Below are 230,686 nucleotides of genomic sequence, written 5' to 3' on the forward strand. Positions count from 1 at the left end.
GGGGGTCGTCGGTTCGATCCCGTCATCCTCCACCAATCGGAATAAAATCAACATCAAAGCGGCTTCGCAAGAGGTCTCTTTGCTGTTGAGGCGAGATAACTCGCAAACAACACGGCTGTTCTTTAAAAATTCATAGAGTCGAATCAGCGTTGCTAGCGGAAAGCAGGAAACTGCACCGTGCCGCTAGCAACCTAAATTTGATTGCGTCAAAACGAACGAAACTTTGTTTTGTTCAAGTAATGACGAATAGTTCTCAAGAGATCGTAGAGATACGAGATCGAAGAAAAATTCACATTACGGCATAACGCGTGAGGTGCAAGACCTCACAAGTCCTTGAAGGAAAATGGAGACATCTCGCGAGAGAAGTCAAAGTTATAGGGTCAAGTGACTAAGAGCATGTGGTGGATGCCTTGGCGATGATAGGCGACGAAAGACGTGATAGCCTGCGAAAAGCTTCGGGGAGCTGGCAAATAAGCTTTGATCCGGAGATATCTGAATGGGGAAACCCACCCGCAAGGGTATCGCTGACTGAATACATAGGTCAGCGAGGCGAACCGAGTGAACTGAAACATCTAAGTAGCTCGAGGAAAAGACATCAACCGAGATTCCGAAAGTAGTGGCGAGCGAAATCGGAAGAGCCTTCTAGTGATAGTCGATCAGTTAGCAAAGCGGCATGGAAAGGCCGACCATAGTGGGTGATAGTCCCGTATGCGAAAACTGATCGGTGGTACTAGGCTAGAGACAAGTAGGGCGGGGCACGAGAAACCCTGTCTGAACATGGGGGGACCATCCTCCAAGGCTAAATACTCATCATCGACCGATAGTGAACCAGTACCGTGAGGGAAAGGCGAAAAGAACCCCGGGAGGGGAGTGAAATAGATCCTGAAACCGCATGCTTACAAAAAGTAGGAGCCCGCAAGGGTGACTGCGTACCTTTTGTATAATGGGTCAGCGACTTACATTCAGTGGCAAGGTTAACCGAATAGGGAAGCCGTAGAGAAATCGAGTCCGAATAGGGCGAAGAGTCGCTGGGTGTAGACCCGAAACCAGGTGATCTATCCATGGCCAGGATGAAGGTGCCGTAACAGGTACTGGAGGTCCGAACCGACTGGTGTTGCAAAACCAGCGGATGAGCTGTGGATAGGGGTGAAAGGCTAAACAAACCTGGAAATAGCTGGTTCTCTCCGAAAACTATTTAGGTAGTGCCTCAAGTATTACCTTCGGGGGTAGAGCACTGTTTAGGCTAGGGGGTCATGGCGACTTACCAAACCTATGCAAACTCCGAATACCGAAGAGTACAGCTTGGGAGACAGAGCACCGGGTGCTAACGTCCGGACTCAAGAGGGAAACAACCCAGACCGCCAGCTAAGGTCCCTAAAATTGGCTAAGTGGGAAACGAAGTGGGAAGGCTAAAACAGTCAGGATGTTGGCTTAGAAGCAGCCATCATTTAAAGAAAGCGTAATAGCTCACTGATCGAGTCGTCCTGCGCGGAAGATGTAACGGGGCTAAGCCAGTTACCGAAGCTGCGGATGTGCAATTTATTGCACGTGGTAGGAGAGCGTTCTGTAGGCCTGTGAAGGTGGCTTGTAAAGGCTGCTGGAGGTATCAGAAGTGCGAATGCTGACATGAGTAGCGTTAAAGGGGGTGAAAAGCCCCCTCGCCGTAAGCGCAAGGTTTTCTACGCAACGTTCATCGGCGTAGAGTGAGTCGGCCCCTAAGGCGAGGCAGAGATGCGTAGCTGATGGGAAACAGGTCAATATTCCTGTACCGATCAATAGTGCGATGTGGGGACGGAGAAGGTTAGCTCAGCCAACTGTTGGAATAGTTGGTTCAAGCCTGTAGTCGTGCCTGGTAGGCAAATCCGCCGGGCTTAGATGAGGGGTGATAACGAGTCTGCTTGCAGACGAAGTGAGTGATACCCTGCTTCCAGGAAAAGCCACTAAGCTTCAGCTATTGACGACCGTACCGCAAACCGACACTGGTGCGCGAGATGAGTATTCTAAGGCGCTTGAGAGAACTGCGGAGAAGGAACTCGGCAAATTGATACCGTAACTTCGGGAGAAGGTATGCCCTAAGTAAGTGAAGTTGAACAAACGGAGCTGAACAGGGTTGCAAAAAATCGGTGGCTGCGACTGTTTAATAAAAACACAGCACTCTGCAAACACGAAAGTGGACGTATAGGGTGTGACGCCTGCCCGGTGCTGGAAGATTAATTGATGGGGTGCAAGCTCTTGATCGAAGTCCCAGTAAACGGCGGCCGTAACTATAACGGTCCTAAGGTAGCGAAATTCCTTGTCGGGTAAGTTCCGACCTGCACGAATGGCGTAACGATGGCCACACTGTCTCCTCCGCAGACTCAGCGAAGTTGAAATGTTTGTGATGATGCAATCTCCCCGCGGAAAGACGGAAAGACCCCATGAACCTTTACTGTAGCTTTGTATTGGACTTTGAACGGATCTGTGTAGGATAGGTGGGAGGCTTTGAAGAGTGGATGCTAGTTCACTTGGAGCCGACGTTGAAATACCACCCTGGTGCGTTTGAGGTTCTAACCCAGGTCCATTAGCTGGATCGGGGACAGTGCATGGTAGGCAGTTTGACTGGGGCGGTCTCCTCCCAAAGCGTAACGGAGGAGTTCGAAGGTACGCTAGTTACGGTCGGACATCGTGACGATAGTGCAATGGCATAAGCGTGCTTAACTGCGAGACTGACAAGTCGAGCAGATGCGAAAGCAGGACATAGTGATCCGGTGGTTCTGTATGGAAGGGCCATCGCTCAACGGATAAAAGGTACTCTGGGGATAACAGGCTGATACCGCCCAAGAGTTCATATCGACGGCGGTGTTTGGCACCTCGATGTCGGCTCATCTCATCCTGGGGCTGTAGTCGGTCCCAAGGGTATGGCTGTTCGCCATTTAAAGAGGTACGTGAGCTGGGTTTAAAACGTCGTGAGACAGTTTTGTCCCTATCTTCCGTGGGCGCTGCAGATTTGAGGAAGCCTGCTCCTAGTACGAGAGGACCGGAGTGGACACACCTCTGGTGTACCTGTTGTCACGCCAGTGGCATCGCAGGGTAGCTAAGTGTGGAAGAGATAACCGCTGAAAGCATCTAAGCGGGAAACTCGTTTCAAGATGAGATCTGCCGGGGCCCCGAGCCCCCTAAAGAGTCGTTCTAGACCAGGACGTTGATAGGCTGGGTGTGGAAGCGCAGTAATGCGTTAAGCTAACCAGTACTAATTGCTCGTGCGGCTTGACCCTATAACTTTGACGTCCATGTCAAGGTTGTTATGCCAAGTGACGCAATCAAATACCGATTCGATTCTATGAATTCGCTGTCTTGATAAACTATCAAGATGGCTCAAAGTTTAAGCCTGATGACCATAGCAAGTTGGAACCACTCCTTCCCATCCCGAACAGGACAGTGAAACGACTTCGCGCCGATGATAGTGCGGATTCCCGTGTGAAAGTAGGTCATCGTCAGGCTATTAATAGCAAACTAACCCCTTCATTCGAAAGAATGAAGGGGTTTTGTTTTTGTATTTCAAAAAATGGCGCAATATGCAGCTGCAAGAAATTCTTTATTCGCAGGGATTCGGTACACGGCGGGTGTGCGCCGGGCTGGTGCAGCAAGGCTGGGTGCAGCTTTACGGGGACGATGCAGCTGCACCGCCGGTTTTGTGCACGGATGCGGCGCATGAGGTGGTGCCAGAAGGATTGCGGCTGCGGGTGCAGGGGGTTGATTGGCCGTACCACGCCAAGGCCTATGTGATGTTGCATAAGCCGGCTGGTACGGAATGTTCGCAAAAGCCTTCCGCCTATCCCAGCATTTACACCCTGCTGCCAGCGCCTTTGCGCCAGCGTCCCTGTAAGGGTGCGTTGCAAGGCGTGCAAGCGGTGGGGCGGCTCGATCAGGATACGACCGGCTTGCTTTTGCTCAGCGACGATGGTCAGTTCATCCACCGTTTGAGCTCGCCGAAAAAACATGTGCCCAAGGTGTACCGAGTACAGCTCAAGCACGCTGTCACGGCGGCGCAGGTGCAGCAGTTGCTCGCTGGCGTGGTGCTCGATGATGATCCCCGGCCCGTTCGGGCGGCGGCATGTGAAATGCTGGGGCCCAATGCTATCGACTTGACCTTGACAGAAGGCAAATACCACCAGGTCAAACGCATGTTGGCGGCGGTGGGCAACCGCGTTGAGGGCTTGCACCGCTGGCGCATGGGAGCGTTGGGGCTCGATGCCACCCTGGCACCAGGGCAGTGGCGCTGGTTGACACCTGCTGATCTGGCGTTGCTGGGCTCGGTATAGCGCAGCCAGATCGCACGCAGGGGCTCGCTACACTGGCGCACTGCATTCAAAGGGTTTCTGTAAGGACATTGATCGTGAAATGGCGAGCTGTGGTCGCTGCCCTGTGGGTAGCGTGGGGGCAGGTGCTTGCGGCGGCCCAGGTTGAGATGCCACCGCCCGTGTTCGTGCTCAATTCGCTCGATGCCAGCATCAGCGTGGTTGATCCGCAGACCTGGCGCGAGCAGGTGCGCATTCCTACCGGAAAAGAGCCGCACCACCTGTACCTGACGCCCGATGAAAAATCCCTCATCGTGGCCAATGCCTTGGCCGATACGCTGACGTTTGTCGATCCGCGCACTGCCCAGGTGCAGCGCACGCTGCGTGGCATTGTCGATCCCTACCATTTGCGGTTTTCGCCGGATATGCGCTGGCTGGTCACCGCCGCCAACCGCCTCGATCACATTGATTTTTACCGTTGGGACGGCAGCACCCCGACCCTGGTCAAGCGGGTACCCACTGGGCGCACGCCGAGCCATTTGTGGATCGATAGCCGCAGCACCACGCTGTACTCGACCATGCAAGACAGCGACGAGCTGGTCGCCATCGACCTGGCCACCCAGACCCTGCGCTGGCGCCTGCCCACCGGGGCCATGCCGGCCGACCTCTATGGCCGCCCGGATGGCAAGCTGCTCTTCGTCGGCCTGACTGGCAGCGACAGCGTGCAGGTGTTTGATATTTCTGCCGCCCAGCCCCGCAGCATTGGCAGCATTCCCACGGGCAAAGGCGCGCACGCGTTTCGCGCGCTCGGGGATGGGCGCCACCTGCTGGTCAGCAACCGGGTGGCCAACACCATCAGCAAGATCGACATGCAAAACCTGAGCGTGGTCGAGAGCTACCCCGCGCCGGGCGGGCCTGACTGCATGGATGTCTCTGCCGATGGGCGCTTTATTTTCGTCAGCTCACGCTGGGCACGCCGGCTGACGGTGATTGACATGAAAGAAAAGAAAGTCCTGCACCAGGTGAATGTCGGCAAGTCACCCCATGGCGTTTGGACCTTGCAACATGCCCCGCGCTAGCTGGCTTTTTGCTATCATTTTAATAGCTGTTAGCGCTTATCTATCAAGCGCTAGAGCCGAAAATGACTGTAAAAAACCGCTCTATCTGACGTTCGATACCGGCCATATGGGGGTGGCCGAGCACATCGCCCGGGTGCTGCAACGCCAGCAGGTGCGGGTGACTTTTTTTGCCGCGCAGGAGGCCACGCAAGAAGGCGATGGCAGCCTTGGCGCGCACTGGGCCCCTTGGTGGCGTGCCCGTGCGCAGGAGGGGCACGCCTTTGCCTCACACACCTGGAGCCACCTGGTGTGGCAGGCCGATTTGCCCGGTGCACGTTTGCGCCTGCGGGCTACCGGCGGCGATGCGCCCGGAGTGCTGCAAGTGCTCGACGCCGCCGCCTATTGCGCCGACATTCGCCGTGCGGCCGAGCGTCTGCAGCAGCTCACGGGCGCAGAGCCCCTGCCCCTGTTTCGTGCCCCGGCGGGCAAAACCTCGCCGCAGCTGCTGCAGGCGGCACGCGCTTGTGGTTATCAGCATGTGGGCTGGAGCCCGGCCGGCTTTTTGGGCGATGAGCTGCCGAGTGCCCGCTACAGCAATGCCCGCTTGCTGCAGCAGGCGCTGCAACACATTCAAAGCGGCGATATCTTGCTGGCGCACCTGGGCATCTGGTCGCGCCAAGACCCCTGGGCGCCGGCAGTGCTCGAACCCCTCATCGTTGGCCTGAAGGCGCGCGGCTTTTGTTTTCGTACCTTGCGCGAGCACCCCGCGTACGGGCATGGTGGAAGGTGGCCATGAATTTTTTGCAGTGGCTGGACCACCTGTTCGATGACGCCCAGCAGCAATTATTTGAGCAGCTGGTGCAGCCGCTTTTGTTTGCTCTGGGCGGTGGCAATTGGCTCGAAGACGCCTACAGCGCCACGGGCTGGCTGCTGGTGGGGTTGGTGCAGCTGGCACTGATGCTGCTCGTGCTCGCGCCGCTGCAGCGCTGGCGCCCGGTAGAGCCGGTAACCGACCACCAGGCGGTGCGCACCGACATCCTCTACACCCTTATCCACCGCCTGGGGCTGTTTCGCCTGGCATTGTTTTTCACCCTCGATCCATTGACCGATGCACTGCAGGGCTGGCTGCACGTGCAGGGCCAAAGCGCCTGGCAGCTCGATGCTCTGTGGCCGGGGGTGACCGATCTACCCTGGGTCAGCCTGTTGCTGTACCTGCTGCTGCTCGACTTGCTGCAATACGGCGTGCACCGGGCGCAGCACCGCTGGGACTGGTGGTGGCAGCTGCACGCGCTGCACCACTCGCAGCGCCAGATGACGATGTGGACCGACAACCGCAACCATCTGCTCGACGATTTACTGGGCCACCTCATCATCGTCATCGTGGCGCAGTGCATTGGCGTGGCGCCGGGGCAGTTCGTTGCCATCGTCGCCATTGCGCAGCTGTCCGAGAGCTTGCAACACGCCAATCTGCGCCTGCATTTCGGCCCTTGGGGCGAGCGCCTGTGGGTCAGCCCCCGCTTTCACCGCCTGCACCATGCCATCGGCCTGGGGCACGAGAGCGGGCCGGCTGGGCAGCAGGTGCTGGGCGGGCATAACTTTGGCGTTCTGCTGCCGTGGTGGGACATGCTGTTTGGCACCGCCTGCTTTGCCCCGGGCTACGCGCCCACCGGCATCCGTGACCAGGTCGAGCCCGACGCCCAGGGGCGGCTGCGCGACTATGGCCAAGGTTTTTGGCAGCAGCAAAAACTGGGTTGGCTGCGCCTGTGGCGGCGAACCTAGGTATGCTTAGCCCCCATGGGACTGTTGTTTGACTCTTTCTGGCGCGCGGTGGCGTACTGCCTGCATCCGCGTGTGATTGCGCTCTCGCTGCTGCCGCTGGCCCTCATGGCGGCGCTGGCGCTGGGGCTGCATTATTTTTATTGGGATGCGGGCGTGCTGTGGGTGCGCACCGTGCTCGAAGGTACGAGCTGGCTCTCCAGCCTCTGGCAATGGCTGCAAAACTGGGGCTTGAAAGACCTGCCGGCGCTGGTGGCGCCGCTGCTCGTCATTCTGGCGGTGACGCCAGCCGTGGTCATCGTGGCCCTGCTGCTGGTGGGCGTTTTCATGACGCCGGCGCTCGTCAGCCTGGTGGCGCAGCGGCGCTTTCCGGCGCTCGAGCGCAAGCGCGGCGGCACGCTGCTGCTGGGCCTGGGCTGGATGCTGGGCTCCACCCTGCTGGCGCTGCTGGGGCTGGTGCTGTCGATGCCGCTGTGGCTGATACCCCCCCTGGTGCTGTTGCTGCCGCCGCTGATCTGGGGCTGGCTCACCTTTCGCGTCATGGTATTCGACGCCCTGGCCGAACACGCCGACAGCCAGGAGCGCCGCGCCATCCTCACGCGCCATCGCTGGAGCTTGCTGGTGATGGGGGTGGTCAGCGGCTACCTGGGCGCGGCGCCGGGCATCGTCTGGGCCTCGGGTGTGGTGTTTGCGGCGGCCTTCGTGGTGTTGATACCCATTGCCATTTGGATTTACACCTTGGTGCTGGCGTTTTCCTCGCTTTGGTTTGCGCATTACTGCCTGGCGGCGCTGGAGCAGCTGCGTGCCCAGGCCGTGCCAGCCCCTGTGCCATCCCCAATTCCTGAATCTGCCCCTGCGCCCACCCTGGCGTCCTCGGCAGATGCCGCCCCCGCCTTGCCGCCCCCGGGGCAGGCGCTCTAATTTGCCTTCTGTCTTCTGCGGTTTTGCACCATGCACCAGCGTTTTGGCCTGCTCATCGTCGGCGATGAAATCCTTTCGGGCAAACGGGCCGACAAGCACTTGCCCAAGGTCATTGAACTGCTCGCCGCGCGTGGTCTGGCGCTGTCCTGGGCAGAGATCGTAGGGGACGAGCCGTCGCGCATCGCTGCCGCCTTGCAGCGGGCCTTTTCTTCTGGGGATGCGGTGTTTTCTTGCGGTGGCATTGGCGCCACGCCTGACGACCATACGCGCCAATGCGCTGCAGCGGCGCTGGGCCTGCCCCTCTTGCCCCATCCTGAAGCGCAGGCGCTGATTGACGCCCGAATGCGCGAAGTGGCCGAGGCCAAGGGGCAGGCGTTTGCGCCGGAGCACCCCGACCACCACCAGCGCCTGCGCATGGGCGAATTGCCGCAGGGCGCGCTGCTCATACCCAACCCTTACAACAAAATTGCTGGCTTTTCCTGCTCCGGTGCGGGCGGTGGCATGGTGCACTTCATGCCCGGCTTCCCGGTCATGGCCTGGCCCATGATCGAATGGGTGCTGCAGCAGTACTACGCAGCGCACTTTCACCGCCAGCCCCAGCGCGAATGCTCCGTCATCGTCTATCGCGCCATGGAAGCCACCCTGACGCCGCTGATGGAGCGCATCGAAGCCACGCACACCGGCGTCAAAGTGTTCAGCCTACCCAGCGTCGATCATCCCGAACACGGGCTGCACATTGAACTCGGCGTGAAAGGGCCAGCCACCGCCGTGCCCGCTGCATGGGCGGATTTGTTGCAAGGCTTGCACCAATATGGTGCAAACACAGGCCCCACAATGGTGCGTGATTATTGATGGCGCCCAAAATCGAGCGCGCCGCGCCAGTGTGGATGCTGGCACGCTATCTGCTTATTCCTTTGTATCTCTAACAGCCGTTTATCTGGAGAACCCTGATGGCCAAGACCGTTGCAGACGTGATGAAGATGGTGGATGACTACGAAGTCAAGTTCGTTGACTTCCGCTTCACCGACACCCTGGGCAAACAGCACCACACGACGGTGCCGGTGTCGCACTTCGATGAAGAAAAATTCACCGCTGGCCACGCCTTCGATGGCTCCTCCATCGCCGGCTGGAAGGGCATCGAAGCCTCGGACATGCAGCTCATTCCTGATCCGAATACGGCCAACATCGACCCCTTCTTTGAAGAAACCACGCTGATCCTGTCGTGCGACGTGATCGAGCCCAGCGACGGCAAGGCCTACGACCGCGACCCGCGCTCCATCGCCAAGCGCGCTGAAGCCTACCTCAAAGCCTCCGGCCTGGGCGATACCGCCTTCTTCGGTCCCGAGCCCGAATTTTTCATTTTCGACGGCGTGCGCTGGAGCACCGACCCGAACAACACCTTCTACGAAATCGAAGAATACGAAGCCCCCTGGAACAGCGGTCGCCAGCTCGAAGGTGGCAACCGGGGCCACCGCCCGACCACCAAGGGCGGTTACTTCCCGGTGCCCCCGGTCGATAGCACGCAAGACATGCGCGCTGAAATGTCGCTGGTGCTCGAATCGCTGGGCATCCCGGTCGAAGTGTTCCACCACGAAGTCGCGGGCGCGGGCCAGAACGAGATCGGCACCCGTTTCAGCACCCTGGTCGAGCGCGCCGACTGGACCGTGCTGCAAAAGTACGTGATCCACAACGTTGCCAACAGCTACGGCAAGACCGCCACCTTCATGCCCAAGCCCTACCACGGCGACAACGGCTCCGGGATGCACGTGCACCAGTCCGTGTGGAAGGATGGCAAGAACCTGTTTGCTGGCGACGGCTATGCCGGCCTGTCGGACTTTGCCTTGTACTACATCGGCGGCATCATCAAGCACGCCCGCGCGCTCAACGCCATCACCAACCCGGGCACGAACAGCTACAAGCGCCTGGTGCCGCACTTCGAGGCTCCGGTCAAGCTCGCTTACTCGGCCAAGAACCGCTCGGCCTCGATCCGTATCCCCTACGTGGCCAACCCCAAGGCCCGCCGCGTCGAGGCCCGCTTCCCCGATCCGCTGATGAACCCCTACCTGGGCTTTGCCGCGCTCTTGATGGCCGGCCTCGATGGCGTCGAGAACAAAATCCACCCGGGCGAAGCCGCTACCAAGGATCTGTACCACCTGCCGCCGGAAGAAGACAAGCTGGTGCCCACCGTGTGCCACAGCCTGGACCAGGCCCTGGAAGCGCTGGACAAGGACCGTGCCTTCCTGACCAAGGGCGGCGTGTTCAGCGATGCCATGATCGACGCCTACATTGACCTGAAAATGCAGGACGTGACGCGGATGCGCATCGGCGTGCACCCGGCTGAGTACGATATGTACTTCTCGCTCTGAGTCCCAGCGCTTGGATGATCGGTAAAAGAGGCGGCGCAAGCCGCCTTTTTTGCGTGCAACCTTGTCGCTGGGGGGCGCTCCAATAAGGCTGTGGCGCCGCTGGCCGTGGTTTGCGGGATACTTCGCGCCACCGAGGGGCCCCCTTTGCAAGGAAAACGAATGAACAAGACGCACTCTCTGCTGCTCCTGGCGGCCCTGTTGCTGCCCGCAGCCGCCTGGTCGCAAGACCGTATTTACCGCTGCGGCAACGAATACACCAACAACGCCACCCAGGCCAAGGAGCGTGGCTGCAAGCTGGTAGAGGGCGGCAACGTCACGGTGCTGGCGCCAACGCCCAGCCGTGCTGCCGCACCTGCTGCCAGCAGCGGCGGTGGCAGCAGCAGTGCCACGCCGGCGCCGCGTTTTGGCGGCGATGAGCAGCGGGCCCGCGACGCCGATGCCCGCGCCATCCTCGAAGCCGAGCTGCGCAAGGCCGAGGCACGCCAGGCCAGTCTGGCCAAGGAGTACAACAATGGCGCTCCAGAAAAAACCGCCCAGGAACAAAGCAACCCGCAAAAATACGCCGAGCGCACAGCCGATCTCAAGGGTGCACTGGCCCGCGCCGATAGCGACGTTGCCGGTATCAAGCGCGAACTCAGCCGCCTGCCTGGCGCAAGCCACTAAAGCCTGCGCCTGATGCAGACAGCCACCGCGCTCACAGTTTTTGATGGCCTGTCCACCCTGGTCGCCCTGCTCGATGGCCGCAGCGGCGCCCTGCGTTTGGGCAATACGGCACTGGAGGCGGCCCTGGGGCTGTCGCGGCGCACCCTTTTAGGGGCCGACTTTGCCCCCTTCCTGGCCGACCCGGCGCCGTTGCAGGCGGTGCTGGCCCAGCGGCGCGAACATGATTTCAGCACCCTGCGTTTTGACGCCAGCTTGCTGCGCCCCGGCCAGGAACCGTTGCCGGTGCACGCACACCTGGCGCTGCACGATGCAGGCCCAGACCTGCTGCTGGAGTTGTGGCCCCTGCAGCAGCAAGCGCGCCAAGAGCGTGAAGAACGCCTGCAGGAGCAGGCCCAGGCGCACAAGGAACTGGTGCGCAACCTGGCGCACGAGATCAAAAATCCCCTGGGTGGTATCCGGGGGGCGGCGCAGCTGCTGCAGCTCGAACTCGACAGCCCGCAGCTGACCGAGTACACCCAGGTCATCGTGCACGAGGCCGACCGCCTGCAAAGCCTGGTCGATCGCCTGCTGGCGCCGCACCGCCAGCCGCACCACGTGGGCGACGTGAACATCCACGAAGTGTGCGAGCGCGTGCGTGCCCTGGTGCTGGCCGAATACCCCCAGGGCCTGACCGTGGTGCGCGACTACGACACCTCCATCCCCGAATTCCGGGGCGACCGCGCCCAGCTGATTCAGGCCCTGCTCAATATCGTGCAAAACGCTGCCCAGGCGCTGGCTGAGCGCATCGCCGCCGGTGATGCGCAAATCGTGCTGCACACCCGCATCGCCCGCCAGGTGACCCTTGGGCGCCAGCGCTATAAGCTGGCATTGGAATTGCTAGTGATTGACAACGGGCCGGGCGTGCCCGAGGCATTGGCCGATCGCATCTTCTACCCCCTGGTGTCCGGGCGGGCAGCAGGTTCGGGCCTGGGCTTGACCCTGGCGCAGACCTTTGTGCAGCAGCACCAGGGGTTGATCGAATGCCATAGCCAGCCCGGGCGCACCGCATTTCGCATCTTGATTCCGCTGCCCTGAAGCCCCTTCAGGGCCATTACCCTGAACAACCCTGAGGGAGGGCACGTAGCCATGCAGCCGATTTGGATCGTTGACGACGACCCCTCGATACGCTTTGTCCTGGAAAAAGCCCTGGCGCGCGAGAACCTGCCCACGCGCAGCTTCACGCAGGCGCGCGAGGTGCTCGACGCCCTGGGCAGTGCCAGCGCCGCCGAGCGCCCGCTGGTGCTCATCAGCGACATCCGTATGCCCGGCCCCTCGGGCCTGCAGCTGCTCGAACAGGTGCACGCGCTGCAGCCGGGGCTGCCGGTCATCATCATGACCGCGTACTCCGACCTCGACAGCGCCGTCTCGGCCTTTCAGCGCGGTGCCTTTGAATACCTGCCCAAGCCTTTTGACCTGCCGCACGCCATCGAGCTCATCCGCCGTGCCGTGCAGGAGGGCGAGCGCGAGCAGACCAGCGAGCCGGGCGAAGATAGTCCCCCCGAGATGCTGGGCCAGGCGGCGGCGATGCAGGAAGTCTTTCGCGCCATTGGCCGCCTGTCGCAAAGCCAGGTGACGGTGCTCATCACGGGCGAATCGGGCAGCGGCAAGGAGCTGGTGGCGCGCGCCCTGCACCGCCATTCCCCGGTGGCGCGCGGGCCGTTCGTCGCCATCAATACCGCTGCCATTCCTAAAGATTTGCTCGAAAGCGAGCTCTTTGGCCACGAGCGCGGCGCTTTCACCGGCGCCCAGGTGCAGCGGCGCGGGCGCTTTGAGCAGGCCGATGGCGGCACGCTGTTCCTCGATGAAATCGGCGACATGCCGCTGGAGCTGCAAACGCGCCTGCTGCGCGTGCTCAGCGACGGGCAGTTTTACCGCGTCGGCGGCCACCAGGCCGTCAAGGCCCAGGTGCGGGTGATTGCCGCCACGCACCAGAACCTGGAGCAGCGCGTGCAGGCCGGGCAGTTCCGCGAGGACTTGTTCCACCGCCTGAACGTCATCCGTCTGCGCCTGCCGCCGCTGCGCGAGCGGCGCGAAGACATCGCCATGCTGGCGCGGCATTTCCTGCAGCACAGCGCCCGCCAGCTCGGCATGGAGGCCAAGCGCCTGGCTCCGGCCGCCCTGGCGCAGCTCGAAACCTTTGCCTTCCCCGGCAACGTGCGCCAGCTGGAGAACATCTGCCACTGGCTGACCGTGATGGCCCCGGCCCAGGTGGTCGAGCCCAAAGACCTCCCGCCCGAGGTGCGCGCCAGCGGCAGTGCCGCCCTGGCCCCGCTGCTGCCCAGCACAACGCTGGCCGGGGGTGAAGCCGCTGTCCCCGTGCCCGCCAGCGTTACCCCTGGCTGGGAGCTGGGGCTGGCGCAAGAGGCTTCGGCGCTGCTTGATACGGGCGCGAGCGATATTTGGACGCAGCTCGAACGTCGCTTTGAGGCCCGCCTGATTCAGGCTGCACTGAGCAGCACCCAAGGCCGACGGGTCGAGGCAGCGCAGCGCCTGGGCATAGGCCGTAACACCTTGACGCGCAAGATGCAGGAATTGGGGCTGGAGTAAAGGCGCTGCGCTGTGCGGCACAGCACTTTTGGGCTCAATTTTTTGATAAAAACAGCCTCTAGCCCTTTATTTATAAGCGCGAGTAGCTATTAAAAAATGAGCATTTGATGTCTTGGTGCGGGAGATTTTGCTAGTGGTTTACCCCTAAATCTCTTTGCAGAACTTTACCTTTGCCCGGGTAAAGAGACAATTCGCCCCCGTCTCTCCCATAGGCATAGGAAGCGCGCTTTTGTCCACCTCTTTGGTTTCTGTACCGCCCGCCGGCGGTTGGCGTTGGGTTGCGCGGCATTGGCCGGTGCTCGATGGGGCGGGGGTGCTCGCGCTGCTGCTGCTGTACGGTCTGGTGTGGACGCTGCTCTACGCCTTCACCACCTTGTCGCCGCCGGTGGACAACGTCGAGCAGCTGGTCTGGCTGCACTCGATGGAGTGGGGCTACTACAAGCATCCACCACTGCCGACCTGGATCATCGGCGCGCTGGCGCAGGTGTTTGCGCCGGGCGCAGCCCTCACTTACACCCTGGGTGCGCTCACCACCACCGCTGCGATGGCGCTGCTGTGGCAGCTGCTGCTGCAGCTGCGCGGGCCGCGCTACGCCACCTTGGGGTTGCTCGGGGCGCTGGCCATCAGCCTGTACTGTGGCCGCATCTATTACTACAACCACAACGTCTTGTTGCTGCTGTGGGTGGCGCTGGCGGCGCACCTGAGCTGGGGCCTGGCGCAGCGCCCCCGCCTGCGCACCTGGGCGGCGCTGGGGTTGGTCACGGGCCTGGGCATGTTGACCAAGTACCAGTTCGTGCTGGCGCTGGCGGTGATCGGCCTGTGGTGGTTGCACCTGCGGGGCTGGCGCCAGTCGGTGCACCGCCGGGGCGCCTGGCTGGCCGCTGTGGTTGCACTCTTGGTGTTCGCACCGCATGGGTATTGGCTCGTCACGCACGACTGGCTGCCGCTGGCTTACGCCCGCGAGAGCGCCTTGGGCCAGGGTTTGCGCGGCAGCCAGCGCTGGCTGCACGCGCTGCAGTTTGCACTCGATTGGTTTTTCAACCGCTGCCTGCCGGCGTGGCTGCTGCTGGGCGCGGCCTGGCGGTGGGGGCGGCGTGGGGCGCAGGCCCTTGAGTGTTCGCCAGCAGACGATGCCCGCATTTTCTTGCTGCTGTGGGGCCTGGTGCCTCTGGGGCTGATGCTGGCCATGGCCCTGCTTGGGGGCTCCAAGCTGCACCTGCACTGGGCAACGGCGTTTATTTTGTGGACGGTGCCCGCCCTCATGGAATGTGCCCGCCGCGCCCCCTGGTCGCAGCTGCGCACCGTGCGCGCTGCCTGGGTGGCGTTTGTGGTGGTGCAGGCCCTGGTCATGGCCCAGGCTTGGATGGCCTCGCCCCGGGGGGCACGCGGCTACAAGGCCGACCATACGGACTTTTTCCCGTCCGAAGCGGTGGCAGCGCAAATTGCCCTGCAGGCGCCGGCGCTGCTGGGCGGGCCGGTGGAGATTGTCAGCGGCTCGCAGGAACTGGCCAGCGTGCTGGCGTTGAGGTTGCCGGCCCAACCCCGGGTGCTGGTCGATGGCCAGCTGCGCTACAGCCCCTGGATTGCGCCCGCCGAGCTGCGCCAGCGGCGCGCGATCGAGGTCTTTCATGCCCCGGCGCAGCTGCCCGCCGGTGCCCACCTGGCGGGGCACGGCATTGCCTGGCGGCCCCTGGTGTTGCCGACGCCGTAGGCGTTACAAATTGAGCTCGACCACCACCGGCGCGTGGTCGCTGGGCTGCTTGTTCTTGCGAGGCGTGCGATCCACGTAACACGCCTGGGCCTGGGGGGCCAGGGCCGGGCTCACCAGAATGTGGTCAATGCGCAGGCCCCGGTTTTTCTGAAAACCCAGCATCCGGTAGTCCCACCAGCTAAAGCTTTTGGGCGCTTGCTCGAACAGCCGAAACGCATCGACCAGCCCGAGTGCGAGCAGGGCCTGGAAATGGGCGCGCTCGGCGCTGGTGTGGTGGATGGTCTCGCGCAGGCCCTCGGGGTCGTAACTATCACGGTCTTCGGGGGCGATGTTGAAGTCGCCCAGCAGCGCCAGGCGCGGCTGTTGCGCCAGTTCGGTGCGCAGCCAGCCCGCGAGGGCATCGAGCCAGCGCATCTTGTAGGCAAATTTTTCGCTGCCGGGCTCCTGGCCGTTGACGAAGTAGCCGTTGACCAGGCGCAGCGGCCCCGCCGGGGTGTCGAGCGTGGCGGCGATGGCGCGCGCTTGCTCGTCGGCAAAACCGGGGATGTTGCGCACCACGTCGCGCAGCGGCTGGCGGCTGAGAATGGCGACGCCGTTGTAGGTTTTTTGCCCGTGCACTGCGGCCTCGTAGCCGGCAGCGCGCAGGGCGTCGAAGGGGAATTTGTCGTCACTGAGTTTGAGCTCTTGCAGGCACAGCGCATCGACCGGGTGCGCGCCCAGCCAGTCGAGCACCTGCGGCAGGCGCACGGTGAGGGAGTTGACGTTCCAGGTGGCCAGGCGCATGGTCAGAACCCCAGGGAGGCCAGCAAGTCGTCCACATCGTCTTGCTTGAGCGCCTTGTCGGGCACCTGCGGTCCGGCGAGCTCGGCCTTGGGCTGCACCACGGCGGTCAGGCGCTCGGGTGCGCTGTGCATGAGCAGCTCCAGCAGCTGCTTTTCGGTCTGGCCGATGATGTCGATCACCTTCTTGATGATCTGGCCCGACAGGTCTTGAAAGTCCTGCGTCATCATGATCTCGGTCAGCAGCAGGTTCTGGTTGTCGGCAAACTGCTGCGCCGCCTGGGAAAAGCGGTGGCACTGCGCAGCCATTTCCGCGCTGCTGCCTGGGGGCGCTTGCAGCGACTCGGTAAACGCCTGGCTGCGGGCTTTGAATTGCTGGCAGTCGGGCTGGCCCGAGTCGATCAGGTTGAGCACCTTGGTGGCGGCCGATTCTGTCATGTGGCCGACGTGGCTCAGGCGGTCGCGGGCGTCGGGAAACTCTTGGGCAATCGCGTGCAGGCTCTGGTCCAGGCCCAGCTGCGTCATGGCCTCGTGCAGGTTGCGCGTGATGCGGCCCAGGCGCTCGAAGGTTTCTTCCGGGATGTCGTGTGCAGGGGGGGTCATGCCAGGCCCTTTCGCTTGAGGATGGCTTCTATTTTTTCGCGCAACGTGGCCACCGTAAAGGGCTTGACGATGTAACCGTCGGCCCCGGCCTGGGCGGCGTCGATGATGTTTTCCTTGCGCGCCTCGGCTGTGATGAGCAGAAACGGCAGGTGCTTGAGCTGCTCGGAGGAGCGTACCGCGTGCAGCAGCTCCAGCCCCGTCATGCGCGGCATGTTCCAGTCGCTGATGACGAAATCGACGTCGTTGCTTTCGAGCTTGCGCAGCGCCTCGGCGCCATTTTCTGCTTCCAGGATGTGGGTGGCACCGGCCTCGCGCAGCAGGTTGCTGACGATACGGCGCATGGTGGCAAAGTCATCGACCACCAGAAGCGACTGACTGGATAAATCCATTGTTGTTTTTCTCGTAAGAGCAAAGTAGCACAGTTGTTCTATTTTAGTTGAACAAATTGTTTCAAGTTTGCATCAAGGGTGAGCCATTGCCCCAGCCCGCTGGCGCGCTCGGTGCTCTGGCCCACGGCCTGGGCCAGCAGCCCCGGCGCTTGCTCCACCAGCGTGAAGGCAGCGCGCGCGCGGGTGATGCCGGTATAGACCAGCTCGCGCGCCAGCAGCGCTGCGCAGCCGGTGGGCAGCACCAGCGCGGTGTGGGCAAATTCCGAGCCCTGGCTTTTGTGCACCGTCATGGCAAAGGCGGTTTCCACATGCGCCAGGCGCGTGCTGCTCACGGCGTGCAGCGCCTCGCCCTGCAAAAAGAACACGCGCAAGGCATGGCCGGCCTCGCTGGCGGGCAGGGCGATGCCGATGTCGCCGTTGAACACGCCCAGCAGCGGGTCGTTGCGCGTGACCATGACCGGGCGGCCCGCGTACCAGGCCCCCGGCTGCCTGGGCAGCACGCCCGCCTGCGCCAGCGCCGCCTGCACGCCCGCGTTGAGCCCAGCCACGCCCCAGTCGCCCGCGCGCACGGCGCACAGCAGGCGAAAGCGCTCGAACGCCTGCAGCACGGCGCGCACCCAGGCGGCGTGGGTGGCGGCAAAGTCAGGCGCGCCAGCGGCCTGGGCGATGGCCGGCCAGCGCGCAAGTTGCTCGGCATAGTCGGCATAGCTTGCGCAGCCGGGGCGGCCCGGCCAGGCCAGCTGCACGGCCTGGGCCGGGTCGCCGCTGGTGATCTGCGCCACGGCGCCGCTGGCGTCCTGCTGCAGCACGGCAGCTGCTTGGGCGGCATCGCCGGCGTTCACGGCCTGGGCCAGTTGGCCGATGGGGCCGCCAAAGCGGCGGCTGGTGCGCAGCATGGCGATGTGCTGCGCCAGCGCCGGGGCCGGATCGGGGGCGATGAAGCTGGGCGGCAGCACCTCGCCCGCCACCTGCGCCAGATAGTCGGCGCTGGCCTGGCTGTAGCGCCCGGCCTGGGCGTGCTGGCACAGGTCGCCCAGCACCGCGCCGGCCTCGACCGAGGCGAGCTGGTCCTTGTCGCCCAGCAGCACCAGGCGTGCGCTGGCGGGCAGGGCGGCAAGCAGCGCGGCCATCATCTCCAGGTGCACCATGGAGGCTTCATCGACGATGAGCACGTCCACCTCCAGCAGCCGCGCCGCATTGCGGCTGAAATGCCGCGTGTCTGGCCGCGCGCCCAAGAGCGAATGCAGGGTGCGCGCCGCACCTGCGCGCTGCACCAGCGCGGCCAGGTCCAGGTCGGCGCCCACCTGCGCCTGCAGCGCGCCCAGCGCGTCGTCGATCGACTGCTTGAGCCGCGCCGCCGCCTTGCCCGTGGGCGCGGCCAGGGCCACGCGCAGCTGCTCGGGCTGGGCAGCGGTGGCAAACAGCAGCGCCAAGAGGCGCGCGGCGGTGTAAGTCTTGCCCGTGCCGGGGCCGCCGGTGATGACGGTGAGCTGCCCGCGCAGCGCCAGCGCGCAGGCGATTTTTTGCCAGTTGGGGGCATTTTTGGGGGCGTTTGCTGCTTCTGCCGGGGGCGGGAAAAACCGGTCCAGCCAGCCGCGCGCGGTGGCCGCATCCACGGCCTTCCCGGACTCGCCCTGGGTGCGCGCCGCCACTTGCTGCGCCACGGCCTGCTCGTACTGCCAGTAGCGGCGCAGGTAGAGCAGGGGTTGCGCACTGCTGCCCGCCAGCACCAGCGGCTGGCCTTGGTCGGTCTGCGCTGGAGCCTGGCGCACCCAGGGGCAGGCGCGCAGTGCAGCCACCCAGTCGGCCAGGCGCTGGGGCAGCTGTGCCCACAACGCGATCAGGGCAGCCTGGGCTTCGTCTTGCGCCGATCCCAGCAGCGCCTGCGGCGTGGGCAGCAGCTGCGCCAGCGGCAGGCAGCTGTGGCCGCGCCCCTCCATCTGCGCCAGCAGCGCGCAGGCCACCAGAGCGCAGGGCGCGGCATCGGGCTGCTGCTGGTGCAGCTCGGCGGCCAGGGCGGTGTCGATATGGCGCAGCAGGCCCGCATCGGTGAGCGCACGCAGGGCGGCCAGGGCGGCGGTGGCAGTCAGGGGCGCAGGAGCCGCGTCGGTGGCGAACAAATCGAGCGTGGCGCTGTCGGCGTGGTGGGTGGGTGGGGACATGGCTTACCTCTTCGCGGCTGTGGCTGCTGGAGCCGTGGCACAACTGCGGATGTCTTCGTGCAGGATACGGCGCATTTCCGTGATCGCTGGTGCGGTGCCCTGGACACTGTGCGCCGAACGGACGATTTTTTCGGATGCGGCGCCGTCCAGATGGGCGCTCCAATAGGGCACCAGGCCATCGTCTGATTGGAGCAGGGGAATGGCAGGATCGGGGTGGCCGATGATCGAGTGGTAGCGTACGCACGGCGAGATGGGCAACTTGGCGGCGGCTTGGACGAACGGGTCGGAGCGGTCGAGGTTGTCGATGCTGTTGGGCAGCCTGGGCATGTCGGCGCCGGTCTGCGCCCCTTCGCCATGGGCCAGGTCGTCCAGTACGTCGGCAAAGCCTTCCAGCACGGTCAGCGGCAGGTGCACCAGGCGCGCGACGAAGCGCCCCAGGCGCCCACCGGCCACCTCGGTGCCACGGTGCGGGGCGGCGATGAAGATCGCGCGTTCCACTGGGGCCAGCGGCTCGAAGTGCATCAGCGGGCCGATTCGCGCACGCAGGCGCTGCATTCTTCGATCGTCGAACGTGCGTCCAGCCAGCAATTCGTTCCACAGCCCATCGCCCTGCGACGAGGACACCATCAAGCGCGCGATCACGCCACCCATGCTGTGGCCGATCACCACCATGTCACGCGAGGCCGCAGCGCTGCCTTGTGGATCGAAATGCCGCAGCGCCTCGTCCAGCGTCTGGCGGATGGCGTGGTGGTTGTATGCGATCGGCATGTTCGTCGGGTAGTAGAACTGCCAGATCTGGAACCGGCGGCGAAGCTCCTCGTCGCCCATCAGTTCGTTGGCCACGTTGACCCAGGCCTCCGGACTGCTGGCCAGGCCATGAATCATCAGGATGATGCGGCGCTCCGGGTCGTAGGGCTGCATCAGATACAGGTGCGGGCGCTCAAGGCCCTGCGCACTTGCGAACAGACTGCGCAGTGATTGCCGGCTGAAGCCCGAGCGCGCCAGCCACAGTCCGTAGTTGGCGGTGAAGTTCGCCGCCAGCGGCACACGCTGTCCATGCCATTCGATCTTGGCATCCCGGTAGGGGTCATGCACGGAAAGCGCGGCCTCGTGCGTGGACAGCACCTGGGCCAGGTTGGCGCCAGGAAAGTGCAGCAACGCAGTGATGGCCGTCGTCGGCATGTCGCTCCACGCTGGGCCGGGCTGCTGCGGTGCCCGTTCGGCTCGCGCACTGGATGCCCCCGTGTCGGCGTCCGCTGCCGCTGCCGGCACCGGGTCGGCCGCCATCACCGCCACCAGCTCACCACCAAAACCGTCGCGCCGAAACGTGCTGCGCAACCCGGAAAACGACAGTGAGGAGGCTGGCAGCAGTTCCTGCGGCAGGATTTTCCGTGCCTGGCTGGAGGGCACCGGAGCCGGCTTGTTCAGCACCACGACCCACGGTCCATCCCTGACGACCATGTCCGTATTCGCCATCGCCTTGCCGCGATAGCCGGCGAACACGAGCGATGCCGCCTCCTGCACGGCCAGGTTGTAGTAGTCGCGTACCTGGGTCTGGCGATCCTCAAAAGCCCGCGCATCCGGCGCGCGTTCGCTGAAGAACAGGTAGGCATAAGCGTGCCGGGCCACCTCCAGCCAGGCGTTCAGGTGCGGATCGCCGGCATCGGGTGCAGCCTGTTGCGTGGGGTCTGGCAAAACCTGCGGCAAGGTCTGCGCCTGATGCAGCCACAACTCGGATAGGGCCGACAGGCGCTGTTCGGCGGCCACCCCCTGAATATCCGACAGGGCATGGATGCAGCCGGTGGCCTCTGGCTTTGCGCAGGCACCATCGTCCAGGCCGGCGACCCGGATCGTCTCCAGGGTGGCGGCGCTGAGCTTGCCGCTGGTCAGGATGTCGCCCCGCTTGAGCGTGATGTACTCGCCCGGCGTCATGGCGGCGACGTGAACTGCGGGCTTGAATTCGCGCAGCACCGTGCAGCCGCTCAGCAGCAGCGAGGCCACCGCCAGGGCTGTCAGTGTTGCGTACCGGTTTCTCATTGCGCTACCTCGTGCGGGGCGATTGGGGCTTGCCTGGGGTTGTGGCCTGCTTCGCGTACTCCCGGGCTATCGCCTTCAGCCCACCGATGGCGTAGTGGTACAGGTGGCTTGCAATCGCCTGCGAAGGCATCTGGAAAATCTCCTGCAAGGGGCCGGGAAAGCTGCGGCCACCAACCAGCAGCATCAGGCCGGGGGCAAGCACATTGAGCAGGCAGCGGGTCAGGGCGGGGTCTTCTGCGGGGATTTGCGTGATCTCGCCGAGCAGGCGCTTGAGGAGCGCCATCTTCGGCATGGCCTCGTCCTGGAAAAGGATCTGCAGGTGCGAGGTCGGTGCCAGCACTTCCCTGGCCAGAACGCGCAATTGCCACGCCTGGGGTTCCTGCATCGCCAGCGCCACCAATTGCTCGATCAGCACGCGCAACTTCGATGCGGGGGGCATGTCGCTGTCCACCAGCTGCTGCAGGGCGCCCATGTCCAGCAAGCGGCCATGGCACTGCGTCAGCACCGTCTGGTACAGACCGCTGCGGTTGCCGAAGTGGTAGTTGATGGATGCCAGGTCCACCTGCGCCCGGGCGGCGATGGCCTTGTTGGGTGTCTCGGCGTAGCCGGTTGTGGCGAACAACTCGCCTGCGGCTTCCAGTATCCGGGTTCGTGTGGCTTCGCCATCCGAGCGAAGTCCGCGTGCAGGTTTATTCATTCCTCGATTGTCCAGGGCAGCACAGATAGCTTGCATTGTCGCCAAAATTAAAATTAAAATCAATTTAGTGTTATCGTGGTGCAGTGCATCGCTTTGCCTCTGTTTTGACTTTCCGGATCGTTTGACATGAAGAAACCTCTCATTGCCCTTGGTCTCCTCGTCGTGCTCGCGCTGGGCGCATGGGCCTGGATGCACCAGCGGGACAAAGGCCCCGACGGCGCGCTGGTGCTGTACGGCAACGTGGACATCCGGCAGGTGGCGCTGGCGTTCGACGGCAGCGGCCGCGTGGCCGATATGCAGGTCGATGAGGGCGACGCCGTGCAGGCTGGTCAGGTGCTGGCCACGCTCGATACGCAAACGCTGACCCTGCAGACCGAACAGGCGCAGGCACAGATCGGTGTGCAGCAGCAGAACCTGCTGCGCCTGAAGAACGGATCGCGCCCTGAAGAGCTCGCGCAGGCGCGCAGTGGCTATGCCGCCGCGCAGGCCGATGCCGAGCGTGCGCGCAAGGATCTGGCGCGCCTGCAGGGTATCGCGGCCCAAACGGAGCACCGTGGGGTCAGCGCGCAGGAACTCGATCGCGCCCAGGCCGCCGCGCAGGTGGCGGATGCGCAGGCCGCGCAAAAGCGCGATGCGCTGCGCCTGACTGAAATCGGCCCGCGCAAGGAAGACATTGCCGCTGCCGAAGCGCAACTGAAAGCCTCCGAGGCCCAACTGGCGCTGTTGCAGCATCAGGTTTCGCAGGGGCAACTGGTCTCGCCATCCGATGCCGTGGTGCGCTCGCGCCTGCTGGAACCCGGCGACATGGCGACGCCACAGAAGCCGGCGTACGCCCTGGCGATCACCGAGCCCAAGTGGGTGCGCGTGTATGTGGGCGAACCCGATCTGGGCAAGGTCAAACCCGGCCAGGCGGCACGCGTCACTACCGACAGCGCACCGGGCCAGTCCATCGCCGGCAAGGTCGGCTACATCTCCTCGGTGGCCGAATTCACGCCCAAGTCGGTGCAGACCGAGGAGCTGCGCACCAGCCTGGTCTATGAGGTGCGGGTGATTGTCGAAGACAAGGACAACGCGCTGCGCCTGGGCCAGCCGGCCACGGTGGTGCTGAGCAACGGCGACGCGCCATGAGCGGGGCTGGGCAAACTGGCGCCAGCATCGCCGCCGAAGGCCTGCGCAAAACCTTTGAGGCGCCAGGCGGCGGGCCGCTGCACGCGGTCGATGGCATCTCGCTGCAGGTGCGCCCAGGCGAGCTGACCGCACTGGTCGGCCCGGACGGCGCTGGCAAGACCACCTTGATGCGGATGATGGCCGGGCTGCTCAAGCCCGATGCGGGGATCTTGCGCGTGCTCGGCATCGACGTGGCGCAAGACCCGCAAACGGTGCAGGATCGCATCAGCTACATGCCGCAGCGCTTTGGCCTGTACGAAGACCTGAGCGTGCAGGAAAACCTGGATCTCTACGCCGACCTGCATGGCGTGCCGCAGGAAGTGCGCCGCGAACGTTTTGCGCGCATGTTGGAAATGACCGACATGGCCCGGTTCACGTCACGCCCGGCGGGCAAGCTCTCGGGCGGCATGAAGCAGAAGCTGGGTCTGGCTTGCACGCTGGTGCGCTCGCCGGATTTGCTGCTGCTGGACGAGCCCAGCGTGGGCGTTGATCCGCTCTCGCGCCGCGATCTGTGGAAGATCGTGCAGCAACTGGTGGATGACGAAAAACTCAGCGTGATCGTCAGCACCGCCTACATGGACGAGGCCGAGCGCTGCGCCCAGGTGTTCGTGATGCACCAGGGCCGCCTGCTCGCCGAAGGCGCTCCCGGCGCGCTGCGCGAGCGCGCACGCGGCCTGACCTATGTGGCGACGCCACCCACCGGCACGCCCGCCCGCGACCTGCAGGCGCGTTTGATCGACGCCCAGCCACTGATCATCGATGCGGTGCCCAAGGGCGGTGCGGTGTGGTTCATCCGCCAGCCCAAGGCCGATGCGCACGCACTGGATGCATTGCTCAGCGGCATCGACTGCCAAGCGCGCCCGGAAGAACTCGAAGACGCTTTCATGATGATGCTGCGCCAACAGCAGGCCCAGCAGGCCCAGCAGGCCCAGCAGGCCCAGGAGGCGGGCACGGTAGCCGAGACGCCCGCGCGCCCTTCAAATGCTTCCCCGCAATCGCCCTCGAATGGCAAAGGGGACGGGCCGGTGATCGTGGTGCGCGATCTGGTGCGCCAGTTTGGTGACTTCACCGCCGTCGCCAGCACCTCCTTCGATGTGGCGCGGGGCGAGATCTTCGGTCTGCTCGGCCCCAACGGCGCGGGCAAGACAACGACCTTTCGTATGCTCTGCGGCCTGCTGCCAGCCAGCAGCGGGCATCTGGAAGTGGCCGGCATGAACCTGCGCCACGCCCGCGCCCAGGCGCGCGCGCGCATCGGCTATGTGTCGCAAAAATTCGCGCTCTACGGCAACCTGAGCGTGCGCGAGAACCTGGAGTTCTTCGGCGGTGCCTACGGGCTGCGCGGCCAGGCGCTGCGCACGCGCGTGGCGGCCACGCTGGATCAGTTCGCCCTGGAGCCCACGGCCATCAGCGGCCTGCTGCCGGGTGGCTACAAGCAGCGCCTGGCCATGGCCACCGGTTTGCTGCACGAGCCGGATATTCTGTTTCTCGACGAGCCCACCAGCGGCATCGACCCGCTGGCGCGGCGCGCCTTCTGGCGCACCATCACCGCGCTTGCCCAGGCGGGGGTGACCGTCATCATCACCACGCACTTCATGGAAGAGGCCGAGTACTGCGACCGCATCGCCATCCAGGATGCCGGCAAGGTGCTGGCGCTGGGCACGCCGCAGGCGGTGCGCGAGCAGGCAGGCGATGCAGGCGCCGACATGAACAGCGCTTTCATCGCCATCGTCGAGCACGGCCGCGCCGCCGACCGGGCCGGAACCCCAGGAGGTCGCGCATGAGCCAACCCCCATTCATGCGGCGTTTCATCGCCCTGCTGCGCAAGGAAGTGCGCCAGATGCTGCGCGACAAGAGCAACCTGGCGGTGGGGCTGCTGCTGCCGATTGCGCTGATTCTGCTGTTCGGCTATGGCCTGTCTTTCGATGTGAAAAACGCCCCGGTCGCCGTGGTGCTGGAAGACAGCGCGCCCGCCGCGCGCGAGGCTGTCGCCGGTCTGGGCGGCTCAAGCTATTTGTCGCCAGTCTGGGGCACAAAGATGCAGGAGGCCGAGCGCCTGCTGCGCGCAGGCGAGGTGGACGCCATCGTGCGGGTACCGCTGGATTTCTCGCGCCGGCTTGCGGCGGGCGATGCCCGCATCCAGTTGATCTTGAACGGCGTCAACTCGACCACGGCGCAGACCGTGGAGGGCTACGTCAACAGCGCCATCGCCACCTGGGCACAAAAGCAGGTGGACCGTGCCGGCAACAAGCTCCCCGCGCTGGGGCGCGTGGAGGTGGTGCAGCGCATGTGGTTCAACGAAACCGGCAACAGCAGCTGGTACCTGGTGCCCGGCCTGATCGTGCTGGTGCTCACGCTGATCGGTGCCTTCCTCACCTCGCTGCTGATCGCGCGCGAATGGGAACGCGGCACGCTGGAGTCGCTGTTCGTCACGCCCGTGCGGCCGCTGGAACTGATCTTCGCCAAGCTGGCGCCGTACCTGGTGGTGGGCGCCATCGACCTGGTGCTATGCCTGCTGGCAGCGCGCTTTTTGTTCGAGGTGCCACTGCGCGGCTCCCTGCCCATCCTGTTCCTGGCCTCGATGCTGTATCTGCTGGTTTCGCTACTGCTGGGACTGTTCATTTCCGGCAAGACGCGCAACCAGTTCGAGGCCAGCCAGCTGGCCATGTTGGTCAGCTTCATGCCGGCCATGATGCTCTCGGGCTTCGTGTTCGACCTGCGCAATGTGCCGCTGGTGATCCAGGTCGTCGCGCAACTGCTGCCGGCCACGCATTTCATGGGCCTGATCAAGACGCTGTTCCTGGCCGGCGACCATGGGCCGACCATTCTGCGCAGCGTTGCCATCCTCTCCCTCTACGCCCTCGTGCTGCTTGTCGCCACGCACCGCACGCTGCGCAAGACGTTGGACTGACACCCATGGCTACCTTCCTTGCCACACTCTCCCAGATCATCGCCCTGGTGCGAAAAGAGCTCCTTGCGCTCATCAAGGAGCCTGCCAGCCGGGCACTGCTGATTGTCCCCGCCTTCCTGCAGGCGCTGCTGTACGGCTACGGTGCCACCTATGACCTCACGCACGTGCCCTATGCCGTGCTGGACCAGAGCCGCAGTGCGGTATCGACCGAGCTGCTGGCACGGCTCGATGGCACCGGCGTGTTCGTGCGCACGGCCACGCTCACCTCGCCGCAGCAGATTGCCGATGTGGTCGATGCCGAGCAGGCCTTGCTGGTGCTCAGCATCCCGCCGGACTTCGCGGCGCGGCTGAGCGCTGGCCAGGCTGCACCGCTGCAGCTCATTCTGGACGGGCGCAATTCCTCGACGGCAGGCTCTGCCGCCAGCCACGTCGCCGCCATCGTGGCCGCCTACAACGCCTCGCTGGCCACCCCGGGGGCTCCAGGGGCCGCAGGCATTCGGGTGGAGCGGCGCGCCTGGTTCAACCCCAATCTGGAATCGCGCTGGAACATGATGCCGGGGCTGATTGCCGCGCTGAGCATGTTGCAAACCCTGATGCTGGCGGCGCTGTCGGTGGCGCGCGAACGCGAACAAGGCACTTTTGATCAGTTGCTGGTGACGCCGCTCACGCCGATGCAGATCCTGATCGGCAAGGCGCTGCCCTCCATCCTGATCGGGCTGCTGCAGTCCAGCATCATCTTCCTGATCATCCGTTTCTGGTTCGAGATTCCGATGCAGGGCTCGGTGGGGCTGCTCTACTTCGGGCTGATCGTCTTCACCGTCGCCTCCGTGGGCGTGGGCCTCTCCATCTCCGCCCTGTCGCTGACCATGCAGCAGGCGATGCTCTACACCTTCCTGCTGATCATGCCGCTGATGCTGCTCTCGGGCCTGTTCACGCCCGTGCGCAACATGCCCGAGGTGCTGCAGCTCGCCACCTACGCCAATCCGCTGCGCTTCGGCATGGACATCGTGCGCCGTGTCTATCTGGAAGGCGCGGGCCTGATCGACATCTGGCGCCAATTCATCCCCCTGCTGGTGCTGGCCGCCACCACGCTGCCGCTGGCGGCCTGGCTGTTCCGCAACCGCTTGTCATGACTATCAAAAACATAGCTGCTTGCGCTTGCTGCATAAGCGCTAGAGGCCAATTCAACCCATAAAAGGAATCACCGCCATGGCCCATCGCCTTGCACCGCTGGTCATTGCCATCGCCTCGATCGTTCTGGCCGGTTGCGCCGCCGTCGGTCCGAATTTTGTTAAGCCGGTGCCCCCCGCGCCCGATGACTGGACAAGCTGGCGCAGCGGCGATGCCGCGCTGCACATCCCGCCCGAAGCCGCGCAGGCGCTGCCGAGCCCGTGGTGGCAGGCGTTCAATGACACCACCCTGAATGCGCTGCAGCAGCGCGCCTTCGACAACAGCCCCGACCTGCGCACCGCCGCGCTGCGCTTTGCCCAATCGCGCAGCCAGCGCACCACCGTCGCCGCGCAGCGCGGGCCGGAAGTGAACGCCAGCGCGGGTGCCAGCCGCCAGCGCCAGAGCGAGAGCGGTGCCAGCACGCGCACCATCGGCATCATGGGGGCCGGCCCGGGCGTGACCGAGCTGCTGGCCGAGCCCTTCACGCTGTACCAGGCGGGGTTCGACGCTTCGTGGGAGCTGGATTTGTGGGGCCGCGTAAGCCGCTCGGTGGAGGCCGCCGACGCCGATGTCGGCCAACAGGCTGCGCTGCTGGACCTGGCCCGCCTCAGCCTGGCCAGCGACGTGGCGCGCCACTACTTCGAGCTGCGCACCGCCCAGCGGCAGACTCGCTTGATGCGCGAGGACATCGCCGCGCTGGAAGACCGCGCCGCGCTGCTGCAAGCGCGGGTCGAGGGCGGTGTGCTCAACCACACCGATTTGCAACGCCAGCGCACCGAACTGGCCGCGCTCAAGGCGCAGTTGCCGCCGCTGCTGGCGCAAGAAGCCGCCAGCGTCAACCAGATCGCCCTGCTGCTGGGCGAGCGCCCCGGCGCGCTGCAGGCCGAACTGGCGCCGCGCGATACCGACGCCAGGACGGCGCTGCCCGATCTGGCCCTCGGCCTGCCCTCGGAAGTGGCGCAGCGCCGCCCCGACATCCGCGCCGCCGAAGCGCGCCTGCACAGCGCCACCGCCAACATCGGCATCGCCCAGGCCAATCTGTACCCCAGCATCCGGCTGGGCGCGAAGTTCGGCTTCGAGTCCTATCTTTCCGGCGAATTTGCCGACTGGGGCAGCCGCACCTGGTCGGTCGGCCCCAGCCTCAACCTGCCGATCTTCGACCACGGCCGGCGCACAGCCACCGTGCAATTGCGCGAACTGCAACAACAGGAAGCGGCGGTGAACTACCAGAAAACCGTGCTCAAAGCCTGGCAGGAGATCGACGATGCGCTGTCCGCCTACAGCGCTGAACAACAACAGGCGCAGGAGCTCCAAGCCCGCAGCGACGCGGCCAGCGATGCCTACCAGCTTGCCCAGGCGCGCTACGACGGCGGCGCCACCGACTACACCGCCGTGCTCGACAGCCAGCGCAGCTATCTGCAGGCCCGTCGGGATCTGGCCGCCAACCAGGGCAGGCTGGCAGCGCGCTTCATCACGGTGAACAAGGCATTGGGAAATGGATCCGGTTCAGAACAGCTGCCTTCGCCGTCCGTTCCACCCACTTCCTTCGCGCGTTGAACACCATGGCCCTCTCCCTCAAGAACAAGTTAATTCCAATCGTCGTCGTGGCCGTGCTGGCCCTGGCCGGCTGGTACGCCTGGCAGTGGTTCTCCGCTGGCAGTGAGAACCAGGCCTTCATCAGCGGCAATGGCCGCATCGAAGCCACGGAGGTGGACGTCGCCACGAAACTGGCCGGCCGGGTAGGCGACATCCTGGTCGAGGAAAGGGCCTTCGTGAAGGCTGGCCAGGTTCTCGCGACCATGCAGGTGCAGACGCTGGAGGTGCAACTGCGCGAAGCCAAAGCACAGCGGCAGCAGGCGGTCCATGGCGTGGCCAGCGCCCAGGCGCAATGGGCCATGCGCCTGAGCGACAAGACCGCCCTGATCGCACAGGTGCGCCGCGCCGAGGCGGAACGCAACGCGGCCCAGCGCCGGCTGGCACGCTCCGAGACGCTGGTCAAGGAAGGGGCTACCTCCACCCAGACCCTGGACGATGACCGTGCCCGCACGGAAAGCGCCGAGGCCTCCGTGGCCGCTGCCCAGGCGCAGGTGGCGTCGGCCGATGCGTCCATTGCCGCCGCACGCACGCAGATTGTCGGCGCGCAGTCCCAGGTCGAGGCCGTCGATGCCACGCTGGAGCGCATCCAGGCCGAGATCGACGACAGCCAGCTCAAGGCACCGCGCGATGGCCGCGTGCAGTTCCGCGTGGCGCAGCCCGGCGAGGTGCTGGGCGCGGGCGGGTGCTGAACATGATCGATCTGTCGGACGTGTACATGACCTTCTTCCTGCCCACCGAGGCGGTTGGCTGTCTCGCGCTCGGCTCGGAAGTGCGCATCGTGCTGGACGCGGTGCCGGGCTATGTGATTCCGGCCAAGGTTTCCTTCATCGCCAGCGCGGCGCAGTTCACGCCCAAGACGGTGGAGACGGCCAGCGAGCCCGAGAAGCTGATGTTTCGGGTGCGGGCGAAGATCGACCGCGAACTGCTGCGTGAGCACCCGGAGCACGTCAAGACCGGCCTGCCGGGCGAGGCCTGGGTGCGCCTCGATCCTGCGCAGGAATGGCCGGCCCGCCTGGCGTTGAAAGCGCGGCCATGATGCAGGCCTCCCCAGCGCCCGAGGTCGTGCGCCTGGAGCAGGTGCGCCTGCACTACGGCAAGGTGCAGGCCCTGGCCGGCATCACGCTGGGGGTGCCATCGGGCTGCATGGTGGGCCTGATCGGGCCGGACGGCGTGGGCAAGTCCAGCCTGCTGTCGCTGGTGGCTGGCGCGCGCGCGGTGCAAACCAGGCAAGGTGGAGGCCGCGTGCAGGTGCTGGGCGGCGACATGGCCAGCCGCCGCCACCGCGACGCCGTTTGCCCGCGCATCGCCTACATGCCGCAGGGCTTGGGCAAGAACCTGTACCCGACGCTCTCGGTAGAGGAGAACCTGCAGTTCTTCGCACGCCTGTTCGGCCACGACGCCGCCGAACGGCGCCGGCGCATCGACGACCTCACCCACGCCACGGGCCTGCACAAGTTCCTCAGTCGGCCAGCGGGAAAGCTCTCCGGCGGCATGAAGCAGAAGCTGGGCCTGTGCTGCGCGCTGATCCACGACCCGGATCTGCTGATCCTGGACGAGCCGACCACGGGCGTGGACCCGCTGGCGCGCGCGCAGTTCTGGGACCTGATCGCGCGCATCCGCCAGGATCGGCCGGGCATGAGCGTGATTGTTGCCACGGCCTACATGGACGAGGCCCAGCGCTTCGACTGGCTGGTGGCCATGGACGACGGCCAGGTGCTGGCCACCGGCACGCCTGCCGAGTTGCTGGCGCGCACCGGCAGCGCCTCGCTGGAGGCCGCCTTCATCGCGCTGCTGCCCGAGGACAAGAAGCGCGGCCATGCGGCGGTCGAGATTCCGCCGCTGCAGGCGGCAGAGGACGACATCGCCATCGAGGCGCAGGATTTGACGATGCGCTTCGGCGATTTCGTCGCGGTCGATCACGTGTCGTTCCGCATCCGTCGCGGCGAGATTTTTGGCTTCCTCGGCTCCAACGGCTGCGGCAAGAGCACGACGATGAAGATGCTCACGGGGCTGCTCGAAGCCAGCGAGGGCAGGGCCTGGCTGTTCGGCCATGAGGTGAACCCGAAGGACATCGCCACCCGCCGCCGCGTGGGCTACATGTCGCAGGCCTTCTCGCTCTATGGCGAGCTGACGGTGCGGCAGAACCTGGCGCTGCACGCGCGTTTGTTCCAGGTGCCCGAGGACGCAATTCCCGAGCGGGTGGCCGAGATGGAGCAACGCTTCGATCTTGCCGGGGTGCGGGACAGCCTGCCCGCGAGCCTGCCGCTGGGCCTGCGCCAGCGCCTGTCGCTGGCCGTGGCGATGGTGCACAAGCCCGAACTGCTGATCCTGGACGAGCCGACCTCGGGCGTGGACCCGGTCGCGCGCGACGCCTTCTGGCGGCTGCTGGTGGAACTCTCGCGCCGCGACAAGGTGACGATCTTCATCTCCACCCACTTCATGAACGAGGCCGAACGCTGCGACCGCATGTCGATGATGCACGCGGGCAAGGTGCTCGACAGCGACGTACCCGCAAAGCTGGTGGAGAAGCGCGGTGCGCAGAATTTGGAAGAGGCGTTCATCGGCTACCTGATCGAGGCCGGCGGCGGCGCGCCGAAGGCCGAGGCGCCCGCCGTTGCCGCAGCGCCAGCTCTGCAGCAGGCTGTCCCCGCGCACCGTCGGCGCAGCCGCTTCAGCCTGCAGCGCCTGGTCAGCTACCTGTGGCGCGAGTCGCTGGAGCTGCAGCGCGATCCGGTGCGTGCCACATTGGCATTCGCAGGCTCGCTGATCCTGATGCTCGTGATGGGCTACGGCATCAACATGGACGTGAACGATCTGAGCTATGCCGTGCTGGATCGGGATCAGTCCAGTTTGAGCGAGAGCTACAAGCTGAGCCTGTCCGGCTCGCGCTACTTCGTGGAGCAGCCGCCGATCACCGATTACGCGGACATGGATCGCCGCCTGGCCAGCGGCGAGCTGAGCCTGGCGCTGGAGATCCCGCCAGGCTTTGGCCGTGACGTGCTGCGCGCGCGCGAGGTGGTGATCGGCGCCTGGATCGACGGCGCCATGCCATCCAGGGCCGAGACCGTCATGGGCTACGTACAGGGCATCCACCAGCACTGGCTGACCGAGCAGGCCACCGCGCGCAGCAACGGCCCAGCGGCCGGGCTGGCCGGCATCGAAACGCGCTTTCGCTACAACCCGGACGTCAAGAGCCTGCCGGCGATGGTGCCGGCGGTCGTGCCCCTGGTGCTGCTGATGCTGCCGGCCATGCTCACGGCGCTGGCCGTGGTGCGCGAGAAGGAGACCGGCTCGATCATCAACCTGTACGTCACGCCGGTCACGCGCACAGAGTTCCTGCTGGGCAAGCAACTGCCCTATGTGGCGCTGGCCGTGCTGAACTTCCTGCTCATGGCGCTGCTGTCCGTGACCGTCTTCGGGGTTCCGGTCAAGGGCAGCTTTACCACCCTGTTGCTCGCTGCGGTGGTCTTCAGCTTCTGTTCCACCGGCTTGGGCCTGCTGGCGTCGAGCATCACCAAAAGCCAGGTCGCGGCGATGTTTTTCGCCATGATCGGCACGGTCATGCCGGCCATGCAGTTCTCCGGAATGAACGACCCGGTCTCCTCGCTGCAGGGCGGTGCGCGCGTGCTGGGCCAGATCTACCCGGCCACCCACATGATCGATGTCAGCCGGGGGGTGTTCAACAAGGCGCTGCACTTCGGCGACCTGGGCGCCTCGCTCCTTCCCATGCTGATCGCCGCGCCGCTCATCGTGGGCGCCTCGATCCTGCTGCTGCGCAAACAGGAGCGCTAGTATGAAGAAACCCCCACGTCGCTTCGCTCCTGCCCCCCGAGGGGGCGGTCAGTGCCTTCGGGCGGCCGGGCGCCACTGACATGCGCCAATTCCTCTCCAACATCTACCGCCTGGGCATCAAGGAGCTGTGGAGCCTGCGGCGCGACCCAACCATGCTGGTGCTGATCGCCTTTGTGTTCACCCTGGGCGTGTACACCGGCGCCACGGCCATGCCCGAGACGCTGAACAACGCGTCCATCGCGATCGTGGACGAGGACCAGTCGCCGCTGTCGCAGCGCATGGTCTCGGCCCTGTATCCGCCGCAATTCAGCAAGCCGCAGATGATCGCCTGGTCGCAGATGGATCGCGGCATGGACGCGGGGCTGTACACCTTCGTGATGGTGATTCCGCGCAACTTCCAGCGCGACCTGCTGGCGGGCCGCTCACCCCAGATCCAGCTCAACGTGGACGCCACGCGCATGAGCCAGGCCTTCACGGGCAGCGGCTACGTGCAGTAGATCGTCATGGGCGAGATCGGTGAATTCGCCCAGCGCTACCGGGCCAGCGCCGTCCCGCCGGTGGATCTGGCCCTGCGCGCGCGCTTCAATCCCGCGCTGCAGCCGTCCTGGTTCGGCAGCCTGGTGGAGGTCATCGACTACATCACCATGCTGTCCATCGTCCTGGCCGGCGCGGCGCTGATCCGCGAGCGCGAGCACGGCACCATCGAGCACCTGCTGGTCATGCCGGTGACGCCCGCGCAGATCATGCTGGCCAAGGTCTGGTCCATGGGGCTCGTGGTGCTGCTGGCGTGCTGGGTGTCGATCACCTTCGTCGTGCGCGGGTTGCTGCACGTGCCGGTGGCCGGCTCGCTGCCGCTGTTTTTTGCGGGCGCGGCGCTGTGCGTATTTGCCACGACCGCCATGGGCATCTTCATGGCCACGGTGGCGCGCAACATGCCGCAGTTCGGCATGTTGATGATCCTGATCATCCTGCCGCTGCAGATGCTCTCGGGCGGCAGCTCCCCGCGCGAGAGCATGCCCGAGCTGGTGCAGCACATCATGCTGCTGGCGCCGACCACGCACTTCGTCAAGCTGGGGCAGGCCATCCTGTTCCGTGGCGCCGGGCTGGACGTGGTGTGGCCGCAGTTCGTGGCGCTGGCGCTGATCGGCGGCGTGCTGTTCGCGCTGTCGCTGCAGCGCTTTCGCAAAACCATCGCGCAGATGGCCTGACCATGGAACAGCACATCTGCCTCGCTCAACCTGACCTACGGGAACAATGCCATGTACTCAAAACTTCTGGTGCCGCTCGACCACAGTGCGACCGCCCACCATGCCCTCGATCATGCGGCCGTCCTCGCGCGCATGAGCGGCGCGACCATCGTCCTGTTGCACGTGATCGAGGAGCTCAAGCACGCCAACGGCTTTGAACGACCCAAGGTCTACATCGAGGAAGTCCGGCCCGGCTTCCTGGCTGCCGGCCAGGCATTGCTGGACCAGGCTGCGCAGCGCCTGCGCCAGGATGGCATCGCGGTGGAGACCGTTTTGCTCGAGAGCAAGGGTGAGCGTGCATCAACCCTCATCGTCCAACAGGCCGACGCCGCGCGCTGCGACCTGGTCGTCCTGGGCACCCATGGCCGCCGTGGCATCGACCGCGTGATGATGGGCAGCGATGCCGAGCAGGTGGTGCGGTTGGCCACGGTGCCGGTCATGCTCGTGCGCCAGAGCCATCAGGCCATGGCGCGCCCGAGCGAGGCCGGGGCGAAGTAAGTGCGCAGTCGCTCGGCGCTGGCAGGCGCAAAGAGAACGACATGGGCCTGGTGATGGCGCCTGATGTTGCCTGTGCTGTCCAGTCTCGTATGATCATATGCCACACAGGAGTTGGGCATTCTTCCAAGCAAGAGAGGTAATGCGCAACGTGGTGGAATCCTTCAAACAGGAGCAATCGACATGAGCCAAGTGCACGCGCAAGCACGAACCACACCGCGTACGAGAGCCGAGATTAAAGCTTCGTCAGCATCGATTGCAGAGCTGGCCGATCGCTACAACATCAACCGTGCGACAGCACGCAAATGGAAGCACCGAGACAGCCCGGATGATCTCTCGCACCGTCCGCACACGCTGCATACCACGCTCTCGCCCGTGCAAGAGGCCATCGCTGTGGAGCTGCGCCGCCTGCTGTTTCTGCCCCTGGATGACCTGCTGGCGGTGGTGCGAGAGTTTGTGAACCCGCAGGTCTCCCGTGCAGGTCTGGATCGTTGCTTGCGCCGCCACGGTGTCTCCAGTTTGCGTGAACTTCAGGCCCAGGCCCAGGCCGACGCAGGCACTGCTGACAAGCCCGTCAAGACCTTCAAGGACTATGAACCAGGCTTTGTGCATGTGGACATCAAATACCTGCCGCAGATGCCCGACGAGCGCCAGCGGCGCTATCTGTTCGTGGCCATAGACCGGGCAACGCGCTGGGTGTTCATGCACATCTATGCCGACCAGAGCGAGGACTCCAGCGTGGACTTCCTGGAGCGTCTGGAGCGTGCAGCGCCCATGAAGATCGTCAAACTACTCACCGACAACGGCAGTCAGTTCACGGATCGGTTCACGAACAAAAAACGCGAACCCAGCGGGCGGCACAAGTTCGATATGCGCTGCAAGGCGTTGGGCATTGAGCACCGGCTGTGTCCGCCGCGTCACCCGCAGACCAACGGCATGGTGGAGCGTTTCAACGGGCGTATCAGCGAAATCGTCAGGCAAACGCGCTTTGCATCCGCAGCGCAGCTGGAGGCCACATTGATGAACTACGTCAAAACCTACAACCACCAGATTCCACAGCGTGCACTCAAGCACGTTTCACCCGTTCAGGCGTTGAAGGATTGGTATGCAAAAAAACCGGAATTGTTCAAGAAGCGTGTTTACAAACAGGCGGGACTTGACACATATCAAGCTCCTTGATTCAACACCGCCCCAAAGATAAACGAGGCAGCAAAGTTTCGCAACACAAAAATAGCGTCTTTCATTGAGGCTGAGCTCACCACCATCATCGTGAGTAGGCGATAAATTTACCCAGTGGCTCGGCGGTCATGCCGTAGGCCTGGCACGCTTGGTTCCACTGCTCTTGAGCGGCTTCGTCCAGCGCCCCCCATTCAATATCGTCGGGGTGCAAGCCCATCTCCCCCCATTCCTGGTCACGCAGGAGGTCAGCCAATGCCCAGGCGGGATGCAGTGATGGCAGAACCTCCTTCGCGTGGCGAACGATGCCCTGCGCAGCCTGCTTGAACCACTTGGCACCCCGAAAATCCATCTCGTAGGGGTTGACGCGATAGCGCCGCTGGCTGGCGTTCACGGCCACCTGTGGGCGTGACGGAATCTGGGTGGTCCAGCCGGCCCGGCGCAGAACCTCAATGCCCACCAGCACAGCAGAGGGCATTGCCATGAGAACAGCGCGCTCCCATTGTGGCTGCGGGTTTCGCACCAGGTTGGCATAGACATCGCTGTGCCCGCCCAGGGGCGCCACAAGCTCCCGCTCCTTCCAGAGGTAGAGGTACTGCGAAGCGGTCTTTGAATCGAACCCATGCCTTACCGTGAGGTCGCTGCCACGGAAGAGCTCGGGCAGGGAGCGCAGTCTTTCGTGCGCCGAGATGTACGGGGTCATCGGCGATACCCATCGTTTTCGTGCTGCACAGCAAGGGTGCGCATCACGTCAATGCCTTGGTCCAGTGCGAGGATTGCAGAACTGGCCATCTCTCCAGCCAGATGCGCATCCATCGGCCAGGTCGGAGGCAGCCAGCGCCGCAGATCTTTGGCGATGGCCGGGGCTGCATCCCGCAGCTCGGCCCTGCGGCCGAAGGACTTTTCAAGCCAGCCTTGAGCGGTCTCGTTCGGGTAGGTGAGCAGCCTGACGCTCAGCTTTTCCTGCGTAACGCTTTCGATCGCATGGTGTCGAATGAGCCAGTGCAGATCGAACACATCACGCGGCTTGAGGTAGCTGCGCGCTGCCAGCGCAAAGACCTTGTCGGCATAAATCTCGGACAGTTCCGCTGTCGGGACAAACGTTTGCAGACCGGCATTGGCCCCATTCAAGATGCGCACTGGCGCAACCGTCACGCCCACCTCCCCAAGGGCGTGGTCTTCAGTTTTCCACAGCTCCACCTTCACGTGGACGCCGCCGATGAGGTTTTCGCCTCCGACGACGACCATGAAAGAGTGGGGATTGCGGCCGTCTTTGGCTGGCTTGACGGACACTGACGCCCCTTCAGGGAGCGCCAAGTTGTACTGCAGCCGCTGTAGTACGGCAGACTCGATGGTGTTCAGCTTGAGCGAGGACTTGACGAGGAAATCCAGATCCTCGGAGAGCCGTGGCGAACCATGCGCCAGGTGCAAGCTGGTGCCCCCCTGGAACACCAGGTCGCCGGCAGTCCAGCGGCGGGATGACATCAGCGCCTGCAGCGTCGCTACATGCAGGGTCTGCCGTAGATCGAAGGCTTCAGAGGGGGAAAGGATGCGCCGAGCCATAAACGTAAACATTTATCTAAAATTTGTTAGATAAGTTTAGCATTTTTGATGCAGGGCACAAGCCCTGTGCTTCGGGCCGGCAGGGCCTCCCAGTCGGTCAAGCCGAGGATGTTCGGCGCCGAAGTAGTACAGCGCACCATAGGTTTCCATCAAGTAGCCGCTCTGGGACTCGTTGGCTACCGGGTTGATGGCGAAAAGCGAAACCACTCAATAGCGCGAGGGGCGGTTTGCGGGGTGAAGGGTGGAGGCGCGCCGCTGGCGGTATGGCCGTGGCGGCTCATGGCTGGGCCTCTAGTGTCCTGAATTGGAAAGTCGATGAACAAATCACCCGAATATCGGCGCCATGCAGCGTCGCCAATCCTCGCCATAGCGACGGCTATAGCTGCGGTTTGCGCCTTGCCTGGCACCGATCCCGGTCGATTTGTTTCTCAACGAACCTCCAACTCAGGACACCAGGGGTTCATTGTTTTGATAGCTGCTGGCGCTTGCTGGATAAGCGTTTGGGGCGATTTTTGGCATTAATTCCTCGAGCCCATCGAGCAGCGCCAGCGGCGCGGCCTCGGTGTGCAGGCTAGCGGCGGGGCCGTCCAGGCCGCGCACGAAGTAGTACAGCGCGCCGCCCAGCTGCGCTGCCGGGTCGTAGGCCGCGCCCAGACGCTGGCGCAGCAGGCGGTGCAGGGCCAGCAGGTACAGCAGTGCCTGCACGTCGTAGCGGTGCGCGAGCATGGCGGTTTGCAAGGCCGGGCGGTCGTAGCTGGCGGCGTTTGGCCCCAGGCGGTTGGTTTTGTAGTCCAGCACCCAGTAGCGCCCAGCGTGGGCAAAAACCAGGTCGGCAAAGCCCATCAACATGCCGTGCAGGCTGCGCTCGGGCAGCGGCGGGCGTGGCTGGCCGGGGAGGATGTGGCGGCGACACAGAGCGTCGATGGCGGCGGCGGGTAGCTCATCCACCGGCAGCCAGAATTCCATTTCGGCCAGGCGCTGGTGGCCGGGCGCCTCCTGCAGCTGCGCCAGGCTGGCGCCCAGCGGCGCCAGCGGGTGCTGCACGGCGGCGGCCAGCCAGGCGTGCAGGTCGGCGGCCTGGGCCTCGCTGTAGCCGGCGCGCTGGCAGCGGCGCTGCAGTTGCGCAGCCTGCGCGGGGCCCAGGGCAAAGCCTTCGTCGCTGAGCCATTGCAGCTGGTCGTGGATGAAGTTGCCCACCAGCGGCCCGGCGGGAAAGCGCTGCCAGGGCTGGGCGCCGGCGGTGGCGGCGGGGGCTGCCTCCGGCTCGTCGTCCGCCGGGCGCAGGGGGGCCGTGGGCAGGGGGGCGGGGAGCAGGTCGGGCGCGGCCTGCGGTGGCGCGCTGGCGTGGCCGCTGGCGATGTCGCGCACCAGGGCCGAGAAGCTGGCGATGCCCCAGCGCCGGTCGAAGTCGGCCGCGTAGGCGGGGGCGGGCTGCAGCGGCGCGGCGGCGCCCGTGGGCGGCAGGCGGGTGGTGGGCACTTCGGGCGGCACGGGCGCGCAGTGGGTGTGGGGCGCGGCGGCGCAAAAAATTTGCAGCTGCTGCAGCCAGTCCGCCTGGCTGCGCGCTGCGTCGCCCGCCAGCAGGTAGCCGCTGGCGCTGCGTTCGTTCACGCAGGCTTTGCTGGTGCCCCGGCGCAGCGGCCCCCAGCCCAGCCACAGCGCGTGGCGCGCGCGGGTGAGGGCGACGTAAAGCAGGCGCAGGTCTTCGCGCAGGCGTTCGTCGTCGGCCAGCTGCAGTTCTTCGTCGGTGTAGGTCAGGTGCAATGCGTGGCCGCCGCCGGGTTGCGGCAGGCGCAGTAGTGCGGTGTTGCGCTTTTCCTTGGGCTGGTAGCTGCTGGCAAAGGGGATGCACACCAGCGGGTATTCCAGCCCCTTGCTTTTGTGGATGGTGACGACTTTGACCAGGTCGGCGTCGCTTTCCAGGCGCAGGGTTTGTTCGTCGCCCTCGCCGCCGGGGGCGCTGATGTGCTCGGCCAGCCAGCGGATCAGCGCGTGCTCGCCTTCGAGCTCGGCGCTGGCGCTCTGCAGCAGCTCGGCCAGGTGCAGCACGTTGGTCAGGCGGCGCTCGCCGTTGCCGTCCTCGTTTTGCAGCCAGCGCGCGGGCAGGCCAAAGCGGTGCAGGATTTGGCGCACCAGGGCCAGCACGCCCTGGCGCTGCCAGACACCGTGCAGCTGGCGCAGCTGTTCGCTGGCGGCGTCGAGCAGGGCGTCGTCGTGCGCCAGGGGTTCGAGCTCTGGCAGCGTCAGGCCCATGAGGCGGGTGGCGAGTGCGGCGCGCAAGCTGCGCAGATCGAGCGGCGCGGCCACGGCGCGCAGCCACAGCAGCAGGTCTTGCGCTTCGTCGCTGGCCAGCACCGATTCGCGATCGGACAGGTACACCGAGGCCACGCCCCGGCGCTGCAGCGCGCCGCGCACGGCGTCGGCCTCTTTTTTCTTGCGCACCAGGATGGCGATGTCGCTGGCTTTGAGGCGGGTAAAGCCTTTTTCCGGGTGCGCAAAACCGGCGCTGGGCTCAGCGAGCCACTGCACGATCTGCTCGGCGCAGCATTGCGCCAGGTGTTGCTGCAGGTCGTCGTTTTTCATGGGCTCGCCATCGGCGGCCCGGTGCCAGGCCAGGTGCAGCGCGGGTTGATCTTCGCCCTGGATGACGAAGCGCTCGGCGCGGCCTTGGGCGGCGACGGCCTCAAACGGCAGGGGGTTGTCGGCCACGCCGTCCTGCCATTGCCGAAACTGAAAGGCGCCGCTGCCCGGGCGCTGCTCGGCGTGGGTGAACCAGTGGTTGACGGCAGCGACCAGCGCCTTTGTCGAGCGGTAGTTGGTGCCCAGCACGTAATGGCGCCCGGCGGTGGCCCCGCGCGCCTGCAGGTAGCTGTAGATGTCGGCGCCGCGAAAGCCGTAGATGGATTGCTTGGGGTCGCCAATCAAGAGCAGGGCGCTGGCGGCGTCGTTGCTGGCGGTGCGGTAGATGTGGTCGAACAGCTGGTACTGCACGGGCGAGGTGTCCTGGAACTCATCGACCAGCGCCACCGGGTACTGCGCCAGGATGGCCGCGCGCAGCGCTGCGCCGCGCGCTCCGGTCAGCGCCGCGTTCAGGCGCGCGAGCATGTCGGCAAAGCCAAAGGTGCCCGCCTGCTGCTTGAGCCAGAGCAGGCGCTGTTGCACGCGCACTGCTGCGTGCTGGCGCAGGGCCGGGCCGGTGGCGGGCACTTGCGCCAGGGCAGCGAGCAGGTCGGCCAGGGCTTGGGATGCCGGGTGCAGGGCGGTGGGTACGTCGCCGCTTCGGGCTTCATCGAGGCCCGAGGGGGTGAGGCGGGTGGCGCCAGTGGCCATTTTTTCGGCCAGATCAGCGTGGGGGGCGGCGGCCCAGTCGCGCAGCGCCTGAAACCAGGGCTTGTAATAGCGCGCCTGGAGTTTTTTGCCGTTCCAGGCGGATTTGTTGTGGGCCAGTTCGCCGTCAAGCCAGTCCTCGAACTGCTGCGTGCGCTGCGCCCAACCCGCCGCCAACGCGGCCAGCTGCGCGCTGCGCTCGGTTTCAATCTGGGTAATCAGCGCCCCGGCATCGCCCGTGCCCAGGGCCGATTCCAGCGGCTCTTTCACCAGCTCTTGCATGTCGGCGGCCAGGTCGTCCACCGTGGGCCATTGCGCCAGCACGGCGTCGAGCTCTGCGCCCTGCAGCGGATAGACCTGCTGGCGCCAGTAGTCCTGCGCGGCCTGGGTGCGGCGCTCGTCCTCGTCGGCCTCCAGGGTTTCGTCAAACAGGCTGCCGCTGTCAAATGCGTGCTCGCGCAACATGCGCTGGCACCAGGCGTCGATGGTGTGGATGGCCGCCTCGTCCATGCCCTCGGCGGCCAGCTGCAGGCGCCAGGCGGCGGCCTCGCGTGCGGCACTGTCGGCGTAGCCGGCCAGCAGACCTTGCAGAAAGCCGTCGCTGGCGGGCACGGCCTCCTGGCCGCGAAAGCAGGCGGCGGCCTGCACCAGCCGGGCACGGATGCGGTCAGACAGTTCGCGCGTGGCGGCGCGGGTGAAGGTCATCACCAGGATGTCGGGCGGCAGCAGCGGGCGGGCAAAGCCGCTTTCTCCGCCATGGCCGAGCACCAGGCGCAGGTAGAGCGCGGCAATGGTCCAGGTCTTGCCCGTGCCGGCGCTCGCTTCGATCAGGCGGCTGCCGTGCAGGGGGAAGGTGAGGGGGGCGAGGGGGTGGCTGGGCATGGTCAGTCCATATCAGGGGGTGTGGGCACTACTGCCCGTGCACAGCCTTCCAGGCGTTGTACTCGCTCGGGCGCAGGCCGTAGCGCGCCAGCACGCCTTCGTGCAGGCGGCGCAGTTCCTGGATCAGCAGGGCTTGCACGTCGTGCTGCTCGGCGGCGGGTACCTGGGCGGCCACGGCTTTTTCGATGTAGGCCAGCGGGGCCTGCTGCGGCGTGGTGATGAGGCCGCGCAGGGTGGTTTTGATGAAGTCGCGCCAGGCCAGGCGCAGGGGGTCGGGCTCGGCCTGGTCTTGTTTGATGGCCAGGTATTCCTGCGTGGAGCGCTCGTAGGCCCACAGGTACAGGTCGCGCAGCAGCTCCACGCGCGCCATTTCGTACACGCCCAGGGTGGCGCGGCTGTAGGCGGCGGCGGGCACGTCGAGAAAAGTGAGCGGGCACAGGTTGGCACGAAACAGCGGCAGATTGGCCGCCAGGCGGGCGGTGCGCTTGTTGCCGTCGGCAAAGGGCTGCAGATAGGGCAGGTGCACCAGCGCGAAGAACGATTGCTCGAACGGGTCGTGGATCTGGCTGGCCTTGGCGAGCAGGCGGTCGAGCGCATCGTCGATCTGCTGTGGGGTGGATAGGGGCCGGTACACGCTGTGGCTGATATCGACCGCGTGCTGGCGCGTGCGCCCTTCGTCGGCGGGGTTGGGCAGCAGGTTTTCCGTCAGAGCGCTGTGCAGGTTGAGCAGGGTGTAGCGGTTGAAGGCGGCGCTGTCGATGTTGTCCACCAGCAGCTCGATGGCTGTTTTGTGGTTCAGGATCATCTGCGTCTCCAGCGCTGCCTTGCCCTGGGCGGCGCGGCCTTGCTCAATGAGCGCGCGGGTGTCCAGGCGGGTGTAGGTGTTGCCTTCGAGGTGGCTCGACGCCCAGGACAGATCAATCAGCAGCCGCTGGAGGATGGCGCGGCTGTACGTGCCCGCCGGAGCGCTGAGCGCGGCGGTGGCGCCCATCTTGTGCAGCTGGCGGCGCAGGGGCTCGGGCAGGTAGTGCGTTTCGTTGGGGCGGTAGGCGTCGAGAAAATCACGCTGGTAGCCCACGGGCCGGCGCGCCAGGGTGGGCTGGTCAATGTAGGCCAGGATGTCCTGGCTGTCCGCCGCTACGGCAATGAAGGCGGGGAAGGCGGGGAAGCCATCGCCGCTGCCGCCCACGCCCTCGGCCACCCTGTGGATGGTGGAAACCGCGCCAAAATAGCGCCGCGCCCGGCCCTCTCCGCGTGCGTGGATGTGGCCGCTGGCAATCCACTGGGCAATGTGGCGCTGCAAACTGCGCCGCGCCAGTTGCGGGTAGCTGCGTTGCAGTTCGGCCAGGGAAACCCCCTCGGGGACGGATTCGATGCTCTGCAGGACTTGGTAGGGCGTGGACATGGGGTGTGGCGCGGTTGGAAGGCGTTTGGCGCTGTTTTGGTATTTTGGCGCAGTTTTTGGAACTGCGCCAAAATTCCCCGTGTGATGACGCACCTTTTGTCCGCAGAGGCCCTTGTAGCCGATTCGGTTTGCGGCGCTCTGGTGCTGTGATGAATGGCGGTGGAGTGTCGATGGGATCGACACATCTGGAAAATGTGTCGAAAAAATTTCTAAAAATCGACGTATTTTGGCTACTGGTCGATCTGCTGTACATGTCAGCGCACCAACTCGGCAAACAGTGCGTCGTTGATGTAATACATCTCGCGCCCTATTTTGCGGGGGCTTAGCACCCCCAGGCCGGCGAGAGCCTGCAGGTAGGCGGATGCCGTCTGGCGCTTGGCCAATCCAGCGTCTACCAAGAACTGAATCTTGGTGTACGGGTGGCGAAAGATCACCTCGATCAAATCCTTGCTATAGATGCCTGGGGCATCGCGCTGCACCCGCGCTCGCACTTCTTCCATTAGTTGCCGGATGCGCGTGACCTGTTCGAACGTCTGCTGGGCAGTACTCGTCACTCCGCGCAGCATGTACAGCAGCCAAGGCTCCCAGGCCTGCTGTTCGGTGACGGCGCGCAACCCGGCGTAGTACGCCGTCTTGTTGGCCATGATGTAGCGGGACAAGAACAGCACCGGGATGTCCAGCAACCCCGCCTGCACCAGATACAGCAGGTTCAGAATGCGCCCGGTGCGCCCGTTGCCATCATCAAACGGGTGAATGGCCTCGAATTGGTAGTGCTGCACTGCCATCTTCACCAACGGGTCGAGTCCATCATCGGCATGGATGAACTGCTCCAGGTTGGTCAGCTTGTCGCGCAGCAGCGCTTCGCCCACTGGAGGGGTGTACACCACCTCGCCTGCTGCATCCTTGAGTGCCGTTCCCACAGTGCGTCGCACACCAATGCCTTGCTGCTTGATGATGCGCACCATGTCCACAAACAGATTGGTGGTCAGCGGGCGCTCTTTCAAAGCGTCAAAACCAAATTTCAAAGCCTCCCGGTAGCGCAGCACTTCTTTGGTATGTGCGTCGGTTGTTCCGTCGGCGTGTGCGTCGGCGCGGTACAGCTCGTCGTTGGTGGTGACGATGTTTTCGATCTCGGACGACAACCGCGCTTCCTGCAGCACGATGCTGTTGATTAGCACCCCCTGGTTAGGAATTTGCGCCGCCAGCCCGCGCAGGTTGGCCAACATGCGGTTGGCTTCAATGGCTTGCTTCAATACTGCCTTGGTTTCCAGCTCCACGGCTGGCGGTAGCAGGGGAAGGTCGTTATAGGGTTGCAGGCGATCAAAGGACATGGGGCTCCTCATCGTTCAGCGTGGTGATGTGTGGCAAAAAAATCACGGGGACTGTACCCAGTAGGCAGTAGGTTTTATGGCGCATCAGGCACCAGCTTTTGCACCTCCACACAGTCCCCGCACCACTGCAGCAACCCCCGCAGCGCCTGGGGCGCCAGCGCCTCGAACTGCCCGTCTTCAATGAGCGCAGCAAAGTCGGGGTACAGGCGCTGCCAGTAGGCGTCGATCTCGGGCGGGGGCTTGTCGTCAAAGCCGCCCTTGTAGGCGGTGTGGGCCGCGCCCAGGTCTTTGCCCAGCAGGGCGAGCGCGGTTTTGAAGGGCAGGGGCAGGGGCTTGTCCTGGCCTTGCTGCCACAGGGCGAGCAGGGTATCGAGCTGGTTGCGGGCGGCCTCTGGCTCCATGGGCCGGATGTGCAGGTGGTGCCCCAGGCCGATGAGGATGCCGGCCACTGGTTGGCCGCAGGCGGCGGCGACGATGCTTTGCAGGTAGTGGGGCAGGAGCTTGTCCGGGCGTGGGTGGCTGCCGTTTTTGTCGTCGGTGGCAAGGTGGCGCGGGTCCAGGGCGATCCAGGTGGGCAGGACGCTGGCGGTGCCGGGCAGCCACAGCGGCGGCAGCCAGTCTTGCAGACTGACCTCGTCCGCCTGGTAGGCCAGTGGCAGGGCCGGGGCGCTGTGCGGGTGGTTTTGGCGCAGCTGCGCCCAGTGCTGCAGGCCGGGCAGCAGTTGGTCGTGCAGGCCCTGCACGGCGCGCTGGCCCAGGCCGGCCAGGGGCAGGCGGCCGCTGCGCTGCAGGCGGGCCAGTTGCGCCGTGAGCATGGGGGCGATGTCCGTGCTTTGTTGCAGCCATTGGCCCATGACCTGCTGTTGCAGCTCCTGCAGCAGCTGAAAGTTTTCCAGCCCGTCGAGGGCAAAGGGCTCCTCGTCGGCCAGGGCTTCGTCGGCGGCGTCGAAGAACACCTGCAGGCGCTGCTGGAACCAGGCGCGCGCTGGGTGGCGCAGCCAGCTTTGCAGCTGGCGCAGGGTGAGGGGGGTGTTTTCTTGGGATGAAATCGGCCTCTCGCGCTTGTCTGACAAGCGCAACCAGCTATCAATTTGATAGTTATCGGCGCTGCTGCCATGCACCGCGCGCCATTCCTGGGCGTGGGTGGCAAGGCCCGTGCCGGCCTCGAAGTAGGCGCGGCTGAAGGGTTGCAGCGGGTGGCTGGTGCTGCGCTCGGCCAGCAGCGCATCGCTCTTGGCGCCTTCGCCGCGCCAGCCGGCGGCGAGGTAGTCGCGCAGCTGGGCGACGAGCACCGAGGGCGGCTGCGCGCTGTTGTCGCGCTGGTTCTGGCCGTTGTGGCTCACGTAGAGCTGGCGGCGGGCGGCGAGCAGGGCGTCGAGCATGAGCTGGCGGTCGTCGTCGCGCCGGGCGCGGTCGCCGGGGCGGTATTGGCCGCTTTGCTGCATCAGGTCAAAGTCGCTCTTTGGGGCGCGGCGCGGGTAGTCGCCCTCGTTCATGCCCAGGAGGCACACCACCTCGAACGGGATGGCGCGCATGGGCATGAGGGTGCAGAACGTGACGCCGCCGGCGCGAAAGCGCTGCTCCAGCGTGGGCGCATCGAGCGCCGCCAGCCAGGCCGATTGCGCCACCGCCAGGGGGATGGGCTGGTCAAACCCGGCCTGCTCGCAGTCGTGCAGCCAGCCGTCGAGCGCTGCGTGCAGCTGGGCGAGGATGGCGTGCTCGGCGTCCGTCTGCGCGGCAAACAGCGCTTGCAGCAGCGCGCGCAGGCGCTCGGCCCACTCAAGCGGCGTGGCCGCTTGCTGGCATTGCTGCCACCAGTCTTGCAGCACCTGCAGCACGGTGGCCAGGGCCCCGGCCAGCTCGGCGGAGAGGCCGCCGACTTCGTCATACGGCTCCACGCCCGCCCAGGCCGGGCCGGCGCCGCTGGCGTAGCCCAGCAACATGCGCCGCAGGCCAAACCAGGCGCTGTTGTCCTCGCCGCAGGCGGCCAGGTCGAGGCTGGCGCGGTGCTCGCCGTGCAGGCCCCAGCGTATGCCCGCGCCCTGCATCCAGGCGATGAGCTGGGGCAGGGCGTCTGCCGCCAGCCCCAGGCGCTGGGCCACGGCGCCCACTTGCAGCAGGTCGCACAGCTGCGACAGGTGCAGGCGCTGGCGCGGCAGGGGCAGGAGCCACTGCAGCGCGGCCACCAGCGGGCTGGCCTGGCGCGCGCTCAGGTCGGCAATGTCGAACGGAATGTGGCGCGCATCGTGGCGCGGGTATTGGCCAAACACGGCGCGAATCGCCGGGGCGGCGTCCTGCACCTGCGGCAGCATGACGACGATGTCGCGCGGCTGCAGCGCAGCCTGCCCGGGTGCGGGCGGTGCGGCGAGCAGATCGAGCAAATGGTCGTGCAGCACTTCGAGCTCGCGCACCAGGCTGTGCGCGCTGGCAAAGACGATGGAGCGGTCGCTGGCGGCAACATGCTGCGCGGGCAGGCGCTGGCGTGGGTGCTCATTCAAGGGAAGCAGGTCGCGGATGCTGCGCTGCACTTGTTCGAGCAGGCTGCCCTCATGCGCCGGGGCGTCGTCGTAGAGATCGACGCGGGGCAGGTCGAGCTGCTCGGCCATCTGCAGCGTGGTGTCGAAGGCGTCGAGCTGGCGCAGGCTGTCGCGCGCTTGCCGCCCCCAGGCCGCCAGCAGCGGGTGGGCGTGGGCGTGCATGGCTGCCAGCGGCACGGCGGCCAGGTCGCGCCCGGCGCGCAGCGGGTGGCGCCGCTGCGCCTGGCGCAGCAGCTCGCGCCCGTCAATCGCGTCGGCCCAGTGGTAGCGGCAGGGGTTGGGCATGGCCAGCAGCACCTGGCTGTGCTGCGCCAGCGCGGCCAGCAGTTGCAGCAGCGACAGCGGCAGGTGCGTGAGGCCAAACACCACCACGCGCCGCGCCAGCGGCTGCGCGGGGCTCTGGCCGCTTTGCAGGTGCGCGAGCACGCGCGCGAGCACCGCGCCGCGCGCGCCGGCCAGCTCCTCGGGCGTGAGGCTCTTGAGGATGGCCTGCCACAGCGCGCATTGCCAGCGCTGCTCGGGCGGCAGCGCCGTGTCGTCTTTGCCCGGTTGGATCAGTACAGCGCGCCCTTCAGCCCAGGCGGCGAGCCAGTCGCTGCGGTAAATCTGGTACTGGTCGAACAAATCCGCCAGGCGCTGGGCGAGCTGCAAGAGGCGCTCAGGTTCGCCAGGGCGCAGGTATTGCGCCAGGGGGTGATAGACCGGTTCCTGCAAGAGTGTGGGCAGCAGCCGCACCAGGCGCCAGACGAGAGGCGCCTTGTCCAGCGTCGATGCACTGGGCACGGCGCCCGGCCCCAGCACCTGGCGGCAGCTGCGCCAGACAAAGCGCGCCGGCAGCTCCACCTGGGCGCTGGCGCACACGCCGTGCTGCGCGGCCAGCTGCATCTTCACCCACTCGGCCATGCCGTTGCTTTGCACCAGCACCACCTCGCTCTCCAGCGGCGCCAGCGGGTGCTGCTGCAGCCAGGCGGCGACGGTGTCCAGGAGCGAGTCGGTGCGGTTGCTGTGCAGGGCGATGAGGCCGGGGGGGAGGGCGGTGGGCATGGTGAAAATAAGCTAAAAATGGTGCAAAGGCTTATAGGGTCAGCGTGAGGTGCTATGTTTTTTGATGATCTTGTGGCATCAGGGCGGCAATGCACAGCCCCTCGTACCACTGGCGGTACATGTGGCAAAGGCGCCTGGTAATGGCCCGCACCAACGCTTGCCGGGCGTGGCCGCCCTGCGCCGGATCGGCCAGGTAGTAGGTGGGGAGGCTTCCATCGGCAACACCGGCGGGCACGGTGTCGCACCAGTCTTGCCAGCCTTCGCCTTGGTAGGCCATGCAGCTGGCGGCGCATTGGGTCTTGGCATCGGGCATACCGTAGCGCGCCGTGGTGTCGCTCGCGTGGCTGAGTTTGGCTTGGGGAGAGGTGTCTTGATCGGCGCGGTTGGCCTCCAATGGCCAGGCGCGCAGGTTGCCAATGCTGGCGTGCCAGTCCCAGAGGATGGCGGGGATGTTGCGCCGGCTGCCGCCGTGTTCGGTTTTGAAGTAACGCTGGGGAAAGATGTGATCCCAGTCCCAGGGGCGGTTGTGGTCTTCCATTTGGTCGGGTTGGGTGGGGTCGTATTCCGGGAACCAGCGCTCAATCCAGTGGCGCTGGGTGTACAGCAGCAGTGATTTTTGTCCCCAGAGCTGATCCGAAAAATGCTGCCACGCTTGTGCCCGTGCGCTGGTGCTGGCGCCGGCTTCTGGTGGCGCCTGGTCTGGGGTTGTGTGGCGCCAAAGATCGTCGATATGCGACGTGAACCAGTCTTTCAGAACCCCCGGGTGCGATTGTTGCAGCCATTCATACCAATCCCAGTTCTTCCAGAAGCTGCTATGGGCGTCGTTGAAGCCCCCGTAGTCGCCGCGCGGGCGGGTGACCCGGTCGGCGATGATTTTTTCCAGTACCGCAGGCGGTGGCAAGGGACAGGCTTGGAGTGCGCCTTGGGGCCCCAGGGCCAGGCAGCGCAGGAATTGGGGGCGGGAGAAAAAGTGGGCCAATTCGTGCGCGGGCAGTGCGCGCAGCCGGGGCCATACAGCGGCTGCTGCCCGGTGCGGGTGGGGGGCGAACCAGGACAGGGCCGTGATGAACCCCAGGAGTGCGCGCCGTTGCAGGGCGTTCAGGGCACAAGGGTCTTGCCCGGCCTGGCGCATCTGCTGCGCCCAGGCCAGCAGGAGAAACAGAACGTCGGGCGTTTTTTGTCCCAGTTCGTAGGCCAGCACCTGCGGCAGGGCGTGCTCGCCCCCTGGCAAGGTGGGGTCGGTGAGCAGGCGGCGCACGTCTGTAAAGAGGGTGACGGCAGTGCTTTGGATAAAGGTTTCCAGGCGCTGCGCAAAGCCGCTGTGCTGACTTGCCTGGTCGTGCATCAGCCGGCGAAACTGCGCAACATCGGGGGCTGTGGGGGGTGCGGTTTCGCCCGCCGCTTGCATTTGTGCCAGCACCAAGCGGCTTGCGAGCATGACCAAGCGTGGCGGCTGCAGCAGGCGCTGGCCCAGGCGCTCGATGAAGGTGGGCGCTTGTGTCCAGTTGGATTTCAAAATGGAGTAAATCAGCTCCTCCCCCTCCAGCCGGGTGCCCGCCTGGTTGACGCGGATGAACAGCGTCTCCAGCGGGTCGATGGCATGGGCTTGTTCAGGGCGGTGGGTGTCTGGCAGCAGCATGACGGGCACGCCGTAGCGCAACTCCAAGCTGGCATGGGCCCGCAGGCGCTGCACCAATTGCACCCAGTCGCCGTGCGTGGGTGATGTGGGCGAGAGCGCAGCCGTAATGCGCGCGCGCATGGCGGGCCAGGAGCCCGCTTCACTCGCCCAGAAGGGCAGGCGCTGCAGCTGCGCTTGCACCTGCGCAGTCACTTGTTCCAGCGTGCCCCCGGCCAGCAGTGCCTGGAGCACAAAGGCCAGAGGAATGGGGGCCAGGGCATCGGCGGGCCAGACATGCGTGAGCGGCAGCAGGTGGGGCGCGGTGTCTTTGAGCTCCGGGCTGGCCTGGCGGTAGCCTTCATGCAGCGCCTCACGCCGGGCTGCGATGCTCAAAGGGGCTTCGGGCTTGTTGCGGCGATAGCCCCAGGGGTGCGAGCGGGTCAGCACCCGAAAGACGGTGCTGACGTCGCCGGGCTCTGTGGGCGGCGTCAGGTCCACCCATAGCACGGCCTGTGGCGCTGGTGTGGGCGCTGTCCATGGGTCGAGAAAACCCAGGGCAATGGCAGTGGCGCGTTGCTGGCCATCGAGCAAGTGGTAGTTGGGCGCAGCCATGCTGCCTTGCTGATACTTGGCGCTTTGCTGTCCCCGCGCCGGGTTGAACGGCGCCAGCAAAAAAGCGCCTATGGGAAACCTCCGGGCGACCGAATCCCACAGCAGCTCCACCTGCTTGGGTTTCCAGACGGCGCCGCGTTGCATGGCGGGCAGTGTGGCGACGATGTTGGGCGCCACAGGCAGTGCCAAGGTCGTGATTTGCCAGGCGGCAATGTGTGGCAGTTGCAGTACGAAGGCGCCGGGCAGCGCCGGGGCCGAGGTGGTGGGGCAGGGCGTCATGGCCTCTGAGGGTAACTGAACGATGGAAGTCAAAAGCTGCCCTCGCGAGCGCTTGCGACACAGTCGATCGCACCCGGCATAGGCAGGAATCTCTAATTCATAAGCCGTTGGGCTTGCTATTCAATAAATAGCTGCTGACGCTTGCTGGATAAGCATTTCGAGCACTTTCTGGTATGGTTTTTGGCCCCTGTGCAGGCCGTTGTGCCCTGGGCGCCTGTGTAGACTGCCGGGTTTTTCGCCCACACCTTGCCCGCCGCCTGCCTTCTGCCATGCCCCCCCGCACCGCCCAGCCCAGCCGCCTGACCCGCACGGCCCTGGTGCGCCTGTTGGCGCGCCATGCGCCGCCGGGGCAGGCCGCACCGGCGCCGGCCCTGGCCGATGGCCTGGGGGGCTGGACGGACTGGACCGCCGCCATCGCCCTGGCCGGCGCGCTCGAGCGCCCGTTGGCCGTGCCACTGGCCCCGCTGGCGCAGCGCCAGGCGCAATACGCCGATTTGGCTGCGGTTTGCGCCGCGCAGCAGGCGCAGCAGGCGGGCGCGATTGCGCGCGAGGCGCAGGCCGTGGGCCGTTCGGTGCTCGACGCCGGGCTTGGCTTTGCCGCCCTGCGCCAATGCCTGGTGGCACGCCAGCAGGCCCTGGAGCAAGCCGTGGCCCCGCTGCGCGAGCGCCTGCGTGCCGCACTCGCCGCCTGCGGCCCCGAGGCGGCGCGGCTGGCGCTGGTCGATGCCGTGCTCGCCCAGGCGCTGGCGCCGCAGGAGCGGCGCCTGTGCGCCGGCCTGCAGCCCTGGCTGGAGGCGCGCTACCACGCCCAGCTGCCCGAAGGCAGCGCCGACCCCGCCGCCCTGCAGCCCCTGCGCGAGCTGCTGCAGGCGCTGCTCTTGGCCGAACTAGACCTGCGCTGGCAGCCGCTGCACGGCCTGCTGGCGGCGCTGCACAGCGCATCCCTTGCCCCCACTGCACCATGAAAAAACTGCTTTTTGTTCTTGCCGGCATTGCCGGGTTGATCACCCTGGGCTGGCTTGCCTGGGGCTACCGCAGCGGCCAGCCGCTGGCGCTGGGCGTCACGCTGGCGATTACCGGGTTTTATCTTGGCGGGGTGGTGGAGCTGCTGCGCACGCAGCGCGCCAACGCCGCTTTGCAGCAGGCCCTGCGGGGCTTGACGGCGGCGCCGGCGCAGCTCGCCGATTGGCTGGTGCTGCTGCCCGAGGGCCTGCGCCCGCTGCTGCAGCAGCGCCTGGCGGGCTCGCCAGCGCGCCTGCCGGCGCCGCAGCTCGCGCCCTACCTGAGCGGGCTGCTGGTGCTGCTGGGCATGTTGGGCACTTTTGCCGGCATGGTGGTGGCGCTGCAGGGCACGGGCACCGCGCTTGAAGGGGCGCAGGGCCTGGCGGCCATGCGCGAGGCGCTGTCGGCGCCGGTGCGCGGGCTGGGGCTGGCGTTTGGCACATCGGTGGCAGGGGTGGCGGGCTCGGCCATGCTCGGGCTCATGACGGCGCTGGTGCGCCGCGACAGCCAGCGCACGGCGCAGCAGCTCGACGCCGCCCTGGCCGGGCCCTTGCAGGCATTTGGTGCGCGCCAGCAGCGCGCCCAGCAATGGCAGGCCCAGCAGCAGGCGCAGCAACAAATGCAGCAGCAGTGGCAAGAGGCGCAGCAGCGCTGGCAGGCCGAGCAGGCGCAGCTCTTGCCAGCGCTGGTGGCACGCCTGGAAGGCGCCATGGCGCAGAGCGAGCGCCAGCAGCAGGCCGCGCAGCAGCAATTGCAGCAGGCGCAAGAGCGCTTTTACCGCCAGCAGCACGAGGCTTTTGCCCAGCTGGCGCTGCAGCTGCAGCAGGGCCTGGCCCAGGCCAGCGTGCACAGCCTGCAGCAGGCGAGTGCGCAGCTGCAACCCATCGTCACCGCCACCCTGGATGGCCTGGCGCAGACCAGCACCGCGCTGCAGCGCAGCCTGGGCGCGCAGCTGCAGCAGCAGCTCGACGCCCTGGGCCAGCAATGGGCCAGCGCCCAGGCGGCGCAGCAGCAGGCGGCAGCCGAGCACAGCGCGCAGCACCATGGCGCTGCAGCGCAGCTGCTGCAAAGCCTGGCCGCCCACACCCACAGCCTGGCCACGCAGCTGGCCGACGACAACCGCACGCACAGCCAGGCCCAGGCCGCGCAGTGGCAGGCGCTGCTGGCGCAACACGCCGCGCAGGGCCAGGTGCAGGCCGCCGCCCAGGCCAGCGCCTGGCAGGCGGCGCAGCAAGAACACCAGGCGCAGCAGGGCCGGCAAGCGCAAGATTTGCTACAAACATTGCAGCTGCACACGCAAGCCCAGCAAGCGCTACAGCGTGATTTGATCGAACATTTTGAGCGCGCCGGGCACACCCTGGGCAGCGCCTTGCAGGCACAGCTGCAAAGCCAGCTGGCCGAGGTGGCGCAGCTGCTGCAGGCCGCTGGCGAGGCCCCGCGCGCAGCAGCGGCGGCGCTGGCAGCGCTGCAGCAGCAGCGCACGCAAACCCAGGCGCGTGACGATGCCCTGCTGGCCGAGCGCGAGCGCCTGCTCGCTGCGCTGCAGGCGCAGTGGCAGGCCGCGCAGGATCAGGGGGCGCAGCAGCAGCAGGCCATAGACGCCCTGGTGGCCGCCGCCGCCGGGCACATGGCGCAGGCCGAGCGCAGCCTCACCGCGCAGCAGCAGGCGCAGGCCGAGCGCCTGGACGGCGCGCTGGCGCAGCTGCAGGCCGGGGCCATCGAGCTGTCCAGCCTGGGCGACGTGTTGGGCGCGGCGGTGGAGCGTTTTGGCGACGCCAACGCCCAAACCCTGGCGCAGCTGGCGCAGCTGCAGACGGCGCTCGGCCAAAGCCTGGCGCGCAGCGACGAGCAGCTGGACTACTACGTCGCCCAGGCGCGCGAGGTGGTGGAGCTGTCCGTTGGCGCGCAAAAAGACATCATCGACGCCCTGCAGGCCCTGGCGGCGGCGCGCGCGGGGGCGCCGGCATGAGCGCCTGGGATGGATGGGACGACACCGCCGGCGACGATCTGGCGCAGCAGGCCCCGGTGTGGGCCGCGTTTGGCGACTTGATGGCCGGCGCCCTGGGCGCGTTTGCCCTGGTGCTGGTCTGCGCCCTGGGCCTGCAGATGGAGCTGGCCGAGCGCCTGCGCAGCGAGCAAGCGCAAAGCGCGCAGCAGGCCCAGCGCCTGCTGACGCTCGAACAGGCGCTGGCCGGGCCGCTGGCGGCGGGGCGCGTGACGCTGGCCAATGGCCGCATCGGCATCAGCGGCAGCCTGCTGTTTGCCTTCAACTCCGCCGCGCTCGAACCCGAAGGGCGCCAGCTTTTGCACAGCCTGGCCGGGCCGCTGGCGCTGTACCTGCGCGCGCGCGGCGAGATTTTGATGGTCAGCGGCTTTACCGACGACCGCCCGGTGCGCAGCAGTAGTAGCGCCAGTAGTAGCTCCAATGGGGGCAGCGCCGTGCGCTTTGCCGACAACTGGGAGCTGTCGGCGCAGCGCGCGCTCACCGTCACGCGCACGCTGATCGAGGAAGGCATTGCGCCGCAAGACGTATTCGCCGCCGCCTTTGGCGACCAGCAGGCCGTGGCCAGCAATGCCGATGCAGCAGGCCGGGCGCGCAACCGCCGCGTAGAAATCGCCCCCATGCCGCGCCCGGCGCAAGCCGAGGCCGCGCCATGAACCCGCCCCCAGGCGCCGCCGCCGTGCGCGCCCTGCGCCAGCAGGCGCTGCAGCAGCGCGCCGCCGGCCAGGCGCCCGCAGTGCAGGCGCTGCTGGCCGCGCGTGCCCAGGCATTGGCGCCGTTGGCCGTGCCTGCAGCCGGGCCTGTAGCTGTACCTGTGCCCGGGGCCGTGTCTGGCGCTGTGTCTGGCGCTGTGTCTGGCGCTGTGTCTGGCGCTGCACCCGGCAAGGTGCGCGGCCCGCTCGGGCGCCTGGCCGATGGGCTGCAGGCTGGTGCGCAGCCCGCGCCCGAACTGGCCGTGCTGCAGCGCAGCCGCAGCACCTGGGAGCGCCTGTCGGCCGGCCAGCGCGTGCAGCAGGCGCTGGCGCAGGTGCCGGCGCAGGCCGGGCCGCTCAATACCAGCCACCTGATCCACCGTGCGCTCGGGCTGATGCAGGCCGTGGCGCCGGGCTATCTGCAGCATTTCGTGCCCTATGTGGACACGCTGCTGTGGCTGCAGGGGCAGCCAGGCCAGGCGCCGGGCACGGGCAAACCGGGGCCCAAGGCCGCCGGCAGGCCGCGCCGCAAAGCTAAACCTTGAAGATATCGACCGAGTGGATCAACTGCTCGGCCTGCTGATCGAGGCTGCTGGCTGCGGCCGCCATCTGCTCGACCAGGGCGGCGTTTTGCTGCGTCGATTGGTCCATCTGCGTCACCGCCTCGCCCACCTGGCCCACGCCCTGGCTTTGCTCCTGGCTGGCGCTGCTGATCTCACCGACGATGTCGGTCACGCGGCGGATGCTGGTGACCACCTCCTGCATGGTGCTGCCGGCCTTGTCCGCCAGCTGCGAGCCCTGCTCCACCCGCTGCACGCTGGCGCTGATCAGGCCCTTGATTTCCTTGGCAGCCTCGGCGCTGCGCTGCGCCAGGCTGCGCACCTCGCCGGCCACCACGGCAAAGCCGCGCCCTTGCTCGCCGGCGCGCGCCGCTTCGACGGCGGCGTTGAGCGCCAGGATGTTGGTCTGGAAGGCAATACCGTCGATCACGCCGATGATGTCGCTGATCTTGCGGCTGGCTTCGTTGATGCCCTGCATGGTCTGCACCACGTCGCTGACCACGGCGCCGCCGTTGCTGGCAACGGTTGATGCGTCGATCGCCAGCTGGTTGGCCATGCGGGCGTTGTCGGCGTTCTGGCGCACGGTGGCGCTGAGCTGGTCCATGGCGGCGGCGGTTTCAGCCAGGGCCGAGGCTTGCTGCTCGGTGCGCCCCGACAGGTCCAGGTTGCCCTGGGCGATTTCCACGCTGGCGGTGCGCAGGCCCTCGCTCGCCTGTTGCACCTGCTGCACGGCTGCGGCCATGCGCACCAGGGCGTCGCGCATGGTGGTGGCGGCGTGGGTTTGCACCTCTACGCTGCGCACGTTCAGGTGGATGCCGTCGGTGCGATCGACCTGGGCGATCAGCGCGCGCAGCTCGTCGCCCTCGCGCGCGGTGTTGTTCATGCGGATCGCCATCAGCACTTCGAGCACGGTCTGGATGACGACGTAGCTTGCGTGCAGCAAGATCGTGGCGAAGTCGGGGCGGGTGAGGCAGTACAGGTCAAACCCGGCGGCCTGCAGCTGGTTGAACAGCAGGTGGTGCACGGCAAACAGGCCGGCGCCGAGCACGATAGGGCGCCAGTCGCGGTACACCAGCAACAGCGCCAGCGTGACGAAGACGCCAAAGTGGAATTCGATGGTGCCGTGCGCCAGCTGAATGTGCAGCACCACCAGCCCCACCAGCGCCACGCACTGCGACAGGCGCGACAGCAGCGTGCCGCCGGCGCCCCAGAACGCCGCTGCCGACAGGCCCAGCAGCGGCAGCGCCAGGCCCAGCGCCAGCCCGAGCGACTGGTAGCTCACGCCGATGGCAATCGCTGCCAGGGTGGCGAGCACGCAGGCCGAGAACATGACGCGGTCGCCAATGCGCATTTGGGTTTGCAGGTCGATCGAAGCGTTGGCGGCAGAGGCCGCAGGGGCGGGCAGGGCGGGGTGCATGGTGGATGTCCTTGACGGGGTGGGGCGCGATGGTAGGGGATTGTCAAAAATTGTGCTGGCGCTCGGTTGTTCGTACAAGCCGCCCCCCAGGAAAGCCCTAGCAGGCTAGTTATTGAGAATTATTCGCATTTAATGGCAGAATGATGGCTCCTCTAACCGTTCTGTGCAAAGGAGACAGGCCGTGGCATCCCCCGAGTTGGCCGCGCCATCGTTGGCGCATGAATACCAGGCTTTGCTGCGCCATTGCGCCAGCGCGCAGCAGCGCTGCAGCTGCACCTTGCAGGAGCAGCAGCGTGAGATTGATCGTTTGCAGGCCGAGGTGCAGCGCCTGCGCGCCGTGCTGGTGCTGCGCGATTCGCAGCTGGCGCTGGTGCGCGCCGAGCCGGTGGCGCCCCGGCCCCAGTTGCGCCAGGTGTTGGCGCAGCTGTCCGCGCCGTGGCTTACACGCGCCGCCGGTAGCTGACGAAGGCCAGCGCCAGGCCGCTGGCGCTGGTGCAGTCCTGGCGCGCGCATTCCTGCCACTCGGGGCCGAGGGTGGGGGCGTAGGCGTCGCCGTCGAAGGGCTGGGCGATCTCGGTCACCTCCACGCCCTGCGCCAGGGGCAGGGCCTGGGTGTAGATTTGTGCCCCGCCGATCACCCATACGACCGCTTCATGCTCACAAAATTGTAGCGATTCACGCAGGCTGGATGCGCGTTCGGCCCCGATTTCTCTCCAATCGGGCTGGCGCGTGAGGACGATGTTGCGCCGCCCCGGCAGGGGGCGAAAGCGCGGCGGCAGCGAGTCCCAGGTCTTGCGCCCCATGAGGACGGTGCAGCCCTGCGTCAGGGCGCGAAAGTGCGCCAGGTCTTCGGGCAGGTGCCAGGGCATGGTGCCGTCCTGGCCGATGACGCCGTTGGCGGCGCGGGCGTAGATCAGGCGCAGGTCCATGGGGGGCTCCGGTGGTGGGTTGGTGGTGGGTCAGATGTGGGCAAAGGCCAGGCCGCCAATGGCCAGGCCGACGCCGGCGACGCCAAACATGCCCCATTCGAGCCATTTCTTGCGCGTCAGCAGGGCGATGGCCGCCAGGGCGATGGCCACTTGCAGCGTCGTCGTCGCCTGCGCCCAGCGGTGGTGCAGGTGCATTTGCGCGGCGCTGTCGTGGTCGAGCTGCTGGGACTGTGCTTCGAGCGCCTCGGCAGCGAGCTTGATGTCGGTTTTTTCTTTCTCGTAGCGGTCCACCTTGGCCTGCAGCGCGGCGCGGCGCTCGTCGCTGGCCTGCTCGCGCGCGAGCTCCACCAGGGCCTGCTTGGTGCTCTTGGCCTGGTAGTAATTCCACTGGTTGGCGGCTTCGGTTTTCTTGATGGCGGCGTCGTTCTTGAGCAGCCCGGCCTCGGCCTGCGTCGCCCCGCCCATGTAGGAAAAGAGCGCGCCGACGGTGGCGATGACGGCGGTGCACATGGCGACCTGGTTCGTCAGGCGGCTGTCGCTGCTGCCGTGGCCGGCGTGCTGGGTGGCGTGCTCGACGGCGTGGTCATGCGGGCCGTGGACGTGAAAACCGTGGGAGGACATGAAGGTAATGGCAAAAAACAAAACCCGCGATTCTCACACCGCCACGGGGGCTTTGATGGCAGCGTGGTGCTGATAGTTGCGCACCTCGAAGTCTTCGAGCTGGTAGTCAAAAATCGACGCCGGGCGGCGCGCGATGTGCAGCTCGGGGTAGGCGTAGGGCGCTCGCTCGAGCTGCGTCTGCACCTGCGCGAAGTGGTTGTTGTAGATGTGGCAGTCGCCCCCGGTCCAGATGAAGTCGCCCACGGCCAGGTCGCACTGCTGCGCCAGCATGTGCGTGAGCAGCGCGTAGCTGGCAATGTTGAAGGGCACGCCCAGGAAAATGTCGGCGCTCCTCTGGTAGAGCTGGCAGCTGAGCTTGCCGTCGGCGACGTAGAACTGGAAGAAGGCGTGGCAGGGCATGAGCGCCATCTGATCGAGGTCGGCCACGTTCCAGGCCGAGACGATGATGCGCCGGCTGTCGGGGTTGCTTTGGAGCTGCTGCACCACCTGCGCGATCTGGTCGATGTGCCCGCCCCCGGGCGTGGGCCAGCTGCGCCACTGCACGCCGTACACCGGGCCGAGCTCGCCGTCGGCGCGGGCCCATTCGTCCCAGATGCTGCAGCCGCGCTCTTGCAGCCAGCGCACGTTGCTCTCGCCGCGCAAAAACCACAGCAGCTCCAGGATGATGCTTTTGAGGTGCACCTTCTTGGTGGTGACGAGCGGAAAGCCCTCGGCCAGGTCAAAGCGCATCTGGTGGCCGAAGACGCTCTTGGTGCCGGTGCCGGTGCGGTCGCTTTTGTCCACGCCGTGTGTGAACACGTGGCGCATCAGGTCTTCGTACTGCTGGCGCACGGGGCGGGTGGGGGAGGGGAGATCGGTCATTTTTGAAGCAAAAACAGGCTGCAGCGCTTGCTGGGAAAGCGCGAGCAGCTATCATTTTTAATGGTTGCGCAGGATGCAGCCGGGGTTCATCAGCCCTTGCGGGTCCAGCGCCTGCTTGAGCGCGCGCATGAGCTGCAGGGCGACGGGGTTTTGGTAGCGTTCGAGCTGCGCCACCTTGAGCTGGCCCACGCCGTGCTCGGCCGAGAACGAGCCGCCAAACTGCGCCACGGCGTCGTATACCAGCGCGTTGACGCGCGCCTCCTGTGTGTGCAAAAACGCCTTGGCGTCGCCGCCCTCGGGCGCTTGCACGTTGTAGTGCAGGTTTCCGTCGCCCAGGTGGCCGAAGTTGACCAGGCGCACGCCGGGGATTTCGCGTTGCAAGAGCGCATCGGCATATTCGACGAAGGCCGGGATGCGCGAGGCGGCGACCGAGATGTCGTGCTTGATGTTGAGCCCCTCCTCGGCCTGCGCCAGCGGAATGCTCTCGCGCACATGCCACAGCTCCTGCGCCTGGGCGATGCTTTCGGCCACCACGGCGTCGAGCACGCAGCCGTCGTCCATTGCCTGCTCCAGCAGGTGTTCAAAGCGCTCGCGCGCGTGCGCCTCGCTTTCGCTGTCGCTGTTCTCCAGCAGCACGCAGTAGGGCGCGCCCGCCAGGCCGGCAAAGGGCACGCGCAGCTGCGGCATGTGCCGGGTCACCAGCGACAGGGCAAATTGCCCCATGGCCTCAAAGCCCGTCAGCGCTGCGCCCAGGTGCTGGTGCGCCAGGCCCAAAAGGCGCACCGCCGCCGCCATCGACGGCACGGCGGCCCAGGCGGTCAGCTGCGCGGTGGGCTGCGGAAAAATTTTCAGCGTGGCGGCGGTGATGATGCCCAGCGTACCCTCGCTGCCGATGAACAGGTCGCGCAGGTCGTAGCCGGTGTTGTCCTTGCGCAGGCCCGACAGGCCCGACCAAACCTCACCCTGGGGCGTGACCACTTCGAGCCCCAGGCACAGCTCGCGCGCGTTGCCGTAGCGCAGCACCTGGGTGCCGCCGGCGTTGCTCGCCAGGTTGCCGCCAATGGTGCAGCTGCCCTCGGCGGCGAGCGAGAGCGGGAACAAAAAGCCCGCCTGCGCCGCCGCTGCCTGCACGTTTTGCAAAATGCAGCCGGCCTCGACGGTGAGGGTGAGGTTGTCGGCATCGAGCGCGCGCACGGCGTTCAGGCGCGTGAGGCTGAGCACCAGCTGCTGGCCCGAATCGTCGGGCGTGGCGCCCACCGACAGCCCGGTGTTGCCGCCCTGCGGCACCAGGGCCACGCCGGCACGGGCGCAGGCGCGCACCACGGCGGCCACTTCGGCTGTGCTGCCCGGGCGCACCACGGCCAGGGCGTGGCCACGGCGGCGGCGGCGCCAGTCTTGCTCCCAGGCGCTCAGGTCGCCCTCGGTCAGCACATGGGCGGCGCCCACCAGGGCGCGCAGTTCGTCGAGCAGGGCAGCGCTCATGCTGGGTTCCTTACGGCGCTGCGCAGGCGCAGGCGCACATGCAGGGCGCAGGCGACGAAGAGCAGCAGGCACAGGGCGACTTCGCCCCCGGCCAGCCACTGGCTGGCGCCCTTGTCGCTCCAGGCGCGCACCACGCCTTCGGTGAAATACAGCCACACCACCAGGCTGACCCAGCGGTAGGTGTACATGCGGTTTTTGAGTAGCCCGGCCAGCGGCACGCACAGCGGCAGCGCCTTGAGCGCCAGCCACGAGCCGCCCGGGCGCAGCGGCGCCAGCCACAGCTCCCAGGCCAGGCTCAGCACGATGAGGCCCAGCAGGCTGCCCACGGCCAGCCAGCGCGAGGTCTGCACGGCAGGGGGGACGGAAGGGGCGAGGGCGGCCTGGGCCGAGGGGGGGGTGATCGTCGTCATGGGGCTGGCATCATATCGGCCATGGCTTTTACCCTGCTCACCCTGGCACAACATGCGCGCGCCCTGCCGGCGCAACTGGCGCGTTTTCCGTGGCGCAGCACCTTGCACATGCTGCGCGCGCGTTTTCGTGAGGACAAGCTGGGCCTGACGGCCAGCAGCCTGACGTTCACCACCATGCTGGCCCTGGTGCCCTTTGCCACCGTGGCGCTGGCGGCGTTCACCGCCTTTCCCATCTTCGGCAAGGCGCAGGAGCTGCTGCAGCGCTGGCTGATCGACAGCCTGATCCCGGAAACCATCGCGCGCCAGGTGCTGGGCTACATCACGCAGTTCGCCGCCAAGGCCAGCCGCCTGGGGGTGGTGGGCTTTTCCATGCTGCTGCTGACGGCGCTGATGCTGATCCTGACCATAGACCGCACGCTCAACACCATCTGGCGCGTGCGCCGCCTGCGCCCGCTGGGGCAGCGCGTGCTCATTTACTGGGCGGCGCTCACGCTCGGGCCGCTGCTGCTGGGGCTGAGCCTGGCGTTCACCTCCTACGTTGCCTCGGCCTCGCGCGGCCTGGTCGGGCAGTTGCCGGGGGGCTTGCGGCTGGCGTTCGATTCGTTTGAATTTCTGGTACTCGCCGCCGGCATGGCCGGGCTCTACCACTACGTGCCCAACACCCAGGTGCGCTGGCGCGACGCCTGGGCCGGCGGGCTGTTCGTGGCCATTGGCATGGAGCTGGCCAAAAAAATTCTGGCGCTGTACCTGGCGCAGGTGCCCACGTATTCGCTGATCTACGGCACTTTTGCCACGCTGCCGATCTTGCTGCTGTGGGTGTACGTGGTCTGGGTGCTGGTGCTGCTGGGCGCGGTCGTCACCGCCTACCTGCCCAGCCTGCTCGCCGGCGTGGCGCGCCCGCCCGACGGCCCGGGTGCGCCGCTGGCGCTGGCGCTGGAGACGCTGGGCCAGCTACAGCAGCTGCGCCAGAGCGAGGCCAAGGGCCTGCGCCTGCCGCAGCTGGCGGCGCAGCTGCGGGTCGATGCGCTGCAGCTCGAACCCGTGCTCGAAGCCCTGTGCGCGCTCGACTGGGTCGGCCCGGTCACCGAGTTGCACCAAAGCGGCAGCGAACAGCCGCCGCGCTTCGTGCTGTTGGTGGAGCTGGCGAGCACGCCGCTGGCGCCGCTGCTGCAGCGCCTGCTGCTGGCGCGCACGCCCAGCCTGGAGCCGCTGTGGCAGCGCGCGGCGCTGGACTATCTGCTGCTGGCCGACGTCGTCACGCCGCTAAGGCAACGCTGAAAAAGCGCATCGCATCGCGGGGGCTTCTTCAGCGTCACCCTAAAAAACTAAGCAGCAGCGCCAGCGTTTGCGCCGGTGCCTCGCCCTCGATGTCGTGCCCCGTGGGCAGCTCGTGCGCCTGCACCGCCAGGCCCGTGGCCCGCGCTTGTGCGATCAGCGCGGCAGCGGCGGCCGGCGGCGTCATGCGGTCGTGGCTGCCGGTGAGAAACAGCAGCGGGCAGGCCAGGGCGGCCAGCGCGGCCTCGGCGCCCTGGTAGCGGTCGCAGGCTTGCAGGCCCTGCAGCAGCAGGGGCTGGGCCGGGTTGGCGCGCAGCACGCGCAGGCCCATGGCCAGTTGCTGCTGCGCCGGTGCGCTGTCCTCGGGCAGGCTGTGGGCGTAGCGGATGATGCGCGCCAGCGCGTCTTCAGGCGCGCTGGCTGCCAAGTCCAGCAGCGCCGGCGCCACGCGCATCGGGCTGGCCGTGCCCAGCAGCGCCAGGTGGCTGGCGCGCGGGCCCAGGCGGGCAGCCGCCTCCAGAGCGATGAGCGAGCCCCAGCTGTGGCCGATGAGCGCCACCGGCCCCGTGGGTGGCAGCTGCGCCAGGGCCCAGTCGGCGCCGGCTTGCACACTGGCGGGCGCGGGCGCCGCGCTGCCGTCGTGGCCGGGCAGGTCGGGCGCCAGCACCTGCCAGCCGCGCGCGGCCAGGGCGGCGGCGGGCCGCGCCCAGACGCTGTGGTCGCAGGCAACGCCGTGGATGAAAAGCGCGCAGCGCGCTGGACTGGCCATAAATCGCTTCTCCTATTGCGGGGGTGCGGCGATTGTGCTGCGCGATGGGCTATATTTGCCCGAGCATTTTCACCTGGGCCCCGCGCCATTCCTGCCATGAAAGTCAGCGACATCCTGCGCCTCAAAGGCAACACCTTGTTCACCGTGACCCCGGACGCGCCGCTGGCGCAGGCGGTGCAGACCATGGCCGAGAAAGACATCGGCTCGCTGGTGGTGATGGAATACGGCGACCTGGTCGGGATGCTTACCTTCCGCGAAATCAACCTGGTGCTGGCGGCCAACGGCGGCAGCATCGGCGAGCGCCTGGTGCGCAGTGCCATGGACGACGCCCCCATCACCTGCACCCTGGAGACCGACATGGACGAGGTGCGGCGCATGATGCTTGGCTGCCACGCGCGCTACATGCCGGTGATGGACAAGCGCATGTTGATGGGCGTGGTCAGCTTCTACGACGTGGCCAAGGCCGTGGTCGATAGCCAGAACTTCGAGAACAAGCTGCTCAAGGCCTACATCCGCGACTGGCCGCAACAGGAAGCCAGCCAGGCCAGCCAGGCCAGCCAGGCCAGCCAGGCCAGCTCGTGACGCCCCAGTTTTGAGTAAAAAACGCTGCCAGCGCTTATCTATCAAGCGCTGGCAGCTATTTTTTTGATAGTAAAGAAACCTCCCCCATGAGCGGCAACACCCTCGGCACCCTGTTTTGCGTCACCAACTTTGGCGAGTCCCACGGCCCGGCGATCGGCTGCGTCATCGACGGCTGCCCGCCGGGCATGGCCCTGTCCGAGGCCGACATCCAGCACGACCTGGACCGGCGCCGCCCCGGCACCAGCCGCCACGTAACGCAGAGGAGCGAGCCCGACGCGGTCGAAATCCTCTCGGGCGTGTACGAAGGCCGCACCACGGGCGCGCCGATTGCGCTCTTGATCCGCAACCAGGACCAGCGCAGCAAGGACTACGGCGAGATCGCGCAGCAGTTTCGCCCCGGCCACGCCGATTACGCCTACTGGCACAAATACGGCATCCGCGATCCGCGCGGTGGCGGGCGCTCCTCGGCACGCCTGACGGCGCCCACCGTCGCCGCCGGCGCCGTGGCCAAGAAATGGCTGCGCGAGAAATACGGCACTGAGTTTCGTGCCTGCATGACGCAGCTCGGCGAGCTGCCCATCGCTTTTGAGGACTGGGCGCATGTGCCGCACAACCCGTTCTTCGCCCCGGTGGCCGACGTGCAGCGCTACGAGGATTACATGGATGCCCTGCGCAAGGCGCACGACTCGTGCGGCGCGCGCCTGCGGGTGCAGGCCACGGGCGTGCCCGTGGGCCTGGGCGAGCCGCTGTACGACCGGCTCGACGCAGCAATAGCCCACGCCATGATGGGCCTGAACGCCGTCAAGGGCGTGGAGATTGGCGCTGGCTTTGCCAGCGCCGCGCAGCGCGGCACGGTGCACGGCGACGCGCTCACGCCCGAGGGCTTTGCCAGCAACCACGCCGGCGGCATCCTGGGCGGCATCAGCACCGGGCAGGACATCGAGGTCAGCATTGCCATCAAGCCCACCAGCTCCATCCTGAGCCCGCGCGACTCGATCGACATCCACGGCCAGCCGGTGCAAGTCGTCACCAAGGGCCGGCACGACCCCTGCGTCGGCATCCGCGCCGCACCGATTGCCGAGGCGCTGCTGGCGCTGGTGGTGATGGACCACGCGCTGCGCCAGCGCGCGCAGTGCGCTGATGTGCACCAAGCCGTGGGCCCGATCGCGGCCGCCCGGCCATGAGGCGTCAGCGCGCACACGCTGCCGCCCTGGCCCTGGCGGCGGCGCTCCTGGCCGGCTGCAGCAGCACACCGGCGCCGGTGATGGACATCGCCCTGATCGGCTTCAACGACTTTCACGGCAACCTGGAGCCGCCGCGCCTGGCCGTGCCGGTGCCGACCGAGGGCGGCACGGTGCAGGTGCCCGCAGGCGGCGCCGCCTACTTTGCCAGCGCCATTGCCAGCCTGAAGGCGCAGCACCCGCACCATGCGCTGGTGTCGGCGGGCGATATGGTCAGCGCCTCGCCGCTGGTGTCGGCGCTGTTTCTCGACGAACCCACGGTGGAAGCCTTCAACACCATGGGGGTGGACTTTCACGCCGCTGGCAACCATGAATTTGACAAGGGCTGGCGCGAGCTGCTGCGCCTGCAGCACGGCGGCTGCGAGAAAAACACCGTGCGCGAGCCCTGCCAGCTGAGCCAGCCGTTTGCCGGCGCCAACTTTCCCATCCTCACCGCCAACACCCTGCGCGCCGACGGCGGCACGCTGCTGCCGGCCATCGGCCTCAAGCGCTTTACGGACAACGGCCACACCATCACCGTCGGCTTCATCGGCCTGACGCTGCGCGCCACGCCCACCATGGTGGCGCCCACCGGCGTCGCCGGCCTGCACTTTGCCGACGAGGCGGAGACTGCCAACGCCCTGATCCCGGCGCTGCGCGCGCAGGGCGCGGACGTCATCGTCGTCGTGCTGCACGAGGGCGGGCGCACCGATGCGCCGGTAACCGCACCCGGCTGCCAGGGCCTGAGCGGCGACATCGTGCCCATCCTGGAGCGGCTCGACCCGGCGGTGGACGTGGTGGTCTCGGGCCACACGCACCAGGCCTATGTGTGCGACTACGGCCAGGTCAACCCCCAGCGCCCGTTCTTGCTCACCAGCGCCGGCCTGTACGGCACTTTGTTGACCGAGATCCGCCTGGCGGTCGCTACCGACACGCGCCGCGTGCAGCGCAAGAGTGCGCGCCAGGTCATCGTCCAGGGCGAGCCCTTTACCGGCGCCCAGGGCCGGGTCGAGCTGCAGCCGAACTGGCCGGTGTTTGCCCCGGATGCCCGCGTGGCGCAGCTGGTGGCGCGCTACCGCGAGGCGGCCGTGCCCCTGGCGCAGCGCCCCGTGGGCCAGGCCAGCGGCGCCTTTTTGCGCCAGCGCCAGCCCTCGGGCGAATCGGTGCTGGGCAACCTGATTGCCGACGCCCAGCTGGCGGCCACGCGCGCGCCCGAACGCGGTGGCGCGCAGATTTCGTTCATGCACCCCGGTGGCATACGTGCCGACCTGGTGCCCGACGCCCAGGGCCTGGTGCGCTACGGCCAGCTGTTTGCCGTCCAGCCGTTTGGCAACAGCCTGGTGGTGCGCAGCTTCAGCGGCGCGCAGCTGCAGGCGCTGCTGGAGCAGCAGTTTCACAGCGGCAGCAACAGCGTGCAAAACCCGCGCGTGCTGTCGGTGTCCGACGGCTTTGGCTACCGCTACGACCTGTCGCAGCCGCCGGGCCAGCGGGTGAGTGCTTTGACCTTGCAGGGCCGCCCGATTGCGCCGCAGGAGCGGCTGCGCGTGGCCATCAGCAGCTATCTGGCGGCGGGGGGCGACAATTTCACGGTTTTCCAGCAGGGCCAGGATGACGTGGGCGGCGGCCAGGACCTGGATGTGTTCGAGGACTACTTGCGCACATACAGCCCGGTGGCGCCGCCGCGCGCTGACCGTATCACCCGCATCGCGCCGTGATGGGCATAAAAAAAGCCGCTAGCGCTTGATGAACAAGCGCCAGCAGCTATTATTTTGATAGTGATTCAGGGACTCAGCGCACTTCGTCGATCACGGTTTTGAACTCGTCGATGTCCTCGAAGCTGCGGTACACGCTGGCAAAGCGCACGTAGGCAACCTTGTCGAGCTTTTTGAGCTCGCGCATCACCAGCTCGCCCAGCAGGCTCGAAAGCACCTCGCGCTGGCCGAGGTTGAGCAGCTTTTCCTCGATGCGCTCAAGGGCGGAGTCGACCTGCGTCGTGCTCACCGGGCGCTTGCGCAGGGCAATGGCGAACGAGCCCTGCAGCTTGCGCCGGTCGTACTCAATGCGCCGTCCGTCTTTCTTGACGATGGCCGGAAAACTCACGTCCGGCCGTTCGTAGGTCGTAAAGCGCTTGGCGCAGCTGCCGCACTGGCGGCGCCGGCGCACGAAATCCCCATCCTCGGCCACGCGGGTTTCAACGACTTGCGTCTCCTGGTGGCCGCAGAACGGGCATTTCATCGTGCCGCCCTGGCTTTAGCGGTAGACCGGGAAGCGGCTGGTGAGCGCGTGCACCTTGGCGCGCACGGCGGCGATGTTGGCCTCGTCACGCGGGTTGTCGAGCACGTCGGCAATCAGGTGGGCCGTGGCGCGGGCTTCTTCTTCCTTGAAGCCGCGCGTGGTCATGGCCGGGGTGCCAATGCGCACGCCGCTGGTGACCATGGGCTTTTCCGGGTCGTTGGGGATGGCGTTCTTGTTGATCGTCATGTGCGCCTGGCCCAGCACGGCCTCGGCTTCCTTGCCGGTGATGCCCTTGGCGCGCAGATCGACCAGCATGACGTGGCTTTCAGTGCGGCCGCTGACGATGCGCAGGCCGCGCTCGGTCAGCGTCTGGGCAATGATCTGCGCGTTCTTGGCCACCTGTTGCTGGTACTGCTTGAACTCGGGCGAGAGTGCCTCCTTGAAGGCCACGGCCTTGGCCGCGATCACGTGCATCAGCGGGCCGCCCTGCAGGCCGGGGAAGATGGCGCTGTTGATGGCTTTTTCGTGCTCGGCCTTCATCAGAATGAAGCCGCCGCGCGGGCCGCGCAGGCTCTTGTGCGTGGTGCTGGTGACCACGTCGGCGTGCGGCACCGGGTTGGGGTACACGCCAGCGGCAATCAAGCCTGCGTAGTGGGCCATGTCCACCATGAAGATGGCGCCCACTTCTTTGGCGATTTTGGCAAAGCGCGCAAAGTCGATGTGCAGCGCGTAGGCCGAGGCGCCGGCGACGATGAGCTTGGGGCGGTGCTCGCGCGCCTTGGCTTCCATGGCCTCGTAGTCGATTTCTTCTTTCTCGTTCAAGCCGTAGGACACGACGTTGAACCACTTGCCCGACATGTTCAGCGCCATGCCGTGGGTCAGGTGCCCGCCTTCGGCCAGGCTCATGCCCATGATGGTGTCGCCGGGCTTGAGGAAGGCCAGGAACACGGCCTCGTTGGCCGAGGCGCCGCAGTGCGGCTGCACGTTGGCCGCTTCAGCGCCAAAAAGCTGCTTGATGCGGTCGATGGCCAGCTGCTCGGCCACATCGACAAACTCGCAGCCGCCGTAGTAGCGCTTGCCGGGGTAGCCCTCGGCGTACTTGTTGGTCAGCTGCGTGCCCTGCGCCCACATGACGGCGGGGGAGGCGTAGTTCTCGCTGGCGATCAGCTCGATGTGCTCTTCCTGGCGCTGGTTTTCGGCTTGGATGGCGGCAAACAGCTCGGGATCGGCTTGTTCGACAAGAATATTGCGTTGGTACATGGCAGTCCTTTGAATTGGAATCCCTTGGTGGCAAGGGCTGCCCAGGCGAACGGCTCGAACACTCTGGAGCGGTCGCCCCGGGCGGTACGCTTCCCAGTGGTTTGGCAGGAAGGCCAAGTGGCTTCGCTGCTGGTTTTCCACGTCAGCGGCAGCCACCCGGTGGGGCGGCCGCGCCTATCGCCAGTCGCGTACCCTGCTAGTGTAGCCCAGGGGCTTTCACATTTCGGGGCTGGAGAGCATGGCCACCTTGTCGCTGCCCGTTGCTGGGCTGCTCGGGCCAACCGGTGCGGCCTTGGTCGCAACGATGGGCGCCGCCGGTGCTGCCAGCGGCACATTGCGCCCAGCGGCCACCTGGCGCAGGCGCTGGTGCTCGGCCAGCACCTTGGCGGCATAGCCACCGTCGTCTTCGAGGTTGGCGGCGCCGACGTAGTAGCGCAAGCCCCCTTCGAGCGAACCGGCACGGGCAATGCACTCCTTGAGCACGCTCACGCCCACGCGCAGGTTGCTCACCGGGTCGAAGGCGGCAAAGTGGCCGCCAAAGTTCTGGTACTTGTCCTGGTGCACGCGCGTCATGACCTGCATCAGCCCCTGCGCGCCGACGGCGCTTTGGGCAAAGGGGTTGAAGCTCGACTCGATCGCCATGATCGCCAGGATCAGCGTCGGATCGAGCTTGTTGCGCTGGCCCAGGCCGTAGGCCTCGCTCACCAGCGCCGCCAGCGGCTCGGGCGCGACGCGGTATTTTTTGCTCAGCCAGTAAGCCACCTTGGCCTGCTCCTGGGGCAGGTCTTTGGGGTTGGTGGCGGTGGCGCGCTCGATGGCATCGGGCTCGACTGGGTGGTCGAGCTCGGCCACCTGGCGTGCTTGTAGCCAGCTGCGCAGTTCCTCCTCGCCGTTTTGGCGCAGGTCGGGACGGGCGATGAGGGTCAAGGCCACAAAGGCCACAGCCAAGCCCAGCAGGGCGAAGCTGTTGTGGGTGATTTCAAGAAAACCGTCGGCCATATCGGACACGACCTGGCGCACGGAGGCGACCATTTTTCCTGACGCTGTCATAGCTTTCCTTTCTTGGGGCCTGCTGGAGCGACTGGGTGGCCCGGGTAGGGCGGCGCAGAGGAGCTGCAGGCTTCGGATTGGTACGCCATCGAGCCTGCCGGGGCGCCGTGGTGGCGCACAAAGAAGGGGCAGACTGACTTAGCCGGTGTCGGCAGCGCTGGGGTTTGTACTAGCTTGTCAAAAGCTGGCGGATTCTAAAAGTCGATTTAATGCTAAGTCAATACTAAAAAATTGATGTTTAAGATCAAATTTGTATGTTAATGCTGTATGTGTGTCCATGTAAATCATTGTCCTTCGAGTGATGATTGTTGTTCTCAATCAAAGGCGGTGGTGTCATAAAAACAAAATGATTGGATTGCGGGCGTGCTTTCGGTACTGTTGGCTTGCCTGCACTTGCAAGGCATCTGCCGGACGAAGCCAAGCCGCTTGCACTCTGGGCGCTAAGGAGCCCGCCGCAAAGCAGGTCACGCTTTCACGGCAACCCCCTGGGGGCAATACCTTGCCCCCTGGCCGACGGGAGACACAGACGCTCTCTCCGTCGCCAATCGATGGCAAAGGCCGTTGTGCCAGCCGTCAAGCCCGGTGGTCGGCCCTGCGCCCCCACCGGGCTTTCTTATTTACCCTCCGTTGCACCCGTTCACAGCAGAAATCTGGTGCAATCCCTGCATTTGCACATGCAGGAGCCTCCGTTGTCGTCTCGTCTCATCGCTTGGCCGTGGTTGCGTCGCGCCGTCTGGGTGCTGTTGGGGGTGTTGCTGCTGTGGCTGCTGGGCTGGTTGGCGCTGCCGCCGCTTTTGCGCAGCCAGGGTGAAAAATGGGCTGGCGTGGCCCTGGGGCGCACGGTGCATATTGGCCGTGTCGAGTTTGCCCCTTGGGCGCTGCAGCTGACGCTGCACGACGTTGCCGTTGCCAAGGCACAGGGTGAGGGTGCGCAGCTGACGGTGCAGCGGGTGTATGTGGACTTGGCGGCAAGTTCGGTGCTGCGCCTGGCGCCGGTGCTCGATGCGTTGGAGGTCGATCAGCCTGTGCTGCACCTGGAGCAAACCCGTCCTGGCCACTATGACGTGGACGATATCCTGGCGCGCCTGGTCGCTGACGAGCCCGCGCCGCAGCCCACACCCCTGCCGCGCTTTGCGCTGTACAACGTCGTCGTGCGTGACGGTACGGTCGATTTTGTCGATCACACGGTAGAGCGCACGCACGCGCTGCGCGATTTGCAGCTGCGCGTGCCGTTTCTGAGCAGCCTGGCGTCCAAGCGCGAGATCAAGGTCGAGCCCCGGCTGGCGTTCGAGCTCAACGGCAGCCGTTTTGACTCGTCGGCGCAGAGCACGCCGTTTCTCTCCAGCCATCAAACCCAGGCCCGTCTGCGCCTGGCCGATTTTGACTTGGCCCCCTACCTGGCCTACGTGCCGGCCTCGGTGCCGGTGCAGCTGCAAGCGGGCGTTCTGGATGTGGACTTGCAGCTGTCGTTCGAGCAGCAGGAGCAGGCCCACGTCAGCATCAGTGGCCAGGTGCAAGCGCGCGGTCTGCGCTTGGCCGATCGCCAGCAAAAACCCTTGTTGGCCGTCGATGCCATCCGCGTGCAACTCGCCGATGTGCAGCCACTGGCCCAGCGCGGTCATTTGTCAGCTATTGAAATAGAAGCGCCTAAGGCACAGGCAGTGCGCGCTCGCGATGGTTTGCTCAACTGGCAGCGGTTGGCCGACGGTGCCCCCACTGCGCCCTCCAGTGCTTCGCCACCTCCGTCCACGCCGGGTTGGCAGTGGCAAATCGATCGGGTGCGCTTGCACGGCGGCGAGGTCGATTGGCGCGACGAGGCCGTGGCCGCAGGCGCCCAGCTGGCGCTCAAGGCAGTGCAGCTCGATGCCAAGGCCATTGCCTGGCCGCTGCAGCAGCCGTTTGACTTTGCCGGCAGCGCCACCCTCGAAGGGGGGAAAATTGGTTTTCAGGGCCAGGCCAGCACGCGCATGGCAACGCTGGCCACGTCGATTCGCCAGCTGCCCCTGGCGGTGGGCGCACCTTATCTGGCGCAATACCTGCAGCCGCGCCTGGATGGGCGCCTGGATGCCGACCTGGGCCTGGCCTGGAACGACCCCGCCTGGGTGCTGCGCCTGGCGCACCTGTCACTGGCCAACGTCACCTTGCGCTGCACGCCCCCGGGCACCTGTGCGCAAGCTGGGGCGAAGAACAAGCCCCAGTGGCTCGCTGTGGCCGGGTTGCAGCTCGACGACCTGCGTGTCAATGGCCAGACGCAGCAGGTGCGCGTGGGGCGTCTGGCCCTGGCCCAGCCTGAGGTGCAACTCGAGCGCGATGCCCAGGGCCGCTGGATGTTCGAGCCCTGGCTGCGCCCGCAGCTGGCTGCAGCTCCGGCCCCGGCGGTGGCGGCTGCACCAGCACGCCCCTGGAGCTTGCAGCTCGCCCAGCTTGAAATCGACGAGGGCGCGGTGGCCTTGCGCGACGCCCAGCCGCAGCAGGCGGTGGCGCTGCAGCTGTCGCAGCTGCGCCTGCGCGTGCAAGACCTGGCGCCGCTGACCCCGGGCGCTGCGCCGGCGCATCTGGAGCTGGCCGCGCGTGTCGATGCCGGGCGCCGCCAGGCCGGGCAGCTGCAATACAAGGGCAGCCTGGGGCTGGCGCCGCTGCGTAGCCAGGGCCAGTTGCTGGCGACGCAGCTGCCGCTGCATGTCCTGGAGCCTTATGTGGCGCAGGCGCTCAATGTGCGTGTGCTGCGCGCCGATGGCAGCTTCAAGGGCAGCGTCGATGTGGCCGAACGCCCCCAGGGCCTGCAGGTCCATGTGCAAGGGGATGCCGCTATTGACGACCTGCGCCTGCGCTCGGCCCTGTTGACCCGTCCTGGTGCGGTGGCGGCCGACGACGATGAGGCGCCGCGCCGCCTGACGGCGCAAGACGATCTACTCAAGTGGAAATCGCTGGGCTTGCGTGGCCTGGATCTGGCCCTGGCGCCACAGCAGCCGTTACAGCTGCAGGTGCGCGAGACGGCGTTGAGCGACTTTTTCGCCCGCATCATCGTGCAAGAGGGCGGGCGCATCAATTTGCAGGACGTGCTCAAGCAGCCGTCCGTACCTGCCGGCCCCGTCGCAGCCCCTGTGCCGGCTGCTGCGGCGCCCATCGTGCGCTTTGGCCCCATCACCCTGGCTGGGGGGCAGGTGCGTTTTACCGACCATTTCATCAAGCCCAATTACTCTGCCGACCTGAGCGAGCTGACCGGGCGCCTGGGCGCGTTTTCCTCGCAGCCGCCGGCGCCGGGCGAGCCGCCCCTTATGGCGGAGCTGGAGCTGCGCGGGCGTGCCGAAGGCACGGCGCAGCTCGAAATTACCGGCCGCCTGAACCCGCTGGCGCAGCCGCTGGCGCTCGACATCGTCGGCAAGATGCAGGGCCTGGAGCTGCCGCCGCTCTCGCCCTACAGCATCAAATACGCCGGCCACGGCATTGAGCGCGGCAAGCTCAGCATGGAAGTGTCGTACCAGATTCAGCCCGACGGTCAGCTCACCGCCAACAACAAGCTGGCGCTGCACCAGCTCAGTTTTGGCGATGCCGTCGAAGGCGCCCCCGCCAGCCTGCCGGTGCGCCTGGCGACGGCGCTGCTGGCCGACAGCAACGGCGTGATCGACCTGGATCTGCCTGTCAGCGGCTCGCTCAATGATCCGCAGTTTCGCGTCAGTGCGGTCATTTTCAAGCTGTTGGGCAACATCATCATGAAGGCGGTGACGGCGCCGTTTGCCCTGCTTGCCAACGCTTTTGGTGGCGGTAGTGGCGGCGATGCCAGCAACGTGGCTTTTGCCCCCGGCAGTGCGCAGCTCGATGCAGCTGCGCGCGCCAACCTCGACAAAGTTGCCAAGGCACTGCAAGAGCGCCCGGCCTTGACGCTGACCGTGGTGGGGCAGGCGCAGCTGGCAAGCGAGCGCGAGGGCTGGAAAAATGCGCAACTGCAGTCCATGCTGCTAGCGCAAAAACGCCGTGAGGCGCGCCGCAGCGGCCAAGACCCGCAGGCTGTGCAGGACGTCACGGCCGCTGAAACGCCCGCTTTGCTGCAAGCGCTGTATCGCCGTGCCGACAACATTCCCAAGCCGCGCAACCTGTTGGGCTTGCCCAAAGAATTGCCCGTGGCCGAGGTGCAGGCACTGCTGCTGGCGGGTATCAGCCTGCCCGAGGACGCCATGCACGAGCTGGCCAGCGAGCGTGGCGTGGCCGTGCGCGACTACCTGACGGCGCATGGCGTACCTGGCACGCAGCTGTTTTTGGGGGCGGTTGATACCGCGCCGCAGCAGGACAAATGGACGCCGCACGCGCACCTGACCCTGGCCTTGCCGTAGGGGCGTTTGGGCCGGGCGCCAAATCCCGGCGAAAATAAGCGTTTTGCTCCAGCCCGAAGGGCAGGCAGGTTTTTCTGCTCCGGTGCACGCAGGGCGTGGCCGGGACGGCTCTCTTTTCTTTCGCCATGTTTCCTTTTACCTCTCGTTCCACCATGTCCGATGCACCTGAAGTGATCCCGGCCCCGGCCAAGACCGCTGACGCCCATCCCCTCGATGCGCTCACCGGCGGCGCTTTTTCTGCCGCCACCTCTGGCGAGCGCGCTGCCCGCGTGCGCGACTGGTTGGCCGGCAACCCCGCGCCCGAGCAGCTGCAAGAGGTGTTCAAGGAACTGAGCGTGCGCGACAAGGGCGCAGCCCGCGCCATTCGCGAGCGCATCGACGAGCTCAAGCGCGCCAAGAACCAGGAAGCCATCGCCGCCGAATGGGCCGAGAAGGCGCAGACGCTGCTGGCGAGCGCGCGCCTGAACATTGCCGACGCCATGGCCTGGCAGCGCGATGCCGCCAAGGCCGGTGCGCCGCTGTCGCGCGAGCCGCTGTCGGCCTTCAAGGTGCAGCTGGCCGAACGCATCAAGGTGATCGAAGACCTGCAGCACCGCGTGCAGGTGCAGCGCGAAGCCGCCGTGCTGCTGGCGCAGCGCATCGAAGTGCTCTCGACCAAGCCCTGGGCCGACGCCCAGGCGGCGCTGGAGCTGCTGCGCGTGGACGTCAGCCGCTGGCAGGAGCAGGCCCAGGCACTGATGGACGACGCCAGCTGGGCCAGCGTGGAGGCGCGCTTCCCGCCCCTGCTCGACGCCTCGCGCGGCCAGCTGCAGGTGGTCTGGGACGCCTTTGCCGCAGCCCTGGAGCAAACCGTGGCCGCTGCCGCCGACGCGAACGCCCCGCTGCCCCCCGTGCCGGTGTGGGCCGATGAGCTGCGCGCTGCCCGTGGCCTGCCCACCGAAGCCGAAACCGTGGTCGCTGCTGCCGCCGCCAAGCAGCCCAAGCCCAAGACCGACCCCGCTATCGTCGAAAAAGCCCAGCAGGCCGTGCGTGAGGTGCTCTCAAAATTAGAGCAAGAGACCGCCGAAGGCCACGGCAAAGCCAGCGCGGGCGCGGCCACGGCGCTGCGTGCCGTGCTCAAGACCCAGGGCCGTCACATCGACGCCGCCCTGGAGCAGCAGGTGCACCAGGCGCTGGTGGCCGCCGGTGAACTGCAGGGCTGGCAGCGCTGGAGCGCCGACCAGGTGCGCGAAGAGCTGGTCGCCAAGGCCGAAGCCCTGCTGGCGCGCCCCGAGGGCCAGGCCCTGGGCGGACGCAAGATGCAAGAGAGCCTGCGCCAGCTGCGCGAGCAGTGGAAGCAGGCCGACCAGGGCGGCCCGGCCAACCATGGCCTGTGGCGCAAGTTTGACGAAGCCTGCAACGCCGCGCACAAGGTGGTTGAAGGCTGGCTCGACAAGGTGCGCGCCGAGAGCGCCGAGCACAAGGCCAAGCGCCTGGCCTTGATCGAGGAAGTGAAAACCTGGGCCGCCGCGCACGCTGCCAGCAGCGACTGGAAGGGCATCAACCGCGCGCTGCACCAGTTCTCTGAGCGCTGGCGCGATGGGGGTCATGTCGGCGAGAAGCTCTTTGCCGAGCTGCAGCCGCTGTGGAAGCAGGCCATCGCCCTGGCCGCCGCACCGCTCGAAGCCGCGCAAAAAGCCAGCCTGGCCCAGCGCCAGGCCATGATCGAAGAAGCCACCGCCCTGGGTGCAGGCGCACAGCTGCGCATCGACGCCATCAAGGCCCTGCAGCAGCGCTGGCAGGCCGAGGCACAGAGCGTGCCGCTCGATCGCAAGCAGGAACAAAAGCTCTGGGACGCCTTCCGCAAACCCATTGACGAAGCCTTCAACCGCAAGGGCGCCGAACGTGAGCGCGCAGCCGGCGAGATGAGCGCGCGCGACCGCGTGGTGCTCGACGCCTCCAAAGCCCTGGAGGCGGCCAACGCCAGCGGCGATGCGCAGCAAATCCGCAGCGCCATGCAGGCCCTGGAAGCGGCCCTGCAGCAGCGTGCTGAGGCGGAGAAATCTGAACAAAATCAGGCTCCAGCCCAAGAGGAGCAAGCGCTAACAGCTACAGAAAGTGAAGCGCCCGCTACTGCCAAAGCTGCCCCCGTGCGCCCGCTGCGCGCCGTGCGCGGCGATGATCGCCCGGGAATGCAGCGTGACGCGGCTGCCGCGCCGCGCCGCGATGCCCGCCCGGGCCGCCCCGAAGGGCGTGGGGAGGGCCGTGGCGATGGTCGCGGGGATGGTCGTTTCGAGCGCGGCAGCCGCTTTGGCGAGCGCAGCCCCCGCGAGGAGCGCGGCCCGCGCCTGGGCGACGCGGCCTTCCGTGCCCAGCGCGACGCCATGGACCACGCTCAGCTGGCGCTGAAAAAACTCGCCGCCCAGGCCCATGGCGAAGCGCTGACGCAGCTGCTGACGGCTTGGGAGCAGCGCGACGCTGCCCAGTTGCCCAGTGGCCAGGAGCTCGGCGGCCGCGTCACCACGCCGGTGCGCAGCAGCTGGGTACAAGCGCTGTCGGCGGCGCCAGCGGGTGATGCGGGCGAAGCCCTGCTGCGCCTGGAGATGGCTGCCGATGTGCCCACGCCCGCTGAGCAGCTGAACGCCCGCCGCGCGCTGCAGCTGCAAATGCTCACGCGCCGCAACGACCCGGCGCCGGCACAAACCTGGGGCCAGGATGCCGCCCGCGTGCTGGGCGCCGCTAGCGATGCTGCCAGCGCCCGCCGCCTGCAAAGCGCACTCAAGGCGCTGCTGCGCAAGTAAGTCCGCCAGCAAAAAAGGCTGCCACAGGAATGTGGCAGCCTTTTTTTTGCGTGCACCCTCAGGCGGGCAAAACAAAAAGGCCGTTGCTTGCGCAACGGCCTTCGATGTTTGGTGCCCAGGAGAGGACTCGAACCTCCACGGAGTTACCCGCTAGTACCTGAAACTAGTGCGTCTACCAATTCCGCCACCTGGGCTTTCAGGAAAGACTCGAATTATACGGTCTTTTTAGTTGCTTCAATAAAAATAACGAACTTTTTGCAAAATCCGTTCTCAGTCTTGAAGACTTGCACAAGAAACCGCTGATCGTACAGCAGCTGCTTGTGTTTTCCGCATTTGACGTCAAACCATCACAGCTTGTCGTTAAACTTGGTGCCCAGGAGAGGACTCGAACCTCCACGCCTCTCAGCGCTAGTACCTGAAACTAGTGCGTCTACCAATTCCGCCACCTGGGCATTTCAGGAGGGTAGGGACAGTTCATTACTGAACCATCCCCCCCTAAGAACCGGACTTGCGACTTTCACCGCATCCGGCTCAAGCACAACACTATCCGTATTGTGCGAAGACTCAGATTGTACCCTAAGTTTTCGCCTTCTTCGGAATCGAAGCCCCATGTGGGGCCGGTTTCGCTACCGTCAGACCCAAGGCATGCAGTCTGATGTGGCAGACCGGGTGCAGTAGTACCCGGTTGTAGAGAGCATCCGACCCGCCATCCACTTTGCGAACAATGTGGTGGTCGTGCCATCCGCTCTCGTAGTCCAAGGGCTGTGCGCAAAGTGCACACTGCCCCGCCTGGGACACATACAGCATGGTTGTTTCGGCCCTGTACGCGATGCTTCGCAGCATGCGCTTCGTCCTCAATTTCTCGCCGTACGCTTCCCACGATGGATCGAAGGGGTTGTAGTCAGCCTTGATCTTCTCGTGCCTCACGATCTCTGTATCCGCGAGCTTCAACAGCTTTTTCGTGAATGGACCTTCTGCCGTCTTGACGGTTGCAGCGAACTCATTCCTCTCGTTGATGCGCTGCCAGTAACGGTTCGCACACCACTTCGGGGACTTGTTTGGATGGCGCCGTCTCGCCCAGCGGACAAGCCGCCAGTAGATCAAGTTGTCCATCTTGTTGAAGGTTTCTTTTGCCACCACCGGATGGTGGTACTGCGCCCATCCCCGAAGGATAGGGTTCAGTTTGGCGATGAGATCCTCCTGTTTCACCATCGCATGTGTCTTTACGATCTCCCTGACCTTGCTGTAGAGCGCTTGCGCGTTCTTCTTGCTTGGCTTGATGAGTAGTTTTCCCGCGTACTTGCGGAAATTCCACCCCAGAAAGTTGAAGCCGTCATCAATGTGGGCGACCCTTGTCTTTTCCGGCGACAGTTGCAACCCTCGTTGTGCGAGGAATGCTTCGACCCACGGCCTGACTTCTGTCTCCAGCAACTCCGCGGAGTCGCCGGTGATGACGAAATCGTCTGCGTACCGGATTACATTGACTTTCAGCTTCAAGGCGCGAGACCTGAACCGCGCTTTGAGGTGCGCGGCCAAGCCGGATTCGAGCCCGTTCAGACACATGTTCGCCAATGTTGGCGAAATGATGCCGCCTTGCGGCGTTCCTTCGTCAGTCGGCGAGAAGTGACCCTGGTGGATCACCCCGGCTTTCAGCCACTTGCGCAGGATTGCCTTGTCCGTGGGGACGTGGCGCACCAGCCAGTCGTGGTTGATGTGGTCGAAACAGCCTCGGATGTCCGCCTCCAGCACCCATGGGGCCGAAGCCTTTTTGGATGTGCAGACGAATATCTGGCCCATGGCATCGGCCGTGGAGCGATTTCTCCTGAACCCATAGGAGTTCGGGTCGCTCGTACTTTCCGCCACGGGCTCTAGTCCTAGCAGGTGAAGTGCCTGCATGGCCCGGTCGAACATGGTTGGAATGCCCAGTGGGCGCTCCTTCCCGTTCGATTTTGGGATGTAGACCCGCCGCAAGGGCAGGGGCCTATACCCTCGTTGCTGTTTCAACAAACCGATTGCCGCCCATTTCAGGAGCGGAGTATCCCAAAGTTGGCGATCGACCCCTGCCGTTCGCTTGCCTTGGTTTTCGGTCACCCGCCTTACCGCCAGAGCTCTGGCAGAGTGCGAGTGGATCAAGGATCGTTGGAGGGCTTTCACCCGCCGCCAATCCTGTTCTTGCGTCGCCTTCGCGATCTTTTGCTGCATCGTTCGCACAAACCTTTCAACTCGCTGCCAGTCAATGGCGTGCCAGTCGGCGGGTTCGCGTGAGGATGCAGGCTCGCTGTTGCCAGCAAGTTTTCTCATGCTTTCCTCTTTGAGTTAGACCCATCGAGGACGCACTTCTCCCCCGAAGGGGAATTGAGCATCCCTTCGGGGTCGATTGAACTTAGACAGCCATCTCGCGACGGTTGCACCAAGTGGAAGTTTGCACGCTTTCGCGTTAGGGCAAAGTTGGAACCCCTATGCCACCCGTTACAGGCAGCCGTTCGCTTTTTCCACCATCCCATACCCCCTCATCCAACAGGTTGCCTTGCGGCTCCCCTGCCTGCGTGCCGAAGCGCGCAGGCGGGTGGTGGGGCTTACCACGTTCCCTGATCTACCGATCTTGGCGGTTTGCGCCGCTTCGATCTCTCCATTTAGGACCCATCTTTCCTGGGGCTGCATATTGACGACGTATTCCCACTTTCCACAGGAATAGCCAGCAGCGCACCTTTTGGTTACGGCCTATCAGCAGATTTGGCCGTTCAATCTTCACCCAGGTTCTGACGATGGTTCACTTATGTTGCCCATATGGAACTAGCCTAGCCCCCTCGGCCGCCTTTCTGCTGGCAGCTTCCAGCTACACCCTCGCGGGCGTAGCTGCTACCGAAGTAGGGGTTCATTGTTGAGTGGGCTTCACACAGGGTCATTACTGTCCCTGCATGCCACTCTAGGCTACTCGCGGTCGCACGCGAGGTCACAGCGATCCGTTGCCGGATGTATGACAAGGCAGATCAGAGCAGGACGCTCTGAATGGTTTACTCAGAAACGAGCTGCGCACGCGGCAGACAAAGCTCCGCTTGTGGCGTGCTCGTCGGCTATGTGCGCGAGCGCCACAAACGGCATCTCTGCCGCTTTCAATATAAAGTCACTCGATAGAGTGGCTTTGATGAGATAGCTCGGTTGCCCGTCTATCTTCTATTAAAGCCCGTCCTTGCGGATCAAGCTGTGGGATGATCGGGGTGAGCCGAGCATCTGTTTTATGCCCGCCGAAGCGGGTGAGTAAATTGCTAATATTTAACGAGGCAGCTACCTCATTCAGAACGACACATTACGTGTCGCACGGAAAGACTCAGATTGTATAGCAAAAAAATGAACTCCCGTACGCGCAGCCCCCAGACCAACACAGAAATCGAAGGCAGCGTACAAGGCCACCGTGACGGCTTTGGTTTTGTCGTGCGCGACGACGGCGAGGCCGACATCTTTCTCCCCCCCAATGAAATGCGCGCCGTGCTGCACAAGGACAGGGTGCGCGTGCGCATCACCGGCCAGGACAAGCGCGGCCGCCCCGAAGGGCGGGTGCTGGAAATCATCGAACGCCCACCGCAGCCGCTGATTGGCCGCCTGCTGCAGGAAAGCGGCGTCTGGCTGGTCGCGCCCGAGGACAAGCGCCTGGGGCAAGATATCTTGATCCCGGCCAACGCCCTCGGGGCGGCGCAGTCGGGGCAGGTGGTGGTCGTCGAGCTGACCGAGCCGCCGGCGCTCTATGGCCAGCCGGTCGGGCGCATCACCGAAGTGCTGGGTGAGGTCGATGACCCGGGCATGGAGATTGAAATTGCGGTGCGCAAATACGGCGTGCCGCATGAATTTTCCGACGCCTGCCTGGCGCAGGCGAAAAAATTGCCGGAGAAGGTGCGCGCGCTCGACAAGAAGCAGCGCATCGACCTGACCGACATCCCGTTGGTCACGATCGACGGCGAGGATGCACGCGACTTCGACGATGCCGTGTATTGCGAGCCCGCCAAGGTCGGGCGCGGCAAGGGCTGGCGCCTGCTGGTGGCGATTGCGGATGTGAGCCACTACGTGCAGACCGGCAGCGCCATCGACATCGACGCCTACGACCGCGCCACCAGCGTCTACTTTCCGCGCCGCGTCATTCCCATGCTGCCGGAAAAGCTCAGCAACGGCCTGTGCTCGCTCAACCCCGAGGTCGAGCGCCTGTGCATGGTGTGCGACATGCTGGTGTCGGCGCAGGGCGAGGTCACGGCCTACCAGTTCTATCCGGCAGTGATGTTCAGCCACGCACGCTTTACCTACACCGAGGTCGCTGCCATTTTGTCGAACACGCGCGGCCCCGAGGCGCAGCGGCGCCAGGCGCGGGTGGCCGATTTGCTCAATCTGCAGGACGTGTACCGCGCCTTGCTCGGCGCACGCGGGCACCGGGGGGCAGTGGACTTTGAAACCACCGAGACGCAAATCGTTTGCAGTGAAAACGGGCGCATCGAAAAAATCGTGCCGCGCACGCGCACCGAGGCACACCGCCTGATCGAGGAGGCCATGCTGGCCGCCAACGTCTGCAGCGCCGATTTCATCGCCCAGGGCGGCCAACCCGGCTTGTACCGGGTGCACGAGGGACCGACGCCGGAAAAAATCGACATCCTGCGCGGCTTCTTGAAGTCGCTGGGGGTGAACCAGTCGGTGAGCGACGATCCCAGCACCATGGAGTTCCAGCGCATTGCCGAGGCCACCAAGGAGCGAGCGGACGCGCAGCAGATCCACACCATGCTGCTGCGCTCGATGCAGCAGGCCATCTACACGCCCATCAACAGCGGCCACTTTGGCCTGGCGTACGAGGCCTACACGCACTTCACCAGCCCCATCCGGCGCTACCCTGATTTGCTCACGCACCGCGTCATCAGGGCCATTTTGGCCGGCCAGCGCTACCAGCTGCCGACGCTGCCAACGCCGGGCGAAGCGCACGCCAAGCTCGCCAAGCGCCTGGCCGAGCGCGTGCAAGAGCCGCGCCAGCGCCCGCGCAAAGCCGCTGGCGCAGCCTCCGTGGCCGAATCGCAGGCCTGGGAGGCAGCGGGCCTGCACTGCAGCGCCAACGAACGCCGCGCTGACGAGGCCAGCCGCGACGTCGAATCCTGGCTCAAGTGCCAGTACATGCGCGAGCATTTGGGCGAGGAATACAGCGGCCAGGTATCGGCCGTGACCAGCTTTGGTATTTTCGTCACGCTCGATGCGCTGTATGTCGAGGGCCTGGTGCACATCACCGAACTCGGTGGCGAGTATTTCCGCTTCGATGAGGCCCGCCAGGAGCTGCGCGGCGAGCGCAGCGGCGTGCGCTACGCCCTGGGCACGCGCGTGCAGGTGCAGGTCAGCCGGGTCGATCTCGATGGCCGCAAGATCGACTTTCGCCTGATTCCGGCGCAGGACGCGGCGTTCCCCCCCGCAGAGCGCGCCAGTGCCAAACCGGCGTTCAGGCCCAAGGCCGACAAGCGCCCCGCCAGCCAAGAGGCTGCGCCCCCGGAGCGTGCGCGCAAGGACAAGGCGCGGCCATCCGTCCATGCCGCCAAGCCGATGAAACCGGCCAAGCCGGCCAAACCGCTGAAAGCGGGCAAACCAGCCAAAACCAAAAGCGGGCGCAAGCCCCGGGGGTGATCAGGGCGTGAGCGCCTGCGCCAGGCGGCTGGCCGTCAGGGCCTGCGCTGGCGGCCAGGCATCGGCCAGGGCGCCGTGCTGCCAGCAGGCGGCGCAGGCGGCGCTCCAGGCATCTGCAGTTTGGGCCAAGCGCGTGCCCAGCAGGCCGGCAAGCACATCGCCTGTACCGGCTGTGGCCAGCCGGGCGTTGCCCGTGGGGTTGATGGCGGGCGGCTGCCCTGGCGCGGCAATGATGCTGCCCGAACCCTTGAGCACGACGGTGCAGGCAAAGCGCGTGGCCAGCGTCTGTGCGGCTTGCAGCCGCTGGGCTTGCACTTGCGCCGTATGGGTGCCGAGCAGGCGCGCGGCTTCGAGCGGGTGCGGCGTCAGCACCGTGGCCTGGCCCTGGGCGGCGCGCTGGTGCAGCGCCTGTTGCAAGGGCGCTTCGGCGGCAATGGCGTTGAGTGCGTCGGCATCGAGCACCAGGCGCGGCGCCAGCGCCAGCACTTGCGCCAGCACCGGACGCACGGCAGCGCCGCCGCCGCAGCCGCAGACCACGGTGAGCTGCGCCCAATCGAGTGCGGTCACCTGGCGCAGCATGAGCTCGGGTTGACTGGCATCGATACCGGGCGCGTCGGCATCGAGGGGGGCCAGCAGCACCCGGCCAGCGCCGGCGTGCAAGGCGGCGCGCGCGGCCAGCACGGCGGCGCCGCCCATGCCCAGGCCACGTGCGGCCAGCCCTTCACCACCGACGATGACAACGTCTCCAAAACTGCCTTTGTGGCTGGCGTGTGCACGCACCTGGTGCGCTGGGGCGCCGGGCAGCCAGGCGCAGGCCGTGGTGTGGCTGGCGGCGGCGCCCAGGTCATCGAACCAGATGCGGCCAGCGGCGTCGCGGCCAGCGCCGGTGAACAGGCCGGGTTTGAGGGTCAGCAGGCTCAGGGTGTGGCGTGCGCTCGCTGGGGGGCCGCTGGGGGCGAAGGGTGTGAGGTACTGGCCGCTGTCGCAGCACAGGCCCGAAGGCACGTCCACACACAGCACGGGCGCTGCGCTGGTGTGCAAGGCTTGCAGGCAGGTGTGCAGCGCAGCATGGGCGGCGTTCGTTGGGCGGTCAGGGGCTAGGCCGATGCCCAGCAGGGCGTCGATGCACAGGTCTTGCGGCCCGAGGGTGGGCGCTGTGCTGCAAAACACCACCCCGGCTTGCCGGGCGCGCTGCCAGGCGGCGTGGGCGTCGGCGGGGGCGCGCTCTGGCTGCCCCAGCCAGGTCACTTGCACCGGTCTGCCGCGTTGGTGCAGCTGCAGCGCCGCTTCCAGACCGTCGCCGCCGTTGTTGCCGCTGCCGCAGGCAATCCAGATGCAGCGGGCGTGGGGGGCCAGGGCCTGCGCCAGCTGCGCTGTGGCCAGGCCGGCGCGCTGCATCAAGGTGTGCGCGGGCAGGGCAGCAGCGGCTGTGGTTTCGTGCTGGCGCGTGGTCGCCAGGTCATGCAGCGGCTGGCGCTGCTCCAGGTTCAGGGCTTGCATGGCGGCGATTGTGCGCCGCCTGCCGGGTTCGGTCAGCGCAGGGCCAGGGGGCTGATGTCGAGTGCCGGACTGCGCCCGGCGATGCTGTCGGCCAGCAGTTGGGCGCAGCCGCTGGCCAGGGCCCAGCCGCTGTCGCCGTGGCCGCAGTTGAGCCACAGGCCGGGGATGGCACTGGGCCCGAGCAGGGGCAGGCCGTCGGCGCTCATGCTGCGCGTGCCGCGCCAGACCTGCACCCCGCCCGAGAGCTGGGCGCCACCAGGGAACCAGTCGGTGAGCACCTGGTACAGGCGTTCGAGCGTGGGCTGGTGGTGGGGGCTGCCGCTGCCGCCGAGTTCGGCGCCGCCGGCGATGCGCAGGCGCTGGCCCAGGCGGGCGATGCTGACGCGGGCGCTGGCATCGACCACGGCAGCGTGCGGGGCCTGCAGCTCGTCGCGCAGCAGGGTGCTGATGGTGTAACCGTGCAGCTGCGCCAGCGGCAGCGCCAGCCCCAGCCCCAGGGGGCGGGCCAGGGCGCTGGCGGCGCTGCCGGCGCAAAGCACGACGGCGTCAAAGCGCTGCGCAGTCTCTTGACCTTGCAGCTGCACCCCTGGCGGGCTGTGCTGGATTTGTCGCACCGTGCTGCCAAATTGAAATTGCGCCCCCAGCGCCTGCGCTGCCTGGCGCAGCTGTTGGGCGTAGAGGCGGCAGTTGCCCAGTTCGGCATTGGGCAGCTGCAGGGCGCCGGCCAGTGGCGCGCTTTCGGCCAGGCCCGGTTCGTGCAGGCGGGCGGCGGCGGCGTCGAGTTCGTGCACGGGGATGCCGGCATCGCGCAGCAGCCGCAGCTGGGGGGCGAGGGCGTTGTGCTCGGCCTCACTGCGCAGCAGTACCAGAGCGCCGCTGCGCATTTCGGGGCTGAGCTGCAGCTGTGCGCACTGTGCGTGCAGCTGGCTTTGGCTGTACTGAGTCAGCTGCAGTTGTTGCTGCCAGATGCTGGGCAGGGGCTCTTGGACGGTGCGCCGGGCCAGGCTGCGCCAATGCCACAGCCAGGCCAGATCGGTGCGGCTGGCGCCGCTGGCAATGCGCACCAGTGCCTGGCGCCCGAACAGCGTTGGGCGCGCCAGGCCCAGGCTGCCGGGGGCTGCCCAGGGGCGCAGCAGGTGGGGGCCGAGCAGGGCGCCGTTGGCAAAACTGGCTTCTTCGGCGGCGCTGCTGCGTTGTTCAAAAACGGTGACGGCGTGGCCGTCCTGGGACAGGGCGTAGGCCGTGGTCACGCCGACGATGCCGGCGCCGACGATGGCGATTTTCATGTTTTTGAGGGTCTAGCCCTTGTTGGATAAGCGCGAGCAGCTATTGTATTTGTAGTGCATCAGCCACCCGCAGGGCAATGTTGAGCAGGCTGTCGTCGCGCAGTGCGCCGTGCCACAGCATCAATCCCATGGGCAGTTCGCCACTTTGGTGGCAGGGCAGGGTGAGGGCGCAGCCGTCGAGCCAGTTGACGACGCTGGTGTTGCGCAGCAGCAGGGTGTTGGCCTGCCAGAAGGCGCTGTCGCAGGCGGCGTCTTGCTGAGGGTCTTGGCCGTTGGCTGGGGCGACGCTGGCGAGCGGGGGTGCGGTGATGGGGACGGTGGGCGAGAGCAGGGCGTCGTAGCCGGCGGTGGCCGCTTCCATGCGTGCGATCCAGTGCTGGCGCGTGTGCAGCAGGTCGATGTAGTCGGCGGCGCTCAAGGCGGCGCCGCGCTCGATGCGCTGGCGCACGCGGGGGTCGTAGCAGTCGGCCTGCTGCGCCAGCAGCGGGCGGTGCCAGGCGTAGCTTTCGGAGGCCGAGAGACCGCCGCCGGCGTTCAGGGTGGCCAGCGTATCGAGTTCTGGCAGGGCAATGTCGTCGATGCGGGCGCCGGCAGCGCGCAAAAGTGCCAGGCTGCGGGCAAAGGCGCGGGCCACGGCGGGCTCCAGCGCGTCGAGCAGCAGCGTTTGCGGCACGGCCAGGCGCCAGGCAGCCAGCGGTGCGCTGCTGCGTATGACGCGGCGCGCGGCCAGGATTTCATGCACCAGCAAGGCGTCGCGCACCGAGCGCGTCATGGCGCAGGCGGTGTCGAGCGAGGGTGCCAGCGGGATGGCACCATCCATGGGCACGAGCCGCGCCGTGCTCTTGAAGCCGACCAGGCCGTTGAGTGCGGCCGGAATGCGAATGGAGCCGCCGGTGTCTGACCCCAGGCCGACAAAGGCGGCGCCGGTGGCCACCGAGACGGCGCAGCCCGAGGAGGAGCCGCCGGGCACGCGGGCCGCGCCGGGCAGGGCGCCGCTGCGTGCGTCCCAGGCGGCGGGCGTGCCGTGGTGCGGGTTGGTGCCGACGCCGGAGTAGGCGAATTCGGTCATGTGCGTTTTGCCGATGAAGGCCGCGCCGGCGCGGCGCAGGCGGGCCACGGCGCTGCTGTCTTGCGCGGCGGCGGGGGCGTCAGCCAGCGCCCGTGCGCTGGCGCGGGTGGGTAGCCCCTGCATATCGAACAGGTCTTTGACGGAGACGGCCAGGCCGGCCAGGGGCTGCTCGGGCCGGGCAGCGGCGGCTTGTGCCTGGGCGCTGGCTGGCAGCAGGGCCGAGAACGCGTGCTGGCAGGGTGCGGCCTGCGCCCGCTCCAGGCAGCGCTGCAGCCAGTCGCTGGCGTGGCCGTGGCCGCCGAGCAGGCTGGCACGGACGCTGTGCAGGTCGGGAAACATGGGGTGTGCTAGAATCGTCGGGTTTAGCTGAAAGCTGCCCGTAAGCCTTACGGTGCAGGAGCTGAATAAATAGCAAACCAGCCCATCAAGGTGTTGCGTCCTTCAGGTGAAGGGGCAAATGTCGGGCTGGATTTTAGACCCAACCTTTGGAGTAATTCTCATGACCGTGACGATGCGCGAAATGCTGGAAGCAGGTGTCCACTTCGGCCACCAAACCCGCTTCTGGAACCCCAAGATGGCCCCCTTTATCTTCGGTCATCGCAACAAGATTCACATCATCAACCTGGAAAAATCGCTGCCGATGTTCCAGGAGGCGCAAAAGTTCGTCAAGCAGCTCGCTGCCAACCGTGGCACTATCTTGATGGTCGGCACCAAGCGCCAGGCCCGTGAGCTGGTGGCTGAGCAGGCCCAGCGCGCCGGCGTGCCGTACGTCGATCAGCGTTGGCTCGGCGGTATGCTGACCAACTTCAAGACCGTCAAGACCTCCATCAAGCGCCTGAAGGACATGAAGGCGCAGCAAGAAGCTGGCCTCGAGTCCATGAGCAAGAAAGAGCAGCTCATGTTTGTGCGCGAAATGGCCAAGCTCGAAAAAGACATCGGTGGCATTCAGGATATGGCCACGCTGCCGGACGCCATTTTTGTGATCGACGTCGGCTACCACAAGATTGCCATCTCTGAAGCCAAGAAGCTGGGCATCCCGCTGATCGGCGTGGTGGACTCCAACCACAATCCCGAAGGCATCGACTACGTCATCCCCGGCAACGACGACTCGGCCAAGGCCGTGGCGCTGTACGCCCGTGGCATCGCTGACGCCATCCTCGAAGGCCGTGCCAACGCCGTGGAAGAAGTCGTCAAGGCTGTGGCTGGCGAAGGCAGCGACGAATTCGTGGAAGTGCAAGAGTCCGCCGCCTAATACCCCGGCTGCGCGACCGGGCGCACAAAAAAGCGGGGCCCCTGGTGAGCCCCCTTTTTTTATTCTGTGAATACGATTTGAATTGATATTGGAGAGATTGCAATGGCTGCTATTACCGCAAGCATGGTCGCTGAACTGCGCGCCAAGACCGACGCCCCGATGATGGAATGCAAGAAGGCCCTGACCGAGGCCGACGGCGACATGGCAAAGGCCGAAGAGCTGCTGCGCGTCAAGCTCGGCACCAAGGCCGGCAAGGCTGCTGCCCGCGTTACCGCCGAAGGTGTGGTCGCCTCGTTCATCGACGGCCAACTGGGCGCGCTGATCGAAGTCAACAGCGAAACCGACTTCGTGTCCAAGAACGACAGCTTCATCGCCATGGCCAAGGCCGCTGCCGAGCTGGTGGCCAAGCACAACCCGGCCGACATCGCCGCCCTGGGCGCGCTGCCCTACGCGCAAGACAGCTTCGGCCCCACGCTCGAAGACGTGCGCAAGGGCCTGATCGGCAAGATCGGCGAGAACATGTCGTTCCGCCGCTTCAAGCGCTTTGACGGCACCAACCTGGCTGCTTACCTGCACGGCTCGCGCATTGGCGTGGTCGTCGAGTTCGACGGTGACGCCACGGCTGCCAAGGACGTGGCCATGCACGTGGCTGCCATGAAACCCGCCGCCCTGACCAGCGCCGAAGTGCCGGCCGAGCTGATCGCCAAGGAGCGTGCCGTGGCCGAAGGCAAGGCCGACGAAGCCAACAAGGAACTCGTCGCCGCTGGCAAGCCCGCGCAAAGCGCCGAAATCACCGCCAAGCGCATCGACGGCGCCGTGCAGAAGTTCCTCAAGGAAGTTTCGCTCGCCGACCAGGTGTTCGTGAAGGCTGCCGACGGCAAGCAAACCGTGGCCGCCATGCTCAAGGCCGCCAACACCACCATCAAGGGCTTTACCCTGTACGTGGTGGGCGAAGGCATTGAGAAGAAGGCCGACGACTTCGCCGCTGAAGTGGCGGCGCAAGTGGCCGCTGCCAAGGCTTCTGCCGCCTGATCGCGCTGCGCCCCCGTTTTCCCCTTCACCTGTAACCGCCGCCTTTGGAGATTTGCCCATGACCACCGCCACCCCAGCCCACAAGCGCATCTTGCTCAAGTTGTCTGGTGAGGCGCTCATGGGCGACGACGCCTTTGGCATCAACCGCAGCACCATCGAACGCATGGTCGAGGAAGTGGCGGGCGTGACGCGCCTGGGCGTGCAGGTGGCGGTGGTGATCGGCGGGGGCAATATTTTTCGTGGCGTGGCCGGCGGCGCCGTCGGCATGGATCGCGCCACGGCCGATTACATGGGCATGTTGGCCACGGTCATGAACGCCCTGGCCCTGGCTGACGCCATGGACAAGCAGGGCCTGACGGCCCGCGTCATGTCGGCCATCGCCATCGACCAGGTGGTCGAACCCTATGTGCGCCCCAAGGCGCTGCAATACCTTGAAGAGGGCAAGGTGGTGGTGTTCGCTGCCGGCACCGGCAACCCCTTCTTCACCACCGACACGGCAGCGGCGCTGCGCGGGGCGGAAATTGGCGCCGAAGTGGTGCTCAAGGCGACCAAGGTCGATGGTGTCTATACCGCTGATCCGCACAAAGATGCCTCGGCCACGCGCTACGCCAAGCTCTCGTTCGACGAAGCCATTACGCGCAATCTGGGCATCATGGATGCCACCGCCTTTGCCCTGTGCCGCGATCAAAAATTACCTATCCGCGTTTTCTCCATCGTCAAACATGGCGCACTGCAGCGCGTGGTGATGGGTGAGGACGAGGGTACGCTGGTGTACGCTTGAGGGCTTTGCCTCGCTGCCCCGCACGGAGAATCACATGACGACCATCGCTGATATCAAGAAGAACGCCGACACCAAGATGGACCAGTCCATCGCGGCCTTCAAGAACAACCTGGGCAAGATCCGCACGGGCCGCGCCAACCCGCAGCTGCTCGACACCATCCACGTCGAGTACTACGGCTCCATGGTGCCGCTGTCGCAGGTGGCCAACGTTGCCTTGCTCGACGCGCGCACCATCAGCGTTCAGCCCTGGGAAAAGCCCATGGCTGCCAAGATCGAGAAAGCCATCCGCGAAAGCGACCTGGGCCTGAACCCCGCTTCGCTTGGTGACCTGATCCGCGTACCCATGCCGCCGATGAGCGAAGAGCGCCGCAAGGAAATGACCAAGCTCGCGCGCAACGAAGGCGAAGCCGCCAAGGTGGCGGTGCGCAACCTGCGCCGCGATGCCAACGACACCGTGAAAAAGCTCGTCAAGGACAAGCTGGCGTCGGAAGACGAGCAAAAGCGTGCCGAAGCCGAAGTGCAAAAGGCCACCGACAAGCGCATTGCCGAGATCGACCAGCTCGTCGCCGCCAAAGAACAAGAAATCATGGCCATCTGACGGCACCACCCAGGGCCGTACGCCATGTCTGCATCTGCCAAGGTGGTGCCGCACCACATCGCCATCGTCATGGATGGCAATGGCCGCTGGGCCGCGCGGCGCTTCATGCCGCGCCTGGTCGGGCACAAGCAGGGGGTCGAATCCCTGCGCCGCTGCGCCCGCGCCTGCCAGCAGCGCGGCGTGCGCGTGCTCACGGTGTTTGCCTTTTCCTCCGAGAACTGGAACCGGCCGCAAGACGAGGTTTCGGGCCTGATGGAGCTCATGGGCGTGGCCCTGGCGCGCGAGGTGCCCGACCTGCACAAAGAGGGCGTGCGCATCCATTTCGTGGGCGAGCGCGCCAGCCTGTCGGAGAAGGTGCGTGCCGGTCTGGCACAGGCCGAGGCCTTGACGGCGGGCAACACCAGCCTGGTGCTCAACGTCTGCTTCAACTACGGCGGACGCTGGGACGTTGCCCAGGCCGCTGCCGCCCTGGCTGCGCGCGGTGAGGCTATTACCGAGGCGAGTCTGGATCGGGCCCTGGCCCTGGCCCACGTCCCCGATCCCGACCTCGTCATCCGCACCGGCGGCGAGATGCGCATCAGCAACTTCCTGCTGTGGCAGGCTGCTTATTCCGAGTTTTATTTCAGCGACAAGCTCTGGCCTGAGTTTGACGCTGCCGCCCTTGACCAAGCCATTGCTGCCTACGCCCAGCGCGAGCGCCGCTTTGGCCAAACCTCTGCCCAAATCCAGGGCCAGGCGGCGCCGTAACACGGCGGCCCTGGCGGATCTTCCTCATGCTCCAACAGCGCATCATCACCGCCCTGGTGTTGCTGGCCATCGTTTTGCCAGCGCTTTTTTACCCCGGCCCGCTGCCCTTCATGCTGGTGGTGCTGGTCATGATGGCCGCCGGCGCCTGGGAGTGGGGGCGCTTGAGTGGCTTTGGCCAGGGCGGGGCCCTGGGCATGGGAGCGCTGTGCCTGCTGCTGTGCGGCCTGAGCTGGTGGTCTGGCCTGGTGCAGCAGCCTTTGCCCTGGCTGTGGATGCTCGGCGGCGGGCTCTGGGTGCTGTGCGGTGCGGCGCTGCTGCGCGTGGGTGTCGCTGGCTGGCCCCGCATTCCCCGCCTGTTGCGCACCCTGGGCGGCCTGATCGCCTTGTGGCTGGCCTGGCTGGCGGTGGTGCAAGCCCATGCGCGCGGCGTTAATTTTCTGCTGTCGGTGCTGACCCTGGTGTGGGTGGCCGACATCGGCGCGTATTTTTCTGGCCGCGCTTTTGGCCGCCGCAAGCTGGCGCTGGCCATCAGTCCGGGCAAGAGCTGGGAAGGCGTCTGGGGCGGCATGGTGGGCGTGCTGCTGCTGGCGCTGCTGTGGGTCTGGGCTGACCAGACCTGGCAGGCGCCTGTGCCCAGTTTTTACACCGGCCTGCGCCAGCAGGGAGGGTGGGGGCTGCTGCTGCTGGCCGTGGTTTTCATGGCGGCGATGAGCGTCGTCGGTGACCTGGTGGAATCGCTCATCAAGCGCAGCGTGGGCGTGAAGGACAGTAGCGGCCTGTTGCCCGGCCACGGTGGCGTGCTCGACCGCATCGACGCCCTGCTGCCAACCTTGCCTTTGGCCATGATGCTGACCGAATGGGTGCACGTATGACACAAACCACCAAGCCCCAGACCTTGACGGTGTTGGGCGCCACCGGCTCGATTGGCAGCAACACCCTGGACGTGGTGCGCCGCCACCCCGGGCGCTACCAGGTGTTCGCCCTGAGCGCGGCGACGCAGGTCGATGCCTTGCTGGCCCAATGTGCGGAGTTCAGGCCGCAGTACGCCGTCATGGCCAGCGCTGCACATGCGGCCCAGTTGGCGGAAAAAATCAAGGCAAATAGCCTGCCAACGCAGGTACTGCAAGCGCCAGGCGCTATCGAAATTATAGCATCGCACGAGGCTGTGGACGCCGTCATGGGCGCCATCGTCGGTGCTGCCGGCCTGGCGCCCTGCCTGGCAGCAGCACGTGCCGGCAAGCGCCTGCTGCTGGCGAACAAAGAGGCGCTGGTGGTTGGCGGCCAGCTGTTCATGGACACCGTCAAGCGCCACGGTGCGACGCTGCTGCCCATCGACAGCGAGCATTCGGCCATTTTTCAGTGCCTGCCAGAAGATCGCAGCAGCTGGGCGACGCGGGTCGATAGCATTGTGTTGACCGCCTCGGGTGGGCCGTTTCGCCAACGCGACCCGGCGACGCTGGCGCAGATCACGCCTGAGCAGGCCTGTGCGCACCCGAATTTTTCCATGGGACGCAAAATCTCGGTCGATTCCGCCACCATGATGAACAAGGCGCTGGAAGTGATCGAGGCGCGCTGGCTGTTCGATATGGCGCCCGAGCAGATCCAGGTGGTTATCCACCCGCAGCAAATCATCCACTCCATGGTGCAGTTCAAGGATGCCTCCATCCTGGCGCAGCTCGGCACGCCCGACATGCGCGTGCCCATTGCCTGTGGCCTGGCCTGGCCCGAGCGCATTGAAAGCGGCGCAGCGCGGCTTGATTTCGCGCAGCTCGCGGCGCTGACCTTTGAAAATGCGGATGCCCAGCGCTTCCCCGGCCTGCACCTGTCGTGGCAGGCGCTGCGCGCCGCCGAAGGCACGACGGCCGTGCTCAACGCGGCCAACGAGGTCGCGGTCGATGCCTTCTTGCAGCGGCGCCTGCGCTTTGATCGCATCCACCAAGTGAACCTGCAAACGCTAGAACGCATCACGCCGGCACGTCCGGCGAGCGTGCAGGATCTGCTGGCGCTCGATGAAGAGGCGCGCAGCGCCGCCCAGGCGGCGGTAGCGCGCCTGGCGGCCTGAGCGGTGAGGCACACATGCTGCTGACCCTCGTTGCCTTCCTGGCCGCGCTGGCGCTCTTGATTGCGGTGCACGAATACGGCCACTACCGCGTCGCCGTGGCCTGCGGTGTCAAGGTGTTGCGCTTTTCGGTCGGCTTTGGCCAGCCGCTGCTGCGCTGGACGAAAAAAGGCCAGCCCACGGAATTCGTCATCGGCCTGTTCCCGCTCGGCGGTTATGTGCGGATGCTCGATGAGCGCGAGGCCCCGGTCGATGCCAGCGAGCGCCACCTGGCCTTTAACACCCAGCCGTTGCACAAGCGTGCGGCCATCGTCGCTGCTGGCCCGTTGGCGAATTTGCTGCTGGCGGTGTTGCTCTATACCCTGGTCAACTGGAGTGGGGTGGAGGAGCCGCGCGCCATCGTCGCCAGCCCGGTAGCCGGTTCGGTGGCAGAGCAAGCGGGTTTGCGTGGCGGTGAGCTGGTGCATGCTGTAGCGGTGGGGGCAGATGAAGTGCAGTCGGTGCGCTCGTTTGAAGATTTGCGCTGGACGCTGGCGCGCGCCACCCTTGATGGCGAGAACGTGCGCCTCGATACATCAGCCCCCGATGGCGGCGCGCACCGCCAGCTGGTGCTGGAGACGGCACGCATCGACGCCAGCGAGGCTGATGCACAGCTGTTTCGCAAAATTGGCATCGTCGGCCCCTGGACGGCCCCGGTGCTCGGCGAGATCATTCCCGACGCTGCGGCGGCGCGTGCCGGCCTGCGCGAGGGCGACCAGGTGCTCAAGGTTGGAAACACCGAAATCGTCGATGGCGCCCAGCTGCGCGAGCTCATTCGCGCCGCCGTGCACAACGGTCAGGGGCAGACGCAAACCTGGCAATTGCGCCGCGCTGGCACCCTGCTGAGCCTGGACGTGACGCCCGAGGTGCGCACCGAAGCCCAGGGGGCGGTGGGGCGGATTGGGGCCTTCGTTGGCGCGCCACCGCAGATGCTGACCGTGCGCTATGGCGCGTGGGATGGTTTTTGGAGCGGGGTGCAGCGCACCTGGGAGGTATCGAGCCTGACGCTGCGCACCATGGGGCGCATGGTGATTGGCGAGGCCTCACTGAAAAATCTGAGCGGCCCGCTGACCATTGCCGACTACGCCGGGCGCTCGGCCAGCATGGGGCTGACGCAGTACTTGGCATTCCTTGCCCTCATCAGCGTCAGTCTGGGTGTTCTCAACCTGCTGCCCCTTCCCGTTTTGGACGGGGGCCACCTGTTGTATTATCTTTGGGAGGCCGTGACCGGCAAGGGCGTGTCCGAAGTCTGGATGGAACGCTTGCAGCGCGCAGGTGTTGTGCTCCTGGTTTTGATGATGTCCATCGCCCTGTTCAACGATGTCACCCGGCTCTTTGGCTAATTCTTTGGCTGCCCCCTGCAAGTACTGGTGGCCCATCGCTTCACTCATGAACACATCTATCAAACGCTTGGGCGTGCGTACCGCTTCGGCCCTCGTGGCCATGGTTTTGGCTTCCCAGGCTGCCTGGGCTCTCGATCCTTTCAAGGTTCAGGACATTCGTGTCGAGGGCCTGCAGCGCGTTGAGGCGGGCACGGTGTTCGCATCCATGCCGCTGCGCGTGGGCGAGGAATACAACGACGAAAAAGGCTCGGCAGCCATTCGTGCACTGTTCGCCCTGGGCCTGTTCAAGGACGTGCGCCTCGAAGCCGATGGCCATGTGCTGGTGGTGGTGGTGCAGGAGCGCCCGAGCATCGCCAACGTGGAATTTGCCGGCACCAAGGAGTTCGACAAAGACGCACTGACCAAGGCCATGCGCGACGTCGGCCTGGCCGAAGGGCGCCCGTTCGACAAGGCGCTGGCCGACCGCGCCGAGCAGGAGCTCAAGCGCCAGTACATCAACAAAAGCCTCTACGGCGCCGAGGTCGTCACTACCGTGACGCCGATCGAGCGCAACCGCGTCAACCTCACTTTTACCGTGGTCGAAGGCGAGCCCGCGCGTATCAAGGACATCCACGTCGTTGGCAACAAGGCGTTCAGCGAGTCCACGCTCAAGGGCCTGTTTGATTTGGACACCGGCGGCTGGCTGAGCTGGTACACCAAGAGCGACCGTTACGCCCGTACCAAGCTCAATGCTGACCTGGAAACCCTGCGCTCGTACTATCTGCAGCGCGGCTATCTTGAGTTCCGCATCGACTCCACCCAGGTGGCCATCTCGCCGGACAAGCAGGACATTGCCATCACCATCAACGTGACCGAGGGCGATCGTTTCGTCGTCTCTGCCGTCAAGCTCGAAGGCAACTACCTCGATCGCGACGATGAGTTCAAGTCGCTGGTGACGATCGAGCCCGGCGCGCCCTACAACGCCGACAAGGTGGCTGAAACCACCAAGGCTTTTACGGAGCACTTTGGCAATTTTGGCTACGCCTTTGCGCGCGTCGAGGCCGTGCCCGAGATCGACCGTAGCACCAACCGCGTCGCCATCGCGCTGCGCGCCGAACCCTCGCGCCGCGCTTACGTGCGCCGCATCCAGGTCAGCGGCAACAACCGCACGCGCGATGAAGTCATCCGCCGTGAATTCCGCCAGTACGAAGCCTCCTGGTACGACGGCGACCGGATCAAGCTCTCGCGCGACCGTGTGGATCGCCTGGGCTATTTCACCGAGGTCAACGTAGAAACCCAGGATGTTCCTGGCTCGCCCGATCAGGTCGATCTGGTGGTCAACGTAGCCGAAAAACCCACCGGCTCGCTGCAGCTGGGCGCGGGTTTTTCCAGTGCTGAGAAAGTCTCGCTCTCGTTCAGCATCAAGCAGGACAACGTCTTTGGCTCGGGCAACTACCTGGGTGTGGATGTGAACACCAGCAAGTACCGCCGGACTTTTGTGTTCTCTACCACCGATCCGTATTTCACGCAAAGCGGCATCTCGCGTACCCTCGATCTGTACTACCGCACCGACAGGCCCTACGACGAACAAGGCGGCAGCTACCAGCTTGTCACCACCGGCACCAGCATCCGCTTTGGCGTGCCGTTCAGCGAGGTCGATACCGTGTTCCTGGGTGGCGGCTTCGAGCAGACCAAGATCAAGCCTGGCACCAACATCCCGGCCTACTACTTGGCCTACGCCGACACCTACGGCTACACCAGCAACGCCATTCCCCTGACCCTGGGCTGGTCGCGCGACGACCGCGACAGCGCCCTGGCGCCGAATTCGGGCCGCTATCAGCGCCTGAACTCCGAATGGTCGGCCGCTGGCGATGCACGTTACGTGCGCGCCAACTATCAGTACCAGCAGTACGTGCCGCTGAATAAAAAATTCACCTTGGCCTTCAACGGTGAACTCGGTCTGGGCAAGGGCATTGGTGGGCGCCCGTTCCCGGTGTTCAAGAATTTTTACTCCGGCGGCCTGGGTTCGGTGCGTGGTTTTGACCAAGGCACGCTGGGCCCGCGCGACATCACTGGTGCCTCCATCGGCGGGCCGAAAAAGGTCACGCTCAATGCCGAGCTGATCGCGCCCTTCCCCGGCGCCGGCAACGACCGCACGCTGCGCGTGTTTGGCTTCGTCGATGCCGGCAACGTCTTTGGCGACAACGAAAAAATGAGCATGAGCGATATGCGCGCCTCGGCCGGCCTGGGTCTGTCGTGGATCTCGCCGCTCGGCCCACTGCGCTTGGCCTATGCCCAGCCGGTGCGTAAGCAAGCTGGCGATAAAATCCAAAAACTGCAATTCCAAATCGGGACATCCTTCTAATGAAATCCTTTGCTCGTCATTTCTCCCTGGCTGTTTTGCTCGGCTCCCTGGCCGTGGCTGCGCCCCTGGCCGCCCATGCAGAAGAATTCAAGGCCGGTTTCGTCAACACCGACCGCCTGTTCCGTGAAGCCAATGCCGCCAAAGCTGCCCAGACCAAGCTGGAGCAGGAATTTGCCAAGCGCGAGAAGGAGTTGGTCGATATGGGCAACACCCTGAAGTCGGCGACGGAAAAATTCGAGCGTGATGCCCCCACCATGGCCGAGAGCCAGCGCCAGGCACGCCAGCGCCAGCTGGTCGATCAAGACCGTGACTTCCAGCGCAAGCGCCGTGAGTTCCAGGAAGACCTGAGCGCACGCAAGAACGAAGAGCTGGGCCAGGTGCTCGAACGCGCCAACAAGGTCGTCAAGCAAGTCGCTGAGGCCGAGAAGTACGACGTCATCCTGCAAGAAGCCGTCTACATCAACCCCAAGCACGACATCACCGACAAGGTGCTCAAGGCGCTCAACGCTGCCAAGTGATGCAGCTCGGGCAGATTGTTGATGCGCTCGGCGGAACATTGATCGGGGCCGGGCGTGATGTGGAAATTACCCGCATCGCGCCGCTCGATTCCGCCGGCCCCGGGGATTTGAGTTTTCTCAGCAACCCACGCTACCAACAGCAGCTGGCCGCCTCCGAGGCGGCCTGTGTCATTGTGGCGCCGGCGCTGCAGGAGGCGGCGCAGGCGCGCGGCGCCTGCATCGTCGCTGACAACCCCTATGCCTACTTTGCCCGCGCCACCCAGCTGTGGCGCGCGCAGCAGGGCCGGGGGGCGCAGCCAGGCATCCATGCCAGCGCTGTGGTGCACTCCGAGGCGCAGGTCGATCCGACGGCGTGCATCGGCCCGCTGTGCGTGGTCGAGCGTGGTGCGCGCATTGGAGCGGGTAGCTGGCTCAAGTCGCGCGTCACGGTGGGCGAGGATTGCACCATCGGCGCGCGCTGCATCGTGCACGCAGGCGTGGTCATTGGTGCCGACGGCTTTGGCTTTGCGCCCGAGGATGGGCGCTGGGTGAAGATCGAGCAGCTGGGCGCGGTGCGCATTGGCGACGACGTTGAAATTGGCGCCAATACCTGCATCGACCGGGGGGCGCTGGACGACACCGTGATTGAACAGGGCGTGAAACTCGACAATCTGGTGCAGATCGGCCACAACGTCCATGTGGGCGCACACGCCGCCATGGCCGGCTGCGTTGGCGTTGCTGGCAGCGCGCGCATCGGTGCGCATTGCACCGTCGGCGGCGGCGGCATCGTGCTCGGGCATTTGACCCTGGCCGACAACGTCCACGTCTCGGCCGCCACCACCGTCACGCGCTCGCTGTCCCAGCCTGGCCTGTACACCGGCATGTTTCCCACCGACGAGAACGCGAAGTGGGAAAAAAACGCTGCCACCCTCAAACAACTGCACAGTCTGCGCGAGCGCATCAAGGCGCTGGAGCAGGCGCTGAAACGAACGGAAACCCCATGATGGACATCCACGCAATCCTCAAGCAACTACCGCACCGCTACCCCTTTTTGCTGGTGGACAAGGTGGTCGAGCTCGAGCGCAACCAGCGCATCCGCGCCATCAAGAACGTGACGTTCAACGAGCCCTATTTCATGGGCCACTTCCCGGGCCGTCCGGTGATGCCGGGCGTGCTCATCCTCGAAGCGCTGGCGCAGGCCGCCGGCCTGCTGGCCTTTGACGCCATGGGCCAGGTGCCTGACGAGAGCAATATCTACTACTTCGTCGGCATCGACGGTGCGCGCTTCAAGCGCCCCGTGGAGCCGGGCGACCAGCTCATTCTCGACATTACCATCGACCGCGTGCGCGGCGGCATCTGGAAGTTCAACGGCGTGGGCCGCGTGGGCGATGAGGTCGCCTGCGAAGCCCAGCTGATGTGCACCATGCGCAACGTGGGCTGAAGCAGGGCGCTGCCGTGAGTCTGATCCACCCCACCGCCCTCGTGGCCGCCGGCGCCGAGCTGGCCGCTGACGTCACCGTGGGCCCCTACGCCGTCATTGGCGCGCAGGTGCGCATCGGCGCCGGCACCAGCGTGGGCGCGCATTGCGTGATCGAGGGTGACACCACCATCGGCGCGAACAACCGCATTTTTCAGTTTGCCAGCCTGGGCGCGGCGCCGCAGGACAAGAAATACGCTGGCGAACCCACGCGCCTGGTGATTGGCGACGGCAACACCATCCGCGAGTTCTGCACCTTCAACCTGGGCACGGCCCAGGACAAGGGCGTGACCACCATCGGCAACGACAACTGGATCATGGCCTACGTGCACATTGCGCACGACTGCGTGGTGGGCGACCACACCATCTTGGCCAACAACGCCACGCTCGCCGGCCATGTGCGTGTCGATGACTGGGCCATCATCGGCGGCCTCACGGGCGTGCACCAGTTCACCCAGGTGGGCGCGCACGTCATGGCCGGTTTTGCCAGCCACATCTCGCAGGACGTGCCGCCCTTCATGATGGTGGACGGCAACCCCCTGGCCGTGCGCGGCCTGAACCTGGAGGGCCTGCGCCGGCGCGGCTTTGCGCCCGAGCGCCTGGCGGCCATCAAGCAGATGCACCGCCTGCTCTACCGCCAGGGCCTGACGCTGGACGCTGCGCGCGCCGCCATTGCTGCGCTCGACATGCCCGAGGCGGCCGAGGACGTGGCGCGCATGTCCGCCTTCCTGGGCCAATCGACGCGCGGCATCGCGCGCTAGTACGGCCATGACAGACCCCCGCATCGCCATGGTGGCGGGCGAGGCCTCCGGCGATCTGCTGGCGGGCCTGCTGCTCGACGGTTTGCAGGCGCGCTGGCCTGGCCTTTCGGCCCAGGGCATTGGCGGCGCGCAGATGGCGCAGCGCGGCTTTGACGCCTGGTGGCCGAGCGACAAGCTGGCCGTGCATGGCTACAGCCTGGAGCTGCTGCGGCGCATTGGCGAGATTTTTGCCATCCGCCGCCGGCTGCGCGCGCGCCTGCTGGCCGAGCGCCCAGCGGCCTTCATCGGCGTCGATGCGCCGGACTTCAACCTGGGGCTGGAGCAGGACTTGCGCGCCGCCGGCGTCAAGACCGTGCATTTCGTCTGCCCCTCGATCTGGGCCTGGCGGCCCGAGCGGGTGGAGAAAATCCGCCGCGCCGCCGACCATGTGCTGTGCCTGTTTCCCTTCGAGCCCGATTTGCTGGCGCAGCATGGCATTGCCGCCAGCTACGTCGGCCACCCGCTGGCGGGCGTCATACCGCTGCAACCCGACCGCGCAGCAGCGCGGGCGCAGCTCGGCCTGGCGCCAGGCGATGAGGTGCTGGCGCTGCTGCCCGGCAGCCGCCGGGCCGAGGTGCAGTACCTCGCCCCCCTGTTCTTTCAGGCTGCGGCGCTTATCCTGCAAGCGCGAGCAGCTATCAAAATCGTAGTGCCGGCAGTGCCTGCGCTGCAAGCGCGCATTGCTGCGCTGGCGCAGCAGGCCGGATTGGCGCAGCGGGTGCAGATCGTCACCGGCCAGTCGCACACCGTGCTCGCGGCCTGCGACGCCACCTTGATTGCCAGCGGCACGGCGACGCTGGAAGCGGCGCTGTTCAAGCGCCCCATGGTCATCGCCTACCGGATGCATCCCTGGAGCTGGCGCCTGATGCGCGGCAAGCAGCTGCAACCCTGGGTGGGCTTGCCCAACATCCTGTGCCGCGACTTCGTCGTGCCCGAACTGATCCAGGACGCGGCCCAGCCCCAGGCCCTGGCCGACGCCTGCCTGCAGTGGCTCGCCGATGGCCGCCAGCGCAGCACCCGTGTGCTGGCGCTGGAACACCGTTTTACGGCGCTGCACCACGAGCTGCGGCGCGATACCCCCCGATTGGCGGCTGATGCGATCGAAAAAGTCCTACGCTCCTGAACCCTGGCAAGCGAGCCTGCCCTGGCACCCGCCTGGCCTGGTGGCCGGGGTGGATGAGGCCGGGCGCGGGCCGCTGGCCGGGCCGGTGGTGGCGGCAGCCGTCATCCTTGACGACCACCAGCCGATTGCCGGCCTCGATGACTCCAAGAAGCTCAGCGCGGCGCGGCGCGAGCGCCTGTACGACGAAATCCGTGCCAAGGCGCTGTGCTGCAGCATTGCCGAGGCCAGCGTCGAGGAAATCGACCGTCTCAACATCCTGCAGGCGACGCTGTTGGCGATGCGCCGCGCCGTGCTCGGGCTGCGCCTCAAGCCCGTGCTGGTGCTGGTCGATGGTAACCGCCTGCCGCCGCTGGAGATGCCGGCCGAGGCCATCGTCAAGGGCGATGCGCGGGTGCAGGCGATTTCGGCGGCGTCCATCCTTGCCAAGGTGCACCGCGACCGCTGGTGTGCCGAGCTGCACCAGCGCTACCCCCAATACGGTTTCTCGGGCCACAAGGGCTATGGCACGGCGCTGCACCTGGCGGCGCTGCGCGAGCATGGCGCCTGCCCCGAGCACCGGCGCAGCTTTGCCCCCGTGGCCCACGTGCTATGAACGCAACCTTCATCCATTCGCGCGACAACCCCCTGCTCAAAGACCTGCGCCGCCTGGCGCAAGACAGCACGGCTTACCGCAAGCAGGGCCGGGTGTGGCTCGAAGGCGACCACCTGTGCCGCGCCCTGCTGGCGCGCGGCGGGCGCCCGGCGCTGGCCGTGTTTACAGAGTCTTTTTGGCCGCTAGCGCAGGCGCAGTATGCGCAAGCAGCTCCTAAAATCATAGTGATTGCTGATGCCCTGTGGGCCGGCATCAGCGCTCTGGAGGCACCGGTGCGCGAGGGCATGGGCTTTGTCCTGGCGCTGCCGGATGCGCCCGCGCTGCAACCCGCGCTGCCCACCGTGGTGCTCGACCGCCTGCAGGATGCGGGCAACGTCGGCTCCATCCTGCGCAGTGCCAGCGCTTTTGGTTTTGCCCAGGTGGCAGCCCTCAAGGGCACGGCGGCGCTGTGGTCGGCCAAGGTGCTGCGCGCGGGCATGGGGGCGCATTTCGGCCTGCGCCTGGTCGAAGGGCTGGCGCCGGACGATATTGCTGCCCTGGGGTTGCCGCTCTTGGCCACCAGCTCGCACCAGGGCGATTTTTTGCACCAGGCCCGCCTGCCCTGGCCCTGCGGCTGGCTGCTGGGGCACGAAGGGCAGGGCGTGGGCCCGCAGCTGCAGGCGCTGGCGACGCAGCACATTCGCATCGCGCAGCCGGGGGGTGAGGAGTCGCTCAATGTCGCGGCGGCGGCGGCCATTTGCCTGCACGCCAGCGGCAGCCAGCGCCTGTGCGGGTAACCCACTAGCGCACGGGTTCTTTGCCCGGCGCCGCCGAGCTGACGCGGAGCCTACAAGCTACAATAGGCGGCTTTCCCGCCAAAACGTCGCCCGGCCGCACTCAAAGCAAACCTTCACAAACAGCAGTCCCCCAGGAGCGTTCTTCTGCGGGACACCGGGCGACCCGCAACATTCGGAGAACCCAGTGCTTTTGTCTCTCAAGGGAGCTTTCCCACCCGCCATCCTGGCGCTCGCAGACGGCACGGTCTTTATCGGCAACTCGATCGGTGCCACCGGCACCACCGTCGGTGAAGTGGTGTTCAACACCTCGCTCACCGGCTACCAGGAAATCCTCACCGACCCCAGCTACTGCCAGCAGATCGTGACGCTCACGTATCCGCACATTGGCAACTATGGCGTCAACCCCGAGGACGTCGAGGCCGAGAAGATCCACGCTGCCGGCCTCATCATCAAAGACCTGCCGCTGATCGCCAGCAACTTTCGCAGCCACCAGAGCCTGCACGAATACCTGCGCGACGGCAGCACGGTGGCGATTGCCAACATCGACACGCGCCGCCTCACCCGCCTGCTGCGCGACAAGGGCGCTCAAAACGGCGCCATCGTCGGCCTGGCCGCTGGCGAGGCGGTGACGCCCGAGCGCATTGCCGCTGCCGTCGCCGCCGCCCAGGGGGCGCCCGACATGAATGGCCTGGACCTGGCCAAGGTGGTGACCACCACCCGCAGCTACACCTGGGACGAGACCGAATGGCAGCTCGGCCAGGGCTATGGCCAGCAGGGCGCGCCGCGCTTCAAGGTCGTGGCGTACGACTTTGGCGTCAAGCGCAACATCCTGCGCATGTTGGCCGAACGCGGCTGCGCACTCACCGTGGTGCCGGCGCAAACCCCGGCGGCCGAGGTGCTGGCCCTGAGTCCGGACGGCATTTTCCTCTCCAACGGCCCGGGCGACCCGGCTGCCTGCGACTACGCCATTGCTGCCGTGCAGCAAATCTTGCACAGCGGCGTGCCCACCTTCGGCATCTGCCTGGGGCACCAGATCATGGCCCTGGCCGCAGGCGCCAAGACCTTCAAGATGGCCAACAGCCACCACGGTGCCAACCACCCGGTCAAAGACCTCGACAGCGGCCGCGTCAGCATCACCAGCCAGAACCACGGCTTTGCAGTGGACATGGCCACGCTGCCCGCGCACCTGCGCGCCACGCACGTGAGCCTGTTCGACGGCACGCTGCAGGGCCTGGAGTTCACCGACCGCCCCGCCTTCTGCTTCCAGGGCCACCCCGAGGCTTCGCCCGGCCCGCAAGACATCGCCTATCTGTTCGACCGCTTCACCGCGCTGATGGAGAAAAAGTAAATGCCCAAGCGCACTGACATCAAAAGCATCCTCATCATTGGCGCCGGCCCGATCGTCATCGGCCAGGCCTGCGAGTTCGATTACTCCGGCGTGCAGGCCTGCAAGGCGCTGCGCGAGGAGGGCTACAAGGTCATCCTGATCAACAGCAACCCCGCCACGATCATGACCGACCCGGCCACGGCCGACGTCACCTACATCGAGCCCATCACCTGGCAGACGGTCGAGAAGATCATCGCCAAGGAGCGCCCCGACGCCATCTTGCCGACCATGGGCGGGCAGACGGCGCTCAACTGCGCGCTCGACCTGTGGAAGCACGGCGTGCTCAACAAGTACAAGGTCGAGCTCATTGGCGCCAAGCCCGAAGCCATCGACAAGGCCGAGGACCGCCTCAAGTTCAAGGACGCCATGACGCGCATCGGCCTGGGCAGCGCGCGCTCGGGCATTGCCCACAGCATGGACGAAGCCTGGGCAGTGCAAAAGAGCGTCGGCTTTCCCACCGTGATCCGCCCGAGCTTCACGCTTGGCGGCACGGGCGGCGGCATTGCCTACAACCCCGAGGAATTCGAGACCATCTGCAAGCGCGGCCTGGAGGCTTCGCCGACCAACGAGCTCTTGATTGAAGAGTCGCTCCTGGGCTGGAAAGAGTACGAGATGGAGGTGGTGCGCGACAAGGCGGACAACTGCATCATCGTCTGCTCGATCGAGAACCTCGACCCCATGGGCGTGCACACGGGCGACTCCATCACCGTGGCGCCGGCGCAGACGCTGACCGACAAGGAATACCAGATCATGCGCAACGCCAGCCTGGCGGTGCTGCGTGAGATCGGCGTCGATACCGGCGGCTCCAACGTGCAGTTCTCGGTCAATCCGAAGGACGGGCGCATGATCGTCATCGAGATGAACCCGCGCGTCTCGCGCTCGTCGGCGCTGGCATCCAAGGCCACGGGTTTTCCGATTGCCAAGATCGCCGCCAAGCTGGCCGTGGGCTACACCCTTGACGAGCTGCGCAACGACATCACCGGCGGCAAGACGCCGGCCTCGTTCGAGCCCTCGATCGACTACGTGGTCACCAAGATTCCGCGTTTTGCGTTTGAAAAATTCCCCGCCGCCGACGACCGCCTGACGACGCAGATGAAGAGCGTGGGCGAGGTCATGGCCATGGGCCGTACCTTCCAGGAATCGTTCCAGAAAGCACTGCGCGGCCTGGAAGTGGGCGTGGACGGCCTGAACGAAAAAACCCAGGACCGCGAAGTGCTGGAAAAAGAGCTGGGCGAGCCCGGCCCCGAGCGCATCTGGTACGTGGGCGACGCGTTTGCCATGGGCCTGTCGGTCGATGAGGTGTTTGACCTCACCAAGATCGACCGCTGGTTCCTGGTGCAGATCGAGGAAATCGTCAAGATCGAGCTCGACCTGGACAAGCTCTACGCCGAGCAAGGCGATCAGGCCCTGGCCGCGCTCGACGCCGTCACGCTGCGCGCGCTCAAGCAAAAAGGCTTCTCCGACCGCCGCCTGGCCAAGCTGCTGCACACCAGCGAAAAAGCCGTGCGCGATGCGCGCCGCGCCCTGAACGTGCGCCCGGTGTTCAAGCGCGTCGATACCTGCGCCGCCGAGTTCCCGACCAACACCGCCTACATGTATTCCACGTACGACGAGGAATGCGAGGCCGAGCCCAGCAGCAAGAAAAAAATCATGGTGCTCGGCGGTGGCCCGAACCGCATCGGCCAGGGCATCGAGTTTGACTACTGCTGCGTGCACGCGGCGCTGGCCATGCGCGAGGATGGTTATGAAACCATCATGGTCAACTGCAACCCCGAAACGGTTTCCACCGACTACGACACGTCCGACCGCCTGTACTTCGAGCCCGTCACGCTCGAAGACGTGCTCGAAATCGTCGATAAGGAAAAGCCCGAGGGCGTGATCGTGCAGTACGGCGGCCAGACGCCCCTGAAGCTGGCGCTGGGCCTGGAAAAAGAAGGCGTGCCCATCATCGGCACCACGCCCGACATGATCGACGCCGCCGAGGACCGCGAGCGCTTCCAGCAGCTGCTGCATGGCCTGGGCCTGCGCCAGCCGCCCAACGCCACCGCCCGTACCGAGGCCGAGGCGCTGGAAAAAGCCGCCGCCCTGGGCTATCCGCTGGTGGTGCGCCCGAGCTATGTGCTCGGCGGCCGCGCCATGGAGATCGTGCACGAGCAGCAGGGCCTGGAGCGCTATATGCGCGAAGCCGTGAAGGTGAGCAACGACTCGCCCGTGCTGCTCGATCATTTCCTGTCCAACGCCATCGAATGCGACGTGGACTGCGTGCGCGACGCCACCGGCGCCGTCTTCATCGGCGGCGTGATGGAGCACATCGAGCAGGCGGGCGTGCACTCGGGCGACAGCGCCTGCTCGCTGCCGCCGTACTACCTCAAGGCCGAGACGGTGGCCGAGATCAAGCGCCAGACGGCCGCCATGGCCGAGGGCCTGTCCGTGGTCGGCCTGATGAACGTGCAGTTCGCCATCCAGGAAACCGAGGCTGGCGACGTGATCTACGTGCTCGAAGTCAACCCGCGCGCCAGCCGCACCGTGCCCTTCGTCAGCAAGGCCACGGGCATTCAGTTGGCCAAGGTGGCGGCGCGCTGCATGGCGGGCCAGAGCCTGGCCGCGCAGGGCATCACCAAGGAAGTGACGCCGCCGTACTTCAGCGTGAAAGAGGCGGTGTTCCCCTTCGTCAAGTTTCCGGGCGTGGACACCATCCTCGGCCCCGAGATGAAGTCCACCGGCGAAGTCATGGGCGTGGGCAAGACCTTTGGCGAAGCCTTCGTCAAGAGCCAGATCGGCGCCGGCACCAAGCTGCCCACCAGCGGCAAGGTGTTCCTGACGGTGAAGAACGCCGACAAGCCGCGTGCCGTGGTCGTCGCGCGTGAACTGGTGGCCATGGGCTTCGAGCTCGTCGCCACCAAGGGTACGGCGGCGGCGATTGCGGCTGCCGGCGTACCGGTGGCCACGATCAACAAGGTCACCGAAGGGCGCCCGAACATCGTGGACATGATGAAGAACAACGAGATCGCCATGGTCATCAACACCGTGGAAGAGCGGCGCAACGCCATCGCTGACTCGCGCGCCATTCGTACCAACGCGCTCTTGGCGCGCGTGACCACCTTCACCACCATTTTTGGCGCCGAAGCGGCTGTCGATGGCATGAAGGCCATGGGCCATCTGGACGTGATTTCGGTGCAGGAGATGCACGCCCAGCTTGCTGCCTGAACTAAAAACGGCATAATTCGCCGTTGATGTTGAACCCAAACCGCCGCGCGGCAACGTGCGGCGGTTTGCCTTTTGTTGGGCCGCCAGAGGGCGGTCTGTGCATTGGAAAATTTTGCTATGGCCACCATTCCGATTACCAAGCGCGGCGCAGAAAAGCTCAAGGCCGAGCTGCACCACCTCAAAACCGTCGATCGCCCCGCCGTCATCAACGCCATTTCTGAGGCTCGCGCCCAGGGCGACCTGAGCGAAAACGCCGAGTACGAGGCCGCCAAGGATCGCCAGGGCTTTATCGAAGGCCGCATTCTTGAAGTCGAGGGCAAGCTCTCGGCCGCCCAGGTGATAGACCCGGCCGGACTCGACGCTGGCGGGCGCGTGGTGTTTGGCGCCACCGTCGAGCTCGAAGACGAGGACAGCGGCGACCAGGTCAAGTACCAGATCGTGGGCGAGGATGAGGCCGACATCAAACTCGGCCTGCTCAACGTCTCCAGCCCCATTGCCCGCGCGCTGATTGGCAAGGAAGAGGGCGACACCGCCGAGGTGCAGGCGCCCGGCGGCCTGCGCCGCTACGAGGTGGTGTCGGTGAGCTATGTGTAAACTCTTTTTTTGATAGCTGCTGACGCTTGCTGGTAGCGGTTTTCAAGAGGTTTTTGTTCTTGAAGCCGCACGCAGCAAGCGTGAGGCGCTATCAAATAAAGAGTGGTGGCAAAGCGTAGTGGTGGCTTATTCGCACCAGCTTATTCGCGCCAGTGCTCGGCCACCCAGGTAGCGGGCTGGATGAAACGAAAGCGCCGGTTGCGCCGCCCGGCCAGGGCGTCCGGCGGGTTGCACTCGCCGTGAAAAATCACCACCTTGGCGCCGGCGGGCACGAAGGGCGCCTTCCAGTAATTGGTCGGCCAACGCGGGATGCCGTGGTACTTGAAGCTTGGGCACCAGGCTTTGGGCCAGTACTGCAGCTTGCCCTGGCGGTGCAGAAAATCCGACAAATATGCCTGTTCGTTGCGGAAGTTGCGCCGAATCTCGTCGAAGTGGCCGCGAAAGTACTCCAGCACGTCGGGGTGCGCGCCCAGCTCGAAGCGGTACACCGACGAGTTGCCGGTGATGCGCCAGGGCCGCTTGTAGTCGTGGATGATGAGAAATTCGCCCGGTTGGGTGAAAAACTCATCCAGGCTGCCGGTGACGACCACGTCCACGTCCAGGAACAGCGCTGTGCCCTTGAGGCCGTGCAGGTCGGCGGCAAAGGTGGCGAGCTTGTTCCAGCCGCGCTCGGGAATGCCGGCGGGCAGGTTGAGCGGCGGGATCGGCAGGCAGCGCACCTCGGGGCGGATGCCGGTGCCGTCGTCGGTCAGGCAGACGAAGGAAAAATCGCCGTGCAGGTGGCGGCGCACCATGGCGTACAGGCGGTTGACGTACTCGGGGCCGTATTTGGTGCCCCACTTCATGCAGATCACATGGCGCTGCGCGCCTGCGGGCTGGGCGGCGGCCATCAGTCGGACTGGCCCTTCTTGACCGATTTTTGCTTGGGCTTCTTGGCGCGCTTGATCTGGCCGCCAGCCGTCAGGCGTTGGTTGCCGAGCACGCGCAGCTGCTTGATTTCCGGGCGCTGGCCGGGGCGGCCGAATTTGAGCACCTTGACGTCACGCGGCCCGGGCTTGCGCTCATCATCGGGCGCTTTTTCTTTGTCGGACTGCGGGCGCCAGAACACCAGCAGCTTGCCGATGTGCTGGATGGGGGCGGCGTTCAGGTCGTCGGCCAGCTGCTGGTACAGGGCTTCGCGCGCGGCGCGGTCGTCGCCGAAGACGCGCACCTTGATGAGGCCGTGGGCGTTGAGTGCAGCGTCGATTTCTTTTTGTACGGCAGGCGTCAAGCCGTCGGCACCGATCATGACCACGGGGTCGAGGTGATGGGCTTGGGCGCGGTGTTCCCGGCGCTCGGCCGGGGTCAATTGAATTTGGGACATAGTGCGTATTATCCCGTGAGGACGAAAGTGTGATGAAAGTAAAGACTAAGAGCAAAAAGGTCAACAAGGCCTGGCTGGATCAGCATGTCAACGATCCCTACGTGAAAGCGGCGCAAAAAGACGGCTACCGCGCGCGTGCGGCCTACAAGCTCAAGGAGATCGACGAGCAGCTGCAGCTCATCCGCCCCGGCGATACGGTGGTCGATCTGGGCTGTGCGCCCGGGGCCTGGAGCCAGTACCTGCGCCGGCGCCTGGCGCCCGCTGGCGCGGCCGTGGGGCAGCTCCATGGCACCATCATCGGCCTGGACATCCTGCCGATGGAGCCGATCGAGGGCGTGCACTACATCCAGGGCGATTTCCGCGAGGAGGTGGTGCTGGCACAGCTGCAGGCGGCGCTCGCCGGGCGCCTGGCGGACGTGGTGGTGTCGGACATGGCGCCCAACCTCTCGGGCATTGCCGATACCGACGCTGCCCGCGTGACGCACCTGATCGAGCTGGCGGTCGATTTCGTGCAGCACCACATGAAGCCCGAGGGCGCGCTGGTCGTGAAGCTCTTTCACGGCAGCGGCTACAACGAGCTGGTGCAACTGTTCAAGGCGCATTTCAAGGTCGTCAAACCGATCAAGCCCAAAGCCTCGCGTGACAAGTCATCGGAGACGTTTTTGGTTGGCATGGGCCTGAAATAAAACCCTGGTGACCGTGGCCCTTGCTAGGGTAAAGGCCAGGGTATTGGGCTTGAAACCCTAAAATACAGCCCCAACTGGGCTAGCGCTTGCCCTTTTTTTATTCTGGAGCCCCGCTTGAACAATCAGTGGTTTTCAAAAGTTGCCGTGTGGCTGGTCATCGCCATGGTGCTGTTTACGGTGTTCAAACAATTTGACACCCGTGTCGGCGCCAATGCAGGCCACATGGCGTATTCCGAATTCCTCGACGAGGTGCGCGGCGGTCGTATCAAGAGCGCCCTGATCCAGGAAGGGCCGGGCGGCAGCACCGAAATCGTCGCCACCACTGGCGATGAACGCAAGGTGCGCACCACCGCCACCTACCTCGATCGCGGGCTGATTGGCGACCTCATCAACAACAACGTCAAGTTTGACGTCAAGCCGCGCGAAGAGGGCTCGCTGCTCATGACGCTGCTTGTCAGCTGGGGCCCCATGCTGCTCTTGATTGGCGTCTGGGTGTATTTCATGCGCCAGATGCAAGGCGGCGGCAAGGGCGGTGCGTTCAGCTTTGGCAAGAGCAAGGCGCGGATGCTCGACGAGAACAACAACACCGTCACCTTCGCTGACGTCGCTGGCTGCGACGAGGCCAAGGAAGAAGTCAAGGAAGTGGTGGACTTCCTCAAAGACCCGAACAAGTTCCAGAAACTCGGCGGCCGCATCCCGCGCGGCCTGCTGCTGGTCGGCCCGCCGGGCACGGGCAAGACGCTGCTGGCCAAGTCCATCGCCGGCGAGGCCAAGGTGCCGTTCTTCAGCATCTCGGGTTCTGATTTTGTGGAAATGTTCGTCGGCGTGGGCGCGGCCCGCGTGCGCGACATGTTCGAGAACGCCAAAAAGAACGCGCCCTGCATCATCTTCATCGACGAAATCGACGCCGTCGGCCGCCAGCGTGGCGCCGGCCTGGGCGGCGGCAACGACGAGCGCGAGCAGACGCTCAACCAGATGCTCGTCGAGATGGATGGCTTTGAGACCAACCTGGGCGTGATCGTGGTTGCCGCCACCAACCGCCCCGACATCCTGGATGCCGCCCTGCTGCGTCCGGGCCGCTTTGACCGCCAGGTGTACGTCACGCTGCCCGACATCCGGGGCCGCGAGCAGATTCTGGGCGTGCACATGCGCAAGATTCCTGCCGGGCAGGATGTGAATCCGGCCATCATCGCGCGCGGCACGCCGGGCATGAGCGGCGCCGATCTGGCCAACCTCTGCAACGAAGCTGCCCTGATGGCTGCGCGCCGCAACGCGCGCGTGGTCGAGATGCAGGACTTTGAAAAGGCCAAGGACAAGATCATCATGGGCCCGGAGCGCAAGAGCATGGTCATGCCCGAGGAGGAGCGGCGCAACACCGCCTACCACGAGGCCGGCCACGCCCTCATCGGCAAGCTGCTGCCCAAGTGCGATCCGGTGCACAAGGTCACCATCATTCCGCGCGGCCGTGCCCTGGGCGTGACCATGAGCCTGCCTGAGAAGGATCGCTACTCCTACGACAAGGAGTTCATGCTCAACCAGATCGCCATGCTGTTCGGTGGCCGCATTGCCGAAGAAGTGTTCATGCACCAGATGACCACCGGTGCCAGCAACGACTTCGAGCGCGCCACCAACCTGGCACGCGACATGGTGATGAAGTACGGCATGAGCGAGGCCCTGGGCCCTATGGTCTACGCCGAGAACGAGGGCGAGGTGTTCCTCGGCCGCTCGGTCACCAAGACCACCAACATCTCGGAAGACACCATGCAGAAGGTGGACGCCGAGGTGCGCCGCATCATCGACGAGCAGTACGCCCTGGCGCGCCACCTGATCGAAGAAAACTCCGACAAGATGCACGCCATGGCGAAAGCCATGCTCGACTGGGAAACCATAGACGCCGAGCAGCTCGACGACATCATGGCCGGCAAGGAGCCGCGTCCGCCCAAGGACTGGACGCCGCGCACGCCGCCCCCGGGTGGTGGCAACGCCGGTGGCGGTACGCCAGCGGTCAAGCCCGACCCGGCACCCACGGCAGCCTGAATCTGTCTGAACCAGTACGGGGCCCCAGCGGCCCCGTTTTTTCGCCCGCTCGCAACGTCCCTGGCCTCTTTCATGTTCTGGCAAACCAGCCGCTTTCGCCTTGACCTCTCGCGTCCGCTGGTCATGGGCATCGTCAACACCACGCCCGATTCGTTCTCCGACGGCGGCCAGCACGCCAGCAGCGCGGCGGCGCTGGCGCATTGCGAGCAGCTGCTGGCCGAGGGCGCGCACATTTTGGACATTGGCGGTGAATCCACCCGCCCCGGCAGCCCGCCGCTGCCGCTGGAGGAAGAACTCGCGCGCGTGCTGCCGGTGCTGCGTGCGGCGGTGCGCCTGGGCGTGCCCGTCTCCATCGACACCTACAAGCCGGCAGTGATGCAGCAGGCGCTGGATCTGGGCGTGGACATCGTCAACGACATCTGGGCCCTGCGCCAAAGCGGCGCCGCGCAGGTGGTGGCGGCGCACCCGACGTGCGGCGTCTGCCTGATGCACATGCACCGCGAGCCGCAGACCATGCAGGCCGCGCCCATGGTGGGCGACGTACTGCCGCAGGTGCTCTCATTTTTAGAGCTGCAGACGCAATCCCTGCAAGCGCTAGGGGTCGAAAAGGATCGTATCGCCATCGACCCCGGCATTGGCTTTGGCAAAACGGTGGAACAAAACTTTGCCCTGCTCGCGCGCCAGCGCGCACTGCTGGCGCTGGGCCGGCCGCTGCTGGCGGGCTGGTCGCGCAAGTCCTCGCTTGGCGCCGTCACCGGCCTGCCTGTAGAGGAGCGCCAGGCGCCCAGCGTGGCGGCGGCGCTGCTGGCGGTGCAGCAGGGCGCGGCCATCGTGCGCGTGCACGACGTGCGCGCCACCGTCGCTGCCCTGGCCGTCTGGCAAACCATGCAGGCCATGCAGGCGCAGGCGCAGGCCCCCACCCCTGATTTCACTGAGAGAGAGACGCAACCATGACCCGCCAATACTTCGGCACCGACGGCATCCGTGGCACCGTTGGTCAAGCCCCCATCACGCCCGATTTCGTCCTGCGCCTGGGCCACGCTGTGGGCCGCGTGCTGCGCCGCAGCGAGGAGCGCCCGGTGGTGCTCATCGGCAAGGACACGCGCATTTCGGGCTACATGCTCGAATCGGCGCTCGAATCGGGACTGAACTCCGCCGGCGTGGACGTGGTGCTGCTCGGCCCCCTGCCGACGCCGGGCGTGGCCTACCTCACGCGGGCGCAGCGCGCCAGCCTGGGCGTGGTCATCTCGGCCAGCCACAACCCGTTTGGCGACAACGGCATCAAGTTCTTCAGCGCCCAGGGCAGCAAGCTGCCCGACGCCTGGGAGAGCGACGTCGAGGCTGCGCTGGCCGAACCTCCCGCCTGGGTCGATTCGGTGCAGTTGGGCAAGTCGCGCCGCCTCGATGATGCTGCCGGGCGCTACATCGAATTTTGCAAAAGCACCTTTGCCCACGACCTCTCGCTCAAGGGCCTGCGCATCGTCGTCGATGCGGCCCACGGCGCCGCCTACCAGATTGCGCCCAAGGTGTTCCACGAGCTGGGCGCAGACGTGATCGAAATCGGCTGCGCCCCGGATGGCCTGAACATCAACCACGAAGTGGGCGCTACCCACCCCGAGGCCCTGGTGCGCTCGGTGCGCGCCAACCATGCCGACTACGGCATCGCCCTCGACGGCGACGCCGACCGCCTGCAGATGGTGGACGCCAGCGGGCGCCTGTTCAATGGCGACGAGTTGCTGTACCTGCTCGCGCGCGAGCGCATGGCGCGCGACGAGCTGGTGCCCGGCGTCGTCGGCACCTTGATGACCAATATGGCGGTGGAGCTGGCGCTGCAGGCGCAGGGCGTGAAGCTGGTGCGCGCCAAGGTGGGCGACCGCTACGTGCTCGAAGAGCTGGCACGCCACGGCTGGCTGCTCGGCGGCGAGGGCTCGGGCCACCTGCTGGCGCTCGACAAGCACACCACCGGCGACGGCATCGTCAGCGCGCTGCAGGTGTTGCAAGCGTGCGTGCGCAGCGGCAGGGCCATGGCCGCGCTGCTGGCCGATGTGCAACTGTTTCCGCAGGTGCTGCTGAATGTGCGCCTGCAACCGGGCCAGGACTGGCGCAGCAACGCCCGCCTGGCGGCGCAAACCGAGGCTGTGCAGGCCGAGCTGGGCCAAAGTGGGCGCGTGCTCATCCGTGCCAGTGGCACCGAGCCGCTGCTGCGCGTCATGGTCGAGGCGCGTGACCCGGCCCAAGCCAGCGCCTGTGCCGAACGCCTGGCCAGCGCCGCCCGCAGCGACGGGGCGCCGGCATGAGCGCTGCGGTGGTGACGGTGCGCGCGGTCGATTACGCCAACCCGCGCGACGCCGCAGCCCTGGTGGCGCTGCTCGACGCCTACGCCAGCGACCCTGCCGGCGGTGGCGAGCCGCTGGCGCCTGCCGTCAAGGCGCAGCTGCCATCGGCCCTGGCCCAGCGCGCGGGGGCGTTCAGCGTCATCGCCTGGGCGCAGGCGCCCGATGGGAGCGAGCAGGCCGTGGGCCTGGTCAACTGCTTTGAGGGGTTCTCCACCTTCGCCTGCCTGCCGCTGGTGAACGTGCATGACGTGGCCGTGCTGCCCGCCTGGCGCGGCCAGCGCGTGGCGCAGCAGATGCTGGCGGCGGTGGAGGCAACGGCGCGTGCGCGCGGCGCCTGCAAGCTGACGCTGGAGGTGCTGCAGGGCAACGCCCCGGCGCTGCGCACCTACACGCGCGAAGGCTTTGTCGCCTACGCCCTGGACCCCGCGTGGGGGCAGGCCCAGTTGATGCAGAAATTGCTATGAATTAGATAGCTGCTCGCGCTGTATTTAAGCGCGCTGCAGCAGGAATTGTTCAATATCCGAGGGCGCACGCGGGGGGCTGAAGAAGTAGCCCTGCACGCCCTCGCAACCTTCTGCTGCGAGGAAGTCCAGCTGCGCCTGGGTTTCCACGCCCTCGGCCATGGTTTGCAGGCCCAGGGCCTGCGCCATGCGGATGATGGCGCTGACCATGGCGCGGTCGTTGTCGTCGTGCTCCAGGTCGCGCACGAACGATTGGTCGATCTTGAGCTTGTACAGCTGGAAGTTCTTGAGCTGGCTGAGCGACGAGTAGCCAGTGCCGAAATCATCCATCGACAGGCGCACGCCGCGCGCGCACAGCTGCTGCATGGTGGCCATGGCAGCGCGCGGGTCGCTCACGGCCACGCCCTCGGTCAGCTCCAGCTCCAGCGCGCCTGGCGGCAGGCCCGCTTCGGCCACCAGGCGGCCCACCAGCTCGGGCAGCTGCGGCTGGTGAAACTGCACGGCCGACAGGTTGACCGCCACCTTCAGGTGCACCAGTCCCTGGGCACGCCAGGCTTGCAGCTGCGCCAGCGCCTGGCGCAGCACCCACTCGCCAATGGGCAGGATCAGGCCGCTGTCCTCGGCCACGGGTATGAATTCGGCCGGGGAGATGGTGCCCAGCTCGGGGTGCTGCCAGCGCAGCAACGCCTCGACGCAGCGCACCTGGCCGCTGGCCAGGTCGATCTGCGGCTGGTAATGCAGCTGCAGCTGAGCGCGTTCAAGGGCGCGGCGCAGGGCGTTTTCCAGCTGCAGCGCGCGCTTGGCCTGCGCCTGCAGCTCGGGCGTGAAGAAGCGAAAGGTGTTGCGCCCGTCGCGCTTGGCGCGGTACATGGCGACGTCGGCACTTTGGATCAGGCTGTCGAAGTCTTCGCCATCGCGCGGGTACAGGGCGATGCCCATGGAGGGCGCGGTGGTCAGCTCGTGGTGGCCGATCTGGTAGGGGCGGCGAAAGGCTTCGAGCAGCTTGCCAGCCACGCGCTGCGCACCGCGTTCGTCGGCGCCGGGCAGCAGCAGCACGAATTCGTCGCCGCCCAGGCGCGCCACGGTGTCGTACTCGCGCACCACGGCGCGCAGGCGCTTGCCGATCTGGATCAACAGCGCGTCGCCGACGCGGTGCCCGAGCGAATCGTTGACGTGTTTGAAATGGTCCAGGTCGAGGAACAGCACCGCCGCCGGGGCGCCAAAGCGCTGTGCCTCGGCAATCGCCTGGCGGCCACGTGCGGCCAGCAACATGCGGTTGGGCAGGCTGGTCAGCGCGTCGTAATGCGCCAGCCAGTGGATGCGCTCCTGGTCTTGCTTGCGCTCCTCGATTTCGTGGTGCAGGTTGCGCACCGTCTCGTGCAGCTCGCGCGTGCGCTCTTGCACCAGTTGTTCGAGCTTTTCGTGCGCGCGCGCCAGGGCTTGCTCGGCGCGTTTGTGCTCGGTCACGTCCATGGCGATCCAGACGGAGCCCTGGGCGCTGAGCATCTTGCTGCGCACTTCGCAGGTGATCAGCTGGCCATCTTTGCGCCGCATGGTCAGCTCGCCGGCAAAGGCTTGGCCCTGTGCCAGCGGGGTGTAGCAGGCGGCGCCGGCGGCTTCCCAGGCGGCATCGTTTTCGTACCAGATGCGCGAGGATGCGCCCTGCAGCTCGCCGCTGGCGTAACCGAGCATGAGCTCGAAATGGTGGTTGCAGTGCGTCAGGCGGCGCTCGCTTAGAAAGACAATGCCGACCATGGCGTGGTCGAACAGGGCCTGCTTTTCCTGCTGCATGGTTTCGAGCAGGGCGCGGGTCTGCTTGTGCGCGTCGATGTCGTCCACCGTCCAGATCGAACCCTCGTCGCTGTTGTGCGGGTTGATCAGGCGGCCAGTGAGGCTGGTCCAGAAAACGTCGCCGTTGCGCCGGCGCATCTGGCGTTCGCAGCGAAAGGTCTGGCCCTCGGTCAGCGTGGTATAGGCCATGCGCCCGAGGGCGCGAAACGCCTCCGGGCTGGGGTGCAGGCTCTCGCTGCTGCGCCCGAGCAGCTCGGCGGCGTCCGCGTAGCCAAAAATTTCGGCGTAGCGTTGGTTGCAGTGCACCACCTGGCGCTGGCGAATGAAAACGATGCCCACCCCGGCGCTATCGAGCAGGGTTTGCTGCTCACGCAGGGTGCGTTGCAAGGGGGAGTCGGTTTCCAGGGTGGCGGCCAGCAGGGCCGACACGGTGGCGGGGGAGGACATAGAGGAAGTTATATCCGATGCAAATGCAATAGTTGATTCAAATTGTAGTTGATGCCAAAAAGCCACCGTCACGGTCTTGTCATGGCTGCAGCCCAGAGTGGGGCCACGGCCCACCGGTCGCACGAAAGGTATCGCCATGAAAGAGTTGCCCTCTCCCACCCTGCCGCTGTCGCCCCTGTCATCCCTGCCGTCTTTGCCTCGGGGGTCACTTCACCGCCCTGGCCTGGGCCTGGGTGCGCAGCCGTCTGCCAGGACGGGTCTGGAGATAGCCTGGGCACGCCACCAAGATGAGGTGCGCGCCGCCCAGCGGCTGCGCTATGCGGTCTTTGTGCAGGAAATGGGCGCGCGCTTGCCGATCACCGTGCCCGGGCACGACATCGACCTGTTCGACGATTATTGCGAGCACCTGCTGGTGCGCGAGCAGGCCAGCGGCGAGGTCATTGGCACCTACCGCGTGCTCACGCCGGCGCAGGCGCGGCGCATAGGCAGCACCTACAGCGATCTCGAATTCGACCTGACGCGCCTGCGCGCACTGCGCCCGCGCATGGTCGAGCTCGGTCGCAGCTGCGTGCACGCCGAGCACCGCCATGGCGGCGTGGTGCTGGCGCTGTGGGGCGCGCTGGCGGACTTCATGGTCAACAACGGCCTGGACACCATGATCGGCTGCGCCAGCATCCCGATGCTGCACAACGGCCTGGTCAGCGGCGACGTGGCCGCCAGCATCTGGCAGCAGCTGCGCCAGAGCCACCTGGCACCCATCGAGTACCAGGTGTTCCCGCGCCTGGCGCTGCCGGTGCAGCAGCTCGATGGTTCGCTCAGCGTTGAGCCGCCGGCGCTCATCAAGGGCTACCTGCGCCTGGGTGCGCGCGTGCTCGGAGCGCCGGCGTGGGACCCGGATTTCAACACCGCCGACCTGCCCATGTTCATGCGCATGGCCGATCTGCCCGCGCGCTACCGGCGGCATTTTTTGGGAAAGTAATGACAGTTGTGCGACCCGCATGTGTCTGTCATCAAGTTGTCATTTGTGGTTTTGATACTGCGCAGCTTGCCCACTGTCCTTGTTTGCCATGTCGTCCTTGACCCCTGTGTTGGCCGAGCCTCTGGTGCCGGCTGTTGCGGCCCCTGTGGCTGAATCTGCGCCTGTTGTCCTGCCCTCTCTGGAGCTGGCGCGCACGCCCTTGCTCGACCGCGATCACAGCATTTTGGCGTTCAACGAGCGGGTGTTTGACTGGGCGCAGCGCAGCGACGTGCCCTTGCTCGAACGTCTGCGCTATCTGTGCATCGTCTCTTCCAATCTGGATGAATTTTTTGAGGTGCGCGCCGCCGCCCATTTGACGGCGCTGCCCGAGGGCCCTGCCGAAGGCGGTGCCCAGGGCAGCGATAGCACACCAGCGCAGCTGCAGGCCTTGATGGCTGCTGCGCAAGACCTGGTGGCGCGCCAATACCGGCTCTACAACGAGGTGCTGGCGCCGGCGCTGGCGCGCGAGGGGCTGCGCATCGTCTCGCACGGCCAGCGCACGGGCGAGCAGCGGCGCTGGGTGCAGGAGTATTTCGCGCGCGAGGTGCGCCCGCTTTTGATCCCGGTGGGGCTCGATCCGGCCCACCCCTTTCCCATGGTGGCCAACAAGTCGCTCAATTTCATCGTGCGCCTCAAGGGCCAGGATGCCTTTGGCCGCGCCAACGAGATCGCCATCGTGCGCGTGCCGCGTGCGCTGCCGCGTGTGATCCGTATGCCCGCACGCGTGGCGCCCAAAGAATCGCTGTTTGTGCTGCTCTCTAGCGTCATCCGCGCGCACCTGGCGGATTTGTTCCCGGGGCGCGAGGTGGCGGAGTTCTCGCAGTTTCGGGTCACGCGCCACTCGGAGCTGGCGGTCGATGAGGACGATGTGCGCAACCTGCGCACCGCCTTGCGCCAGGGCCTGCAGCAGCGCCACTACGGCCAGGCCGTGCGCCTGGAGGTGTCGGCCAGTTGCACGCGGTTTTTGTCAGATTTTTTGCAGGCCCAGTTTGCCCTGCCGGCGCAGGCGGTGTTTCGCGTGCATGGGCCGGTGAACCTGGTGAGGCTGGGGCAGCTCGTGGATTTGGCCGAACGCCCTGGTCTGCTGTTTGCCCCCTGGCTCGGCGCCTGGCCGCAGGACTTGGCGCCGCAAGGCCAGTCCATCCTGGCGCAGATGCGCCAGCGCGACCTGTTGCTGCACCACCCGTTCGAGCGTTTTGATGCCGTCATCGCCTTTTTGCGCGAGGCGGTGTACGACCCCGACGTGCTCGTCATCAAGCAAACCATTTACCGCACCGGCGCCGACTCCGAGCTCATGGAGTTGCTGCGCGAGGCCGTGCGCCGGGGCAAGGAGGTCATGGCCGTGGTGGAGCTGAAGGCGCGCTTTGACGAAGAGGCCAACATCAACTGGGCCGAGGCGCTCGAAGCCCTGGGCGCGCAGGTGGTGTACGGCGTCGTCGGCCTCAAGACGCACGCCAAGATGCTGCTCGTCACGCGCCGCGAAGGCCGCAGCCTGCGCCGCTACGGCCACCTTTCAACTGGCAACTACAACCCGCGCACCGCGCGCCTGTACACCGACCTGGGCCTGCTCACCTGCAACGAGGAGCTGACGGCCGACATGGACGGCGTCTTTAGCCACCTGGCAAGCCAGAACCGCCCGCCCAAGCTGCACCAGCTCATGCTGGCGCCGTTTTACCTGCAGCAGTGCATGGTGGAAAAAATCGCCCAGGTGGGCCAGGCGGCCCAGGCCGGGCAGTACGCGCGCATCGTGCTCAAGATGAACGCCCTGACCGACGAGCGGCTCATCTGCGCCCTGCTGCAGGCGGGCCAGCAGGGTGCGCGCATCGACCTCATCGTGCGCGGTGCCTGCATGTTGCCGGCGCAGCTGCCGGGGGTGAGCGAGAACATCCGCGTGCGCTCGGTCATTGGCCGCTTTCTGGAGCACACGCGGGTGTTTTACTTTGGCGCCGGCGAGCAGCAGGATTTGTACCTGTCGAGCGCCGACTGGATGAACCGCAACATGCTGCGCCGCGTCGAACTGGCCTGGCCCATCCACGACGCGCAGCTGCGCCAGCGCATCATCGACGAATGCCTGGTGGCCTACCTGCACGATGAGCGCGGCGCCTGGAGCTTGCAGCCGGGTGGCCAGTACAGCCCGCCGCCCGCACCGACCGACGGCAAGGGGGCGCAAAAAGCCCTCATGCAGCGCTACAGCAGCGCCACCCCAGCACGCAAGAAGCAACGATGATGGATTTGATTTTGTGGCGCCACGCCGAGGCGCATGAGAACACCGACGGTGGCGACGACCTGCTGCGCGCCCTCACGCCGCGCGGCGAAAAACAGGCCGCGCGCATGGCCGCCTGGCTCGATCGCCAGCTGCCGCAGGGCCTGCGCGTGCTCGCCAGCCCGGCGCTGCGCACCGAGCAGACGGCCCAGGCGCTGGGGCGCAAGTTCAAGCGCCGCGCCGAGCTGCTGCCCGGCGGCACGGCGGCCGAGCTGCTGGAGCTGGTGCAATGGCCACAGGCACGCGGCGCGGTGCTGGTCGTGGGCCACCAGCCGCAGCTCGGGCAGGTGGCGGCGCAGCTCTTGGGCATCACGGCGGGCGACTGCAGCATCCGCAAGGGCGCCCTGTGGTGGCTGCGCCAGCGCCAGCGCGAAGGCCACAGCGCCACGGTGCTGCTGGCAGCGCTCACGCCCGACCTGCTGTAGCGCCGCCGCGCGCATCGCGCAGGTGACAGCGGGCGCCAGCGCTGCTGCCCACAATCGCCTTTGCTTTTTCAACCGCAAAGGGAGACACCCATGGCACGCAGCGTGCAACAACTTTTTGACTTGACCGGCCAGAGCGCCCTCGTCACCGGCGGCTCGCGCGGCCTGGGCCTGCAGATGGCGCAGGCCCTGGGCGAGGCCGGCGCACGCGTGCTGCTGGTGGCGCGCAAGGCCGACGAGCTGGCCCAGGCCGTTGCTGCGCTGCAGGCGCAAGGCATTGCCGCCAGCAGCATCGCCGCCGATTGCGCCCGGGATGACGACATCGCCCGTCTGGCGCAGGCGGCGCTTGCTGAACTGGGCCAGGTGGACATCCTCATCAACAACGCCGGCGCCACCTGGGGCGCACCGGCGGAGGATCACCCGGCCAGCGCCTGGGACAAGGTGATGGACCTGAACGTGCGCGGCTACTTTTTGCTGGCGCAGGCCATTGCCAAGGGCAGCATGATTGCGCGGCGCAGCGGCAGCATCATCAACGTCGCCTCCATCGCCGGCCTGGGCGGCAACCCGGTGGGCATGAAAACCATTGCCTACAACACCTCCAAGGGCGCGGTGCTCAACTTCACGCGCGCGCTGGCGGGCGAGTGGGGGCCGTACGGCATCCGCGTCAACGCCATCTGCCCCGGCTTCTTCAAGACCAAGATGGCCAGCGGCATCATCGCCGCCCTGGGCGAGGACAAGATGGCCGCCAAGGCGCCGCTGGGCCGCCTGGGCGACGACGAAGACTTGAAGGGTCTGGCGCTGCTGCTGGCCAGCCCGGCAGGCAAGCACATCACCGGCCAGTGGATGGCAGTTGATGGCGGCGTGAGCGCCCTGGTGGGTGCTTGATTACGATAAAAATCAGGCCCTAGCGCTTGCTGGATAAGCGCTAGCAGCTATCAAATAAGTAGCATTGCCATGATCGAGCATTTTCACGGCGCCACCGCCGTCATTACCGGTGCGGGCTCTGGCCTGGGCCTGGCCTGCGCCCGTGAGGCGGCCGAGCGCGGCATGAACCTGGTGCTGGCCGACGTGCAGGCCGACGCCTTGCAGGCTGCGGCCACCGAGTTGCGCGCCGCCGGCTGCACGGTGCTGGCGCAGACCGTGGACGTGGCCGATGCCCAGGCCATGGAGCGCTTTGCCGCTCAGGTGCAGCAGCACTGCGGCGCACCGCAACTGGTGCTCAACAACGCCGGTGTGGGCGCTGGCGGGCTGATCTGGGAAAACTCGTTGCAGGACTGGCAATGGGTGCTGGGCGTGAATTTGTGGGGCGTGATCCACGGCGTGCGCCTGTTCACGCCCATGATGCTCGCCGCTGCCCAGGCCGACCCGGCCTGGCGCGGCCACATCGTCAACACCGCCAGCATGGCCGGGCTGCTCAACGCCCCCAACCTGGGGGCCTACAACGTGACCAAGCACGCCGTCGTCAGCCTGAGCGAGACCCTGTACCAGGACCTGGCCCTGGTCAGCACCCAGGTCGGCGCCAGCGTGCTGTGCCCGTACTTCGTGCCCACGGCCATCGACCGCAGCGAACGCAACCGCCCGCAGGACGGCGCGGCCCCGCTCAGCCGCAGCCAGCAGGTCAACCAGGCCATGGTCAGCAAGGCCGTGGCCTCGGGCAAGGTCAGCGCCGAGGATGTGGCGCGCCAGGTGTTCGCCGCCGTTGCCAGCGGCCAGTTCTACATCTTCAGCCACCCACAGCTGCTCGCCGGCGTGCGCCAGCGCCTGGAGGATGTGCTGGCGGCGCGCAACCCGAGCGATCCTTTTGCCGATAAACCGGCCCTGGGGGTGCAGCTGCGGGGGGCGCTTAAGGGGTAGTGCACCCTTGGGGTGTCAGGGGCGCTCGGTGGCCGCATCCGCTGCCGGCTCGGCCGCTTTCTCCTGTTCTGGCGCCGGCCGCACGAAGCGCACGAACAGCAGGGTGCTCCGGCCAAAGTCGGGGCTGGCCTCGGCGCTGCCGGTGTCCACGGCCCAGCCCTGGACGACGGAGAGCGCGCTCTCGCCCTGGCCGCCGCGTGCCACGTTGCCGTAGGCGTAGGGGTTGACGCTGCCGGTGTTGACGTTGGCCGTGGCCGTCCAGTGCCAGCCGGCGGGCGCGTTGGGAAAGAGCTGCGGGTTGAGCGCCGGCGGCTGCGTGCTTTTATCGACCAGGCGGCGCAGCTCGGGCACGCGTGGCAGGCGCCAGCCCACGCCCTCGGCCTTCCAGCGCTGCACCGCCAGCGCCTGCGCCTGGGCGTGCGACAGCAGGCGGGGCTGGCCGCTGCAGCTGCTGCCCGTCCATTGCATTCCTTCGACGCAGCGCGGCCAGGCCAGGCGGGCGCGGGTGTCGATGACGAAGGCACCGTCGCTCGACGGCTGCAGGTGCGGCTGGGCCGGGGCCGCTGGCGTGCTGGGGGCTGCGGCCAGCACGGGCGGCATCTGGGCGCTGGCACTACTGCCGAGGCAGGCCAGGAGGACGATGCAGAAGGGGTGCAGACGGGGCATGGCAGGCTCCTTGAGGTGGGGCGATTGTTGCCCAGAAAACCGCTGGGCCGCTATGGCACACTCGCCGGCTTTCCTTGTATATGCCCCTGGATGGCTTTGACAGCATGGACCAGATCATTGCGCAGATCGCAACAGAAATTCGCGTCACCCCGGCACAAGTGGCTGCCGCCGTGGAGCTGCTCGACAGCGGCGCCACCGTGCCCTTCATCGCCCGCTACCGCAAAGAGGCCACGAATGGCCTGGACGACGTGCAGCTGCGCGAGCTCGAAGCGCGCCTGGCCTACCTGCGCGAGCTGGCCGAGCGCCGCGTGGCGGTGCTCAAGGCCATCGACGAGCAGGGCAAGCTGACCGACGCGCTGCGCGCGGCGATTGCCGCCGCGCCCACCAAGCAGGAGCTCGAAGACATCTACCAGCCCTTCAAGCAAAAGCGCCGCACCAAGGGCCAGATCGCGCGCGAGTTCGGCATTGAGCCCCTGGCCGACAAGCTGCTGGCCGACCCCACGCTCGATCCGCACACCGAGGCGCAGGCCTTTTGCCAGCCCGCCACCACCTTGGACGACGGCAAGCCGGGGCCGGATTTTTCGACCACGCTGGCCGTGCTCGACGGCGTGCGCGACATCCTCTCCGAGCGCTGGGCCGAGGACGCAGTCCTGGTGCAAAGCCTGCGCGAATGGCTGTGGGCCGAGGGCCTGCTGCGCAGCAAAAAGGTCGAAAGCAAGAACGAGAACGACCCCGAGGTCGCCAAGTTCCGCGACTATTTTGATTACGACGAGCCCATAGGCCGCGTGCCCTCGCACCGGGCCCTCGCGGTGTTCCGGGGCCGGGCGCTGGAAATTCTGGAAGCCAAGCTGGTGCAACCGCAGGAGCCTGAGGTGGGCCAGCCGAGCCTGGCCGAAGGCCGCATTGCCCTGCACCTGGGCTGGAGCCACCAGGGCCGCAAGAGCGACGACCTGCTGCGCAAATGCGTGGCCTGGACCTGGCGTGTGAAATTGAGCCTCTCGACCGAGCGCGACCTGTTCACCCGCCTGCGCGAGGAGGCGGAAAAGGTGGCCATCAAGGTCTTTGCCGACAACCTGCGCGACCTGCTGCTCGCCGCCCCCGCCGGGCAAAAAGCGGTGATGGGGCTGGACCCCGGCATCCGCACCGGCGTCAAGGTGGCGGTGGTGGACGCCACCGGCAAGCTCGTGGAGACGGCCACCATCTACCCGCACGAGCCGCGCCGCGACTGGGACGGCAGCCTGGCGACGCTCGCCCGTCTGGTGCAAAAGCACGGCGTGCAGCTCATTGCCATTGGCAACGGCACCGCCAGCCGCGAGACCGACAAGCTTGCCGCCGAACTCATCGCTTTGTGGCAAAAATCGGCTCCAGGGCAAGCAGAGCAAGCGCGAGCAGCTATCGAAAAGATAGTGGTGAGCGAAGCCGGGGCCTCGGTGTACAGCGCCAGCGAATACGCCAGCCAGGAGCTGCCCGACGTGGACGTGAGCCTGCGCGGCGCCGCCAGCATTGCCCGGCGCCTGCAAGACCCGCTGGCCGAGCTGGTGAAGATCGAGCCCAAGAGCATTGGCGTGGGCCAGTACCAGCACGACGTGAACCAGAGCGAACTGGCACGCACGCTGGACGCGGTGGTGGAAGACTGCGTCAACAGCGTGGGCGTGGACCTGAATACCGCCAGCAGCCCGCTGCTCTCGCGCGTGGCCGGGCTCTCGCCCAGCGTCGCCAAGGCGGTGGTGCGCTGGCGCGAGCAGCACGGCGCCTTTGCCAGCCGCCAGCAGCTCTTGCAGGTCACGGGCCTGGGGCCCAAGACCTTTGAGCAGGCGGCGGGCTTTTTGCGCATCCGTGGCGGCGAGAACCCGCTGGACATGACCGGCGTGCACCCCGAAACCTACCCGGTGGTGCAGAAGATCATCGAAAAAACGGGCCAACCCGTGGCCGAGCTCATGGGCCGCGCCGACATGCTCAAGACCCTGCGCCCGGAGCTGTTCGTGAGCGAAAAATTCGGCGCCATCACGGTCAAGGACATCCTGGCCGAGCTGGAAAAACCCGGCCGTGACCCGCGCCCGGACTTCAAAGTGGCGCGTTTCAACGACGGCGTGCAGGACATTGCCGATCTCAAGGAGGGCATGGTGCTCGAAGGCACGGTGAGCAACGTGGCGCAGTTCGGCGCTTTCGTCGATCTGGGCGTGCACCAGGACGGCCTGGTGCACGTGAGCCAGCTGGCCCACAAGTTCGTGCAGGACGCGCGCGAGGTCGTCAAGACCGGGCAGATCGTCAAGGTGAAAGTGCTGGAAGTGGACGTGGCGCGTGCGCGCATCAGTCTGACCATGAAGCTCGACGCCGCCCCCGCGCGCCGCGACGGGCCGCGCGAGAACCGCTTTGAAGGGGCCGGGCGCGGCTACGCCCAGCCGCCGCGCCGGGGCGGCCAGGAGGCGGCCCAGCCCTCGGCCATGGCCTCGGCCTTTGCCAAGTTGCAAAACAAAAAGTAAGCACCGTGGTGGACGGGACATAATCGAAACGGTTTATTACCTTTCACGACCGCCCCATGGAGCTCAACGCCCTGCTGGCGACCCCGGTCGCCCTGCCTTGCATACCGCGCACGGTCGCGTTGCTGATGGCCGAGCTGGGCCAGCAGTCGCCCAGCCTGCGCCGGCTCAACCAGCTCTTTGGCGCCGATCCGGCGCTGGCCGCGCGCCTGCTGGAGCAGGCCAACGCCCCGGCTTTTCAGGCCCCGGGCCAGATCGTCGGCATCCCCGAGGCCCTGGCCCTGCTTGGCACGGCGCAGCTGCGCGCGCTGGTGGCAGCGGCGCCGCTGGGTGCGGCCTCGCGCTCGGTGCCGGGGGTGAATCTGCAGCAGTTCTGGCGCTATAGCCGCAACACCGCCAAGCTGGCGCGCGCGCTCGCCGGCTTTGTGCACCAAAACCAGATTGCGGCCTACACCGCCGGCTTGTTGCACGGCCTGGGTGAGCTGGTGCTGCACCTGGCCGACGCGGAAAGAACCCAATCCCTCAACACCCTGGTGGCGCCGCTCGATCCGCGCCGCGCCAAGATCGAGCAGCGCATCCTGGGCTACAGCTACGCCCACGTCAGCGCCGCCCTGGCGCAGCGCTGGCAGCTGCCGGGCGTGGTCGTCGATGCCCTGCGTTTCATGGGAGCACCGTTCGACAACGACGTGTACGAGCCCCTGGCCGGCGTGCTGCACCTGGCCGTCTGGCGCGCGCGTGCACGTGAGGCGGAGTTGGGGGAAAAAGAGCTGGCCGTGAGCTTTCCCGGCGAAGTGGGCGTCACCCTGGGGCTCGACATCGACATGGTGCTGCAGCAAGACCCGATTGACTGGACCGTGCGCCCCGACGCCGGAGATTACGTGTGACCGCTTTGGATCCCCTTGAATTGACGCCCCCCATGCGCAGCGTGCTCCAGGGCATGGCCCGTGCTGCGCGGCCACCGCTGCACCACCTTGCCCCCGCGCAGGCGCGCGCGGCGTATGAGGCGGGTGCGGGCGTGCTCGAACTGCCGCGTGCGCCCATGGCGCAGGTGCAGCACTTGCTCATACCGGCGCGCGATGGCGCTTTGCTGCCGGCGCGTCTGTACGCCCCGAGCAGCGCTGCCGGCCTGCCGCTGCTGCTGTACCTGCACGGCGGCGGTTTTACGGTGGGCGGCCTCGACACGCACGAGGTGCTGTGCCGCGAGCTCGCGCGCCTGGCCGGTTGCCTGGTGCTGGCGCTGGACTACCGCCTGGCGCCCGAGCACCGCTTCCCCACCGCCCACGATGACGCCTGGGATGCGCTGCAATGGCTGGCGCTGCAAGCGCCCGCGCTCGGCGCCGATCCGGCGCGCCTGGCCGTGGGCGGCGACAGTGCGGGCGGCACGCTCTCGGCCTACTGCGCGCTCATGGCGCGCGACGCCGGCCTGCCGCTGGCGCTGCAGCTTTTGTTCTACCCCGGCACCACGCCCTGCCAGGACACAGCCGCGCACGCCCGCTACGGCCAGGGCCTGATCCTGGAGGCCGCCGGCATCGACTGGTTTTTTGACAACTACCTGCCCACGCGCGCGCAGCGTGAGGACTGGCGCTTTGCCCCGCTGCTCGCCGCTGAACACGAGGAATTGGCCCCGGCCTGGATCGGTCTGGCCGAATGCGACCCGCTGGCCGACGACGGCATCCTCTACGCCGACTGCCTGCGCGCGGCGCGCGTGCCGGTGGCGCTGGAGATTTACCGGGGCGTAACGCACGAATTCATCAAAATGGGCCGCGTCCTGCCCGAGGCCCGCCAGGCCCATGCCGACGCGGCGCAGGCGCTGCGGCAGGCTTTTGGTCTTTCTCCGGAACAGGCGCAGCACGCCACCCATGGCGCGGTGGACGGCCCCATGCCGGAGCTGCACCTGGGCGATTGGGCGCAATTGGGCGCGGACGCAACGCAGCTGCGTATGGCGGTGTTTGTGCAGGAGCAGGGCATTGCGCCGGAGCTGGAGATCGACGCCTTGGACGCCCAGTGCCTGCACGCCGTGGCCTACAAAATTTATAACCGCCAGGACACGCCCGTGGCCACCGGGCGCCTGCTGCCGGCCGATGCCGATGGCTGCAGCCGCATTGGCCGCATGGCGGTTGACCACGCCCTGCGTGGTCGGAACTACGGGCGTCTGGTGCTCGACGCCTTGCTGCGCGCCGCCCGGGCGCGCGGCGACCGCTCGGTGCTGCTGCACGCCCAGTGCAGCGCCGAAGGTTTTTACCGCCGCGCCGGCTTTGTGCCCGAGGGCGAGCGCTTTGACGAGGTGGACATTCCCCACATCGCCATGCGCCTGCGCTGGTAGCCCGGCGCAGGCGGCTGGGCCTGGGCCTTATTTACCCCAGCTGTCCTTGAGGCCGGTGATGCGGTTGAACACCGGTTGGCCACCCGCCTGGTGATCCTTGCGGTCGGCCACGAAGTAGCCAAAACGCTCGAACTGGAACTTGGCATCGGGCTGCGCCTGGGCCAGCGAAGGCTCGACGTAGGCCGGCACCACCTTCAGGCTGCTCGGGTTGAGCAGCGCCAGGTAGTCCTTGCCGCCGGCGTCGGGCTGGGCGTCGGTGAACAGGCGGTCGTACAGGCGCACCTCGGCGGCCACGCCGTCGGCTGCGCCCACCCAGGTGATGGCGGCCTTGGCTTTGACGCTGTCGGCGCCGGGCGTGCCGCTCTTGGTGCCCGCGATCACCTTGGCCTGCACCTCTATCACCTGGCCGCTGGCGTCGCGCGTGCAGCCCGTGCATTCGATGACGTAGCCACCCTTCAAGCGCACCAGGTTGCCCGGGAACAGGCGCTTGTAGCCCTTGGGCGGGGTTTCTTCAAAGTCTTCGCGCTCTATCCAGACCGCGCGCCCGATTTGGAAGTGGCGCTCAGGCGGCGGCGTCTGGCCTTCGGCCAGGGCGGCGTGGGGCAGGGCGGGTTGGGTGCAGTCTTCCAGGTAGTCGGCGCTGCCAAATACTTCGGCCCAGTTGGTGAGCACGAGTTTGACCGGGTCGAGCACGGCCATGCCCCGGTGCGCCTTGTGCTCCAGGTCTTCGCGCAGGCAGCCTTCGAGCGTGCCGTAGTCGATCCAGGAATAGTCCTTGGTGACGCCGATGCGCTCGCAGAACAGGCGGATGCTCTCGGGCGTGTAGCCCCGGCGGCGCAGGCCGACTATTGTTGGCATACGCGGGTCGTCCCAGCCGGTGAGCGTGCCGCTATCGACCAGGTGCTTGAGCTTGCGCTTGCTGGTGACGACGTAGGTCAGGTTCAGGCGTGCAAACTCGTACTGGCGCGGCGGCGGGGCCACGAGCAGGCCTGCTTCGATCAGGCGCGCCATGAGCCAGTCGTAGAACGGGCGCTGGTCTTCAAATTCGAGCGTGCAGATGCTGTGCGTGATCTGTTCGAGCGCGTCCTCGATGGGGTGGGCAAAGGTGTACATCGGGTAGATGCACCAGGCGTCGCCCGTGTTGTGGTGCGTGGCGCGGCGGATGCGGTAGATGGCCGGGTCGCGCAGGTTGATGTTGGGGCTGGCCATGTCGATCTTGGCGCGCAGCACGGCGGCGCCGTCGGCCAGTTCGCCATTCTTCATTTGGCGAAAGCGTGCCAGGTTTTCCGCCGGGGTGCGGCTGCGGTAGGGGCTGTCCACGCCGGGCTTGCCAAAGTCGCCCCGGTGGGCGCGCATTTCGTCGGGCGTTTGCTCGTCCACGTAGGCGTGGCCGGCTTCGATCAGCGCCTCGGCGGCGCGGTACATGAAGTCGAAGTAGTTGCTGGCGTAGTACAGGTGCTCGTGGCCTGCGGCGTCTTTCCAGTCAAAGCCGAGCCAGCGCACGGCGTCGAGGATGGCATCGACGTATTCCTGCTCCTCTTTTTCCGGGTTGGTGTCGTCAAAGCGCATGTGGCACACGCCGCCGTAGTCGCGCGCCAGGCCGAAGTTCAGGCAGATGCTCTTGGCGTGGCCCACGTGCAGGTAGCCGTTGGGCTCGGGCGGAAAGCGGGTGCGCACCTTGGCCGTATCGAGGGGGCCGCCTGCATGGTGCGCGCCGTCGCCGGGGCTGCCGGCCCAGTGGCGACTGGCGTGGGTGCCGGCGGCCAGGTCGGTTTCGATGATCTGGCGCAGGAAGTTGCTGGCGCGCGGGGTGTCGGGGTGGTTGGAGGGGTGGGAGGAGCTCATGGCGCAATTTTAGGCGGGGGGCTGTGTACGTTCCGACACAAGCGTAAAGCCCATTCTTGCCATCTTTTTGGGGGGCTGGTGCGTTGAGGCTTTAAATCTTGCTTGAAGGAGCCTGTTGTATGACGCAAACCCGTTCTCTGTCCGCCATGGTCGCCGCCTGGGGTTTGGCCTTGGCCGCTCTGGGCGGTGCCAGCACGGCCCAGGCGCACAACGACGTCACCTGGACGGTGGGTGTGGGTGTGCCAGGCGTGGTCGTGGGGGCCACCAATGGCCGCCCCTACTACGCCCCGCCGCCGGTGTATTACGCCCCGCCTCCCGTGGTGTACACGCCGCCGCCGGTGGTGTATCGCCCCTCGCCGCCGGTGTATTACGCGCCGCCTCCGGGGCATTACCGTCCGGACTATCGGCACCATCACCATCACCATCACCACCGAGGCCATGGCCGGGGGCATGACCGCGATTGAGAGCACCTGGGGCGGATAATCCACGGCTTTCTTCGCCTGGAGACACCGCTGTGAAAACCGTTTTCGTCCTCAACGGTCCGAACCTGAATTTGCTCGGTACGCGCGAGCCCGCCGTGTATGGCGCGCAGACACTGGCCGATGTGCAGCAGCTGTGCGCCCAGGCGTGCGTGCGCCATGGGCTGGCGCTGCGTTTTCACCAGAGCAACCACGAAGGCGCGCTGCTCGACTGGCTGCACGAGGCCGGGGCCCTGCACGCTGGCGGGCAGCTGGCGGGCGTGGTGCTCAATGCCGGCGCCTACACCCACACCAGCGTGGCGCTGTACGACGCCATCAAGGGCACGGGCCTGCCCTTGATCGAGCTGCACATCAGCAACGTGCATGCGCGCGAGAGCTTTCGCCACCACTCCTACATCTCGCCGGTGGCGCGTGCCGTGGTGTGCGGCCTGGGTGTGGCCGGCTACGGCCTGGCGATTGACGCCATCGCCCAGTGGTAAGCCCGGCCCCGCCTGCAGTGCTGCAGTTGCTGGCGCAGGCGCAGCGCTGCCACACCCCCATGGCCGAGGGGCGCATGGTGTGGCATGTCTGGGGCGCGCCCACGCCAGGCGTGGCGCCGCTGGTGCTGCTGCATGGCGGCAGCGGTAGCTGGACGCATTGGCTGCGCAGCATTGCGCCCTTGCAGCACACTGGGCGCCAGCTGCTGCTGCCGGACCTGCCGGGGTTTGGTGACTCCGACGTGCCACCCGGCGGCGGTCAGGATGCCGACGCCATGCTGGCGCCGCTGCACAGCGGCCTGCAGGCGCTGGTGGGGTCGGCGCCGGTCGATTTGGTGGGGTTTTCTTTTGGCGGCTTGCTCGCCGGCCTGTACGCCGCAGCGCAGCCGCAGCAGGTGCAGCGCCTGGTGGTGGTGGGCGCACCGGGCATGGGCGTGGTCAGCAGCGTGCGCATACCGCTGCGCGGCTGGCGCCACCGGGCCGATGCGCTGGCGCAGCAGCAGGTGCACCGGCACAACCTGGCGGCGCTGATGCTGCACGACGCGGCGGGCATTGATGCCCAGACCCTGGCCGTGCACATCCACAACGTTGAACGCGATCGCCTGCCCCGGCGGCGCCTGGCGGCGGGCGATCGTTTGGCGCAGGCCCTGGCGGCCTTTGCTGGGCCGGTTCATGCCATTTATGGCGCCCACGATGCACTGTATCCCGGTGATGGCTTGCAGCGCTTGGAAGCGGCTTTTGCCCAGAGCGCGCCGCAATTTTTGGGACTGGCGCGCATTGCCGGCGCCGGCCATTGGGTGCAGCACGAGCAGCCTGCTGCGTTTTTGGCGGCGCTGCAGCAGGCGCTGGCCTGATCAGGCCGCGCAGACCTGGTCGCGCCCCTGCTCCTTGGCGCGGTACAGCTGGCAGTCGGCGCGGGCCAGCAGGGCGTGCATATCTGCATCTTGGGGCTCGACGGTGGCCACCCCCAGACTGATGCTGCAGCCGGGGTGGTCGGCACTGGTGGGCAGGCGCGCCGCTTGCAGCAGGCGCTGGGCGCTGGCCAGGGCGCTGCTGGCGTCGGCCCCGGGCAAAAGGGCCAGAAATTCTTCGCCGCCGTAGCGCCCGAGCCGGTCGGCACCGCGCAGCTGGGCGGCGCAGCGGCGGGCAAAGTCTTGCAGCACCCGATCGCCCATGGGGTGGCCCCAGTTGTCGTTGATGCGCTTGAAATGATCGAGGTCGAGCAGCAGCAGCGAAAACGGCTCGCCCGCCTGTTGCCACCGTTGCCAGGCTTGCTCGCATTCCTGAAAAATGGCATGGCGCGAGAGCACGCCGGTGAGGGTGTCGCGCGTGGCCAGTTGTTCAAAGCGGCTGCGCAGTTGTTCACTCGCCATCAGCAGCACACCGATACAGACCAGGGTGAGGGAGAAGGAAAACGTTGCCAGGTACAGCGTCTGCAGCGGGGTGGCCGCAAAGCGTGGGGTCACGGCGCCATCGACCCAGAACGTACCCACGGCGCGTGCCAGTAACACCAGCCCCTGCACCAGCAGCACCGCCAGCGTAAAGCGCACTGCAAACCCCCGCCCCCGCCGCCACAGCAGGTGGGCGTGCACCAAAACGGCGCTGGCCAGGGCCGTGGTGAAGATGGCGACGCGCAAGCGGTAGTCGGGCCAGACCCAGAAAAACCAGGCCAGCGCCCCCAGCGTGGCCAGGCCCAGCAGCAGCTGGCGCACCCAGGGCAGGCGCTGGCCGTAGTAGGCCAGGCTGCCAAAGTAAAAAAAGATGGCGCCCGCCAGCAGCAAGCCGTTGGCGCCCAGTACCAGCGCGCCGGCGGGCAGGCGGCCATCGAGCCCGTAGAGCAGGGTGGAGCCCAGGCACAACAGCGGCGCGCCAGCCCACCAGCCCATGCCGCCCACGGGTTGACGCAGGCTTTGGCGCATACCAAACAACACCAGACCCATGGCGATATTCAACAGCCCGGATATGGCGTTGAGGGTGCGCAGGTCGAAATCCATCCAGAAGCCCAAAAGGGCCGAATTATCTGAGGATTGTTAAAATTGTGCGTTTTTGTAAGGAATTCGGCGCATTGCGCCAGGTTTATTCCATCTGCGACTGCAGGTAGTTCTCCAGCCCTGTTTGCGTGATCAGGCCCAGCTGGGTTTCGATGAAGTCGATGTGCTCCTCGGTGTCTTCGAGCAGCTTTTGCAGCAGGTCGCGCGTGACGTAGTCGTGCGCGCTCTCGCAGTAGGCGATGGCTTCTTTCAGGTGCGCCTGGCCGCCTTGTTCGGCGCGCAGGTCGCAGGCCAGAATCTCGGGCACGTCCTCGCCCAGCAGCAGCTTGCCCAGGTCTTGCAGATTGGGCAGGCCGTCGAGCAAGAAAATGCGGTCCATGATGGCGTCGGCGTGCTTCATCTCGCTGATCGATTCCTTGTATTCGACCTGCGCGAGCTTCTCGAAGCCCCAGTGCTTGAGCATTCGGTAGTGCATGAAGTACTGGTTGATCGAAGTCAGCTCCAGCTTGAGCTGGGCTTGCAGGTAGGAGAGGACTTTGGCGTCGCCTTGCATGGTGGGGCTCCTGTGGGATGGGGGTTGAAACCGGCATTGTCGGTGACTGCGGCGCACCGCCAAAAGCCCATGCAAGTGGAGGGAACTTTTATAGTTTTGAACAATCAAACCGATTCAATCAATTGATTAGATTGATTCTCAAAGGCTGCCTACACTTCAGTCCTGTCATCACTTCATCCCAACCGAAAGGAAACAACGATGTCTCTCATCAACACCCAAGTGCAACCCTTCAAGACCACCGCCTTCGTCAACCGCAGCGGCAAGGGCGAGTTCATCGAAGTGACCGAGCAAAGCCTCAAGGGCCAGTGGTCGGTGCTGATCTTCATGCCCGCTGCCTTCACCTTCAACTGCCCGACCGAGATCGAAGACGCCGCCGAGCACTACGCCGAGTTCCAGAAGGCCGGCGCCGAGGTGTACATCGTCACCACCGACACGCATTTCTCGCACAAGGTGTGGCACGAAACGTCGGACGCCGTGGGCAAGGCCAAATTCCCCCTGGTCGGCGACCCGACGCACCAGCTGACCAACGCCTTCGGCGTGCACATCCCTGAAGAGGGCCTGGCGCTGCGCGGCACCTTCGTCATCAACCCCGAAGGCACGATCAAGACGCTGGAGATCCACTCCAACGAAATCGCCCGCGACGTCGCCGAAACCCTGCGCAAGCTCAAGGCGGCCCAGTTCACGGCAGCGCATCCTGACCAGGTGTGCCCGGCCAAGTGGAAGGAAGGCGCCAAGACCCTGACCCCTTCGCTGGACCTGGTCGGCAAGATCTAAGCCGCGCCCACCCCCAAGCCGGACCGACGCAGGGCGCGTGCGCCCTGGTGTCCGGCTTTTTTACGCCTGCATTTTTGAAAAATTGACAAAGGAAACCACCATGCTCGACGACAACCTCAAAGCCCAACTCGCCGCCTACCTGGAGCGCGTGCAGCAACCCTTCGAGCTGGTGGCCTCCCTGGACGACAGCGACACCAGCGCGCAGATGCGCGAGCTGCTCACCACCATCGCCGGCCTGCGCAGCGACAAGATCACCGCCCGTTTTGATGGACAGGATGCACGCAAGCCCTCGTTTGCCCTGCAGCGCCCGGACGGCGGCCAGAGCCTGCGCTTTGCCGGCCTGCCGCTGGGGCACGAATTCACCTCGCTGGTGCTGGCGCTTTTGTGGACGGGCGGCCATCCGCCCAAGGTGGAGCAAGACCTGATCGAGCAGGTGCGGGCCCTTGCGCCCGTGGGTGATGGCGACTTCAACTTCGAGGTCTACATGAGCCTGACCTGCCACAACTGCCCGGACGTGGTGCAGGCGCTCGCGCTCATGGCCGTGCTCAACCCGAAGGTGAAAACGACCGTCATCGAAGGCGGCGCCTTCCAGCAGGAGGTGACCGAGCGCGAAATCATGGCCGTGCCCATCGTCTATTTGAATGGCGCGGTGTTCGGCGCGGGCCGCATGGAGCTGGCTGAAATCGTCGCCAAGCTCGACACCGGCGCTGCCGCGCGCGAAGCGGCCAAGCTCAGCGCCAAAGAGGCGTTCGATGTGCTCATCGTCGGTGGTGGCCCCGCCGGCGCAGCCGCTGCCGTGTATGCAGCGCGCAAGGGCATACGCACCGGCGTGGCCGCCGAGCGCTTTGGCGGCCAGGTGAACGACACGCTGGACATTGAAAACTACATCTCCGTCCCGCACACCGAGGGCCCGCAGTTCGCCGCCGCGCTGGAGCGCCATGTGCGCGAATACGACGTGGACGTGATGAACCTGCAGCGCGCCAAGGCCCTGCGCCCGGCTGCCGCACCCGGCGGGCTGATCGAGGTGGAAATGGACAACGGCGCGGTGCTGCAAAGCAAAACCGTCATCCTCAGCACTGGCGCGCGCTGGCGCAACATGAACGTGCCGGGCGAGGAGCAGTACCGCACCAAGGGCGTGGCCTACTGCCCGCACTGCGACGGCCCGCTGTACAAGGGCAAGCGCGTGGCCGTGATCGGCGGCGGCAACTCGGGCGTGGAGGCGGCGATCGACCTCGCCGGCGTGGTCGCGCACGTCACGGTGTTCGAGTTCATGCCGCAATTGAAGGCCGACGCCGTGCTGCAGAAAAAGCTCGCCAGCCTCCCCAACGTCGAGGTCATCCTCAACGCCCAGACCACCGAAGTGCTGGGCGACGGCAGCAAGGTCAACGCCCTGGCCTACAAGGACCGCGCCACAGGCGAGGACAAGCGCGTGGCGCTGGAGGGCATCTTCGTGCAGATCGGCCTCTTGCCCAACACCGATTGGCTCAAGGGCACGGTGGCGTTGTCGAAGTTCGGCGAGATCGAGATCGACGCGCGCGGCCAGACCAGCGTACCCGGCGTGTTCGCCGCCGGCGACTGCACCACGGCGGCGTACAAGCAAATCATCATCGCCGCCGGCGCCGGGGCGACCGCCGCGCTGAGCGCGTTCGACCACCTGATCCGCACCAGCGCTTGATGTCAAGCGCTTAAAAATGATAGCTGCTCACGCTTATCCTGCCTTGTTTTTCAGTACAAATGACTGTCAAACATAAGCCAGGCAAGCGTGAGCCGCTATCAAAATATTCTTGCTGCAGCAGCAGTTAGAATCCGCGCCGCCTATGCGCCGTCTCTTGCTCCTCATCTTGCTGGCCTTCTTGCCGCTGCAGTCCATCTGGGCCGCAGCCGCTGGCTATTGCAGCCACGAGCAGGCGCCGGCGGTAGTGCACTTTGGCCACCATGGGCACCAGCACCATGGCGCCGATACCGATGGTGCGCACGACGCCGGCACGCTCGGCAAAATCGCCCAGGCCGGCGCCGACCTGGACTGCCACAGCTGCCACGGCAGCGCCAATGCCCTGCCCCTGCAGGCCGAGGCGCCGCCGCTGCGCCTGGGCGCCGGCCCGTTGGCCACCTTCCTCCTGCCGCCCCTGCGCGCGCCCGCGCCCCTGCGCCCCGAACGCCCCAACTGGCACCGTCTGGCCTGAGCGGCAAGGCGGGGCTGGGCAGCCCGCACCCATTGTTTTGGCAGCTGCGGCCCGCGCCGCAAGGCTGCCGCGCCTTGCCGATGTTCATTCCTCCTGGAGAAACATCGGATGCCTTTGCGTTCTTTTCGATCCCTTTTTTGCCTGGCCCTGCTGGGCAGCGCCGGGCTGCAGCCCGCCAGCGCTGCGCCGGACTTGGCCAGCCTGTTTGCACAAGCCTGGCAGCGCCAGCCCGAGGCCCAGGCCGCAGCGCTGCGCCACCAGGCCGCCCAGGCCGAGCGCGCCAGCGCCGACAGCTGGAGCCCCGAACCCGCCGCCCTCAGCCTGGAGGGCAAAACCGACCGCTGGCAGCGCAACGATGGCAGCCGCGAGCTGAGCCTGGGCGTGAGCCTGCCGCTGTGGCTGCCCGGCGAGCGCAGCCGCAAAGCCGCGCTGGGCGACGCCGAAGTGGATGCGGCCAGTGAGCGCCTGCGCGCCACGCAATGGAACTTGGCCGCCAGCGTGCGCCAGGCCTGGTGGGATGGCCAGCGCGCGCGCAGCGCCCTGGCCCTGGCGCAGGACAACCTGGTGAGCGCGCGCCAGCTCGCAGCCGACGTGCAGCGCCGTTTTGACGCCGGTGACATGGCGCGCAGCGAGCTGCTGCAAGCCCAGGCCGCACTCGCCCAGGCCGAGGCCGTAGAGGCCCAGGCCCAGGGCGGCTGCCGCGCCGCTGCCGCCACCCTGGCGCAATGGAGTGGTGCGGTGCTGCTGCCCTGCGCCGGGGACGCGGTAGCCGACGAGGCGCTGGGCGCCGAACCCGCGCTGGCCACCGACGGTGTGTTGCCCCTGGCCGATGCCCACCCGCTGCTGGCCGACGCCCAGGCCCAGGCCAGCGTGGCGCAGCGCAGCGCCGAATTGCTGGCCGTGCAGCGCCGCGCCAACCCCACGCTCAACCTCGCCACCACGCGCGACCGGGGCGCCGCCGATGAGCGCTACCAGCGCAGCGTCACCATCGGCATCACCGTACCGCTGGGCGCCGGCGTGCGCGCCCAGGCGCGCGAGAGCGCCGCCCTGGCCCAGGCCCTGGAGGCGCAAACGCGCAGCTCGCAAGAACGCGAGCGCCTGCACGCACAGGCGCAGGCCGCGCAGGCGCGCGCTGCTGCTGCTGCCGTTCAGCGCGACGCCCTGGCGCGCAGTGCCGCCCTGGCGCAGCAAAGCCGCACTTTTGTGGCCCGGGCCTTTGCCCTGGGCGAGGCCGATTGGCCCACCCGGCTGCGCGTGGAGCAAGAGGCCCAACAGGCCCAGCGCCAGGCTGCGCTGGCGCGCATCGACGCCGCCGCCGCGCAGTCCGATCTGCGCCAGGCGCTGGGTTTGTTGCCTGAATGAAAAAGCGCTCTAGCGCTTGTGTGGCAAGCGCAAGCAGCTATCAAATTAATAGTAAACAGGAATTGTGTATGCCATCCATTTCTTTTCTCCGGCTGGGCTTGTGGCTGTGTGCCGGGGCGCTCGCCCTGCCCGTGCAGGCGCACGAGGGCCACGACGACGCGCCCGCTGCGGCGGCCACGGCCAGCGCGCCGCGCTTTGTCGCCAGCAGCGAGCTGTTTGAACTCGTTGGCGTCGTGCAGGGACGGCAGTTGTCGCTCTACCTCGACCATGCCGGCGACAACCGCCCGGTCGCTGACGCCCAGCTCGACATCGACTGGGCCGGCCAGCCCCTGCGCGTGCAGCGCGTGGCCGAGGGCCAGTACCAGGCCGAGCTGCCCGCCCCCCTGGCCGAAGGCGAGACGGCGGTGAGCGCCACCATCGTCGCCGGCGCGCAAAGCGATTTGCTCGCGGCCGAGCTCGATTGGCACGCCCCCGCCGAGAGCCCTGCCGCAGCCAAGGGTGACAGCGGCAAGCGCACGCGCTGGCTCGCTGGTGCGGCCGGCCTCTCGGGCGTGTTGTTTGGCCTGTGGTCGCTCTGGCGCGAACGCCGGCGTGCCAAAGCCCCGCGCCAAGGAGGTGCCGCATGATGCCCCGCCTGCCTGCCACCACCGCCAAGCGCACCCTGGCCTGGCTGCTCGCAGCCGCCTGTGCCCTGCCTTGGGCGGCCAGTGCCCACGAGGGCCACGACGACGCCCCGCCGCCCGCCGCCAGCGGCGACAGCCCCCGGCGCCTGCCCGACGGCAGCGTGTTTTTGCCCAAACCCAGCCAGCACCAATTGGGCCTGCGCACCGCCGTGCTGCAAGACGGGCAGCACCCGCAGGCATTTGAATTGAACGCCACCGTGGTCATGGACCCCAACGCCGGCGGCAAGGTGCAGGCCGCCCTGGCCGGGCGCTTGCAGGCCGGGCCGCAGGGCCTGCCCAGCGTGGGCCAGAGCGTGAAAAAAGGCCAGGTGCTGGCCTATGTGCAGCCCATCAACGGCAACCTGGAGCAGGCCAGCCAGCGCGCCCAGCAGGCCGAGCTGCAGGCCGCGCAGCACCTGGCGCAGCAGCGTCTGGCGCGCCTGCAGGCGCTGGCCGACACCGTGGCACGCAAAGACATCGAGGCCGCGCAAAGCGAGGTGGACAGCCTCACGCGCCGCCTGGCGGCCATTGGCGCCGGGCTGGCGCAGCGCGACACGCTGGTGGCCCCGGTCAGCGGGGTGGTGGCCTCGGCCAGCGCCGCCGTCGGCCAAATCGTCGATGCCCGCGAGCAGGTGTTTGAAGTGGTCGATCCCACGCGCTGGCACATCGAGGCCCTGGCCTACGACCCGGCGCAGGCGCAAAACATTGCCGGTGCGCAACTGGCCTGGAACGGCGCGAGCGTGCCGCTGCGCTTCATTGGCGCGGCGCGCAGCCTGCGCGAGCAGGCCCTGCCGCTGACCTTTGCTGGCGCGGCGGCGCAGCTCGCCGGCCTGGCCCTGGGCCAGAGCCTGCGCCTGCAGGTGCACACGCGCGCGCAGGTGGCGGGCCAGCGCCTGCCGCTGGCGGCGCTGCAAAAAAATGCGGCCAACCAGAGCATCGTCTGGGTCAAGACTGCGCCCGAGCAGTTCGCCCCGCGTGCGGTGCGCTACACGCCGCTCGACGGCGTCGATGTGGTCGTGACCGAGGGCCTGCACGCCGGTGAGCGCGTGGCCACGCAAGGCGCGGCGCTGCTCAACCAGGTGCGTTGACGCATAGAGAGGCCCGCAATGTTTCAATGGCTTTTGGAAAAAAGCCTGTCCCAGCGCCTGGTGGTGCTGGTGGCAGCTGCTGTGCTCATGGTGTGGGGGGCGTTCACGCTCTCGCGCACCCCGGTCGATGTGTTCCCGGATCTGAACAAACCCACCGTCACCCTCATGACCGAGGCCGGGGGCATGGCCCCCGAGGAGGTCGAGCAGCTCATCACCTTCCCGCTGGAGACGGCCATGAACGGCCTGCCCGGGGTGGAGGGCGTGCGCTCGACCTCCAGCGCCGGGCTGTCCTTTCTCTACGTCACGTTTGACTGGAGCGTGGACATCTTCCGTGCGCGGCAAATGGTGTCCGAGCGCCTTGCTTCGCTCGAAGAAGGGCTGCCGCCGGGCATCACCGCCCGCATGGGGCCGATCAGCTCCATCATGGGCGAGATCATGATGGTCGCCATCCCCATCGACGCCAGCCGCACCACGGCCATGGCGGTGCGCGAATACGCCGACTGGGTGCTGCGCCCGCGCCTTTTGGCCATTCCTGGCGTGGCGCAGGTCATCCCCATTGGCGGCCAGGTGCGCCAGTTCCAGGTGCAGCCCGATACGGCGCGCATGGCGCAGCTCGGTATCAGCCACGACCAGCTCGCGGCCGCGCTCAAGGGCTTTTCGGCCAACACCTCGGGCGGCTTTTTAGAGCAAAACGGGCGCGAATACCTCATTCGCCACCTCGGGCGCACGGCGCGCCTGGAGGATTTGCAAAACCTCGCCATCGCCGCCCCCAACGGCCAAAGCGTGCTCCTGCGCCAGATGGCGCAGGTGGCCTTTGCCGCCGCCCCCCAGCGCGGCGATGCCGGGTTTGAGGGCGCGCCCGCCGTCATCCTGGGCATTCAAAAGCAGCCCACGGCCGACACCATCGCCCTGACCGGGCGCATCGAAGCGGCGCTGGCGGCGCTCGAATCTTCCTTGCCCGCCGACATGGACAAACCGCGCGTCACGTTTCGCCAGGCGAGCTTCATCGAAGCCTCGGTGACCACGCTGCAGGGCAAGCTCATCGGCGCCTCGGTGTTCGTGGCGGTGATTTTGTTTGTCTTCCTGGGCACGCTGCGGCCCACGGTGATTGCGCTCACGGCCATTCCGGTGTCCATCTTTCTGACGGCGCTGGTGTTTCGCTACTTCGGCCTGTCGATCAACACCATGACGCTGGGCGGTCTGGCGATTGCCATCGGCGGCCTGGTCGATGACGCCGTGGTGGACGTGGAAAACGTGCTGCGCCGCCTGAAGATGGACCGGCAGAAAAAGCCCGGCACGCGCCTGCACCCGATCGAGATCGTGCGCCTGGCCTCGCTGGAGGTGCGCTCGGGCATCGTCTATGCCACGGCCATCATCGTGCTGGTGTTCCTGCCGCTGTTTGCCCTGCCGGGTATCGAAGGGCGGCTGTTCGTGCCGCTGGGCGTGGCCTTCATCGTCTCCACGCTGGCCTCGCTCCTGGTGTCGGTCACGGTCACGCCGGTGCTGGCGTTTTACCTGCTGCCGCGCATGAAAAACCTCGACCATGGCGACACCCGCGCCCTGGCCTGGCTCAAGCGCCGCTACCAGGGCGCGCTGCAGGCCGTGCTGCAGCGCCCGCGCCAGGCGCTGGCGGCGGGCGCGCTGGCGGTGCTGGTGGCAGCGGCGGCGGTGCCGTTCTTTCCCACCACGTTCTTGCCGCCGTTCAACGAGGGCACGCTGCTCGTTGGCCTGCGCCTGAACCCGGGGGTGACGCTCGATGCCTCGACCCAAATCGCCCGCCAGGCCGAGCGCCTGGTGCGCCAGGTGCCCGAGGTCACGCACGTGGGCCGGCGCAGCGGCCGCGCCGAGCTCGATGAACACGCCGAGGGCGTGCACGTGAGCGAGCTGGACGTGGGCCTGCTGCCCGCGAGCCAGATGCGCCGCAGCATGGCCGAGGTGCAGGCGGACATCCGCGCGCGCCTGGCGCCGCTGCCCGCAGCGATTTCCATGGGCCAGCCGATCTCGCACCGCATCGACCACATGCTCTCGGGCGTGCGCTCGCAAATCGCCATCAAGCTCTTTGGCGACGACCTCGACACCCTGCGCGGCCAGGCCGAGGTGCTGCGTGCCAAGCTCGCCAGCATCGACGGTGTGGCCGATCTGGAGGTGGAAAAGCAGGTGCTGGCGCCGCAGATTGCCGTGCGCGTGGACTACGCCGCTGCCGCGCAGTACGGCGTGCCCGCGTCGCAGGTGCTCTCTACCCTGCAAAGCCTGGTCGAGGGCGAGCGCGTGACGCAGATCGTGGAAGGCAGCCGCCGCTTTGCCCTGGTGCTGCGCCTGCCCGACAGCGCACGCTCGGTCGATGGGCTGGCGCAGGTGATGATCGACACGCCCCGGGGGCGCGTGCCGCTGTCGCGCCTGGCGAGCATCGAGGAGGGCGACGGCCCCAACCAGATCAGCCGCGACGACGGCAAGCGCCGCATCGTGCTCGCCGCCAACGCGCAGGGCCGGCCCCTGTCGGAGGTAGTGGCCGACATCCGCGCCGCCGTGGCGCAAACGCCGCTGCCCGAGGGCTACTTCATCACCCTGGGCGGGCAGTTCCAGGCGCAGGAGGAGGCCAGCCGCCTGGTGGGCCTGCTCTCGCTGGTGTCGCTGGCGCTGATGTTCGTCGTGCTCTGGAGCCGCTACCAGTCCTCGCGCCTGGCGCTGCTCATCATGGCCAACATCCCGCTGGCGCTGGTGGGTGCGGTGCTGGGGCTGTGGCTGTCGGGCCAGCCGCTGTCGATTGCGGCGCTCATTGGCTTCATCACCCTGGCGGGCATCTCGGTGCGCAACGGCATTTTGAAGGTCAGCCACTACCTCAACCTCATGCGCGCCGAGGGCGAACAGTTCAACCACGCCATGATTGTGCGCGGCAGCCTGGAGCGCCTCTCGCCGGTGCTGATGACGGCGCTGGTGACGGCCTTTGCGCTGGCGCCGCTGCTGTTCGAGGCCGAGCGCCCCGGCACGGAAATCCTGCACCCCGTGGCAGTGGTGATTGCCAGCGGCCTGGTCAGCTCCACGCTGCTCGATTCCTTCCTCACCCCGGTGCTGTTCTGGCTGTTTGGCAAGCGCGATGCCGAGCGGCTGCTGGACGACAAGCGCACCGAGGCGTTTTGATTTTTTCGGCTTTGCCGACTTTGAATAGGAGAACCTTGCAATGAAAGCACCCATCTGGCTGGCCGCCGCCGCCCTCATCACCGCCTGCACCCTGGCCCCGGCCTGGGCGCACGACCATGGCCACGCCCCGCTGCACGGCGGTACGGTGGCCGAAGTGGCCGATGTGGACTACGAACTGGTGGCCACGGCCCAGGCCATCACCTTGCACCTGCGCGACCACGGCCAGAGCGTGGCCACCGAGGGCGCCAGCGCCCGACTCACCGTGCTGGTGGGCCGTGACAAACGCGAAGTGCAACTCACCCCCGCCAGCGACGGACGCTTGCAAGCCCAGGGGGACTTTGCCCTGCCCGCAGGCACCAAGGTGCTGGCCCAGGTCAGCCTGGCCGGTAAAAAGCCGGTGCAGGTGCGCTTTGCGCTGAAGTAAGGCCGCAGCCCAAAAACGGGCGCCCAGGGCGCCCGTTGTTTTTGGGGAGGGCCGTGCAGCGGCTACCAGACGTAGAACAGCAGCACCCAGGCGCCGAGCACGCCGGCCACCGCCAGGCTCCAGCAGGACAGCGCGGCCACGATGCGCGCCCAGCCCGCCTGCGGACGCAGCAGCAGGCGCGCGCCCAGCGACCAGGACCACAGGCCGCCCAGCGCCAGCAGCAGCGCGCGCAGCCAGGGCAGCCAGGACAGATGGACGCCTTCGGTGCGCAGGTGCGTGGCCGTCATCATCGACAGTCCCAGGAACAGGCCCGCGCCCGCGATGGGCACCAGCGCCAGCGCCAAGGCGCGCCAGTCCATGCGCGCCAGGCGGCCGGCGGCCCAGGACAGCAGCAGCAGGCTGCTGCCCAGCACCAGGGCAACACCGAGGATGTAGGTCAGCACGGCTGCGCCGTCGAGCCAGCTGAAGGCGTCCCCGGTTTCGGGCGATTGCGTCAGCAGCCACCAGGGGGCGCCGTAGTCCAGCGGCCAGAAAATCTCGTGTGCCACCAGCCATTCGGCGGCGGCTTGCTTGCCGCGCACGAACCAGGGGCTCACCGTCCATTGAAAGGCGCCAATGGCCACGCCCAGCACGCCGTAGAACAGCAGCAGCAGCTCGGGCCAGCCGGCGGCGCGGGCGGCGAGGATTTCAGCCTCGGGCGAGCGTCCTTCGAGTTGCATGGCGTCGCGGTGGCCGCTGCAACGTCCGCAGGCGTGGCATTGCGACATGCTGGCGAGTTGCCCGACTTGCAGCAGCGGCGGGCAATCGACGGCGGGCGTGCGCGCCGGGTAGTTTTGCCAGGCTTCGCGGTCGAGCTTGAAGTGCAGCGGCGCAATACGCGCAAGCAGCGCAAACACGCCCGAGACCGGGCACAGGTAGCGGCACCAGACGCGCTTGCCCCGGCCATACATCCAGCCCACGGCCATGGCGGCGACGGTGGAGCCGCCCAGGATCAGGAGCGCCGCCTGCGGGTAGTCGTACACGCTGATGAGCTGGCCGTAGACCGTGGTCAGGATGAAGGCCACCACCGGCCAGCCGCTCCAGCGCAGCCAGCGTGGAATGGCACCGCCGCGCCCGTGGCGGCTGGCCCATTCACTCAGTGCGCCTTCGGGGCAGAGTACGCCGCACCAGACCCGGCCCATGAGCATGATCGAGAGGATGACGAAAGGCCACCACACGCCCCAGAACAGGTACTGCGCCAGCAGCACCAGGCGTTCATACCATTGCGCCACGTAGGGGGCTTTGGCCTGTAGCGGCTGTAGGCAGTCGCTGTCATTGGCGTTGCATTCGGCACCATCGACAAACGTGGCTGCACCCCAGTCGCCGGAGAACAGGCGCGCTTCTGGGTGGGGGTGCGGTAAGAAGGCGGGCAGTACGACCAGCACGGCGTAGAAAAGCACAATCGCCCATTGCAGGGCGAGGATGGTGCGGCGGTGGCGCGCCATGGCGTCGCCCAGACGGGCCAGCCAAGGGGCGCGTCTGGGCGGGGTGATGGTGATGGTGCGCGGTTTGTCGGTCAGAGAGGGCATGGGAAATGGGGCGGCACCTTCTACGCCTTGGCGGCCAAGGCCAGGGGGGCGGCTGGCGGCTTCATGCGCCAGAAGGCAAAGAACCAGAAAGCGGCACTGGCCAGGAGCACGGTGGCTGCAGGGCGTGCGCGGTAACCGGCAAAGTCGGCGAGCACGCGGCCCAGGCCATGGCCATCGTCGAGCAGGGCCGAGATGTCCCAAGCCGGATCGAGCAGGGCGGGCAGCCAGTCGAGGGCAATCATGCGATCGACACCGCTGACGAGCAGTGCGTGGGCAATGATGAGCAGCAAGATGGCGCTGAGGCGAAACAGTGTGCGGTAGTTGAGGTGTTTGGCCCCGCGCGCGGCCAGCCAGGTGGTGGCTGCCGCTGCCAACAGGCCGCTGCCGGCAGCGCCCAGCAGACTAAGCAAGGCAGCGCCGCTGCCTTCGAGCCCCAGGCCGTAGAGGAAAACCACGGTTTCAGCACCTTCGCGCGCCACGGCCAGGGTGGCAATGGCGGCAATGCCCCAGGTGCTGCGGGCTTGGGTTGCTTGGTTTTCGAGCTGGCGCTTCATGTTCGGGCCTTGCTGCTGCATCCATAGCACCATGTGCAGGATGAGGGCGGCAGCGCTCAAGACCATGATGACCTGGAAAATTTCCAGCGATTCGCCTGCGAACTCGCTTTGCACGGCAAACGTGGCGTAGCCCAGGCCCATGGCCAGAACGATGCCGCCGAGTACGCCCAGCCACAGGCCACGGCGCAGGCCGGCGGATTCGATGGCGGGCTGGCGGGCAATCCAGGACAGCAGCACGCTGATGATGAGCAGCGCTTCAAGGCTTTCGCGCCAAACGATGATGAATGCGTTGAGCATGGCTTACTTGGCGATCAGGTGCATCTTCCCCGTATCGGGGTGGAACTCGTCGATGAACTCGTGCACACCGGGCTTGAGCGGTGGTGTGACGACAAAGGAACGTGCACCTGGAGCGAGCACTTTTTCCACCCGCAGACCGAGGTTCTCGAACTCGATCGGGCTGGTGCCGGCATTGTGCACCGTGAGTTTGATGCGCTGGCCGGCGGGCACCTCGATTTGGGCAGGTTCGAGCCGCCCGTCTTTGGCTGTGACGGCAAAGGTGGGCAGCCCCTGGGCCTGGCCTGCGGGTGCGAACCCGAGGGTGCACAGGGCCAGCAGCAGGGGCCACAGGGCGGTTCTCTCGATCATGGGTTGCGCTCCTTAGTAGCTCAGCTGTGCCCGCAGGGACAGGATGTAGTAGGGCTTGGCATCGGGATTGGCGCCAGGGTGGCCAAAGTACTGCAGCGAGGGGCTGATCTCGAACTGCTTGTTCACGCGCCAGCGGTAGTAGGTCTCGAACAGGTGTTCGGCCCCCTGGGCTTGGTAGCCGTAGGCCAGCAGGTTGTTGTCGCCGGGCAACTGGGCGGAGGCGTTGCGGAACTCGGTCGAGGACTGCAGCCAGCCTGCGGCCAGGCCCAGGGCATCGCTGCCGCGTCCCCAGGCAGAGCCGGTGAACTCCACGCCCCCGGTCAGGGCCTTGTCAAAGCGTGCGCCGGCGCCTTGGATGTGCTGGCCGTAGCGGCCAAAGACGGTGGCACTGTCGCTCACGCGTTGATCGACCGACAGACCCCAACCGGAACGGTGCGCGGGTTCGGCACTGGCGTCAAAGTGCGGCGCCTGGCCCGTGCGCCAGTAGTACAGGCGGTAGTTGCCATTGAGGCCGCCAAACAGGCGCAGCTGGGTTTCGGCTTGCGCCATGAGCAGTGGCGAGGAGAACACGCGCTCGTAATTGGCGCCCTGGCCGGCACCAAACAGTCCCAGCGACAGACGCCATGGCTCCGAGGCCTGGCTGTGGTTCAGGTACGAAAGGTGCAGGCCTGGCGCAAAGCCGTAGCTGTCGGCGCCAATGTCGCCGCCGGCGTCAAGCAGCGGGTTGTGCACGAAAGCGGTGTTGAGGAATTGGCGTGTTTCGTCGCCAGCGGCCTGGTTTTGGTCAAAAAAACCAAACAGGTCGAGCTTGCCGAAAGTGACTTCCAGTGTTTGTTTGGAATGGGGCTTGAAACCGCCCAGGGGCAGTGGAATGCTGGCCTGGTACCAGGCCTGGGCCAGTACGCCGACGGCGTCGTCGGGGTTGGTGGCCGAGACGCGGAAGGCGCTGGCGTTGGGGGCTGCAAAGGTGTTACCACCGTTGAGGCCATCGCCCTGACCAAAACGCAGTTGGCCGTAGACCTTGTGGTCGATGTTGCCCATGCTTTCCAGCGGCACTTCAACGTAGGCGTCGGCACGGTAGTTGAGCTGGCTGTGACCAAATTCGCCATCGAGCTGCGAGCCCGGCAGCGACACCGAGCGCGAGGGGCGCTGGGCCACGGTGGTGAGTGAAAAGCCGGCCGACAGGCCGGAGAGGGACTCCGTCAGTGCCGTGCTTTTTTTGGTGGCAGCCACCTGCTGCTCCACGGCTTTGACGCGGGTCACCAACTCGGGCTCTTGTTCGCTGATGCGTTCGCTCTCCAGGGCCTTGTCCATGGCCTTGTTTTGCTGCTCCAGCGCTTCGATGCGCGCCGTCAGGCGCTCGATTTGGGCCAGCAGCGCGGCAGTGCTGGCGTCGGAGGCGGCCAGGGCGGCGCCAGGAGCGGTGCAGGCCAGGGCCAGCACGGCCGCAGCCGTGGTGCTCAGGGACAGGTGGCGCATGGTCAGTAGCCGCCCTTCTTGCCCACGCCTGCGTAGGTGAATTCCCACTCCAGTTCAAACGGTTTGAACCAGGGGCGCACGCCGGTCAGGCGGTCGGTGTGGCGGCCAAAGTGATTGCCTTGAGCGTTGTCTTTGGCGTTGGGCGGCAGCACGGTGAACTTGACCTTGTACTTGCCCGGCCCCTTGAGTTTGACGTTGTCGCCGTAGTGCGAGCCGTCGCTGGCCACCATGGGCATCATGTCGCCCTTGATGACTTCACCCGAAGGCAGTTTGGTCAGCTCGTACTTGACCATGAGGTAGGGCACCCAGTCGCCCTCCTTGAAACCGTTGGGGTTGTTGTCCAGGGCGCTGATGTCGGCTTCGAGGTGGATATCGGACTCAGAGGCTTTGCGCATATGGCCATCGGGCTCCATCTCGACCGCTTGCAGGTACACGGCGGCAACTTCCATGCCCGCCATTTGCTGTGGCGAGCCAATCGGGTATTCCAGTGCCTGAGCGGCAAAAGCCAGGCTGCAGGCCGCCAGGCCCAGGGCGATGCGAGAGGATTGCTTCATACGGGATTCCTGAAAGGATTAGAAATGAGAATGGTTCGCATTATGTAGCCGTTCCGAAATCCATTTTTCTGATTTGCGTCAGTACCCATAAAAAAACGCTGCCCGCAGGCAGCGTTTGTGCGCGCAATGCAACAGTACGGGCTCAGAAGGCGGGCACCACGGCGCCCTTGTACTTGTCCTGGATGAACTTCTTCACCTCGGGGGTGTGCAGTGCCTTCATCAGCTTGGCAATCGTCGGGTCCTGGGCACGGTCGGTGCGGGCGACGACGATGTTGGTGTAGGGCGAATCGGCGCCTTCGATGAACAGCGCATCCTTGGTCGGGTTGAGCTTGGCCTCGATGGCGTAGTTGGTGTTGATCAGCGCCAGATCGACATCGGCCAGGGCGCGCGGCAGCAGCGGCGCTTCGAGTTCCTTGAACTTGAGCTTCTTCGGGTTCTTCACCACGTCCAGCGGCGTGGGCGTGAGGCTCTTGGGGTCCTTGAGCTCGATCAAGCCCTGCTTGGCCAGCAGGATCAGGGCGCGGCCGCCGTTGGACGGGTCGTTGGGGATGGCCACGGTGGCGCCGTCGGCCAGGTCCTTGAGGTTCTTGATCTTGCTCGAATAGGCGCCGAAGGGCTCGACGTGCACCTTGCCGTCCGGCACGGTCGCCAGGTGGGTCTTGCGGTCCTTGTTGAAGCTGTCGAGGTAGGGCTGGTGCTGGAAGAAGTTGGCGTCGAGCTGCTTGTCTTCCACTGCCATGTTGGGCTGCACGTAGTCGCTGAATTCCTTGATCTGCAGGTCCACACCCTCGGCCTTGAGCTGGGGCTTGACGAAGTTCAGGATCTCGGCGTGCGGCACGGCCGTGGCGGCCACCTTGAGCACCGCGTCGGCGGCATTCGCGCCCAGGGCGGCAGCGGCCAGGGCAATCGCGGTCAGGGTTTTCTTCAGCATGGAACGGTTTTCCTCGCAAGGTTTGCAAAATGGCGCCGCCAAGGGTAGGGCGGCGCCGGGCAGCGGCTAGTGTAGTGCGGCCTCAGCGCGCCGCAGCAGTTTTTATTGTCATATTCATATATTAAAAAAGTCTCTTATGCGATGACATTTGAGCAAGAAACGCCTGTAGCGCTTGATATATAAGCGCTAGCAGCTATGAATATGGTAGTAAAAACCCGGGTACTGCCTGGGCGTGGATTTAGCGCAGCACTTCCAGCAGGCGATCAAGCCCGCCCTGGTTGATGGCCACCTGGGCCTGGGCGCGCACGCTGGGCTTGGCGTGGTAGGCCACCGACAGGCCGGCGGCGCCCATCATGGGCAGGTCGTTGGCGCCGTCGCCCATGGCGATGCATTCGTGCGGCTCGATGCCCAAGAGCGACGCCACTTCCAGCAGCGTGCGGCGCTTCTCGGCGCCGTCGCAGATATCGCCCCAGGGCTGATCGACCAGGGCGCCGGTGAGCTCGCCGCAGTTCGCGCCCGAGCGAATCTCCAGCATGTTGGCGCGCACGAAGTCGATGCCCAGCTGCTCGCGCACGCGGTAGGCAAAGTAGGTAAAGCCGCCCGAGACCAGCAGGGTTTTCAGCCCCGCCGCCTGGCAGGCGCGCACCAGCTCGGCGGCGCCGGGGTTCAGGCGCAGGCGCTCGCCATAGACGCGCTCCAGATCGGCCACCGTCGAGCCCTTGAGCAGCGCCACGCGCCGGCGCAGGCTGTCTTTGAAGTCGGTGATGACGCCCTGCATGGCGGCCTCGGTAATGGCCGCCACCTCGGCCTTGCAGCCGACCATGTCGGCGATCTCGTCCACGCACTCGATGTTGATGAGCGTGGAATCCATGTCAAAGGCGATCAGCTTGTAATGCGCGAGCTGCAGCGGTGCGGTTTTGCCTTGAACGACAAGGCCGGGGGCGAATTCGGTGGGAGTGGTCATGGCAAAAAAACGGGCTACCAAAGCAGGTCACAAAACCTGCGATGGTAGCCCGTGCCAATGAGGATGCCCGCGTCGGTGTTACTTCTCTTGCGGTGCCTCCCCTCCCACTTTGCCGAGGAACAGGCGGGTGAAATACCCGGCCATGATGAGAATGATGAACAGGCCCGTGATGCTCATGAGGCCGTAATCGGTGGTGAACAGGTCGATCAGCAATTTCATAAAACCTCCTGGGTGCTGTGATGGTGACACTATGCCCTTTGTGGTTTTGTGGGTATTTGCTTTGGGTCAACTTTTGGTTTGACCTGGATCAGGTGGCGGTGGTGCCAGGTACAGCCGGTCCGACCAGGTGGCCAGCCACTGCGGCCGGTAGGCGACGAAGATGGCCGCCGTCATGCCGGTGACGATGGCGTCGCCCCAGGCCATGAGCCAGCGGGCGACCTGGCCCAGGCCCGGCGTGATGCCCGGCAGGCTCTCGCCCAGCGCCTGCGCCAGCAAGCTGGCGGCGAACAGGCTGAGCACGGTGCCGACGAAGCCGCGCCCGAAGATGTAGACGAACACCCGCGTGCCCAGCCAGCGGCGCAGCAGCACGCCCCAACCCAGCGCCAGGGTGGCGGGCACGATGCCATGCCACAGCACCATGGACAGCGCCTCGTCGGCGGTGAGCGCCGGCGCCAGCAGCCAGGCGAGGCCGCCCACGGTGCACAGCACCGGCACCGCCAGCGGCCAGCCCAGCAGCAGCAGCACCAGGCAGGCGCCCGACCACTGCAGCTGCAGCGGCATGTGCGTGATGTGCGGCAGCGCCCACAGCCAGGGCAGCAGCACCAGGGTGGCGAGCAGCGGCGTCCACAGCGCAGCGGGCGCGCCGTGCGCTTCGTGCACCAGCGGGCGGGCGCTGGCCAACATGCGCCAGGGGCGCAGCGCCAGCGCCACGGCCAGGGCCAGCAGGGTGAGGGTGGCGTCGAGTTCCATGGCGTGGTTTGCTATATTTTTGATAGCTGCTAGCGCTTATAGGTAGGGCGCTAGCGCCGAATGTTTGTTCAATAACGGTTTCACTTCCTCTCCCGCGAGGGCTTGTGTATGCACACATCTTTTTGACAGCGCCCTGCCACCTGCGCACGCTGCGGGGTTTTGCCCCTTCCCCCTCTGGGCTTATGTATGCACACATCTTTTTTTGATAGCGCACAACGCTTGTTTGGCGCTGGTTTGCACTCCCTCTCCCCTTGTGGGAGAGGGTTGGGGAGAGGGGTGAATAGGCAAGGTGCTGCCAGCGCCCCCTCTCCCCCGGCCCCTCCCCCGCGAGGGGGGAGGGGAGCAAAAACCGCCCTTTGACCAGGCGGATGGGAGCCGTCAAAAGATGTGTGCATACACAAGCCCCTCTGGGGGAAGGCTGGGATGGGGGCCCGCTGGCATTGGGCACAGAGGCTGATGAAGCAAGCGCCGCTGGCCCCCACCCCCGCCCTCCCCCAGGGGGGGGAGGGAGTGAAAACCGGCGCCCAATCAGCGTGACGTGCTATCAAAAAAGATGTGTGCATACACAAGCCCGCGAGGGGGGAGGGGAGCGATCGGGGCCATTTCCATCACGCCGCCAGCGGCTGCCCCAGCTGGCGCAGCAGTTCGCGCACCTGCTGGGCGCGGGCGGCGGGCTCGGGCAGTTCGCGTTCGATGCGCAGCTTCTCGTTGCCCGCCAGCTTGATGTGCTTGTTTTTCTGCACCAGGCCGATGATGGCCATGGGGTCCACCGGCGGCTGGGGTTTGAAGGTGAGGGTGGTCACGCCCGGTGCGGCGTCCACCTTGAGCACGCCGTAGGGCGCGCACAGCACGCGCAGGCGGTGCACGTCGATGAGGGTTTGCGCCTGCGGCGGCAGCTTGCCAAAGCGGTCCACCAGTTCTTCGAGCAGGCCGTCCACCTGGTCGTTGCTCTTGGCGGTGGCGAGTTTTTTGTAGAACGACAGGCGCAGGTGCACGTCGCCGCAGTAGTCGTCGGGCAGCAGGGCGGGGGCGTGCAGGTTGATGTCGGTCGCCGCCTGCAGGGGGCTGAGCAGGTCGGGTTCCTGGCCGTTTTTCAGGCAGCGCACGGCTTCGGCCAGCATTTCGTTGTAGAGCTGAAAGCCCACTTCCAGCATGTTGCCGCTCTGGTTCTCGCCCAGCACCTCGCCCGCGCCGCGTATCTCCAGGTCGTGCATGGCGAGGTAAAAGCCGCTGCCGAGTTCTTCCATTTGCTGGATGGCGTCGAGCCGCTGCTGCGCCTGCTTGGTCAGGCCCTCGATGTCGGGCACCATGAGGTAGGCGTAGGCCTGGTGGTGGCTGCGGCCCACGCGCCCGCGCAGCTGGTGCAGCTGCGCCAGGCCGAACTTGTCGGCGCGGGTGATGAGGATGGTGTTGGCGCTGGGCACGTCGATGCCGGTCTCGATGATGGTCGAGCACAGCAGCACGTTGAAACGCTGGGCGACGAAGTCGCGCATCACGCGCTCCAGCTCGCGCTCGGGCATCTGGCCGTGGGCGATGGCGATGCGCGCCTCGGGCAGGATTTCTTCGAGCTTTTGCTTGCGGTTCTCGATGGTTTCGACCTCGTTGTGCAGAAAGTAGCACTGGCCGCCGCGTTTCAATTCGCGCAGCACGGCTTCGCGGATGACGCCGTTGTTTTCGCTGCGCACAAAGGTCTTGATGGCCAGGCGCCGCTGCGGCGCGGTGGCAATCACCGACAAATCGCGCAGCCCCTCCAGCGCCATGCCCATGGTGCGCGGGATGGGGGTGGCCGTGAGCGTGAGCACATCCACCTCGGCGCGCAGTGCCTTCATGGCCTCTTTGTGGCGCACGCCAAAGCGGTGTTCCTCGTCGATGATGAGCAGGCCCAGGTTCTTGAACTGGGTCGATTCGCTCAATAGCTTGTGCGTGCCGACGACGATATCGACCGTGCCGTCGGCAATGCCCTTGACGGCGGCAGAAATTTCCTTGCCCGAGCGAAAGCGCGAGACTTCGGCCACCCGCACCGGCCACTTGGCAAAGCGGTCTACCAGGGTTTGGTAGTGCTGCTCGGCCAGGAGCGTGGTGGGCGCCAAAAAGGCCACCTGCTTGCCGCCCGTCACGGCAACAAAGCAGGCGCGCAGGGCGACTTCGGTCTTGCCAAAGCCGACGTCGCCGCACACCAGGCGGTCCATGGGGCGCGGCGAAATCATGTCTTGCACCACGGCATGGATGGCGGCGCTTTGGTCGGCGGTTTCCTCAAAGCCAAAGTCGGCCACGAACTGCTCGTAGTCCTGCGGCGAATAGCGAAAAGCGTGGCCCTCGCGTGCGGCGCGGCGGGCGTAGATGTTGAGCAGCTCGGCGGCGGCGTCGCGCACCTGCTCGGCGGCCTTGCGCTTGGCCTTTTCCCACTGGCCGCTGCCGAGTTTGTGCAGCGGCGCTTCGTCGGCGGAGACGCCGGTGTAGCGGCTGATGAGCTGCAACTGGCTCACGGGCACGTAGAGCACGGCGTTGGCGGCGTATTCCAGGTGCAAAAACTCTTGCAGGGCGGGGCTGCCGTCGGGGTTTTTCTGCCCCATGTCCATGTGCACCAGGCCCCGGTAGCGGCCAATGCCGTGCTGGCTGTGCACCACCGGGTCGCCCAGGGTGAGTTCCGACAGGTCTTTGATGAGCGCCTCGACGTCGCTCACCTGCTCTTGCTTCTTGCGCCGGCGCGTGGTGCTGCCTTGGGCAAACAGCTCGGTTTCCGTCACCAGGTCGATGCCGCCTTCCACCCAGGCAAAGCCCTGCGCCAGGGCGGCGGTGGCGATGCCGATTTTTTCGCCCGGCGCAGCCTGGAATGCGGCCAGCGATTCAAACGCGGGCGGGCTCAGGCGCGAGGCGCGCAAAAAGTCCAGCAGGCTCTCGCGCCGCCCGGCGCTCTCGGCCAGGATGAGCACGCGCTGTGCGGTCTGCGCCAGGTGCTGCTGCAGGCGCGCCAGCGGCTCGTCCGCGCCGCGCACTACGGTCAGCTCAGGCAGGGCGGTGGCGAAGGCGTTGTCGGGTACGTCCGTCTTGTCGCCGCGCAGGGCCAGTTGCGCCAGCGGCTTGGCGCATTGGTAGAACTGCTCGGCAGAGAGGAACAGCGCCTCGGGCGGCAGGGCCGGGCGCTCGGGGTCGCCCGCCAACATGCGGTGGCGCTCGCGCGTGTCCTGCCAAAAGCGGGCAAAGGCCGCCTCCAGGTCGCCATGCAGCACCAGCGTGGCCTGCGCGCCCAGGTAGTCGAACACGGTGGCGGTCTGCTCGAAGAACAGCGGCAGGTAGTACTCGATGCCCGCCGTGGCAATGCCCTGGCCCATGTCCTTGTAGATGCGGCTCTTGGTCGGGTCGCCTTCGAGCAGCTCGCGCCAGCGGCTCCTGAAGTGCGCGCGCGCCGCCTCGTCCATGGGGAATTCGCGCCCGGGCAGCAGGCGCACCTCCGGCACGGGGTAGAGGCTGCGCTGGCTGTCGGGGTCGAAGGTGCGGATGGAGTCGATCTCGTCGTCGAACAAATCGACGCGGTAGGGCTGCAGCGAGCCCATGGGGAACAGGTCGATGAGCGAGCCGCGCACCGCGTATTCCCCCGGGCTGACCACCTGGCCCACGTGCGCGTAGCCCGCCAGCGTGAGCTGGGCGCGGAACTTGGCCTCGTCCAGGCGCTGGCCGGTTTTGAAGTGAAAGGTGTAGCCCGCCAAAAACGACGGCGGCGCCAGGCGGTACAGCGCCGTGGTGGCGGGCAGCAGCACCACGTCGGCGCCGCTGCCCTGGCCTTTTTGCGTAATCTGCCACAGCGTGGCCAGGCGCTCGCTGATCAAGTCCTGGTGCGGCGAGAACTGGTCGTAGGGCAGGGTTTCCCAGTCGGGGAACATGCAGCAGCGCAGGCCGGGGGCAAAGAAGGCGATTTCGTCCTGCAGGCGGCGGGCGTCGGCGGCGTCGGCGCAGACGATGGCCGTGGGGCGCTGGGCCTGGGCCTCGCGCCCGGCGAGCTGCGCCAGGTACAGGGCGTCGCTGCTGGAGACGGGGCGGGGGGTGGAGAAACGGTGGCCGGGGGAGAGTTTGGGCAGTTGCATCAGGGCCGCGCCTAGTCGGTCGATAAATCGGGCAAGAGGAGCTTGAAATTCTAAAATCCCCGCCATGCCATCGACCTCCGCTCCCCCTTTAACCTCCCCCACTGCACGGTTCTGGGCGCTGCTGCCCTGCGCGGGCACGGGCTCGCGTGCGCTCGCCCCCGGGGCCGCAGCCGATCTGCCCAAGCAGTACCACCCCGTGGCGGGCCAGCCGCTGGTGCTGCATACGCTGGCAGCGTTCGCCCAGGTGGCGCGCATCGCGCGCACGCTGGTGGCGGTGGCGGCGGACGATACGTTTTTGCAGCGCTACCCGCACCCGGGCTACGCCTGTGTGCCCTGCGGTGGGCCGACGCGGGCGGCCTCGGTGCTCGGCGGCCTGCGGGCGCTGGCGGACTGGGGCGCACAGCCGCAAGACTGGGTGCTGGTGCACGATGCGGCGCGCTGCCTCATCCTGCCGGCGCAGATTGACGCCCTGATCGACGCCTGCGCGCACGACAGCGTTGGCGGCCTGCTGGGCTATCCGCTGGCCGACACCCTCAAAACCGCCCTGGATGGCCCCGGCGGCGTGCGCGTGCTCTCCACCGTGGACCGCAGCAACAAGTGGCTGGCGCAAACGCCGCAGATGTTTCGCCTCGGGGTGCTGCAGCAGGCCATAGAGCGCGCCGGCGCGGCGGTGACGGACGAGGCCAGCGCCATCGAAGCCGCCGGCCTGCACCCGCGCCTGGTGCGCGGCGGGGCGCAGAACTTCAAGGTGACCTACCCTGAGGACTTCGATTTGGCCACCGCCGTGCTCATGCAGCGCGGCCACGGCGGCACGCTCGATCGCTTTGGCGCCGGGCGCGGCCAGGTGGCGGGCGATGCGCGCGGCAACCCGTTTTTTGCATAATTTTCGGCTGTAAGCCTTGCTGGACAAGCGCGAGCAGCTCCTTTTTTAAGAGCAAACCATGAACCTGAGAATTGGTGAAGGCTGGGACGTCCACGCCCTGGTGCCCGGCCGCCCCCTGGTGCTCGGCGGCGTGACGGTGCCGCACAGCGCCGGCCTGCTGGGCCATTCCGATGCCGACGTGCTCTTGCACGCCATCACCGACGCGCTGCTGGGCGCCGCCGCCCTGGGCGACATCGGCACGCATTTCCCCGACAGCGACGCGCAGTTTCGCGGTGCCGACTCCATGGCCCTGCTGGCCGAGGCGCTGCGCCGCGTGCGCGCCGCCGGCTGGCAGGTGGGCAATATCGACAGCACCATCGTCGCCCAGGCACCGCGCCTGGCGGCGCACATCCCGGCCATGCGCGCGCGCATCAGCGCCGCGCTGGGGCTGGAGTTGGGGCAGATCAACATCAAGGCCAAGACGGCCGAGCGCCTGGGCCCGGTGGGGCAGGGCGCGGCCATCGAGGCGCGCGCCGTGGCGCTGTTGGTGGCAACCCCATGAGGGGAAAAAATAAGTCCACCTAATATCTGGCGGCTGGGCGGTGCGCGCCCTGCGCCGCCTGTCATGCCCGTGACATGGCGGTTTTTTACAGTGGTTTTTTTGCCCTCTGCTGTGGATTTATGACCGCCATCGACCGTCGCCAGTTTCTCAAGTTTTCTTCTTTCTTCACCACCAGCGCCGCTGCGCTGGGCCTGGGTGCGGGCCTGGCCGGCTGCGGCGGCGGCAGCAGCGACGGCGATGCCGGCGGGGCCTGGAAGTTTCCGCAGAGCATCGCCTCGGCCGACCCGCGCCCGGACAGCATCGTGCTCTGGACGCGGGTGGTGCCGGCAGCGTTCTCCGATACCACTGCGCTTGCCAGCGGCAGCGATGCGCCCCTGCGCCTGTGCGTCACGGCAGCCGACAACGAGGCCCTGCTGGGCGGCAACCAGGCACTCACCGGGGCCTTGGTGGCCGATGTGGCCCTGACCGCCTACGGCGCCTACGACGGTACGGTGCGCCACAAGCTCACCGGCCTGGCCGCTGGGCGCACCTACTACTACCAGTTCAGCGCTGGCGGCACGCGCTCGCGCGTCGGGCGCTTCAAGACCGCGCCGGCGGCTGACAGCGACCTGGCGCAGCTGCGCTTTGCCTGCTTCACCTGCCAGGACTGGAGCGTGAACCACTGGGCCGCCTACGAGCACCTGCTGAGCGACGCACCGGTCGATTTCTTCCTGCACCTGGGCGACTACATCTACGAAACCGTGGGCGCCGACTTCCAGAAGGGCCAGGTCGAGGCGCGCCACACGCCGCTGCAGCTGCCCGATGGCAGCTTCGTCAGCGGCACCAGCGGCGCACGCTACGCCAGCTCGCTCAACGATTACCGCTACCTGTACAAGCAGTACCGCAGCGACGCACGCCTGCAGGCAGTGCACGAGCGCTTTGCCATGATCGCCATCTGGGACGACCACGAGTTTTCCGACGACTGCTGGCAGGACGCGCAAACCTACGACAAGGGCAGCTACGACGCCGCCACCGGCCAGGGCGACAACGTGCACCAGAGCGCGCGCCGCATCGGCGCCAACCGCGCCTGGTACGAATTCATGCCGGCCGACGTGCGCTTTGACGCCAGCAGCAACAACATCTTCAACATCCAGATCTACCGCGACTTCACCTTTGGCAAGCTCGCACACCTGGTGATGACCGACGAGCGCCTGTACCGCAGCGACCACGTCGTGCACGAGGCCATGATTGGCGGCAGCATTGGCGCGCGCTACATGGTGCCGCAGGGCCTGCTCGCGGGGCTGGAGGCGCAAAAAATGGCCGCTGCCGGTAACAGCCTGGACAAAACCTCCATGCTCGGCGGCACCCAGCGCGCCTGGTGGAAAAAACAAATGCAGGCGGGCAGCCGTTGGAAGCTCTGGGGCAACGAGGTGTCGCTGCTGCGCATGGGCATCAACGGCACCGACGCCATGGCCGCACTCCTGGCCCTGAACGCCATGCCCGTCCTGGCCGCCAGCATTGCCAGCACCGCTGCCAGCAGCACGGGTGGCAACGTGGCCCTGGCCGCTGCCGTGGTGGCCGCCAGCACCGCTGGCGCCAGCCAGGCCGTGGCTGCTGCAGCAGCGCAGGCCGTGGCCGCCGCAGTAGTGGCCCAGCGTCCGGCGGCGGCGCAAGGCGCGGGTTTGACCGCAGCCCAGGCGCAGGTGGTGGCTGCGGCCTACGACGCTGCCCTGGCGGCGCAGGCAGCGGGGGCGCAGGCGCAGGCCGGGGCTGGCGCGCAGGCCATCGCCGTGGGCTGGATTCAGCCCGATATTCGCCAGAACAAGGCGCAGTCGCGTTTCGTCGTCGAATCGGGCAAGGCGGCGGCGCTGGGCTTGTTCTTCCAGAATTTCATCCTCAACGCCGACCAGTGGGACGGCTACAACGCCGAACGCAAGGAGCTGATGCGCTTTCTGGCCGACAACGCCATTGGCAACGTCGTGGCGCTCACGGGTGACATTCACTCCTTCTTTGCCGGCACCGTCAGCACCGACTTCGACGCCGCCGGTGGCGGTCAGCCGGTGATGGTTGATCTGGTCACGGCCGGGGTCAGCTCGGACTCGTTCTTTACCTACCTCAAGGACCAGGTGGGCAGCCTGTCGAGCGATCTGGCGCCGCTGGTGTACTACCCGCTTGACATTGCCACCGGCACGCAGTGGGGCACGGTGCGTGTCAACGTCAACCTGCTGGACTACACCATGGGTGCGGCGCGGAACCTGACGGTCGATGACCTGGTCGAGCAGGTGCGCGTGCAGGTGCGCGCGGCCCTGGCCCAGGCGGGCGTGCCGGCGGCGCAGCTCGACGCCCTGGCGGCGCAGCTGCTGCAGGCGCTCAAGGCCGATACGCGCTTCAACACCGATTTGCTGCTCTTGGCGCAGCAGCTCGCCGGGCTCAACTCCAACCCCTGGCTCAAGTACTGCTGCACCGACGCCCAGGGCTATATGGTGGTCACCGTGACCCCCGATGCCCTGACCAGCGAGCAGCGCCAGGTGCACCGCCTGTTGGGCACGCAGGCGCCCCAGGGCCAGGTGCTGGCGCGGGTGACCAAGGCGCGGGTGGCCCAGGGCGTGGTGGGCGTGAACCTGGTCTGATTTATGCGCGGCGCTGCGGGCGCGGCGGCAGGTGGCGCTTGACCTGCGGGCGCTGCAGGCGCTGCACCGGGTCTTCGCCCTTGGCCAGGTCGCGTCCGCGTTCGAGTTGGATGTGCGCGGCCAGGCCGCCGGAGCTGGAGTTGGCCAGGGCGAACATGCCGCCCATGCGCTGCACGGTTTTATCGACGATGGACAGCCCCAGCCCGGCGCCAGCGGCGGCGGTGCGCGCGGTGTCGCCCCGGAAGAATGGCTTGGTCAGGTTGGCCAGCTGCTCGGGCGGAACGCCCTTGCCCCGGTCGCGGATTTTGATCAGCACCCAGTTCTCGCGCGCCTTGGCGGCGACATCGACGCGGGTGACGTCGGTGTCGGGCGTCTTGCCGTAGCGGCGCGCGTTTTCCAGCAGGTTGGAGATGACGCGCGCGAGTTCGACCTCGTCGGCCATCACCATCAAATCTTCGGGCACGTGCATGGTGATCTGCAGCTCGCGGTGATCCTGCACGGCGTACACGCAGGAGGCGACGACGGCGTGCAGGTTCACCGGCGTGAGTGTGACGTGCTCGGGGCGGGCGTAGTCGAGGAATTTGTCGATGATGGCGTCAAGCTGCACGATGTCGGCCACCATATGCTCGCGCGCCACGTCGTCGGTCACGCTCATCTCGGTTTCCAGGCGCAGGCGTGCCAGTGGCGTGCGCAGGTCGTGCGAGATGCCGGCAATCATCACCGCGCGGTCTTGTTCGAGCTTGGCCAGGCGCTGCGCCATGCGGTTGAAGCCGATGTTGACCTCGCGGATTTCGCTCGTCGATACGCCCTCGTCGAGGTGGCTGGCCGCAAAGTCGCCCTGGTGCAGGCGGCTGGTGGCGTTGGAGATTTGCTTGAGCGGCTGGTTGATGAGGCCGGCAATCACCGCCGCCCCGACCAGCGACAGCACCGTCGCCGTGACCAGCCAGACGAGCCAGGTTTTGCTGCTCGCCGGGCTCAGGCGTGAGCTTTCGATGCGCAGCCAATGCGCGTCGCCGTTGATGGTGAAGCCCACCCACACGCCCTCATGGCCGTTGACGCTGCCCGCCACCACCGTGTCGGGGCCCAGGCGGTGGGTCAGCTGCTCGGCCAGGCGCTCGCCCAGGTTGCTGTGCTCCAGCGGAGAAAAGCGGTCGCCGGGCTCGCGTGGTTCGATGCGCAGGCTTTCCTGGTCGGCCATGGTCTTGAGCAGCGTGACGCGGGCGATGGGGTCGGCGTTTTGCAGCGCAGCGCGGCTGAGGTTGACGAGCGAGGCAATCTGCTGCGCCGTGTGCAGCGCGCGTGGCTCGAACTCGAAGGCGCGCAGCGTCTGCATCCAGGCCAGCACCGAGCCCACCAGCAGCAAGGCGAGCAGAAAAAAGGTGCGCCAAAACAGATTCAGCGCCACGCGCGAGGGCGGCGCTGGCGGGTTTTGTGGCCGCTCCAGCGGTGCGGGGCTGCTGACTTCGGCGCCCTCGTCGGGGGTGGTGGTGCTCATGCGATGAGAGAGGGGGGAGGGAGCGTGGAGGGCTGGCGGCATTCCTGGCCAGGGCTGGGTATTTTGCCCCGCTTCAGCGGGGGGGGGGCGTGCGCGCGCCGTGCAGGCGCAGGGCGCCATCGAGCACCAACAGCGCCACGGCGGCAAAAATGGGCCCGTAGGTGGGCCACTGGCTGGGGGTGATGCGCTCGCCCAACGCCAGCGCCACCAGGGCCAGCAGCACCGGCTCAACGTAGCTCAGCAGCCCGAACAAGCCCAGCGGCAGCAGGCGGCTCGCGGCCATGTACAGCGCCAGCGCCACGGCGCTGACCACGCCCAGCAGCGGCACCAGCAGCCACAGGTGGGGCTGGCCCGCCAGCAGCACCAGGGCGGACGGCGCGCGCAGCACAAACCACAGCGCCGCCGGCAGCAGCAGCACCATGTCCAGCCAATGCCCGGCCAGGTGGTCGCTGCCGAGCCGGCGCCGCAGCACGAAGTAGGCGGTGTAGCCCAGCGCTACCAGCGCGGTTTCCCACGACACGCCGCCCGCGCGCAGCAGCTCGTGCGCCACGCCCAGCGCGGCCAGCGCCGTCGCCAGCCACTGCAGGCGCGAGAGCTGCTCGCGGTACAGCAAGCGCCCGGCGAGCACCATCACCAGCGGCAGCAAAAAATAGCCCAGCGACACCGGCAGCGCCCGCCCCTGCAGCGGCGCCCACAAAAACAGCCACAGCTGCACCCCGAGCAGGGCCGCGCTCAGCAGCAGCAAACCGGCAAACGCTGCCTCGGTACGCGCCTGCGCCAGCAGCTGGCGCAGGGTGCCCGCCTGGCTGCGCCAAAGCAGCAAGGCGCTGGTAAACGGCAGGGTCATGAGCACGCGCCAGCCAAAAATCTGCTCTCCATCGAGGGGCGCGAGCAGGGGCGCGAGGTAGTACAAGGCGCCAAACAGCACCGATGCGAGCAGGGAAGCGGCCAAGCCTTGGAGCACGGGTTTTCTTTCTTTTTTCTCTTTTGAACGGCAGCAATTGTCCGGTGGCTTGGGGAGCTGGCTCCAAAACCCACGATCAGCCCCCTTGCGCTCGTGGGTGGCTGGCCTATAATCGCGTAAAAAGCACGGTCGTTCGTTTTTGGTGTGCTGCAGAAAATGTCACCCAGGTGGCAGATTTTGCTGCAGTGCGGCATAGAATGTTCCAGTTTACGTAAACGTCAATTCAACAACCCTTTAAACCCCTAGGAGCCGCTGCCATGAAGGTTTTGGTCGCAGTCAAGCGCGTGGTGGACTACAACGTGAAAGTCCGCGTGAATTCGGACAACACGGGCGTGGACATCGCCAACGTCAAGATGAGCATGAACCCCTTTGACGAAATCGCCGTCGAAGAGGCCGTGCGCCTGAAAGAAAAGGGCCTGGTGACCGAGATCGTCGCCGTCTCCTGCGGTGTGGACAAGTGCCAGGAAACCCTGCGCACCGCCATGGCCATCGGCGCTGACCGTGGCATCCTGGTCGAGACCGACGCCGAGCTGCAGCCCCTGGCCGTGGCCAAGCTGCTCAAGGCCGTGGTCGATAAAGAGCAGCCCAGCCTCATCATCCTGGGCAAGCAGGCGATCGACGACGACGCCAACCAGGTCGGCCAGATGCTCGCCGCCCTGGGCGACCTGCCGCAAGCGACCTTCGCCTCCAAGGTCGAGCTCGCTGCCGACAAGGCCAGCGTGACGCGTGAAGTCGATGGCGGCCTGGAGACCGTGGCCCTGGCCCTGCCGGCCGTGGTCACCACCGACCTGCGCCTGAACGAGCCGCGCTACGTCACCCTGCCCAACATCATGAAGGCGAAGAAGAAGCCGCTGGAGACCGTCAAGCCCGCCGACCTCGGCGTGGACGTGGCCCCGCGCCTCAAGACCCTGAAGGTGGCTGAGCCCGCCAAGCGCGGCGCCGGCGTCAAGGTGCCCGACGTCGCCACCCTGGTGGCCAAGCTCAAGAACGAAGCCAAAGTCATCTAAGGCGCCAAGGAGTAAAGAACATGACCGTACTCGTTATTGCTGAACACGACAACGCCTCGCTGAAGGCGGCCACGCTCAATACCGTCACCGCCGCCCTGGCTTGTGGTGGCGACGTGCACGTGCTCGTCGCCGGTGAAGGCGCAGCCGCTGCCGCCCAGGCCGCCGCCCAGATCGCTGGCGTGGCCAAGGTGCTGCACGCCGACGGCGCTGCCCTCAAGGACGGCCTGGCCGAAGCCCTGGCCGCCCAGGTGCTGGCCGTGGCCGGCAACTACAGCCACATCCTGTTCCCGGCGACCGCCAGCGGCAAGAACGTGGCCCCGCGCGTGGCTGCCAAGCTCGACGTGGCGCAAATTTCCGACATCACCAAGGTCGTCGCCGCCGACACCTTCGAGCGCCCGATCTACGCCGGCAACGCCATCGCCACCGTGCAGTCTGGCGACGCCGTCAAGGTGCTCACCGTGCGTGGCACCGGCTTTGACGCCGCCGCCACCGGTGGCGCCGCCACTGTGGAGAGCGTTGCTGCCGTCGCTGCCAGCGGCAAGAGCAGCTTTGTCGGCCGCGAGATCTCCAAGAACGACCGCCCCGAGCTGACTGCCGCCAAGATCATCGTCTCCGGTGGCCGCGCCCTGGGCAGCAGCGAGAAGTTCAACGAAGTCATCACCCCGCTGGCCGACAAGCTCGGCGCTGCCATTGGTGCTTCGCGCGCTGCCGTCGATGCCGGCTACGCCCCGAACGACCTGCAAGTGGGCCAGACCGGCAAGATCGTCGCGCCCCAGCTGTACGTGGCCTGCGGCATCTCCGGCGCCATCCAGCACCTGGCCGGCATGAAGGACTCCAAGGTCATCGTGGCGATCAACAAAGACCCGGAAGCGCCGATTTTCTCGGTGGCCGACTACGGCCTGGAAGCCGACCTGTTCACGGCTGTGCCGGAACTGGTGAAGGCGCTGTAAACCGCCGCGCTGCACACAAGGCATCGCTTGCGATGCCTTTTTTTTGACTGCCTTGCCGCCCCCGCTTTTTTTGCATTGGAGACCCCATGAGCTACACCGCCCCCGTCAAAGACATGCTGTTTGCGATGGAACACCTGGCCCGCATCGACCAGGTGGCGCAGATCCCCGGTTTTGAAGACGCTGGCCTGGAGACGGCTGCCGCCGTGCTGGAGGAATGCGCCAAGTTCAACGAGGGCGTGGTGGCGCCGCTGAACTTCGAGGGCGACAAGAACCCCTCGTCCTGGGCGGACGGCCAGGTCACGACCAGCCCTGGCTTCAAGCAGGCGTTTGCCCAGTTTGCCGAGGGCGGCTGGCAGGGGCTGCAGCACCCGGTCGATTGCGGTGGCCAGGGCCTGCCCAAGACCATAGGCGCTGCCTGTGTCGAGATGATCAACAGCGCCAACCTGAGCTTTGCCCTGTGCCCGCTGCTGACCGACGGCGCCATCGAGGCCCTGCTGACCGCTGGCAGCGACGCCCTCAAGGCCACCTACCTGGAAAAGCTGGTGTCCGGCCAATGGACAGGCACCATGAACCTGACCGAGCCCCAGGCGGGCTCCGACCTGGCGCTGGTGCGCACCAAGGCCGAGCCCCAGGCCGACGGCACGTACAAAATTTTTGGCACCAAGATTTTCATCACCTACGGTGAGCACGACATGGCCGAGAACATCGTGCACCTGGTGCTCGCGCGCGTGGCCGGCGCGCCCGAGGGCGTCAAGGGCATCAGCCTGTTCGTCGTGCCCAAGTTCATGGTCAATGCGGACGGCAGCCTGGGCGCGCGCAACGACGCGCACTGCGTGAGCATCGAGCACAAGCTCGGCATCAAGGCCAGCCCGACGGCAGTGCTGCAGTTTGGCGACCACGGCGGCGCCATCGGCTACCTGGTGGGCGAAGAAAACCGGGGCCTGGAGTACATGTTCATCATGATGAACGCCGCGCGCTACGGCGTCGGCCTGCAGGGCATTGCCGTGGCCGAGCGTTCGTACCAACATGCGGTGGCGTACGCCCGCGAGCGCGTGCAAAGCCGCCCGGTCGATGGTTCGATCAAGGCCAGCGCGGCCATCATCCACCACCCGGACGTGCGCCGTATGCTCATGACGATGCGCGCCTACACCGAAGCCTGCCGCGCCATGGCCAGCGTCGCTGCCGCCGCGTTCGACGCCGCGCACCACCACCCCGACGCCCAGGTGCGCAGCGACAACGCCGCGTTCTACGAATTCCTGGTGCCGCTGGTCAAGGGCTACAGCACCGAGATGAGCCAGGAAGTCACCAGCCTGGGCGTGCAGGTGCACGGCGGCATGGGCTTCATCGAGGAAACCGGCGCCGCCCAGTACTACCGCGACAGCAAAATTCTGACCATCTACGAAGGCACGACCGCCATCCAGGCCAACGACCTGGTGGGCCGCAAGACGGCCCGCGACGGCGGCCAGATGGCCCGCGCCGTTGCCGCACAAATCGCCAAGACCGAGGCCGAGCTGACCGAAACCGGTACGCCCGCCGCCCTGGCCGTGGCGCGCGAGCTGGCCGCTGCGCGCGCCGCCTACCTGGAGGTGGTGGACTTCGTTGCCGGCCAGACCAAGGCCCAGCCCAACGCCGTCTACGCTGCCAGCGTGCCCTACCTGATGCTCGCCGGCAACCTCGTCGCCGGCTGGCAAATGGGCCGCGCCCTGCTGGTGGCGCAGGCCAAGGCCGCCGCCGGCGAGGAGGTGGACTTCATGCAGGCCAAGGTGATCACGGCGCGTTTCTACGCCGAGCACATCCTGGTCAAGGCCGCCGGCCTGCGCAGCGCCATCCTGCACGGTGGCGAGAGCGTGTGCGCCCTGCCGCTGGAGGCTTTCTAAACCGGGGCCTGGCCTGAGGTTGCTATAAAAACAAGAGCTGCTAGCGCTTGATGGATAAGCGTTAGCGGCTCTTTTTATTGGAAAAAGGAGTTTGCTATGTCTCTGCCCCCACTGCTGCAAAAGCTGCGCCTGCCCGTCATTGCGTCCCCCATGTTCATCGTCAGCACGCCGGCGCTGGTGATTGCGCAATGCCAGGCCGGCATCGTCGGCTCCATGCCGGCGCTCAACGCCCGCCCGGCGGCGCAGCTCGCGGACTGGCTGGCCGAAATCACCGAAACCCTGGCCGCCTGGGACAAGGCGCACCCCGAGTCGCCGGCCGCGCCCTTTGCCATCAACCAGATCGTGCACAAGAGCAACGACCGCCTGGAGCACGACATGCAGGTCTGCGCCCAGTACAAGGTGCCGCTGGTCATCACCAGCCTGGGCGCGCGCGAGGACGTGAACCAGGCCGTGCACGGCTGGGGCGGCCTGGTGCTGCACGACGTCATCAACAACAAGTTCGCGCACAAGGCGATTGACAAGGGCGCCGACGGCCTGATCGCCGTGGCCACCGGCGCCGGCGGCCACGCCGGGGTGAAAAACCCGTTCCCGCTGGTGCAGGAGATCCGCCAGTGGTTCGACGGCCCGCTGGCGCTCTCGGGCGCCATCGCCACGGGCGACGCCGTGCTCGCCGCCCAGGCTTGCGGCGCGGACTTGGCCTACATCGGCTCGGCCTTCATCGCCACCGAGGAAGCGCGCGCGCAGGATGCGTACAAGCAGGCCATCGTCGATGGCAGCTCTGACGACATCGTCTACACCAACCTCTTTACCGGCGTGCACGGCAACTACCTGGCGCCGTCGATCCGCGCTGCCGGGCTCGACCCCGAGCACCTGCCCGAGTCCGACCCCAGCAAGATGAACTTTGGCGGCAATGCGGCGGCCAAGGCGTGGAAGGATATCTGGGGCTGCGGCCAGGGCATTGGCGCCGTCAACGCCGTGCTGCCCGCCGCCGAGCTGGTGGCGCGCCTGGAGCGCGAATACCGCGCCGCGCGCTCGCGCCTGGCGCTATAGGCCGGGGCGGCGAAACAAGCCGTCGAGCAGCGGCGCGAGCGCGGGAAACTCCGCCGCAAAGCGCGTGCGCTGCACGCAGTAGGCTTCGCAGGCCACGGCGAAGAACTCTTCTGGCGCCGTGGCGCCATAGGCATCGAGCCAGGGGCGGGGGCCGCCAAAACGCTGGGCGATGATGGTCTGCTCACGAAACGCCGCGTAGGCTGGCGCCCAGGCGTCGTGCCAGCGCTGGCGCGCGGCGCTGGCGCTGGCCTCGCCCATGAAGCCGGCGGGCAGCGGCGGGTAGCCGTCGGCGCGGCCGTTGCGCATGTCGATCTTGTGCGCGCATTCATGGACGACGACGTTGTGGCCGTGCGCCCAGCTGTGCGCACACTGCTGTACCGCCTGCCAGCTGAGCATGATGGGGCCGCCCTGCATGGCCTCGCCCATCAGCTCCTCGTGGTAGTGGTGCACCACGCCGGCTTCGTCGATGGCGCTGCGCCGCGCCAGCGCGTCGCCCGGCTGCACGACGATGCCGACAAAGTCGTCGTACCAGGTAATGGCTTTTTCGGGTGGATCCAGGTGCAGCAGCGGCAGGCAGGCCTGGGCGGCAATCTGCAGTGCCATGGCGTCGCTCACCTCCAGGCCGTGGGCGCCAGAAAACTCCTTGCGCTGCAAGAACAGCGCCGCCAGGGCGCGCAGGCGGGCTTGCTCGGCCAGGCTCAGGGCCGTCAGGAAGGGGTAGGGCGCCAGGGCGGCGAGCCACAGCGGGGCGTCGATGGCGGGCAGGGGGGCGAAGCGGGCGCGCAGGCGACGTAAAAAATGCATGGCCCGTTAACCTAAATCCGGCAGTTGGATGCGCCCGTCAGTGCTGTGATGGGTGTGCCAGGCAAGACGAGAGGACGCCGCGCACTCCTGTGCGCAAGGACGAGCAACGCAGCATGGCGCGGCCAGCACGGTGCTGGCGGGTGCATAGCGCTCTTACCCAATAAGTGAAGCCTGCCGGAGCCAAAAATGTCAAAGCGCATAAGGTGTTATTGAGGGTTGCAAGCGATCAACTGCCGGATTTGGGTTAACTGGGGGCGAGGTGGATGCGCTGCAAGCCTGCGGCCGTCAGGCGCAGCAGATCGGCGCGTGGCGGCTGCGCGGCCAGTTCCCAGTCGGACAGGACGTGGCGCTGCAGGCCGGGTGCGAGCAGGTGCGTGGCCGGGCGGTGGGTGTGGCCGTGGATCAGGCTCTGGGCCTGGGCGGCGTGCAGCCAGGCGCAGGCGGCGGCGCTATCCACATCCGCATAGGGCTGGCCGCTGTGCTTGAGCGCTTCGCTCTCGGTGCGGGCGCTGCGTGCCTGGGCGCGGCGCACGGCCAGCGGCTGGGCCAGAAATTGCTGCTGCCAGCCGGGGCTGCGCGCCAGGGCGCGAAAGCGCTGGTAGGCGGTGTCGTCCAGGCACAGCGCGTCGCCGTGCGAGAGCAGCCAGCGCGCGCCGGCAAAGGTCAGCACCGTGGGGTCGGCCAGCAGCGCCATGCCGCTGGCCTGGGCCAGGCCGCTGCCGGCGAGAAAGTCGCGGTTGCCGTGCAGGAAGAACAGCGCGCGCTGGCGTGCGGCCTGGGCCAGCAGGGCGCAGCAGCGCGCTTCAAAACTGTGGGGTTCGCTCAGGGCGTCGTCGCCGACCCAGACCTCGAACAGGTCGCCGAGGATGAAGACGGCGTCCGCCGGGCTGTGGGCCAGGTAGTGCGCGAGTGCGGCCAGCGTTGCCGGCGCGCTCTCTTGCAGGTGCAGGTCGGAGAAAAAATCGACCGTGCGCCAGGCAGCGGGGGCGATGAGCTCCTGGGCCGGGGGCACGGTCATTTGCTGCGCGGGGCCTGGTTTACAGGGCCACGGCCTTGTCGATCACCACGGCGTCGAACGGCACGTCGTCGTGGTAGCCCTTGCGCGTGGTGCGCACTTTCTTGATGGCATCGACGATGTCCTCGCCCTTGACGACCTTGCCGAACACGGCGTAGCCCCAGCCCTGGCCGTTGGGTGCAGTGTGGTTGAGGAAGTCGTTGTTCACGGTGTTGATGAAGAACTGCGCCGTGGCGCTGTGCGGGTCGCCGGTGCGGGCCATGGCGATGGTGTACTGGGCGTTCTTCAGGCCGTTTTGCGCTTCGTTCTCGATCGGTGCGTCGGTGTCTTTTTGCTTCATGTCGGGGGTGAAGCCGCCGCCCTGGATCATGAAGTTCTTGATGACGCGGTGGAAGATGGTGCCGTCGTAGTGGCCCTTGTTCACGTAGGCGAGAAAGTTGGCCGTGCTCTTGGGCGCCTTCTCGGCGTCGAGTTCGAGCGTGATGACGCCCTGGGTGGCGGTTTCAGCGACGTTGATGGTGACGTGCAGTTCGACTTGCGGATTGCTCATGGTGTGAAGTCCTTTCGAGGGGGGTTACTTGATCAGCGTGGCCGATTGGATCACGACCGGCGTGGTCGGCAGGTTCTGGAAGGCGCCGCCCCGGTCTTGCGTCGGCGTGGCCTTGATTTTGTCCACCACGTCCTGGCCCTTGATGACCTTGCCGAACACGGTGTAGCCGTAGCCGTCGGGCTTGGGCGCGTTGAGCATGTCGTTGTTCTTGACGTTGATGAAGAACTGCGCCGTGGCCGTGTGCGGGTTGGCGGTGCGCGCCATGGCGATGGTGTAGGTGTCGTTCTTCAGGCCGTTTTTCGATTCGAGCTGGATCGGCTCGCGCGTGGGTTTTTGCTGCTGCTTGGTGTCAAAGCCGCCGCCCTGGATCATGAAGCCGTCGATCACGCGGTGAAAAATCGTGCCGTCGTAGTGCTTGTCCTTGACGTACTGCAGGAAGTTCTCCACCGTCAGCGGCGCCTTTTCGGGTTCGAGCTCGACGACGATGTCGCCCAGGCTGGTGGCGAGCTTGACCTTGGGGTGTTCCTCGGCCGCTGTTGCTATCGAAAAATGAGCTGCTAGCGCAATCCCAGCAAGCGCCAGGGCCGATTTTCTGCGTGAAATCATCCGATCACTCCTTCAAAAAATATCTTCCATTGTCCCGCCTGGCGCAGCCAGTACTGGCGCTTGATGGGGCCGCTGCGCGCGCCCTGCGCGACTTCGCCAAAGGTGACGACCATGGTGTCCTCACCATCGTTCCAGCGCAGGTACGAGAGTTCCTTGAGCTGCAGCGCCCGGCTCTGCAGCTGCTGCAGCTCGCGCGTGAGTACGCCGCGCCAGTCGGCGAGTTTGTACTGCTCGTTGGCAAAGTCGCTGGCGTAAAAGCCCAGCAGCCGTGGGAGGTTGCCATCGTTCTTGGCCTGGCTCCAGGCTTGCAGGGTTTGCGCAAAGCGCTGGCGTTCGCCCTCCAGGCTCGCTGGCTGCACCCATTGCAGCTGGCGTGCAATCACCACCGGGGTGGTGCGCGGCTGCGCCTGGCGCAGCAATTGGCGCAGATCGGGGTTGGCCATGGCGACGCAGCCGTCGGTGGCCTGCGGCGCGCGGGCGTATTGCTCGGGCGGTGTGCCGTGCAGCCAGATGCCGCTGCCGCCCTTGCCCCGGCGCAGGTCGTAGGGATTGGGGTAGTTGAGCGTGAGCGCACCGGCGCCGTAGAAGTCGCGCAGGCTTTTGGGGTCGAGGTTGCTGCCGATGTAGTACACGCCCAGCGGCGTGCGCTGGTCGCCTTCCAAGCCTTTTTCCACGCCGAGTTTGCCGACCGAGACGTAATAGTCGGCCACCAGCTTCATGCCGGAGGCGCTGTTTTCAAATAGGTACAGGCGCGCGCGCGAGGCATCGACGGCAATGGCGTGGCCGCTGCTGGGGGCTATCTGCATGAACTGCGCCGGCACGCTGCCCGCTGGCGGGCGCTCGCGCAGCGCCTGCAGCCGCAGCCGTGCCTCTTGCTGCAGTTCGGCGCGTGCGCTGGCCTCGGGGCGGTCGGCTGCGGCGCGCTCGGGCGGCAGCTGGGCCAGCAGCAAGTCGGCGTAGAGCAGCTGCGCGAGTTGAAAGTGCGGGTGGCTGCGCGCCAGGCGTTCGGCCAGCTGCAGCGCCTGGCGCATCTGCCCTTGGCCGATGTGCTGGTAAATGGCGATCAGGCGCGCCTCGCCCTGGCCGTCGTCGGCAAGGGCAGGGCGGTGCACCTTTGCGGGGGCGGCGGGCGCTTTGGCGGCGCTGCCACGGGCCCAGATGGGCACGGCAGTGGCAGCCAGGATCAGGCCCAATCCACAGGCGGCGAGGTGAGAAAAAGAGGGGGAAAAACGTGCCACTGCGCGCAAAAGGCTTTGAGCAGAAAAAAATGCGCCCTGCAGGTGGTGCAGGGCGCAGGCGTTGGGCCCAGGGGTTTAGCCGCCGGTCGATTCTTTCACGATCAGCCACTGGCCGCTGACTTTGGCCAGCTGCAGGGTTTTGCGGCTGGAGACGCTCAGCTGGTCAGCCTTGTAGTCCTGGCGAAAGCGCGCCTGTGCCTTGTCGCCTTGCACCTGCACTTGCAGGTTCTGCACCTTTACGCTGATGCTGGATTTGCCCATGATGCGCTCGCGCCGCTGCTGCTCCCAGGCTTTGCGCGGCATTTGGCCGGGGGTATCGAAAGCCTTGCCGTAGGCGCCCAGGTAGGCGGCCATGTCTTTGTTGGCCCAGGCGTGGGCCCAGGACTGGACGGCGGCGGTGACGTCTTTTTCAGCCTGCTCGGGGGCGGCTGGGGTGGGTGCCGGTGCGGGCGTCACGGCGGGTGCTGGCGCTGCGGCCGGAGTTGCTGCGGGGGCAGGTGCGGCGACTGCGGGGGCAGGTGCGGCGGCTGCAGCAGGTGTGGCGCCGGCCTTGCTGGCTTTGGGCGCCGCCTGGCCGGGGGTGAACATATCGCGCAGCAGGGCCAGCTTGGGCGGGACGGCGGCGTTGCTGCCGTCGAGCTGCAGCGCCTTGCTGTAGGCCTGGCCGGCCAGGCGGGCGTAAACGTCGCCCAGGTTCTCGTGCGCCGTGGCGTAGCTGGGGTTGGTGCGGATGGCCATCTCCAGCGCCGTACGCGCCTTGTCGAACTGGTTCTGGCCGGCGTAGAGCACGGCCAGGTTGTTGTAGGGCTCGGGTAGCTCGGGGTAGTCTTCGGTCAGGCGGGTGAAGGTCTGGATGGCGTCGGCACTCTTGCCCGCTTCGGTCTGGATCACGCCTTTCAAAAAGCGCATTTGGGGATCGCGCGGCTTGCTTGCCAGGTATTGCTCGGCCTTGGTCTGGGCTTCTGCCAGCTTGCCGCTGCGCACCAGCTGGCTGACGTCGCTGTAGTCGTCGGCATGGGCGGCGCAGGCGGCCAGCAGGGCCGCAGCAAGACTGAGCGCGCGCAGGCGGCTGCGCAGGAAGGGGCGTACAGGCATGGGGGACTTTCTGTCTGAAGGGCCCCCTGCAAGGGCGGGGGGCTTATACTGCGGCGGATTGTAGCTGAGGGGTTTTTGCTGATGCCGGTGCGCTGCTGCTGGTGTTTTTCCCAGCTACCAGGGCGTTTTCTGGCATCGCCCTTTGCTGAATTTCTCCCCCCAAGAACATCCCATGAGTTTGCGTATCTACAACACGCTGTCGCGTGCCTTGGAGGCGTTTTCGCCGCTCGAACCCGGCCATGTGCGCATGTATGTCTGCGGCATGACGGTGTATGACCTGTGCCACGTCGGCCACGCGCGCTCCATGATTGCCTTTGACGTCGTGCAGCGCTGGCTGCGCGAAAGCGGCTACCGCGTCACCTTCGTGCGCAACATCACCGACATCGACGACAAAATCATCCGCCGCGCGCTGGAGAACGGCGAAACCATAGGCGCCCTGACCGAGCGCATGGTGGCCGAGATGTACCGCGACGCCGATGCCCTGGGCGTCGAACGCCCGCAGCACGACCCGCGCGCCACGGCCTATGTGCCGCAGATGCTGGCGCTGACGGCGCAGCTCGAGGACAAGGGCCTGGCCTACCGCACGCCAGCGGGCGATGTGAACTTTGCCGTGCGCAAGTTCCCTGGCTACGGCAAGCTCTCGGGCAAGAGCCTTGACGAGCTCAACGCCGGCGAGCGCGTGGCCGTGCAGGAGGGCAAGCAAGATCCGCTCGACTTCGTGCTCTGGAAGTCGGCCAAGGAGAGCGAGCCGGCCGAGGCGAAATGGCCCAGCCCCTACGGCGCCGGGCGCCCGGGCTGGCACATCGAATGCTCGGCCATGTGCCAGGCGCTGCTCGGGCAGAGCATCGACATCCATGGCGGCGGCGCTGACCTGCAATTCCCGCACCACGAGAACGAAATCGCGCAGAGCGAGGGTGCGCACGGCACGCCGCTGGCACGCTTTTGGATGCATAACGGCTTCATCAACATCGACAACGAGAAGATGTCCAAGAGCCTGGGCAACTTCTTCACCATCCGCGACGTGCTGCAGCAGTTCGACGCCGAGACGGTGCGCTTTTTCGTCGTGCGCAGCCATTACCGCAGCCCGCTGAATTACAGCGATGCGCACCTGCAGGACGCGCGCAGCGGCTTGAAGCGCCTGTACACGGCGCTGGCAGCGGTGGCGCCAGTGGCCGCACCCATCGACTGGAGCAACCCCTACGCCGCGCGCTTTCAGGCCGCCATGGACGAAGACTTTGGCACGCCCGAGGCCGTGGCCGTGCTCTTTGACCTGGCGAGCGAGGTCAACCGCACGCGCAGCGGCGCGCTTGCGGGCCTGCTGCAGGCGCTCGGTGGCTGCCTGGGCCTGCTGCAGGGCGCGGCCGATGCCTTTTTGCAATCAGGCGCGGGCCTGGATGCCGATGCCATTGCGGCGCAGATTGCCGCGCGCGCAGCCGCCAAGGCGGCAAAGAATTTTGCTGAGGCCGACCGCATCCGCGCAGATTTGCTGGCGCAGGGCATCGTCCTCAAGGATTCGCCCCAAGGTACGACCTGGGAGGCGGCGCAATAAATGCTTTGTATGCAAAAAACGCCTGCAGGGCAGGCGGGGTAAGCGGTGGTTACTATCAAAACAGTAGCGCAAGAGGCGCTGCCTGCGGGTGCGCCCGGTTACTGGGCCGAGGCCTGCCGGCACCTGGTGAAGAAGGATCGGGTGATGAAGCGCCTGATCCCGCAGTTTGCCCTTGAATGCCTGCACACGCGCGGTGATGCGTTTGGCACCCTCTCGCGCAGCATCGTGGGCCAGCAAATTTCGGTCAAGGCGGCGCAGTCGGTATGGAACCGTTTTGCTGCCCTGGCACCCGACTTCACGCCCGAGGCCGTGCTGCGGCTCAAGGTGGACGATATGCGCGCCGCCGGCCTGTCGGCGCGCAAGGTGGACTACCTGGTGGACGTGGCGCTGCACTTTGTCGATGGTCGCCTGCACGTCGATGCCTGGCAGGGCATGGACGACGAGGCCATCATCGCCGAGCTGGTCGCCATCCGGGGCGTGGGCCGCTGGACGGCGGAGATGTTTCTTATTTTTCATCTGCTGCGCCCGAACGTGCTGCCGCTCGACGACGTGGGCCTGATCAACGGCATCAGCCAGCTGTATTTTTCAGGCGAGGCCGTCAGCCGCAGCGAGGCGCGCGAGGTTGCCGCCGCCTGGAAACCGTGGAGCACGGTGGCGACTTGGTATATTTGGCGCTCGCTCGACCCGCTGCCGGTAGTCTATTGACCCCACCGCGCGCAGCGAGCGTTCGCAGCAACCGGAGGCCATCCCCGACGAGTGCGGGTCGGGCCCCCTAGGAGAATCATCTTGGCGAAAAAGACCTTTCTGGATTTCGAGCAGCCGATTGCGGAACTCGAATCCAAAATCGAAGAACTGCGCTACGTGCAAAACGAGAGCGCGGTCGATATCTCGGATGAAATCGACCAGCTGAGCAAAAAAAGCCAGCAGCTGACCAAGGACATCTACAGCGACCTCACCCCCTGGCAGATCACCAAGATTGCCCGCCACCCCGAGCGCCCGTACACGCTCGACTACGTGCGCGAGCTGTTTACCGATTTTGTCGAAATGCACGGCGACCGCCACTTTGCCGACGACCTGTCCATCATCGGTGGCCTGGCGCGCTTTAACGGTCACCCCTGCATGGTCATTGGCCAGCAAAAAGGCCGCGACACCAAGGAGCGCGCGCTGCGCAACTTCGGCATGAGCCGCCCCGAGGGCTACCGCAAGGCGCTGCGCCTGATGAAGACGGCAGAAAAATTCAAGCTGCCGGTGTTCACCTTCGTCGATACCCCGGGCGCCTTTCCCGGCATTGACGCCGAGGAGCGCGGCCAGTCCGAGGCCATCGGGCGCAACATCTTCGAGATGGCGCAACTGCAAGTGCCCATCATCACCACCATCATCGGCGAGGGTGGCTCGGGCGGCGCCCTGGCCATCAGCGTGGGCGACCAGACCTTGATGCTGCAGTACTCGGTGTACTCCGTCATCAGCCCCGAGGGCTGCGCCTCCATTTTGTGGAAAACCGGCGACAAGGCCCAGGACGCGGCCGAGGCCCTGGGCATCACGGCGCACCGCTTGAAGGCCCTGGGCCTGGTGGACAAGATCGTCAACGAGCCCGTGGGCGGCGCGCACCGCGACCCCAAGCAGATGGCCGCTTTCTTGAAGCGTGCCCTCAACGACGCCTGGCGCCAGCTGGCCGATTTGAAGCCCAAGGACTTGCTCGACCGCCGCTACGAGCGCCTGCAGGGCTACGGCCGCTTCAACGACACCAAAGCCAGCTGATTGGCGTAGCTGCACCTTCAAGCCCCTGTCCGTGCCGGCCAGGGACTTTTTTGCGTACATCCCCGTACCCCCATGTGGGTCGGCCGGCAGTAACATGGCCTGCAAAGCCGGTTGTGCTGGCACGGAGGAGATACGTATGTCGATGTGGAAAACACTCAAGGGCCAGGTACTGCTGATTGCGGCCTTGTGCTTGCTTGCCGGCTTGACGGTGCTGGCAGGGGCCAATTACCTGGTGGCACGCGCCCAGGCGTATGACGCCTTGGCGGCGCAGTCCCAGGCCCTGGCGCGCAGCCATGCCGAGGCGCTGCGCGATTGGGTACGCGGCAAAGCCTCCATCGTCGAGGCCATGCCCACGGCGGTAGATGCGCCCCAGCCCGAGCCCATCCTGCAGCGGCTGAAGGCGGCGGGTAATTACCTCACCACCTACTTTGGCTATGCCGACAAGCGCACGGCCTTTTCCACACCGCAAAAGCTGCCATCAGATTACGACCCCACGGCCCGCCCCTGGTACCAGCAGGCAGCAGCGGCGCCGAGTTTTGTCCTCACCAAGCCCTACCTGGATGCCGGCGGCAACGGCATGGTGATTACCTTTGCCCGTGCCATCAGCGACGGCGGCAAGGTGCGCGCGGTGGCGGCGGGCGATGTCTCGCTCGAAGCGGTGCTGGCGAATGTGGCCTCCATCAAGCCGACACCGGCGAGCTTTGCCTTCTTGGTCGGAGGCGACGGCAACCTCATCGCCTACCCGGATTTGAAGATGGCGCTCAAACCCGCCACCGAGCTGGCGCCGCCACTGAGCAGCAGCGGCCTGCAGCAGCAGGCGGGGCGCAGCGAGTTGCTGGCGCTGCAGATCAATGGCCGCGATATGTTTTTGACGGTCGTGCCGGTCGAAGGCACGGACTGGCTGCTGGCCGTGGCCACCGACCGCGACGAGGCATTGCAAGGCATTCGCAGCCTGCTGCAAATTTCGGTGCTGGTGGGTGTGGCGGTGCTGGTGGTGACGCTGGCGCTGCTGGCGGTCATCTTGTCGCAGCGCCTGCGCCGCCTGACGGTGGTGCGCGATGCCATGCACGAAATCGGCGAGGGCGACGGTGACCTGTCGCGGCGCATCGACGCCCAGGGCGAGGACGAGCTGGCGCAGATTGCCAGCAGCTACAACAGCTTTGCCGGCAAGCTCTCGGGCGTGCTGGCGCAGATCCGCGATGCTGCCCAGTCGGTGCGCGTGGCCTCAGAAGAAATTGCCACCGGCAACCATGATTTGAGCAGCCGCACCGAGCTCACGGCGTCGAGCCTGGAGCAAACTTCGGCCTCCATGCAGCAGTTGACGGAGACGGTGCAGCACAACGCCCAATCGGCACGCCAGGCAAATCAGCTCGTCGGCCAGGCTTCCACCGTGGCGCGCCATGGCGGCGAGGTCGTCGGCAATGTGGTCAGCACCATGCAGCAGATCAATGCCGCTTCGCACAAGATCGCCGACATCATCGGCGTGATCGACTCCATTGCTTTTCAGACCAACATCCTGGCGCTCAACGCCGCCGTGGAAGCAGCGCGCGCGGGCGAGCAGGGCCGGGGCTTTGCCGTGGTGGCCGGCGAGGTGCGCACCCTGGCGCAGCGCAGCGCCGAGGCGGCGCGCGAAATCCGCAGCCTGATCGGCAAATCGGTGCAGGAAGTCGATGCCGGCTCGCGCCTGGTGCAGGACGCGGGCACCACCATGACCGACATCGTGGACGCCGTGCAGCGCGTGCACGACATCATGGCCGAGATCACCGCCGCCACCAGCGAGCAAAGCACCAGCATCGCCGAGGTCGGCCAGGCCGTGAACCACCTCGACCAGATGACGCAGCAAAACGCCGCCCTGGTCGAAGAAAGCGCAGCGGCGGCGCAAAGCCTCAAGGACCAGTCGGCGCGCCTGTCCGACGCAGTCGATACCTTCCACCTGTCGGACGAGCACGCGAGCGGCGTGCGCCGCCTGCCAGCGCCGTAGCCAGGGCCGCAACACCAGGGTCGCGCCGGGATAATGCGGCCCCATGCCGCACCGTCTTGACGCCGCCCTGGATCGTTTTCACCCCGTGTTGCCGCTGGCCGTGGGCCTGAGCGGCGGCGCCGACTCCACCGCCTTGCTGCTCGCCTGCGCCCAGCGCTGGCCCGGCCAGCTGCAGGCCATCCACGTGCACCACGGCCTGCAGGCGGCGGCCGACGGTTTTGAGCAGCATTGCCGCCAGCTGTGTGCGCAGCTGCAGGTGCCGCTGCAGGTGCAGCGGGTCGATGCCCGCCCCGCCCCCGGGCAAAGCCCGGAAGACGCTGCACGCCAGGCGCGGTATCAGGCTTTTTCGGCTGCAGCGCTTGATGGTAAAGCGCGAGTAGCTATCAAATCAATAGCATTGGCGCACCATGCCGATGACCAGGTGGAAACGCTGTTGCTGGCGCTCTCACGCGGCGCGGGCGTGGCCGGGCTCGCCGCCATGCCGGCGCAGTGGCAGCGCGCCGGCCTGCAGTGGTACCGCCCCTTGCTGGAGGTGCCGGGCCAGCAGCTGCGCGATTGGCTGCGGGCCCAGGGCCAGGGCTGGGTGGAAGACCCGAGCAACCAGGATGCGCGCTACACCCGCAACCGCATCCGCGCCCAGCTGCTGCCGGTGCTGGCGCAATGCTTTCCGCAGTTTCGCACCACCTTTGCACGCAGCAGCCGCCATGCGGCCCAGGCACAGGAGCTGCTGGCAGAGGTGGCGCTGCAGGACTTGCAGCAGCTGGGCGAGCCGCCGCGCATTGCTGCGCTGCAGGCACTCAGCCCGGCACGCCAGGCCAACGTGCTGCGCCACTGGCTGCGCAGCCAGCACCAGACCACCCCCAGCCAGGCGCAGTTGGCGCAGCTGCAAACACAGCTGCACGCCTGCCGCACGCGCGGGCACCGTATCGAGCTCAAAATTGGGCGCGGCCAGGTGCGACGCATGGGCGATTGCATCGTTTTTGGGGTGTAGACCTTCACTATGTGAATACGGCATTACCCCAGGGGGCGGTCGGTATAATTTTCGGTTGCCTGCGCCCGCATCGCAGTGCGTGTTTTTCATCTTCTTTTTATTTTTCAGATGGCACTGTACGTACATAAATACGGCGGCACCTCGATGGGCTCTACCGAGCGCATCCGCAATGTCGCCAAACGCGTGGCCAAATGGGCTCGGGCCGGCCACCAGGTCGTGGTCGTTCCCAGCGCCATGAGTGGTGAAACCAACCGCCTGCTGGGCCTGGCCAAGGAGCTCGCTCCTGCACGCGCCAACGATGCCTACCACCGCGAGCTCGACATGCTCGCTGCCACGGGCGAGCAAGCCTCGTCGGCGCTGCTGGCGATTGCCCTGCAGTCTGAAGGGCAGCCGGCCGTGAGCTACACCGGCTGGCAAGTGCCAATCCGCACCGACGACAGCTACACCAAGGCCCGCATCGAATCCATCGACGACCAGCGCGTGCGCGCCGACCTGGACGCCGGCAAGGTGGTCATCATCACCGGCTTTCAGGGCATTGATGCCGGCGGCAACATCACCACGCTCGGGCGCGGGGGCTCGGACACCTCGGCCGTGGCCGTCGCCGCCGCCATGAAGGCCGACGAATGCCTGATCTATACCGACGTGGACGGTGTGTACACCACCGACCCGCGCGTCGTGCCGCAGGCCAAGCGCCTTAAAACCGTGAGTTTTGAGGAAATGCTGGAAATGGCCAGCCTGGGCAGCAAGGTGCTGCAGATCCGCTCGGTGGAATTTGCCGGCAAGTACAAGGTGCCCATGCGCGTGCTTTCGAGCTTCACGCCCTGGGACATCGACCTGAACGAAGAAGCCACCTCCGGCACCTTGATCACCTTTGAGGAAGACGAAAAAATGGAACAAGCCGTCGTTTCCGGCATCGCATTCAACCGTGGCGAGGCCAAAATTTCCGTGCTCGGCGTGCCCGACACCCCGGGCGTGGCCTACCGCATCCTGGGCCCGGTGGCCGACGCCAACATCGAGGTGGACGTCATCATCCAGAACCTGAGCAAGGACGGTCGCACCGACTTCAGCTTCACGGTCAACCACAGCGACTACGACCGTGCCCTCGATCTGCTGCGCGAAAAAGTCGTGCCCAGCCTGGGCGCGCAAGAGGTGGTGGGCGATGCGGAAATCTGCAAGGTCAGCATCGTCGGCATCGGGATGCGCAGCCACGTCGGCGTGGCCAGCAAGATGTTCCGCGTGCTCAGCGAGGAGGGTATCAACATCCAGATGATCTCCACCAGCGAGATCAAGACCTCGGTCGTGATCGACGAAAAATACCTCGAACTGGCCGTGCGTGCCCTGCACAAGGCTTTCGGCCTGGACCAAGCTGCAGCGTGAGTTTGTCTGAAATGCCAAAAATTTAAGGCATAATCGCAGGATTGCTGGAAACGTGACCGAGTGGCCGAAGGTGCTCCCCTGCTAAGGGAGTATGGGGTGTAGAGCCTCATCGAGGGTTCGAATCCCTCCGTTTCCGCCAAAGTTAAAAAAGCCTTGTAAGTCAACGACTTACGAGGCTTTTTGCTTTGTGGTGGTAGCAGAACTGGTAGCAAATCCATGCTGTCCCTGCCCATCTACCTACTCGGTTCGACGTACTACCTACACACCCGCATCCAGGGCAAGCAGGTCAAGCGCTCCCTTGGCACCGGCTACCGACGCTTGGCTATCATGCGTGCAGTCGCACTTTTGAACGAACTGCACATGAGCCGCAAACTCCCGCCCTCCACATACACGCTCGACATAGACAAGGGCCTTTTTCAAGCGGATGGCGAGGAAGACCACAAGCGCATGATGGAAGCCGCCGCCATGGCCTTGCAATTGCGCAATAGCACCCTTGCTGCCCAGGCTCCCGCACTTCCCCAGGTCGATCCCAACATCCTCACGCTGGGCGAACTGCTAGATGTCCCCGCTCGCGCGGGGCAACCTAGCTTGGCAGGCTGCCATCCTCGTCCAGAAACGGCCTATCCCCGCTCGCGCGGGGCAACCGCAGGCCGGTTTCGCTGCTGTAGTGGTCTTTGGGGCCTATCCCCGCTCGCGCGGGGCAACCGCTCGCCAGGAGCACAAGGCGATGTGGGCTGAGGGCCTATCCCCGCTCGCGCGGGGCAACCGCGAGCGTCAGGGTCTGGCCCTGCTGCACAAAGGGCCTATCCCCGCTCGCGCGGGGCAACCGCAAAGGGCTTGAACAGGGCCAGCACCTGGTCGGGCCTATCCCCGCTCGCGCGGGGCAACCCGTCGCGCTCGAGCGCGGCAATGGGGTGCAGGGGGCCTATCCCCGCTCGCGCGGGGCAACCGACAACGAGCTCGCTGGCTACCTGCGCCACAAGGGCCTATCCCCGCTCGCGCGGGGCAACCGCTTCTTTTTTGGCGAGGGCCTGCAGCTCGTCGGGCCTATCCCCGCTCGCGCGGGGCAACCCGTCGCGCTCGAGCGCGGCAATGGGGTGCAGGGGGCCTATCCCCGCTCGCGCGGGGCAACCGACAACGAGCTCGCTGGCTACCTGCGCCACAAGGGCCTATCCCCGCTCGCGCGGGGCAACCATTTAATCTCTGAGCTTGAGCCGCTGCTATTGCGGCCTATCCCCGCTCGCGCGGGGCAACCAGCGTCTTTCCTGAGCTGCGCAAAGGCCATGACGGCCTATCCCCGCTCGCGCGGGGCAACCAAGGCGTGCTGCACCAGGGCGCGGATGTTGTCGGGCCTATCCCCGCTCGCGCGGGGCAACCGGGGGCAGGCCCCAGAGCTGGCAGGCGGCTTGGGGCCTATCCCCGCTCGCGCGGGGCAACCGGCACGTGGATGAACTTGAAGCCGCTTTCAAAGGGCCTATCCCCGCTCGCGCGGGGCAACCGCACTGAAAGCGCAGGCGTCTGGTACGGAGAAGGGCCTATCCCCGCTCGCGCGGGGCAACCACAAAAAGCCGCCTAGCGGGCGGCTGGAAGGAGGGCCTATCCCCGCTCGCGCGGGGCAACCGGCAAATCCATCGAGAAACCGCCCGCAGGATCGGGCCTATCCCCGCTCGCGCGGGGCAACCGGTATTTTTTGGCATTCGTGCGCTCCAACTCGGGGCCTATCCCCGCTCGCGCGGGGCAACCATGGACATCCATGGGCCGGCGCCGCTGCACCAGGGCCTATCCCCGCTCGCGCGGGGCAACCGTCAGCACCGCCGTCTTCGCTTCGTCTGGCAAGGGCCTATCCCCGCTCGCGCGGGGCAACCCACAACGCATCAGCCAGCGATGACCCCCGCAAGGGCCTATCCCCGCTCGCGCGGGGCAACCGGGTGAATGAAACGCTGGGCGAGACCTGGGAGCGGCCTATCCCCGCTCGCGCGGGGCAACCCATCCTGAGCCGTGCGCAGCGCCTGCAAAATAGGGCCTATCCCCGCTCGCGCGGGGCAACCCAGCGCCGCCGGGTGCTGCAGCTGCAAATGGCGGGCCTATCCCCGCTCGCGCGGGGCAACCCTACAACCAAGAAGCGAAAGGTGGACGCGTATGGGCCTATCCCCGCTCGCGCGGGGCAACCCTCCGCCTCGACAGCAAAAGTCAGATACAGCGGGGCCTATCCCCGCTCGCGCGGGGCAACCGAATGATGGATTCGGTCACACAAGGACGGCAAGGGCCTATCCCCGCTCGCGCGGGGCAACCCAGGCGCGCAGGCAGGCCGCCCACGGGCGCGAGGGCCTATCCCCGCTCGCGCGGGGCAACCGGCCTGCTTTTCGCGCAGCCAGCGACCTTGCTGGGCCTATCCCCGCTCGCGCGGGGCAACCTGCGCATGGCGCGGCAGCAAGCCCGGCTCATACGGCCTATCCCCGCTCGCGCGGGGCAACCGCGCGGCCCGTGCAGCGCGGCTCGCACCAGCTGGGCCTATCCCCGCTCGCGCGGGGCAACCAGGCGGCGGTACGGGCGGCGGCACAGGTGGCGGGGCCTATCCCCGCTCGCGCGGGGCAACCTTCTGTTCCGTGGGCCGTAGATCGACCTTTGCGGGCCTATCCCCGCTCGCGCGGGGCAACCATGTGGACATGGCGCCCGACCAAGCCGCGAACGGGCCTATCCCCGCTCGCGCGGGGCAACCCAAAGGATCAGGATGGGGATTGATTTTAGGGAGGGCCTATCCCCGCTCGCGCGGGGCAACCAATCTCCTCATGACCTTCCGCTACCCTGAGGCGGGCCTATCCCCGCTCGCGCGGGGCAACCATGTCCTCGACCTGGTCGAGGAAATACGGGTCGGGCCTATCCCCGCTCGCGCGGGGCAACCGTGGGCGATGGTGCCGTTGTCGAGCTCGATCGGGGCCTATCCCCGCTCGCGCGGGGCAACCTGCGCTGGGTCTTCACCCAGGATCGCGCGCAGCGGCCTATCCCCGCTCGCGCGGGGCAACCCGTTCGGATGTTGGCCGAGCACCGGCGGCGCGGGGCCTATCCCCGCTCGCGCGGGGCAACCGGCGAGGCGACGTACAAAGGGCTTGGTATCAAGGGCCTATCCCCGCTCGCGCGGGGCAACCGGTGCAGGTTCTGCGCCTCCTCGCGCAGCACGGGGCCTATCCCCGCTCGCGCGGGGCAACCAGCAGTGATGGCGGCGTGGCCTGGTGACTAGGGGGCCTATCCCCGCTCGCGCGGGGCAACCGCCCTATGAGCATTCCAGAAATCATCGCTGAGGGGCCTATCCCCGCTCGCGCGGGGCAACCGCGCGGCTGGAGATCGTCTCGTCCTCGTGGCCGGGCCTATCCCCGCTCGCGCGGGGCAACCACCGCATTGATGTAAGTCTGACCCGCAGAGGCGGGCCTATCCCCGCTCGCGCGGGGCAACCGTGCTGGAGGCTGTTGCACCCGCGAGCAGGCTGGGCCTATCCCCGCTCGCGCGGGGCAACCCATCGCCCTCAACCGGCGGTACAAGCCACTGGGGGCCTATCCCCGCTCGCGCGGGGCAACCGGATCTGGCTCTTTAGCGGGGCGATTAACAGGGGGCCTATCCCCGCTCGCGCGGGGCAACCGACCTGGCCGCCTACCCCTCGGTACGCAATTGGGGCCTATCCCCGCTCGCGCGGGGCAACCACAGCGGAGTACGCGCGCGCCGCGCATCATCAAGGCCTATCCCCGCTCGCGCGGGGCAACCCCTGGTGCGGCGTGGGCTGCGCGGCGAGCCGGGGGCCTATCCCCGCTCGCGCGGGGCAACCACAAGCGGGATCTGCGCGGGATGGCATTGTAAGGGCCTATCCCCGCTCGCGCGGGGCAACCGCGGTCACGGTCATGCCAATGCGCCGCGCAAGGGGCCTATCCCCGCTCGCGCGGGGCAACCGCTCTTCGGCGGGCTTCTCGCGCTTGAAGGTGGGGCCTATCCCCGCTCGCGCGGGGCAACCTCTGCTGCAGCCTGCCCCTCTCGTCTGGAGATGGGCCTATCCCCGCTCGCGCGGGGCAACCCCCATCGCAGGACGCGCCCCAACAACCACCAGGGGCCTATCCCCGCTCGCGCGGGGCAACCTCGGGTTGATTGAGCGCCTCGGTCTTGGGGCTGGGCCTATCCCCGCTCGCGCGGGGCAACCCTGGTGCGCGAAAGCCGTGCCGCCAGCATGAAGGGCCTATCCCCGCTCGCGCGGGGCAACCCAAAATTACAAGCCCGTGAGCGGGTTGTTCTTGGGCCTATCCCCGCTCGCGCGGGGCAACCTTCGCCGACCACGATGGAACCTTCCGCGAACTGGGCCTATCCCCGCTCGCGCGGGGCAACCGGTTCGATCAGCTTGGGCAACAAGTCCCGCGCGGGCCTATCCCCGCTCGCGCGGGGCAACCTATCCTTTACCGTATTACGAATAAAACAAGTGGGGCCTATCCCCGCTCGCGCGGGGCAACCGGCAGCGGAACGAACGCGATGTCGCTGGAATCGGGCCTATCCCCGCTCGCGCGGGGCAACCTCTCGCGCAGCGTGGGCGAGAGCAACCGGCTCGGGCCTATCCCCGCTCGCGCGGGGCAACCCAGCCGCCAGAGTGGGCGCAGGCCTGGGATTTGGGCCTATCCCCGCTCGCGCGGGGCAACCAATCGGCGGTGATTGTCGTTTTCATTTATAGGGGGCCTATCCCCGCTCGCGCGGGGCAACCGACGAAAACCGGTTCAGTGTGTTCGCGTTGTAGGGCCTATCCCCGCTCGCGCGGGGCAACCTGCACGCTTCGCATCGCACGTGTTCAAGAACGGGGCCTATCCCCGCTCGCGCGGGGCAACCGTTGTGCGAGTTTTCCCTTCGCCGCGCAGCAACGGCCTATCCCCGCTCGCGCGGGGCAACCATCCAGCGGCACCTCACGCACGACCGTCATTACGGCCTATCCCCGCTCGCGCGGGGCAACCTAAGTCTGTAACATCGTGATATACGCCGATTGGGGCCTATCCCCGCTCGCGCGGGGCAACCGCCGCGCGCGTGGGGGAGGGGGCGGGTGAAAAGGGCCTATCCCCGCTCGCGCGGGGCAACCTCGGGGAGGTCGAAGGACACGACGCGCTTGAAGGGCCTATCCCCGCTCGCGCGGGGCAACCTCTTGCATTTAACCCAATGTCCTGCAAGAGAAAATCCAGAAATGGATGTCGAATTTTAAGGAGCTTTTTGGGTGCTGGAGACTCGACGGCGCACCAGCCACATGCCGTCGGCTTCAAACAATTCGCGCGGGGGATCTCCCAGATGAGCGAGCCCCACGCCACCTACGGCGTTCACATCACGCCAGATCATCACGGCGCTGCCTTGGGGCAGGTTGCCGTACCAATCGGTCATCACCTGCCACACCCGTTCACGCACACCCGGGTTCATGCGGGGCGAGACAAAAATGTTGGGCGCCACCTCCAGCATCACCGACGACAAAAAGCCGTGAAAGCGATCCTGCACGTCACGAATCACGATCATCACCAGCGCCATTGCCCACCTCGTTCATGCGTAAAACGCGTTGGATGCTGTCGATCATCGAAGCAATCACCTGCTGCTTGCGAAACACCGTGGCGGCCTCGCGCCGCACCAGTCGGTCGATGGTGTCGTCCGATGTTTCGGCGCGTTTGGCTGCGGTAAAGGCAATGTGCAGCGTGACCGTCTCCCGGTACAAGTCCGCGATGTCCAGCACGAAAGACTGACCCGAATCCTCATGGATGAAGCCCAGCGGCGGCAACGCGGCCACGGCCTGTACAGCGATGGCGGCAGCGGCCTGCACTGCAGTGGCCGCGTGGTTGATGGCCTGGTTGGGGATGTCGGTGGCGTTCGGGTTGGCACGGTCGTAGTGGCGCCCTTCCCAATCGATGCCGTACTTCTGCGCCATCAGACGGTACATGTTTTTCACCCGCGCTCCTTCGATGCCGCGCAAGGTGTCCAGGTCACGGTGTGGCAGCACCTCGCCCAGGCGCAGCGCGTACATATGGCGTGCCACACTGATGCGGCGGCGCGGGTTGCCCCACAGCTCGGCTTGGCGGCGGGCCACGTCAGATCGGTCGGGCAGCAAGGGCGGTGCGGTGTAGCTGCGCACGCCGTCTTCGCCGACGGCGGCCAGCAGGGTGCCGTGGCGTGCCAGCAGGCGCAGCGCGTCGTGGGTGACGCTGCTGCCCGGCCCGAGCAGGATCATGGAAACCGCCTGGTGCGGAATTTGGTCAATACCGGGCGTCAGGCTGTCCTTGCCACGCAGAAAGTGCAGGCAGCCGTCGATCACGCACAGCTCACCACGCGAGAGCCACAGCAGGCCGTGGCGGTCGGCGTGGGGGATGCGGGCCTTTTCCAGCCCGAGGCGGCCCTTGAGCATGACTGTCAGCCCGCGCGCTGCAGTAGCAACATGCCAAAGCCGTAAGCCCGGTGGCGCCCTACGCCGCGTGCCAGCAGGTGTGCAAAAGCCGCTGGGTCGGTCACGTGCAGGCGGCCTGTGAGGATGGCGTCCGGCCCCTCGATGGCGCGGCCTTTGCGGGTGTTGTCGCCTGCGGGTTGGGTGCGGCGCATCACGCGACTGCGCGCAAAGGCGCTCAGTTGCACATCCAGCAGTTGCACGGCCCCTTGCCAGGGTTGACGCGGCACGCCTTCATGCCCTGCCAGATGCTCGCGCAGCCATTGGGTATAGACCGCCTGCCTGTCAACAAGGGTGCCCTGCGGGCCACCGGCCAGGGTGACGGCGTGCAGGAAGGCATCCTGCTCTTTCTGGCCGCTGCGCACGGTCGGGCGCACGCGCACTTCGAACCCAAGCTCTTTGTCTTGCGACCATTGCGTGGGAAAGGAGCGCAGGCGATAGCCATCGTGGTTGCTGCAGGCTGCCAGGCCCAGGGCTTGTGCGGCCAGCGGATCGGCCAGGGCAACCTGCTCGGCCATGGCGGGTGCGTCCAGCGTGGTGTAGGCGAGTAGGCCCCGGCGTTCATCCAGATAGCGAAAGGGCTGGGGCGCTTGGGTGCCAAAGGCTGCGCGCAGCAGGCCGTGCAGGGCCTCGCCGGGGTCGGGTGTGCGATGGCGCACCATCCATGTGGTGAGCAGACGCGGATCGGGTTGTGTGTGCAGCAAGTACAAGGGGGCAGTGGTCATGCCTTGGCCTCCATGGGCAGCAAGCCTTGGCGTACCGGGCGCCAGCCGCCGTGGATGCCGCTGTCCCAGTTGCGTTCGTCGCAGATATCGAGCAGGCGTGCGCCGGGTTGCTCGCCTTCGCCATCGGGCCACTGGGCGCGCCAGGCCGTGGTGGGTGTTGCGGCTTGTTGGGTCACGATGGTTTCCAAGGCGCTGCGCACATCCACCGCTTCCAACCAACCTGCCACCAGGCGGCCCGTGGGCAAGCAGGGCTTGCGGCCTATGAACAGGGGGCGTGCGGGTTTGTCCAGGGCGCGGGCGATGTCGTCCAGCGTCGGGGTTTCTTCAGCAGGCTGCAGCGCCAAGGCCACCCAGGCGCACAGGTCGGCGTGGTAGTCGCGGTAGCGCAGATGCGGGCCGGCGTAAGTCCCGGCACCGCCAGCGCGCTCTTCCGGCGCACCCCAGGTTGTCCAGCCCTTGTCGTCCTTACCCAGTTGGGCGGTCTGAAAATCCTGCACCCGCTCCCCACCGGGTGCCAGCACGCAGCCCATGCGCAGGCGCTGCTGCAGGCGGTTGTGCCGCTCGGCTTCGCTGCGATCCCAGCCCAGGGCGTTGGCGATCAGGCCCGTGAGCATGGAAAGTGCCGGAAAGTCGCGGATGACGCCCAGGTTGTCGATCGTCTCGCCGCCAAAGGCAATCAGGGGCGATGCTAGGCGCAGGGTAAGAAACCGTTGCACTTCACACCTCCACGCGCGCTTGCACGATGGCGGTTTGCGCCCAGTCGGCCAGTGCGCGCAGCGGCAGGCGCTGGGCGCCGGGTACGGCCACATCGTCCACCGCCAGATAGCGCCGCGCCAGGGGTGCGCCGTAGGCAGCGTCCAGGCGCGCGATTTCATCGGCCAGGGCTTGCACGGAAGCTTGACGCAAGCCGGGTTGGCGCGTGGACAGCGCATTCTGAAAAGCGCCCGCCAGGCTGCGCGGCTGCCAGTCGCCCGCTTCCACTAGCATGAACTTGGCCCACTCAAACGGCGCAGTGGCGCCACGCTTGGCGCCGGGGCTGACAGTAGCGATCAGATGCAACAGGTTTTGCACCACACGACCGGCCAATGCGCGCTGCTCGGGGGTGATCTTGGCCCAATCTTGAATATGGACGCCTTCCAGGTTGGCCACCAGTTGTGGCACATCGACGACCACGTAGCCGTAGTACAGGCCGCTGGCCAACTCGGTGTCGAAGATGCCGGCGGAACCCGCTTCGCCTGCCTCGCGCAGCAGGTCATCGACCACGGTGAAGTAGTCGTTTTCCACCTGCGCCTCGTGCACGGTGAAGGTGTGCGCCACATAGACGGCAGCGTCGCGGCTGGCCAGTACGTCGGACGTGACCATGCGGCCAAAAAGCGCTGATTCGAGGCCGCTGCCCAGTCGCAGGGCTTCGATGTTTTTCTTTTCTTCTTTCAAGAAGGAGGCAACGGCGGCCTTGAGGGCTTTTTCTTCCGTGTGCTCCCCCGCCAGGCCGGCGCAGCGCTGCACCAGGTAGTTGATTTCTGCATGGCCCAGCAACACAGCCTGACCGGTTTTCAGCGCATCCTCACCTTTGAGGTCTTTGGCCTTGTCCAGCAGCCCTGCGGCACGCAGCCCCTCCACCGCAATCTGCGCCAGCGGCTCGGCCACGCCCACCTGCATCAACCGCTCCTTGATGAGACGCGGCGTCTCACGCGAGCGCACGGCCATCGGTACATCCAGGTTCTTCAGGGCAAACGCATCCTCGGCCACACGCCAGTGGCGCTTGAGGCATTGCGAGGAAATGCGGGTGCGGATCGCGTCGCCGTACGGCAGGCGCTTGGCCAGCCCGGCATCGTCGCGGTTGAGCAGTGCAGCCGGGTAGTTGTGCAGGGTGTGAATTTGCAGAAAGCGGGGCAAGGTCATGGAAGCAGTCTCCTGAACGAATGGGGTCTGAGGGATGGGATTACGCAGCGGCCTTGCTGGCCTGCAGTGAGAAATAACTGCCAGCGATGCGCAGGCGGATTTGTTCGGCGTCTTGCTGGTCTTGGCGATCACCGCACTCCTTGAGCACCAGGGGGCCAAGCTCATTCCAGTTGGGCGCCACAGCCTTACTGGCGAGCAGACGCAGCACGCTGGGCAGCATTTGGGTGAAGGCATCGCCCCGCGCAGTCAGTAACTTGGTGACGCGCGATTCGGCCACGTTTGCACGCGCCAACTGAGCGCCCAGGCGCCCTTGTCCATCGTGTCCGGCCAGGGCCATGCCGTGGGCGATGAGCGCCCAGCGCTGCCAGGTGGCTGGGCGCCAGAGCTCCGTCTCCAGCCCAGCGGCCAGGAGGGCGCGGGCCAGAGCGGCGATTTCGTTGGGGCGCAGAGCCTGTTCAGGGCTCATGCGTGCCAGGGCGGCACGCTCGCCGGCATCGGTTTTTTCCAGCTGGCGAATATGCCGCGCCAGGGTAATGTAGGGGCTGCTGGATGCTGCAGCGCCTTGCGTGCCAGGGCTGGAGGGTTCAGACATGGGCTTCTCCTTCAGAAACAGATGCGCGCTCCGTGCGCAGCGCGGCGTAATGGACGACCAGTTCAGGGAATGGTGGCTTTTTGCCGCCGCGCAGCCCCGCATGAAAGCGCGACAGCGCCGCTGACTGCGCCTTGTAGCGCTGCATCCCACTGCGCGGGCCAGCGTCAAAAGCCTGCCGCAGCACCGCCTCGGCGCGCTCGGCCAGGCCCAGCAGCCACTGCAGATAGATGGCATCCTGCTGCGCATCCTCGGCTTCTGCCTGCAGGGTCAGATCATCAAAAAACCGGACGTCTTCTTGCTGCTCGAAAGGCTGGGCAAAACGGCTGGCGCGGTCGTTCACGGCGTCGTCGCCACGCTTGTTTTCGCCGTTGGCAAACAACAAGGCCAAAGAATTCCATAGCAGCTTGCGCATGTCTGCAATGGCCTGGATGCGGTTTCTGGCCAATTTTTCCAGTAGTGGGCGCTGCGCCCCCATCATGCGCAGGCGCAGCTTGGGCGAAATGGGAACACGCCGCTCGTGGTAGCCCTCGGTCTTGCCCTGGCCACGCACAGCGACTTGGGCAATGGCTTGCAGCGTGGCGTCTTTGGGCCAGCCGTCGATGCGCCAGGCGGCGCCCTGGGTGTACATGTCGCCAGTGAGCAAATCGCTCATCAGCTTGTAGTCAAACCCATTGCGTGACACGGTCAAGGCCTTGCCCTTGGCAGTGTCGATGGGCGTCCAGGCATCGCCAGTGACGCCATTGCTTTCTTTGGCGGCAATGCGCGCCACTTTGCTGCCGGTAGTGTGGGCTTGAATATGTCCCTGGGGCGCTGATAGCCGCACACGGCGGCAAATCTCGATATAGAAGGGGTCGAGCGACGCCAGCGCCAAAGCCTCGGTACCAGGCCAGGGCAGCAGCCACAGCAGTGCATGGCCGTCCTCGGATGCCAGTCCGAATTTGCTGGCAATGTCATCGCGCTGGGCCAGCAGGCTGGCGATGTCGGATTGCCAACGCTGACCCCAATGCCCCAAGGCGGCCACACCCACGCCGGGACGGCTGGCGAAGCCGCCGTTCATTTTTGAAATTCCGTAGTTGCCCGCGCCCAGGAATCCCTCCTGGGTTTGCAGGCTGATGAGTGCAAACAGCCAGTCATCGGCCTGCGCCTGGCGGGCGCGGGCCGCCTTGAGGTCGTGGTTCTTGGACGTGACCAACATGTCCAGCGCATCGGCGGCGTGCAGCAGGTTGTTCCAGGTGGCCGGGTTTTCGCCCGGCACCGGCGCCTGCAGCAGAGCCGGCCTGCCCGGCGACGCCACCAGGCACCACGGCGCATCGTCCGGGTCATCGGGGGTCAGCGCCCGCAGGGCTGCGCGCCAATCGTCTGCGTTGTGCCAGGGTTCGCCTTGCCCAGTGCGGTGCATGGCAACGGCCGCCAGTTGCACCAGAAAGGCGTGCCAAGGGTGGCGCTGGTGCGGGCGCAGCCGGGGAAAGTCGCGCACTTGGTCGGCAGCCAGGGCCGCCAGCACCTCGGGCAAGCTTCCCTGGTGCTGATCGCCCAGCGCTACGTCGCGCCAGCCAATCAGTGGCTCGTGCAGCAGGTTGTAGGACGCTTCAAATGCAATACCTGCTGGTGGCATACAGTCCTCCCTTTTGTGACAGCAGCCCGTAGGATAGCCGCTGGCGGTTCTGGCATTTTTCCCGCCAACCTCGGACAATCGCGATCACTAGCCAAGCGAAAGGATGCCCCATGCGCCCCTCGGTCGTTCTCCAGCAGCAGCGCCATGCCGTACGCGAAGCCGTGCAGCGCTTTCGCACGGTGAACCCGCGCGTCTTTGGTTCCGTCGTGCACGGCACCGATCAAGAGGGCAGCGACCTCGACCTGCTGGTGGACGCCTTGCCCGGCACCACGCTGTTTGACCTGGGTGGGCTGCAAGACGAGTTAGAGACGCTGTTGGGTGTTCAGATTGATGTGTGTACGCCCGCCGACCTGCCACCCAAGTTCCGCGCCCAGGTGCTTGCCGAGGCCCAGTCGCTATGAATGAGAACCGGCTGGCCGACTACCTCGACCACATGCAGCAGGCGGCAGCCGGCTGCCGATGCCCGCGCCTTTGTAAAAGGCATGACGCAGGGCGAATTTCTGGACGACAAGCGCACACAGCAGGCGGTCATCATGAGCCTCATCATCGTGGGCGAGGCCGCGACCAAAACAATGGATGGCTACCCGGCGTTTGTCTAGGCTCATGCCGATGTGCCGTGGCGCAACATGCGCAACCGCATTGCGCACGGGTATTTCGACATCAATCTGGAGGTGGTGTGGGAAACCGTGCAGACGGCATTGCCGCAATTGCAGGCACAACTGGCGGCGTTGCGACCACCACCTGACAGCGAAACCCTGCCGTGAATACTCAGGAAGACAAACGTTCGACGCCGAAGCGGCTGTAGCGGTAGCGTGCAGCACCGAGGCGAAAACTGAAACCCGGGCCTTCACCATCCGCCAGCGGTAACACATCTTCGGGTTGCGCATCCGCAGGCAAGCCCGGTGGTACCTGATGGTGCCGCAACGCAAGCTGTTCGACGGGTTGGCCCAAAGGCCCCAGCGGCAACGGTTCAGCAAATGTCATCAGGCGGTCGGCAGCGCCCAAACGGCTACCGATGTTGCCCTCGTCTTGCGGAAATAGCGCACCAAATGGTTGGTCAAAAGCCAGCGCGTGCAGATTGGCCAGGGTGCCGGTAGCAAAGCGCAGACCGTCCACCTCCTTGCCGAACTGCACCCACGCCTCGCCCATCTCCCGCGCAATCGCATCCAGCGCCTCGGCGTGGGTGGCCTGCTCGACCAGGAGGCGGTTGTCGGCCGCAATGCTGCGCGTGGGCGCGGCGTCGATCAGGCGGCGCGTGGCTTCGAGCACGCGCAGATCGAGGTAGACGCCGCCCATGGGCTGGCTCTTCAGACGGATCGGCCCCAGGCCGTGTCGCTGGCGCTGCAGCAGCGGCGTGAGATCGTGGCCTGGGGGCGTGAGCACCCAGGCACGGGCTTGTTCGCAACCCTCGGGACGCTGTTCGCGTGCGTGGCGGTGCAGCCGGCCCAGGCGCTGCAGCAGCACGTCCATCGGGCACAGGTCGGTAATCAGCAGATCGGCATCGATGTCCAGGCTTTGCTCCAGCGTCTGCGTGCCAATGACCACCAGGCCCGCACCACCCGGTCGGGGACTGCGCTCCTTGCCGATCTGCGCCTGCACCTGGACGTCGAGCAGGGGCCTGTCCTGGCGGCTGAAGCGGCTGTGGTGCAGCGTGCTGACGCCGTTGACCTTGAACCGGCAATCCACCCCTTGCGCCGCTGCCAGCACCTCCACCGCCTCCACCGCCTGCAGCGTGGCCATGGCGGCGGGCACGGTGTTGCGCACCACCAGCACGCGCGCCCCTTGAGCGGCAGCCTCCACGGCCAGTGCAGCGATGCGCTCAGGCGCATCAATGCAGTCCAGCGTTTGCCAATGCACGGTTTTCTGGCGCGGGTTGCCCTCCACGGCCCGCAACTTCGGGCCGCTTGCGCTGCGGTGGCTGATGGCGGGGTAGGCCAGCGCCTGGGCCTGGGCCAGCGTGGGCGGCGTTGGCAGGCCGGGCTGACCAATGGCCAGGTAGCGCGTGCGTGCCACGGCCCCCAGCGTGGCCGACAGCAGCAGCGCCTGGCCGCCGCAGGCGACGTGGGCGCGCAGCAGGTGCTCGGTCAGGCGGGTCATGTAGGCGTCGGACGCATGGACTTCATCGACCACCAGCAGGCTGCGCGCGAGCAGCGCGTGCCGCATATGGGCGTGCTTGATCTGCAGCGCCCCGAGCAGCGCCTGATCCACCGTGCCGACGGCAATTGGCGCGGCCAGGTAGCGCTTGGGGTGTTCGGCGGCCCAGCGGCGCTCGGCTTCGTCATCCTGGGGTTCGTCGTGCCACAGCACCTGAAAGCCAGGCAGTGGTTCGTAACCCTGGCCATCGGCAGCGGCATAGCCGGGCAATGCGCGCACGACGACAGGAGGCTCATCCTTCCAGGTGCGCTGGACGAATGCCTGCACCCGCTCATACAACTGCGTGGCCGCGACGCGAGTGGGCAGGGCGAAATACAGTGCATCCACCTCGCCCGCACGCCACAGGTGCAGAAAGCGCCACAGCGCCGCCTCGGTCTTGCCACTGCCGGTCTCCGCTTCCAGCACCACGACCGGGCCCAGGCCGTCGCCCGCCATGGCCGCCTGCATGGGGCGGGCGCCGGGCACGCCGAAAGCCTGGGCAAAGTCGGCATGGGTGGCCCGCTGGCGCAGCAGGGCATCACCCACTTCCAAACCGATAGCTGCTAGCGCTTGCTGCGCAAGGGCTGGAGCCGTTTTTGACCGTATTTCTTCGGGTTGGGCATAGGGAAAGAAGCCCGGGCGGGTGTCTGAGCCCAGCCAGTCGGCCAACTGCACCAGGCCGGCGAACAGGTGAACAAAAGCGGGGGTGGCAGGCAGTTCCGGGGCGCTGCGGGCAAAAGCCTCGGGGTATTGCGCCTGAATAGCTTGGCCCATGGCCTGGACGGCCTGCGCCGGGTCGTAGAGCACCTGGCCGGCGTGCTCGATGGGTTTCCACAATACTGAGCTGCCGTTGCTTTTAACGGGGCGGCCGTGGTGGCTGATGCTGGCGTGCAGCAAATCGCAGCAACTATCCCCCCAGGAATCCATGGCTTCCAATGGCAATCCGGCAAGAACAGAGGGAGGGCCGTCTTCCATCAAACTCCAACCTTCTGCCCCGTGCCCGCAATGCGGCGTGAACCAACCGGCGGGGCGTTGCGTCGGATCGTTCCAGTATTTGCCCTGAAAGCCGGTGTTGGCTTTGCCGATGTCGTGCAAGAACGCCAACACCGCCAGGCGCGCCCGATCCACGTCCGTCAACGGGCGGCCTGCGGCCTGCTGCAGTGCCCGCTGCACGGCGGGTAGGTACAGCAAGCGATGCAGGACGGCGGCGACGTCCGTCATGTGATCGAGCAATGAATGGCTGCGCGGCTGTGGGGTGGTTCGTTCGAGTTTGCCCCAGGGGAAAATACTTTCCATCTTTTTGGCTCCCAAGCCTTATTCCGTCAGCGTCAGCAGCTATCTTTTTTGTATCACCCATCCACAGACGCCGACCAGCGGTCACCCCAGCCTTTTTGCACCCGTTCGATCTCCCGGCGGTCGCGTTTGGTTGGGCGGCCTTCGTGCAGGCTGGCGGCGGGTTCGGGGGCCAGGCGGCGTTGTTCGGCCGCTTGCAGGCGGGCGCTGATGCTTTCTGGGGTTTCTTCGTACAGCTGCTGCGCCACGGGGGCCGGGCCGCGTTGGGGGCTCAGGGCGCGCACTTGCACGGTGCGCTGCACCTGGCCTTGGCGCAGTTGCACCGTGTCGCCCACGCGCAGTTCGCGTGCGGCTTTGGCGTTTTGTTGGTTCACCTGCACGCGGCCTTTGCCGATTTCTTCAACGGCGAGGCTGCGGGTTTTGTAGAAGCGGGCGCACCACAGCCATTTGTCCAGGCGCATGGAGTCGAGGGTGTTCATGGGTCAGCGGCGCAGGTTGGGGCGGTGGTGGCCCCAGGCGGTTTGGCAGGCGCGGCGGTAGGCTCGCAGGGTTTGTTCGGCGCGGGCGAGCACGCTGCCCGGGCTGGGGTTGTGCGTGGTGTCGCCCGGGGCTTGGCCAAAATCCTGGCCGGTGAGCAAGGCGATGCCTTCGCTGGCGTGGTGCGCGGCGTAGATGTGGAACTGCCCTTGCGCGACGGCGGCGACGACCTCCGGGGCCAGCATCAGGTGGCGCTGGTTGCGCGCCGGGATGAGCACGCCTTGCTGGCCGCTCAGGCCCGCTTGCTGGCAGGTGCGGAACCAGCCCTCGATTTTTTCGTTCAACCCGCCCACGGGCAGTACCTCGCCGTGCTGGTTCAGGGCGCCGGTGACGGCGATGTCCTGGCGCAGCGCCAGGCCCGAGAGCGAGGACAGCAGCGCGTACAGCTCGGCGCAGGAGGCCGAGTCGCCCTCGATGCCGCTGTATTCCTGCTCGAACACCACCGAGGCGTTGAGCGCCAGCGGCGCCAGGTGGCCGAACAGGGCCGCCAGGTAGCTGTGCAGGATGAGCATTCCCTTGTCGTGAATGGGGCCGGACATCTCCACTTCGCGCTCGATGTTGATGAGCCCCTCCTGCCCGGCAAAGGTGCGCGCGGTGATGCGTACCGGAAAGCCAAAGCGGTAGTCGCCCATGTCGATTTGCGTGAGCGCGTTGAGCTGGCCGACCTGGCTGCCTGAGAGCGAGATCAGCAGCTCGCCCTCGGCAATGGCCTCGTGCATTTCCTCCTCGGGCGCGTTGTGGCGCAGGCGGCGCGCGGCCAGGGCGGCGGCCACGTCCTCGGCCTCGGTCAGGGCGCTGGCGCGCTGGCGTGCCAGGCTGGCGCTTTCGATCAGCAGGGCCTCGGTGCTGGCAAAGAGGGCGCTTTGGCGCTGTTGGTCGTCGGCCTCGCGGTGCGAGAACTCCAGCAGCCGCGCCACGGCGGCGGCGCTGCAGTGCGGCAGGCCCCGGCGGGCGCAGCTGTGGGCGATGAAGGTGGCGCTGGCCTGGTGCGTGGCGGGCGTGGCGGCGAAGCGCTCGGCGAAATCGACCTTGACGCGAAAGCGCCGTGCCAGATCCTGGTCGCCCTCTTGCAGCAGGTAGTACTCGGCGGCCGAGCCGATGAGCACGATCTTGACCTCCACCTCCACGCTCTCGGGCTGCAGCGCCACGGGGGCACCGGGGCCGTGCGCGCTGGCGTCCTCGATCGTCAGGCGCGAGCAGCGCAGAAAGCGCCGCAGCCGCTCCCACAGCGGTTCGTCGCCCAGCAGGTCGCGCAAAAACAGCATCAGGTAGCCGCCGTGCGCACGCAGCAGGCTGCCGGCGTGGATGCTGGAGAAATCGGCCTGCGGTGCGTCGCTGTCGCTCTGGTGCTCGATGTTGCCGAACAGGCTGCGCAGCTGCGGGTTGTCCTCCACCACCACCGGGGCGCCGCGCAGGCTGCCGTTATCGACGGCGAGGTTGACGCGGCACAGGTCGAGCAGGTCGGCCAGGTCGTCGCGGCGGTCTTGTTCGGCGTCGTCGTTGCTTTCGCGGGGCAGAAAGAGGTCGAGGTGTTCGAGCACCTCGCGCTGCACCTGCTCGAACCAGTGGCCGAGCTTGACGGTGTCCTTGATGTGCTTGCGCAGGCTTTGGCGGATGGGGTCCAGGGCGTGGTCCACCAGGGGTTTGACCGCCTGGCGCTGCAGCTGCGCCTGGGCCTCGTCGCGCGTGCGCTCCAGCGGCCGGGTGTGGTCGAGAAAGCGCACGATCTCGGCGCGCAGCTCCTGCTCGGTCTGCTCTATGGCCAGGCGCTGGGCGGCGCTCAGCGCCTGGGCCTGAGATTCGTTGATGGGCTGGTCGTTCTCGCCCAGCAGGGTGAACACCATTTGTTCGCCATCGCGCGTGAGGCGAAAGCGCCGCGCCTGGGCAAAAGCCTCCAGGGCGGCAAAGGCGCGGGCCTCGGCGTGCTGGTAGGTTTTGTCGATTTTTTCTGCTTCGGCCTTGGTGTCGGGGGCGGCCAGGCGTTTGGGGATTTCGGCTTCGAGCGTCTTGGCCCACTGCTGCATCGCCTGGCGCAGCGCACGCCCCTGGCCGGCGGGCAGGCGCAGGGCGCGCGGGTGCTCGGGCTTGTCAAAGTTGTGCAGGTAGCACAGGTCGGGCGGTACCGGGCGCTGGGCGGCCGCGTCGTGCATGGCCTGGCGCATGAGCGAGGTGCGGCCGCTGCCGACCTCGCCGAGCACGAACAGGTGGTAGTCCGGCTGCTGCATCGCCAGGCCAAAGCGGGCGGCGGCCTGGGCGCGCTCCTGGCCGATCCAGGTGACGGGCTCTGGCAGCAGCGCGCTGGTGTCGGCAAAGCCCAGGCTGGCGGGGGCTATGTGCCGGCGCAGCTGTGCGGGCGTGAGACGGGGGCAGGGGCTGGTGGGAGGGCAGGGGGCGGCGGTCATTGCGGTGCTCCTTGCGCCAGGGCGCGGTCGCGGCTGGCGCTTTGGCTTTCATTGTGCGCCGAGGTGGGCGCCGCCGTGGGCCAGCCTGCCAGGTGCTGCAGCGCCAGATCGGCCAGGGCGGCAACGCCCTCGGACTGGTCGTTCAGGCAGGCGATGTAGTCAAAGCGCGTACCGCCGGCCTGCAAGAAGGCGTGGCGCGCTTCCTGGTTGATTTCTTCGAGGGTTTCGAGGCAGTCGCTGGCAAAGCCGGGGCAGATGACATCGACATGGCGCAAGCCCTGCTGCGCCAGCTGTACCAGGGTGGGCTCGGTCGCGGGTTCGAGCCATTTGGCCTTGCCAAAGCGCGACTGGAAGGTGATGCGCCAGCGCTCGGCAGGCAGCTGCAGTGCCTGGGCCAGCAGGCGGGCGGTTTTTTGTGCCTGGCAGTGGTAGGGGTCGCCCAGGTGCAGGGTGCGTTCGGGCACGCCGTGAAAGCTCATCACCAGCTGTTCGCCCTGGCCGTGCTGCTGCCAGTGCTGGCGCACGCTGTGCGCCAAGGCGGCGATGTGGCCGGGGTGGTCGTGGTACTGGTTGACAAAGCGCAGCTCGGGCAGGCGGCGCTGGCGCGCAGCCCAGGCATAGACGGCATCGAACACGCTCGCCGTGGTCGTGCCCGAGTATTGCGGGTACAGCGGCAGCACGAGGATGCGCGTGGCGCCTTCGGCCTTGAGGGCGTCGAGCTGCGCCGCCATGCCGGGCTGGCCGTAGCGCATGGCCGGGCGCACCAGCAGGCGGTGGCCGGCGCTTTCCAGGGCGGTTTGCAGCAAGGCGGCCTGGCGCAGCGTCCAGGCCCGCAGCGGCGAGCCCTCGGGCGTCCAGATGCTGGCGTATTTGGCGGCGGATTGGGCGGGGCGGGTGCGCAAGATCACGCCGTGCAGCAGCGGCAGCCACAGCAGGCGCGGGATCTCCACCACGCGCGGGTCGCCCAAAAACTCGGCCAGGTAGCGGCGCAGGGCGGGGGCGGTGGGGGCGTCGGGCGTGCCCAGGTTGCACAAAAGAATGGCGCAGCGCTCGGCCTGGCCATGGGTGTGGGCGGGCTCGGGCGCAAACCGGGAGGGGAGGGACAAAGGCATGGGGCGATTGTGGCAAAGGGCAGCCATGGCAATGGGACGCCAGAGCCTGGGGTATTCTTGCCGCCCTTTGTGCTGGAGTTGGGGAGAGCGAGCGTGCTGTTTGGTTACACAGAAGAACAACTGGCGAATTTTTTTCTGACCTACGGGGTGGCGGCGTTCATTCTGTTCATGGTCTTCATCATTGGCCACCTGGCCTGGCAGTCCAAGGCCGGCAAGTTTGGCACTTTTGTGATTTTTCTCGGCCTGGGCGTGGGGTTTCTCGGCTTCATCGCCAAGTTCGTCATCCAGTGGTACCTGGAAAAGCACTGAGCACGGCCTGCGCTGCTGCCTCGCCGCTGCGCACCGCACCTTCGAGCGTGGCGGGGTAGGGGCCGTCGATGTAGTCGCCCGCCGCCCACAGCCCCGGGCGCAGCGCCATGCCGGGGCGCTCTAGGCCCGGGGTGCAGGCAAAGGTGGCGCGTTTTTCGACCACGGTTTGCAGCGGCTGCAGGCCCTGCAGCCCGAGCTGCGCCTGGGCCTGGGCCAGCACCTGCGCTTGCAACGCAGCGCTGCTGCCTTCGCTGGTGCTGACGACAAAGGCCAGCAGCCCGGGCGGGCCACCGAGCTGGCCCTTGTCAAACACAAACTGCGCCGGTGCGCCTGGCGCGGCGCGCAGCGCCAGCATGGGCGCGGGCAGGAGGGCCTTGCTGCTCTGGATATTCATGCGGGCATAGACGGTGGCAATCGGGTGGTGGCGCAGCGCCTGCGCCGCTGCCAGCCAGTGGGCCGGGGCCCAGGGCGCGAGCAGGCGCAGGGCCGAGGGGCTGTCGGTGGCGACGATGGCGGCGTCGTAGCACTGTTCTTGCGCTTGCCCTTGTACTTGCCATTGCGGGCCTTGGGCCTGCAGGGCTTGCACGCGCACGCCGCTGTGCCAGTGCGCACCCTGCGCTTGCAGCCAGGCGCTGGCGGCATCGGCGAGGCAGGCGCCCAGGTCGGTGCGTGGCAGCAGCAGGTTGGAGCCGCCGTGGCCGCTGAACAGGCTGTCTTGCAGCACGCGCAAAAAGACGCTGGCGCTGGCCTCGTGCGCGGCGGTGTTGAGGGCCGAGACGCACAGCGGCTCGATGAATTCTTGCAGCAGCCGCGCCGGCAGCCCGGCGCACAACTGCGCCACGCTGGTGTCACGGGCGCAGGCAAAGCCCTGCAGGCGCCAGCGGGCGGCGCGGCGCAAAAGGGCCCATTTCTCGTGCCAGTGCCAGCCCCGGGCGCGGGCAATGCCGATCAGCGCATCCCAGGGCGGGGCGCAGTCGGGCAGGGCCAGGCCGCTGCCGTCGGCAAAGCGCAGCGCCAGCGGCAGGCGCAGCAGGGCTTGATCGGGATCGACGCCGACGCTGCGCATCACATCGAGGCTGCGCGTGTAGGCACCGATCAGGATGTGCTGGCCGTTGTCCAGCCGCAGGCCGTCGTCCTCGGGCGCGAGGGTGCGGGCCCTGCCGCCGGGGCGGCGTGCGGCTTCAAAAACGCTGCAGTGCGCGCCCGCCTGCGTCAGGCGCACGGCGGCAGCCAGCCCGGCCCAGCCGGCGCCGATGATGGCGACTTTCAACGCCGCCCGCCTCAGAACCGCCCCAGCGCCTGCATCTTCCAGGCCAGCCAGAACTTGCGCAGCGGCGTCAGGCTGGTGCGCTGGTGCAGCACCTGAAAGCCGTCGCGGCTGATTTCGTCGAGCAGCGTGCGGTAGATGCTGGCCATCATCAGGCCGGGTTTTTGCGCCCGCCGGTCGGCGGCGGGCAGCAGCGCCAGGGCTTCGTCGTAGCAGCGCTGGGCGCGTTCGGCCTGAAAGCGCATCAGGGCCGTAAAACGGTCGGAGTACTGGCGCTGGGTGATCTCGTGCGCCTTGACGTCGAACTGCTGCAGCTCGGCAATGGGCAGGTAGATGCGCCCGCGCAGCGCGTCTTCGCCCACGTCGCGGATGATGTTGGTCAGCTGCAGCGCCAGGCCCAGGCGGTGTGCGTACTGCGTGGTGGCCGGGTCGGTCTGGCCGAAGATGTGCGCCGCCACCTCGCCCACCACCCCGGCCACCAGGTGGCAGTAGCGCGTGAGGCCGGCAAAGTCGAGGTAGCGCGACTGCTCCAGATCCATCTGGCAGCCCTCGATGACGGCGAGCAGGTGCCGCGCCTCGATGCCGTAGTCGCCCGCCAGCGGCATGAGCGCCTGCATGACCGGGTGCGTGGGCTGGCCGGCAAAAGCCTGGCGCACCTCGCCCTGCCACCAGGCGAGTTTTTGTGCCGCGACGCTGGCGTCGCTCACCTCATCGACCACGTCGTCCACCTCGCGGCAGAAGGCATAGAAGGCGGTAATGGCCGCACGCCGGGGCGCGGGCAGGAAGAGAAAGGCGTAATAAAAACTGCTGCCCGAGGCGGCGGCTTTGTTCTGGACGTACTGCTGGGGCGACATAGGGGGGCGATTGTCCCACGCGCGGCGGGGGCGCCAGCGCGGGCTTGTTTTGGGGTGTTTTATGCCTCTAACGCTTATGGAATAAGCGCAAGCAGCTATAAAAATACTAGCACTGCACCACGTTCACGGCGAGGCCGCCACGCGAGGTTTCCTTGTATTTGGTCTTCATGTCGGCGCCGGTTTGCATCATGGTCTTGATGACCTTGTCGAGCGAGACGACGTGCGTGCCGTCGCCGCGCAGCGCCATGCGGGCGGCGTTGATGGCCTTGATGGCGCCCATGGCGTTGCGCTCGATGCAGGGAATTTGCACCATGCCGCCGACGGGGTCGCAGGTCATGCCCAGGTTGTGCTCCATGCCGATCTCGGCGGCGTTCTCCACCTGCGCCGGCGTGCCGCCGAGCACGGCGGCGAGCGCCCCGGCCGCCATGGAGCAGGCAACGCCGACCTCGCCCTGGCAGCCCACCTCTGCGCCCGAGAGCGAGGCGGTCTGCTTGTAGATGATGCCGATGGCGCCAGCGGTGAGCAGAAATTGCACGATGCCCGCATCGCCTGCGCCCGGGATGAACTTGGCGTAGTAATGCAGCACTGCCGGGATGACGCCGGCCGCGCCGTTGGTGGGCGCGGTCACCACGCGCCCGCCGGCGGCGTTTTCCTCGTTCACGGCCATGGCGTAGAGGTTGACCCAGTCGAGCATGGACAGCGGATCGCGCAGCGCCTCCTCGGGGCGCTCGCGCAGGCTCTGGTACAGGGCTGGGGCGCGCCGCTGCAGGTGCAGTGGGCCGGGCAGGGGGCCGCTGCTGGCGCAGCCCCGGCGCACGGCAGCGGCCATGGTGTGCCAGATGTGCAGCAGGCGGCGTTCGACCTCGGCGCGGCTGTGCCAGTGCTCCTCGTTCGCCAGGGTCAGGGCCGCAATCGACAGGCCGCTGGCCTGGCATTGCGCCAGCAGCTCCGCGCCGGTGCGGTAGGGGTAGGGCAGGCCGGCGCCGTGGCCTGCGCTCCCGGGGGCGGCGGGGGCGGCGCCGTTGTGCACGCGCTGGCCTTGTTCATCGACGACAAAGCCGCCGCCCACCGAGTAGTAAGGGCGCGAGAGCAGGGCGCTGCCATCGGCAGCAAAGGCGTGGCAGACCATGCCGTTGGGGTGGTAGGGCAGGCTTTGGCGCCGCAGCAGCAGGTCGCTCTTGGCATGAAAGGCGATGCGCTGCAGGCCCAGCAGCGCGATCTGGCCGCTGGTGGTGATGGTGGCAACGGTGCTGGCGATGGCGTCGGGGTCGATACGGTCAGGCTCGTGCCCGGCCAGGCCCAGCAGCACGGCGCGGTCCGTGCCGTGGCCGACGCCGGTGGCCGAGAGCGAGCCAAACAGCTCCACTTCAACGCGCGCCACCCGAGCCAGCAGGCCCAGCGCCTGCAGCTCGCAGGTGAACTGGCGCGCTGCAATCATGGGGCCGACGGTGTGCGAGCTCGAAGGCCCGATGCCGATCTTGAAAAGGTCAAAAACGCTGACAGTCATGGGCTGCCATGCTATGCCAGAACCGCCCCCGCGCGGGCCATGCCCCCAACGCTCACATGCGCAGCGCGCGCCAGGCCATGCGCAGCCAGTCGCTTTTTCCTAGCACGGGGCGCTGGCACAGGTTGCGCCCTTGCAGGGCGTCGATCTTGTCCAGAATGGCCAGCCCGCCCTGCACCACCAGACGCAGCTCCCAGCCCACGCGCCCGGGCAGGCGGTGCACCAGCGGCGCGCCGCTGTGCATCAGCGCCCGCGCCCACTGTGCCTGCTGTGCCAGCAAGGCGGTGGTGGCCGGCGTGGGCTGTAAATGTTCCAGCTGCGCGCGGCTGACGCCGTGCGCGGCGCAGTCGGCGTCGCTCAGGTAGTGGCGGCCCCTGGGCAGGTCTTGGCTCAGGTCTTGCCAGAAGTTGATGAGTTGCAGCGCGCTGCAAATGGCGTCGCTTTGCTGCAGCGCCTCGGGTGCGTGCACGCCGTACAGGTGCAGCAGCAGGCGGCCGATGGGGTTGGCCGAGCGCCGGCAGTAGTCCAGCAGCTGGGCGCGGTCGGCGTAGCGGGCGCTGTCGCGGGTCATGGCCACGTCTTGGATAAAAGCGCTGAGCAGGTCGTCGAGCAGCGCCACGGGCAGCTGGTGGCGCTGCAGCTGCACCTGCAGCGGGCCAAAGACGCTGGCCCAGCGCCCGGCCATGGGGGCATTGCTGGCGCAGTCGTGCAGCGCGGCGCGGTAGGCGGTCAGGTCGGCCAGGCGCTGCGCGGCGCTGGCTTCGCCCTCGTCGGCGATGTCGTCGGCGCAGCGTGCAAAGGCGTAGATGGCGGCCACCGGCGCGCGCAACGCTGGCGGGCACAGCAGCGAGGCGACGGGGAAGTTCTCGTAATGCGTGACAGGCGCGGGCGCCAATGGGGTCGGGGTATTCACGGGGGCGATTGTCGCTGTTGTGCCAGCGATACAACTGCTTGCATTGACAAGAAGCAGCCTGCTCTTTAAATTTACTAACCAGTCAGTCATTAAGCAATCTCCGCCATGCCTTCCTTGCGCCCTCTCCAGCGGCCCCGAACGGGGCTTTTTTTATGTGCTTTGTCGGCTGCGCTGCTGCTGGCGGCCTGCTCGCGCCCTGCGCCTGCGCCCGAGCCGCTGCGTGCCGTCAAGCTCATGACCGTGGGCGAGAGCGCCTTGCAGGCCGAGCGCGAATTTGCCGCCGAGGTGCGCGCCCGGGTGGAGACGCGCTTGGGTTTTCGCGTGGCGGGCAAGCTGGTGCAGCGCCCCGTGGAGCTGGGCCAGCGCGTGCAGGCCGGGCAGTTGCTGGCGCAGCTCGATGCGCAGGACTACGCCCTGGGCGTGCAGGCGGCGCAGGCGCAGTTGGCTGCGGCCACCACGCAGCGCGATTTGGCGCAGGCCGATTACCAGCGGTTTGAGCAGCTCAAGGCGCAAAACTTCATCAGCAGCGCCGAGCTCGACCGCCGCCGCGCCGCCTTGCAATCGGCGCAGGCGCAGCTCGACCAGGCCCGCGCCCAGGCCAGCAACCAGGGCAACCAGCAGGGTTACACCCGGCTGCTGGCCGACGCTGCGGGGGTGGTGACGGCCATCGAGGCCGAGCCCGGCCAGGTGCTCGCCGCTGGCACGCCCGTGTTGCGCCTGGCGCAAGACGGCCCGCGTGACGCGGTTTTTTCTGTGCCCGAAGACCTGGTGGGCCAACTGCGCACCGGCCAGGCCGTGGCCGTGCGCCCCTGGGCCGGGGGCGCGCCCCTGGCCGCCACGGTGCGCGATATTGCCGCCAGCGCCGACCCCGTGACGCGCACCTTTACCGTCAAAGCAGCCTTACCCACCACTGGCGCTGCGCTGCCGCCCTTGGGGGCCACGGTGTACGCCCGCCCTGCGGCCTTGGCCGCACAGCAAGGGGTACAGGGGGCGCAGGCGCTGCGCCTGCCCACCAGTGCCTTGTTCGCCCAGGGCCAGCAAACGGCGGTGTGGGTGTTTGACCCCGCAAGCGCCAGCGTGCAGCCGCAGACCATTGACGTGGCGCAGGTCGATGGCAACGAGGTGGTGCTCGCCTCGGGCCTGCAGGCGGGCCAGCAGGTGGTGGTGACGGGCGTGCATGTGCTGGCACCGGGGCAAAAGGTCAGTATTTATGAGCCAAAACATGCTCCAGCCCAATCAGGGCAAGCGCAAGCAGCTATTGAAAAAGTAGCGCAACCGGCCACCCAAAAGTGAGGCTGCCATGACCGCTACGCCAGCCCCCAAGGGCTTTAACCTTTCGCTGTGGGCGCTGCAGCACGCGGCCTTGACGCGCTACCTGATGGTGGTGCTGATGGTGCTGGGCATTGCCGCCTACTTTCAGCTCGGGCAGGACGAAGATCCGCCCTTTACCTTCCGTGCCATGGTGGTGCGCACCTACTGGCCGGGCGCGACGGCGCAGCAGGTGGCCGAGCAGGTGACCGACAAAATCGAGCGCACGCTGCAGGAAGTGCCGTTTTCCGACAAGATGCGCAGCTACTCCAAGCCGGGCGAGTCGCAAATCATTTTCCAGATCAAAGACTCCTCCAAGCCCGCCGAGGTGGCCAACGTCTGGTACCAGGTGCGCAAAAAAGTTGGCGACATGCGCTACACCCTGCCCCAGGGCGTGCAGGGGCCGTTTTTCAACGACGAATTTGGCGACGTGTACGGCGTGATCTACGCCCTGCAGGCCGATGGCTTTGGCTACGCCGAGCTCAAAGACTTTGCCGACGAGGTGCGCCAGCAACTGCTGCACGTGCCCGATGTGGCCAAGGTGGAGCTTTTTGGCGTGCAAGATGAAAAACTCTTTATCGAGATTTCACAAAAACGCCTGGCGCAACTGGGCCTGGACATGAACCAGGTGCTGGCGCAATTGGGCCAGCAAAACGCCGTCGAGGGCGCGGGCAGTGTGCAAGGGCCGCAAGACCAGGTGCAGCTGCGCGTGGGCGGGCAGTTCACCAACCCCGAGCAACTGCGTGCCATGCCCATTCGCGGCAGCTCGGGCGCGCAGTTGCGCCTGGGCGACATCGCCAGCATCACGCGCGGCTATGTCGATCCACCCCAGGTCAAGGTGCGCCACCAGGGGCAGGAGTCGATCGCCCTGGGCGTGTCCATGGCCAAGGGCGGCGACATCATTCGCCTGGGCAAGGCGCTGCGCGAGGCCACGGCCCGCATCGAAAAAACCCTGCCCGCCGGGGTGCAACTGGTGAACGTGCAAGACCAGCCCCAGGCGGTGGCAACCTCGGTCAACGAGTTTGTCAAGGTGCTGATCGAGGCCGTGGTCATCGTGCTGGCGGTGAGTTTTTTGAGCCTGGGCCTGCACAAGCGCCCCGGCAGCCACCCGCTGTGGCGGCGCTGGACGCTCGACACCCGCCCCGGCTGGGTGGTGGCCATCACCATTCCGCTGGTGCTGGCCGTCACCTTCCTGGCCATGCACTACTGGGGCATTGGGCTGCACAAGGTGTCGCTGGGCTCGCTCATCATCGCCCTGGGCTTGTTGGTGGATGACGCCATCATTGCCGTGGAGATGATGGTGCGCAAAATGGAGGAGGGCTACGACAAAACCCGCGCCGCCACCTTTGCCTACGAAATCACCGCCATGCCCATGCTCACGGGCACCCTGATTACGGCGGCGGGCTTTTTGCCCATCGGCATGGCCAAATCGTCCACGGGCGAATACACCTTTGCGATTTTTGCCGTCACGGTGATTGCGCTGGTGCTGTCGTGGCTGGTGTCGGTGTACTTCGTGCCCTACCTGGGCACGCTGCTGCTCAAGACGCCGCCGCACGGCCAGGGGCACGACGGGCCGCACGAGCTGTTTGATTCGCCCTTTTACACCACCTTTCGCCGCCTGGTGAACTGGTGCGTGGCGCACCGCTGGCTCACCATTGGCGCCACGCTCTTGGTGTTTGCGCTGGGCATCTTGGGCATGGGGCGGGTGCAGCAGCAGTTCTTCCCCGATTCCAGCCGCCCGGAAATTCTGGTCGATCTGTGGCTGCCCGAGGGCAGCAGCTTTGCCGCCAACGAGGAGGTGACGCGCCGCGTGGAAGCGCGCCTGCGCGAGCAGCCCGGCGTGCAGACCGTCAGCACCTGGGTGGGCTCGGGCGTGCCGCGTTTTTACCTGCCGCTTGACCAGGTGTTTCCGCAAACCAACGTCTCGCAATTCATCGTCCTGCCGCAGAGTTTGAAGGAGCGCCAGGCGCTGCAGCACACGCTGCCGCAGTTGCTGGCGCAGGAGTTCCCCGAGGTGCGCGCGCGCGCCAAGCTGCTGCCCAACGGCCCGCCCGTGCCCTATCCGGTGCAGTTTCGCGTGATTGGCCCCGACCCGGCGCAACTGCGCCAGCGCGCCGATGAGGTCAAGGCCGTGCTGCGCCAAAGCCCCGACATGCGTGGTGTGAATGACAACTGGAACGAATCGGTCAAGGTGCTGCGCCTGGAGGTCGATCAGGCCAAGGCGCGGGCGCTGGGCGTCTCCAGCCAGTCCATTGCCCAGGCCACGCGCACCCAGTTCAGCGGCAGCACCGTGGGCCAGTACCGCGAGGGCGACCGCCTGATCGACATCGTGCTGCGCCAGCCGCAAGAGGAGCGCCGCGCCCTCGACGATGTGCGCAACGCCTACGTCAGCACCGCCAGCGGCCGCGCCATTGCCCTGACGCAAATCGCCCGCCCGCACCTGGCCTGGGAGCCCGGTGTGCTCTGGCGTGAAAAGCGCGAATACGCCATCACCGTACAAGGCGACGTGGTCGAGGGCCTGCAAGGCGCAACCGTGACCCAGGCGCTGCTGCCAGAACTGCGCGCGCTGGAGGCGCAGTGGCACGCTGGCGGCCAGGGTGCGGCCTACCGCATCGAAGTGGCGGGCGCGGTGGAAGAAAGCGCCAAGGGCTCGTCCTCGATTGCGGCGGGCCTGCCGGTGATGCTGTTCTTGGTCTTTACCCTGCTCATGTTGCAGTTGCAAAGCTTCAGCCGTGCCATGCTGGTGTTCCTTACCGGCCCGCTGGGCATTGCCGGTGTGGCAGCGGCGCTGCTGGCGCTGGGGCGGCCCTTTGGCTTTGTGGCGCTGCTGGGCGTGATTGCGCTCATGGGCATGATCCAGCGCAACTCGGTGATTCTCATCGACCAGATCGAGCTCGACCGCGCACGCGGCGTGCCCGCCTGGGACGCCATCGTCGAAGCAGCGGTGCGCCGCCTGCGCCCCATCGTGCTCACCGCTGCCGCTGCCGTGCTGGCCATGATCCCGCTCTCGCGCAGCGTGTTCTGGGGGCCGATGGCCGTGGCCATCATGGGCGGGTTGATCGTGGCCACCGTGCTCACCTTGCTGGCCCTGCCGGCCATGTATGCGGCGTGGTTTCGCGTACAGCGCACGGAACCTCGGGAGGTGGCCACCGTCAGATAGCACAGAAATTTACGGGGGAATGCTTACAACCAGCTAAAATCGCCGGTTGACCCCATTCACGCAGGCGGCAACTGAACTTGCCGCTTGTTTGTTTGTAAAACCAGCGCGGGTGGCGAAATTGGTAGACGCACCAGGTTTAGGTCCTGACGCCAGCAATGGTGTGGGGGTTCGAGTCCCCCCCCGCGCACCATCACCGTGAGACCTGTTGGAGCTTGCAGTCCGCTGCACTTCACATTCTTGATCCCTGAGTAGGAACACACATGGCAGTTACTGTAGAAACCCTCGAAAAGCTCGAACGCAAGATCACGCTGAGCCTGCCCCTGAACAGCATCCAGAGCGAAGTCGAGACGCGCCTCAAGCGCCTGGCGCGCACCGTGAAGATGGACGGTTTCCGCCCCGGCAAGGTGCCGATGAGCGTGGTGGCTCAGCGTTACGGTTACTCCGTGCACTACGAAGTGATGAATGACAAAGTGGGCGAGGCTTTTGCCCAGGCGGCCAACGAAGCGCAGCTGCGCGTGGCCGGCCAGCCGCGCATCACCGAAAAAGAAGGCGCTGCCGAAGGCCAGGTCAGCTTCGACGCCGTGTTTGAAGTGTTCCCCGAAGTCAAGATTGCCGATCTGGCCGACGCCGAGATCGAGCGCCTGTCCGCCGACGTGGACGAGGCCGCCATCGACAAGACCGTGGACATCCTGCGCAAGCAGCGCCGCACCTTCGCCCTGCGCGCCCAAGACCAGGCGGCAGCCGACAGCGACCGCGTGACCGTGGACTTTGAAGGCAAGATCGACGGCGAGCCCTTTGCTGGCGGCAAGGCCGAAGACTTCCAGTTCCTGGTTGGCGAAGGCCAGATGCTCAAGGAATTTGAGGACGCCGTGCGCGGCATGAAGATCGGCGAGAGCAAGACCTTCCCGCTGGCCTTCCCTGAGGACTACCACGGCAAGGACGTGGCGGGCAAAACGGCTGACTTCCTCGTCACCGTGAAGAAGATCGAAGCCGCCCATCTGCCTGAAGTCAACGATGCCCTGGCCAAGTCGCTGGGCGTGGCCGATGCCACCGTGGCCGGCCTGCGCGCTGACATCAAGAACAACCTCGAGCGCGAAGTCAAGTTCCGCCTGATGGGCCGCAACAAGGCCGCCGTCATGGACGCGCTGCTGGCCAAGGCCGAACTCGACCTGCCCAACGCCGCCATCGTCGCTGAAATCGAGCGCCTGCGCGAGAGCGCCCGTGCCGACCTGAAACAGCGCGGCATCAAGGACGCTGACAAGGCTGAAATCCCGGACGACATCTTCCGCCCCCAAGCCGAGCGCCGCGTGCGCCTGGGCCTGGTGCTGGCCGAGCTGGTGCGCTCCAACAACCTGCACGCCACCCCTGAGCAACTCAAGGCCCACATCGACGAGCTCGCTGCCAGCTACGAAAAGCCCGAGGACGTGGTGCGCTGGTACTTCGGCGATCGCCAACGCCTGGCCGAGATCGAGGCCGTGGTGGTTGAGAACAACGTCGCCGACTTCGTGCTCGCCAAAGCCAAGGTCAACAACAAGGCCGTGACGTTTGAAGAGCTGATGGGCCAGCAAGCCTGAGGGCTGCGACCAGGGCCAGGGTCAGCGTACTGAATCCTGCGCTCTGCGTACCAACGGGGGCTTGTGCCAGCGTGCACAGGCCCCAATTCATTTGTGGGTACAGTACGCGCCGTACCTGTTGACTGGAGAACACATGAGCGCATTGGATACACAGAATCTGGGCTTGATCCCCATGGTGATCGAGCAGTCGGGCCGGGGCGAGCGCTCCTACGACATTTACTCGCGCCTGCTCAAGGAGCGGGTGGTTTTTCTCGTTGGCCCGGTCAATGACCAGTCGGCCAACCTGGTGGTGGCGCAGCTGCTGTTCCTGGAGAGCGAAAACCCGGACAAGGATATTTCGTTCTACATCAACTCGCCCGGTGGCTCGGTCAGTGCCGGTCTGGCGATTTTCGACACCATGAATTTCATCAAGCCCGACGTGTCCACGCTGTGCACCGGCATGGCGGCGAGCATGGGGGCTTTCTTGCTGGCCGCTGGCGCCAAGGGCAAGCGTTTTGCGCTGCCCAACTCCAAGGTCATGATCCACCAGCCGCTCGGCGGTATGCAGGGCCAGGCGACGGAGATCGAAATCCACGCCCGCGAAATCCTCAAGACGCGTGAGCAGCTCAACCAGATCCTGGCCGAGCGCACCGGCCAGCCGCTGGAAAAAATCCAGCAAGATACCGAGCGCGACTACTACCTGTCGGCGGCTGAAGCCCAGGCTTACGGCCTGGTTGATCAGGTGATCGAAAAGCGCGCCTGAGGTCGGTTCACCATCGGTTTGCGGCGTTTCCCCTGCCGGGAGCGCCGTTTTTAATTCGCTATCATCGAGCGACCATCGTATTCATTGACAAGGCATTGCCCCCATGGCCGATAAAAAAGGCTCTTCCAGCGAGAAAACCCTCTACTGCTCTTTTTGCGGCAAAAGCCAGCATGAAGTGAAGAAGTTGATCGCCGGCTCGTCCGTTTTCATCTGCGACGAATGCATTGGCCAGTGCAACGAAATCATCCGCGACGAGCTGCCCACGCCCGACCCGCTCGGTGGCGTGCAGCCCGATCTGCCCACGCCGGCAGATATCAAGGCCAATCTGGATAACTACGTCATTGGCCAGGAAAAGGCCAAGCGCACCTTGGCGGTGGCGGTGTACAACCACTACAAACGCCTGCGCCACAAAGAGCAGGGCGGGGCCAAGGATTTGGCCGACGCTCGGGACGAGGTCGAGCTGACCAAGAGCAATATCTTGCTGATCGGCCCCACGGGCTCGGGCAAGACGCTGCTGGCGCAGACTCTGGCGCGCCAGCTCAATGTGCCTTTCGTCATGGCCGACGCCACCACGCTGACCGAGGCCGGCTACGTGGGCGAAGATGTGGAAAACATCATTAGCAAGCTGCTGCAAAGCTGCAACTACGACGTGGACAAGGCGCAGCGCGGCATCGTTTACATCGACGAGATCGACAAAATTTCGCGCAAGAGCGACAACCCCAGCATCACCCGCGATGTCTCGGGTGAGGGCGTGCAGCAAGCCTTGCTCAAGCTCATCGAGGGCACCATGGCAAGCGTGCCGCCCTCGGGTGGGCGCAAGCACCCGAACCAGGATTTTTTGCAGATCGACACGACCAACATCCTGTTCATCTGCGGTGGCGCCTTTGCCGGGCTGGAAAAAGTCATTGAAAACCGCACCGAGGCTTCGGGCATTGGCTTTGGCGCGGCGGTGCGCAGCAAGCAGCAGCGCTCGTTGACCGAGGTGTTCCAGGACATCGAGCCCGAAGATCTCATCAAATTCGGCATCATCCCCGAACTGATTGGGCGTATGCCCGTGGTGACTTCGCTCGCCGAGCTCAGCGAAGACGCCCTGGTGCAAATTTTGACCGAGCCCAAAAACGCTCTGGTCAAACAATATGCCAAGCTGCTGGGCATGGAAGGCGTCGATCTGGAGGTGCGCCCCGGTGCACTCAAGGCCATTGCCCGCAAGGCGCTCAAGCGCAAAACGGGCGCACGTGGCCTGCGCTCGATTCTGGAGCAGGCGTTGTTGAGCACCATGTTTGACCTGCCCAACGCGGTGAACGTCGAAAAAGTCGTGCTCGATGAATCGACCATCGAAGAAAACAAGCCGCCACTGCTGGTTTACCGCGAGGTGGCCAAGCAGGCCTGACCCATGTCGGTGCGCCACGGGGTGTTGGCGCCAAGCCAATACCCCGGCCGTGACCTGGGGGCATGAGCCCCGTCAGGTTGAAAAAATCCCTGCTGCCCTACGCCTGTGGGCGCAGCACCCCATGAGGTTTGCCATGTCCGGACACAACCCCTTGCCTGCCACCCCCATTGAACTGCCGCTTCTGCCGCTGCGCGATGTGGTGGTGTTTCCTCATATGGTGATCCCGCTGTTCGTGGGGCGCCCGAAAAGCATTCGGGCGCTTGAGCTGGCGATGGAGGCCGATCGCCGCATCATGCTGGTGGCACAAAAAGCCGCAGCCAAAGACGAGCCGTCGGCCGAGGATATGTTTGATGTGGGCTGCGTCTCCACCATCTTGCAGCTGCTCAAACTCCCCGACGGCACGGTCAAGGTGTTGGTCGAGGGCCAGCAGCGGGCGCTGGTGGGCACCATCGTGGACGAAGAGACGCATTTTCTGGCCAGCGTGGCACCGGTCGTGCCGTCCCAGTCGGCGGCGGATCCCAGCGAGATCGAGGCCCTGCGTCGTGCCGTCATGCAGCAGTTTGACCAGTACGTCAAACTGAACAAAAAAATCCCGCCAGAGATTTTGAGCTCAATCTCCAGCATCGATGACGCCGGTCGCCTGGCCGACACCATTGCCGCCCACCTGCCGCTCAAGCTGGAAAACAAACAGGTCGTGCTCGACCTCGACGACGTCAAGCTGCGCCTGGAAAACCTGTTTGAGCAACTCGACCGCGAGGTCGATATCCTCAACGTGGACAAGCGCATTCGCGGTCGCGTCAAGCGCCAGATGGAGAAGAACCAGCGTGATTTTTATCTGAACGAACAAGTCAAGGCGATCCAGAAAGAACTTGGCGAGGGCGAAGATGGCGCCGACATCGAGGACATCGAGAAAAAAATCAAACTCGCCAAGATGCCGGCCGAGGCGCGCAAAAAGGCCGAGAGCGAACTGAAGAAACTCAAGCTCATGTCCCCCATGTCGGCCGAGGCGACGGTGGTGCGCAATTACATGGACGTACTTACCGGCCTGCCTTGGAGCAAGAAGAACAAGATCAAGCACGACCTGATCAACGCCGAGGCGGTGCTCAACGAAGATCACTTTGGCCTGGAGAAGGTCAAAGACCGCATCCTCGAATACCTTGCAGTGCAGCAACGCGTGGACAAGGTCAAGGCGCCCATTCTGTGCCTGGTGGGGCCCCCAGGTGTCGGCAAGACCTCGCTTGGCCAGTCAATTGCCAAAGCCACGGGGCGTAAATATGTGCGCATGGCGCTGGGTGGAATGCGTGACGAAGCCGAAATTCGGGGGCATCGCCGCACCTACATCGGCGCCATGCCGGGCAAGGTGCTGCAAAGCCTGAATAAGGTTGGCACGCGCAACCCCCTGTTCCTGCTCGATGAAATCGACAAGCTGGGCACCGACTTCCGGGGCGACCCTTCCAGCGCTCTGCTGGAGGTGCTCGACCCGGAGCAGAACCACGCCTTTGGCGACCATTACGTTGAGGTCGATTTTGATCTGTCGGACGTGATGTTTGTCGCTACCAGCAACTCCATGAACATCCCCCCAGCGCTGCTTGATCGCATGGAGGTGATCCGCCTCTCGGGCTACACCGAGGATGAGAAGGTCAACATCGCCATCAAATACCTTCTGCCCAAGCAGATGGGCAACAACGGCGTGAAAGACAGCGAGCTGCGGGTTGATGAATCGGCGGTGCGTGACATCGTGCGCTACTACACCCGCGAGGCCGGTGTGCGTTCGCTCGAGCGCGAGCTGTCCAAAATTTGCCGCAAGGTCGTCAAGGGCCTGCAGTTGAAAAAGCTCACGCCCCAGGTGGTGGTGGCGGCGGCCAATTTGCAGGAGTACCTGGGCGTGCGCAAGTACGACTATGGCCGTGCCGAGCAGAAGAACCAAATCGGCCAGGTGGTGGGTTTGGCATGGACGGAAGTTGGCGGCGATCTCTTGACGATTGAGTCGGCCACCATGCCAGGTAAAGGTGTCATCACCCGCACGGGCTCGCTCGGCGACGTAATGAAGGAGTCGGTGGAGGCTGCACGCACCGTGGTGCGCAGCCGCGCCCGCGTGCTGGGCATCAAGGATGAAGCTTTTGAAAAGCGCGACATTCACATCCACGTGCCCGATGGCGCCACGCCCAAAGACGGGCCTAGCGCCGGTATTGCGATGGCGACGGCATTTGTGTCGGCACTCACCGGCATTGCCGTGCGCGCCGATGTCGCCATGACGGGGGAGATCACCTTGCGCGGCGAGGTGACGGCGATTGGCGGCTTGAAGGAAAAGCTGCTGGCCGCGCTGCGTGGCGGTATCAAGACGGTGTTGATTCCCGAGGAGAACGTCAAAGACCTGCAAGAGATCCCGGACAACGTCAAGAGCGGCCTGGAGATTGTGCCGGTGAAGTGGATCGACCAGGTGCTGGCGGTAGCGCTCGAATCCAAACCCGTCGCGCTCGCTGATGAGGAGGCGGTGGTTGCACCGCCACCTGTGCCTACGCCTGCTGCGGCCCCCCGGAAAAAGCCGGCCACAGCCCGTGCCATCAAGCATTGATCGTAGAAAACTGATTTGTGGCGCATTTTTTCTGGGAGGAGCAAAAAGTGCGCTACAATTCACCCCATCGCAGCAAACGTTGTACAATGTAAGGCTTCGATAAATGCGGGAATAGCTCAGTTGGTAGAGCGCAACCTTGCCAAGGTTGAGGTCGTCGGTTCGAGACCGATTTCCCGCTCCAAATTTTCAAAAAGGGAGGCGTTTGCTTCCCTTTTTGTTAGTAGGCATTGGGCGCGATAGCAAAGCGGTTATGCCCCGGATTGCAAATCCGGTTAGACCAGTTCGACTCTGGTTCGCGCCTCCAGTTATGTGCTCTGCGAGCGAAAGTTCGCAGACAAATGCCTGAAATTCTGTGTGTGCAGGATGCATCGACAAGTTTCTTGAAGATGCTGAAAAATGCGCTACAATACGAGTCTTGCTTGATTGCGGTAACGTGACTAAGTAAGCAATGCGGGAATAGCTCAGTTGGTAGAGCGCAACCTTGCCAAGGTTGAGGTCGTCGGTTCGAGACCGATTTCCCGCTCCAAATTCAAAAGGGAAGCCAAGTGCTTCCCTTTTTTCTTGGGTTGTCGTCATGCGGCGGCCTGGGCCCCGATGGTGAAATTGGTAGACACTGCGGACTTAAAATCCGCCGCTTTCCTGAATAAGGGGCGTGCCGGTTCGACCCCGGCTCGGGGCACCATCCGGATTCCAACATGTCAAATTACAACGCTCCCTTCGAAATCCACGTGCACGGCCAAGTGCAGTTGCGTGCGGACACCACTTTTGAGCAGCTGCAAGAGGCGCTCAAGCCGCTGTGGGGTTACGCGGGGGCGCGCTCGCTGGCCGATGGGGCCGCCAGCGCTTACGAAGATGAGCCTGGGATTGAATACGAGCCCAAGGCGCATGTGCTGCGCGTGTGCTGGACAGTCTCTGGTGACGAAGATTTTCGCCAGTCGCTCGATGAAATGTGCATGGGACTCAATGAGCTGGCGGAGCAGGGCGCGGCTATTGAGGTGACTTTCTACGATGCCGAGTTCGACGAGGATGAAGCCTCGGACGAAGAAGCGGCGCGCGATGATTTTCTGATGCTGTTCGTCGGCCCGACGCCGGCGGCCATCATGCAGGTGCAGCGTGACCTGCTGGTGCAGGACGTGGTCAATCTGATGGAGCGCCATTTTGACGGCGCCCAGCTCGGTGGCGTGGTGACCGAGATCGACCGTTTGTTCAGCGAACGTTTCGACGCCCTGGTCAGCTCGCTCGAAATTGGCAAGCCCCCGCGTGGCGGCGGTGGAGCGACCGGCCACGGCGGCGGTGGCCGGCGCCCGCGCCATTTGCATTGAGAGGCTGAGCACCCCGGCTGTGGCCTCAGTAGTGCAGACTGCACCGGGCTTGCCTTATCTGCAAGCCTACCCCTTGGCCTTGCAAGAGCAGGTGCGTGGCCTGTTGGCGCGTGCCGGGCTGGGCGACTGGCTGCTGCGCAAATACCCGGCAGCCCATGCAGTGCGCACCGACAAGGCGCTGTACCAGTACACGGCAGAGCTCAAAGCGCGCCACCTGCGGGCAGCGGGTACGCTCAACAAAGTGCTGTTCGACAGCAAAATCCACACGGTGCGCCATGCCCTGGGCTTGCATACCAGCCGCAGCCAGGTGCAAGGCGCGCGTTTGACGGCGCGGCACGAGATTCGCGTTGCCAGCCTGTTCAAGCAGGTGCCGCCCGAGTTTTTGCAGATGATCGTGGTGCACGAGCTGGCGCACCTGCGTGAGCGCGAGCACAACAAGGCTTTTTATCAGCTGTGCTGCCATATGCAGCCTGATTACCACCAAGTGGAATTTGATGTGCGCCTGTACCTCACCCATCTGGAGCAGCAGGGCACGCCGCTCTGGGGTCAGGCGTAATCTGGCGCGGGCAGCGCCACGGTGTGGCAGTCGGCAGTGCTGAGCTGCAGCCAGCGGGAGGCGCCCGCGCGCAGCAGCGCCAAATCGCCGGTGGTCAGCAGTTGCACTTGCGCCGGAGTTTTGTCAGGGGTTTGCAGCTTGGCTGTTTGCAGCAGGCGTGCCGTCTGGCGTGCCACGGGGGCGCCGGTGTCGATCAGCGTGACCTGCGGCCCCAGCAGGCTGCGCAGCAGGGGGGTGACAAACACATAGTGGGTGCAGCCCAGCACCAAGGTGTCCATGGAGCCGTCGCCGCTGCCAAAGTGGCCCAGGGCCTGCAGGTAGCGCTGGCACAGGGCGGCAACGTCGGCCTGGGCGGCGTCGTCGCTTTGTAGAGCACTGCGCTCGATGGCGTAGGCCAGGCCATCGCAGGGTTGCAGGTGGCATTGCACGGTCGGTGGCAGGCTCGCTTGCAGTTGGGCAAATTTGGCGCTGCCAAGCGTGCCCCGCGTGCCTATGACGCCGATATGCCCGGTGCGGCTGCTCGCCGCCGCTGGCTTGAGGGCCGGCTCCACGCCCACCAGGAGCAAATCCGGCCACTGCGCCCGCAGCAGATGGATGGCCGCTGCTGTGGCGGTGTTGCAGGCCACGACCAGGGCCTTGATGGCGTGCGATCGCAGCAGATAGTTGCCAATGGCCAGGGTGCGCTCGGCCACAAAGGCGTCGCCACGCTCGCCGTAGGGGGCGTAGGCGTTATCGGCAAGGTAAACAAAGGACTCGCCCGGCAGCTCTTGGCGCAGGGCCTGCAGCACGCTCAGGCCGCCCACGCCGCTGTCAAAAACACCAATCGGAGACGAGGAATGCACCATGGCAGGCATGAAAGAGAAAGAGAGCAGCCGGCATTGTAGAAAGCCTCTGTTCATGGCTGCATGAGATGGGCTTTATTGCTATGAAAATAATAGCTGCTTGCGCTTGATGGGTGCGCCTTACAAGCTGTTTTTGTCTGATTTTTGAGGGAGGGTGGACGTAAGTTTCGCGCCAGTCAGTGGCTTGTAAGTGCCACCGCCCAAAGTACCGCCCGCATTCCATTCATTTGTAGGAGACAAAACCATGGGTGAAACCAATACCGCAATCGAATCCGTGCTGGTGGAAAACCGCGTGTTCCCGCCATCTGAAGCCACTGTGAAAGCGGCCCGCGTCTCTGGCATGGCAGGCTATGAAGCCCTGTGCGCAGAGGCCAACAAGGACTTCGAAGGTTTCTGGGCCCAACGTGCCCGTGACAACGTGGTCTGGACCAAGCCTTTTACCAAGACGCTCGACGAATCCGAGGCCCCTTTCTACAAATGGTTCTCCGACGGCGAACTCAACGCCAGCGCCAACTGCCTGGACAAGCACATCGGCACCCCGGTGGAGAACAAAACCGCCATCATTTTTGAAGCCGACGGCGGCGAAGTCACCAAGATCACCTACAAGGAACTGCTGGCCAAGGTCAGCCAGTTTGCCAACGCCCTCAAGGCGCAGGGCGTGAAGAAGGGCGACCGCGTCCTCATCTACATGCCCATGACCATCGAGGGCGTGGTGGCCATGCAGGCCTGCGCGCGCATCGGCGCCACGCACAGCGTGGTGTTCGGCGGCTTCTCGGCCAAGGCAGTGCAAGAGCGCGTGATCGACGCCGGCGCCGTGGCCATCGTCACCGCCAACTACCAATTGCGCGGCGGCAAGGAACTGCCGCTCAAGACCATCATCGACGAAGCCCTGGCGCTGGGCGGCTGCGACACCATCAAGAGCGTGCTGGTGTACGAGCGTACCGCCACCGCCTGCAACATGGTCGCTGGCCGCGACATCACCTTCACCCAGGCCCTGGACGGCCAAAGCACCGAATGCGCGCCCGAGCCGGTGAACGCCGAGCACCCGCTGTTCATCCTCTACACCTCGGGCTCCACCGGCAAGCCCAAGGGCGTGCAGCACAGCACCGGCGGCTACATCCTGTGGGCCAAGATGACCATGGACTGGACGTTCGACCTGCGCGCCGACGACGTCTTCTGGTGCACCGCCGACATCGGCTGGATTACCGGCCACACCTACGTTGCCTACGGCCCGTTGGCCGCCGGTGGCACGCAAATCGTGTTTGAAGGCGTGCCCACCTACCCCAACGCCGGGCGCTTCTGGCAGATGATCGAGCGCCACAAGTGCTCCATCTTCTACACCGCCCCCACGGCCATCCGCTCGCTCATCAAGGCGGCGGACACCGATGAGAGCGTGCACCCCAAGAACTCCGACCTGTCGAGCCTGCGCATCCTGGGCAGCGTGGGCGAGCCCATCAACCCCGAAGCCTGGATGTGGTACTACAAAAACGTCGGCGGCGAGCGTTGCCCCATCGTCGATACCTGGTGGCAGACGGAAAACGGCGGCCACCTCATCACCCCGCTGCCGGGCGCCACGCCGCTGGTGCCGGGCTCGTGCACGCTGCCGCTGCCGGGCATTGCCGCCGCCATCGTCGATGAAACCGGCAACGACATGCCCAACGGCGCGGGCGGTATGCTGGTCATCAAGCGCCCCTGGCCGTCCATGATCCGCACCATCTGGAACGACCCCGAGCGTTTCAAGAAGGCTTACTTCCCCGAGGAAATGGGCGGCAAGATTTATCTCGCTGGCGACGGTGCGGTGCGCGACGCCAAGACGGGCTACTTCCGCATCACCGGCCGTATCGACGACGTGCTCAACGTCTCGGGCCACCGCATGGGCACCATGGAAATCGAATCGGCCCTGGTCGCCAAATCCGACCTGGTGGCCGAAGCCGCCGTGGTCGGCCGCCCCGACGACCTGACCGGCGAGGCCATCTGCGCCTTCGTGGTCTTGAAGCGCTCGCGCCCCACCGGTGAGGACGCCAAGCAGATCGCCAAAGAGCTGCGTGACTGGGTGGCCAAGGAAATCGGCCCCATCGCCAAGCCCAAGGACATCCGCTTTGGCGAAAACCTGCCCAAGACCCGCAGCGGCAAGATCATGCGCCGCCTGCTGCGCTCGCTGGCCAAGGGCGAAGCCATCACCCAGGACACCAGCACGCTGGAGAACCCCGCAATTCTGGATCAATTGGCGCAGAACAATTGATCCAGAAGGCAGCGCAAGCTGCCGGTGCGCAGCACTTGCGGGGTTCGGGGAGCACTCATATCGCGCAGCGATGTGATGTGCTCACCAAAATCCGGCGATCCTGGATCAATTGGCGCAAAATAATTGATGAAAACAGCCTCTAACCCTTGCCCAGCAAGCGCTAGCAGCTCCTAAAAAAGAAACAGCCCGCGAATGCGGGCTGTTTCTTTTTTTGCGGCGGTGGCGGTGCTCAGTCGAGCAGGTCGGCGTATTCCTTGTGACCGTAGCCGGTGAGCTGTGTCCAGGGCAGGGTGCTGGGCAGGGTCTGGCGCCGGGCGGTCGTAACGCTGCGCTCATTGCCCTGGGCGTTGTGCGATTCGATGCGCTGCGGGAACTGGCCCTGGATGTCCCACAGCACCTGCACCGGCTGGCTGCTGCTGCCGCCCTGGTACCAGCGTGCGCCGGCCGGGGCCGGGCGGGCCAGGGGCTTCATGCGGGCGAGCTGTGCTGGGTCGAGCAGGTGCTGGGCGTTTGCCCATTGGCCGTCAAAACCCACCTGGCCCCATTCGGCGGGCGGCACATCGACCAGCAGGCGTTCGTGCGCGTTCACCAGGCGCACCTGCAGCTGGCCATCGCCCTGGCGCTGCACCCAGCGGGCGGAGGCGGCAATGTCCATGTGCTTGTGTGCCTTGGCGCCGCTGCTGTGCTCGTCTTCGCTGTGTGCATGGCGCGGCAGGATGCGGGCCAGCCAGATTTGCTCGCCCTGGCGCAGTAGCTGCTCGCTGTAACGCAGTTCGCGCGTGACGCCATCGGCGCTCACGGTGTGGACATGGTGCTCGATATGCAAGGCCAGGGCGGGCGGATGGGCGGGGGCGGCTGGTGCGGCCTGGGCCGAGCCCGCCAGGGTCAGGCCCCAGGCCAGGGCGGTGGCTGCGCAAAGACGGTATGGCATGGTGTCGAAAAAGCAAGGAAAGCGAAAGGGAAAAGCCGAACACGCCCGGGCCGCAGGGGCCGGCGGGCGTGGCCGGGCGTTAGGGCACGGGGCTTACAGGCCCATGGCCGCCTTGACGCGGCCGAAGACCTTGGTGTTGAGCATCGTGCCCTTGAAGCCGTTGCTGCCGGCGCCGCCGGCAAACAGCATCACGTCGCCGCCGCCATGGGTTTCGGAGCCGGGGCTGCCCAGGGGAATGCCGACTTCCTGCAGGTAATCGTCGGCGGCGGTATCGACGCTGGTCAGGTCGTCACGCACGGCCTTGCGCGGCCCGCCGCCGTTGCCAAAGACCAAGGTGGTGTAGGGCTTGCCGTCGGCGGCCTGGGCCAGCACGGGCTGGCCTTGCACGCTGCTGGCCTTGATGTCGGTGCTCTTGCCGAGGATGGGCGTGCCGCGCTGCGCGTAGCCGTTGAAGGCCATGGTGTGGTCGTGGTCGGCGGTGACGACGATCAGGGTGTTCTTCAAGTCCACCAGCGACAGCGCACGGGCAATGGCGTTGTCAAAGGCGACGGTGTCTTCGAGCGCGCGCTTGGCATTCGTGCCGTGCAGGGCGTGGTCGATGCGCCCGCCTTCGACCATGAGGAAATAGCCCTTACCGTTGTTTTGCAGCACCTTGATGGCTTTTTCCGTCATGTCGGCCAGGCTGGGCTCGTCGAGCTGCTTTTTCACCCGGTCGAGCTCGTAGTTCAGGTGATCCTTGTTGAACAGGCCCACCAGCTTGGTGGTGCTGGCCGGGTTCACGGCCTGCAGCTGTGTGCCGGTGCTTACGTATTGGTAGCCGGCTTTTTGCAGCAGCGCCGTCAGGTCCTGGCCGTCGCTGCGCTTGCCGCCGGCGGTGGTGGGCAGGAAGAACTTGGCGCCGCCGCCCAGCAGCACATCGAGCCCCGTGCCCAGGGCCGGGTTGAACAGGCCGGAGCCGGGCACGGCCTGGGCGGCGATGGTGTTTTCGGCGTCGCGGTGGCAGACGTGGGCGAAGGTCGCGGCCGGCGTCGCATGGGTCACGCGCGTGGTCGTCACCGCACCCACCGACTTGCCGGCGGCCTTGGCCAGTTCGAGCAGCGTGGGCACCGATTGGCCGTTGCCGCTGGCGGGGCAGGCGCTGTCGGTGCCGTTCAGGTAGGGCTTGGTGCCGTTGTAGGCGTGGGTGTCGGCGCTCATGGAGATGACTTCGTTGTTCATCTTCACGCCGGTCATGTAGGCGGCCATGGAGGGGGCGCTGTCGGTGGTCTGCGCATCGTTGGAGAAGGTGCGGATGCGTGCCGTGCGGCGCAGGCTCTCCATCGTCAGCTGGCCGGCTTCGCCCACTTTGTAGATGCGGCTGGCGGTGACGGTGGTCGGGCCCATGCCGTCACCGAGGAAGAAGATGACGTTGGTGGCCTCGCCGGCGGCCCAGCTGGCGCTGGTGGTGGCCAGCAGCAGGGCGGCGGTGCGGGTGATGTGGTGCAGTGCTTTTTTCATGGGGTGATCTCTGGTTTACAGGCCGCTGGCCTTGCGGATCAGGCCGAACACTTCGGTGTTGGTGAGGGCGCCGCTGAACAGATCGGCACCTTTGCCGGCGGCGCCCAGGAAGACGTCGGTGCCGCCATGGGTCTCGTTGCCAGCGGCCATGGGGATCACGGCCTCCTGGTGGTAGTTTTTGTCGGCCACCTGGGCATCGGTCAGGGCCGTGCGCACGTTCGGGCGGTTCTCACCGTTACCAAAGCCGATGATGGTGAAGGGGGTGCCACCCAGATCGGTGCCCAGGCTGCCATCGACGAAGTTTCGCAACAGGCCGAGCACGCCCGGGTTGCTGGCGGTGGTCGGGCCGGTGCGGGCGGCGTAGCCGTTGAGCACCAGGGTGTGGTCGTGGTCGGCGGTGACGACAACGAGGGTGTTCTTCAGCCCCGGATCTTTGGCCTGCATCTTGTCCAGGGCGCGGGCGATGGCATCGTCGAAGGCCACGGTGTCCTGCAGCGCCTTGCGTGCGTTGGTGTCGTGCAGCGCGTGGTCGATGCGCCCACCCTCGACCATGAGGAAGAAGCCCTTGTCGTTCTTGGTCAGCAGCTCGATGGCTTTGCCAGTCATCTCGGCCAGGCTCGGTTCTTTGCTGGCGTCGCGGTCTGTGTCGTAGGCCATGTGGCTGTTGGCGAACAGGCCGATGAGCTTCTTCGTTGCGGCGGGTGCGGCGGCGTCGAACTCGGTCTTGTTTTGCACGTAGGTGTAGCCCTTGGTCTTGAGTTCGGCCGTCAGGTCGCGCCCGTCGGTGCGTTTGCCGCCAGCGGCTTGGGGCAGGAAGAACTGGCGCCCGCCGCCGAGCAGCACGTCCACGCCGTCGCCCAGGGCGCTGTTGAAGCCGGCGCCCCCGGGCACGGCCTGGGCGGCAATGGCGTTTTCACCATCGCGGTGACAGATGTGGGCGTAGGTGGCAGCCGGGGTGGCGTGCGTGATGCGCGTGGTCGTGACTGCGCCCGTACCCATGCCGGCAGCCTTGGCCAGTTCCAGCAGCGTAGCCACGGCCTGGCCGTTGCCGCTGGTGGGGCAGCGGCTGTCGGCGCCGCTGATGTAGTCCTTGCCGCTGGCGTCGAAGGCGCGCGTCTCGGGCGTCATGGAGATGACTTCGTTGTTCATCTTCACGCCGGTCATGTAGGCGGCCATGGAAGGTGCGCTATCGGTCACCTGGGCATTGTGCGAATAGGTGCGGATGAAGGCGGTCTCAGGCAGCTTGTCCATCGCCATTTCGCCGTCTTCGCCGACCTTGTAGATGCGCGCTGCGGTCTGGGTCGTCAGGCCCATGCCGTCGCCGAGGAAGAAGATGATGTTTTTGGGCGCGCCGGCGGGCGTTGCCGGGCTATCGTCACCTGAACCACCGCAGGCCGCCAGGGCCAGGCTGGCGGCTGCGGCCAGGGCTGTGAACCGAAGTTGCATGAATGCTCCGAAAAAGTAAGAGTGCGGTTGGCACTATCCGGAGCGGCTGTGACGCCGTGATGACGGGCGAAAAAAAACCGCAGCACGCGGCTGCGGTTTTTGTCGGAGCACTGTGGCTTACTTGAGCGACAGGATCCAGCCGGCGAGCTTCTTGGCTTCGGCTTCGTTCACGTTGGCGTTCGGGGGCATGGGAACGGGGCCGTACACGCCCTTGCTGCCCTTCATGATGTGCTCGACCAGGGTGGCTTCGGCGTCTTTCTGGCCGGCGTGCTTCTTGGCCACGTCCTTGTAGGAGGGGCCAACCAGCTTCTTGTCGGTAGCGTGGCAAGCCAGGCAGTTCTTGGACTTGGCCAGGGCTTCATCGGCCATGGCGGGGGCGGCGGCAGTGGCTGCCAGGGCGAGGGCGATCAGGACACGGTTCATCGGAGGCTCTCCTGTGGTTGGGTTACTATTGATCCGAACGAAATTGTAGTGTCCCTGGTTGACAGGGAACTGCGGTTTTTCTCTTTTGTCCACGGAGGCCGACATGTACATGCTGGGATTAGCGCTTGTTCTGACGCTGCTCAAATATTTAGAGATCGGCCCCGTCGCCAACTGGTCTTGGTGGTGGGTGCTTGCACCATACGCGCTCACAGCCTTGTGGTGGGCCTGGGCCGACGCCACCGGCTACACCAAGCGCAAGGCCATGGAAAAAATCGAGCAGCGCAAACAAGACCGCGTCAACAAACACAAAGAGGCCATGGGCATGGCGCCGCGCAAGCCGCGTTGATACCCTGCGGCAATATACAGGCCCGCTGCCGATCTGGCTGCGGGCTTTTTTGTGCCTGCTGGGGAGCGCGGCGGGGCTGCGACATAATGAAACGGTTTGTCCACGCCGGCAGCTCAAGAGGCCGAGCCCCGTGGCGTGCGCCGTGCCCCAACCCCTAGGGGCCAGATTTTTTAGAGATTCTTGAGAGCTTTTCCACGATGCCCGCCTACCGTTCCAAAACCTCCACCGCCGGCCGCAACATGGCCGGTGCCCGCGCCCTGTGGCGTGCCACCGGCATGAAGGACGCCGACTTCCAAAAGCCCATCATCGCGGTGGTCAACTCCTTCACCCAGTTCGTGCCCGGCCATGTGCACCTCAAGGACATGGGCCAGCTCGTGGCGCGTGAGATCGAGGCCGCTGGTGGCGTAGCCAAGGAGTTCAACACCATCGCCGTGGACGACGGCATCGCCATGGGCCACGACGGCATGTTGTACTCGCTGCCCAGCCGCGACGTGATTGCCGACAGCGTGGAGTACATGGTGAACGCGCACTGCGCCGACGCCATGGTCTGCATCAGCAACTGTGACAAGATCACCCCCGGCATGTTGATGGCCGCCATGCGCCTGAACATCCCGGTGATTTTTGTCTCCGGTGGCCCCATGGAAGCGGGCAAGGTGCAGCTGGCGGTGCCGGCGAGCAAAACCTTCCACGCCAAGAAGCTCGACCTGGTGGACGCCATGGTCATGGCCGTGGACGAGAGCGTGAGCGAGGCCGACATGGCCGAAGTGGAGCGCAACGCCTGCCCCACCTGCGGCTCCTGCTCGGGCATGTTCACCGCCAACTCCATGAACTGCCTGACCGAGGCGCTGGGCCTGTCCCTGCCCGGCAACGGCACCACCCTGGCCACGCACGCCGACCGCGAGCAGCTGTTCAAGCGCGCCGGGCGGCGTATCGTCGATCTGGCGCGCCAGTACTACGAAGGCGAAGACGAGAGCATCCTGCCGCGCGCGGTGGGCTTCAAGGCGTTTGAGAACGCCATGACGCTGGACATCGCCATGGGCGGCTCGACCAACACCATCCTGCACCTGCTGGCGATCGCGCAGGAGGCCGAGATTGCCTTCACCATGCAGGACATCGACCGCCTCTCGCGCACCGTGCCGCAGCTGTGCAAGGTGGCGCCCAACACCGACAAGTACCACATCGAGGACGTGCACCGCGCCGGCGGCATCTACGCCATCCTGGGTGAGTTGGAGCGCGCCGGCAAGCTGCACACCGACGTGCCCACGGTGCACGCCCAGACCCTGGGCCAAGCCCTGGCGCAATGGGACGTGGTGCGCACCCAGGACGCGGCCGTGCACCATTTCTTCCAGGCCGCGCCCGGTGGCCGCCCGACGCAGGTGGCCTTCAGCCAGAACGAGCGCTGGCCCAGCCTGGACCTGGACCGCGAACACGGCTGCATCCGCTCCTACGAGCACGCTTTCAGCAAAGAAGGCGGCCTGGCCGTGCTGGTGGGCAACATCGCCCTGGACGGCTGCGTGGTGAAAACGGCGGGGGTGGACGACTCGATTTTGGTGTTCGAGGGCAAGGCCTACGTCACCGAGTCGCAGGACGAGGCCGTGGCCGACATCCTGGCCGACAAGGTGCAGGCGGGCGACGTGGTCATCGTGCGCTACGAAGGCCCCAAGGGCGGCCCCGGGATGCAGGAAATGCTCTACCCCACCAGCTACATCAAGAGCAAGGGCCTGGGCAAGGCCTGCGCGCTGCTGACCGATGGCCGCTTCTCCGGCGGCACCTCGGGCCTGTCGATTGGCCACTGCTCGCCCGAGGCGGCGGCGGGCGGCGCCATCGGCCTGGTGCAAAACGGCGACAAGATCCGCATCGACATCCCGAACCGCAGCATCAACGTGCTGGTGAGCGACGAGGAGCTGGCACGCCGGCGTGCCGCCCAGGACGCCCAGGGCTGGAAGCCGGTCAAGCCGCGCCCGCGCAAGGTGTCTGCCGCGCTCAAGGCCTACGCCAAATTAGTCACCAGCGCCGACAAGGGCGCGGTGCGTGACCTGTCGCTGCTCGACTGATGGAGGGCAGGGCGGTGAGCAAGCAACTTTTGGTGGTGTACCACTCGCGCACCGGCGGCACGCGCCAGCTGGTGCAGTCGCTGCAGGACGGGGCGCGCGACGGCGGCGCCAGTACCACGCTGCGCCTGTTGCCTGCGCATGAGGCGCAGGTCGATGACCTGCTGGCAGCCGACGGCTACGTCTTCGCCGCGCCGGAAAACCTCGCGGCCCTGAGTGGGGAGATGAAGGAGTTTTTCGACCGCTGCTACTACGGCGCCCTCGATCGCATCCAGGGCCGGCCCTGCGCGCTGCTGGTGTGCGCCGGCAGCGACGGCAGCGCCGCCCTGCAGCAGATGCGGCGCATTACCACTGGCTGGCGCCTGCAGGAGGTGGCCGAGCCCTTCATCGCCTGCACCTACGCGCAAAGCCCGGAGGAAATTGCCGCGCCCAAGCGCATGGCGCGCACCGCGTTAGAGCGCTGCTACGCCCTGGGCAGTGCCATGAGCCTGGGGCTGGAGTTGGGCGTTTTTTAACGTAAAAAAACCGCTCGCAAGGAGCGGTTTTGCTATTAAAAGAAGAGCTGCTCGCGCTTGCTGCAAGCGCGCTGCAGCCTGTTTTTATCCCTGAGATTGGGTCTGCAGGTAGTTTTGCAGGCCGATTTTGTCGATCAGGCCGATCTGCTTTTCCAGCCAGTAGCTGTGGTCTTCCTCGGTGTCGCGCAGCTGCGCCAGCAGCATGTCGCGGCTGACGTAGTCTTGCAGGCTGTCGCACAGGGCGATGGCCTGGCGCAGGTTGTCGCGCACCTGGTACTCGGCCGCCAGGTCCTTGCGCAGCATGTCGGGCACGTCCACGCCGGGGTTGAGGTCCTTGGGGCGCATGTCCGGCTGGCCACCCAGGAACAGGATGCGGCGCAAGATGGCGTCGGCGTGCTGGGTTTCCTCCTGCATTTCATGGTCCATGCGCTGGTACAGGCGCACAAAGCCCTGGTCTTCGTACAGGCGCGAATGCAAAAAATACTGGTCGCGCGCGGCCAGTTCGCCGCGCAGCAGCTCTTTGAGGCAATCAATGACTTGGGGGTGGCCTTGCATGGTGGGACTCTCTTGGTAGAACTCGAACCCGGCGAGTATCCCGCCACTGCGCCCCCAGGTGGGGCAAATACCCGTGAAAAATGACTCGGGATGCGAACGCGTCGCAGACGGTTTTGCAAACCGACGCAGCCTTGCTGCACTGCGGCACAATCGCCGCCATGCTGATGTACCCGCAGATCAACCCCATTGCCGTGCAGATCGGGCCGCTGGCCGTGCACTGGTACGGTATTACCTACCTCGTGGCCTTTGGCCTGTTCCTATGGCTGGGCACCCTGCGCCTGCACCACCCGCCGTTTGTGCACCTGCGCGGTGCACAGGCGTGGACGCGCAAGGATGTGGAGGACTTTTTATTTCTGGGCGTGCTCGGCGTGGTGCTGGGCGGGCGCCTGGGCTACTGCCTGTTCTACAAGCCGGGCTACTACCTGCTGCATCCGCTGGAGGTGCTGTACGTCTGGCAGGGCGGCATGAGCTTTCACGGCGGCCTGCTCGGCGTGGCAGCGGCCATGCTGTGGTTTGCCCATTCGCGCCAGCGCCCGCTGCTGCAGGTGGCCGACTTCGTCGCCCCCTGTGTGCCCACCGGCCTGGCGGCCGGGCGTGTGGGCAACTTCATCAACGGCGAGCTTTGGGGGCGCTTTGCCAGCCCCGATCTGCCCTGGGCCATGGTGTTTCCGCAAAGCGGCACGCTGGCGCCGCGCCACCCGTCGCAGGTGTACCAGTTTTTGCTCGAAGGGCTGCTGCTGTTCGTGCTGCTGTGGCTGTACGCGCGCCGCGAGCGCCGGCCAGGGCAGGTGACCGGGGCGTTTTTGTTCGGCTATGGGCTGCTGCGCTTTACGGCGGAGTATTTCCGCGAGCCCGATGCTTTCCTGGGCATCCTGTCGCTGGGCATGAGCATGGGGCAGTGGCTGTGTGTGCCCATGATCGTCGGCGGCGCCGGGCTGTGGCTTTGGGCGCGCCAGCAGCCAATTGCAAACAAAAAAGCTTGAATCCCTTATTGGATAAGCGCGAGCAGCTATCAAAAAATGAGTGAAAAAATGCCGGGCGAAGTGCGGGTGCAGGCCCATGCCGGGGGGCTGATCGAGGTGGAGCTGGCGCACCCGGGCAAGCTCAACGCCATGAACCGCGCCATGTGGCGCCAGTTGCGCTCTGTTTTTGAGCGCGTGCAGCGCAATGCGCAGGCGCGCTGCGTCTTGATTTCAGGGCAGGGCGGGGCGTTTTGCGCCGGCGGCGACATTGCCGAGTACCCGGGTTTTCGCTTTGACCCGGTGCAGCTGCGCGATTTTCATGAAAACGACGTCTGGGGCGGCCTCGTTGCCATGCTGGCCTGCGACGTGCCCATCGTCGCCGCCATCGAGGGCGCCTGCATGGGCGCCGGGGTGGAGATTGCCAGCTGCTGCGACCTGCGCATCGCCAGTGCCCAGGCGCGCTTCGGTGCGCCGATTGCCAAACTGGGTTTTCCCATGGCGCCGCGCGAGGCGCAGCTGGTGGCCGCCGCCGTGGGGGAGGTGACGGCACGCCAGATGCTGCTCGAAGCCGCCACCTTCAGTGCTGAGGAGATGCTGGCGCGCGGCTTTTTGAGCCGGGTCGTGCCCCCCCATGACTGCACCGCCCAGGCGCGTGCGGCAGCCGAACGCATCGCCGCCCTGGCGCCGGCAGCAGCGCGCATGAACAAGCAGACGTTTCGGGCCTTAAAACAGCCGCTAGCGCCCGCCCATCAAGCGCTAGCAGCTATCGAAAGCATAGTAAACGGCGGCGCCGACCCCTACGCCTACGCCGCCAGCGCCGAGCACCGCGAGGGCATTGCAGCGTTCTTGGAAAAGCGCCGGCCCGTGTTTTAACCTGTGCTTGAGAGCAGTTAACGCAGCACCAGCACCGGCACGTGCGAATGCGTCAGCACGTGCTGGGTTTCGCTGCCCAGCAGCAGGCGCTGCAGGCCCCGGCGTCCGTGCGAGGCCATGACGATCAGGTCGCAGCCGTGGGTTTGGGCACTTTCAATGATGGCCTCGGCCACCAGGTCCGATTGCACGATCAGCGCCTGCACCGCCACGCCCTGGCTGTTGCCCTCGGCCTTGACCTTGTCCACCAGGGCCTCGGCCTCGGTGCGCCACTGCTGCTCGACACGGGCAATGTCGGCGGCCTCGATCGGCAGGCCGCCCTCGAAGTAATTGCGCGGATAGTTGGGCACGACTTTCAAAACAGACACTTTGGCCTGGCCGAGCGCCGCCAGCGCCAGGCCGTGGCTGACGGCCTTGTGCGAGAGCTCCGAGCCGTCGGTGGCGATCAGGATGTGTTGGTACATGGGAATCCTCCTAGCTTGAAAGTTGTGACCATATAGCTTATGGGCGAGTGATTTGCTCTTCTTAATTTAAGTCAATTTTGCGCGGGCTATGTACACGCGGATACACTGCGCCCCCATGTCCCAAGTCAATTCCGAACCGCCCGCTGCAACGCTGGTGGCAGCTGCGGCTGCGCCGATAGCGGCGGCCAGCCTGCTCGACGATCCCCAGGAGTGGGCGGCGTTCGGGCGCCAGGTGGCCGGTGCAGTGCCCGAAGAAGGGTTGTGGGATTCACAGGTGGTGCTGCAGGGAATGCATTGCGCCGCCTGCGCCCTGACGATCGAGGAAGCGCTGCGCGCCGTGCCTGGCGTGCAGGAGGTGCAGGTCAGCGCCGCCACGCAGCGCGCGCGCGTGCAGTGGCGCCCGGCGCAGGTGCTGCCCTCGGCCTGGATGGCAGCGGTGCAGCGTGCCGGCTACCAGGCCCTGCCAGCCATGGACGCGCAGGCGCGCGAGCAGCGCCAGGCCGAGCAGCGCAAGATGCTCTGGCGCTGGCTGGTGGCAGGTCTTTGCATGATGCAGGTCATGATGTACGCGTGGCCCGCCTACATCGCCCAGCCCGGCGACCTGTCGCTGGAGATGGAAACCCTGCTGCGTTGGGCCTCCTGGGTGCTGTCGGTGCCGGTCATCATCTTTTCGTGCGGACCTTTTTTCAGCAATGCGCTGCGCGACGTGCGCCTGCGCCGCGTCAGCATGGACTTGCCGGTGGCGCTGGGGATGCTTATTACGTTTGTCGTCAGCACCATCGGAACCTTCGAGCCGGCCGGCATTTTTGGCCGTGAGGTGTTCTTTGACTCGCTGACCATGTTCGTCTTTTTCTTGCTCACCGGCCGTTGGCTGGAGCTGCGCCTGCGTGAGCGTACCGCCGGCGCGCTCGAAGCCCTGCTCAATCGCCTGCCCGACAGCGTCGAGCGCCAGCGCACTGACGGTGGTTTTGAGCGTGTCGCCGTGCGCCGCCTGGCCGTGGGCGACGTGGTGCGGGTGCTGCCGGGCGATGCATTTCCTGCCGATGGCAGCATCATCGATGGTCAGACCCAGGTCGATGAGGCTTTGCTCACCGGTGAGTCCACCCCGGTGTGGCGTACCGAGGGCGCGCGTGTGGCCGCTGGCAGCTACAACCTCCAGGCGGCAGTGCTGGTGCGCGTCGATGGTGTGGGCGAGGCCACGCGTTACGCACAAATCGTCCGCTTGATGGAAAGCGCAGCGCTGCAAAAACCGCGCCTGGCGCAGCTGGCCGACCGCGTGGCGCGCCCCTTTTTGTTGGCCGTGTTGCTCGCTGCCGGGCTGGCCGCCGCTTGGTGGTGGCCGACTGACCCCGGCCACGCCCTCATGGTGGCGGTGGCGGTGCTCATCGTCACCTGCCCTTGCGCCTTGTCGCTGGCCACGCCCGTGGCCATGCTTACCGCTGCGGGCACCCTGGCACGCCATGGCGTGCTGGTGCGCAATCTACAGGCGCTAGAAGCGCTGGCCACGGTCGATACCCTGGTGTTTGATAAAACCGGCACCCTCACGCGCGATGGTCTGGTGCTGCAGGCCGTGCGCCCGGCGCCGGGCGTGGATGGGGCGCAGGCCCTGGCCTGGGCGGCGGGCTTGGCCCAGCAATCCTTGCACCCGGTGGCGCGTGCCGTATTGGCTGCCTGGCAAGAGCGTCACCCGGATGCCGTGGGCGTCAGCCCCGAGCAGGTGCAAGAGAGCATAGGCCAGGGGCTGCAGGGGCTGTACCAGGGGCGCTGCCTGCGCTTGGGCTCACCGAGCTACACCGGCGTGGCTGCAGATGCTGCTGGCACGCAGCAGGTAGTGCTTGCTGAGCTGCAGGACGGCACCTGGCAGGAGCTGGCACGGTTTGATTTGCATGAAGACCTGCGTCCTGAAGCCGCCGCCGTGGTGCGGCAGCTGCAGCAGGCCGGTGTGCAGGTGCAGCTGCTGTCGGGTGACCGCCCAGTGGCCGTACAGCGCCTGGCGCAGCAGCTGGGCATTGCCCAGGCCTTGGGGGGCTGCACCCCCGCCGACAAGCTCGCGCGCCTGCAGGCAGCGCAGGCCCAGGGGCACCAGGTGGCGATGGTGGGCGATGGTTTGAATGACGGCCCGGTGCTCGCCGGTGCCCATGTGTCGTTTGCTTTTGGCTGTGCCGTACCGTTGGCGCAGGCGCGCTCTGATTTCGTGGTGTTGGGTGCGCAGCTGACCTTGGTAGCCCAGACCTTGCTGCTGGCACGCCGCACCCTGCGCGTGGTGCGGCAAAACCTTTGGTGGGCTGCGCTTTACAACGCGTTGGCGGTGCCGCTGGCGGTGCTGGGGTGGATGCCGGCCTGGCTGGCGGGTCTGGGCATGGCCGCGAGCTCGCTGCTGGTGGTGCTCAACGCTGCGCGTCTGTCGCGTGCCCTGGCTCCGCTGGCGCCTGCCAGTGCCGCGCCAGTGTCGGTTTCAACTGCATGGGAGATGGCTTGATGGATATCTTGTATTTGCTCGTGCCCCTGTCGGTCGTTTTGGTGCTGCTGATCCTGCTTGCCCTGTGGTGGGCGGTGTATCGGGGGCAATTTGAAAGCGTCGAGCAAGAGGGGGAGCGGATTTTGCGTGACGGTTGACGTGAGTCAATCCCATCTTGACCTGGTTCAATATTATTTTTCGCTGCAATCAAAAAGAGGTACCTAATGGATTCACCAAGTACAAATGTGGCTGCGCACTACAACGACACGGTAGTGCGCCAATTTGCCATCATGTCTGTGGTATGGGGGGTGGTTGGCATGTTGGTCGGCGTCATCGTCGCTGCCCAGCTGGCGTGGCCTGAACTCAACTTCGGCATTTCATGGCTGAGTTTTGGCCGTCTGCGTCCGCTGCACACCAATGCAGTGATTTTTGCCTTTGGTGGCTGCGCCCTCATGGGCACCAGCTATTACGTGGTGCAGCGCACCTGCCAGACGCGCCTGTTCGCAGGTTCGTTGGCGGCGTTCACCTTCTGGGGTTGGCAGTTGGTGATCGTGGCTGCCGCGATTTCTTTGCCTCTGGGTTACACCTCGGGCAAGGAATACGCTGAACTCGAATGGCCGATCGACATCCTGATCGCCTTGGTCTGGGTGGCCTACGCCGTGGTGTTCTTCGGCACCGTGGGTACGCGCAAGGTCAAGCACATTTATGTGGCCAACTGGTTCTACGGTGGCTTCATTCTGGCCGTGGCGCTGCTGCACATCATCAACAGTGCAGCCATTCCTGCGGGTTTCATGAAGAGCTACTCGGCCTACGCCGGTGTGCAAGATGCCATGGTGCAGTGGTGGTATGGCCACAACGCCGTGGGTTTCTTCCTCACCGCTGGCTTCCTGGGCATGATGTATTACTTCATCCCCAAGCAGGCGGGTCGTCCGGTGTATTCGTATCGCCTGTCGATCGTGCACTTCTGGGCCCTGATCTTCACTTACATGTGGGCCGGCCCGCACCACCTGCACTACACCGCGCTGCCGGACTGGACGCAATCGGTGGGCATGGTGTTCTCGCTCATCCTGCTGGCACCGTCCTGGGGCGGCATGATCAACGGCATCATGACCCTGTCGGGCGCCTGGCACAAACTGCGCGACGACCCCATCCTGCGTTTCCTGATCGTGTCGCTGTCGTTCTACGGCATGTCCACGTTCGAGGGTCCGATGATGTCCATTAAGACCGTCAACGCCCTGTCGCACTACACCGACTGGACCGTGGGCCATGTGCACTCTGGTGCCCTGGGCTGGGTGGGCTTGATCACCATGGGTTCGCTCTACTACCTGATCCCGCGCCTGTTTGGCCGTGAAAAGATGCACTCCATCAAGGCCATCGAACTGCACTTCTGGCTGGCCACCATCGGCATCGTGCTGTACATCGCTGCGATGTGGATCGCTGGTGTGATGCAGGGCCTGATGTGGCGCGCCATCAACCCCGATGGCACCCTGACCTATACCTTTGTGGAAAGCGTCAAGGCCACCTATCCCTTCTACGTGATCCGTGTGCTAGGTGGTCTGCTGTTCCTCGGCGGTATGTGCATCATGGCCTGGAACACCTGGATGACTGCCATTTCCGGCCGCTCGGTGAATGTCGCCATCCCGGCCGTCAAGCCGGCCCACGCCTGAGACTGAGGAGGATTTCATGTCCCAAAACAACAATTCCACCGGCTTTACCCACGAGAAGGTCGAAACCAGCAACTTCCTCATGATCGTGCTGATCGTGCTGGTGGTGGCCATTGGGGGTCTGACCGAAATCGTGCCCCTGTTCTTCCAAAAATCCACCACCGAGCCGGTGCAGGGCTTGAAGCCTTACACCGCACTG

The 230,686-nt window shown here is 66.1% G+C and carries 181 protein-coding genes, 9 tRNA genes, 2 rRNA genes, 4 pseudogenes, 1 CRISPR repeat array and 1 riboswitch (2 of these 198 cut by a window edge); of the genes and pseudogenes, 120 read left to right on the forward strand and 76 right to left on the reverse strand.

The features are described 5' to 3' along the window. From G7045_RS03795 to G7045_RS03860, 14 genes are all read left to right on the forward strand, one after another. A tRNA-Ala gene (locus tag G7045_RS03795) sits at positions 1–35 on the forward strand (it extends 41 nt beyond the left edge of the window). A gap of 343 nt (positions 36–378) precedes the next feature. After that, a 23S ribosomal RNA gene (locus G7045_RS03800) occupies positions 379–3,254 on the forward strand. A 112-nt stretch (positions 3,255–3,366) separates the two neighbouring features. Then, positions 3,367–3,479: ribosomal RNA gene (rrf, locus tag G7045_RS03805) — 5S ribosomal RNA — on the forward strand. 75 nt (positions 3,480–3,554) lie between these two features. Next, entirely contained in the window at positions 3,555–4,301 is a 747-nt protein-coding gene (locus G7045_RS03810; protein WP_166160342.1) for a 16S rRNA pseudouridine(516) synthase, read from the forward strand. A 101-nt stretch (positions 4,302–4,402) separates the two neighbouring features. Beyond that, positions 4,403–5,356 carry a YncE family protein gene (locus G7045_RS03815; RefSeq protein WP_370521752.1) on the forward strand — a complete coding sequence of 318 codons (954 nt, stop codon included), beginning with the start codon at positions 4,403–4,405 and terminating at the stop codon, positions 5,354–5,356. Continuing rightward, complete coding sequence (locus G7045_RS03820; RefSeq protein WP_166157545.1) at positions 5,343–6,131, forward strand: polysaccharide deacetylase family protein; 789 nt, start codon at positions 5,343–5,345, stop codon at positions 6,129–6,131. Before G7045_RS03815 ends, G7045_RS03820 begins: the two co-directional genes overlap by 14 nt. Beyond that, positions 6,128–7,114: a sterol desaturase family protein gene (locus tag G7045_RS03825; RefSeq protein WP_166157548.1), complete on the forward strand. Its 987-nt coding sequence runs from the start codon at positions 6,128–6,130 to the stop codon at positions 7,112–7,114. The genes G7045_RS03820 and G7045_RS03825 overlap by 4 nt, the downstream gene beginning before the upstream one ends. Positions 7,115–7,129: 15 nt before the next feature. After that, positions 7,130–8,032, forward strand: a complete 903-nt coding sequence (locus G7045_RS03830; protein ID WP_166157551.1) for an EI24 domain-containing protein — start codon at positions 7,130–7,132, stop codon at positions 8,030–8,032. Positions 8,033–8,062: 30 nt separating this feature from the next. Further along, positions 8,063–8,884: a molybdopterin-binding protein gene (locus G7045_RS03835; RefSeq protein WP_166157554.1), complete on the forward strand. Its 822-nt coding sequence runs from the start codon at positions 8,063–8,065 to the stop codon at positions 8,882–8,884. 98 nt (positions 8,885–8,982) lie between these two features. Then, entirely contained in the window at positions 8,983–10,398 is a 1,416-nt protein-coding gene (gene glnA, locus G7045_RS03840) for a type I glutamate--ammonia ligase (RefSeq protein WP_166157557.1), read from the forward strand. 159 nt (positions 10,399–10,557) lie between these two features. Continuing rightward, complete coding sequence (locus G7045_RS03845) at positions 10,558–11,061, forward strand: hypothetical protein (RefSeq protein ID WP_166157560.1); 504 nt, start codon at positions 10,558–10,560, stop codon at positions 11,059–11,061. Between the two features lie 12 nt (positions 11,062–11,073). Next, positions 11,074–12,135, forward strand: coding sequence for a nitrogen regulation protein NR(II) (gene glnL, locus G7045_RS03850; RefSeq protein ID WP_166157563.1), 1,062 nt, complete (start codon positions 11,074–11,076; stop codon positions 12,133–12,135). 51 nt (positions 12,136–12,186) lie between these two features. Beyond that, positions 12,187–13,647, forward strand: a complete 1,461-nt coding sequence (gene ntrC / locus G7045_RS03855) for a nitrogen regulation protein NR(I) (RefSeq protein WP_166157566.1) — start codon at positions 12,187–12,189, stop codon at positions 13,645–13,647. A 229-nt stretch (positions 13,648–13,876) separates the two neighbouring features. After that, on the forward strand, positions 13,877–15,358 hold the full coding sequence (locus tag G7045_RS03860; RefSeq protein WP_166157569.1) for a glycosyltransferase family 39 protein: 1,482 nt from the start codon (positions 13,877–13,879) through the stop codon (positions 15,356–15,358). Between the two features lie 3 nt (positions 15,359–15,361). Here G7045_RS03860 and G7045_RS03865 read toward each other — a convergent pair whose 3' ends face one another. The 6 genes from G7045_RS03865 to G7045_RS03890 are packed head-to-tail and all read right to left on the reverse strand — an operon-like array spanning position 15,362 to position 22,025. Further along, positions 15,362–16,141: an exodeoxyribonuclease III gene (locus G7045_RS03865; protein WP_166157572.1), complete on the reverse strand. Its 780-nt coding sequence runs from the start codon at positions 16,139–16,141 to the stop codon at positions 15,362–15,364. 2 nt (positions 16,142–16,143) lie between these two features. Further along, positions 16,144–16,740 (reverse strand): protein phosphatase CheZ, encoded by a 597-nt coding sequence (locus G7045_RS03870; RefSeq protein ID WP_166157575.1) that lies wholly within the window; start codon positions 16,738–16,740, stop codon positions 16,144–16,146. After that, complete coding sequence (locus G7045_RS03875) at positions 16,737–17,129, reverse strand: chemotaxis response regulator CheY (RefSeq protein WP_166157578.1); 393 nt, start codon at positions 17,127–17,129, stop codon at positions 16,737–16,739. The genes G7045_RS03870 and G7045_RS03875 overlap by 4 nt, the downstream gene beginning before the upstream one ends. Before the next feature lie 38 nt (positions 17,130–17,167). Continuing rightward, entirely contained in the window at positions 17,168–19,291 is a 2,124-nt protein-coding gene (gene recD, locus G7045_RS03880) for an exodeoxyribonuclease V subunit alpha (RefSeq protein WP_166157581.1), read from the reverse strand. 3 nt (positions 19,292–19,294) lie between these two features. Continuing rightward, positions 19,295–21,328 carry a triacylglycerol lipase gene (locus G7045_RS03885; RefSeq protein ID WP_166157584.1) on the reverse strand — a complete coding sequence of 678 codons (2,034 nt, stop codon included), beginning with the start codon at positions 21,326–21,328 and terminating at the stop codon, positions 19,295–19,297. A gap of 4 nt (positions 21,329–21,332) precedes the next feature. After that, entirely contained in the window at positions 21,333–22,025 is a 693-nt protein-coding gene (locus G7045_RS03890; RefSeq protein WP_166157587.1) for a TetR/AcrR family transcriptional regulator, read from the reverse strand. A 126-nt stretch (positions 22,026–22,151) separates the two neighbouring features. On the opposite strand from G7045_RS03890, the gene G7045_RS03895 reads away from it, so the two are divergent. The 10 genes and pseudogenes from G7045_RS03895 (at position 22,152) to G7045_RS03940 (ending at position 35,579) form a co-directional block, all read left to right on the forward strand. Continuing rightward, on the forward strand, positions 22,152–23,153 hold the full coding sequence (locus tag G7045_RS03895) for an HlyD family efflux transporter periplasmic adaptor subunit (RefSeq protein ID WP_166157590.1): 1,002 nt from the start codon (positions 22,152–22,154) through the stop codon (positions 23,151–23,153). Continuing rightward, positions 23,150–24,973 (forward strand): ATP-binding cassette domain-containing protein, encoded by a 1,824-nt coding sequence (locus tag G7045_RS03900; RefSeq protein WP_166157594.1) that lies wholly within the window; start codon positions 23,150–23,152, stop codon positions 24,971–24,973. The genes G7045_RS03895 and G7045_RS03900 overlap by 4 nt, the downstream gene beginning before the upstream one ends. Beyond that, positions 24,970–26,100, forward strand: a complete 1,131-nt coding sequence (locus G7045_RS03905) for an ABC transporter permease (protein ID WP_166157597.1) — start codon at positions 24,970–24,972, stop codon at positions 26,098–26,100. The genes G7045_RS03900 and G7045_RS03905 overlap by 4 nt, the downstream gene beginning before the upstream one ends. A gap of 5 nt (positions 26,101–26,105) precedes the next feature. Beyond that, positions 26,106–27,233, forward strand: coding sequence for an ABC transporter permease (locus G7045_RS03910; protein ID WP_166157600.1), 1,128 nt, complete (start codon positions 26,106–26,108; stop codon positions 27,231–27,233). A gap of 76 nt (positions 27,234–27,309) precedes the next feature. Then, complete coding sequence (locus G7045_RS03915; protein WP_166157604.1) at positions 27,310–28,827, forward strand: efflux transporter outer membrane subunit; 1,518 nt, start codon at positions 27,310–27,312, stop codon at positions 28,825–28,827. A gap of 5 nt (positions 28,828–28,832) precedes the next feature. Then, positions 28,833–29,902, forward strand: a pseudogene (locus G7045_RS03920) (HlyD family secretion protein). Beyond that, positions 29,899–32,658 carry a ribosome-associated ATPase/putative transporter RbbA gene (rbbA, locus tag G7045_RS03925; protein ID WP_205737203.1) on the forward strand — a complete coding sequence of 920 codons (2,760 nt, stop codon included), beginning with the start codon at positions 29,899–29,901 and terminating at the stop codon, positions 32,656–32,658. Before G7045_RS03920 ends, rbbA begins: the two are co-directional and overlap by 4 nt. 80 nt (positions 32,659–32,738) lie before the next feature. Then, positions 32,739–33,866 (forward strand): annotated as a pseudogene (locus G7045_RS03930) (ABC transporter permease). 51 nt (positions 33,867–33,917) lie between these two features. Next, on the forward strand, positions 33,918–34,403 hold the full coding sequence (locus tag G7045_RS03935; protein WP_166157610.1) for a universal stress protein: 486 nt from the start codon (positions 33,918–33,920) through the stop codon (positions 34,401–34,403). Between the two features lie 180 nt (positions 34,404–34,583). Further along, on the forward strand, positions 34,584–35,579 hold the full coding sequence (locus G7045_RS03940) for an IS481 family transposase (RefSeq protein ID WP_166157613.1): 996 nt from the start codon (positions 34,584–34,586) through the stop codon (positions 35,577–35,579). An 85-nt stretch (positions 35,580–35,664) separates the two neighbouring features. Here the strand turns inward: G7045_RS03940 and G7045_RS03945 are convergent, their stop codons facing one another. From G7045_RS03945 to G7045_RS03975, 7 genes are all read right to left on the reverse strand, one after another. Next, positions 35,665–36,279 (reverse strand): hypothetical protein, encoded by a 615-nt coding sequence (locus tag G7045_RS03945; RefSeq protein ID WP_166157616.1) that lies wholly within the window; start codon positions 36,277–36,279, stop codon positions 35,665–35,667. Then, complete coding sequence (locus G7045_RS03950) at positions 36,276–37,151, reverse strand: nucleotidyl transferase AbiEii/AbiGii toxin family protein (protein WP_166157619.1); 876 nt, start codon at positions 37,149–37,151, stop codon at positions 36,276–36,278. The genes G7045_RS03945 and G7045_RS03950 overlap by 4 nt, the downstream gene beginning before the upstream one ends. Positions 37,152–37,583: 432 nt before the next feature. Further along, positions 37,584–41,348, reverse strand: coding sequence for an exodeoxyribonuclease V subunit beta (gene recB, locus G7045_RS03955; protein ID WP_166157622.1), 3,765 nt, complete (start codon positions 41,346–41,348; stop codon positions 37,584–37,586). Between the two features lie 28 nt (positions 41,349–41,376). Next, on the reverse strand, positions 41,377–42,753 hold the full coding sequence (locus tag G7045_RS03960; RefSeq protein WP_166157625.1) for a Fic family protein: 1,377 nt from the start codon (positions 42,751–42,753) through the stop codon (positions 41,377–41,379). Positions 42,754–43,007: 254 nt separating this feature from the next. Beyond that, positions 43,008–44,084, reverse strand: a complete 1,077-nt coding sequence (locus tag G7045_RS03965) for a Fic family protein (protein WP_166157628.1) — start codon at positions 44,082–44,084, stop codon at positions 43,008–43,010. Between the two features lie 74 nt (positions 44,085–44,158). Continuing rightward, positions 44,159–47,665 (reverse strand): exodeoxyribonuclease V subunit gamma, encoded by a 3,507-nt coding sequence (recC, locus tag G7045_RS03970; protein WP_166157631.1) that lies wholly within the window; start codon positions 47,663–47,665, stop codon positions 44,159–44,161. Positions 47,666–47,717: 52 nt separating this feature from the next. Continuing rightward, the gene (locus tag G7045_RS03975) at positions 47,718–50,174 is read right to left on the reverse strand and encodes a DUF262 domain-containing protein (protein WP_166157634.1); all 2,457 of its coding nucleotides are present in this window, start codon (positions 50,172–50,174) and stop codon (positions 47,718–47,720) included. A 269-nt stretch (positions 50,175–50,443) separates the two neighbouring features. Here G7045_RS03975 and G7045_RS03980 point away from each other — a divergent pair, with 269 nt between their 5' ends. Genes G7045_RS03980 through G7045_RS03995 form a run of 4 tightly spaced genes read left to right on the forward strand, consistent with a single transcriptional unit; the run spans position 50,444 to position 54,415 of the window. Then, complete coding sequence (locus G7045_RS03980) at positions 50,444–51,139, forward strand: DUF3348 family protein (RefSeq protein ID WP_166157637.1); 696 nt, start codon at positions 50,444–50,446, stop codon at positions 51,137–51,139. Further along, the gene (locus G7045_RS03985; protein WP_166157640.1) at positions 51,136–53,145 is read left to right on the forward strand and encodes a hypothetical protein; all 2,010 of its coding nucleotides are present in this window, start codon (positions 51,136–51,138) and stop codon (positions 53,143–53,145) included. The genes G7045_RS03980 and G7045_RS03985 overlap by 4 nt, the downstream gene beginning before the upstream one ends. Then, the gene (locus tag G7045_RS03990; RefSeq protein WP_166157643.1) at positions 53,142–53,834 is read left to right on the forward strand and encodes an OmpA family protein; all 693 of its coding nucleotides are present in this window, start codon (positions 53,142–53,144) and stop codon (positions 53,832–53,834) included. Before G7045_RS03985 ends, G7045_RS03990 begins: the two co-directional genes overlap by 4 nt. Further along, the gene (locus G7045_RS03995) at positions 53,831–54,415 is read left to right on the forward strand and encodes a DUF2894 domain-containing protein (RefSeq protein WP_166157646.1); all 585 of its coding nucleotides are present in this window, start codon (positions 53,831–53,833) and stop codon (positions 54,413–54,415) included. The genes G7045_RS03990 and G7045_RS03995 overlap by 4 nt, the downstream gene beginning before the upstream one ends. Here the strand turns inward: G7045_RS03995 and G7045_RS14820 are convergent. After that, on the reverse strand, positions 54,405–55,847 hold the full coding sequence (locus tag G7045_RS14820) for a methyl-accepting chemotaxis protein (protein WP_166157649.1): 1,443 nt from the start codon (positions 55,845–55,847) through the stop codon (positions 54,405–54,407). The genes G7045_RS03995 and G7045_RS14820 overlap by 11 nt on opposite strands. A 181-nt stretch (positions 55,848–56,028) precedes the next feature. Here G7045_RS14820 and G7045_RS04005 point away from each other — a divergent pair, with 181 nt between their 5' ends. Further along, the gene (locus G7045_RS04005; protein WP_166157652.1) at positions 56,029–56,310 is read left to right on the forward strand and encodes a hypothetical protein; all 282 of its coding nucleotides are present in this window, start codon (positions 56,029–56,031) and stop codon (positions 56,308–56,310) included. Here the strand turns inward: G7045_RS04005 and G7045_RS04010 are convergent. The 5 genes from G7045_RS04010 to G7045_RS04030 are packed head-to-tail and all read right to left on the reverse strand — an operon-like array spanning position 56,288 to position 60,150. Beyond that, on the reverse strand, positions 56,288–56,776 hold the full coding sequence (locus G7045_RS04010) for a dihydrofolate reductase (protein WP_166157654.1): 489 nt from the start codon (positions 56,774–56,776) through the stop codon (positions 56,288–56,290). The genes G7045_RS04005 and G7045_RS04010 overlap by 23 nt on opposite strands. Before the next feature lie 30 nt (positions 56,777–56,806). Further along, positions 56,807–57,397 carry a DUF4337 domain-containing protein gene (locus G7045_RS04015; protein WP_166157657.1) on the reverse strand — a complete coding sequence of 197 codons (591 nt, stop codon included), beginning with the start codon at positions 57,395–57,397 and terminating at the stop codon, positions 56,807–56,809. A 33-nt stretch (positions 57,398–57,430) separates the two neighbouring features. Further along, positions 57,431–58,258, reverse strand: coding sequence for a thymidylate synthase (locus tag G7045_RS04020; RefSeq protein WP_166157660.1), 828 nt, complete (start codon positions 58,256–58,258; stop codon positions 57,431–57,433). 57 nt (positions 58,259–58,315) lie between these two features. Next, the gene (locus G7045_RS04025) at positions 58,316–59,740 is read right to left on the reverse strand and encodes an FAD-binding oxidoreductase (protein WP_166157663.1); all 1,425 of its coding nucleotides are present in this window, start codon (positions 59,738–59,740) and stop codon (positions 58,316–58,318) included. Further along, a complete protein-coding gene (locus tag G7045_RS04030) occupies positions 59,737–60,150 on the reverse strand; it encodes a DUF2069 domain-containing protein (protein WP_166157666.1) in 414 nt (137 codons plus the stop codon). Before G7045_RS04030 ends, G7045_RS04025 begins: the two co-directional genes overlap by 4 nt. A gap of 21 nt (positions 60,151–60,171) precedes the next feature. Between G7045_RS04030 and G7045_RS04035 the strand changes: the two genes are divergently transcribed. Continuing rightward, complete coding sequence (locus G7045_RS04035) at positions 60,172–61,428, forward strand: YhjD/YihY/BrkB family envelope integrity protein (RefSeq protein WP_166157669.1); 1,257 nt, start codon at positions 60,172–60,174, stop codon at positions 61,426–61,428. 34 nt (positions 61,429–61,462) lie between these two features. Here G7045_RS04035 and G7045_RS04040 read toward each other — a convergent pair whose 3' ends face one another. Next, entirely contained in the window at positions 61,463–62,194 is a 732-nt protein-coding gene (locus G7045_RS04040) for an alpha/beta fold hydrolase (RefSeq protein WP_166157672.1), read from the reverse strand. Positions 62,195–62,290: 96 nt separating this feature from the next. On the opposite strand from G7045_RS04040, the gene G7045_RS04045 reads away from it, so the two are divergent. The 3 genes from G7045_RS04045 (at position 62,291) to G7045_RS04055 (ending at position 65,711) form a co-directional block, all read left to right on the forward strand. Continuing rightward, positions 62,291–62,776, forward strand: a complete 486-nt coding sequence (locus G7045_RS04045) for a CBS domain-containing protein (protein WP_166157675.1) — start codon at positions 62,291–62,293, stop codon at positions 62,774–62,776. 86 nt (positions 62,777–62,862) lie between these two features. Then, on the forward strand, positions 62,863–63,960 hold the full coding sequence (aroC, locus tag G7045_RS04050; protein ID WP_166157678.1) for a chorismate synthase: 1,098 nt from the start codon (positions 62,863–62,865) through the stop codon (positions 63,958–63,960). After that, the gene (locus G7045_RS04055; protein WP_166157681.1) at positions 63,957–65,711 is read left to right on the forward strand and encodes a bifunctional UDP-sugar hydrolase/5'-nucleotidase; all 1,755 of its coding nucleotides are present in this window, start codon (positions 63,957–63,959) and stop codon (positions 65,709–65,711) included. Before aroC ends, G7045_RS04055 begins: the two co-directional genes overlap by 4 nt. 73 nt (positions 65,712–65,784) lie before the next feature. Here the strand turns inward: G7045_RS04055 and nrdR are convergent, their stop codons facing one another. The 3 genes from nrdR to G7045_RS04070 all read right to left on the reverse strand — a co-directional run bounded on the left by nrdR (position 65,785) and on the right by G7045_RS04070 (position 68,541). Continuing rightward, complete coding sequence (gene nrdR / locus G7045_RS04060; protein ID WP_166157684.1) at positions 65,785–66,231, reverse strand: transcriptional regulator NrdR; 447 nt, start codon at positions 66,229–66,231, stop codon at positions 65,785–65,787. Between the two features lie 15 nt (positions 66,232–66,246). After that, the gene (gene glyA / locus G7045_RS04065; protein WP_166157687.1) at positions 66,247–67,491 is read right to left on the reverse strand and encodes a serine hydroxymethyltransferase; all 1,245 of its coding nucleotides are present in this window, start codon (positions 67,489–67,491) and stop codon (positions 66,247–66,249) included. Positions 67,492–67,523: 32 nt separating this feature from the next. Then, a riboswitch (ZMP/ZTP riboswitch) is annotated at positions 67,524–67,689 on the reverse strand. A gap of 18 nt (positions 67,690–67,707) precedes the next feature. Beyond that, entirely contained in the window at positions 67,708–68,541 is an 834-nt protein-coding gene (locus G7045_RS04070) for a lytic transglycosylase domain-containing protein (protein WP_166157690.1), read from the reverse strand. 674 nt (positions 68,542–69,215) lie between these two features. On the opposite strand from G7045_RS04070, the gene G7045_RS04075 reads away from it, so the two are divergent. Both G7045_RS04075 and G7045_RS04080 read left to right on the forward strand, forming a co-directional pair. Beyond that, the gene (locus G7045_RS04075) at positions 69,216–72,872 is read left to right on the forward strand and encodes a DUF748 domain-containing protein (RefSeq protein ID WP_166157693.1); all 3,657 of its coding nucleotides are present in this window, start codon (positions 69,216–69,218) and stop codon (positions 72,870–72,872) included. Between the two features lie 125 nt (positions 72,873–72,997). Next, the gene (locus G7045_RS04080) at positions 72,998–75,652 is read left to right on the forward strand and encodes a DUF349 domain-containing protein (RefSeq protein ID WP_166157696.1); all 2,655 of its coding nucleotides are present in this window, start codon (positions 72,998–73,000) and stop codon (positions 75,650–75,652) included. A 109-nt stretch (positions 75,653–75,761) separates the two neighbouring features. Here G7045_RS04080 and G7045_RS04085 read toward each other — a convergent pair. The 3 genes from G7045_RS04085 to ltrA form a co-directional block, all read right to left on the reverse strand. Next, positions 75,762–75,846, reverse strand: a tRNA-Leu gene (locus G7045_RS04085). Between the two features lie 173 nt (positions 75,847–76,019). Continuing rightward, positions 76,020–76,104 (reverse strand) — tRNA-Leu (locus tag G7045_RS04090). Positions 76,105–76,228: 124 nt separating this feature from the next. Continuing rightward, a complete protein-coding gene (gene ltrA / locus G7045_RS04095; protein ID WP_166157699.1) occupies positions 76,229–77,953 on the reverse strand; it encodes a group II intron reverse transcriptase/maturase in 1,725 nt (574 codons plus the stop codon). A 1,047-nt stretch (positions 77,954–79,000) separates the two neighbouring features. On the opposite strand from ltrA, the gene rnr reads away from it, so the two are divergent. Then, complete coding sequence (gene rnr / locus G7045_RS04100; protein ID WP_205737204.1) at positions 79,001–81,292, forward strand: ribonuclease R; 2,292 nt, start codon at positions 79,001–79,003, stop codon at positions 81,290–81,292. Here rnr and G7045_RS04105 read toward each other — a convergent pair whose 3' ends face one another. From G7045_RS04105 to G7045_RS04115, 3 genes are read right to left on the reverse strand one after another with little or no spacing between them, the layout of a single operon-like run. Then, complete coding sequence (locus G7045_RS04105; RefSeq protein ID WP_166157708.1) at positions 81,293–82,792, reverse strand: NAD(P)H-hydrate dehydratase; 1,500 nt, start codon at positions 82,790–82,792, stop codon at positions 81,293–81,295. Between the two features lie 32 nt (positions 82,793–82,824). Next, entirely contained in the window at positions 82,825–84,078 is a 1,254-nt protein-coding gene (locus G7045_RS04110) for an FAD-dependent oxidoreductase (RefSeq protein ID WP_166157711.1), read from the reverse strand. 40 nt (positions 84,079–84,118) lie between these two features. After that, the gene (locus G7045_RS04115; RefSeq protein WP_166157714.1) at positions 84,119–85,486 is read right to left on the reverse strand and encodes an amidase; all 1,368 of its coding nucleotides are present in this window, start codon (positions 85,484–85,486) and stop codon (positions 84,119–84,121) included. A gap of 160 nt (positions 85,487–85,646) precedes the next feature. On the opposite strand from G7045_RS04115, the gene rpsB reads away from it, so the two are divergent. The 19 genes from rpsB (at position 85,647) to greA (ending at position 105,795) form a co-directional block, all read left to right on the forward strand. Beyond that, complete coding sequence (gene rpsB / locus G7045_RS04120; protein WP_166157717.1) at positions 85,647–86,399, forward strand: 30S ribosomal protein S2; 753 nt, start codon at positions 85,647–85,649, stop codon at positions 86,397–86,399. 102 nt (positions 86,400–86,501) lie between these two features. Beyond that, positions 86,502–87,431, forward strand: coding sequence for a translation elongation factor Ts (gene tsf, locus G7045_RS04125; RefSeq protein WP_166157720.1), 930 nt, complete (start codon positions 86,502–86,504; stop codon positions 87,429–87,431). 58 nt (positions 87,432–87,489) lie between these two features. Beyond that, complete coding sequence (pyrH, locus tag G7045_RS04130) at positions 87,490–88,212, forward strand: UMP kinase (protein ID WP_166157723.1); 723 nt, start codon at positions 87,490–87,492, stop codon at positions 88,210–88,212. Between the two features lie 34 nt (positions 88,213–88,246). Next, positions 88,247–88,810, forward strand: a complete 564-nt coding sequence (gene frr / locus G7045_RS04135; RefSeq protein WP_166157726.1) for a ribosome recycling factor — start codon at positions 88,247–88,249, stop codon at positions 88,808–88,810. 24 nt (positions 88,811–88,834) lie between these two features. Continuing rightward, positions 88,835–89,557, forward strand: a complete 723-nt coding sequence (uppS, locus tag G7045_RS04140; RefSeq protein ID WP_166157729.1) for a polyprenyl diphosphate synthase — start codon at positions 88,835–88,837, stop codon at positions 89,555–89,557. 26 nt (positions 89,558–89,583) lie between these two features. Then, positions 89,584–90,429, forward strand: a complete 846-nt coding sequence (locus G7045_RS04145; protein ID WP_166157732.1) for a phosphatidate cytidylyltransferase — start codon at positions 89,584–89,586, stop codon at positions 90,427–90,429. Further along, entirely contained in the window at positions 90,426–91,619 is a 1,194-nt protein-coding gene (gene ispC, locus G7045_RS04150; RefSeq protein ID WP_166157735.1) for a 1-deoxy-D-xylulose-5-phosphate reductoisomerase, read from the forward strand. Before G7045_RS04145 ends, ispC begins: the two co-directional genes overlap by 4 nt. Before the next feature lie 14 nt (positions 91,620–91,633). Then, positions 91,634–92,998 (forward strand): RIP metalloprotease RseP, encoded by a 1,365-nt coding sequence (gene rseP / locus G7045_RS04155; RefSeq protein WP_166157738.1) that lies wholly within the window; start codon positions 91,634–91,636, stop codon positions 92,996–92,998. Positions 92,999–93,044: 46 nt separating this feature from the next. After that, positions 93,045–95,342 carry an outer membrane protein assembly factor BamA gene (bamA, locus tag G7045_RS04160; protein ID WP_166157741.1) on the forward strand — a complete coding sequence of 766 codons (2,298 nt, stop codon included), beginning with the start codon at positions 93,045–93,047 and terminating at the stop codon, positions 95,340–95,342. Further along, positions 95,342–95,860 carry an OmpH family outer membrane protein gene (locus tag G7045_RS04165; protein ID WP_166157744.1) on the forward strand — a complete coding sequence of 173 codons (519 nt, stop codon included), beginning with the start codon at positions 95,342–95,344 and terminating at the stop codon, positions 95,858–95,860. Before bamA ends, G7045_RS04165 begins: the two co-directional genes overlap by 1 nt. Then, positions 95,860–96,843, forward strand: a complete 984-nt coding sequence (gene lpxD / locus G7045_RS04170; protein ID WP_166157747.1) for a UDP-3-O-(3-hydroxymyristoyl)glucosamine N-acyltransferase — start codon at positions 95,860–95,862, stop codon at positions 96,841–96,843. The genes G7045_RS04165 and lpxD overlap by 1 nt, the downstream gene beginning before the upstream one ends. After that, entirely contained in the window at positions 96,840–97,280 is a 441-nt protein-coding gene (gene fabZ, locus G7045_RS04175; RefSeq protein WP_166157750.1) for a 3-hydroxyacyl-ACP dehydratase FabZ, read from the forward strand. The genes lpxD and fabZ overlap by 4 nt, the downstream gene beginning before the upstream one ends. Before the next feature lie 14 nt (positions 97,281–97,294). After that, entirely contained in the window at positions 97,295–98,077 is a 783-nt protein-coding gene (lpxA, locus tag G7045_RS04180) for an acyl-ACP--UDP-N-acetylglucosamine O-acyltransferase (RefSeq protein ID WP_166157753.1), read from the forward strand. A gap of 7 nt (positions 98,078–98,084) precedes the next feature. Beyond that, on the forward strand, positions 98,085–99,239 hold the full coding sequence (lpxB, locus tag G7045_RS04185; RefSeq protein WP_166157756.1) for a lipid-A-disaccharide synthase: 1,155 nt from the start codon (positions 98,085–98,087) through the stop codon (positions 99,237–99,239). Continuing rightward, positions 99,211–99,831: a ribonuclease HII gene (gene rnhB, locus G7045_RS04190; RefSeq protein WP_166157759.1), complete on the forward strand. Its 621-nt coding sequence runs from the start codon at positions 99,211–99,213 to the stop codon at positions 99,829–99,831. The genes lpxB and rnhB overlap by 29 nt, the downstream gene beginning before the upstream one ends. Beyond that, on the forward strand, positions 99,828–100,607 hold the full coding sequence (locus tag G7045_RS04195) for an RNA methyltransferase (protein ID WP_166157762.1): 780 nt from the start codon (positions 99,828–99,830) through the stop codon (positions 100,605–100,607). Before rnhB ends, G7045_RS04195 begins: the two co-directional genes overlap by 4 nt. A 184-nt stretch (positions 100,608–100,791) precedes the next feature. Then, positions 100,792–101,955: a glutamine-hydrolyzing carbamoyl-phosphate synthase small subunit gene (gene carA, locus G7045_RS04200; protein WP_166157764.1), complete on the forward strand. Its 1,164-nt coding sequence runs from the start codon at positions 100,792–100,794 to the stop codon at positions 101,953–101,955. Next, positions 101,956–105,201 carry a carbamoyl-phosphate synthase large subunit gene (carB, locus tag G7045_RS04205; protein WP_166157767.1) on the forward strand — a complete coding sequence of 1,082 codons (3,246 nt, stop codon included), beginning with the start codon at positions 101,956–101,958 and terminating at the stop codon, positions 105,199–105,201. Positions 105,202–105,318: 117 nt separating this feature from the next. After that, on the forward strand, positions 105,319–105,795 hold the full coding sequence (gene greA, locus G7045_RS04210; RefSeq protein ID WP_166157772.1) for a transcription elongation factor GreA: 477 nt from the start codon (positions 105,319–105,321) through the stop codon (positions 105,793–105,795). Positions 105,796–105,935: 140 nt separating this feature from the next. Here greA and G7045_RS04215 read toward each other — a convergent pair whose 3' ends face one another. Both G7045_RS04215 and G7045_RS04220 read right to left on the reverse strand, forming a co-directional pair. After that, entirely contained in the window at positions 105,936–106,685 is a 750-nt protein-coding gene (locus G7045_RS04215) for a glycosyltransferase (RefSeq protein ID WP_166157775.1), read from the reverse strand. Then, on the reverse strand, positions 106,685–107,158 hold the full coding sequence (locus G7045_RS04220; RefSeq protein WP_166157777.1) for a YhbY family RNA-binding protein: 474 nt from the start codon (positions 107,156–107,158) through the stop codon (positions 106,685–106,687). Before G7045_RS04220 ends, G7045_RS04215 begins: the two co-directional genes overlap by 1 nt. A 32-nt stretch (positions 107,159–107,190) precedes the next feature. On the opposite strand from G7045_RS04220, the gene G7045_RS04225 reads away from it, so the two are divergent. From G7045_RS04225 to G7045_RS04245, 5 genes are all read left to right on the forward strand, one after another. Next, positions 107,191–107,844 carry an RlmE family RNA methyltransferase gene (locus G7045_RS04225; RefSeq protein WP_166157779.1) on the forward strand — a complete coding sequence of 218 codons (654 nt, stop codon included), beginning with the start codon at positions 107,191–107,193 and terminating at the stop codon, positions 107,842–107,844. A 114-nt stretch (positions 107,845–107,958) separates the two neighbouring features. After that, positions 107,959–109,881 (forward strand): ATP-dependent zinc metalloprotease FtsH, encoded by a 1,923-nt coding sequence (gene ftsH, locus G7045_RS04230; RefSeq protein WP_166157782.1) that lies wholly within the window; start codon positions 107,959–107,961, stop codon positions 109,879–109,881. A 72-nt stretch (positions 109,882–109,953) separates the two neighbouring features. Next, entirely contained in the window at positions 109,954–110,835 is an 882-nt protein-coding gene (gene folP / locus G7045_RS04235; RefSeq protein WP_166157784.1) for a dihydropteroate synthase, read from the forward strand. Continuing rightward, positions 110,832–112,178 (forward strand): phosphoglucosamine mutase, encoded by a 1,347-nt coding sequence (glmM, locus tag G7045_RS04240; RefSeq protein WP_166157787.1) that lies wholly within the window; start codon positions 110,832–110,834, stop codon positions 112,176–112,178. The genes folP and glmM overlap by 4 nt, the downstream gene beginning before the upstream one ends. Then, positions 112,175–112,681: an N-acetyltransferase gene (locus G7045_RS04245; RefSeq protein ID WP_166157789.1), complete on the forward strand. Its 507-nt coding sequence runs from the start codon at positions 112,175–112,177 to the stop codon at positions 112,679–112,681. Before glmM ends, G7045_RS04245 begins: the two co-directional genes overlap by 4 nt. A gap of 24 nt (positions 112,682–112,705) precedes the next feature. On the opposite strand, the gene G7045_RS04250 is transcribed toward G7045_RS04245, so the two are convergent. Further along, entirely contained in the window at positions 112,706–114,916 is a 2,211-nt protein-coding gene (locus G7045_RS04250) for an EAL domain-containing protein (protein WP_166157792.1), read from the reverse strand. Between the two features lie 136 nt (positions 114,917–115,052). On the opposite strand from G7045_RS04250, the gene G7045_RS04255 reads away from it, so the two are divergent. The 5 genes from G7045_RS04255 to G7045_RS04275 all read left to right on the forward strand — a co-directional run bounded on the left by G7045_RS04255 (position 115,053) and on the right by G7045_RS04275 (position 120,473). After that, on the forward strand, positions 115,053–115,895 hold the full coding sequence (locus G7045_RS04255; protein ID WP_166157795.1) for a GNAT family N-acetyltransferase: 843 nt from the start codon (positions 115,053–115,055) through the stop codon (positions 115,893–115,895). Between the two features lie 88 nt (positions 115,896–115,983). Beyond that, a complete protein-coding gene (gene ppk1, locus G7045_RS04260; protein ID WP_166157798.1) occupies positions 115,984–118,161 on the forward strand; it encodes a polyphosphate kinase 1 in 2,178 nt (725 codons plus the stop codon). Next, positions 118,158–118,622 carry a histidine phosphatase family protein gene (locus G7045_RS04265; RefSeq protein ID WP_166157801.1) on the forward strand — a complete coding sequence of 155 codons (465 nt, stop codon included), beginning with the start codon at positions 118,158–118,160 and terminating at the stop codon, positions 118,620–118,622. The genes ppk1 and G7045_RS04265 overlap by 4 nt, the downstream gene beginning before the upstream one ends. Before the next feature lie 90 nt (positions 118,623–118,712). Continuing rightward, complete coding sequence (locus tag G7045_RS04270) at positions 118,713–119,504, forward strand: SDR family oxidoreductase (RefSeq protein WP_166157804.1); 792 nt, start codon at positions 118,713–118,715, stop codon at positions 119,502–119,504. A 69-nt stretch (positions 119,505–119,573) separates the two neighbouring features. Then, positions 119,574–120,473: an SDR family oxidoreductase gene (locus tag G7045_RS04275; protein ID WP_166157806.1), complete on the forward strand. Its 900-nt coding sequence runs from the start codon at positions 119,574–119,576 to the stop codon at positions 120,471–120,473. Between the two features lie 15 nt (positions 120,474–120,488). Here the strand turns inward: G7045_RS04275 and G7045_RS04280 are convergent, their stop codons facing one another. Next, positions 120,489–121,139 carry a DUF1566 domain-containing protein gene (locus tag G7045_RS04280; RefSeq protein WP_166157808.1) on the reverse strand — a complete coding sequence of 217 codons (651 nt, stop codon included), beginning with the start codon at positions 121,137–121,139 and terminating at the stop codon, positions 120,489–120,491. Between the two features lie 104 nt (positions 121,140–121,243). On the opposite strand from G7045_RS04280, the gene G7045_RS04285 reads away from it, so the two are divergent. The 4 genes and pseudogenes from G7045_RS04285 (at position 121,244) to G7045_RS14670 (ending at position 125,942) form a co-directional block, all read left to right on the forward strand. Continuing rightward, a complete protein-coding gene (locus G7045_RS04285) occupies positions 121,244–123,622 on the forward strand; it encodes a Tex family protein (RefSeq protein ID WP_166157811.1) in 2,379 nt (792 codons plus the stop codon). Between the two features lie 56 nt (positions 123,623–123,678). Further along, positions 123,679–124,503 carry an HDOD domain-containing protein gene (locus G7045_RS04290; protein WP_166157812.1) on the forward strand — a complete coding sequence of 275 codons (825 nt, stop codon included), beginning with the start codon at positions 123,679–123,681 and terminating at the stop codon, positions 124,501–124,503. A gap of 32 nt (positions 124,504–124,535) precedes the next feature. Further along, positions 124,536–125,444 (forward strand): annotated as a pseudogene (locus tag G7045_RS14665) (alpha/beta hydrolase); the annotation flags it as partial. 114 nt (positions 125,445–125,558) lie between these two features. Beyond that, positions 125,559–125,942 (forward strand): GNAT family N-acetyltransferase, encoded by a 384-nt coding sequence (locus tag G7045_RS14670; protein WP_240919294.1) that lies wholly within the window; start codon positions 125,559–125,561, stop codon positions 125,940–125,942. Positions 125,943–125,969: 27 nt separating this feature from the next. Here G7045_RS14670 and G7045_RS04300 read toward each other — a convergent pair whose 3' ends face one another. Next, the gene (locus G7045_RS04300; protein WP_166157815.1) at positions 125,970–127,787 is read right to left on the reverse strand and encodes a glutamine--tRNA ligase/YqeY domain fusion protein; all 1,818 of its coding nucleotides are present in this window, start codon (positions 127,785–127,787) and stop codon (positions 125,970–125,972) included. Between the two features lie 119 nt (positions 127,788–127,906). Here G7045_RS04300 and G7045_RS04305 point away from each other — a divergent pair, with 119 nt between their 5' ends. Genes G7045_RS04305 through G7045_RS04315 form a run of 3 tightly spaced genes read left to right on the forward strand, consistent with a single transcriptional unit; the run spans position 127,907 to position 129,596 of the window. Beyond that, positions 127,907–128,251 carry a hypothetical protein gene (locus G7045_RS04305; protein WP_166157817.1) on the forward strand — a complete coding sequence of 115 codons (345 nt, stop codon included), beginning with the start codon at positions 127,907–127,909 and terminating at the stop codon, positions 128,249–128,251. Between the two features lie 50 nt (positions 128,252–128,301). After that, entirely contained in the window at positions 128,302–128,745 is a 444-nt protein-coding gene (gene aroQ / locus G7045_RS04310; RefSeq protein ID WP_166157819.1) for a type II 3-dehydroquinate dehydratase, read from the forward strand. A gap of 59 nt (positions 128,746–128,804) precedes the next feature. Then, on the forward strand, positions 128,805–129,596 hold the full coding sequence (locus tag G7045_RS04315) for an alpha/beta fold hydrolase (protein ID WP_370521753.1): 792 nt from the start codon (positions 128,805–128,807) through the stop codon (positions 129,594–129,596). Here the strand turns inward: G7045_RS04315 and G7045_RS04320 are convergent, their stop codons facing one another. After that, positions 129,597–130,736, reverse strand: coding sequence for a diguanylate cyclase (locus G7045_RS04320; protein WP_166157821.1), 1,140 nt, complete (start codon positions 130,734–130,736; stop codon positions 129,597–129,599). A gap of 82 nt (positions 130,737–130,818) precedes the next feature. Next, on the reverse strand, positions 130,819–131,286 hold the full coding sequence (gene bfr, locus G7045_RS04325) for a bacterioferritin (RefSeq protein ID WP_166157824.1): 468 nt from the start codon (positions 131,284–131,286) through the stop codon (positions 130,819–130,821). Positions 131,287–131,484: 198 nt separating this feature from the next. Between bfr (G7045_RS04325) and ahpC the strand changes: the two genes are divergently transcribed. From ahpC to G7045_RS04365, 8 genes are all read left to right on the forward strand, one after another. Further along, a complete protein-coding gene (gene ahpC / locus G7045_RS04330) occupies positions 131,485–132,060 on the forward strand; it encodes an alkyl hydroperoxide reductase subunit C (RefSeq protein ID WP_166157827.1) in 576 nt (191 codons plus the stop codon). A gap of 100 nt (positions 132,061–132,160) precedes the next feature. Then, positions 132,161–133,735: an alkyl hydroperoxide reductase subunit F gene (gene ahpF, locus G7045_RS04335; protein ID WP_166157830.1), complete on the forward strand. Its 1,575-nt coding sequence runs from the start codon at positions 132,161–132,163 to the stop codon at positions 133,733–133,735. A gap of 142 nt (positions 133,736–133,877) precedes the next feature. Further along, entirely contained in the window at positions 133,878–134,243 is a 366-nt protein-coding gene (locus G7045_RS04340; RefSeq protein WP_166157833.1) for a hypothetical protein, read from the forward strand. Positions 134,244–134,351: 108 nt separating this feature from the next. Then, a complete protein-coding gene (locus tag G7045_RS04345) occupies positions 134,352–135,605 on the forward strand; it encodes a TolC family protein (RefSeq protein ID WP_166157836.1) in 1,254 nt (417 codons plus the stop codon). Between the two features lie 68 nt (positions 135,606–135,673). Next, positions 135,674–136,231, forward strand: coding sequence for a hypothetical protein (locus G7045_RS04350; protein ID WP_166157839.1), 558 nt, complete (start codon positions 135,674–135,676; stop codon positions 136,229–136,231). After that, positions 136,228–137,355, forward strand: a complete 1,128-nt coding sequence (locus G7045_RS04355; protein WP_370521717.1) for an efflux RND transporter periplasmic adaptor subunit — start codon at positions 136,228–136,230, stop codon at positions 137,353–137,355. Before G7045_RS04350 ends, G7045_RS04355 begins: the two co-directional genes overlap by 4 nt. Before the next feature lie 18 nt (positions 137,356–137,373). After that, positions 137,374–140,493 carry an efflux RND transporter permease subunit gene (locus G7045_RS04360; protein WP_166157842.1) on the forward strand — a complete coding sequence of 1,040 codons (3,120 nt, stop codon included), beginning with the start codon at positions 137,374–137,376 and terminating at the stop codon, positions 140,491–140,493. A 40-nt stretch (positions 140,494–140,533) separates the two neighbouring features. Further along, entirely contained in the window at positions 140,534–140,917 is a 384-nt protein-coding gene (locus tag G7045_RS04365) for a hypothetical protein (RefSeq protein ID WP_166157845.1), read from the forward strand. 62 nt (positions 140,918–140,979) lie between these two features. On the opposite strand, the gene G7045_RS04370 is transcribed toward G7045_RS04365, so the two are convergent. From G7045_RS04370 to mfd, 10 genes are all read right to left on the reverse strand, one after another. Beyond that, positions 140,980–142,485, reverse strand: a complete 1,506-nt coding sequence (locus G7045_RS04370) for a 4Fe-4S binding protein (RefSeq protein WP_240919269.1) — start codon at positions 142,483–142,485, stop codon at positions 140,980–140,982. Between the two features lie 20 nt (positions 142,486–142,505). After that, positions 142,506–143,336 carry an FTR1 family protein gene (locus tag G7045_RS04375; protein ID WP_166157848.1) on the reverse strand — a complete coding sequence of 277 codons (831 nt, stop codon included), beginning with the start codon at positions 143,334–143,336 and terminating at the stop codon, positions 142,506–142,508. A 3-nt stretch (positions 143,337–143,339) separates the two neighbouring features. Beyond that, positions 143,340–143,684: a cupredoxin domain-containing protein gene (locus G7045_RS04380; protein ID WP_166157850.1), complete on the reverse strand. Its 345-nt coding sequence runs from the start codon at positions 143,682–143,684 to the stop codon at positions 143,340–143,342. 12 nt (positions 143,685–143,696) lie between these two features. Beyond that, positions 143,697–145,163 carry a carbohydrate porin gene (locus G7045_RS04385; protein ID WP_166157853.1) on the reverse strand — a complete coding sequence of 489 codons (1,467 nt, stop codon included), beginning with the start codon at positions 145,161–145,163 and terminating at the stop codon, positions 143,697–143,699. 2 nt (positions 145,164–145,165) lie between these two features. Continuing rightward, positions 145,166–145,717, reverse strand: coding sequence for an iron transporter (locus tag G7045_RS04390; protein WP_166157857.1), 552 nt, complete (start codon positions 145,715–145,717; stop codon positions 145,166–145,168). A 142-nt stretch (positions 145,718–145,859) separates the two neighbouring features. Beyond that, entirely contained in the window at positions 145,860–146,648 is a 789-nt protein-coding gene (locus tag G7045_RS04395) for a MetQ/NlpA family ABC transporter substrate-binding protein (RefSeq protein WP_166157860.1), read from the reverse strand. Positions 146,649–146,886: 238 nt separating this feature from the next. Further along, positions 146,887–147,612 carry a phosphoserine phosphatase SerB gene (gene serB, locus G7045_RS04400; protein ID WP_166157863.1) on the reverse strand — a complete coding sequence of 242 codons (726 nt, stop codon included), beginning with the start codon at positions 147,610–147,612 and terminating at the stop codon, positions 146,887–146,889. Between the two features lie 78 nt (positions 147,613–147,690). After that, complete coding sequence (locus G7045_RS04405; protein WP_205737206.1) at positions 147,691–147,831, reverse strand: DUF3149 domain-containing protein; 141 nt, start codon at positions 147,829–147,831, stop codon at positions 147,691–147,693. A 66-nt stretch (positions 147,832–147,897) separates the two neighbouring features. Continuing rightward, positions 147,898–148,581: a hypothetical protein gene (locus G7045_RS04410; RefSeq protein ID WP_166157866.1), complete on the reverse strand. Its 684-nt coding sequence runs from the start codon at positions 148,579–148,581 to the stop codon at positions 147,898–147,900. A gap of 608 nt (positions 148,582–149,189) precedes the next feature. Next, positions 149,190–152,663 (reverse strand): transcription-repair coupling factor, encoded by a 3,474-nt coding sequence (gene mfd, locus G7045_RS04415; protein ID WP_166157869.1) that lies wholly within the window; start codon positions 152,661–152,663, stop codon positions 149,190–149,192. Positions 152,664–152,727: 64 nt separating this feature from the next. Here mfd and ispD point away from each other — a divergent pair, with 64 nt between their 5' ends. From ispD to G7045_RS04430, 3 genes are all read left to right on the forward strand, one after another. Beyond that, positions 152,728–153,546 (forward strand): 2-C-methyl-D-erythritol 4-phosphate cytidylyltransferase, encoded by an 819-nt coding sequence (ispD, locus tag G7045_RS04420; RefSeq protein WP_166157872.1) that lies wholly within the window; start codon positions 152,728–152,730, stop codon positions 153,544–153,546. Between the two features lie 58 nt (positions 153,547–153,604). Further along, complete coding sequence (gene ispF / locus G7045_RS04425) at positions 153,605–154,087, forward strand: 2-C-methyl-D-erythritol 2,4-cyclodiphosphate synthase (protein ID WP_166157875.1); 483 nt, start codon at positions 153,605–153,607, stop codon at positions 154,085–154,087. A gap of 119 nt (positions 154,088–154,206) precedes the next feature. Beyond that, positions 154,207–156,696: an alkaline phosphatase gene (locus tag G7045_RS04430; protein ID WP_166157878.1), complete on the forward strand. Its 2,490-nt coding sequence runs from the start codon at positions 154,207–154,209 to the stop codon at positions 156,694–156,696. 1 nt (position 156,697) lies between these two features. Here the strand turns inward: G7045_RS04430 and G7045_RS04435 are convergent, their stop codons facing one another. Both G7045_RS04435 and rarD read right to left on the reverse strand, forming a co-directional pair. Then, a complete protein-coding gene (locus G7045_RS04435; protein WP_166157881.1) occupies positions 156,698–158,191 on the reverse strand; it encodes an ATP-binding protein in 1,494 nt (497 codons plus the stop codon). Positions 158,192–158,264: 73 nt separating this feature from the next. Continuing rightward, positions 158,265–159,155, reverse strand: coding sequence for an EamA family transporter RarD (rarD, locus tag G7045_RS04440; RefSeq protein WP_166157884.1), 891 nt, complete (start codon positions 159,153–159,155; stop codon positions 158,265–158,267). A gap of 257 nt (positions 159,156–159,412) precedes the next feature. On the opposite strand from rarD, the gene G7045_RS04445 reads away from it, so the two are divergent. The 4 genes from G7045_RS04445 to G7045_RS04460 all read left to right on the forward strand — a co-directional run bounded on the left by G7045_RS04445 (position 159,413) and on the right by G7045_RS04460 (position 164,039). Then, positions 159,413–160,162, forward strand: coding sequence for an electron transfer flavoprotein subunit beta/FixA family protein (locus G7045_RS04445; RefSeq protein WP_166157887.1), 750 nt, complete (start codon positions 159,413–159,415; stop codon positions 160,160–160,162). Positions 160,163–160,182: 20 nt separating this feature from the next. Then, positions 160,183–161,112: an electron transfer flavoprotein subunit alpha/FixB family protein gene (locus G7045_RS04450; protein WP_166157890.1), complete on the forward strand. Its 930-nt coding sequence runs from the start codon at positions 160,183–160,185 to the stop codon at positions 161,110–161,112. A gap of 86 nt (positions 161,113–161,198) precedes the next feature. Beyond that, entirely contained in the window at positions 161,199–162,989 is a 1,791-nt protein-coding gene (locus tag G7045_RS04455) for an acyl-CoA dehydrogenase (RefSeq protein ID WP_166157893.1), read from the forward strand. A gap of 96 nt (positions 162,990–163,085) precedes the next feature. Next, the gene (locus tag G7045_RS04460; protein WP_166157895.1) at positions 163,086–164,039 is read left to right on the forward strand and encodes a nitronate monooxygenase family protein; all 954 of its coding nucleotides are present in this window, start codon (positions 163,086–163,088) and stop codon (positions 164,037–164,039) included. Here the strand turns inward: G7045_RS04460 and G7045_RS04465 are convergent. The 6 genes from G7045_RS04465 to G7045_RS04490 all read right to left on the reverse strand — a co-directional run bounded on the left by G7045_RS04465 (position 164,034) and on the right by G7045_RS04490 (position 169,347). After that, positions 164,034–164,843: a zinc-dependent peptidase gene (locus G7045_RS04465; RefSeq protein WP_166157898.1), complete on the reverse strand. Its 810-nt coding sequence runs from the start codon at positions 164,841–164,843 to the stop codon at positions 164,034–164,036. The genes G7045_RS04460 and G7045_RS04465 overlap by 6 nt on opposite strands. A 244-nt stretch (positions 164,844–165,087) precedes the next feature. Beyond that, positions 165,088–165,861 (reverse strand): UDP-2,3-diacylglucosamine diphosphatase, encoded by a 774-nt coding sequence (locus tag G7045_RS04470; RefSeq protein WP_166157901.1) that lies wholly within the window; start codon positions 165,859–165,861, stop codon positions 165,088–165,090. Positions 165,862–165,880: 19 nt separating this feature from the next. Continuing rightward, a complete protein-coding gene (locus G7045_RS04475; protein ID WP_166157904.1) occupies positions 165,881–166,408 on the reverse strand; it encodes a peptidylprolyl isomerase in 528 nt (175 codons plus the stop codon). A gap of 24 nt (positions 166,409–166,432) precedes the next feature. Next, positions 166,433–167,014, reverse strand: a complete 582-nt coding sequence (locus G7045_RS04480) for a peptidylprolyl isomerase (protein ID WP_166157907.1) — start codon at positions 167,012–167,014, stop codon at positions 166,433–166,435. After that, complete coding sequence (locus G7045_RS04485) at positions 167,011–168,180, reverse strand: murein L,D-transpeptidase family protein (RefSeq protein ID WP_240919270.1); 1,170 nt, start codon at positions 168,178–168,180, stop codon at positions 167,011–167,013. The genes G7045_RS04480 and G7045_RS04485 overlap by 4 nt, the downstream gene beginning before the upstream one ends. A 147-nt stretch (positions 168,181–168,327) precedes the next feature. After that, complete coding sequence (locus tag G7045_RS04490; RefSeq protein WP_166157910.1) at positions 168,328–169,347, reverse strand: nuclear transport factor 2 family protein; 1,020 nt, start codon at positions 169,345–169,347, stop codon at positions 168,328–168,330. A 172-nt stretch (positions 169,348–169,519) separates the two neighbouring features. Between G7045_RS04490 and cysS the strand changes: the two genes are divergently transcribed. The 7 genes from cysS (at position 169,520) to G7045_RS04525 (ending at position 177,142) form a co-directional block, all read left to right on the forward strand. Beyond that, positions 169,520–170,896 carry a cysteine--tRNA ligase gene (gene cysS / locus G7045_RS04495; protein WP_166157913.1) on the forward strand — a complete coding sequence of 459 codons (1,377 nt, stop codon included), beginning with the start codon at positions 169,520–169,522 and terminating at the stop codon, positions 170,894–170,896. Positions 170,897–170,941: 45 nt separating this feature from the next. Beyond that, positions 170,942–171,601 carry a DNA-3-methyladenine glycosylase gene (locus tag G7045_RS04500; RefSeq protein ID WP_240919271.1) on the forward strand — a complete coding sequence of 220 codons (660 nt, stop codon included), beginning with the start codon at positions 170,942–170,944 and terminating at the stop codon, positions 171,599–171,601. Positions 171,602–171,682: 81 nt separating this feature from the next. Continuing rightward, positions 171,683–172,654 (forward strand): acetyl-CoA carboxylase carboxyltransferase subunit alpha, encoded by a 972-nt coding sequence (locus tag G7045_RS04505; protein ID WP_166157916.1) that lies wholly within the window; start codon positions 171,683–171,685, stop codon positions 172,652–172,654. A gap of 136 nt (positions 172,655–172,790) precedes the next feature. After that, the gene (locus G7045_RS04510; RefSeq protein WP_205737207.1) at positions 172,791–174,635 is read left to right on the forward strand and encodes a methyl-accepting chemotaxis protein; all 1,845 of its coding nucleotides are present in this window, start codon (positions 172,791–172,793) and stop codon (positions 174,633–174,635) included. Between the two features lie 43 nt (positions 174,636–174,678). Continuing rightward, entirely contained in the window at positions 174,679–175,626 is a 948-nt protein-coding gene (gene tilS / locus G7045_RS04515) for a tRNA lysidine(34) synthetase TilS (RefSeq protein ID WP_166157919.1), read from the forward strand. 108 nt (positions 175,627–175,734) lie between these two features. Further along, a complete protein-coding gene (locus G7045_RS04520; RefSeq protein ID WP_166157922.1) occupies positions 175,735–177,003 on the forward strand; it encodes an aspartate kinase in 1,269 nt (422 codons plus the stop codon). A 46-nt stretch (positions 177,004–177,049) separates the two neighbouring features. Then, a tRNA-Ser gene (locus G7045_RS04525) sits at positions 177,050–177,142 on the forward strand. Positions 177,143–177,558: 416 nt separating this feature from the next. Then, positions 177,559–182,162: a CRISPR direct-repeat array (repeat unit 28 nt; unit sequence GGCCTATCCCCGCTCGCGCGGGGCAACC). 55 nt (positions 182,163–182,217) lie between these two features. On the opposite strand, the gene cas2e is transcribed toward G7045_RS04525, so the two are convergent. The 7 genes from cas2e to casA are packed head-to-tail and all read right to left on the reverse strand — an operon-like array spanning position 182,218 to position 188,270. Further along, positions 182,218–182,523: a type I-E CRISPR-associated endoribonuclease Cas2e gene (gene cas2e / locus G7045_RS04530; RefSeq protein WP_240919272.1), complete on the reverse strand. Its 306-nt coding sequence runs from the start codon at positions 182,521–182,523 to the stop codon at positions 182,218–182,220. Beyond that, positions 182,507–183,400, reverse strand: coding sequence for a type I-E CRISPR-associated endonuclease Cas1e (gene cas1e, locus G7045_RS04535; protein ID WP_166157930.1), 894 nt, complete (start codon positions 183,398–183,400; stop codon positions 182,507–182,509). Before cas1e ends, cas2e begins: the two co-directional genes overlap by 17 nt. Before the next feature lie 5 nt (positions 183,401–183,405). Next, positions 183,406–184,161: a type I-E CRISPR-associated protein Cas6/Cse3/CasE gene (locus G7045_RS04540; RefSeq protein WP_166157933.1), complete on the reverse strand. Its 756-nt coding sequence runs from the start codon at positions 184,159–184,161 to the stop codon at positions 183,406–183,408. Beyond that, the gene (cas5e, locus tag G7045_RS04545; protein WP_166157936.1) at positions 184,158–184,877 is read right to left on the reverse strand and encodes a type I-E CRISPR-associated protein Cas5/CasD; all 720 of its coding nucleotides are present in this window, start codon (positions 184,875–184,877) and stop codon (positions 184,158–184,160) included. Before cas5e ends, G7045_RS04540 begins: the two co-directional genes overlap by 4 nt. Before the next feature lies 1 nt (position 184,878). After that, entirely contained in the window at positions 184,879–186,063 is a 1,185-nt protein-coding gene (cas7e, locus tag G7045_RS04550; RefSeq protein ID WP_166157939.1) for a type I-E CRISPR-associated protein Cas7/Cse4/CasC, read from the reverse strand. Positions 186,064–186,103: 40 nt separating this feature from the next. Further along, positions 186,104–186,655, reverse strand: coding sequence for a type I-E CRISPR-associated protein Cse2/CasB (locus tag G7045_RS04555; RefSeq protein WP_166157942.1), 552 nt, complete (start codon positions 186,653–186,655; stop codon positions 186,104–186,106). Further along, a complete protein-coding gene (gene casA / locus G7045_RS04560; protein WP_166157945.1) occupies positions 186,648–188,270 on the reverse strand; it encodes a type I-E CRISPR-associated protein Cse1/CasA in 1,623 nt (540 codons plus the stop codon). Before casA ends, G7045_RS04555 begins: the two co-directional genes overlap by 8 nt. 110 nt (positions 188,271–188,380) lie before the next feature. Here casA and G7045_RS04565 point away from each other — a divergent pair, with 110 nt between their 5' ends. Then, positions 188,381–188,671 carry a nucleotidyltransferase family protein gene (locus G7045_RS04565; protein ID WP_166157948.1) on the forward strand — a complete coding sequence of 97 codons (291 nt, stop codon included), beginning with the start codon at positions 188,381–188,383 and terminating at the stop codon, positions 188,669–188,671. Beyond that, positions 188,668–189,034, forward strand: a pseudogene (locus G7045_RS04570) (DUF86 domain-containing protein). The gene G7045_RS04565 and the pseudogene G7045_RS04570 overlap by 4 nt, the downstream one beginning before the upstream one ends. 4 nt (positions 189,035–189,038) lie before the next feature. On the opposite strand, the gene cas3 reads toward G7045_RS04570, so the two are convergent. From cas3 to hemH, 4 genes are read right to left on the reverse strand one after another with little or no spacing between them, the layout of a single operon-like run. Then, positions 189,039–191,699: a CRISPR-associated helicase Cas3' gene (cas3, locus tag G7045_RS04575; RefSeq protein WP_166157951.1), complete on the reverse strand. Its 2,661-nt coding sequence runs from the start codon at positions 191,697–191,699 to the stop codon at positions 189,039–189,041. A 53-nt stretch (positions 191,700–191,752) separates the two neighbouring features. Next, complete coding sequence (locus G7045_RS04580; protein ID WP_166157954.1) at positions 191,753–192,175, reverse strand: RNA-binding S4 domain-containing protein; 423 nt, start codon at positions 192,173–192,175, stop codon at positions 191,753–191,755. Positions 192,176–192,178: 3 nt separating this feature from the next. Further along, positions 192,179–194,635, reverse strand: coding sequence for a Lon protease family protein (locus tag G7045_RS04585; RefSeq protein WP_166157957.1), 2,457 nt, complete (start codon positions 194,633–194,635; stop codon positions 192,179–192,181). Further along, entirely contained in the window at positions 194,632–195,747 is a 1,116-nt protein-coding gene (hemH, locus tag G7045_RS04590) for a ferrochelatase (RefSeq protein ID WP_166157960.1), read from the reverse strand. The genes G7045_RS04585 and hemH overlap by 4 nt, the downstream gene beginning before the upstream one ends. A gap of 93 nt (positions 195,748–195,840) precedes the next feature. Between hemH and G7045_RS04595 the strand changes: the two genes are divergently transcribed. Further along, entirely contained in the window at positions 195,841–196,056 is a 216-nt protein-coding gene (locus G7045_RS04595) for a DUF2788 domain-containing protein (RefSeq protein ID WP_166157963.1), read from the forward strand. On the opposite strand, the gene hpnE is transcribed toward G7045_RS04595, so the two are convergent. The 4 genes from hpnE to hpnC form a co-directional block, all read right to left on the reverse strand. After that, complete coding sequence (gene hpnE / locus G7045_RS04600; protein ID WP_166157965.1) at positions 196,028–197,326, reverse strand: hydroxysqualene dehydroxylase HpnE; 1,299 nt, start codon at positions 197,324–197,326, stop codon at positions 196,028–196,030. The two genes, G7045_RS04595 and hpnE, sit on opposite strands and share 29 nt — an antisense overlap. Before the next feature lie 11 nt (positions 197,327–197,337). Next, on the reverse strand, positions 197,338–198,177 hold the full coding sequence (hpnD, locus tag G7045_RS04605; protein ID WP_166157968.1) for a presqualene diphosphate synthase HpnD: 840 nt from the start codon (positions 198,175–198,177) through the stop codon (positions 197,338–197,340). Positions 198,178–198,283: 106 nt separating this feature from the next. Then, the gene (locus G7045_RS04610; RefSeq protein ID WP_166157971.1) at positions 198,284–199,684 is read right to left on the reverse strand and encodes an L-serine ammonia-lyase; all 1,401 of its coding nucleotides are present in this window, start codon (positions 199,682–199,684) and stop codon (positions 198,284–198,286) included. 52 nt (positions 199,685–199,736) lie between these two features. After that, complete coding sequence (gene hpnC / locus G7045_RS04615; RefSeq protein ID WP_370521719.1) at positions 199,737–200,594, reverse strand: squalene synthase HpnC; 858 nt, start codon at positions 200,592–200,594, stop codon at positions 199,737–199,739. Between the two features lie 105 nt (positions 200,595–200,699). Here hpnC and G7045_RS04620 point away from each other — a divergent pair, with 105 nt between their 5' ends. The 13 genes from G7045_RS04620 (at position 200,700) to G7045_RS04680 (ending at position 213,221) form a co-directional block, all read left to right on the forward strand. Then, positions 200,700–201,887: an efflux RND transporter periplasmic adaptor subunit gene (locus G7045_RS04620; protein WP_166157977.1), complete on the forward strand. Its 1,188-nt coding sequence runs from the start codon at positions 200,700–200,702 to the stop codon at positions 201,885–201,887. Between the two features lie 7 nt (positions 201,888–201,894). After that, a complete protein-coding gene (locus G7045_RS04625; RefSeq protein WP_166157980.1) occupies positions 201,895–205,062 on the forward strand; it encodes an efflux RND transporter permease subunit in 3,168 nt (1,055 codons plus the stop codon). A gap of 103 nt (positions 205,063–205,165) precedes the next feature. Beyond that, positions 205,166–205,252 (forward strand) — tRNA-Leu (locus G7045_RS04630). 70 nt (positions 205,253–205,322) lie between these two features. Beyond that, positions 205,323–206,636, forward strand: a complete 1,314-nt coding sequence (tig, locus tag G7045_RS04635; protein WP_166157983.1) for a trigger factor — start codon at positions 205,323–205,325, stop codon at positions 206,634–206,636. 133 nt (positions 206,637–206,769) lie between these two features. After that, complete coding sequence (gene clpP / locus G7045_RS04640) at positions 206,770–207,378, forward strand: ATP-dependent Clp endopeptidase proteolytic subunit ClpP (protein ID WP_166157986.1); 609 nt, start codon at positions 206,770–206,772, stop codon at positions 207,376–207,378. A gap of 103 nt (positions 207,379–207,481) precedes the next feature. Beyond that, complete coding sequence (clpX, locus tag G7045_RS04645; protein WP_166157989.1) at positions 207,482–208,768, forward strand: ATP-dependent Clp protease ATP-binding subunit ClpX; 1,287 nt, start codon at positions 207,482–207,484, stop codon at positions 208,766–208,768. 133 nt (positions 208,769–208,901) lie between these two features. Next, the gene (lon, locus tag G7045_RS04650) at positions 208,902–211,343 is read left to right on the forward strand and encodes an endopeptidase La (RefSeq protein WP_240919273.1); all 2,442 of its coding nucleotides are present in this window, start codon (positions 208,902–208,904) and stop codon (positions 211,341–211,343) included. 105 nt (positions 211,344–211,448) lie between these two features. Beyond that, positions 211,449–211,524: transfer RNA gene (locus G7045_RS04655), tRNA-Gly, on the forward strand. Positions 211,525–211,573: 49 nt separating this feature from the next. Further along, a tRNA-Cys gene (locus tag G7045_RS04660) sits at positions 211,574–211,647 on the forward strand. Positions 211,648–211,793: 146 nt separating this feature from the next. Then, positions 211,794–211,869 (forward strand) — tRNA-Gly (locus G7045_RS04665). Between the two features lie 62 nt (positions 211,870–211,931). Further along, positions 211,932–212,025 (forward strand) — tRNA-Leu (locus G7045_RS04670). Positions 212,026–212,038: 13 nt separating this feature from the next. Then, positions 212,039–212,665: a DUF6806 family protein gene (locus G7045_RS04675; protein WP_166157992.1), complete on the forward strand. Its 627-nt coding sequence runs from the start codon at positions 212,039–212,041 to the stop codon at positions 212,663–212,665. A gap of 19 nt (positions 212,666–212,684) precedes the next feature. Next, the gene (locus G7045_RS04680; RefSeq protein ID WP_240919274.1) at positions 212,685–213,221 is read left to right on the forward strand and encodes a M48 family metallopeptidase; all 537 of its coding nucleotides are present in this window, start codon (positions 212,685–212,687) and stop codon (positions 213,219–213,221) included. Here G7045_RS04680 and murI read toward each other — a convergent pair. Continuing rightward, positions 213,212–214,066, reverse strand: coding sequence for a glutamate racemase (gene murI / locus G7045_RS04685; protein WP_166157995.1), 855 nt, complete (start codon positions 214,064–214,066; stop codon positions 213,212–213,214). The genes G7045_RS04680 and murI overlap by 10 nt on opposite strands. 241 nt (positions 214,067–214,307) lie before the next feature. Between murI and acs the strand changes: the two genes are divergently transcribed. Continuing rightward, positions 214,308–216,305: an acetate--CoA ligase gene (acs, locus tag G7045_RS04690; protein WP_166157998.1), complete on the forward strand. Its 1,998-nt coding sequence runs from the start codon at positions 214,308–214,310 to the stop codon at positions 216,303–216,305. Between the two features lie 229 nt (positions 216,306–216,534). Here the strand turns inward: acs and G7045_RS04695 are convergent, their stop codons facing one another. The 4 genes from G7045_RS04695 to G7045_RS04710 form a co-directional block, all read right to left on the reverse strand. Beyond that, a complete protein-coding gene (locus G7045_RS04695) occupies positions 216,535–217,236 on the reverse strand; it encodes a hypothetical protein (protein WP_166158001.1) in 702 nt (233 codons plus the stop codon). Positions 217,237–217,329: 93 nt separating this feature from the next. Continuing rightward, a complete protein-coding gene (locus G7045_RS04700) occupies positions 217,330–218,733 on the reverse strand; it encodes an alkaline phosphatase (protein WP_166158004.1) in 1,404 nt (467 codons plus the stop codon). A 15-nt stretch (positions 218,734–218,748) separates the two neighbouring features. After that, positions 218,749–220,179 carry an alkaline phosphatase gene (locus G7045_RS04705; protein ID WP_166158007.1) on the reverse strand — a complete coding sequence of 477 codons (1,431 nt, stop codon included), beginning with the start codon at positions 220,177–220,179 and terminating at the stop codon, positions 218,749–218,751. Positions 220,180–220,296: 117 nt separating this feature from the next. Then, positions 220,297–220,602 carry a c-type cytochrome gene (locus G7045_RS04710; RefSeq protein WP_166158010.1) on the reverse strand — a complete coding sequence of 102 codons (306 nt, stop codon included), beginning with the start codon at positions 220,600–220,602 and terminating at the stop codon, positions 220,297–220,299. 103 nt (positions 220,603–220,705) lie between these two features. Between G7045_RS04710 and G7045_RS04715 the strand changes: the two genes are divergently transcribed. The 3 genes from G7045_RS04715 to G7045_RS04725 all read left to right on the forward strand — a co-directional run bounded on the left by G7045_RS04715 (position 220,706) and on the right by G7045_RS04725 (position 223,514). Then, entirely contained in the window at positions 220,706–220,948 is a 243-nt protein-coding gene (locus G7045_RS04715; protein WP_166158013.1) for a TIGR04438 family Trp-rich protein, read from the forward strand. 197 nt (positions 220,949–221,145) lie between these two features. Continuing rightward, a complete protein-coding gene (gene ilvD, locus G7045_RS04720) occupies positions 221,146–223,002 on the forward strand; it encodes a dihydroxy-acid dehydratase (protein WP_166158016.1) in 1,857 nt (618 codons plus the stop codon). After that, positions 223,002–223,514 carry a flavodoxin family protein gene (locus G7045_RS04725; protein ID WP_166158019.1) on the forward strand — a complete coding sequence of 171 codons (513 nt, stop codon included), beginning with the start codon at positions 223,002–223,004 and terminating at the stop codon, positions 223,512–223,514. The genes ilvD and G7045_RS04725 overlap by 1 nt, the downstream gene beginning before the upstream one ends. An 84-nt stretch (positions 223,515–223,598) precedes the next feature. Here the strand turns inward: G7045_RS04725 and bfr (G7045_RS04730) are convergent, their stop codons facing one another. Beyond that, on the reverse strand, positions 223,599–224,069 hold the full coding sequence (gene bfr, locus G7045_RS04730) for a bacterioferritin (RefSeq protein ID WP_166158022.1): 471 nt from the start codon (positions 224,067–224,069) through the stop codon (positions 223,599–223,601). 158 nt (positions 224,070–224,227) lie between these two features. Here bfr (G7045_RS04730) and lgt point away from each other — a divergent pair, with 158 nt between their 5' ends. Further along, positions 224,228–225,052 (forward strand): prolipoprotein diacylglyceryl transferase, encoded by an 825-nt coding sequence (lgt, locus tag G7045_RS04735; protein ID WP_166160352.1) that lies wholly within the window; start codon positions 224,228–224,230, stop codon positions 225,050–225,052. 48 nt (positions 225,053–225,100) lie between these two features. Further along, entirely contained in the window at positions 225,101–225,904 is an 804-nt protein-coding gene (locus G7045_RS04740) for an enoyl-CoA hydratase/isomerase family protein (RefSeq protein WP_166160353.1), read from the forward strand. A 17-nt stretch (positions 225,905–225,921) separates the two neighbouring features. On the opposite strand, the gene G7045_RS04745 is transcribed toward G7045_RS04740, so the two are convergent. Further along, a complete protein-coding gene (locus G7045_RS04745) occupies positions 225,922–226,365 on the reverse strand; it encodes a universal stress protein (RefSeq protein ID WP_166158025.1) in 444 nt (147 codons plus the stop codon). Between the two features lie 115 nt (positions 226,366–226,480). On the opposite strand from G7045_RS04745, the gene G7045_RS04750 reads away from it, so the two are divergent. From G7045_RS04750 to ccoO, 4 genes are all read left to right on the forward strand, one after another. Continuing rightward, positions 226,481–228,844 (forward strand): cation-translocating P-type ATPase, encoded by a 2,364-nt coding sequence (locus tag G7045_RS04750; protein WP_166158028.1) that lies wholly within the window; start codon positions 226,481–226,483, stop codon positions 228,842–228,844. After that, the gene (ccoS, locus tag G7045_RS04755) at positions 228,844–228,981 is read left to right on the forward strand and encodes a cbb3-type cytochrome oxidase assembly protein CcoS (RefSeq protein ID WP_166160354.1); all 138 of its coding nucleotides are present in this window, start codon (positions 228,844–228,846) and stop codon (positions 228,979–228,981) included. The genes G7045_RS04750 and ccoS overlap by 1 nt, the downstream gene beginning before the upstream one ends. Before the next feature lie 66 nt (positions 228,982–229,047). Next, positions 229,048–230,490 (forward strand): cytochrome-c oxidase, cbb3-type subunit I, encoded by a 1,443-nt coding sequence (gene ccoN, locus G7045_RS04760; protein WP_166158031.1) that lies wholly within the window; start codon positions 229,048–229,050, stop codon positions 230,488–230,490. Between the two features lie 16 nt (positions 230,491–230,506). After that, positions 230,507–230,686, forward strand: the 5' end (the start) of a protein-coding gene (ccoO, locus tag G7045_RS04765) for a cytochrome-c oxidase, cbb3-type subunit II (RefSeq protein ID WP_166158034.1). It continues 447 nt past the right edge of the window; 180 of the gene's 627 nt are visible here — the first part of the coding sequence; its start codon is at positions 230,507–230,509; its stop codon lies beyond the right edge, outside the window.

The organism is Acidovorax sp. HDW3, assembly GCF_011303755.1.
Lineage (GTDB): Bacteria > Pseudomonadota > Gammaproteobacteria > Burkholderiales > Burkholderiaceae_C > Paenacidovorax.

Bases quoted from the DNA above. Each gene is read 5' to 3' on its own strand.
- G7045_RS03810 (WP_166160342.1), top strand. From the start codon at position 3,555: ATGCAGCTGCAAGAAATTCTTTATTCGCAGGGATTCGGTACACGGCGG.
- G7045_RS03820 (WP_166157545.1), top strand. From the start codon at position 5,343: ATGCCCCGCGCTAGCTGGCTTTTTGCTATCATTTTAATAGCTGTTAGC.
- G7045_RS03825 (WP_166157548.1), top strand. From the start codon at position 6,128: ATGAATTTTTTGCAGTGGCTGGACCACCTGTTCGATGACGCCCAGCAG.
- G7045_RS03830 (WP_166157551.1), top strand. From the start codon at position 7,130: ATGGGACTGTTGTTTGACTCTTTCTGGCGCGCGGTGGCGTACTGCCTG.
- G7045_RS03835 (WP_166157554.1), top strand. From the start codon at position 8,063: ATGCACCAGCGTTTTGGCCTGCTCATCGTCGGCGATGAAATCCTTTCG.
- glnA (WP_166157557.1), top strand. From the start codon at position 8,983: ATGGCCAAGACCGTTGCAGACGTGATGAAGATGGTGGATGACTACGAA.
- G7045_RS03845 (WP_166157560.1), top strand. From the start codon at position 10,558: ATGAACAAGACGCACTCTCTGCTGCTCCTGGCGGCCCTGTTGCTGCCC.
- glnL (WP_166157563.1), top strand. From the start codon at position 11,074: ATGCAGACAGCCACCGCGCTCACAGTTTTTGATGGCCTGTCCACCCTG.
- ntrC (WP_166157566.1), top strand. From the start codon at position 12,187: ATGCAGCCGATTTGGATCGTTGACGACGACCCCTCGATACGCTTTGTC.
- G7045_RS03865 (WP_166157572.1), bottom strand. From the start codon at position 16,141: ATGCGCCTGGCCACCTGGAACGTCAACTCCCTCACCGTGCGCCTGCCG.
- G7045_RS03870 (WP_166157575.1), bottom strand. From the start codon at position 16,740: ATGACCCCCCCTGCACACGACATCCCGGAAGAAACCTTCGAGCGCCTG.
- G7045_RS03875 (WP_166157578.1), bottom strand. From the start codon at position 17,129: ATGGATTTATCCAGTCAGTCGCTTCTGGTGGTCGATGACTTTGCCACC.
- recD (WP_166157581.1), bottom strand. From the start codon at position 19,291: ATGTCCCCACCCACCCACCACGCCGACAGCGCCACGCTCGATTTGTTC.
- G7045_RS03885 (WP_166157584.1), bottom strand. From the start codon at position 21,328: ATGAGAAACCGGTACGCAACACTGACAGCCCTGGCGGTGGCCTCGCTG.
- G7045_RS03890 (WP_166157587.1), bottom strand. From the start codon at position 22,025: ATGAATAAACCTGCACGCGGACTTCGCTCGGATGGCGAAGCCACACGA.
- G7045_RS03895 (WP_166157590.1), top strand. From the start codon at position 22,152: ATGAAGAAACCTCTCATTGCCCTTGGTCTCCTCGTCGTGCTCGCGCTG.
- G7045_RS03900 (WP_166157594.1), top strand. From the start codon at position 23,150: ATGAGCGGGGCTGGGCAAACTGGCGCCAGCATCGCCGCCGAAGGCCTG.
- G7045_RS03905 (WP_166157597.1), top strand. From the start codon at position 24,970: ATGAGCCAACCCCCATTCATGCGGCGTTTCATCGCCCTGCTGCGCAAG.
- G7045_RS03910 (WP_166157600.1), top strand. From the start codon at position 26,106: ATGGCTACCTTCCTTGCCACACTCTCCCAGATCATCGCCCTGGTGCGA.
- G7045_RS03915 (WP_166157604.1), top strand. From the start codon at position 27,310: ATGGCCCATCGCCTTGCACCGCTGGTCATTGCCATCGCCTCGATCGTT.
- rbbA (WP_205737203.1), top strand. From the start codon at position 29,899: ATGATGCAGGCCTCCCCAGCGCCCGAGGTCGTGCGCCTGGAGCAGGTG.
- G7045_RS03935 (WP_166157610.1), top strand. From the start codon at position 33,918: ATGTACTCAAAACTTCTGGTGCCGCTCGACCACAGTGCGACCGCCCAC.
- G7045_RS03940 (WP_166157613.1), top strand. From the start codon at position 34,584: ATGAGCCAAGTGCACGCGCAAGCACGAACCACACCGCGTACGAGAGCC.
- G7045_RS03945 (WP_166157616.1), bottom strand. From the start codon at position 36,279: ATGACCCCGTACATCTCGGCGCACGAAAGACTGCGCTCCCTGCCCGAG.
- G7045_RS03950 (WP_166157619.1), bottom strand. From the start codon at position 37,151: ATGTTTACGTTTATGGCTCGGCGCATCCTTTCCCCCTCTGAAGCCTTC.
- recB (WP_166157622.1), bottom strand. From the start codon at position 41,348: ATGCCCAGCCACCCCCTCGCCCCCCTCACCTTCCCCCTGCACGGCAGC.
- G7045_RS03960 (WP_166157625.1), bottom strand. From the start codon at position 42,753: ATGTCCACGCCCTACCAAGTCCTGCAGAGCATCGAATCCGTCCCCGAG.
- G7045_RS03965 (WP_166157628.1), bottom strand. From the start codon at position 44,084: ATGTCCTTTGATCGCCTGCAACCCTATAACGACCTTCCCCTGCTACCG.
- recC (WP_166157631.1), bottom strand. From the start codon at position 47,665: ATGCCCACCGCCCTCCCCCCCGGCCTCATCGCCCTGCACAGCAACCGC.
- G7045_RS03975 (WP_166157634.1), bottom strand. From the start codon at position 50,174: ATGACGCCCTGCCCCACCACCTCGGCCCCGGCGCTGCCCGGCGCCTTC.
- G7045_RS03980 (WP_166157637.1), top strand. From the start codon at position 50,444: ATGCCCCCCCGCACCGCCCAGCCCAGCCGCCTGACCCGCACGGCCCTG.
- G7045_RS03985 (WP_166157640.1), top strand. From the start codon at position 51,136: ATGAAAAAACTGCTTTTTGTTCTTGCCGGCATTGCCGGGTTGATCACC.
- G7045_RS03990 (WP_166157643.1), top strand. From the start codon at position 53,142: ATGAGCGCCTGGGATGGATGGGACGACACCGCCGGCGACGATCTGGCG.
- G7045_RS03995 (WP_166157646.1), top strand. From the start codon at position 53,831: ATGAACCCGCCCCCAGGCGCCGCCGCCGTGCGCGCCCTGCGCCAGCAG.
- G7045_RS14820 (WP_166157649.1), bottom strand. From the start codon at position 55,847: ATGCACCCCGCCCTGCCCGCCCCTGCGGCCTCTGCCGCCAACGCTTCG.
- G7045_RS04010 (WP_166157654.1), bottom strand. From the start codon at position 56,776: ATGGACCTGCGCCTGATCTACGCCCGCGCCGCCAACGGCGTCATCGGC.
- G7045_RS04015 (WP_166157657.1), bottom strand. From the start codon at position 57,397: ATGTCCTCCCACGGTTTTCACGTCCACGGCCCGCATGACCACGCCGTC.
- G7045_RS04020 (WP_166157660.1), bottom strand. From the start codon at position 58,258: ATGACCGATCTCCCCTCCCCCACCCGCCCCGTGCGCCAGCAGTACGAA.
- G7045_RS04025 (WP_166157663.1), bottom strand. From the start codon at position 59,740: ATGAGCGCTGCCCTGCTCGACGAACTGCGCGCCCTGGTGGGCGCCGCC.
- G7045_RS04030 (WP_166157666.1), bottom strand. From the start codon at position 60,150: ATGACGACGATCACCCCCCCCTCGGCCCAGGCCGCCCTCGCCCCTTCC.
- G7045_RS04035 (WP_166157669.1), top strand. From the start codon at position 60,172: ATGGCTTTTACCCTGCTCACCCTGGCACAACATGCGCGCGCCCTGCCG.
- G7045_RS04040 (WP_166157672.1), bottom strand. From the start codon at position 62,194: ATGGCCAGTCCAGCGCGCTGCGCGCTTTTCATCCACGGCGTTGCCTGC.
- G7045_RS04045 (WP_166157675.1), top strand. From the start codon at position 62,291: ATGAAAGTCAGCGACATCCTGCGCCTCAAAGGCAACACCTTGTTCACC.
- aroC (WP_166157678.1), top strand. From the start codon at position 62,863: ATGAGCGGCAACACCCTCGGCACCCTGTTTTGCGTCACCAACTTTGGC.
- G7045_RS04055 (WP_166157681.1), top strand. From the start codon at position 63,957: ATGAGGCGTCAGCGCGCACACGCTGCCGCCCTGGCCCTGGCGGCGGCG.
- nrdR (WP_166157684.1), bottom strand. From the start codon at position 66,231: ATGAAATGCCCGTTCTGCGGCCACCAGGAGACGCAAGTCGTTGAAACC.
- glyA (WP_166157687.1), bottom strand. From the start codon at position 67,491: ATGTACCAACGCAATATTCTTGTCGAACAAGCCGATCCCGAGCTGTTT.
- G7045_RS04070 (WP_166157690.1), bottom strand. From the start codon at position 68,541: ATGACAGCGTCAGGAAAAATGGTCGCCTCCGTGCGCCAGGTCGTGTCC.
- G7045_RS04075 (WP_166157693.1), top strand. From the start codon at position 69,216: ATGCAGGAGCCTCCGTTGTCGTCTCGTCTCATCGCTTGGCCGTGGTTG.
- G7045_RS04080 (WP_166157696.1), top strand. From the start codon at position 72,998: ATGTTTCCTTTTACCTCTCGTTCCACCATGTCCGATGCACCTGAAGTG.
- ltrA (WP_166157699.1), bottom strand. From the start codon at position 77,953: ATGAGAAAACTTGCTGGCAACAGCGAGCCTGCATCCTCACGCGAACCC.
- rnr (WP_205737204.1), top strand. From the start codon at position 79,001: ATGAACTCCCGTACGCGCAGCCCCCAGACCAACACAGAAATCGAAGGC.
- G7045_RS04105 (WP_166157708.1), bottom strand. From the start codon at position 82,792: ATGCAAGCCCTGAACCTGGAGCAGCGCCAGCCGCTGCATGACCTGGCG.
- G7045_RS04110 (WP_166157711.1), bottom strand. From the start codon at position 84,078: ATGAAAATCGCCATCGTCGGCGCCGGCATCGTCGGCGTGACCACGGCC.
- G7045_RS04115 (WP_166157714.1), bottom strand. From the start codon at position 85,486: ATGTTTCCCGACCTGCACAGCGTCCGTGCCAGCCTGCTCGGCGGCCAC.
- rpsB (WP_166157717.1), top strand. From the start codon at position 85,647: ATGACCGTGACGATGCGCGAAATGCTGGAAGCAGGTGTCCACTTCGGC.
- tsf (WP_166157720.1), top strand. From the start codon at position 86,502: ATGGCTGCTATTACCGCAAGCATGGTCGCTGAACTGCGCGCCAAGACC.
- pyrH (WP_166157723.1), top strand. From the start codon at position 87,490: ATGACCACCGCCACCCCAGCCCACAAGCGCATCTTGCTCAAGTTGTCT.
- frr (WP_166157726.1), top strand. From the start codon at position 88,247: ATGACGACCATCGCTGATATCAAGAAGAACGCCGACACCAAGATGGAC.
- uppS (WP_166157729.1), top strand. From the start codon at position 88,835: ATGTCTGCATCTGCCAAGGTGGTGCCGCACCACATCGCCATCGTCATG.
- G7045_RS04145 (WP_166157732.1), top strand. From the start codon at position 89,584: ATGCTCCAACAGCGCATCATCACCGCCCTGGTGTTGCTGGCCATCGTT.
- ispC (WP_166157735.1), top strand. From the start codon at position 90,426: ATGACACAAACCACCAAGCCCCAGACCTTGACGGTGTTGGGCGCCACC.
- rseP (WP_166157738.1), top strand. From the start codon at position 91,634: ATGCTGCTGACCCTCGTTGCCTTCCTGGCCGCGCTGGCGCTCTTGATT.
- bamA (WP_166157741.1), top strand. From the start codon at position 93,045: ATGAACACATCTATCAAACGCTTGGGCGTGCGTACCGCTTCGGCCCTC.
- G7045_RS04165 (WP_166157744.1), top strand. From the start codon at position 95,342: ATGAAATCCTTTGCTCGTCATTTCTCCCTGGCTGTTTTGCTCGGCTCC.
- lpxD (WP_166157747.1), top strand. From the start codon at position 95,860: ATGCAGCTCGGGCAGATTGTTGATGCGCTCGGCGGAACATTGATCGGG.
- fabZ (WP_166157750.1), top strand. From the start codon at position 96,840: ATGATGGACATCCACGCAATCCTCAAGCAACTACCGCACCGCTACCCC.
- lpxB (WP_166157756.1), top strand. From the start codon at position 98,085: ATGACAGACCCCCGCATCGCCATGGTGGCGGGCGAGGCCTCCGGCGAT.
- rnhB (WP_166157759.1), top strand. From the start codon at position 99,211: ATGCGATCGAAAAAGTCCTACGCTCCTGAACCCTGGCAAGCGAGCCTG.
- G7045_RS04195 (WP_166157762.1), top strand. From the start codon at position 99,828: ATGAACGCAACCTTCATCCATTCGCGCGACAACCCCCTGCTCAAAGAC.
- carB (WP_166157767.1), top strand. From the start codon at position 101,956: ATGCCCAAGCGCACTGACATCAAAAGCATCCTCATCATTGGCGCCGGC.
- greA (WP_166157772.1), top strand. From the start codon at position 105,319: ATGGCCACCATTCCGATTACCAAGCGCGGCGCAGAAAAGCTCAAGGCC.
- G7045_RS04215 (WP_166157775.1), bottom strand. From the start codon at position 106,685: ATGGCCGCCGCCCAGCCCGCAGGCGCGCAGCGCCATGTGATCTGCATG.
- G7045_RS04220 (WP_166157777.1), bottom strand. From the start codon at position 107,158: ATGTCCCAAATTCAATTGACCCCGGCCGAGCGCCGGGAACACCGCGCC.
- G7045_RS04225 (WP_166157779.1), top strand. From the start codon at position 107,191: ATGAAAGTAAAGACTAAGAGCAAAAAGGTCAACAAGGCCTGGCTGGAT.
- folP (WP_166157784.1), top strand. From the start codon at position 109,954: ATGTTCTGGCAAACCAGCCGCTTTCGCCTTGACCTCTCGCGTCCGCTG.
- glmM (WP_166157787.1), top strand. From the start codon at position 110,832: ATGACCCGCCAATACTTCGGCACCGACGGCATCCGTGGCACCGTTGGT.
- G7045_RS04245 (WP_166157789.1), top strand. From the start codon at position 112,175: ATGAGCGCTGCGGTGGTGACGGTGCGCGCGGTCGATTACGCCAACCCG.
- G7045_RS04250 (WP_166157792.1), bottom strand. From the start codon at position 114,916: ATGTCCTCCCCCGCCACCGTGTCGGCCCTGCTGGCCGCCACCCTGGAA.
- G7045_RS04255 (WP_166157795.1), top strand. From the start codon at position 115,053: ATGAAAGAGTTGCCCTCTCCCACCCTGCCGCTGTCGCCCCTGTCATCC.
- ppk1 (WP_166157798.1), top strand. From the start codon at position 115,984: ATGTCGTCCTTGACCCCTGTGTTGGCCGAGCCTCTGGTGCCGGCTGTT.
- G7045_RS04265 (WP_166157801.1), top strand. From the start codon at position 118,158: ATGATGGATTTGATTTTGTGGCGCCACGCCGAGGCGCATGAGAACACC.
- G7045_RS04270 (WP_166157804.1), top strand. From the start codon at position 118,713: ATGGCACGCAGCGTGCAACAACTTTTTGACTTGACCGGCCAGAGCGCC.
- G7045_RS04275 (WP_166157806.1), top strand. From the start codon at position 119,574: ATGATCGAGCATTTTCACGGCGCCACCGCCGTCATTACCGGTGCGGGC.
- G7045_RS04280 (WP_166157808.1), bottom strand. From the start codon at position 121,139: ATGCCCCGTCTGCACCCCTTCTGCATCGTCCTCCTGGCCTGCCTCGGC.
- G7045_RS04285 (WP_166157811.1), top strand. From the start codon at position 121,244: ATGGACCAGATCATTGCGCAGATCGCAACAGAAATTCGCGTCACCCCG.
- G7045_RS04290 (WP_166157812.1), top strand. From the start codon at position 123,679: ATGGAGCTCAACGCCCTGCTGGCGACCCCGGTCGCCCTGCCTTGCATA.
- G7045_RS14670 (WP_240919294.1), top strand. From the start codon at position 125,559: ATGGCGGTGTTTGTGCAGGAGCAGGGCATTGCGCCGGAGCTGGAGATC.
- G7045_RS04300 (WP_166157815.1), bottom strand. From the start codon at position 127,787: ATGAGCTCCTCCCACCCCTCCAACCACCCCGACACCCCGCGCGCCAGC.
- G7045_RS04305 (WP_166157817.1), top strand. From the start codon at position 127,907: ATGACGCAAACCCGTTCTCTGTCCGCCATGGTCGCCGCCTGGGGTTTG.
- G7045_RS04315 (WP_370521753.1), top strand. From the start codon at position 128,805: ATGGCCGAGGGGCGCATGGTGTGGCATGTCTGGGGCGCGCCCACGCCA.
- G7045_RS04320 (WP_166157821.1), bottom strand. From the start codon at position 130,736: ATGGATTTCGACCTGCGCACCCTCAACGCCATATCCGGGCTGTTGAAT.
- bfr (WP_166157824.1), bottom strand. From the start codon at position 131,286: ATGCAAGGCGACGCCAAAGTCCTCTCCTACCTGCAAGCCCAGCTCAAG.
- ahpC (WP_166157827.1), top strand. From the start codon at position 131,485: ATGTCTCTCATCAACACCCAAGTGCAACCCTTCAAGACCACCGCCTTC.
- ahpF (WP_166157830.1), top strand. From the start codon at position 132,161: ATGCTCGACGACAACCTCAAAGCCCAACTCGCCGCCTACCTGGAGCGC.
- G7045_RS04340 (WP_166157833.1), top strand. From the start codon at position 133,878: ATGCGCCGTCTCTTGCTCCTCATCTTGCTGGCCTTCTTGCCGCTGCAG.
- G7045_RS04345 (WP_166157836.1), top strand. From the start codon at position 134,352: ATGCCTTTGCGTTCTTTTCGATCCCTTTTTTGCCTGGCCCTGCTGGGC.
- G7045_RS04350 (WP_166157839.1), top strand. From the start codon at position 135,674: ATGCCATCCATTTCTTTTCTCCGGCTGGGCTTGTGGCTGTGTGCCGGG.
- G7045_RS04355 (WP_370521717.1), top strand. From the start codon at position 136,228: ATGATGCCCCGCCTGCCTGCCACCACCGCCAAGCGCACCCTGGCCTGG.
- G7045_RS04360 (WP_166157842.1), top strand. From the start codon at position 137,374: ATGTTTCAATGGCTTTTGGAAAAAAGCCTGTCCCAGCGCCTGGTGGTG.
- G7045_RS04365 (WP_166157845.1), top strand. From the start codon at position 140,534: ATGAAAGCACCCATCTGGCTGGCCGCCGCCGCCCTCATCACCGCCTGC.
- G7045_RS04370 (WP_240919269.1), bottom strand. From the start codon at position 142,485: ATGCCCTCTCTGACCGACAAACCGCGCACCATCACCATCACCCCGCCC.
- G7045_RS04375 (WP_166157848.1), bottom strand. From the start codon at position 143,336: ATGCTCAACGCATTCATCATCGTTTGGCGCGAAAGCCTTGAAGCGCTG.
- G7045_RS04380 (WP_166157850.1), bottom strand. From the start codon at position 143,684: ATGATCGAGAGAACCGCCCTGTGGCCCCTGCTGCTGGCCCTGTGCACC.
- G7045_RS04385 (WP_166157853.1), bottom strand. From the start codon at position 145,163: ATGCGCCACCTGTCCCTGAGCACCACGGCTGCGGCCGTGCTGGCCCTG.
- G7045_RS04390 (WP_166157857.1), bottom strand. From the start codon at position 145,717: ATGAAGCAATCCTCTCGCATCGCCCTGGGCCTGGCGGCCTGCAGCCTG.
- G7045_RS04395 (WP_166157860.1), bottom strand. From the start codon at position 146,648: ATGCTGAAGAAAACCCTGACCGCGATTGCCCTGGCCGCTGCCGCCCTG.
- serB (WP_166157863.1), bottom strand. From the start codon at position 147,612: ATGACCACTCCCACCGAATTCGCCCCCGGCCTTGTCGTTCAAGGCAAA.
- G7045_RS04405 (WP_205737206.1), bottom strand. From the start codon at position 147,831: ATGAAATTGCTGATCGACCTGTTCACCACCGATTACGGCCTCATGAGC.
- G7045_RS04410 (WP_166157866.1), bottom strand. From the start codon at position 148,581: ATGGAACTCGACGCCACCCTCACCCTGCTGGCCCTGGCCGTGGCGCTG.
- mfd (WP_166157869.1), bottom strand. From the start codon at position 152,663: ATGCAACTGCCCAAACTCTCCCCCGGCCACCGTTTCTCCACCCCCCGC.
- ispD (WP_166157872.1), top strand. From the start codon at position 152,728: ATGCCATCGACCTCCGCTCCCCCTTTAACCTCCCCCACTGCACGGTTC.
- ispF (WP_166157875.1), top strand. From the start codon at position 153,605: ATGAACCTGAGAATTGGTGAAGGCTGGGACGTCCACGCCCTGGTGCCC.
- G7045_RS04430 (WP_166157878.1), top strand. From the start codon at position 154,207: ATGACCGCCATCGACCGTCGCCAGTTTCTCAAGTTTTCTTCTTTCTTC.
- G7045_RS04435 (WP_166157881.1), bottom strand. From the start codon at position 158,191: ATGAGCACCACCACCCCCGACGAGGGCGCCGAAGTCAGCAGCCCCGCA.
- G7045_RS04445 (WP_166157887.1), top strand. From the start codon at position 159,413: ATGAAGGTTTTGGTCGCAGTCAAGCGCGTGGTGGACTACAACGTGAAA.
- G7045_RS04450 (WP_166157890.1), top strand. From the start codon at position 160,183: ATGACCGTACTCGTTATTGCTGAACACGACAACGCCTCGCTGAAGGCG.
- G7045_RS04455 (WP_166157893.1), top strand. From the start codon at position 161,199: ATGAGCTACACCGCCCCCGTCAAAGACATGCTGTTTGCGATGGAACAC.
- G7045_RS04460 (WP_166157895.1), top strand. From the start codon at position 163,086: ATGTCTCTGCCCCCACTGCTGCAAAAGCTGCGCCTGCCCGTCATTGCG.
- G7045_RS04465 (WP_166157898.1), bottom strand. From the start codon at position 164,843: ATGCATTTTTTACGTCGCCTGCGCGCCCGCTTCGCCCCCCTGCCCGCC.
- G7045_RS04470 (WP_166157901.1), bottom strand. From the start codon at position 165,861: ATGACCGTGCCCCCGGCCCAGGAGCTCATCGCCCCCGCTGCCTGGCGC.
- G7045_RS04475 (WP_166157904.1), bottom strand. From the start codon at position 166,408: ATGAGCAATCCGCAAGTCGAACTGCACGTCACCATCAACGTCGCTGAA.
- G7045_RS04480 (WP_166157907.1), bottom strand. From the start codon at position 167,014: ATGATTTCACGCAGAAAATCGGCCCTGGCGCTTGCTGGGATTGCGCTA.
- G7045_RS04490 (WP_166157910.1), bottom strand. From the start codon at position 169,347: ATGCCTGTACGCCCCTTCCTGCGCAGCCGCCTGCGCGCGCTCAGTCTT.
- cysS (WP_166157913.1), top strand. From the start codon at position 169,520: ATGAGTTTGCGTATCTACAACACGCTGTCGCGTGCCTTGGAGGCGTTT.
- G7045_RS04510 (WP_205737207.1), top strand. From the start codon at position 172,791: ATGTCGATGTGGAAAACACTCAAGGGCCAGGTACTGCTGATTGCGGCC.
- tilS (WP_166157919.1), top strand. From the start codon at position 174,679: ATGCCGCACCGTCTTGACGCCGCCCTGGATCGTTTTCACCCCGTGTTG.
- G7045_RS04520 (WP_166157922.1), top strand. From the start codon at position 175,735: ATGGCACTGTACGTACATAAATACGGCGGCACCTCGATGGGCTCTACC.
- cas2e (WP_240919272.1), bottom strand. From the start codon at position 182,523: ATGATCGTGATTCGTGACGTGCAGGATCGCTTTCACGGCTTTTTGTCG.
- cas1e (WP_166157930.1), bottom strand. From the start codon at position 183,400: ATGCTCAAGGGCCGCCTCGGGCTGGAAAAGGCCCGCATCCCCCACGCC.
- G7045_RS04540 (WP_166157933.1), bottom strand. From the start codon at position 184,161: ATGACCACTGCCCCCTTGTACTTGCTGCACACACAACCCGATCCGCGT.
- cas7e (WP_166157939.1), bottom strand. From the start codon at position 186,063: ATGACCTTGCCCCGCTTTCTGCAAATTCACACCCTGCACAACTACCCG.
- G7045_RS04555 (WP_166157942.1), bottom strand. From the start codon at position 186,655: ATGTCTGAACCCTCCAGCCCTGGCACGCAAGGCGCTGCAGCATCCAGC.
- casA (WP_166157945.1), bottom strand. From the start codon at position 188,270: ATGCCACCAGCAGGTATTGCATTTGAAGCGTCCTACAACCTGCTGCAC.
- G7045_RS04565 (WP_166157948.1), top strand. From the start codon at position 188,381: ATGCGCCCCTCGGTCGTTCTCCAGCAGCAGCGCCATGCCGTACGCGAA.
- cas3 (WP_166157951.1), bottom strand. From the start codon at position 191,699: ATGGAAAGTATTTTCCCCTGGGGCAAACTCGAACGAACCACCCCACAG.
- G7045_RS04580 (WP_166157954.1), bottom strand. From the start codon at position 192,175: ATGAACACCCTCGACTCCATGCGCCTGGACAAATGGCTGTGGTGCGCC.
- G7045_RS04585 (WP_166157957.1), bottom strand. From the start codon at position 194,635: ATGACCGCCGCCCCCTGCCCTCCCACCAGCCCCTGCCCCCGTCTCACG.
- hemH (WP_166157960.1), bottom strand. From the start codon at position 195,747: ATGCCTTTGTCCCTCCCCTCCCGGTTTGCGCCCGAGCCCGCCCACACC.
- hpnD (WP_166157968.1), bottom strand. From the start codon at position 198,177: ATGTCGCCCCAGCAGTACGTCCAGAACAAAGCCGCCGCCTCGGGCAGC.
- G7045_RS04610 (WP_166157971.1), bottom strand. From the start codon at position 199,684: ATGACTGTCAGCGTTTTTGACCTTTTCAAGATCGGCATCGGGCCTTCG.
- G7045_RS04620 (WP_166157977.1), top strand. From the start codon at position 200,700: ATGCCTTCCTTGCGCCCTCTCCAGCGGCCCCGAACGGGGCTTTTTTTA.
- G7045_RS04625 (WP_166157980.1), top strand. From the start codon at position 201,895: ATGACCGCTACGCCAGCCCCCAAGGGCTTTAACCTTTCGCTGTGGGCG.
- tig (WP_166157983.1), top strand. From the start codon at position 205,323: ATGGCAGTTACTGTAGAAACCCTCGAAAAGCTCGAACGCAAGATCACG.
- clpP (WP_166157986.1), top strand. From the start codon at position 206,770: ATGAGCGCATTGGATACACAGAATCTGGGCTTGATCCCCATGGTGATC.
- clpX (WP_166157989.1), top strand. From the start codon at position 207,482: ATGGCCGATAAAAAAGGCTCTTCCAGCGAGAAAACCCTCTACTGCTCT.
- lon (WP_240919273.1), top strand. From the start codon at position 208,902: ATGTCCGGACACAACCCCTTGCCTGCCACCCCCATTGAACTGCCGCTT.
- G7045_RS04675 (WP_166157992.1), top strand. From the start codon at position 212,039: ATGTCAAATTACAACGCTCCCTTCGAAATCCACGTGCACGGCCAAGTG.
- murI (WP_166157995.1), bottom strand. From the start codon at position 214,066: ATGGTGCATTCCTCGTCTCCGATTGGTGTTTTTGACAGCGGCGTGGGC.
- acs (WP_166157998.1), top strand. From the start codon at position 214,308: ATGGGTGAAACCAATACCGCAATCGAATCCGTGCTGGTGGAAAACCGC.
- G7045_RS04695 (WP_166158001.1), bottom strand. From the start codon at position 217,236: ATGCCATACCGTCTTTGCGCAGCCACCGCCCTGGCCTGGGGCCTGACC.
- G7045_RS04700 (WP_166158004.1), bottom strand. From the start codon at position 218,733: ATGAAAAAAGCACTGCACCACATCACCCGCACCGCCGCCCTGCTGCTG.
- G7045_RS04705 (WP_166158007.1), bottom strand. From the start codon at position 220,179: ATGCAACTTCGGTTCACAGCCCTGGCCGCAGCCGCCAGCCTGGCCCTG.
- G7045_RS04710 (WP_166158010.1), bottom strand. From the start codon at position 220,602: ATGAACCGTGTCCTGATCGCCCTCGCCCTGGCAGCCACTGCCGCCGCC.
- G7045_RS04715 (WP_166158013.1), top strand. From the start codon at position 220,706: ATGTACATGCTGGGATTAGCGCTTGTTCTGACGCTGCTCAAATATTTA.
- ilvD (WP_166158016.1), top strand. From the start codon at position 221,146: ATGCCCGCCTACCGTTCCAAAACCTCCACCGCCGGCCGCAACATGGCC.
- G7045_RS04725 (WP_166158019.1), top strand. From the start codon at position 223,002: ATGGAGGGCAGGGCGGTGAGCAAGCAACTTTTGGTGGTGTACCACTCG.
- bfr (WP_166158022.1), bottom strand. From the start codon at position 224,069: ATGCAAGGCCACCCCCAAGTCATTGATTGCCTCAAAGAGCTGCTGCGC.
- lgt (WP_166160352.1), top strand. From the start codon at position 224,228: ATGCTGATGTACCCGCAGATCAACCCCATTGCCGTGCAGATCGGGCCG.
- G7045_RS04740 (WP_166160353.1), top strand. From the start codon at position 225,101: ATGCCGGGCGAAGTGCGGGTGCAGGCCCATGCCGGGGGGCTGATCGAG.
- G7045_RS04745 (WP_166158025.1), bottom strand. From the start codon at position 226,365: ATGTACCAACACATCCTGATCGCCACCGACGGCTCGGAGCTCTCGCAC.
- G7045_RS04750 (WP_166158028.1), top strand. From the start codon at position 226,481: ATGTCCCAAGTCAATTCCGAACCGCCCGCTGCAACGCTGGTGGCAGCT.
- ccoS (WP_166160354.1), top strand. From the start codon at position 228,844: ATGGATATCTTGTATTTGCTCGTGCCCCTGTCGGTCGTTTTGGTGCTG.
- ccoN (WP_166158031.1), top strand. From the start codon at position 229,048: ATGGATTCACCAAGTACAAATGTGGCTGCGCACTACAACGACACGGTA.